Source organism: Mucilaginibacter gossypii (genome assembly GCF_017569325.2).
GTDB lineage: Bacteria > Bacteroidota > Bacteroidia > Sphingobacteriales > Sphingobacteriaceae > Mucilaginibacter > Mucilaginibacter gossypii.
Genome location: NZ_CP071878.2, coordinates 5,763,807 through 5,994,492 on the forward strand (window position 1 = coordinate 5,763,807; position 230,686 = coordinate 5,994,492).

The window sequence follows — 230,686 nt, forward strand, 5'->3', positions numbered from 1 at the left end:
CAGGCACTCCTTTGGTTATAGCAAAAGCAACCGATAAAGTTGTAACAATACTAATAGCTGCATTTACATATTGAGGTGTTACCGATGTTCCGTTGCCTTGATTAGCACGGATATCAAGGAATGTACCTACAACATCCCATAACGGATAGATCACGAGCAGTATGGTAGCTGCGGTAAATGAAGTTTTAGCCAATAACGATACCAATATTACCCAGGTAACCGAAAATGCTACCCTTGTAAAATAAAGCTTACGCAACTCGCGGGCTGTATTAGCCGCGGCTGAAGTTTCTATGATCAATGTTTTATTTACTGACATGACTTTAAATTTTTATTTCGTTTTGTTTGATGAAGCAAAGTTGGGCACAAAACGTGGCGGCAATTTTCACTTAGGTGAAAATCGGGAAGGCCTTTTGTCAGCAGAGTTTCGTTTTTATGGCTTTTGCTGCGATAAGCGCTTTTTGATACGGGTGAGCGATGGGTTTTTAATGCCCAGGTATGACGAGATATGATATGCAGGAATACGGCTCACGATATTGGGATGCTGCGTTATCATTTTCAAATAACGCTCTTCGGCTGTATTAAATAAAAACTCTTCGGTACGGGCTTGCGATTGGTTAAAGAATAATTCGGCAACCAGGCGACCGAAACGTTGCCAGCCGGTTGGCGTGGAGTAAAGATATTGAAGATCATTATAGTTGATGGAGATGATCTCGGCATCCTCCATCGCCTGGATATAATATGCGCAAGGGTATTGATTGATAAAACTGCGGAATGATACCAGGAACTGCCTTTCCGAAAAAAAGTAGATGTTCTTTTCTTCCTGCGTTTCGGGGTGTACGTAGTAGATCCGGAACAAACCTTTGTTAATAAGCGCAAGATCGGTACATACAATGTTCTGCATGTTAAAAAAATCGCCTTTCTCAATTTTACGCGTACGCCAATACGGCAAGCTAACCGCTACGTCATTTTCAGACATACCGGCAAAATTGCCAAGAAGTTCGTTTAATACCTGTTGCTTATCGGCCATAATTAACAAAGTGCAATAAGGTTAAATATCGGCACAAAAAATCATACTAATTTTCACCTGGGTTAAAAACAACTTATTTTATTTTCTTATTTTACAATCAAACTAAATTGAATAAAAAACAATCATTAAATCAATCAACACAATGAAGCATATAAATACATCTCCCCATGTTAGTGAGTTTGATAAAGATCACCCTGTTCCTGGCGGTTATTATATTGGCCGTTTCAGGTCCCCGGAAAAGAAAAAAGAAAGACAATAACATCAACACGGATGCCCTTCTGCGTTCCGAATACCACATTACCGAAAACGGGAAATTGGAACATGTAAGAAGTGATACATAACATCAACCCTCTTCACGGGATACCGCTTTAAATAAAACAGAACCGCCGCTAAACAATTTGCGGCGGTTTTTTATTTAATTTACGGAATTATAAACCTCATCCCCGTCCCGGTTTGAAACATATCTACAGCTTTTTATTTTTTAGTTTAATTTATAGCAGCCTGTTTGCCCAGGTAAAAGTTAGCGGAAAAATTGTCGACAATTCTAAAGTTCCTGTGGCTTTTGCTGTGGTTAACCTGCAACAACAAAATTCAGAGCAAACAAGGGTAGTGCAAACCGATTCCGTCGGGCTATTTAGTTTTACTGACGTTGATAAAGGGACCTATCATTTAACTATCACCTTCACCGGCTATCAAAAAACCAAACTTAAATTAAACTTGCAACAAGATACCTCGGTATCTATTACCCTCCCTGATAATACCACAAAGTTGAACGAAGTAACCGTAATAGCAGGCAAAACCTCTGTTGAAAACAAGGGCGATAAGCTGATTTATAATGTATCCACCAGTGCCACATCGGCAGGAGCTGATGCACTTACGGTTATTGGTCGTGTGCCGGGTATAAAAGTTGGCGATAATGACCTGAGCATTGTTGGTAAAGGCAGCGTTAAAGTTATGGTGAACGAAAGATTGGTTCAACTGGCTGGAACCGATCTGCTCCGTTACCTGCGCTCATTATCTGCAAGCCAGGTGGGCAGTATTGAGGTAATTAAAAACCCGGGGGCTGCTTATGATGCTGAGGGCAACGCCGGATTGATCAACATCACGCTCAAACATAGCAAAAAACATGGCTATGCGGGCAGTGTACAGATCAATGATAAGCAATGGTTGCATAGCCCCGCCTCGGTTTATGGTACCAGCAATTACTGGTGGTTAAATGCCAGCGGCGATATTAATTACAATTCGGCCAAACTCTCCGCATATGCCAGCGTAAACGTTGATCACGACCACGAATTGGAAGGCTTTGAAACCGATATTTATTACCCCAAACAAACCTGGCTGCAAACCGATACCGGCAACTATCGCTATCATAATTTAAACGTCATTGCCGGTGCCGATTACCGGTTTAGTCCGAGGGTTACTATCGGCGTAAATTACCAGGGCGGTAAGAATACCTATGACGGATCCGACCATGTAAATAACCCGATCATTAACAACACTACCGGTGCTATCGATTCAACATTAAGAACCTATGCCACCTATCACCCGGTGGCTATCAGCAATGCGGTTAACCTGCATAGCACCATCAGCCTGGATACATCAGGTGCTAAACTGGTACTTAATGCCGACTATTTTAACTATTACCGCACCGACAGATCGGACTTTGAGAGCAACACTTATCTCGCTGACGGATCATTGAATGCAGCCAGTCGTAATCGCTACCATGATACCAATAAGCAGGACATCAACATTTATACATTCAAGGCCGATGCGCTTTTGCCAACCAAATATGCCCGCTTTGCTTTTGGCGGCAAACTGAGCTTTATCAATAATTACAGCAACGCTTTTTATTATAAAAAGGCAACCAACGATTCGCTAAAGTATGACCCGAACTTAAGCAATGAATTTACCTATACCGAAAATACCCAATCTGTTTATGGCAGCATAAACCGCGAGGATGGTAAATGGAAGTACCAGGCCGGCTTGCGGGCAGAGCGCACCGAAACCAAAGGCTACTCGCACACGCTTAACCAAACTACCATTAATAATTACACAAGGTTATTTCCATCGGCAACGGTGAGTTACCAGGCAGCTGTTAATCACAGCTTATCACTAAACTTTGGCAGGCGGGTTAACCGGCCAACTTTCTGGAATCTTAACCCATTCAAGAGCCTGTTTACAGCTTATAGCTATGGCGAAGGCAACCCCTATCTTCAACCAGAATATAATACCAATTTTGAGCTTTCGCATACCTACAAAAACAGGCTTACATCGGCCATATTTTTAAACGTTACCAACAATGGTTTCAACAATGTGACCATTGCCCGGGCAGATACCAACCTGGTTTATACCACGCCGCTCAATTTTATTAAAACTTACCGGGCGGGCATTTCCGAAAATTATTCGATGCAATTGCTTAGCTGGCTTGATAATAATAACCAGTTCACTTTTTATCATACCGATGCAAAATCGGCGTTTGCTGCAGTAAAAGGCATTAGCGGGTTTGGAGCTTATATCGCTACCAACAATAACATCTATTTTAATGCGGATAAAAGCTTTTCAGGAGCGGTAAATTTCTGGTACCAGTTCCCGGAGATTGATCACATCGGCAGAAGCGATGCTTATTATAAACTCGACCTCGGCATTAAGGCCTCCGCTTTTAAAAAGAAAATAGATGTTTCATTGGTGATGAATGATGTTTTCAGGAGCAGTGCATCGGCAGTTACCACAATCGTAAACGGGGTAAGGCAAAAGTATACCAACTTCCAGATCAACAGGTATGCCCTGGTGGGTATCAGCTATCGTTTTGGGAATAGTCAGGCTAAAGCAGAGAAGCAGGATACCGGCAACCAGGACGAGAAAGGCAGGATCCATTAAAAGCAAAAGGGAGCTCATGCGGGCTCCCTTTAAACAATCACAAAACAAAAGCGAGGCTACATTTTGCCTGAGCTGTCTTTGCCCATTTTACCTTTACTCATTTTACTTTTTGACATTTTATCGTGGCTCATTTTGTCCGAACCCATCTTGTCTTTTGACATTTTATCAGAGCCCATTTTGTCTGATGCCATTTTATCGTGGCTCATTTTGTCTGAACCCATCTTGTCCTTACCCATTTTATCCGAAGCCATTTTATCATGGCTCATTTTGTCTTTACTCATCTTATCCTTTTTCATTTTGCCGGTATCACTAAGGGCAACGGTATTATGTAAAGGAGCCGATGTTTTTGCCTGTACATTAACAGAAAGGCCGGCAACTGCAAAAATGGCGATAAGGGCGCCTGAAATGATTGATCTGGTTTTCATGTTTGATTTTTTAAGTTGTTTGCCTCTTAGTCGCACGGGGCAACGAAACCTTACAAGGTATTTTCATTTTGTTTTCGGCATATACCTATTCGCCTTATTCCAAAAAATTTAATGAAATTCGGCCGCACTAAAACTATTTTATGGAAATCAGCGAAGCACAACAACTGGTAGATAACTGGATTAAAACAACGGGCATCCGGTATTTTAACGAGCTTACCAACACCGCCATTTTAATGGAAGAAGTTGGCGAAGTGGCCCGCATTATGGCCAGAAAATACGGCGAGCAATCATTCAAAAAATCAGATACAAAAGTTAACCTGGCCGACGAAATGGCCGACGTTCTTTTTGTACTTATTTGCCTTGCCAATCAAACCGGCATCGACCTAACCGAAGCCCTGGAAAAGAATATGGAAAAGAAAAGCATCCGGGATGCCGAGCGGCATAAAAACAACGAAAAATTGAAATAGATAAAATTTAATTTTATCTATTTCAATTAAACAAAATTAAATTCTTTAAAATTGAATTTTAATATAATTTAATAAGGCAAAAAGCGTTTAATCTAAAACAATTAAACAGCCTTATTATGAAAACCTATTTTTTCCTGTCGATAAGTTTTTTGCTTTTACTTATGTCATGCAAGCATGAAACGGAACAAAAAGTAAATGTAGCCAACGTTGAGTTAGTACCTCCTCCACCCGCCGGGGAAAAAAGCATGGCAGCAGCCGATCAACTGGAAGATGCCGGTACTGCCAATAAACCGACCGCTTCAAACCCATCCATTACCGACACTGCCAAAAAGATCATCAAGGAAGGCGATATCCGCTTTGAAACCGACAATCCTAAGGCGGCAAGACAAAACATTGTTTCGTCTCTAAAAAAGTTAGGCGGTTACCTCGCAGAAGAAAATGAAACCAACAGCGGCGAAACAAATCAGAAAGAGTATAGCCTCAAAATCAGGATACCCTCCAAAAATTTTGATGCTTTTTTAAATAGCTTAACTTCCAGCACCGATCATATCGAATCAAAAAACATTCATATCAGGGACGTAACCACACAGTTTATCGATGTTCGCGCCGAAATCAGCAATAACAAACAGTTAGAACAACGTTACCTGCAACTGGCTGCTAAAGCCACCAAAATGACCGATCTGTTGGCAATAGAAGATAAGCTGGCCAGCATCCGTACATCGATCGATTCGGCCCAGGGGCAACTTAATTATCTGAGCAGCCAGGTTAGTTACAGTTCGCTTGATATCAGCTTTTATACCCGGCACCCGGGCGAAGTAAACACAGGTAACGGTTTCGCCTATAAATTTAAAACCGCAATTGGCGAAGGCTGGGAAGTTTTACAAAACCTCTTTTTCGCACTTATAGCGTTATGGCCTTTAATGATAGGCGCTATCATCTTTCTGCTATTAATCAGGCGTTGGAAAAGGCGTAGAAAAGCCAATATTATAAGTGAGGCATAAAAATTATCGCAAAAATTAATTTAGTGTTAAAATTATAAAAACTGAAAGTAATAAAAGGTATCACCTTATGAAGATTTAATTTTAAGAGCATAGTTTTTATTAAATTAATTAATAAATGCTTGACAAATAGAAATTTAAGAACTACTTTTAAGCACCTAATTGATTGATCATGATCCGTGTACGGTCTAAAGTTGTACTGTTGGTTGCCCCCCATGTAGTTGGCCTTGAGGTATTACCTAATAACAAGGTTTTTAAGCATATTTCAATCACCGCGGCCATCTTTCCGGCAATACACGAGATCAAACCCAACCTGCTTATACTTGATTACGATTATCTTGTTCAGGATATCGAAAAAATTCTTCGCCGTTTAAGCACAAACCCGTCATACAAAGGCATTAAAATTTGCTGCTATAAAAACAAATGGCACTCCAAAGTTGATCCATTCCTGAAAACACTGGGGGTTGACCATATTTTTTATGCAGAAGATATGAAAGCCGAGGCCAGCAGAAAAACCGTGTTTGACTCTATCGGCAATGTTATTATGGACGGTACATTTTTTAGCTTATTGAAACCGGTACATTAAGCGCCCGGGAGCGGATAATTTCTCACTTCATTGCGAACGCAGCGCGGCAATGTCATAGTTTTATATTCTTTTATCTTGGTTCTTGCTTCCTGGCTTTCGTGCTAAATAACAACATCTCCTTCAAAAACCCTTTCAGCAGGGCCTTCTAAAAAGATGTCTGTAAAAGTTTTGCCATCATAATCAAAACGAATGTTGAGGTTGCCCCCTAATACTTTTATCGGAGTAGTGATATGCCCGGTTTGCTGTTTGTGCTGCGCCATGGCCAGGGCAACGGCAGTTACTCCTGTTCCGCAGGCAAAGGTTTCATCCTCTACCCCACGCTCAAATGTACGTACAAAGTAGCCCTCCTCCATTGGTTCAACAAAATTTACATTAATGCCGTTTTTGCGATAAGTGGCATTATTGCGGATAGCATGGCCTTCCTGGTAAACATTGCGCTGTTCAAGCCCCTCAACCAGCTTTACATAGTGTGGAGAGCCGGTGTTGAGTACGTAAGCGTCGGCATCGGTATTAACTTCGTTTACATCGATCATTTGCAGGCTCACCCAATCGCCTTCGTCTGAAATTTTGGCATAATGCGGACCATCTACCGCCAAAAATTCAGTTTCCGATTCAATAACGCCTAAAAATTTGGCAAAGGCCACAATACAGCGCCCGCCGTTGCCGCACATACTACTCGGCTGGCCGTCGGCGTTGTAATAAATCATCTCAAAATCGTATCCGTCTTTGTTTTGCAATAGCATCAAACCGTCACCACCGATACCGAAACGACGATCGCACAGGCCCGAAATCAGCTTAGGGTTATGATGATCAACGCTGTTATCGCGGTTATCAATCAAAATAAAATCGTTGCCAGCGCCCTGGTATTTATAAAAATGTATCTTCACAATTATCCTGTTAATATCAGCCTCTTTGGTCTTCAACAAAACCCGTGCTAACAATTAAAATAGCCGATGTTTATCTATTTAACAAATTTTAACAAAAAACGGGATAACTAATCATTGATTATCTCGTCTATATGGTATTAAATTTGATCTGTAAAATAAGTAAACTTAATAATAAGAAAGGCAAATAATAAATGAAAAAGATTGGTTTAACACTATTAACCGCTTTTGTTGGAGGTGCGATGGCCTTAGGAGTATACAAGGTTATCGAAAACAAGTACTCTGACAACCTGAGCTTCGAAGACAAGCAAAAGGTATATTTTACAAGCAACCCCTCAGCTCCGGTTTCATCAACCGGCGACCTTGATTTTACCCAGGCAGCGGCTGCAGCAACCCCGGCGGTGGTTTACATCCGCACAACCTATACTAACAAAGGCAGCGGCGGACAGGATCAACTGGAGCAGATGTTTGGCGATATGTTTGGTCAGCGGGTGCGTCCGCAAGGCCCACAGATGGCATCAGGCTCTGGTGTTATCATTTCGCCCGATGGCTACATTGTAACCAACAACCACGTGGTTGAAAAGGCCGATAAAATTACCGTTGCTACTAATGATCACCGTACTTTCAGCGCCAAAGTTATCGGCACCGACCCAAGTACAGATCTTGCCCTCATTAAAGTTAGCGCTAACAACCTGCCAATTGTAAAATTAGGCAACAGCGATGACGCTAAAGTTGGCGAATGGGTTTTAGCCGTAGGTAACCCTTTTAACTTAACATCAACCGTTACAGCCGGTATCATCAGCGCCAAAGGCCGTAATATTGGTATCATCGGCAGCGAAAACAGTGATGACGACAACCCGTTCGGCCGTACCCGCAACCAGTCGACTCCTAAGCTGAACAAAGCTATCGAGTCGTTCATTCAAACTGATGCGGCCATTAACCCTGGCAACAGCGGCGGGGCCTTGGTAAACACCCGTGGCGAACTGATCGGTATTAACGCCGCTATCGCTTCGCACACCGGTTCATACGAAGGCTATGGCTTTGCCATCCCGGTTAACCTGGCTAAAAAAGTACTGAACGATATCAAGAAATTCGGTACAGTAAAACGCGGTTTTGTGGGTGTAACTTTCACCGAACTTAACCCGGACGTAGCCCAAAAGCTCGACGTAACAACCACCAACGGTTTATACGTGAACGACCTTGTACCGGGCGGCGGTGCCGAACAGGCAGGCTTACGCAAAGGCGATATCATTGTTAAGGTTGAGGGTCAGCCGGTATATGAATCATCTGATCTGCAGGAACGTGTAGGCCGTTTACAACCCGGCGATAAGATCAATGTTACTGTACTGCGCGATGGTAAGAACAAAGATTTCGCGGTAACGCTTAAAGGCGATGCCGTAGCACCATCAAACCGTATAGCGGCATCTAAATCGGCCGAGGAGCTGTTTAACAAACTGGGTGCAAGCTTCCACGCTTTAACTCCAGCCGAAAAGAACAGGCTGCATGTTAACGCCGGTGTACTGGTTACCCAGGTGCGTGAAGGTGGCTTATTTGACGCTGCCGAAATACCTGAAGGCGTTGTAATCACCAGTATTAACAAACTGCCGATCAGCAGTATCGAAGATATTGACAAGGCAATTGTAAAACCTATCCAGGGCAATATCATCATTGCCGGAATCTACCCTGACGGTTCGCACTTCAGCAGCGCGTTCCCGGCTCAATAAGCTTTTTTAAGTGATTTTGCATGTGAACCCCTTGGTCTTTTTAGATTAGGGGGTTCTTTTTATATTTGGTCAAATACAACTAAGGCCTGTTATCAGCCAACACATCTTAAAACAAATTAACCCCAAAACTCCATCCAACCCACCCGCTCCAGTTCCTGTTATCACGGATAAAAGAATGATGCAGGTCCCGCACATAAGCATAACCATCAACAGGCGTACGCTGATCTGAATAAAGGAAATTTAACGAAGGCCCTGCGAAAACGGAAAACTTCCGGCTTACCTTATAAGTAAAATCAAGGTTAAACTTATTAAGCTGATTGGTTTTTGACCATGTGCCCTGGTACAGGTAACTTGAACCAATTTCAGTGTTGATAGCCAGGTGCTGCCCCAATCCAAACTCCCGCCCGAAACCCAAACCAAATGAATATAATTTACTGTTGTCATCCACCCGCATCCCGCCCTGCCAAATGGTGTACAGCTTGCTGTTGCCGTTTTTGAAGGCGAGGTTGATATTTTGAGTTTCATTGGTAGAGATAGTTAGCTTATGGTAACCGCTATTGATAATATTGAGTAACCCAATGCTAAATCCTGATGAGGTATCGGCAATATTTACCAACGCCAATTGCACCCCGGTAAGGTGTTTGGCATAATTAAACAAGCCTGCCACCTGCAAGCCGCCAAACTTTTGCTGTGCTATATTACCAATCCCACCCAGTTGCAATGCGTCTGAGTTTTTACCGGCAATATTGCCTATCGCACCTAACTGAATGCCCCTGACTGATCCGCGGGTATGATTGTAAAGGGCTGACAACTGCAAACCATTCATGTTTTGTTTTACGCTGTTATGGAGCAGGGCCAGCTGAATGCCCCGCACATTACCCAGCACGTTATTGTACAAGCCGCCAAGCTGGATGCCATTTACTGAGCCGCCCACCACATTAAAGATCCCGGCTATTTGTACCGCGCCAACGTCACCTTTATCCAAATTGAAAATAATGCCCATTTCAAAGCCATCAACCCCGGCATTATAGCCTCCTACAGCATTGAGGGAAACCACATTTACTACCTGTCCACTGAAGTTGCCGTGGGTGCTTACGCCCGGTATGGCCGAAGCCTGGAAGGGGGCCTGTGCAATCAGCCCGCCGAGATTGGCCGCCTGGATCTGTTGTTTAGTGGAAAGAAACAATCTGCCCAGCGAAGTATTTTCGACACCCGAATAATCGTCACTAAGGATATAACCCAGCAGGCTGCGTTTTTTTTTCAGGGTTGTGTCGGTACTCCTTACATTAACATCCGCTAAAAAAGTAACCGTAGTATCCTTATAAAACTCCTTGCTTATTGTTATGGTAATCGGCTGGCCTTCGTTGCGGACGATCATATCAAAATGACCTTCCTTGTCGGTCAATACCGATTGCAATTGTTCGTGCGAGTATACACTGGCATTGGGCAGGTTATGACCGGTTTGCTCGTCGGTTACGGTACCGCTGATGTTGTAATTGTCGCCATCGGTAGCGGCTTTGTCGGTTACTATGGTGAGTTGTAAGGGCGCATATCTCAGAATAATAAAATTCTTCGATTCGCGGTACTCAAAGCGATAGCGGAGCATGTGGTCAAGCACTTCTTTAATCGTCCAGTTATCCGCATTGATGGTAACCAGGCTGTCGGTTTTTACAATGTTGCTGTTGTACGAAAAGTAGAAGTTGCCTTTTTGTTCGATGGTTTTAAGCACCGTGCCCAGTCGCATTTCGGTTACATGGACGGATATGTTTTTGGAGAGGATGGAATCGGCACGAGCGGTTAAAGCCGTAAGAAGCAGCAGGGAAATGGTGTAGTTTAGGTAACGATGTAGTTTATACAACATAAATATCCAAATTATGTCATTGCGAGGAGGAACGACGAAGCAATCGCATGCTATACACGACGGCTATGCTTCCGTGCGGTTGCCACGCTGTCGCTCGCAATGACATGGTTTTATAGTAATGCCCGTTTCTGGCTATCGTGCAGCCTTACCTCAACACAATCCCCTTTTTCCCGCGCTCCACTTTGATCTTGAACGTTTCGGAGATCACCAGCAGCACCTGATCTAACGACTGATCCTTAAACACCGTGGTGATAGGCAGGTTGGCAATGGCTTTATTGCCGATAACAATGTGCGCCCCGTACACTTCGTTTAATGAACCCACCAGCTCATTTAGCGGGGTTTCATCGCAAACCAGTTCATGGGTTGCATAATAGTTATATAAACGCCCTTTGATGCTTTCCTTAGCCTGCAGGCCATCCTTACCGGTAACCAATACCTTTTCGCCGGGATTGAGGTTTACGCTTTTTTTCTTTTCGCTTACGTTAACTATGCCCGTTTCAACAATAACCTGTGTTTTGCCATTGCGGCTCTTTATATTGAATGACGTGCCAACCACCCTAACCGTTACACCGTTCACCCTAATTATAAAAGGTTTTGTTTTATCGGGCGTAACTTTAAAAAACGCTTCGCCCAGCATAGTCACCGGGCGGATTTTGCCGGTAAACTTTTCGGGGTAAATAAGGGTACTGTGACTGTTCAATGTAATCACCGAACCATCGGGCAGGGTTTGCGAACGGGTTTTCCCTTCGCTATCTACCTTAACAAAAGCGATAGCCTTGTTATCGTAATAATGGCTAACCGTTAGCCAGGCCACCGTGCAAATCAGCAATAGCGATGCCGCGATACCTATCCACCAACTGGTTTTCATTTTGCGGACCCGCGCTGATGGAGCTACGGCCGGAACAGTATTATTCAGCCTTTTCTGCAGCCGTAGATAGGCGGCATCTTCATCCAAAGTTTTGGTAGAAGCAATTTGCCGGCTCTCATCCCAGATCAGTTTAAAATTATCATACTCCTGCCTGTTAGCAGGCGAAGCGGCAATCCAGTTCTGTATAGCCTCCACCTCGGCGGGCGTGGCTTCGCCAACCAGGTATTTCACCAGCAAATCATCATCTATAGGCATACCGGTATAGCTCATACAAACCAATTAATAAATAACAATAAAATAATGGGTAAAAACTCGGCCAGTTTCTGGCGCATTACCCTCAGCGCTTTGCCCATCTGGTTTTCGATGGTTTTGATCGAGAGGCCCATCTGATCGGCAATTTGCTGGTATTTGAGCTGCTCAAACCTGCTGAGCTGAAAAATGATGCGGCACTGTTCAGGCAGTTCGCTCAGGGCTTTTTCAATATGCTTTTGCAGTTCGGCCGTAAGCAGTTTTTTTGAGGCCAGTTCGTCGCTACCAACCTGTTCCATTTCATCGGCATAATAAACGCCAAAGCTGGCACGCACCTTCTGGTGTTTTAGGTAGTTCAGGCTTTCGTTATGTACGGAGCGGTACAGGTAGGCCTTGATACTGCCGTCGGTTTTAAGCTGATCGCGTTTTTCCCAAATGCGGCAAAATACGTTTTGTACTACCTCTTCGGCCATTTCATCATCCTTTAAAAAAGTGTAGGCATAGACGTGCAAACTTTTAAAGTGATCTTTAAAAAGCCGCTCAAAAGCTTTCTGGCTTCCCTGTTTAATTAAACCAATGGCCGTGCTATCGCTGTATTCCACTTTTAAGGTGTAGATGTTAGCGCTAAAGATAGCTTGTTTGGCCGTTAAATTCATAGCTCCCAAATGTTAAAAATCAAATCAGGCCAGTTGAATTTGGATAGTATATAACGAATGATGGATATCAACCTTGCTGCACACACCATTGGTATAGCTGTAAAAATTGTAATTGCCATCGGGCAAATCAATGCGGTACACATGAGGGCTCACCTGCTTAACCTGCAGAAACTGCTGAAAGTTATCCGAGTACACCTGCGCCTGGTCTGCAGGCTCGTGGCAGTATAGCAGCATGAGGTTGGCGGCTATTTGCTTTTGATCAACCGTTTTTCCGCATTTGCCTTCGGCGATGGTTTGGTAGCCCGAGGCCACGGCTTTGGTTTGGCGGTTGCATTTTTCTGAACCATTGACATTTCTGCATACCTGCGAACTGATGAGCTTGCCATTGTTAAAAGTGCTCTCCTCCTGAATCTCCACCTTAACACTGAAAATGAAGCGCATTTTTACCTCGGAGATCATTTTGAGGTACAGCTCATCGCCCTGGCGTTTTTGATACAGGTTCATGTGGCCAACCACCTTGCCGCTGTGCAGCACATTGTATTTAACCGTTTGCTCCTGCGCCAGGGCACCAACAGCAAGGCACAGCAAGGCTACCACCATAGCCGCCCATTTTAGCGGACCGAAGATATTGAACGTTGGGAAAGTTTTATTTTGAAGGGCAGGCCGGATATATTTTTTAAATAACCAAATTATTAAAGCGGGTATCATGGGTTGTCATATTAAAGTGATTGAATAAAGCTTTTAACGCGTTTACTTTATTACAACACTCTAAACTTTTACCCCTATGCCTTTGCATTATTTTGTTCGATTAATTAAATTACTACTATGCCTATATGCATTATATAATTTCAAATATAAGTAAAAAAACGGGTGTCCCAATTTTTTGATTCCCCACGAAAAATTGAAAATAGCACACCGCCCGTTTTTTCGAAAATAAGCATGTTCCATTTTTTGAGTGTGAAAACGCGGAACATCTTTTTTATGAAACACACTGATAATCAAATAATTAATATTTCGGCCGAAACGCCGATAAAACATTGACAATCAATTACTAAACCTTTTAAGAGTAAAATATAGCCTTAAATGAGGCAGCGTCGGCAGAGGGATTTTTTTGGTGTTTTTTTAATGTTTTTTAACGAAAATGGCTTTAGGCGATGTGGGTTGGTTGGGATGCTGACAATAAAGCGCCACCATTTGAGCGAGGTTTAAGAGCTATTTTTTTATATAGACGGACTTATCTATGCGCGCATAGATATTAGTTATTTTTAAACTATCAAACTGTTTGTTTTTGTTTTGTAAAAGTGATAAAGTTCTCCAAGCTTAAAATTCTCTGACGATATTCAGTAGGAAATGTTGGTATGTATGTTTTTGGCACAACCAATCTCACACCTTCCTTGTACATTTCATTTAACTGGTTTTTCGATATTCCTTGTTGTAAGGTAAACAAGTGCTTAACTTCTATTCGGTTTGCCTCATTAATAACTTGCCGCCATCTATCTTTACAAGTAGTTTTAGCTGCGAGGAAAACCAGTCTATTTGCATCAAAATCATTATTATGATAGTCTTTAGCTGATGGAAAAATAAAGTCGGGTTTTTTATTATCCTCGGTGATTGCTTGTGGTGCAAAAATCAAATTTGATTTTTCGAACACCTCTCCTAAATGATACTCCAAAGACTTTCCGGCTCTGCTTTTTCGTCTATTAAGAATTGTGTTAGCGATCTCTATTAATGCTTCGACACTTTTAAAGGGTTCCTTTATGGTTTCAGAATACACCTCGAGTTCAATTAGCTTAAATAGCTGATATTCTGCATCCAACCATTCAAGTATGATTTTATCTGGGTGTGCCCTAATAAAATTATCTGTTATATTAAAGGAATTGTTATAGCAGCTTCTTGCTGTTCCCGAAAGGGTGACAGTATTGGGAAAACCTTTATTTAAAAATTTATTAAATGCCAAAAAGCATTTAAGCAAAGTATCTTTTGCATCTATGGTTATTTTTTTTTCTATAAGCTTATTCGTCTCATTTGCTGTAAGGTTAAATTCGGCAAAAAAGGACTCGATGTCTTCATCGGTGTTTAAGACAAATGCTTCATAATATTTAGCTTCTCGTTTTGCAATTATTAACAAATCCCCTACGTTGTCCTCACTTAGGAAAGGGAAACCTTTGCCGAATCTTGTTAGCCTGTACTCATTTCTTGACCCTACTCCATAGTAAATGATCCGACTTGCTGTTACTTGGTAGTTGTACCAATTAATTGTAACATAGTCATCCTTGTTGGTGCCCTTAACTCCTGGTTCAGAAAAGAAAATAGAAATAACGTTTTTCGATATATAAAAGCCGCTTTGATGGGCTCCTGTAGTTCCTGCATCATTGGCTGAAATAAATTTACAAAACGCTGTTTCAGATCTTTGAACAGATTCAATAGCGCTAACTACAATTTCATTCATGCTGAAGTAATGTTATGATTTCTTTTCCTACCGCCTGTATAAGAGGGGTCACAACTGAATTTCCAAACTGCTTATAAGCCTGATTATCTGAAACCGGTATCCTAAAGCTTTTATTGCCTTTGTTTACCGGATATCCCTGTAAAGCGGCACTTTCCATTGGTGTTAGTCTTCTCGGGTTACCTGTTGTCTGAGGTATCAAAATTTCAGATCCATCTTTATAATATCGCGCACTCATTGTTCTGCTAATTCCGTCTAAATTAACAAGTCCGAAACCAAAGCCGTTTCCCTTCAGTTTGTGTTTTTTAGAGTACTCTTGAAGAAAATTCCACAGTTTATCGGATAAGGTATACTTTGGATCGACATTATCCTGGAGAATTGTTCGGATTTGCTTATCGGCTTCTGGTAATTTAACCAGATCAAAATCAAAGCTTATATCATCACCAAAAACATTCTTGTCAAAACCAACCATCAAAGTTCTATCCCGATGTTGTGGTACAAAGTGTTTACCGTTAAGCACTCTATGATCAAATGAATAACCTAAGTCTAAAAGCGTTTGTTTAATTACTTTAAAAGTATTACCCTTATCATGAGATACAAGATTCTTAACATTTTCCAGGAAATATGCTTTTGGGCGATGTTTTTCAATGATTTCCGCTACGTGAAAAAATAAATTGCCTTGCTTTTCATCCTCAAAACCATGCTTTCTACCCAAGCTATTTTTCTTTGATACTCCCGCTATCGAAAATGGTTGGCACGGAAACCCTCCGCATAAAACGTCAAAATTCTGAGGTATAAATGATTTAGTTTCTTCTTTTGTTATATCACCAAAAGGTGTTTCACCAAAGTTTGCAAAATATGTTTTTTGAGCATACTTGTCATATTCCGAACTGTAAACACATAGGCCGCCCAAGTTTTGCAAAGCCAATCTAAAACCTCCTATACCTGCAAACAAATCAATGAATGTAAACTTTTCTGTTCCTTCTTTTGGTCCAGGAAACGGGATATCAGTAGCATCAAAAAGATTCTGTTGTACTGCTGAATATAAAGCTTCAGGTTCTTTAAATTCGTTCGGTGCGTTCTCAACTATCTCGTACGCTTTTTCCTTATATATTGGGTTTTGTGTAACTACATAGTGTGTTAAAACTGCGGAGTCGAGTTGGTCTGGCAATATTGTCGACGTAGCTTTCATGGATTTAACCGCCATTAATTGGTTCCTCCATTGAAAGATTCACTGTTAAAGAAATCTCTAATAGTTACATCAAGTGCACAAATTATTTTTTCAAGGTTGATTACAGAAACATTGCGTTTTCCATTTTCGACTTCGTTAACATAGGTCTTATCTATTTCAGCCTTAAAGGCTAAGGCTTCCTGGGTGAGCTTTAAATTTGTTCGGTATTCCTTTATGCGCAAACCGATTTTCTTCCGAATATCCATAGCTGCAAGCTATTGTCTATTCGACTATAAGTCAATCGGATATAAGTGAACTTTAGAGAATTATTGAGTGTTGAGAATTACAGTTAACGCGTTCAGTGAATTATCCAGAGATGCTTTTTTTAATTCACATTCCCATATTTTAATAATCTTCCAGCCATTAGCAATTAACGCTGTTTCGGCTTTAATATCATTTGATGTATTACCCTTAATCTTATTTAACCACCATTCAGTTCTTGTTTTCGGCACAACAAAATACCGGCATCCTTCATGCCCATGCCAAAAGCATCCATGAATAAAAATCACTGTTTTATACTTTGGTAAAACTATATCAGGCTTACCCGGCATATCTTTTACATGAAGCCGGTAGCGGAAGCCATTTTTATGCAGAAATTTACGCACCAAAAGTTCTGGCTTGGTATCCTTACTCTTAATCCGCGACATGTTGTAACTCCGTGTCTCCTTTGAATGAACGTCTGCCATATTATCTAAACTACAATCCTAACCTGGCAAAGTTTCATTGCTAACTCTTCACATACCACCTAACCACCGCCACATCCGCCTCCGCCCAATCCAAAGCTAATAATTCATCTTTAGGCAGCCACTTAAAATCCCGGTGTTCTTTAAGAATAATCTCACCAAAAGTAATCCTACAAACAAAAGGAATCAACTGTATGGTAACGTTAGGATATTGGTGCGTATTGGCCGGCAAAGAAGAAACAATTTCCACATCCACATGAAGCTCTTCCTTAATCTCGCGGATAAGGCAGGCTTCAGCGGTTTCGCCGGGTTCAATTTTACCGCCGGGGAACTCCCATTTTAAAGGCAGGCTCATGGTGGCGCTTCGCTGAGCGGCAAATACAAGTCCGTCGGCATTAACAATAATAGCGCATGTTACTTTGATCACGTTTCTAAGATAAGAGTTTGGGGAAAGAAACAAGACGACAATGTGAAGAAGCAAGACAGTAGAAGGAAAGAAGCAAGACGGTAAGAGTCAAGAAGTAAGATAAGAACCATGACATATTGTTATCAAGCCCAAAACAAAAGCGCGTTGGGCCGACAAAAAAGCGGGCCTGGGAGTATAGCCTTGTGGGTGGAAGCATTTTTTTGTCTTGATGTTTGGTTACTTTGCATCTAAGGTAAAGTAACTGGCCCCCGCCCGGCCAAGAGGGCGACGATGTTTGTTAGTTACAACAAGGTTTAAACATAATGATGTATACCAATTTACCACGTCCTTTTCCACCCCACAAAACCAGAGCTTAGGGTGTATGCCCCAAAACACTAAATTATATTCCCCGTTTATACCATGTATTTTATTTACCATGGTATAACTTTGGTATATCAAATGAATACATCGAAATATGAAAGCAATAATTTTAAAAGACTTTGGCGGGGTTGAAAACCTGGTGCCTGCCGAAATACCTGTACCAACCATAGCTGCCGATGAAGTGCTGGTAAAACTGAAAGCCATCAGCATAAACCCTGTGGATGTTAAAACCCGCTCAGGAAAAGGTGTTTCCGCGCTTATTAAGAACGAATCGCCGATTATTTTGGGCTGGGACATTTCGGGCGAGATCACCGAAGTGGGCGCGGATGTTACCGGCTTTAAACCCGGCGACGAGGTTTTTGCCATGATAAATTTCCCCAAAACCGGTAAAGCCTATGCCGAATATGTTAAGGCTAAAGCCGATGAACTTGCACTGAAACCTGCCGGCGTCAGTCATGAGGAAGCTGCGGCAGCTACACTTGCCGCGCTTACTGCCTGGCAGGCTTTCCACAGCAACGCACCTGTTAAACCCGGCGACCGGGTACTGATCCACGCCGCATCCGGCGGGGTTGGTCATTATGCTGTGCAGATAGCCAAACATTTAAATGCCTATGTTATTGCTACTTCCTCGGCTGCCAACCGTGATTTTGTGTTGGGCCTGGGTGCCGATGAACATATCGACTATAAAGCGCAGCCCTTTGAAACCGCTACCGGCAATATCGATTTTGTGCTTGACACCATTGGCGGCGAATACATTGACCGCTCGCTGCAGGTGATGAAAAAAGCCGGCACCATTATAAGCATCGTTTCCGGCATGAACGAAACCGTTACCCCCAAAGCCAACGCGCTGGGCATTAATGGCCACAACACCAGGGTAAAACCCAATGCTGAAAATATGGCCACCATTGCCGGTTTGCTGCAAAAAGGGATCATTAAATCGTACATATCCAAAGTGTTTCCGTTTGAGCAAATGGCCGATGCGCATTTGCAGTTAGAAAGCGGGAGGACAGTTGGTAAGGTGGTGCTGGTGTTTTAAATAAAAATATGTCTTGCGGGCGATAGCGTGGCAACCGCTTGCTGTACAGAGCCGGGCGTCAAGTCCGCTATTGCTCTTTTAAAAAACCGTAGTTGTATTTAACTAACATCGGCCCGCTCAATCGCCGCGGGTTGGCTGTTACTTTTGTCTTGACACAAAAGTAACCAAAAAGTCAAGTCGGCAGGAAGGCTTCTTTGCCGCACAGCCTTCGCCCGCTTGGCTTTCCCTGCCTTTACCCTGCAAACCGGGCAGAACCACGGGCTGCAATTATTTTGCCCCGCTTCGCCCGCTCGTTCCCTGGCTTCTGCAAAAACTTGCTATGCCCCTGCAGCCGCACAAGGCCACCATTGTTCTGCCCGCTTTCGCCCGAAGCTTACCTGCCGACGGGAGGGGGAAAAGAAGCAAGACGGTTAGAATCAAGAGACAAGAAATTAGGGACGCCATCATGCACAACATCATGTCATTGCGAGCGATAGCGTGGCAATCGCATGGAAGCATGGCCGCCCTGTATAGCATGCGATTGCCGCGTCGCGCCAACACACTATTCCATTGCTGCTCCTCGCAATGACATGATTTTATTAACCCCAAAATAAAAGTGCGTCGGCCCGACAAAAAAGCGGGCCTGGGAGTATGGCCTGCGGGGAGAAGCATTTTTTTGTCTTGATGTTTGGTTACTTTGCATCTAAGGTAAAGTAACTGGCCTCCGCGGCCAAGAGCGGACGATGTAAGCTATAAAACCACAAAGCTCGTCCCTGCCCCAATGCACATCCCACCAATGAACTATTGAAGCAATCAATCCAGGTCCCCATTTCCAAAAGTATCTCCCTGGTTAATATCACCGGTGTCGAAACCTTTTTTAAACCAGTACATGCGCTGGGCGCTGGTGCCATGGGTAAAACTATCGGGCTCTACATGGCCCTGTGCTTGTTTTTGTAATCGGTCGTCACCTATGGCGTTGGCCGCGTTCAGGGCTTCTTCAATGTCACCTTTATCAAGCACGTTTTTCATGGTTTTTTCGTAATGCGCCCAAACGCCAGCATAAAAGTCGGCCTGCAGCTCCAGCTTTACCGAAAGCTTGTTATATGCGCGTTCGCTCAAACGTGAGCGGGCCGCGTCCATTTTTTGTGAGATCCCCAACAGGTTTTGTACATGATGACCAACCTCATGCGCTATCACATAGGCCTGCGCAAAATCGCCGGCGGCGGCGAAACGGTTCTTCAACTCATCGTAAAAAGAAAGATCGATATATACCCGCGAATCGCCGGGGCAATAAAACGGGCCGCTTGCCGAGCTGGCATTACCGCAAGCCGACTGTACATAATTGCTAAATAGGGTTAAACGCGGCTTTTCATAAGTACGGCCCATGTCGTTAAACAGTTTTGTCCAGATATCTTCGGTATCGGCCAAAACCACGCGCACAAATTTCTTGCCTTCATCTTCGGGGCCGTTATTAACGGTTTGCTCCTGCCGGGCCGGCTGGTTGGTTGCTACCTGGTTAAACAGCGCCGAAGGATCGACCCCTGTAAAAAAATAAATAGCGGCCGCTATAATACCAAGTACGCCACCGCCAATGGCTAACCTGCCGCCGCCACCGCCGCGTTCATCATCTACGTTATCGCTTTCGCGTCTGCCAAACCATTGCATATGTTGCCCCCCAACCCCCTAAAGGGGGAGTTTTTTATACATGATAATAAAAAAAAGCCTCCGTTTGTTTGAACGGAGGCTTCAGATTTTTTCACCCCCCTTTGGGGTTACGAGCCGATTATTTCACAATCTCAAATACGGCCTGGATCTGGAAACTTAGTTTGATGTTTTTGAAACTGATATCCGAATCGCCAACGTTGCTATCTGCCGAAGCTTTGAATGTCATCACATTGGCAGCATACATCCTTGGTTGCGGAAAGCTGCTGTTATCGCTTTCGGTAATATTGATAGCACCACCCAGCTTTTCGCCAAGGGCAGCCAACAGGTAAGTTGCTTTATCGCGTGCAGCCAACAGGGCTTTGATTTTAAGGTCGCGCTTTAAATCGGCCATTTTTGAATAGTCGTAGCTTTCAATATTGGTTGATTGGATACCCTTAGGATCAATTTTCGACATGATCTGGTTAAACTTGTTCAGGTCGCGCACACGCAGGCCGTATTGTTTGCTGGCCAAAAAGTCGGGTGCTTTTTTCTTTTGATAGGTATTGTTCCAGGCTGATACATTGTTCACCGTAAAATCTGACGATGGAATGCCGGCGTCTTTAACGGCTTTTTCCAGTTGATCTTCCAGGTCGTTAATGGCAATGTGCTTTTTGCCGTCCATGTATTCCTGTAATGATATGGTCACGTTTATAATATCAGGAGTAACCTCCTGCTCGGCAATGCCGGTAACTTCAATTTTACGCCTAAGGTCAACGTTTTGGGCAAATGCGCCAATGGTAGTTGCTAATAGTGCGGCAAGGATAAATAGCTTTTTCATGTGTATATTATTTGATGTTATGACTAAGGTAACGTGTATTTAGTTTAATGTGTAACAGTAAGGCTACAATTATTTGCTAAGCCACTGGTATGCTTGTAAATAAACCGGCGGCCTGACGCATAGTTGACTCACCCGGTCTGCGCTACGCTGGACCACCCTCTCTTCGCCTTTGGCGTAAAGAGGGCAAAGAAAAGTCCCCTCTTTACGCTTGCGTAGAGAGGGGTGACAAGCGTAGCGATGTCGGGGTGAGTCGATAGGGTGTTTAATTCCTTACTTATGTCTTTTAATGGGTTATTACTCTCAAGAGGGAGTTCTCACGATGCCATACTTTTACCTTTTAGCACACAACAACTTACTTCCCTTTTCCAAACCCTTTCCATCCTTAATGGTTATATTACAGCACATTTAATAACGTTTAGCTATGAGATCGATATGGAAAGGTTCGATAGGTTTTGGATTGGTGAGCATCCCCGTTAAATTATATTCGGCAGTACAAACCAGTTCGCTTGATTTTGATATGCTGGATAGCCGTGATCATGCACGCATCCGTTTTCAGCGGGTAAACGAAAATACCCACAAGGAAGTCCCCTACGATAAAATTGTAAAAGGCTATAAGCTTGATGAAGATTACGTGATCATGGACGAACAGGACTTTGAGGATGCAGCGCCCGAAAAAAGCAAGGTAATTGAAATTGAAAGCTTTGTAGACATTGCCGATGTAAACCCTATGTTTTACGAAACATCATACTATACCGAGCCCGACACCAAAAACAACAAAGCCTATGCCCTGCTTATCCAGGCACTTACGCAATCAAAAAAAGCAGGGCTGGCCCGTTTTGTACTGCGCAGCACCGAAAGCCTTTGTATCGTTCACCCGCTTAAAAATGTGCTGGTAGTAACCCGCATCCGCTTTGGGCAGGAGATTCGTGATACCGATGATCTTAACCTGCCCGATAAGATTGAGGTAAGTAAAAAGGAACTGGATATGGGCCTCACCCTCATAAATCAATACGCCGAAGATTTTGATGTGTCTAAATTTAAAGACGAGTATAATGATGAGCTGCTCAGGATCATCGAGGCCAAATCAAAAGGTAAACGCGCCAAAGTTAAAAAGCTTAAACCCCGTAAAACAGGTAGTGACGATTTGTACGACCAGCTGATGGCCAGTTTAAAAAGCAAGAAAGGGGCTTAATGAAGCCGGAAGTACGGAGTTGAAAGTTTTAAGTCTGTAATTGAAATATTCCTCAAAAAGAGTCAACATGTGTTGTTTTCAGAACTCATGGTTGGAAATGCTTGGAAAGCTATTTTTTTAAGAAGATAAAATCCTTCAGATATTACGAATAAATTATCCTAATAATTAATTTTATTTTTAAAAGAATAAAATTTGGCTTTGTGTTTGTAGTGTTTATTTCACAAAAACATTAAAACATCTATCATGGCAACTACTAAAGTAAAAACACCCGAACAAACTAATGATGTGCAGGAATCGGCACTGAATGAATTATTTATTGATGAATTAAAAGACATTTACTGGGCCGAAAAACATCTTACAAAAGCACTGCCTAAAATGGCTAAAGCGGCAACATCCGATGAATTACGCTCGGCTATCGAAAGCCACCTGGCCGAAACCGAGCGGCAGGTGATTCGTTTGGAAGATGCATTTGCTTCCATTGGCCAAAAAGCCGTGGCTGTAAAATGTGAGGCGATGGCTGGCCTCATCAAAGAAGGTGAAGAAATTATTGCTGAAACTGAAAAAGGCAGTATTACCCGCGATGCCGGTATTATTTCTGCAGCTCAAAAAATTGAGCATTACGAAATAGCGTCATACGGCACCCTCCGCACGCTGGCCGGTGTGCTGGGCTATGACCATGCGGCCGAACTGCTTGATTCAACCCTGCAGGAAGAAAAAACCTGCGACAGCCTGCTCACACAAATTGCCGAAGCCGGTATCAACCAGGCATCAAAAGCCGAAAAAGCTTAACGTTTATTAGTTTTTTAAGAGCGGTCGTGGGGGAATTATTCCTCGCGGCCGTTTTTCATTTGAGCGTGTTGTTGCTAATCGATGAACTTAGCGCATAAGATTTTTCCTCGTTCATCGTCGAAATGACATGTCACCTTATATTAAGCAACACCAACATTAATTACATATTAATTAAAGCATTTCCACAAACAATAAGCGGCAAACACGGTTTACCAACAAAAAACCGACGCCCTATGAAACAATTCCTCCTGGTACTATTCGCCTTTTTATTTTGCCTTTACGATAATGTTTTTGCCCAGGATAAATTAGATGGCGTTTATGCCGGATGCGAGTTTTCGCCAAGTCCGATATTTGGCGGAGGCATGAACAGAACTGACGTAGCTATATTATTCAGACCTGATGGTACTTTCAATTCTTCGCTTAACAGTGCCGACTGGCAAACCAACGTAAGCGGGCATTACACCATAAGCAAAGGAGAGGTAACACTTAAATATACTAAAAGCTCGTCTGTTTATGGCATAACCAAATATGGAAGCCTTTCCAATTATGCACATGAACTGTTTAAACTTCAGGGAAACATTATACCTCCGGGCTATTACTCGTTCATCAGCGCTATGGGCGGTGGCGGCGCGGCCTATGGTACAACTTATGTAGGCGCTTTAAGCACACAGGGATTAAATTTCGATGGCAAGGGGCATTTTAGCAATTCGCGCTATTCGGGCTCGGTTGTGGCCGGCGAAAATGTTGGCGGTGGCAGCTCAAGCAGCCGGGACGGTAGTGGCACCTATAAAATAAACAAGGGGGTGCTTACACTTACCTATACCGATGGCCATACCGAGCTACACAGCTTTTTTTGTGATATGGGCGGTAAAACCCGCATGGCTGTAGTTGATGGGCGCGTATTTTTTGTAGACAATGATGATAATACCACCGCTAACAATACCAAATCATCAACCGCGGCTAAAAAAACTTCCGAAAACTCCGCCACAAATGCAAGCAATGCCGCCGTGCCAAATGGAAAAACCCTGCTTTTAAAAGCCAATGCCGCACACGGAGGCGATAAACTGAATGCCCTGAAAACCGCCCGGTTAACAGGTTCCGTTTCGGGGTTAAAAGTTGTTGAGCTGATTGATATTCCCAATAACAAGGTGCGCGTTGAAATATGGAAAAACGGCAAACCGGTTTCGGTGCAACAAATCGAAGGCAGTAACGGATGGCAATGGAGCAGCGGCAACAAATCCGATCTTCCGGCCAATAACGTTGCCGAGATAAAAACCGCCTTATACACCGGGGTTATTGGGTTACGTAAGTCATCGCTTGATCAAATGCAGGTCATCAATACTCAAAAAATCCCCGATAATGATATGTATACTGTTCAATGCAGGTTAAATGGCAACGAATACGTGTTTGCTATAAATAATCAAAACCAACTAATGGCTTACGGCTATAAGGTAGGCGACAAAACTCTGTTCGCTATGCTATCAGATCTTCGGCCGGTACAGGGTATTACCGTTCCGTATCGTGAGGCTACAACAGCTGAAAAGCTAAAGCTCAACATTCAATATGATAATATAGAGCTAAACCCAACATTCGATGGACAAAGCTGGGCTGTGCCTGCGGGAAGTTAATCGGTTTCAGGTTGATAGCTTATTTGGCTTCAGGTACAGGTAATCATTCTTAAAATCGATGATCATGTTGAAGCGCTTTAGCAACCCGTTACCTAAATAATTAACTTCAAAACCCATCGGGTTTTTATTGTTCAGCATAATGGCCGGTGCATTACTAACAGGAAAGCTATTGAGTCTGAACAATGGTGTTTCTACAATCTTCATTTCGTATTTTACCCCGCGCGGATCGCTGATGGTGGATGACTTGATGAGTTTAAGATCCCTGGGGAAATTATTTTTAACAGCCCATTCACTATCCAGTATCAATGACTGTTCGGATCCGGTATCCATAGAAAAATTGCCGGTGTATTTTTTGCCGTCTATTTCAAACGTACCGGTAACATATGGGAACGAATGGATAAACCCAATCTTCGAGCGTTCATAACCTTTCAAGTTTTTAGGCATTTTATCGCGGATGATGATACGGTTGTTATCATAATCAACCTCTACCTGTTTACCCTCAAACAGGTTCCAGCCAAAACGGCCGTCCATTCCAGTCGAGGTTATGTTTGTGGGCAACATTTCCAGGTTGTGCCAAACTGATGTGCCGATTTGCAGCTTCAAAGCTTTGCTCATGTCATTAAAATTTGGCTTTGCTTTACCGGCCAAAACATCAGCCTGGTTAGGCAGCAGTTTCGTTTTATTTAATATGGCATCCCTTGTTAAATGAAAGTCAAATGAGCTCAGGTCAAAATGCAGGTTTAACGTGTCGGTATCATTCATCACGGCCTTTACCGCTATGGCGTTGTAAGCTGTAAGTTTAAACGGAATAGTATCGTTTTTGCTGATTCGGGCTTCCTGTTCATCCGCCGGCGGTATAGCGCTTGCAATTTGTGTATAACATGAATCCTTACCGTTAAGCAGGATAACGAAGTTATACCTTGTACCGGGCTTAACCTTTACCCTTATCGAATCGATGTCGGTATAAAAAGTTACCCACTTTGTCGCCCGGGTCCTATCGGCAGTATAAACGTCCGGTCGTGTTTTTGGCGAAAGCGACCATGCATTTTTATCTAAAAATCCACCGTCATTGATGGCTACTTTTTTAGAAGTGGCTTTGATTACCGGCAGTTTCGACTGACCAAACACAAGCCCGGCGGGCAGCAGGCAGATAAGCAGCAGAAAATATTTCATCGTTTTTATAGGTAAGGTGCCTAAAGGTACGCAGGGAATAAATCTTTACAAAACACAACGTTAAATGAGCTGTATCTCCCCTAAAAAAAACAAAATTTAAAACTTTTCAGTCATCATAGTTATTATACTAATATCTATGAAAATCATTAATTAAAACAAATTATTATGAACTCACTCCTGTATATAATTGCAGTCATCCTTATAATAGGATGGGCAATCGGCGTATTTTTCACAACAGTAGGCAGCCTTATCCACATTTTGCTGGTAATAGCTATTATCGCGATTTTGTTAGGTGTAATCAGGCGGTCGACAGCTATATAACGCTGTTGAAAATATAAAACTGACAGGCTATCTCCAACGAGGTAAGCTATCTGAGCCTTGATTTAATTGATTTGTGGACTACCTGATAAAATCAGAAAGTCTTTAAATCAAATGGATCAAGGTTTTTTGTATACTTGTTTAAATCATTAGGGAGGAATCTTTAATCAGGAGAATCAAGGTTTGAAAAATATATGCGTTTTTTTATTTATGGCCGTTGTAGCCACCATCAGCGCGTGCTCGCCTAAAGTACAACCGTTCGCGGCCACTAGTAAAGTATACAACAATCAAACCGATTCATTAGTAGAGGTAATTAGCCGCGAGCAGCCTGCCATGCTGGTTGACAGCGCGGGAGGCGCCATCCCTTCGGAGTGGGTTGGCACCGTGAATTTCAACCTGCGCAAGCCCAACTATGTTATCATTCACTATACAGCTCAGGACTCGGTTAAGCAAACCCTCAATACTTTTACCCTGGTAAAGCCACAGGTAAGCGCGCACTATGTAGTAAGTAAAGACGGCAAGGTTTACCACATGCTTAATGATTACCTGCGGGCCTGGCATGCCGGCATCAGCAAATGGGGCAGTATTACCGATATGAACAGCTGTTCCATCGGCATTGAGATTGACAATAATGGGCACGAGCCTTTTAATGATGTACAGGTAAAAAGCCTGCTTGCTTTATTGGCTCAGCTCAAAAAAGCCTACAACATTCCGCAGGCTAATTTTATAGGGCACCAGGATATAGCGCCATTGCGCAAACCCGATCCGGGGCCATTATTTCCATGGAAACTATTAGCTCAAAAAGGTTTTGGGTTTTGGAGAGAAGAACTGCTTGAACTTCCGCCCGATAATTTTGATTATGCTACAGCACTTAAGCTGATTGGCTATGATATCAGCAATCTCCCGGTAGCCATTGTTGCCTTTAAGCGTCACTTTGTACAAACGGATGAAACACCGGTAATGACCCAGCTAGATTTGAATATTCTTTATAACGTTTACAGGAAATATTGAGATCTCCGGATCCTGAGGAAGTGGGAATTACATTAAGAATAGCCTAAGCCGACATTTAATATCACATAAATGAAGAAAATTACACAACAATTTATTTTGGAATTTATTGCAGCTAATGATATTCCCTTTATTCCGACGCAACCCAGGTTATCTATCCCCATAATTTCAAGAATGTGCAGCAAGATGGAACATCTCGTAAAATTTGACGAAATAAAAATATGCGGTAACTTGATTATAGATGGACATCACAGATATTTAAGTTCTTTGATCATGAATTTCGAGTTGGGACAAGTAGAAACTAACTTAACATCTGCAACCAAAGAAACCCCATGGAGCCAAATTGAATTTGATGAAAATGATTGGGATTCCGCGGCTGGAATTGAACACCTAAACAGATTAGATGCGGAATACAATAAATTAGAATTGGAATTTTTAAGACGAATAACATCTAATGACGAATAAGTAGTAATTTTGTATTATGTGGATTTTATTAGATATTGATGGAGTATTAGTCCCAGCAAACTCGTGGAAGAAACCCGAGTTTATGCCCGATGGCTTTCCCGTATTTAATTCAAGGGCCGTAAAGGCGCTTCAACATATTATAGCGGAAACTAATGCCTCTGTAATATTAACTACCTCACATAAATCGAAGTATAAGGTCGCCGAATGGAAAGATCTGTTAAAGACCAGGGGAATTAGCCCTAAAAAGGTTCATCGATTGACGACAAATAGTTTAAAGAAGACACGTACTGAAGAAATATTGGAATGGTATAAGAAAAAACATCAACCGAGTCAAGAATTTGTGATTATCGACGATGATAAAATGTTAAATGGACTGCCTGAATATATAAAGCATAACCTTGTTTTAACCAGCCCATCGGTAGGACTAACAGAGGATCTTGCAGAAGATGCCATTTCTATTTTAAGGAACAGGAATTTTACTTTTTCTTAAGTAAACAATAACATAAGCCTCGGCGCAATGCACCGGGGCTTTATTATGAACCTTTTTTAACCTATCATGGGTGAAAGCTATCGCCTACGGTTCCACATTTTTATTTATTTTTAGGGTCTGGCTCAACATTACCATGCAAATAGCACCGCATCCATTGCTTTCGGGTATTGTTAAGCACTATTTAATTATAGCGCATGATCAGCGTGTTGCACTGAATTACCGTCTGTTTTCTGACGGTAATCCAGGAATGGTGTTTCATTTAAAAGCTCCGCTACTCCAATACAATCAACAACATACCGTTGCCAGCAAACAACCTGGCAGCTTTGTATACGGGCAAATAACTCATTATAACGATATTGTTTCGGTTGGTGAGCTGGCCATGCTGATTGTGGTTTTGCAGCCTAATACCTTGCTCTCCTTACTTGGTGTGGCGGGCTATGAACTAAATAATAACACCGTGCAATTAAAAGACCTCTTAGGGCAGGATGCCCTTGATTTGGAAGACCGCATTGCAAACACCATTAACCTCCCTGCTGCGGCTGCAATTGCCGAACAATTTTTATTGAACAAAATGGCTTCGAAAAGAAAACATGCAGACATTACAGATCGGGCCATAAACATCATTCATGCAAACAAGGGTATTATTAACGTTAAAAATTTACTTGATATGATGCCCGTAACCGAACGGCAACTTGAGCGCAAATTCAATGAGGAAGTAGGTATTTCCCCTAAAAAGTATATTGACGCCGTTAAGTTTCAAACCTATCTTAAACAACTTCAAAAACTATCTTCAACAAAAGAGCTAGGCTCATTGAGTTATGCCTGCGGATATTATGACCAGGCGCATCTTAATAACTTTTTCCGGAAACATACAGGCCTTACTCCCCTGCAATACAAAGCCAATCATCATCTGTTGGCGATAAACTTTATGCCCCTTATTTAAATTGCTTTTGTCGGTTTTTTACAATGCTTTTCGGTATGGCACTGATAGCTTTGAAAAAGATGATCAGCATATGGAAAACTTAACAATCGCCACTGCTCAATTTGAAAACAGAAGCGGTGATAAAGCCTATAATTTATCAGTTATTGAAAAAATGACAGCGAATGCCGCGGCACAAGGTGCCCAAGCAATAGCTTTTCATGAATGTTCCATAACAGGTTATACGTTTGCCCGGAAACTTGATAAAGCACAAATGCTTGAACTTGCCGAAGAGATCCCCTGCGGACCGAGCATCGCCAAATTAACCGAGTACGCCCGGCGATACGACATTGCCATAATGGCCGGGTTGTTTGAAAAGGACAAAGAGGACAACCTGTTTAAAGCTTATGTATGCGTTGATAAAACCGGACTCATTGCCAAACATCGCAAACTGCATCCTTTTATCAATCCGTATCTTTTACCCGGCACAGCGTATACCGTATTTGATTTGTATGGATGGAAATGCGGCATATTAATTTGTTATGATAATAATATAATTGAAAATGTACGTGCAACTACTCTCCTCGGTGCACAGGTTATTTTTATGCCGCACGTTACCATGTGCACACCATCAACCCGACCGGGCGCCGGTTTTGTTGACCTGGAATTATGGAAAGACAAAGAAGCAAATGCAGTATTACTTCGCCAGGAGTTTGACGGCCTTAAAGGCAGGCAATGGCTAATGAAATGGCTGCCCGCCCGTGCTTATGACAACGCTATTTATGCAGTATTCGCCAACCCGATAGGTATGGACGATGATCAATTGAAAAATGGCTGTTCTATGATCCTCGATCCTTACGGTGATATTATTACCGAATGCCGATCATTAGACAATGAGCTTGTTTTGGCTGAGCTAACCGCCGACAAACTGGAAAAAGCGGGTGGCTATCGTTACATCCAGGCCAGGAAGCCCGAACTATACAGGGATATCATCGGAGCCGAACACGAAAGCTTTCAAAAAGTGGTTTGGCTGTAAACCCATTTTAAAAAAAGCCCCGGCACAACAAATGTACCGGGGCGCTATATTTTTGACCTCCCCCTTTAGGGGGGCAGGGGGCTAATCAATCCACCCAAACTTGGTATAAGGCACAAGTACTTCCGGCACTTTAATCCCCTTCTCAGTTTGGTTGTTCTCTAACAAAGTGGCAACAATCCGCGGCAGGGCCAGTGCGCTTCCGTTTAAGGTATGCGCTAATTGTGTTTTACCATCGGCATTGCGGAAACGAAGTTTAAGCCTGTTGCTTTGAAAAGTTTCAAAGTTTGATACTGATGAAACTTCCAGCCAGCGTTGTTGAGCCGCGCTCCAGGTTTCCATATCATAAGTTAAGGCAGAACCAAAGCCCATATCACCACCGCAAAGGCGCAATACGCGATAAGGTAAACCTAATTTTTGCAGCAAGCCCTGCACATGGCTGCTCATCAGCTCTAATATTTCGTATGATTTATCGGGGTGAGCAATGGTTACAATCTCTACTTTATCAAACTGGTGCAGGCGGTTCAGTCCGCGAACGTGCGCACCATATGAACCTGCCTCACGACGGAAACATGGCGTATGCCCGCAGTTACGCACCGGTAACTGATCTTCTTTCAATATCACTTCACGGTACAGGTTAGTAATAGGCACCTCGGCGGTAGGGATCAGGTACAGGTTATCGATACCAACATGGTACATCTGTCCTTCTTTATCCGGCAATTGTGATGTGCCAAAGCCTGATGCTTCATTCACCATCAGTGGTACACTTACCTCACTATAGCCTGCTTTTTCGGCCTCGTCAATAAAGTAATTGATCAATGCGCGTTGCAGTTTAGCGCCTTTGTTTTTATATACAGGGAAACCAGCGCCGGTTATTTTAACGCCGAGTTCAAAATCAATCAGGTTGTATTTTGCAGCGAGCTCCCAGTGTGGTAAAGCATCGGCAGGTAATTCGGGCTTGGTACCGTTTTCCAATACCACCTCATTGTCTTCAGGAGTTAAGCCTTTGGGTACAGAACTATGTGGCAGGTTGGGCAGCAATACCAGTTTCTGGTAAAGTTCCTCTTCGGTAATGGTAAGCAGGTCGCCTAGCTTTTTGATCTCTTCTTTCCAGGCACCGGTTTTGCCCTTAAGGCCTTCCGCTTCTTCTTTTTTACCGGCACGCATCAGCTCGCCTATTTGTTTTGCAGCTGCATTGGCCTCGGCCGAAACATTATCCATACTGGTTTGAGTGGAGCGGCGTTTGTCGTCCAGTTCAATTATTTCATCAACCAGTTGGGGCTGTTTAAAATTTTTTACAGCCAAACGTTCCAAAACCTGTTCCCGGTTATCACGGATATAACTAACTTGCAGCATTATTTTATTTTTTAGGCAAAGATATAAATAAGTCGATAGTCCATAGTCGATAGTCCATAGTAATTTACGTTAGAGGTGTAAGCCCGGAACGATGAAGAGCAATGGACCATCGACTATCGACTATCGACTCAAACAACATGAACAATCCCATAGGCAAACTATATTTAGTCCCCACCCCGATAGGTAATTTGGAGGATATGACCTTCAGGGCTATCCGCGTGTTGAAAGAGGTTGATCTGATACTGGCAGAGGATACCCGTACCTCTGCCCCGATGTTGAAACACTTTGAGATCCATCAAAAAGTGTTTGCGCATCATCAGCATAACGAGCATCAATCGAGCAACGAGATCATTAAGTTTTTGCTGCAGGGGAAAAATATCGCGCTCATTTCGGATGCAGGCACACCGGCTATTTCCGATCCGGGCTTTTTCCTGGTACGCGAAGCTTTAAAATTTAATATCGCTGTGGAATGTCTGCCAGGCGCTACCGCATTTGTGCCGGCCCTGGTAAATTCGGGCTTTCCTACCGACAAGTTTTGTTTCGAGGGATTTTTGCCATTAAAAAAAGGCCGTCAAACCCGGTACAAGTTTCTGGCCGAAGAGGAGCGGACCATCATACTATATGAGTCGCCCCACCGTTTGTTAAAAACACTGGATGAAATGGCCACCTATTTTGGGACCGACAGGCAGATCTCAGTATCCCGCGAGCTTACCAAAATGTTTGAAGAAACCGTACGTGGCACTGTAGTTGAAGTAAAACAATACTTTGAAACGCACCCCATGAAAGGCGAGTTTGTGATGTGCGTGGCCGGCGCAGCGGCTAAACCGGCAAAAGGGAAATATGAAAGGGATGAGGAAGAAGATTAAAACTTCAACTCTCCCGCATGTCATTGCGAGGCACGAAGCAATCGCATGCTATACAGAATTGCTTTGCTTCCGTGCGATTGCCACGCTACGCTCGCAATGACATTTTACAATTTTAAATATAAGCGACAACAGCATAATTCTTGTCACTCTACATGAAAAAAAACCTACCATTAGCCATACTATCTGGCTTGCTTTTATGGATAGCCTGGCCACCTACTCCTTATACTACGTTTTTACTTTTCATTGGCTTTGTGCCTATGCTGCTGGCTGTTGAAAATATCATTAAAGATGAAAAGCCCAAAAAAGGCAAACGGGTATTTAATGTAACTTTTATCGGCTTTTTTATCTGGAACTCATTATCTGTTTACTGGGTTTATAATGCACTTAAAATAGTGGGGGAGATTGTGGCAATTCCTATTACCCTTATCCCCTATTCGCTGGGGCCGCTGTTAATGGCAACTGCTTTCTGGCTATACTACAGGTTGAGACTGGTCGTCCCACGCTGGATAGCACTGATAGGTTTAATCTGTTTCTGGATCGGGTATGAATACCTGCACCAAAGCTGGGACCTTTACTTTCCGTGGATGACGCTTGGTAACGGCTTTGCCGTATCGCACCAATGGATTCAATGGTATGAATATACCGGCGTTTACGGCGGAACTTTATGGATCTGGGTTGTAAATATCCTGGCTTTTTTAATTTATACAAGTCTTCGCGAAGCTCAAACCAAACGCCACAGAATGGCATTGATCATGGCGATTGTAATTGTTGTAACAGTGCCTCTTGGCTATTCATTATCGGTTTATCATAACTATGTTGAAGAAGTAAACCCATCAAACATCGTTATTGCCCAGCCCAATATAGATCCGTACGAGAAAGATGGTACCATTCCCCCTGCTTCACAACTTGATATCCTGATCCAGCTTTCAAGACAGGTGGCCCAACCCAATACCGAATTTTTTATATGGCCCGAAACAGCTATCCCCGCGCCTGTTTATATCAACGAGGAACAGATAGGCCAAAATGATTTTATTAGGCAGGCCCAGCTTTTTTTACGGAAATATCCTAATGGCAACCTGGTTACCGGCGCCGAAACATACAGGCTATATAACAACAGGGCAACCCCAACGGCGGTTCCCTCACCATGGGGAGGCGACCAGTTCGCAGACTTTTACAGCACAGCTCTCAATATTGAAAATGGCGACAGGATTCAAACTTACCATAAATCACGGTTAGTACCCGGAGCCGAATCATTGCCTTTTGGCGATGCACTTTCATTCCTGAAACCTGTATTTGAACATTTAGGCGGCGCAACCGGCAACTATGCTCCCGAAAAGGATGCAAAAGTACTTTATTCGCAAAGCGGTATCGGGGTTGATCCGGTTATTTGCTATGAATCCATATGGGGAGGGTACATTGCCCGCTCAGTTAAAAAAGGTGCCCAGTTCATCGCCATTATTACTAACGATGGCTGGTGGGAAAATACCTCGGGCAAGGACCAGCATTTAGATTATGCCAAACTTCGGGCTATCGAAACCCGCCGCTGGGTTTGTCAATCGGCCAATACCGGTATTTCCGGGTTTATCAACCAGCGCGGCGATGTGGTTAAACATACAGAATGGTGGACTAAAACCTCGATCAAGCAAGATATCAACCTTAATAGTGAGCTCACCTTTTATGTTAAACACGGCGATCATATCCCGCAAGCCGGCAGTATATTTGCAGGCATTGGCATATTATTTTTACTGGGGATGAGATTGAGGAAGAAGCAAACCTTAACGGTTTGAAAACTCAACCCCTAAATGGCTAATCAAGTACTGACAGCGTGGTTTTGATGATATCATCAAAAAAAGCCTTATCGGCGGTGGCTTTGGCTGACACCTGCATGCCCCTTACCGCATTCATGATGAACCGGGCCAATGCCAGGGAATCCTGGGAGTTACGAATCTCACCGCTTACCTGTCCTTTTTTTATGGCCTGAAGAATAGCATCTTCAAACTGCTGCTCATTTCGGCATACCACATTCTTAACTTCAACATCATGTGGTGCCAGTTCAATCTCGGCATTTACCATGAAACAACCTTTACGTTGCTCGTCGTTCAGCAAATCGCGCATGGTAAGCTCTAAAAGCTTTTGTATAGCCTCTTTGGCCGATGCCGTATTATTGATAATATCACACATCTGGTTTCCACCTGCCTTTTGATAGCTATCCAAAGCTTTAATATATAAAGCGTGTTTATCACCAAAAGTATCATACAAGCTTGAGCGGCTTATGCCAAGGCCATCAACCAAATCCTGCATAGACGTGCCATTGTAGCCCTTATGCCAAAAAATGCAAACGGCCTTGCTCAATACCTCGGCTTCATCAAAATCTTTACTTCGTGCCATAACAGAAAAGCTTTACCCGTTTTGCAGGCAAAGCTATTCATTTTTAATTAATTGTTTAGTCTTATACCCCGTTTGTGCTTAACGGGCTTTACCGGCATAATTATCTTACCCCACCACTTGCAAGAATAATTTCGCCGGTTAACCAGCGTGAATCATCAGATGCCAGGAATACGGCAACAGGTGCAATATCATCCGGCTGACCGATACGGCCAAGCGGTGTAGTTTTTTCAAGCTCAGCTTGGAAATCGCTGCCTATAAAACCTGCTGTGTGTGTGCCTTCGGTTTCAACCATGCCCGGGTTAATAGCATTTACACGGATCTTCTTAGGGCCAAGCTCTTTTGACAAAACTTGTGTAATAGAATCAACCGCACCTTTAGTACCTGTATAAATAGCACTTTGCGGCGGAGTAATACGGGTTACCGTTGAGCTTATGTTAATTATGCTGCCACCTTTATCGCCAAAGCTATTTACCGCTCCCTGGGTTGCAAGCAATAAGCCCAGTACATTGATATCAAACTGGCGGTGAAATTCTTCTTCGGTTACAACTTCTATCGGTGTAAACTGGTATACACCTGCATTGTTCACCAAAACATCAACACCACCGAACGCCTCTTTGGTTTCGGCAAAAAGACGGTCAACGTCGGCCTTTTTTGCTACGCTGCCTTGCACGGCGATAGCTTTGCCACCTTCGGCGGTAATTTCGGCCACTACTTTATCAGCACCGTTTTTATCTGATGCATAATTTACAACTACCGCAGCACCTGCCGAAGCCAGGCTTTTAGCTATACCTGCGCCAATACCTTTTGAAGCTCCTGTTACTACTGCAACCTTGTTTTCTAATTTTTTCATTTTCTGGAAGATTAATTTAATTTGGATCAATCGTTCCACAAATATAAACTCATTTTGGAACAATCATTCCTGAATTAATTTTTATTAGGCTGGGATGACAAATGGGGTTGGCTAATATGGTGGTGGCGCTAAAGACAGGTAACCTACAAAACTGCGTTCCACGAAGAGTTAGGAATGGTGAAATATTGAATTATTTAAATCCGGGGCTGTAGAAGACGAAATGACAAAATAGGGCCGGGTCTGTCTGAGCTTGTCGAAGACTCGCGCGCAGAGGCCTGCCCACTATGCTTCGACAAGCTCAGACAGACCCGGTTTTAATTTTGTCGCGGGTATAATTCTGCCTACTCCTCCGTTGCCATTTCATTCCTTTTCAGGATAAAGGCCATCAGGTCATTGATGGGGTGTTTGATGATCTTGCCGGTTTTTACGCCGTGCAGGTGGCATAATGAAATAAGCTCTTCGGAGAACGAATAAGCTATGGAGCCCACAAAGTGGCATTTATACTTGTGGTATTCGGGGTACGATTTAATATTGGTTTCAATAAACTCAACCAAACCGTCAACCAACATGGAATGCCCGTATTCGGTAGTTTTTATTTCGCTTACAAACTTACTGAATGATGCCAGGTAGGTGTTGGCATTAGGCTTTTGATACACATTTTTGATCACGATCTCCTTGTTCAGGTGGTAAGCCTTATCAAATTGCTGGCTGATATCATACGGCATATTACCATATAAAAAATCAGTGATCAGCTTTTTGCCAAACCAGGTGCCCGAGCCTTCATCGCCCAAAACAAAACCCAGGCCATGCTGTCCGTCGTAAATGTCTTCACCATCAAAAAAAGAGATGTTACTGCCGGTTCCCAGCACACAACAAATGCCTTTTTCATGACCACAGGTTGCATAAGCGCATCCAAGCAAATCGCTGTCAACACTGATATAGGCTTTATTAAAATGCGTGCTCAGGGCATTTGATACAATTTCGTGCCGGTCGGGGCTGCTGCACCCGGCACCAAAAAAATATATCTCAGAGATCTCTGCGGCAAGCGCAACCATATCCGGGGCCTGTTCAAGGATGATACGGGCTATCTCTTTTTCGGTTAAAAAATACGGGTTTAGCCCGGCGGTAAGGAACGAACGGGTTTCCTGGTCTGAAACGGTCAGCAGCCAATCAGTTTTTGATGATCCGCTATCTGCTACTAAGATCATTGACAAATTTCTTCGAGCGCTTTAACAGTAAGTGGCTTATGAATAAACTGTGTAATATGCTTATTATCTTCCGAGTCCCTGATATCGGTAGGATCAAGCGATGACGATAACATATATATTTTTATTCCTTTTTTAGCGATATCCAAACCGGCAAATTCGTGCAGAAACTCAAAACCCGTCATTATTGGCATCCTGATATCTAAAAAAATAACGTCGGGGTTTACCGATCCGCTTTTTAACGACTCAATGGCTTCCATTGGCGATTGACGCACAATAATATTTTCGGCAAAGTTGCTGCTTTCCAAAACCCGGCGCGTTATAAAGCTATCAATGTAGTTATCATCAATAAGCATACAGGTTTTGAAAGGCGCGGTCATGATTCAAAAATAAGTTTTTAAACTTACTATTAAAATATTTTTTATTTGATGTTAATACTGTTTGTTATCTGTTTTAACATGATCTCGGCCTGTTTGCTTTGATATTGCGCGGCAAAGAATTTTGATTGCGCGTCAAGATAGTTACGCTGTGCTTCCCTTACCTCAAGCGGGGTAATGTTACCTAACTTATATTTATCAAGCGTAATATCCAGGTTTTTTTTGTTAAGGTTTACATTGGCTTCTTCCAGTTTTACCAGGTCAAGGCCGGAAAGGTATGCTACAAACAAGCTGTTGATCTGGCTTTCAATATCCAGTTTGGTTTGCTTGGCGGCAATACCCGCATTATCAATCTGGATCTTCGCATTTTTTTCGCGCCTGTTTTGGTTAAAGCCATTAAAAATATTGATGCTTGCCGTGAGGCCGTAATTAAAGCCATGTACATTTTGCGACAATGTAAACCCTGCCGGTGTTTTGCTGTTGGTAAAAGTATAGCCCGATGTTACCCCCACCTGCGGATACCGTGTAGCGCGCACCTGTTTAAGATTGATTTCGGCCAGGCGCTGGTTTATTTGTGCCGATAGTATTGCCGGGTTTTGAAGCTGCGCGTTGTTAAGCACATCGGCCAGTGCCAGCTTTTCATCAACTATAATGGTATCGGCAACAGAAAAATCGGTTTGCAGATCGCGGATCAGTAACTGATTTAGCTGTATTTTTGCTGTCTTGAATTGCTGGTATTGGATCACCAGGTTACCGGTATCCGTATTCAGGTTTACCTGGGCATTCAACACTTCCAATCGCGAAGCCCTGCCTACAGCAAACTTATCATTGGCAATGCGTAACTGCGTGCGGGAAATATCAATAGCTCCTTTTAATGCCTTGATCTGTTCATTTTGGCTGATCAAATTATAATAAGTATCGATAACACTGGCCACCGTCCTTTGTACGGTATCCTGTAATCGCAGTACACCCAGTTTATCTACTTGCTTTAGCTGATCATAATTTGCAAACATGGCAAAGCCATCAAAAATTGTCCAGTTAAGGTTTACACCATAATTATTATTGGAGTTTTTGGCATTGCGGATATTGTTAACCGTACCATCATTACGGGTTTGCTTGGTTGTTTGGCGACTGTTATTGTCGTTAAAGTCACCGGTAACCACCGGCAAAATCCCTGCATTACCAAGTGTAACATTATTTGATGCTATGGTTGAATTGTTTTGCGACAACTTAATATTGTAGTTGTTTTTCAGCGCTATTTCTACCGCATCTTTTAAAGTAAGTAAGGGCGCATCCTGCTGGGCTAAGGCCATGGTTGATATCACAGCGAAACAACAAACCAGGCAGGCTATTTTCTTGATCATCATATTACGTTACAAGTTTTCGATCAGTTTAGGTTCTTGATGGTGCGGGTGACGGGCAGCTTCGGCTATTTCAGCTTCAGCAGCCAGGTCCTCAGGGTTATGGTCATGGTCTTTACGGGTTTTAGCGGCCAGCAACAGGTACATCATCGGGATAATATAAAGCGTTAACACCAACGAAAACAGCATTCCCCCCATAATCACAATACCTAATGAAACACGGCTTTTTGCACCGGCGCCCAGCGCAAACGCAATAGGCACGGCACCAAGCACCACGGCCAGGCTGGTCATTAATATTGGGCGTAAACGCGCCGTTGCCGCTTCAATAACTGCCTCGTATTTGGCTACGCCCTGTTCCATCCGTTGGTTTGCAAACTCCACGATAAGAATACCGTTTTTAGTTACCAGCCCTACAAGGGTGATGATCCCGATCTCGCTGAAAATATTAAGGGTTTGATTAAACAGCCACAGCGACAAAAACGCGCCCGAAATAGCCAGCGGCACAGTGAGCATCACGATAAGCGGGTCCATAAAGCTTTCAAACTGGGCTGCAAGTACCAAGTAGATGAGCAGCAAGGCAAAGCCAAAAGCAAAAAGAATGTTCGATGAACCTTCGGCATAGTCACGTGAGGGGCCGCTTAGCGCGGTACTAAAAGTATCGTCAAGTAAGCTTTTTGAGATCCTGTCCATCTCCTTGATACCATCGCCTACGGTATAACCCGGAGCAAGCCCGGCCGAAAGAGTTGCCGATTTATAACGGTTAAAATGGTAGATGGCCGGAGGCGTGGCGCCCTCGGAGGTTTTAACTACGTTATCCAGTTGAACCAAAGTTCCTTTTGAGCTGCGCACATAAATTGATTTCAGATCAAGCGGCTGATCGCGGTTAGCGCGGTCAACCTGTGCTATTACCTGGTATTGCTTACCGTTTATCAGGAAGTAGTCGAGCCGGCCGGCGCTATAATATAGTTGCAGCGTTTGGGCAATATCATCAACCGAAACACCTAAGTCACGGGCACGTTCACGGTCGGTAACCACGCGCAACTCGGGTTTGGTAAATTTCAGGTTAACGTCCGTTCCCTGGAAAACCGGGCTTTTGGATACCTCGGCAAAAAACGTTGGCAGCACTTTACGGATCTTTTCAAAATCCTGGTTTTGGATAACATATTGCACAGGCAACGAGGTTTTTGAGCCCGAACCACCGCCGCTGATAGTTTGCTCCTGCACCACAATGGCACGTGCATCGGGCATTTTGCGTAGTTTACCATTCAGCCAGTCGGCAAGTTCCTGCTGGGTGCGCACACGTTTATCAGGAGCAACAAGCCCTACCCTGCCAAAGCCGGTATTTGAAGCACCTCCACCACCAAATGATGGCGAAACAATTTCAAGGTTAACATTGGCCTCCGGAATTGAATCTGCAACCAGGTTAGATACCTTATCCATGTACTTGGTCATGTACTCATAAGTTGCACCTTCCGAGCCGGTAACGCTGTAACGCAGCAAGCTGCGATCATCGAGCGGGGCAAGCTCGGATGGGATAACTTTTACCAGGATCCCGATGATAACCAAAGATGCAGCAAGAATGGCAAATGATACCCATTTACGCTTCATGAACTTAATGAGCGATTCGGTATATGAAGTGGTCATATTAATGAAGAACGGCTCCGTTCTTTCATAAAACCTTGATTTCTTTTGGTTTTTGCGAATCAGCTTTACGTTAAGCATCGGTGTTAATGACAGGGACACGAATGCCGATATCAACACAGCGCCGGCCACCACTACCGCAAACTCGCGGAACAAACGGCCGGTGAAACCCTGTAAAAACACGATAGGCAAAAACACGGCTGCCAGCGTAACTGATGTAGATACTACCGCAAAAAAGATCTCGGCCGAACCTTCAAATGCCGCTTTACGGATCGCCATGCCCGCCTCTACCTTCTTATAGATATTTTCTGTTACCACAATACCGTCATCCACCACCAGGCCCGTTGCCAGTACTATCCCCAAAAGGGTTAAGATATTAATAGAAAACCCGAAGATGTACATAATAAAGAAAGCACCGATCAATGATACCGGGATATCTATCAGCGGGCGGAAAGCTATCAGCCAATCGCGGAAGAAAAGGTAGATGATAATTACCACCAGTACAAAGGCCACGATCAGTGTTTCCTGCACCTCAGATATCGACTGGTTAATGAACCTCGTATTATCCAAAGCCACTTTCACCGAAATATCGGGCGGAAGATCTTTTTTAATCTGTTCTAAACGGGTATAAAAATCCTTGGCTATCTGTACATAATTAGCTCCGGGCTGCGGCACCAGGGCCAAAGCAACCATCGGCACCCCCGACTCTTTAAATATGGTTTCCTCGTTTGCAGAGCCCAACACAGCATAACCAATATCGCTCAGCCTTATCACCCTGTTGCTGTCGGCACGGATAATGAGGTTGTTAAAATCTTTTTCAGTTGCCAGTTTGCCCAAAGCCCTAATGGTAACTTCGGTATTATTACCCTCTATTTTACCTGCAGGCAACTCCACGTTCTCTTTGGCCAAGGCCGCACCAATATCGGTAGCAGTAACGCCAAGTGCCGATAGCTTGGTAGGGTCTATCCATAGGCGCATAGCATACTGGCGCTGTCCCTGTACGTTAATGGTACTTACACCGGGGATGGTTTGCAAGCCTTCTAGCAGCACATTTTCTGCATAATCATCCAGCTGGTTTATGTTACGGGTGTCACTGCTCACGGTAAGGGTAATGATCTGGTCGGCGCTGGCATCGGCCTTGGTTACTACCGGCGGGGCGTTAATATCCTGCGGCAACTGGCGCTGTGCCTGGCCCACTTTATCGCGCACGTCGTTTGCAGCGGTTTCCAGGTCTGCATCAAGGTCAAACTCAACAGTGATATTGCTTTGCCCAACCGAACTGGTTGACGATATGTTACGGATGCCAGGCACACCGTTGATAGATTTTTCAAGCGGCTCTGTGATCTGCGATTCAATTACATCGGCGTTGGCACCGGAGTAACTGGTTGACACCGAAATAATGGGTGGGTCGACCGAGGGAAAATCCCTCACGCCCAAAAACTTATAGCCGATAATACCAAATACAACAATAACCACAGACATTACTGTTGCCAATACCGGCCGCTTAATACTTACTGAGGATAAACTCATATCGGTTTATTTAATAACTTTTAAAATTTTCAAAGGCACTTTTGGCCGCATTTGGATCAGTCCAGATACTACCACACTGTCGCCAGGCTTTAAGCCTTCAATAACCTGGATCTTTGTATCGGTACGCAGATCTGTTTTTACCGGTTTTGACATGGCTTTACCATTGTGGTAGATCCAAACCAGGCTGCTTTTCAAATCTGGAATAACCGCCTCTGTTGGCAGCAAAATGGTTTTAGGAATTTGATCAAGCGTTAAATTGATCTTGGCAAAGCTGCCCGCGGTAAGGATCCCTTTAGGATTGGGTGCCTTAGCGCGCACTGTAATAGTGCGTGAGCTTGCATCAATTGAAGGGTCAATGGCATATACCGTACCCACAAAACTCTCCATCGAGCTTTCTGTTTTGAACCTGATCTTACTGCCGGGGCCAAGTATAGAAAGGTACCTTTCAGGCACAGCAAAGGTTACTTTTGCCGGATCGATATTAACCAGATCGGCAATAGGCGATGATGGCGACAGGTAACTGCCGGGGCTCACATTCCTTAAACCGATAGTGCCCGAAAAGGGCGCCCGAATCTCGGTACGGGCAATCTGCGCCTTAATTACATTTGCCGCAGCTTTTAACGAGTTTAATGAAGTTAATGAAGTATCATATTCCTCCTGGCTTATAGCTTCTTTTTGAAGCAACTGACGGTTGCGGCTTTCCTGTTGTTTTGCCAATGCCACCTGGTACTGGTTTTGCTGCAACGATGCTTCCAGGTCCTGGTTGTACACTTTAACCAGCAACTGGCCCTTTGTTACTTTAGTGCCTTCATTAAAATAGATCCCGGTAATATTCCCTGCTGTTTGGCTTATCAGGCTTACCTTTTCATTGGCATCAATGGTGCCGGTAATATCAATAATGTTGTTTACGGCTGTATCTTTAACTATCATTACTTTAACCCCTACCGCGCCACCGCCTTTTTTCTTATCGCCCTTGCCCGAAGCCATAGCCGCGGCCGATTTCTTTGCCCCTTCGCTAAAAAATTTATTGTAAATTAAATAGGCAACCAGCAGGGCCAGCGCCGTGTAAATAATATATTTCGTTTTCATACTTTGTTTAATCCGTGTGTGATTTAGCTTGTAGGGTTGTTTCGGGTGATACCAATGGTTTTAAATTTTTATGCATGCGGGTAAGTACGCTTTCAAATACCTGCATATCGGCTTCAGATATGCCTTCGGTAATATCCGCGTTGATGGCTTCAAACGTTTCAATGATCTGCGGAACGGCCAGTTTTGCCTTATCGGTAACGCGGAGCAATTGCTGCCGCCTGTCGTTCGGGTTGTTTTCGCGGTAAACAAAGCCTTTTGCTGTAAGCAGGTTAATGATGCTTACCATAGCCGATTTATCCTTGCCCAGCAGATGTGCCAGCGCGTTTTGGGTAAGTTGCCCGTCATGGAAGTAAATGAGCGAAAGTATATAATGATACCGGGTAACATCCAGGTGAACGGTATGCTTTACCAGTACATTAAGGTACAGTTTACCTAAGCGTATCAGCTTGCGCGAAATAGGTTCAATCAGTTCCATTTACTTAAAAATCGATGTAAAACTAATAGCATAATATCAACAATAGTTGCATGTATCAACCATTTTACAACGGTGTTTAGGGCGCTGTAACGCCACATACATAACTGATTATATAATATTTTATAAATTGCGGCCATGAAACTGACCAACCTACGCACGTTATTTTTTCTAACGATTTTTATTATGAGTACTACTATCAGCAAAGCCGCCGCCAACGCTCAGATTACCTACAATGTTTCGTTTCCTGAAGCCCAGGCCCATTATGCTGATATTGAAATGCATATTACCAGCCTTCAGCAAAATACCCTTGAGCTTAAAATGCCGGTATGGACACCCGGTTCATACCTGGTACGCGAGTTCGCAAAAAACATCGAATCATTAACTGCAGAAGCTAACGGCAAACCCATTGCGGCACCTAAAATCAATAAGAATACCTGGCAAATTGTTACAAAAGGAATTTCGTCGGTAACGGTAAAATACAGGGTTTACGCTTTTGAGCTTTCAGTTCGCACCAGTTTTATCGATGCATCACACGGTTTCCTTTCAACCACCGGTATTTTCATCTATCCGGCCAATATGCTGCACTCGCCGGCTGTTATACATATCAAACCCTACAAAAACTGGGATAAAGTTTCAACAAGCCTCGATATGATAAATAATGATCCGTTTACCCGTTTATCACCAAGCTTCGATATCCTGTTCGATTCGCCAATTGAAGTAGGCAACCAGGACGTTTTTGGCTTTGATGCATCAGGCGTTCATTATGAAATTTGCATGTACGGAGGCGGCAATTATGATAAGGAAAAATTAAAAGCCGATATCCACAAAATTGTTGATCAGGAAGCGGCCGTTTTTGGCGAAAACCCCAATAAACACTATGTATTTATTGTACATAACCGCCAACGTAATGGTGGTGGTTTGGAGCACCTGAGCTCGACAGTTTTAGGAGCATCTCGCGACAACTACACCAACGATAAAGGATATCAAAGCTTTTTAGGCCTTGTTGCCCACGAGCATTTTCACTTATGGAACGTGAAACGCCTGCGCCCGATTGTGTTAGGCCCTTTTGATTATGACAATGAAAACTATACTACCAATTTGTGGATAGCCGAAGGTTTTACCGAGTACTATCAGGGTATCATCGTTCGCCGCACGCAGTTGTTCCCGGTTCAGAATTATTTTGATGTTTTGGAGGGCGAGTTCAATGTTCTGGAAAACCTACCCGGAAAAAATGTACAAACCGTTGCCGAATCAAGCTTTGATGCCTGGATCAAAGCTTACCGCCCTAACGAAAACTCTAACAATACTACTATTTCATACTACAACAAAGGGGCAATCATTGGTATGATGCTTGATCTGGAGATCATCAACGACAGCAAAGGCAAATACTCGTTAGATGATGCCATGAAGTACATGTATACCCAGTACTATAAAATCAAAAAGCGCGGTTATACCGATGCTGAGTTTAAAGCAGCCTTTGAAAAATTTGCAGGTAAAAAACTTGATGACTTTTATGCCAGATACATCAATGGCCTAACCCCTATCGATTATAATAAATATTTAGGTTATGCCGGTTATAAGGTAGAGGATGAACTGGCCGATAAAAACGATGCTGCTTTAGGTATCACTACTACAACAACCGCAGCTAAAAAAATTATTGTTACGAGCGTGCAGCGTGGTACTGCCGCTTATATTGATGGCATTAACGTAAACGACGAGATCACTGCTATTGACGGCACGCCGGTTACTGATGCTGCAACCCTGATCAATGGTAAAAATCCCGGCGATAAAATTGAAGTTACTGTAACCCGCGACGGGCAAGCTATGACCTTACCGGTTACCCTGCTGAAAAGCAACCGCGTTAAATACAATATTGTTACTGTTGATAGCCCAACCGAACAGCAAATGGTTGTTAGGAAGAAATGGTTAAGCATATAACATTGCTTTTTTAGGAAAAAGGCCGGCTGAGAAGCTGGCCTTTCTTGTTTAACGCCCGTCTCCAATCGTCATCCCGAACTTGTTTCGGGAACCCACAGGACAAGCCGCCGATTGCCTGGCAAACGTGCTACTTAGCGTGTGGGGTGCTGAAACAAGTTCAGCATGACGGTGAAGGTTAGCATTTTAGAATATCCCCGTCAACAAAAAAATTAAAATATTAAAGCATAAGTTATATTTTTATAGCTTATGCCCTCTGCAACCTCATTAAAAAAAATACGCCCGATACAGCTTGTCGCTGTTATTTTTTTTACTGTATCCGGTGGCCCTTATGGCCTTGAGCCGCTATTAAGTTATGCAGGCGATCATGGGGCATTGATCATCCTGCTCATAACCCCGTTAATGTGGGATGTGCCAGCCATATTTACCGTGCTTGAGCTTAACAGCATGATGCCTATTACCGGCGGCTATTACAAATGGGTAAAATATGCCCTCGGCACCCACTGGGGGTTTGTTGAGGGCTGGTGGACCTGGCTTTATACTTTTGTCGACCTTGCCATTTACCCGGTGCTTTTTGTGCAATACGCCGGTTTCTTTTTCCCCGAATTGCTAAATTTTCAGATTCCGGTTTGTTTGGTGATCATCTGGGCATCCGCCGGGTTAAATATTTTAGGCATTATGCCGGTGGGTAGGGTATCGCTGTTTTTAAGTGCTGCTGTACTTGCGCCTATTATTTTAATGATAGCATTAGGTATTTATCACCACAGCGGGCCAATGCATATTCCCACAACATCATTAAAAGGCCTTAGCTTCCCGTCGTTTGGTATGGCGTTATATACCGTAATGTGGAACTGCCTGGGCTGGGATAATGTAACCACTTATGCCGAAGAAGTTGAAAAACCCGTACGCTCGTATCTTATTTCAATTTTTGCAGCTTTCGCGCTGGTAATGGTGGTATACTTTTTTGCCATTTGGGTTGCCCAGCAATCGGGCATTAACCACGATACATTAACCGAAAATGGGTTTCCTGCATTAGGAGTATTGATTGGCGGGCACTGGCTTGGTATAGTAGTGGCGGCGGGCGGGATGGCCAGTACGCTGGGGATCTATACCGCTGTATTGTTATCGGTATCACGAGTGCCACAGGTAATGTCTGAAGACAATTTACTTCCAAAAGGAGTTAACAAACTGCACTCTCGTTTTAAAACACCTTTTGTTTCCATCATCATTTGCTCCATAGTTGTAAGTTTTATGGTATTGTGGACCTTTGCCGATCTGCTCATCATTGATGTAACCGTTTACGGTGCAGGGCTTTCTTTAGAGTATATCGCCCTCGTAAAACTCCGCGTCAAGGAGCCGATGAAAGAGCGGCCTTTCCGGATCCCGCTTGGTGTTACCGGCTTGTGCCTGGTTTTGCTGCTGCCATTTATTGTTTACAGCGTAGCGCTGAGCGGGGCATTAAGCTCGACACCAAAAGCACTTTCGGCGGCTATATTTGCTTTGGTAGCGTTATCAAGCGCGGAGGTAGCATGGCAGATTATCCGACTAAGCAGACCGGAACTGAAGCAATAATTATACACGAATTGCTACCCCTCCAATAAAATTCGTGGCGATAATGTCTTCAACGTTTCAATGATTGGAATAATTGTCGGGGATTTATGTAAATTCGATCCTTTCCCGAAAACTCATATCATATGAAAATCAAACACCGATACCTGATGCTTATTGGTGGCCTTGCTATTTTTGCAGGCTGCCAGAATAATAAAAGCGTGCCGGCCGAAAAAGCTATTACCGCCGCCGAAATAAAGAAATACATTTCGGCTTTAGCCAATGATTCCATGATGGGCCGCAAGCCTTTCACCGCCGGCGAAGACAAGGCGATTAAATACATTTCGGAGCAGTTTAAACTGGCCGGGCTCGAACCGGGTAACAATGGCAGCTATTTCCAGGATGTGCCCATGGTGGAGATAACCAGTACCCCATCCCCTGTCATGGAAATAACCGGCGGTAAAACGCCGCTTAGCCTGCATGCTACTACAGATTTCGTAACCTTCAGCCGCCGCGAGGTTGATTCGGTAACGCTTAAAAATTCGCCGCTGATTTTTGCAGGGTACGGTGTTGTTGCTCCCGAATATCACTGGAATGATTATGCCGGACTTGATGTTAAAGGCAAAACAGTTGTGGTACTGGTGAACGATCCGGGATTTAAAAACGGCGATCCTACATTCTTCAAAGGCGATACCATGACCTACTACGGCAGGTGGACTTACAAGTATGAAGAAGCCGCGCGCCAGGGTGCTGCAGGGGTACTTATCATCCACCAAAAAGAACCTGCAAGCTATGGCTGGGAAGTGGTATCCAACAGTAATACAGGCGCCAAACTTTACCTGCAGCAAAAAGACAAACATATGAACCGCTGCAAAGTTGAAGGCTGGATCACCGAAGATATGGGTAAAAAGCTTTTAGCTGAAGTGGGCATAACCGGCGATTTCCGCGCCCTGGCCCGTAAAAAAGATTTTAAAGCCATTCCGCTTAAGCAATCAGTTACTTTAACCATCAACAACCAGTTAAAGTATTCCACATCGCACAATGTGATCGGCACACTTAAAGGCAGTTCACAGCCGGGCGAATATGTATTATACACCGCCCATTGGGACCACCTGGGCGTAGGTAAGCCTAACGCCAAAGGCGATAGCATTTACAATGGCGCGGTTGATAATGCCGATGGTGTGGCTGCTATTATCAGTGTGGCCAAAGCATTTAACAAGGCCAAAGAAAAACCCAAACGCTCTATTGTATTTTTAGCTGTTACAGCCGAAGAACAGGGTTTACTGGGTTCGGAATATTATGCCACCCATCCCATTTACCCGGTTAACAAAACAGTTGCCGACCTCAACATGGATGCCCTGGGCGATTACGGCGAAACCAAAGACATAGCTGTAACCGGCAAAGGCCAAAACGATTTGGAAGATTATGTTGACGAAATAGTAAAAGCACAAGGGCTTAGCACTGTTGGCGACAGGCACCCCGGATCTGGCAGCTACTACCGGTCGGACCATTTTAACTTTGCCAAGGTTGGTGTACCGGCCCTTGACATTAACAATGGCAGCATCAGCGCAGTACATGATGGCAGCTACGGCGAAGCCAAACAAAAAGATTATGGCGACAACCGCTATCACCAACAGACCGATAATTACACCGATACTATGGATGCCACAGGCATGGCACAGATAGCTAATATCCTTTATGAAGTTGGTACTAAGCTGGGTAACGAAACAACCTTCCCCGGCTGGAAAAATGGTTCGGAGTTTAAGGCGATAAGGGAAAAGTCGATGAAGTAAAGCCCCTCTAAATCTCCCCTGAAGGGGAGACTTTAAAAAAGACGAAAAAATCCACCTCGTAACAGAAGGTGGATTTTTTTTGATATATAGTGAAACTATGCCCTTAAAGGGATTTAGTTGCTCATTTTAGCTATGTTGAAGCTTTCGTAAGCCATTTGCCTGTTGTAATCGTTGGCAATGGTTTTGTAGTTGATCAGGTCGACAATGGTACCGATGAAACAAAAACCAGCTGTGAAAAAATAAAGGATACCCATACCGATCTGATCAGTCATGAAACGCTGTACACCTGATACACCAAGGAAACCTGCAAGCGTTGCGAACATGATATCCTGCGGATTGCGCCTTTTGCTGGCATAAAATGACATAAAAGTGCGAGCCTGGTTTTCTGTTAATGAGGCAGTGGCCTGTTGCAGAAATGTATATTCTTCGGGAGTGATACCGTCGAAAGACATATATGGATTTTGATAAGCGTTCATTTCAGTAAGTTTTAAAGTTTGCGATTGTTTTATGATATAAAGGTACAGTGGTGCTCATAAAACGCCTAAGGGAGATAGGTTAGCGGAGATAAGTAGTCGGTGAAATGATAGGTTTTAACGGTGAAAAGTAGCGTGGAAATTTTACCGATGATAGGAGTAGCTATAAAATGTCATTGCTGTAAGAAACCACCTGAGAAATCCCCGAAAAAACCGTGATGGCGTATAAAGTATATTTTGGTGATAGTGCGCTAGGCCGCGTTAGTGATAGGAGCGGATACCTGCTTGTGGCTAATGCCTGCGCAGTATGAGGGGATAGCACGGGCCGCAGGCAACGCCCCAGTTTATAATATCGATCAAAAACTTACAATCACATCATTATACAGAACGAAGCAATTGCACGAAAACATGGCCACTCTGTATAGCATGCGATTGCCACGTCGCGCCCTGATCATGCCCCTCCCGCTCCTCGCAATGACATGATTTATAAAATTTAGGTAAGGCTCTTAAACTGATTCCTTTCCAGCAGCCTCGCTTTGGTAAGTACATAAATCCGGTTAAAGATCACGGCTACGGCAGGAATGCCAAGCCAGTGGGCACGGAAAGAATTGCTGATATCGCCGTGAAAAAGATAAATAATACTATGCCCTAAGCCACAGCCGGGGCACCAGCCTATGCCCATCAGCTTAAGAGGGCACAAGGTAAAATGTGATGCTTCCGTTGGCGAGGTTATCGCCAATGAAAGCATCGCGGCTGTCCAGAACAAGAGTTCAAAATATTTTGAAAAATAACGCTTAATCAAGTTTGTTTGCTTTGTTGGTGAATAACAACGATACCGCGAAGGCGAGCAGCACCCCAACTATCAATGCGCCAAAAATCCGTTCAGAAAAATCCTTTATGTTAGCACCGGATGACGATACGTAGCTGATATAAAGTATTGAGCCGAAAACGGCGATGATGCCGCCTACAATTAATATTTTAAAACTTTGAAAAAGAGCTTCCAAAAAGCCCATCTGCCCATTACACTCGTTTTTCCGATAACTCATGATGCCGAAAAAAAGACCGATAGCCGGTATAATAAATGAAAAGTATTCGACTGGGGCCACAACGTCTTTTTGCGGCATAACGCCAAGCCGTGGCATAGCAAAAATCCAGATGATACTTAGTACGCCGATGATACCCCCTGATAACACTGCATTCTTCATAATTATATAATTAAGATTGATTTATAAATCGGTATGCGCGTTTACATACATAAATTTATCATTAAAAAGTAAATAAGCCCTCATATTGTTTGCATTAATTTTTAGCCCAACGCTTTTTTATTTTGGCTTTCCTTTTTTGTTTATCTTTGCCGCGGTTTGAACATCCGTGATATATTAGACAGATATAAGGCTGATGACCGGATAAAAACGTTGGCTACTGCGCTTAACGCATCAAAAAATCCAAGGGTACAGCTGCGTGGTTTGGTGGGATCAAGTGATTCGGCCATGGCGGTAGCATTGTATTTTTTGCAGCACAAACACATGGTATTTGTACTGCCCGACCGCGAAGAAGCAGGTTATTTCCAGGCCGACCTGGAAAACCTTACCGGTAAAGAAGCCCTGCTGTTCCCTTCATCATACCGCAAGCCTTTTGAATTTACCCAGCCCGATAGCAGTAATGTACTGGCCCGTGCCGAGGTATTGAATGAGCTTAACCACAGTTCAGAATATGGCCAGCTCATTGTAACTTATCCCGAGGCTTTGGCCGAAAAGGTGATCGATCGTTCATCGCTTGAAAAAAACACCCTCGAAATAGCCGTTAGCAATAAGCTCAGTATTGATTTCATCAACGAGTTTTTGATAGAGTATGATTTTGAACGGGTTGATTTTGTATATGAGCCGGGGCAATTTTCTATCCGTGGCGGTATTGTTGATATCTTCTCTTTTTCGCATATGCTCCCCTACCGGGTTGAGTTTTTTGGTGATTTCATTGAGTCGATCCGTACGTTTGAAATCGAGAGCCAGCTGTCGGTTGAGCATGTTAAAAGCATTACCATTGTTCCCAACGTACAATCTAAATTTCTAACGGAGAATAATATCTCCCTGCTTGAATATGTTGAAGCAGGTACACAGGTGTGGATCAAAGATGTTCAGTTTACATTGGACATTATCCAAACCGGTTATAAAAAGGCTGTAAATCTTTGGAAAGCCCTCTCTGCAGATGAAAAAGCACAAAACCCTGATTGGATAGATCCCAAATTTGGTTTTACCGACGAAAAGCTAATAGGCGATCAATTGCATGATTTTCCTGTGGTAGAGTTTGGAAAGCAGTTCTTTTACCATGACGCTACCGCCATCAATTTTGATATGCGGCCGCAGCCATCCTTCAATAAAGATTTTACGCTGCTCATCCACAACTTTAAAAACAACGAGGCCGATAAGATCGAGAATTTCATCTTTACCGATTCGGCCAAACAGGTTGAGCGTTTATACGCCATTTTGGACGACTTGGATAAAACGGTAAAATTTACTCCTATAAGCATCTCCGTACGCGAAGGTTTTATTGATCACGAGCAGAAAATAGCCTGCTATACCGATCACCAGATCTTTGACCGTTACTATAAATACAAAACCCGCAAGGGCTACCAGCGTTCCCAAGCTATTACACTAAAAGAGCTCCGCGACCTTAAACCGGGCGATTATGTTACCCATATCGATCACGGTATAGGTAAATATGCGGGGTTGGAAAAGGTTGACGTGAACGGCAAACAACAGGAAATGATCCGCCTGATTTATGCTGATAACGACCTGCTGTATGTGAACATCAACTCACTTAACCGCATTTCCAAATTTAGCGGCAAAGAAGGTTCCGTTCCCAAAATGAACAAGCTGGGTACCGACACCTGGGAACGTTTGAAGAAAACAACAAAAAAAAAAGTTAAGGACATAGCCCGCGACCTGATCAAGCTTTACGCCCTTCGTAAAGCCCAGCATGGCAATGCCTTTTCGCCCGATAGCTACCTGCAAACCGAACTGGAGGCATCATTCCTGTACGAGGACACTCCCGACCAGGAAAAAGCCACGGCCGATTTCAAAAAAGATATGGAGTCGCCCCACCCTATGGACCGCCTCATTTGCGGCGACGTGGGTTTTGGTAAAACTGAAGTAGCTGTTCGCGCAGCATTTAAAGCTGTTGCCGATAGCAAGCAGGTGGCCATATTGGTACCAACAACTATTTTAGCCGCACAGCACTACAAAACTTTTACCGACAGGCTCAAAGGTTTTCCCGCCAATATTGATTATGTTAACCGCTTTAAATCAACCCGGCAGATCAAGGATACCCTGGAGAAACTAAAAGAAGGTAAAGTAGATATTATCATAGGCACACATCGTTTGGTAAGCAAGGATGTGAAATTTAAAGACCTTGGCCTGATGATCATTGACGAGGAGCAGAAGTTTGGCGTATCGACCAAAGAAAAGCTGAAACAGATGCGCGCCAATGTGGATACGCTTACCTTAACGGCAACGCCCATTCCGCGAACGCTTCATTTTTCGTTAATGGGTGCACGTGATCTTTCTATCATATCAACTCCGCCGCCAAACCGTCAGCCGGTTGTTACCGAGCTGCATGTGTTTAATGATAAACTCATTAAAGAAGCGGTTGAATTTGAGATTGACCGCGGCGGACAAGTGTTCTTTATCCACAACCGCGTGGCCGATCTGCCGCAATTGGGCGGCATGATCCGTAAGCTTGTTCCTAAAGCACGTATCGGCATTGCTCACGGCCAATTGGAAGGTGACGACCTAGAAGATGTAATGCTTAAATTTGTGAACCACGAGTATGATGTGCTGGTGGCTACAACCATTATTGAGGCCGGCCTGGACATTCCCAATGCCAATACCATTATCATCAACTACGCCCATATGTTTGGCTTGAGCGACCTGCACCAGATGCGTGGCCGTGTGGGCAGGAGTAATAAAAAGGCGTATTGTTATTTGCTAAGTCCGCCTTTGTCAACGTTAACCAGCGAGGCCCGCAAACGCCTGAGTGCCATTGAAGAGTTCAGCGACCTGGGCAGCGGCTTTAATGTGGCTATGAGGGATTTGGATATCCGTGGCAGCGGTAACCTGCTTGGCGCCGAACAAAGCGGCTTCATTGCCGAAATAGGCTTTGAAATGTATCATAAGATCCTCGACGAGGCTATACAGGAACTTAAAGACGATGAGTTTAAAGGCGTATTCCCTGAGGATAAGCCCCGCCCCTATATTTCTTTTACCCAAATTGATACCGACCTGGAGATCCTCATCCCAGATGAGTATGTAACCAATCTCTCCGAGCGATATAACCTGTATACCGAGCTTTCCAAACTGGAAAACGAGGTAGAACTACAGGCATTTCAACAAAAATTGCACGACCGTTTTGGCCCGGTACCGACCCAGGTTGACGGTTTACTCAATACCCTGCGGTTGCAATGGCTGGGCAAGGCCATCGGTTTTGAAAAAATCTCGCTCAAGAAAAACGTTTTGCGTGGCTATTTTATCACCAACCAGCAATCAAGTTACTTTGAAACCGAGGCCTTCCGTAATGTGCTCGACTTTGTGAAGAATAACCCAAGGCGCACTAATTTGAAAGAAGTTAAAAACACGCTCCGTTTGGGAATTGAGGGAATTGACAGCGTTGACGAGGCGCTGAGGATGCTGAGCGAGGTGGCGGGGATAATATAACCATCTCTTGTTGTCGTGCCCCCACAACAACATAATGTCTTTCTATGCATTGGGATTCCAACAATGGTGAAAAGTTGTGGTGAGGACCTGACAACAGGTATGCAAAGGAAAATAATGATTGCACAGGTGCATCTTCGCTTATAACGATACACCCTTTTCGTAATATCCTTTTATGGTTGCGAGCATGATATGCAAAATAGACAAATGTTATACGTGATCGATTATATCCAATTAAAAAAGCACGACGGGCCAGTATATTTTCTCAAAGCCTCTGCAAACATTTACAAAAGCGGTACCGTCCACCGGCTGCATCCAACCGTAATTTAAGTTCTGTAAGCCCTGGTTATTTTTATCCAGTACTATTCCCGATTCAAAAACCATATGCCCATCCCGTATAAGGTAAAAAGAACTGTTTACTGTAGCCATATCATCATTTTCACGATATTTAAAAACCCAGTTTTTTTTCATTTGAGCCAGCAGGGTTCTGCTATTTGTTTTCCAGCAAATCCTTTTTCCCATAAGAGGATTAAGACCGTCAAAATCTTCGGGCGCAATTACTATATAGGCAGTCCAATCGTCTTTTGAAAAATCACAATTTGAAAACAGCTGTAACCTTTCGCCCGGCTTTACTTTAGGCAATAAGGGGTTGAGCCTATTATTATTAATTTTCGACACCGGAATAGTGAGGTTATAGCCGGTTAATGACATAACAACAGCTATTAAAAGCAGGATAGCAACCAGACTGATAAATATTCTTTTCATTAATTGAGAAATGCTGATTGCTTAAAAAAACAGCCCTTTCGATTAAACAATAAAGCTACCGATTTTCACCGGTAGCTTTACTATAAAATGAGTCTCTCTGTAAATTAATAAACCGCTAAGCTGTAATTAAGCGTTTGTCCTTCTTGCAAAAACAAATTCGGCGCTTTTGCTTTATCCGAATCGTTGATAACGCCATCGTTATTGGTGTCCTTAAATTTCACGGAACCAATTATTGCTGCGGGTGTTTGTTTAGGGCTGCTGTCAATATCGGCCTGAGTTTTAAAAATACCTATCGGAATCAGTCCATTGTAATAGCTTTTTTGGGTTCCTTTTTCAGCAACAATGTAATACTCTCCTATATAGGCAACTACTGCAGTCGCTTTTCCTGACGCATCCGTAGTAAGTGTGTATGAAGGCGCTTCCCCGGTATTGGGTTTATTTACATCATCATACAGTTTTACTGTTGCACCTGCCGATGCAGTGCCGGTCTGGCCATCAGTTATGGTAATAGCAACAGTTGAAGTAGCCGGCCCTTTTTTATCACATGAAGAAAACAAAAACGATGCTGCTATGCAGCCTGATAAAAGTAAAGATGTATATTTCATAAACCCTAAAACGAAACAAGGGAGCTATTGTTTTAATCATCTGTTAAAAAAATTACCCGTAATGTGCTATGTCTCAATAGCAACTGCCACATTTTCTGTTAAGATCCGTTTATTCTTATCCTACTTTTTTATAAATATCTTTTAAATTACGCCCCATTTCCTTGTAATCAAGGCCATAACCTACTACAAATTCGTTTTCTATTTCAAAGCCTACATACTTAAGCTCCTCTATCTTTTTTTGAAGAGCGGCCGGCTTTAATAATAATGAGCATAACCTTAATGAGGCGGGCTCTCTTTCCTTCAGTTTCTGGATTAGATAGTGAGCTGTATTGCCCGTATCAACAATATCTTCAATAATAACTACATCGCGTCCCTTAATATCAACCGTTAAATCAATATCTTCCCGTATTTTTAGCTTACTGGAGGTGCCACCATAGTATGATGCTAATTTGGTGAAGTTAATTTCGCATGGAATACTCACTTGTTTGATCAGGTCGGCTGTAAAAAGAAAGCTGCCGCTGAGTACCCCTATAAAAACGGGTATGCTATTATTATAATCTTCATTTAATTGTATGCCAATGGCTTTAACACGTTCTTCAATCTTATCGGCAGTTAGTAGTATCTCAAATTCCAGATCGGCTATTTGTTTTGTCATTGGGTTTAGTTTGTTTTTTAAAGGCAGTATAGTTCCGCCGTTTACATTAATCCCGGCGAAATTGGATTTTAAGCGCCTAAAATACTATTAATCACTTACAATAGCGTGAAAAATAATTGTGACATATAAGCTTATCTTTGCAGCCGAATGATTGACTATCAACTTTATACTTTACCTAATGGTATCCGCATACTGTATAAGCACTGGCCCTCGGCAATTACACATTGCTGCTTTATTGTAAACGCAGGATCGCGCGATGAAGCTCCGGGACAGGAAGGCCTTGCCCATTTTATTGAGCACCTGCTGTTTAAAGAAACCGAACGCCGTAACACCAGCCAGATCCTCAACAGGCTTGAGCTTGTTGGCGCCGATCTTAACGCTTATACCACTAAAGAATATACCTGCATCCACGCGTCGTTGCTTAACCAGCACCTTGACCGCACTATGGATCTTTTTGAGGATATATTATTTCATTCCACGTTCCCGGATGATGAACAGGAGAAAGAGCGCGGTGTCATTTTAGATGAAATAGCTTCCTATCTTGACCAACCGGAAGAAGCCATACAGGATGATTTTGAAGAGCTGCTGTTTAAGGAGCACCCCATGGGGCAAAACATTTTAGGTACGCCCGAAACCGTTGGCAGGCTTAACGGGGACGACATCCGGGGGTTTATAGCGGCAAACTATAATACAACCGAAATGATCTTTGCTGTACACGGCAATTATGAGTTCAGGAAACTGGTGGCCATGTCTGAAAAGTATTTCGGCCATGTGCCTTTAAATGAGCTTAAAAAAAATCGGGTAAAGCCCTTACAAGGTAGGGGTAGTATCCATATCGTTAACAAACCTATCTCACAAACGCACTGCATTATAGGCACACAGGCTTATTCATCGTCGCATGAGCACAAATGGGGCTTATTATTGCTTAACAACCTCCTGGGCGGAGTGGGCATGAGCAGCAGGCTCAACCTCGAAATCAGGGAAAAACATGGTATAGCCTATACTGTCGAATCAAATTACACCCCTTTAACTGATACCGGCATCTTTTCTATTTACTTTGGTACGGATACAGAAAAAGCGAACAAAGCTTCAAAACTGATTCATAAGGAGCTGAAAAAACTGCGTGAACAAAAGCTGGGCACATTGAAATTGCACCAGGCCCGGCAAAAGTTTATCGGGCAAATAGCATTAGCGGAAGAAAACCGCATGAGCCTCATTATAGCTATGGCCAAAAGCATGATTGATTTTAACCATGTTGACACCCTCGAAGAGATCTTTGCTAAAATTAACCAGGTAAGCGCCGAGCAATTGCTGACCATCAGCAATGAAATTTTTGATAATAACCGCTTGATCACTTTGCTATTTGAGCCTAAGCAATAATCCTTTATTTTTGCAAGATGAAGTATCCTATCATTGCCTACGGTGATCCTGTTTTAAGAAAGAAAGCAACAGCCATTGAGCCCGACGAGTATCCGCATATAAAAGAACTGGTTGAAAATATGTTTGAAACCATGTACGCGGCCCGTGGTGTTGGCCTGGCAGCACCGCAGGTAGGTATGTCAATGCGTTTATTTGTGGTGGATGCCACCCCCTTTGATGATGACGAACCGGAACTGAAAGATTTCAAAAAAGCGTTCATCAATGCTACCATACTGGAAGAAACTGGTGAGGAATGGAGTTTTAACGAAGGCTGCCTGAGCATTCCGGATATTCGTGAAGATGTATACCGCAAGCCGGTTGTACGCATGTCATACTATGACGAGAACTGGAAACACCATGAAGAAACTTTTAAGGGCATGGCCGCACGTGTTATCCAGCACGAATACGATCACATTGAAGGCAAATTGTTTACCGATAAGCTAAGCCCGTTACGTAAACGGCTTATCGAAAAAAAGCTTAACGATATATCAAAAGGCATGGTTGATGTGGATTATAAAATGAAGTTTCCCAACATAAAAAAAGGAAGATAATACTTTACCCAAAGCATATGAAGAGCCGCCACACAGCGGCTTTTTCTTTTTGTATATTTTTATAAATATTCAGCTAAGCCTGTAAAAATTACAATACTATACCTCTGCATTAAACCAATCGGCGTAATTTCGGTCTTTGTTTTGGCATTTTTAATGCGTTATATTTACACAACCAATCATAAAAATCATAAACCAATGACTACCAGACGATCTTTTCTAAAAACTTCGGCGCTACTTTCAGCAGGCCTGTTGGCAGCTCCTAATTTGTTTGCATATGATAAAAAATATATAGGCTTACAATTATATACTGTGCGTGATGCTATGGCTGCCGACCCTGTTGCTGCATTGGCAAAGGTTGCCAAAACAGGTTTCACATCTGTTGAAGGTGCAACTTATACTGGTACCGAATTGTTTTATGGCATGCGCCCCGGCGATTTTGCAAATGTTTTAAAACAAAACGGCCTCATCATGCCGAGCGCGCATTACCGTTTAGGCGAGGAGCTGGTTAACGGCGAACAACAAAAAGGAACCATCATGAACGACTGGAAAAAAGCCGTTGATGACGCTGCCGAAGCTGGTGTGCAATACATGGTTTGCGCATATCTTTCACAATCTGAACGCGGCAATCTTGACCATTATAAAAACGTGGCCAACATGCTTGATATAGCCGGCGAAACCTGTAAAGGCGCGGGTATCCAGCTTTGCTATCACAACCACGACTTTGAATTTATACAGGAAAACGGTAAATACCCATATGAGATCCTTTTGGAGAACACCGATAAAGACCTGGTAAAAATGGAAATGGACCTGTATTGGGTTAATAAAGCAAACCAGGATCCAATCGCCCTTATTGATAAGCACCCGGGCCGTTTCCCGCTGTGGCATGTTAAGGATATGGACAAAACCCCTGAAAAGAAATTTACTGAAGTTGGAAATGGGGTTATCGACTTTAAAAAGATCTTTACCCAGGCTAAAAAATCGGGCCTCAAATATTTCTTTGTTGAGCAGGATGTTTGCCCGGGCGATCCGTTTGTAAGCATTGCACAAAGTATCAGCTATATTAAAAAGAACCTGGTGTAATATTGCTTTTACACCGATATCCTGAAGGCCTGCATTTAAAACAAATGGCAGGCCTTTTTTATTCTACAAGGGCAAATTGTTTTATAACACATTTAACGGCAAAGGAAAATGAGCGCAACTATAATCAAATACCTCATAGTCATTTTGATGGCTTCGCTTCTTTTTGCCTGTGTTGCTGAAGCGCAAACCGATAAACAGCCGATTCAGATCACACAGCAACATGTCACCTGCCTTTAAGGTCTGGCGGGATTTGAAGCTCAATGATGAGCGGTTCTTTTTTTGCCCCTGTTCCTACGCTCCCTGAACCGGTTAAAGAAAACAAAAGCCAGCAAACAGAGTACACAACCGCAAATGCCATTCAGGCGCAGGCCATAATCGTTGCCCGGGTCTTTTCCGTAAATGGTTAAAAACGCAAACAATGCAATACCCAGTGTTTGGCCCAGTTTTACAAACAGGTATTTAACCGCAAAAAACATCCCCTCGCGGTTCTCGCCGGTACGTTTAGCCTCGTTCTGTGCTATTTCGGCAAGTATAGCATTGGGCAAAATACCCAGCGAGGCCAGCGGAAACGACGCACTGATAACCAGCGTATAGATTTGCACCTGCGGTGTAAATGGAAGTTTGCCCAGGAAAAATATCGCTACAAAAATTAAACTCAGTAACCCGAACGAAAAAAGCACGATAGGTTTTTTGCCAATCTTTTGCGACAGGTAATTAACCAGCGGATAAAACAGCAGTGATACCAATACCATCGTAGCCATAAGTTCTCCGCCCATAGATTCGGGCAGATTTAACAACGATTTTAAAAAAAACAGTAAGCCGCTTGATATGATGCTTAATGCCATATAGTACGAAAAATCGGATATCAGGTAATATTTGAAATTCCGGTTTTCAAAGGTTTTTTGAATAGCAGGCAATAGCGGCAAGTGCGATGGGTGACCGTTTGAATACCGTTTTTCGTCAATGGTGAATACAGGCACGAGCATCACCAGCCCGGCAAATATGGCCAGCCCCCAAATGGTGTACTGTACGGCGGTATCGCGATTGAGGGTACCGGCAAAGCGTTGTACCCAGTCGGCAAAGTTATTGACCATGGCCGATAGGATAATCCCTATCACAAAACCCACCTGTTGTAATGATGATAGTTTAACCCTTTCGCTGCCCGTGCGGGTAAGCTCTGGCAGCAGGGCGTTGTATGGGATAATATAGGCCGTAGCGCCCATAAAAAAGCAAATAAGCGTAAAGGTAAGCCAGTAAGCGTTATGAATACTTTCGCCCTTTACCACAGGGTAAAAGGTTAATCCGCAAAATAAGGCGGCAGGTAAAACAGCCCATTGCATAAAAGGAATGCGCCGCCCACGACGGTTTTCGCTTTTATCACTTAGCGAGGCAATAAAAGGATCAAAAAAAGCATCCACCAACCGCCCGGAAGCTGTAATCACAGACATGATATTGAACAGGCCAAAAAGCAACAATTGAGGTACCAGCGTAGTAAGCCCGGCATTGTTTGGCGGCAGGTAAAAGTAAGGCAGCATCACAATGATAATATTGGTCATGATGCTCCACCCTATCATTCCGCAGGCATAAGCAAGCTGTTTGGAAAGTGGTAGTTTATTGGCCGGCATTTAATGCAATATGCAAATATTACATCAATATATAATGGCGGTTTACCATGCGGATTGAAAAACAATAAATAAAAAATTTTCACACTAATTTTTACGTATTAATCGAATTACACGAATTGAATCAATTTAAGATTCGTGTAATTCGATTAATTGTGGAGAGCTTGCAAAGCATTTGTGTAGAAATTTTTCAGTATGAGATTAGTAAAACAGATGGAGTTATTTTAAACGCGACTTCCCTGACCTGTTCTTTTACAACCCTGCATAATAATCATATCCCTGTTCGGCCCAATAATCCCGCGGACGGTTATTGCTGAAGCTGATACTGCCAATCCGCTTCAGGTTTTTGATACCATATTTAACCGGGATGATAAGCCTTAGCGGCGCGCCGTGTTTTGGCGGCAAAGGCTTTTCGTTTACCTCATAAGCCAAAAGGGTTTGCGGGTGCATGGCGCTTGGCATATCTACACCAACGTAATATTCTTTATCGGGAGTTTCCATACCAACGTACTCCAGTTGGGTTTCAGCTTCAAGCTTAAAGTGAGCTATAAAATCGCTAAATTTTACACCGCCCCAGTGCGAAATCTGGTCCCAGCCCTCTACGCACTTAAAATCATAAATGATCTCGGTTTTAGGAAGTTTCTTTATTTCATCGATACCGATATTCAAGAGCTCACCATTCTGTTTTTTGACCGACAGTTTCCAGTTGTCTACATCAATCAAACCCTCCGAGCCTATATCACTGTTGTGGCGCACCACCTTCGCCGCCATTTCCTTTGGATAGGTTTTTACCAGGTTTTTATTGCTGTATAGCTGGCGAACCACCTTTTCGTTGGCATTAAGCACCGCACGTAATGGCTTGTGGGCATCTCCTGTAATGCCCGGCACCTCATTGGGCGAAGTATAAAGCCAGCGCCAGCCGCCATATGCGGCACCGCCCAATACCAGGAAACTGCCGAAGGAGATAAAATTGCGCCGGCTGATCTTCTGCTCAACTGTAAGCTCCTTTTTCGGGCCTTTATTTTTACTGAAAACTTTATTCAGCTTTTTCGTTAGTTTCATCGTTTTGAATTTGAATAGCGGGTTGTGGTTTTTCATCTATCACCTCAAACCCCGAAATAACCGACCTGAAATTATTCCAGCCGGCAAGTACAACCTGTACAACATGCACCAGGAAAAACAGCACATAACCAATGGTGAGCACAAAATGCCAGATGCGGGCCAGGTGGTACCCGCCGCAGAGCCAGACTAAATAATTAAGCTGTACCGGTTTGTAAATAGCCAACCCGGTTATCAGCGAGCCAAAGCCCATAACAATAATAGCCGTATAGGCAATACGCTGGGCCGCGTTGTATTTATTTTGAGGGGGGGCCATTTTGCGGATATGCAGGTCGTGCAAAACCACCAGCCAGGCTTCTTTAAACGAATGCCGGTTTGGCAACAGCTCCCGCCACCGACCCGATATAATGGTATATGACACGTATAAAAAACCATTCAGCGCAAAAAACCACATGAACAAAAAGTGGAAAGCCATACCCTCGGCCAGCCGCCGGGGAATGTGCAGCGCATCATAAAAACCCTGCGGAAAAAAGCGAATAAAAGTAACACCGAAGAGCGTGAACGTGTAAGTATCGTTGGCCCAGTAAATGAGTAAGCCACTCCAGATCATGATGGTGAGGATGGGGAAGTTTACCCAATGCGTCCAACGCATTAACAGGGTGTGTTTCTCTTTAATTACTTTCATCTAAATGCTCTTAATGCTATTCAACACAACTATTGTATGTTTTTATCTTGTCGCCCCACATCCGCCGATACTTTGAACAGGCTTTTCGATGCTGCCAAAACAGCACCGTTGCTTGTATTTTGCACAAAACCTATTACTTCCCATCCCCGGGCCTCAACCCCGGCAGGCAAAGCAATAGTTGCGCTGCCATTGTTTTTGTTTAAAGGCATAGTTTGAAGGTTTCGTACAATTTGAGCGTGGGCCAAAGTGCGGCCGCCGTTTTCACCACGCTCAACTTTTACAATAGCCTGTTTTTGAACCAATGCCAATGATATCACATTAGGTGCGCTCCCGGTATTGCCTTCAACTTTATATTGCACCGAAGCTGTATTATTTGCACTAAGAGTAACGCTTAAGTTCAATTGAACACTGTCGCTCCCCTGCAAGCCGCTTTTAATAGTGCTGCGCAAACGCTCCTCCTGCGAACCTACAAACTCCGTTTTACCATTAACCACAATTTGCGGCGTGTAAACCTGCGACAGGTTTAACCAGCGCGCATATTCATTTTGCCGTTTGGAATAATCGGCGTTGCTAAAAACGTCTTTCCAGCCAAGGCGGTTCCAGTAATCAACATGGTAGGCTAAAATATAAACAGGCTTATCGCCCACTTCTTTTTGAACTTTGGCAACCAGTTCGTCGGCAGGCGGGCAGCTTGAACAGCCTTCGGAAGTAAACAGTTCAACAAGGGCAAAACCTTTACCATCAAACTTTAAATTATCGCTGTGGCTGGTTTTAGCTCCACTTTTGCAATTTATGAATGCAACAGAAATGATTACTGCACCTATAACAAACGACACAAACGCAAATATTCTGATCTTTTTCATTTCACTTAGTTTAAATGATATACATTTTTTCTGCTTTGTCGGGTTTATTGGGATAACCTTACAATAATTTTTTACTTTTTTGGCTGATATAAATATCGGCATAATATGCTCAAATCAAGACACGTAGCGTAACTTAGTAATCATCAGGAAGGTCTTGGATTAAAATAGATTTGAATTTATCTTGTAAGGATTAAGGTCTGCGCCCGACTAAGCCTGTAATTATATTAGCATTACCGCATTTCATGTTAACCGAAACTAATGTATTAAACCCTCATAAATGGGTTACAGCCTATGCCGATTACCTGTATATGTATGCCATTGTGCGCATCAATGATGAGGATACGGCCAAAGACCTGGTACAGGAAACTTTTTTGGCAGCCCTTGAAAAAGTGGACCGGTTTGAGGGCAAAAGCACCGAACGAACGTGGCTTACCGCTATCCTTAAAAATAAGATTATTGATGTATACCGCAAAAAATCATCAGGTTTGGCTATAGCTTCGGCTAATAAAGCAGCTCAGGAGCAGGATGATTTTTTTGAGGAAGACAATGGGCACTGGAAAGCTGAATATGCTCCACAGCCCATCGCGGCAATGGACGACCAGGATCCTTTGTTAAAAAAAGAGCTGAACAGCATTCTGCAAAAATGCCTGCAAAAATTACCTGCCCTGTGGAATGCAGTATTTACCATGAAACACATAGACGATGCGGCTACCGAAAATATTTGCACCGAACTGCATGTTAGCCAGGCCAACTTCTGGGTTATCATTCACCGGGCAAAAGTTAACCTGAGGGCCTGCCTTCAAAAAAACTGGAATTAAACTGAAATGAGCTATTTAAAAAAAATTATATATAACTGTAAAAAAGCTACTTTCCTCATCGAAAAAAAACAGCTTAAACGGCTTAGCTTCCGCGAGGAAATGGAGCTGCGCATTCACCTGGCCGGTTGCGGCGTGTGCGTATTATACAATAAACAAAGCCGCGTTATTAATGATATGGTGCAGCAGCTATTTCATGATTCGCTAAAAAATGAGCTGAAACTTGATGATACTTTTAAAGCAGATTTGCAGGCAAGGATTGAAGAGGGCTTGGCGTAATAAGATTTTATCACGAATGGATTTGCATTATGAATAAAATTTGAGCGAATTACACGAATCCATGTTTGACACGAATCTTTGCTTGGCGTAGATAATAGGATCGAATTATACGAATTGGCGTGGGTGATTAGATAGCCGGATCCTTTTTTAGAAAACAACTCGTTGATATTCAATTGAAGGTTTTCCGAAATTTATTACAAGGCCTAATTTGAGGCCAGAGGCTTTTAAGTAGTTAAGCGTTTGTTTGATATATGGGTCGCCGATGTAATTGCCTATTTTTACTTCGAGAATGATACCGTCATAAACTACAAAGTCAGCAACAAAGAAATGCTTGAGTTTTTGTTCTTTATATGTAATGGTAAATGGTCTTTCTCGTACAAATGGGATATTTAACCTGGCAAACTCAAACTCGAGGGCATCCTTATAAACTGCTTCTTTAAATCCGTGCCCCAATATGTTATGAACCTCAAAACATGCCCCGATAATTTTGTAAGATTCTTCCTTAAATAAGATTTCAACCACGGTTAACAGAATTGGTGACCAAAATATAGAATGATTTTAATTTCATCAATTATTTAATTAACTCTCCCGAGGAGTCGATAAAAAACAATTCGTGTAATTCAAAATAATTCTCTTCAGAGAGCAAGGATTCGTGTCAAACATGGATTCGTGTAATTCGATCTAATTGTAATCGACACGCAAAATATTCGTGTTAAAACTCTCTATCCTTCGTATCCATTATAATAGTAACCGGACCATCATTAAGCAGGTTGATTTTCATATCAGCACCAAAAATGCCTGTTGCTATCTTTTTGCCTGTTAATGTTTCAAGCGTTTGAACCATTTGTTCGTACATCGGGATAGCTTTATCCGGCTTGGCAGCCCGCAGAAACGACGGGCGGTTTCCTTTTTTAGTTTGAGCGAAAAGGGTAAACTGTGATATCAATAGTATATCCCCGTTAACATCGGCAAGGGCTTTATTCATAAGTCCGTTCTCGTCGCCAAAAACACGCATGCCTGTAATTTTATTAGCAAGCCACTGCATATCTTCTGGGGTATCGGCATCTTCAATCCCTAATAATACCAAAAATCCGGCGGCTATCTCGCCTGTAACATTTCCATCTACAGTGCAGCTTGCCTGGGTAACGCGTTGTAGTACAGCCCTCATAATTTTTACACGAATTAATTTATGTTGGTTACAATTTAGGCGAATTTCATTAATCTTATTCGCTATAGATAAGTAATTCGTGTAATTCGATCAAATTGCAAACGCCTTATAAGTAGTTTGTGTCAATTCGTTATCATTAGTACAATTAGTGTCAATTCCATTCGTGTAATTAGTGCGTAATTAATTAAGTTCGCAACCGCTATTATGTATATCTAATTAATAGGATTTAAAATGAGTACAAAAAAAGGCTTCACTACCACCATATTACATGCCGACCGTCTTGGCAAACCCGAGCATGGTTCATTACATAAACCAATCCACACCTCGGTAACCTACGGGCACGAGGATGTGCAGGACCTGGTTGATATTTTCCAGAATAAAAAAAGTGGTTATGCTTATTCACGCCAGGGTAACCCTACTATTACCGCCCTGGAGCAAAAGGTAACCCAAATGGAACACGGGGTATCAAGTATCGCTTTCTCAACTGGTATGGCGGCAATTTCGGCAACGATAATGGCCCTTATTAAAGGTACTGACCATATCGTAGCCAGCTCGTTCCTGTTTGGGAACAGCCGCAGTATTTTCCAAACCTTTATTGATATGGGTATCAGCATTGATTTTGTTGATGCTACCTCGGTTGATAATGTACGCGCGGCAGTAAAAGCAAATACCCGCATGGTATTTGTTGAAACTATTGCCAACCCGGCCACGCAAATTGCCGACCTAAAAAACATTGGCGATCTGTGCGAGGAAAAAGGCATTATGTACGTGGTTGATAACACCATGACCTCGCCATACCTGTTTAACCCGGTTAATGTTAAAGCCAGTTTGGTGATCAACTCGCTTACCAAATATATTGGCGGTCATGGCAACGCGCTCGGTGGCGCGGTTACGAATACCGGCTTGTTTGACTGGGCAAACTATCCAAACATTTTCCCCGGATTTAAAGCAGCTGTAAAACCAGAGAACCTGGGCATGACCCAGATCCGTAAGAAAGGGTTACGTGACGCCGGCGGCACTTTATCACCCGAGGCCGCGCACACAATATCTGTTGGTGCCGAAACCCTGGCCTTGCGCCTTGACCGTGCCTGCAGCAACGCTTTGGCACTGGCTAAATATTTCGATAATCATCCAAAAGTTAAAAAAGTATTTTACCCGGGCGTTGAATCGCACCCACAGCACGCCCTTGCCGGCGAGTTATTTGCACGTTATGGCGGCTTGATGAGCATCGAGCTTGATGAAAGTATCGACTGCCTGGCATTTTTAAATAAACTGAAACTGGTTGTAAAATCAAGCAACCTTGGTGATACACGTACCCTGGCCATCCCGGTAGCACAAACCATTTTCTTTGAGCTTGGTGCCGAGCGCCGCGCAGAAATGGGCATTCCTGAAAGTATGATCCGCCTGTCGGTAGGGATTGAAGACCTTGACGATCTACTCGAAGATTTCAAAACCGCTTTAGGCGAATAAATATTGGGCCTTGTGTTATTCACAAGGCCTTTTTTATTGAATACCATTACCTGTTCGCGACTATCATAGCAGAACATAAAATAATTTTCATTGATCGATAGGGGTTTATGTGCTGTTTGTTGTAATATAGACGTATGAAAACCTATAAAACCTTGAAAACACTTCTTCGTGTGCTAACCCTTGCACTTATAACCAGCGGCATCCAGGCGCAAACCCAACCAGACTCTTTAACCATCAAATTACAACAGGCTTTTACGCATGAAAGCCTGCCCGGCATGTATGTGATCATGACCGATGGTAATAAAGTTAGCTACTCCCATAGTTTTGGCTATGCAGATGAAGCCAACCAAGTCCCCTATTTGGCCAATACAATTCAAAACATTGGCTCGGTGAGTAAAACTGTTATTGCCGTAGCGTTGATGAAAGCTATCGAATTAAAGTATTTTACGCTGGAAACAGATATCAACGATGTGCTACCTTTTAAGGTAACCAATCCTAATGACCCAAACGGAAAAATAACCATCAGGCAGTTAACCAACCATACATCAGGGATTGTTGATAATCCTGAAGTATATCATTACTGCTATCATTTTTATCCTAAACTAAGGGCTTATGACAGTGTTTCGATTAAAACCCTTAACCAAATGGGCTTTGGTGATAAATTAAAGGATACAACTTTAGCCCAGTTCTTTTACAACTATTTATCCCCACAGGGAGAGTACTACAGCAAGGCCAATTTCGGGGAAGGTCCGGCAGGAAGCGTTTCCTCATATTCTAACATCGGCTCGGCACTGGCGGCATACCTCATTGAACTTAAATCAGGGCTTTCTTATGCGGAGTTTACCAAAAAATATATCCTGAAACCGTTAAAGATGGATCACTCAGGCTGGCATATCGAGGATGTGGATTTAAAAAAACACGCCTATTTATACCTCGATCAAAAGAACCGGTTCCCATTATATGACCTGGTTACGTATCCGGATGGAGGGCTAAAAACTTCGCCCGAAGATTTGAGCAAATATTTAGTGGCAATTGCCAGGCACGATAAAAAGCTGCTTACTGAGGCATCTTATCAAACCATGTTCACCGCGCAGTTCAACAAGGAGCATCCGCCTAAAAACATCAATTTAACCTATCGTAACAAAGGCATCTTCTGGAATTTATATACTAACGGCACCGTAGGCCATGACGGCGATGATCCCGGCGTAGGCACTTATTTGTTCTTTAATACCACTACCGGCAAAGGAGGCTTGTTTTTGTGTAATAAGTATTTGCCGAACAAACAGGCTATTGTTGATGTGCTGGTGAAGGAAGCGGCGGGGAGGTAAGGGTGATAAATTCGGCCACAAGCTAATACATACACTTTACCCCTAAGCAATAAAAAAACCATGTCATTGCGAGCGCAGCGCGGCAATCGCACGGAAGCATAGCCGCCCTGTATAGCATGCGATTACCACGTCGCGCCCACGCACTTTTGCCCCTGCCGCTTCTCGCAATGACATCTTTTATAAAAGGCTTAAATTTTATGCTTGTTTTTTCCTGCTTCCTGATTCTAAGAGTCCCGACTCTTTCTTCCTGCCTCCTGACTCTAAAAGTCTTGATTCTCTCCCTAAGCTCTTGTATCATTACCATGATAAATACTCAGGTAACTCTCATAGCGCGACAGGGTTATCTCGCCCTCTTCCAAAGCTTCAAGTACGGCGCAGCCGGGTTCATTGATGTGGCGGCAATTGTTAAAACGGCATTGGTTCATCCGTTCACGCATTTCGGGAAAAAAATGACTAAGCTCCTGTTTTTCTATGTCGATAACACCCAGTTCGCGGATGCCGGGGGTATCAATAATAAAACCACCCTGCGGCAGCTCAAACATTTCGGCAAAGGTGGTGGTGTGCATCCCCTTATCGCTCCAGTCGGATACCATGTGTGTGCGCAGGTCCAACTCGGGTAGCAACGCGTTGATCAGGCTTGATTTACCCACGCCCGAGTGGCCGGAAAACAAAGTGACCTTATCCTTCAACAGATCCTGCACCTGGCTGATATTAGTACCTTCAATAGCCGAAACTTCAAAACAGGGGTAGCCAATATCTTCATAAATAGCTTTATAATCGGCCAAAACCTCCAGGCCTTCATCGCTAAACAGATCGAGCTTATTGAACACCAGTCTTGCAGGGATATCGTAAGCCTCGGCAGTTACCAAAAAGCGATCTATAAAACCCAGAGAAGTACGCGGAGAAGCCAGCGTAACTACCAAAATAGCCTGGTCGAGATTGGCAGCAATGATCTGCGCCTGTTTGCTCAGGTTAATAGCCTTGCGGATGATGTAGTTTTTTCGTTGATGCAGGTTGGTGATCACGCCATCTTCCCTGTCGGGCTCCATTTCAAAATCAACCACATCGCCAACGGCAATAGGGTTGGTTGTGGTAATACCTTTTATACGGAACTTACCTTTGATGCGGCAATCTATCTTTTGCCCATCGGGGGTTTGTACCTGGTACCAGCTTCCGGTTGATTTTGTAATTAGTCCCTGCATATTATCGAGCCTCAAAAGTAGCAAATTAATTTTGACACTAATTTTTTCGAATTTGAGCGAATTACACGAATTGCCATTCTACGTCATAATTTGTGTAATTCGGTTAATTGTGAATGGCATGCTGAGCATTCGTGGTAAAAATCTCTCCACGAATTTATTCGAATTAGCGAATTACACAAACTGCCTTTCCGAGCCGTAATTAGGGTCATTCGATCGAATCATACCCCTTGCTCAGCATTAGGTTGAAATAATTCGCGTAATTCGCATAAATTATTGACGCCCTGCAAGCATTCTTGCTAAACAATCAAAATATTTAACTGCATATAGGATCCGCAGTCGTTTCCCTGTACGCTTACAATAATCCGCAATGACAGATAAATCCTTTTACCTATCACCCTCATTATCAAATCCATCAATCACCCCCTCAATCGCCTTACAATTATTACGAAAATCATAATTTGTTAAATAATCCTTGCAAATCAGAAAATAATCTACTTACTTTACAGACATTATATATGACAATTAACAACACCATTTCTACAATTATTATTACCACCGGTATAAACCTCGGAGGAAGATAATCGTATGGTGTAAAACATAAAATGAAAGCCAAAAGAAAAACCTTCCTCCGCAAAGAGGAAGGTTTTTTTGTTACAGAACGATTACTAACCCATAAATGAAAGTTTTAAAATTCGGAGGTACTTCCGTTGGATCTGTAAGCAGCATCCAAACCCTGTTAAGCATCCTGAAGGATGAAGTAAAAAATGAAGAAAAGCCGGTGGTGGTATTATCTGCCATGGGCGGTGTAACCAACCTGCTTTCGGCCATGGCCGAAGATGCGGCAAACGGCAAAGAGTTTACCGCAGGCCTAGCCGAATTGGAGAAACGTCACTTTGATACGGTTAAAGCCCTTTTGGATGTACAAAACCAAAACCCGGCGCTTACCCGTTTAAAAATTCACTTCAACCAACTGGAAGAACTTTTACAGGGCGTGCTTACCCTTCGCGAACTTACCCCGAAAACCCGCGACCAGGTACTGGCCTTCGGCGAACGTTGCTCAACCCTGATGGTGAGCAAAGTTGCAGCCCAGCATTTTGGCGATGTACTTTTTGTTGATGCTGCTGATGTAATTAAAACCGACAGCGCTTTCGGCAATGCCAAGGTAAACACCGAACTTACCGAAAGACTGGTACAAGGCCTGTATACCGAAAACAAAGGCAAAACATTGATCGTTACCGGTTTCATCGCCTCAAACGATGCAGGGCAAACTACAACATTAGGTCGCGGTGGATCAGATTATACTGCAGCCATATTCGGCGCAGCGTTAAATGCTCAGGAGGTTCAGATCTGGACGGATGTTAACGGCATGATGACTGCCGATCCCCGCATGGTGAAAAAAGCGTTCTCCTTAACCGAGCTTACTTATACCGAAGCTATGGAGCTTTCCTACTTCGGCGCCAAGGTGATCTATCCGCCAACCATGATCCCGGCATTTTTAAAGAAGATACCTATCGTAATTAAAAACACCTTTGAGCCAGAGTTTGAAGGTACCGTGATCCGTCATGATTGCAAGGCCTCTACCCTGCCAATCAAAGGGATCTCATCTATCAACAATATCAGTATCCTAAATTTAGAGGGCAGCGGTATGGTGGGCAAATCCGGCTTTAGCGGCCGTTTGTTCTCCTTGCTTGCCCGCGAGCAGATCAACGTAATCCTGATCACCCAATCATCATCTGAACATAGCATCACCTTCGCAGTTCAGCCGCAAGATACAGACAGGGCAAAACAGGTTATCGAACAGGAGTTTGAACTGGAGCTTGCCGCTAAAAAACTCGAGCATCTGGTTATCGAGAAAAACCTTGCGATATTAGCCATTGTTGGCGAAAATATGAAACAAACCCCGGGCATGTCGGGCAAGTTGTTCCATGCGCTGGGCCGTAACGGTGTTAACGTAAGGGCTATAGCACAAGGCTCATCTGAATATAACATCTCGGTGATCATCTCGGCGAACGATCTGTCAAAAGCCTTGAACGCCGTGCATGACGCCTTCTTTGTACAGTTGACCAAAACCCTGCATGCGTTTTGCCTGGGTACCGGCAACATTGGCAAAACATTGTTTAATCAATTGAACGCCCATAGCGAATACCTGAAAGATAACAACGGCATCCAGGTTAAAATAGCCGGTATCAGCAATACCCGCAAAATGACGTTCAATAGTGATGGCATCTCTTTAGATACCTGGCAAAATGACCTGCAATCGTCGCCTTATGAAGCCGATCTGCAATCGTTCATCAACCGGATGAAAGAAATGAACCTGCCAAACTGTGTATTTATTGACAACACTGCAAGTCCCGTTCCTATCGGTTTTTACGAGGAGATCTTTAAAGCCAATATCTCGGTAATCACCTGTAATAAAATAGGTAACTCGGGCAGTTATAAGCAGTACCGCACGTTTAAAGATACCGCGCGCGCTCATGGCGTTGATTTCTTCTACGAAACCAACGTTGGCGCTGGCTTGCCGATCATCAATACCCTTAAAAACCTGATGAACAGCGGCGACAGGGTGCAACGTATTGAAGCAATACTTTCGGGTACTATATCGTTCATCTTTAATAACTTTAAAGGCGATGCCAATTTCCACGATGTGGTAAAAGAAGCACAGGACAAAGGCTATACCGAACCAGATCCTCGTGATGACCTGAGCGGTAAGGATTTTATGCGCAAAATGCTCATCCTTGCCCGCGATGCCGGATATGCTATGGAAGAGGCCGACGTTGAAATAGAAAGCGTATTGCCAAAAGCAAGCCTTGAGGCTAAAACCGTTGAGGATTTTTATGCTACCCTTAAAACCGAAGACGCACATTTTGCCAAACTAAAAGATGCAGCCGAAAAAGACGGCAAAGTATTGCGTTACATTGGCAAGTTAGAGGACGGTAAAGTAACTATCACCCTGCAAATGGTTGATGAAAACCATCCGTTCTACATGCTGTCGGGCAGCGATAACATCATATCCTTCACTACCGACAGGTACCGTGAGCGTCCGCTGGTAGTAAAAGGCCCTGGCGCTGGTGCCGAAGTAACCGCCGCAGGCGTATTTGCTGATTTAATAAATGTGGGAGCGAATTAACCCCCTAACCCCCTGAAGGGGGAACCATAGCTTATAGCTAAAAAAAGGGATAGTAATAGATATATATTTACATGGAAAATAATTTAGAAGAAATAAAAGCCGCCCCCCTGGTAGCCCCCCCTTTAGGGGGCGGGGGGGGTAGCATCCGCGTTTTTGCTCCGGCAACTGTAGCTAACGTTGTTTGCGGCTTCGATGTGCTGGGCTTTGCAGTTGATGAACCCGGCGACGAGGTGATCATGCGTGTGACGGGCAAACCGGGCATCACACTTAGCAAAATCACTGGCGATGACGGTCGCCTGCCGCTTGATCCGGCTAAGAATACCGTGAGCGTTAGTGTTCAGCATTATTTACAAAGTGTTGGCCGTACCGATATTGGTTTAGATATCGAGCTGCACAAAAAAATGCCTATTGGCAGTGGTTTAGGTTCAAGCTCGGCCAGTACGGTTGCAGGTTTGTTTGCTATTAAAACATTATTAGGAGATAATTCCGACCCGATAAAACTACTTCCTTTTGCTATGAAAGGCGAAGAGATGGCTTGCGGTCATGGTCATGCTGATAACGTAGCCCCTGCCTTGTTTGGTGGTTTTGTGCTGATCCGTAGTTATGAGCCGCTTGATGTGGTAAGGCTACCGCATCCTAAAAACCTGTGGTGCGCTATTGTATTCCCTGATGTGGATGTACCTACAAGAGAGGCCCGCCAAATCATCCGTAAAAACATCCAGATGAAGGATGCCGTTACCCAGTGGGGCAATATTGCGGGCTTAGTAAGCGGTTTATTTATGCAGGATATCGAACTGATTGGCCGCAGTATGAAAGATGTGCTCGTTGAGCCAGTACGCTCTATGCTGATCCCTGACTTTTACAAAATGCGCGAAATGGCGATGGAACTTGGTGCGGTAAGCTTTGGTATATCAGGCTCTGGCCCGTCGGTGTTTGCTTTTACCAAAGACGAAGCCACCGCACGAGCCATCACCCAAAAATTACAGCAGCATTTAACCGGCTTAAAAATCGGATCCAATAGCTACGTATCAACTATAAATGACGCGGGGCCGAAGGTTTTGGGATAGCCTTAAATCCTTCGCAATACAAACCACTATGTCATTGCGAGGTACGAAGCAATCGCACGGAAGCAGGTCCGCCCTGTATAGCATGCGATTGCTTCGTACCTCGCGATGACATGGTAGGATGAGCTCTAATAAACCTAATTAAATCCGAAATCGAACATCCGAATTCCGAAATCAAAAATGAAACTCTACAGTACCAATAATACCCTATCTGAAGTATCGTTCAAAGACGCGGTTTTTAACAGCATGCCGCAGGATAAAGGCTTATATATGCCTTACAGCATCCCCCGTTTGGATGCTGATTTTATCAACAACCTTGATAAATACTCCCTCCCCGAAATTGCTTTCAAAGTAGCACAAAACCTGCTTGGCGACTCTATTCCGGAGGCCGATTTGAAAGCCTTGATCGATGATGCCATTAACTTCCCAGCTCCTATTGTAAAGCTGGAAGACAATGTATATGTCCTCGAGCTTTTCCACGGACCATCACTGGCATTTAAAGATTTTGGTGCCCGCTTTATGAGCCGCGTAATGAGCTATTTCCTTGAGCCCGGCGAAAAACAACTGGACGTACTGGTTGCCACTAGTGGCGATACCGGCGGTGCTGTAGCCCTTGGCTTTTTAGGTGTCCCCAATACCCGTGTTACCATCCTTTATCCAAAAGGTAAAGTGAGCGGCGTGCAGGAGCAGCAACTAACTACCAATGGTCAAAACATCCGTGCCCTTGAGGTTGACGGTACCTTCGATGATTGCCAGGCCCTGGTGAAACAGGCGTTTGTTGATGATGAGCTAAACGAAAAATTCCGCCTTACATCCGCCAATTCCATCAATATTGCACGTTTGGTTCCGCAAACTTTTTATTACTTCAATGCATATGCACAGCTATTAAGGCAAGGCATTAAAAAAGTAGTTTTCTCCGTGCCAAGCGGCAACTTCGGCAATATAGGCGCAGGTTTGTTAGCCTGGAAAATGGGCTTACCTGTCGAAAAATTTATTGCGGCTACCAATGTCAATGATACTGTGCCTGAGTTTCTAAAAACCGGCGTTTATCAACCCAAACCATCGGTAGCAACTTTATCTAACGCAATGGACGTAGGCAACCCAAGCAACTGGGTACGTATTGCCGATCTGTTTAAAAACGATACCGAAGCGCTTAAAGAATTGGTTATTGGCTTTAAGTACGATGACGAGGAAACTGTAAAAGCCATCAACTGGGTATTTGATAACTATAATTATGTGGTTTGCCCACACACTGCTATCGCATGGCAGGCTTTAACCGATTATAAACAGGACCATGCCGCTGTTGACACCGCCGGTGTATTCCTTTCAACCGCACATCCTTGTAAATTCCCTGACGTATTTAGCGATGAGGTTGCTGCTAAAATTGAAGTACCGGAACAGGTAAAAGAACTGGAAGCAAAAACCAAGCTCGCAGTTGCCATCAGTAAAGATTTTGCTGATTTTAAAGGCTATCTTTTAGGGGTTAATTAATTTCAGTATTTTTAGCTGCTGGAAAACCAACAACTACCCGTTATTGCAGAAAGCTGGGTAGGCCTGTCAGTCTGAGCCTGTCGAAGACTCGCGCGGAGAGGCCTGCCCACCATGCTTCGACAGGCTACCCATGACACCCTTTTTCGGTCGTGGGAAAGCTACGCAATAACGGGCAGTTGAAATATGGCCTGATTCAATACTGAAACATAAAATGCTTAGCAAAACCCTGATATTTATCTGCCTCCTGGCAGTTTGCCTAACCGCCTGCAGCCGTAAACAAAAGTTCGACCGTGATAAATGGGATGATGGAGATGGCCTTACGTTCGCTTATCGCCCGGGTATGGTTAATGACCTGATTGAAAGTAAACAGCTTAATAATCTTAAATATCAACAGGTGATCCATTTGCTCCACCGCCCTCAATTAAGCAGTAAAGACAGCATGGTATACGACCTTGACCGAGAATACAGCAAAGGCAAATTGATTTATACTCAAACGCTTGTTGTTTTTTTGAAAGATTCGGTTGTTACAAAGGCCGAGGTTCATGAAACCCACGCAAAGAAAAAATGATCAACACCATAATATTCGATCTGGGGGCCGTTTTAATCGATTGGAACCCGCATTATATGTACCGCACCCTGTTTGCTGATGAACAGGAAATGATAGACTTTTTGGCTAATATTTGTACCTCCGACTGGAATGAGGAGCAGGATGCCGGCCGGTCCTTACAGGAAGGCACAGATTTGCTTGTTGCCCAATTTCCAGAACACGAAGCCAATATCCGTGCTTTTTATTCCCGCTGGATAGAGATGCTTGGCGATCCTTTTCACGATACGGTAGAGATCTTCAAACAATTAAAAGAAAGCGGCAAATACAAAATCTACGCATTGACCAACTGGTCGGCCGAAACTTTTCCGATGGCCCAGGAGCGTTTCGATTTTTTAGGATGGTTTGATGGCATTGTTGTATCCGGCGCCGAAAAAATGCGTAAACCCACCCCTGCCTTTTATCAAACCCTGCTTGATCGTTACCATGTAAATGCAGATGAGGCTTTATTTATTGATGATAACTATCGTAATATTTTAGCGGCGGAAAAAATGGGAATTGAATGTATCCATTTTACATCGGCGGAAGCTTTAGAGATTAAGCTGAAGGAGTTAGAGGTGTTGTAAAATCTTGCAAATCGGCCGCGAGAACATCTGTGATGAAGTTCTTAAAACGGGCCTATATTTCTAACGTAAGCGCCGGTAATTGCGTTACAAACGCCATAACATATTAAGCACCCGTTACAAACGGGCGCTAGTTTATGAACAATACGTATTTATTTCTGCGGGGCAACTATCCATGCTACAATTACCACAGCCAGTATCCCGCCCATAATCAAATAACTTAACGGGTGGGCAAAATTCACTGTCCATCCCATGTACTTAATTCTTTTGGGCACAATGATCCGGCTATCATCTTTGTTGTAATAAAATACGCCGTATTTATAATTATTACTATCCTCAGTAGGTTCCATCGGTACTTATCCAAATAACTCGCTGCTCAAATACCTGTCGCCCCGGTCACAGCAAATAAAAACGATTAGGCCCTCTTCCAGTTCTTGAGCAAGCCTTACAGCCGCAGATAGTGCACCGCCGCTGCTCATGCCAGCAAATACGCCTTCAACCTTAGCCATTTGGCGGGCCATTTGAGTCGCTTCTTCCTGCGAAATATCCATTACCCTGTCAACCCGTTTGGCATCAAAAATCTTGGGCAGGTATTCTTCGGGCCACCTGCGGATGCCGGGGATGGAAGAGCCTTCAACCGGTTGGCAACCTACTATCTGTACGTTGGCGTTTTGCTCTTTCAAATATCTTGAACAGCCCATGATGGTACCTGTAGTTCCCATAGCACTTACAAAGTGGGTGATTTTGCCTTCGGTATCGTGCCAAATTTCGGGGCCTGTTGTTTTTACGTGTGCCATGAAGTTATCCGGGTTGGCAAACTGGTTCAGCAGGAAATATTCGCCCGTAGCGGCCTTTTCTTCTGCATAATCACGACAGACTTCTATTCCTTCCAACAGGGTAACTTTAGCTCCAAATGCCTCCATAGTAAGCGTACGCTCGCGGGTGGAGTTGGATGGCATCACCAGCTCTATCTCCAGATCAAACAACCTTGCAATCATAGCCAATGCTATCCCTGTATTGCCGCTGGTAGCTTCAATCAACTTTGTGCCAGGCTTAATGTCGCCGCGCTCAATAGCACTCCTGATCATGTTGAGCGACGCGCGGTCTTTTACGCTGCCACCCGGATTATTGCCTTCCAGCTTGGCGAAGATCCGCACTTTTGGATTTGGGTTCAGCTTTTTAATTTCTACCATAGGCGTGTTGCCTATCAGGTCTATCAATGAAGCCATTATATATTTTTTACGGTAAATGTTCTATTTCTTGTGGCCAAACAATTTAATGCTCAATCTTTTCAGTACCCTGTGGTTAGGGGTGTGGTATACCCTTGAATTTGGCGGCAAACTCTTGGTGAGCCAAACGTTTCCTCCTACCACACTGTTATGGCCGATGATGGTTTCTCCGCCCAAAATAGTAGCGCCGGAGTAAATTACCACATTATCCTGAACTGTAGGATGGCGCTTGGTATTGGCCATACTTTTATCCACACTTAATGCCCCCAGGGTAACGCCCTGGTACAGCTTTACATGCTTACCTATTTTACAGCTTTCGCCAATAACAATACCGGTACCATGATCTATATAGAAATACTCGTCTATCTGGGCAGCAGGATGAATATCTATCCCTGTTTTAGAATGCGCATATTCTGTAAGGATCCTTGGCAACAACGGAATATCATCGATATAAAGGCTGTGCGCCACCCGGTAAAGCGAAATGGCATAAAAGCCCGGATAAGTACGGATCACTTCAAACTCGCTGCGTGCAGCCGGATCGCCGTTAAAAATAGCCTGGATATCGGTATTCAGAATGCGGAATAACTCGGGAAGGCCCTCAAAAAACTTTTTGGCCAGCTTTGAGGTATCACAGTTACTGCAGGCTTTGGTGGCATGCATAATGTCACAAAGTTCATTCTCAAGCCTTAAAAACTCATCCTTCAGCTCCTCAACCGAAGCATACTGTTGCCCGGTTTGTTCGGGGTACAGCAAATGGATCACTTTTAGTGCCCAGGCAGTAATCTCCCTGTTTGAAGGCACAGCCTCCAGCTTTTGCTGTTTAGCAAAAATATGTTGATAAAAATCCTGACTCATGTTTTATGGTGGGGCTGTTTTGGGAAAACAACCAATAACAGTACAAGTTTATATAAAAGATTGTTGTTAATATGTAAAATGAACCGGATAATTGATATTTGAGTGAATTTAACCTATGCAGAAACATGAAAGATCAAATAATTGAAACGGTAACGGCCTTGTTCACCGGAGCCGATGAGCGCGACTGGGGCAAAGTTAAAAATACATTTGCCGAAAATGTGGAGCTTGATTATAGTTCCATGACTGGCAACCCGGCAAGTATTGTACCTGCTGAAGGTATTATTACGGCGTGGCGTGGCTTTTTGCCCGGCTTTGACAAAACCAATCATCAGCTGGCCGATTTTTATGTCATGCAAAACGGGTCGGTAGCGCTTGTTCATTATTATGGCAAAGCCGATCATTTTATTGGTGACGACCTATGGATTGTTGAGGGCACTTATGATACCGAGCTCACTGAAACTGATGGCAAATGGATCATCACGAAACATAAGCTTAACCTAATTAAGCAGGATGGCAATACGGACTTGCCGGTACAGGCAGCCGCCCGGGTATCTGAACGGGGTTAATAAAAGACCTTGAAGAGTTACGAAGTTTTAAAAACTTCGTAACTCTGGGATTATGTAACTCATTACAAATCTGCCCCTGCCCTTTTTCTCCGGCTTAGTCCCGCCTGTAAGATTACGGATATGATGATGATCAACAGGCCTGCATAAAAGGATAAATTGAGCTGCCGGGATTCATTGAATAAAATCATTGCCAGTAAAATACTGTAAACAGGCTCCAGGTTAAAGGTTAAGTTAACCGTAAAGGCAGACATTTTCCTCAAAACCTCGGCCACCATAACATAAAGGCCAACCGTGCAAAAAAGCGATAAAAGCAGCAAATAAATGATATCCAATGTGCCTGGTATTATCGTTTTTGAAGGGAAGAAATAAAGATATAGCGGCGAGGCCAGTATCAGCGCGACAGATCCGGCCAGCATCTGATACAAGTTCATAACGGTTGAATCATACTTTTTAACCAGACGCTCGTTCAATATGGTATAAAGGGATGCCAGGAAGGATGAAATTACGCCAAGGATGATCCCGGTTCTGAATGAGGTATCAAAATGAAATATCAAACCGATACCGGCAAGTGTAAGCATACTTAGCAGCAGTTCAGTAATATTGAAAGGTTTTTTGTTGATAAGCGGAGACAGAAATGCAGTAAAAAAACTGGTGAGGCAATAGCAAACTACGCCTACCGAAACGTTGGAATATTTGATGCTGGCATAAAAAAAAACCCAGTGAAAGGCAATTAGTAATCCAGCCTTACCCATTTCCGTTATGTTGCTCCATGAGTATTTAAATTGTGGCTTTTTGAGCCATACAATAATCACCAGGAATAAAAAAGAGAACAGCGTACGGTAACAGGTAAGCAGGTATTCATTTAACGAGATAAGCTTTCCGAATACCCCGGTAAAGCCCGCCAGTATTACGGCTATATGCAACAGAACAAATGTTTTTTTCATTTTTTGCTAAATTAAGAATCGGTTGGGCAAAGCATAACAATACCAGCAATTGCCCGCATTGAATAAATTGTTTTGAAAATAATGTTGAAAAAATTCAGATCCGATAGAGATTATCGATATCCGTTAGCAAAAAAGAGCTGGTGGTGAATCATTGAAAAATGGCTCCGACGCAAGGATATTGCGAATAAGGGATTTCGAAGCCCCTGCGGTTCCATTTTTAATGTTTACTGTTGTCATTTGTTGATGAGTCAAAAATAAGGAAAAGTTTTGTTTTAACTAAAGATTTGTGATTGTCTTGTCACTTTGGCTATTACCATAAAATTGAAGGCCGTTTTGGTTCACAGAGATAACTTCTACCGCAGGTAGCTTAAGCAGAGATCGGTGCGTCCCACAAGCCGAACGGCCGGGACACACACATACCCTGTGTGTACGAGCCGGGACACTTATATAATAAATGTTTACAGGCGAGCTGCTTATTATTTAGATGGATATAATTACATATCATTTCTTTTTAAATTTATCGGTGATACAACAAAACAATGCCATACACCGTATCATTGCATATTGATAAAAGCAGCAATGTTAAATTGATACAAATCATAGAATGCCGCTAAAACGCCTTTTTTTTAAACTTTTAATATTAACGCTGTTTCTATTCCCGGGCCGGGTATGTGCCGACATTCCATATCAGTTAGTTTACCTGAAAAATTATAGCGCGCCTGATGGCCTGCCCAGTTCAAGGGTTAACTATTTAATGCAGGACAGCAGGGGTTTTATCTGGCTGGCCACCGATAAAGGCGTGAGCAGGTTTGACGGCCAGCACTTTAAAAACTTCACATCGGCCGATGGGCTGGAAAACAATGAGTGTTTCAGGATTGCCGAGGATAATTATCACCGGATTTTTTTTTACTGTAATAACTACAGGGTCTGTTATTATGAAAACGGGCTTATACATAAGCTTAACTCATCTCAAAAAGTAATCGTTTCACCCTTCGCCAATTTCTTTTTTAACCGTTATAATGAGCTCTGTGTAAATTACAGGCTTAGTACCAAAGTTTATCATTTTGAAGAGTTAAAATCGGAAAGACATGCCATAAGGCATTTGAACGGGTACATTTATGGTTCTGACGGAGAAGAGATCATCCTGTCTGAAAACGACCTTGACATCCTCGAAGAAGAGCTTAAGGCCGGCCAGTTAAGTTTTCAAACTGCCAATACCAATATCAAACCTTACCGGTTGGCTTTACATCAAAATTATTTACTATTGATAACTAAAGACTGGGTACATGTTTATCGGTATCAAAAAAGCGGGATCGTCCCGCTCAGTAAAATCTTTTTTACCGGCAACGTAACTTCAGTGTATCTTACCGGCAAAAACACGTTTGCCGTTACAACGGTAAAACAGGGCACCTACATTATTAACTATGTTACCGGCGAACGGAAAAATTACCTTAATAATAACATCACTACCGCTACGGTTATTGACCGGGAAAATAATTTATGGTTTGGCAGCTATGACAAAGGCTTTTTTCTATGTACCAATCCCGAAATAAAAATCATTAACAAAGAAAGCGGGCTGGCCAATGAAGATGTTTTAAAACTGGCCATTGCAGGAGGTTACCTGTTTACCGGGCATGTTTTAAGCACACTGAGTTATATGAAACTTGGCGCAAATCAAACGCCGTCGATAGGCACTATAACTATGAATCAAAACCGGTCTGACTTTAACCGGATAACCAATCTGCTTACAATCTCGGGCAACACTCTCGTCATAGGTACCGATAATGGTATATTCAGATTAGATATTTCCAATAAGAACCCGTTGTCATGGCATTCTGTAAAAATTTTTTATGGTCCGATAAAAGGAATTGCTGCACGATCCGACACAGTGTATTTCCTTACACAAAATGCAGTTGGCGTTTTGACAGATAAGTTTAAACATCAATTGGGGTACAATTTTAAGCCCATACGTATGACATCTGTAACATGGTATAAGAGTAAGACGCTCGTAGGCTCACTTTACGGGTTATACCAGTTTGTACCTTTCGGGAGCGCCGGCAAGTTTTCCTCTATTCGAATATTGGCCGATAAAGGAATAAATGTTGTTAAGAGCCTGGCATCAAATAATGAAGTATGCGCCATAGGTACCGAAGCTCAGGGGATGTTTTTGCTGGCCGGCGAAAAAATTGTTCAGTTTAGATCTCCTGCTATTTTTTCAGGCGATATCCGTAAACTGGTATGGACAGATGACAATACTTTATGGGTCTGTACCGCAAACGGTGTAAGCATTATCAGCTTCCATAATCATTATCAAAATTACCGCATAAGTTTGCTCAATACCAGTAACGGGCTCCCCTCTGATAACGTTGCCGATGTAGTGCAGAACGGGCATGATTATTACATAGCCACCGATCAGGGCATAGCCGTCACTCAAAATTTAGGGAATACGAGCCTGCCTAAACCTGTGTTGATTAACGACGGGATACCCGGAACTCAAAGCAGCTTTACTTACGGCAGGCCTGTTATATTTAACTGCGTTGCCCTATCCTACAAAAGCATGGGTAAAATACAATACCGCTTCAGGCTTAAGGGGGTTGATAAAAATTGGAGCGTCGCGCCTTCCGGCGAAAAACGGTTCGACCTGCTGCCCCCCGGAAACTATGAGTTAGAAGCCGTGGCTGCCGACCGTTTTAACCAGTTAAGCCAGCCGCTCATTTTTAAATTTGACGTTATGCCTTTATGGTATCAACAGTTATGGCTGCAGGTGGTGGCTGTATTAAGTGCCATAATCATCGCTTTCCTGCTGGTACGGAAATATTATCAGTCCATCATCGGCTTACAAAAAAAGGACTATGAAAATGCACTTGCCCTGCAGCGCGAACGACAGCGGATCAGCAGCGAGGTGCATGATGATTTAGGGGCAAGCATCTCCGGCATTAAGCTCAGGACCGAATTGCTCAGCCGCAAAACGGCCGATCAGCCCGCTTTTAAGGAGATAGACGCTATTCATGAAGCCATCACCGATATATCTACCCAGGTAAGATTAATTATCTGGAGCCTTGATGCCGAAAACGACGAAGTAAGCAACCTGGCCGGCTTTATTCATAAACAAGCCATTAAAATATTGGAATACAGCAATATTGACCTTCATGTAAATACCTCCATTAGCGAAACCCCGGTTACCATCAGCGGCGAAAAAAGGCGCCAGGTATACCTCCTTGTTAAGGAAGTATTAAACAATGTTGTCAAACATTCGGAGGCACAAAACGCGTTTCTGGAAATCAACCTTTACAAAAACCGGCTGCAGATCAGCATCCGTGATGACGGGCGCGGATTTGACCCTGATGTGCGCAAACACGAAACCATGGGCATCCGGAATATTTACGCCCGGGCAAAAAGATTGAACGCCGAACTCAAAATTGATACCGCCCACGGTAAAGGCACATCCATCAGTCTTAAACTAAACCTTTAGCGTATACCCCATAATAGGTATTAAGAAACCCGGGATAATTTAGGAATTAGCATTTTATATTTACTGCAAAGCACGCTCCAGATAATTTTGTTAAAGGATAATTTACACTACCCGCGCGGGCTGGAACAGAAGAAACTAAAAGGCCTCGTTAAAATAACTCCCCTGTTAGTGATCTTTAAAGCCTAACCTTATCATTACCATAATTCGTTGCCGCCCGGCTTCGCGGCACTTGTTATTCACCTTCGCACAATTATAATCACCAGCCTAAAAGATCAATCCCGCTTTAACAGTAAAGGGGCAAACAACCAATTGGTCATTTGCCCCTTTACTTTGTTCAAACCTATCCTGCGCAACCGGAACGACCGCCGGCAGCCTGTGCCTTAAAGGCAAATTCTTAGTTCAGATATTTGGTGATATCCTCAGATAGCGGGGTAGTTTGCGATCTGAAACGGTGGATCAGTTTACCGTTTTCGTCTATGAGGAATTTTTCGAAATTCCATTTGATGTCACCGGTAAAATCAGGGTTTGGAGCGGTTGTTAAGTATTGAAACAACGGATCGATATCCAAACCTAAAACGCTTACTTTACCGCTCATCGGGAATTTTACGTTAAAGTTTTCTTTGCAAAAGGTCTTAATGTCCTGATTAGTGCCCGGCTCCTGGCCGCCAAAGTTATTGGCCGGGAAACCTACTACTACCAGTTTGCCTTTGTATTGTTCAGATAGTTTTTCCAGGTCGGCGTATTGTTTGGTGAAGCCGCATTTTGAAGCCGTATTTACGATCAATACTTTTTTGCCTTTGTATTTAGCCAGGCTAAAATCTTTGCCATCAATGGTTTTCAGTTTAAAATCATATACTGAAGATGGTGCGGTGGCAAATAATAAGGCGATGATGAGTGCCAGTGTTTTCATGGTTTTTACAATTGATTTTTATAATCCACTATAAAAGTAAGGCTAAAAATTTCTTTTAGCTAAGTACTCATCTTCTTTTTGTGTCATTTTTTGTTTTGTAACAACACTTTTATCCGTGTAACCCAACAGGTGCAGGGCGCCGTGAATGATAACACGGTGCAGCTCATTGGTTTCGCCGGTTTTAAATTTGGCGCCATTTTCACGGATGCGGTCTATCGAAATAAAGATATCGCCAACAATATCCCCCTCTACTTCCGAATTATCAAAAGTTACAATGTCGGTAAAAGTATCATGATCAAGATATTGCTGGTTTATTTGCAGCAGGTATGCGTCTGAGCAAAAAATGTAGTTAAGCTCTTTCAGTTTAAAGCCCTCGGCAATTACCGTTTCCTTTATCCATTGTCTTAATTGCGCTTTTTGTTTCGGCTTAAAGGTTGTGTCTTCTTCAAAAAAATTAATCGTGGGCATCAGATCTTAAAGTGAAGTTCAATTTCATTACCCGAGGCATTAAAAATACATTGGTCGGCAAGGTGTTTAATGATAAACACACCGCGGCCGGTGAGGTTCTCGAGATTTTCGGGAGCTGTGGGATCGGCAAGGTTATTATAGTCAAAGCCCGGGCCTTCATCTGTAACAGTCCAGATGATACGCTTCGGTTCCACTTCGGCATTAACAATCACTTTTTTTGTTTCATCCTGTTTGTTACCATGCATAATGGCATTAATAACCGCTTCATTAAGGCAGGTCATCATATTGGCGAAGGTATCCTGCTCAACATGATATTTATCAGCAATTTCTTCTATCAGCTGCTCAAGCAACGTTATGCTCTCCGGTTTTGACGGCAGCTGCAACGTATATAGCTCGCTGGTTTGAACATTTGCCTCTTCCATATTATTTGGCATTAAGTTGATCAAAGTAAGATTTAATTTTTTGTTTATAATACAAATTAAGTGCCGGAGATACCGTTCTGATCTGCTCCGTCTGCTTTGCTTTTTGTTGCTGGTACCCCTGCAGTGCCTTTATGTATCCCGGTGGCAAATCCTTACCTGCATTGCTCTCTCTTTGCTGATCCTGATCTCGTTGCTGCTCGGCCTTTTCGGCCTCTAATAACCGGGTTTGTATTTGCTGCTGCCTTTTTAGCGCGTCATCTGTAATCTTCCTGTTTACGAGATCACGTTCGGTTTGTTCCATTTCTTTCGAAATTTTATCCAAATTGCCCAATCCGCCTGTCCCGTCTTTATTTTCGTCCCTGTCAATTTGTTGCAAAGCCTGCCGTATCATCTGCTGCTGACGTGCCATTTTAGCAAACTGCTCGCTCATATTACCACTATTGCCCTGCTGGCCTTTACCCTGGTTGCCTTGTTGCTGCATCTGCTCGCGGGCCTTTTGCATATTTTGATTAAGCTGTTGCTGCATTTTTGCCAATTGCGATATGGATTGCTGCTTTCCCTTGCCTCCTTTGCCGCCCTTATTCATCATTTTTTGCATTTGCTCAAGCGCTTCGCTCAGCATCAAGGCAAGGTTGTTCATGGATGTCATAGCGTATTGCTGGTTGCGGTTTGCCTCAAGCGTACGCCTGTCGCCCAGAAACTCAAGAGCCTGGTCGATATGCTCGTTGATACTGGTAATCTCCTTATTAACTGTCGACTGAATCTGCGGCACCCTCCTGCTGATAGCATATAGGCTGTCTTCGGCCGTTTTCAAGTTGTCTTTTATATCCTTTTGATTTTGCGATAGCGTAACATATGACGGATCTGTAGGATTGGTATTCCTAAGCGTTTGCATCAGCTGTTCCTGATTAAACGAACTGTTAACCAGGCTTTTTAACAATTCCCTCAACTGCTGGGCATCAACAGCATTCTCTTTTGATTCGCCTTCGTCGCTATCTTTTTGCATTTTTGCAGCAAGCTCCTTCATTTGCTTTGCTGCCTGCTGCTGCGATTTTGAGGCTTTTGAATTATCCTTTTTTTGCAGATCGCCGGCACTTTGATCCATCTGCTGCTCAATATCTTTGGTTTCCTTTTCAGGATTTTGATAGTCTGATTTACGTTCGGACTGCTCATTGACCTTCTGCAACTCATCGAAGCCTTTCTTCACATCCTGAAAATCCCGCTTCAGCTTATCCTGTTGCTGCTGAAGGTTCTTCTGGTCGGCACCGGGCTGTTTGGTTTGATCAGATAGTTTTTGCTGCTCATCGGCCAGCTTATTCAGCTGATCGAGGTTTTGATTGAGCTTTTGCTCAAACTCCAGCTTTTTGTAAAGTTCCAGCACCCGGTCGAGCTCCTTTTTTAACGATTTATTATCCATCTGCATTTTGGATAATTCATCGCGGGTAGCATCTTTTTGTTGCTCGTTTAACAGTTGTTGCAGGTTTTGAAGCAGCTCTTTTGTTTTTTGATCAAGTACATTGTTAAACAAATCTTCAATCTGCTTTTGCTTAGCCATGATCTCTTCGGTTTGCTGCTGGTTTTCCTGGCGATTGTATAAATTCTTTTTGTTATCGGCCTGGATATCTTTTACCAAATCTTCCAGGTCTTTACGCTTTTGCATCAGGTCTTCTATCTGCTTTTTCTCATCAAACGAGAGTGTATTTTTGTTCAGCAGGTTTTGATTAAGCTTTTGCGCGTCGCGTTCAACCTGTCCCGCCAGCTTTATAGCCGAAGCCATTTTTTCTTTTATAGCTTTTGAGCCCGCATTTAACTGTTGGTTAATCTCCTTGTTGTCAGGGATATTTAGTGTATGTTTTGCTGTACGCGCTGTTTTGTGGCCGGTCACTTCGTCGTTATCGGCAACCTCAAAAAAGTAGCTTACATGGTCGCCGGGATTAATGCCCATTTCCTTTAAGTTCCAATAATAAAAGAAATCGGCTTGTGTTTGGGCCAGGTCTGCATTAACCTTTTTGGTAAATTCCCTTTCTTTGCTGTTGCCTGTAGCCTCGATGGTATAATGAAACGTGAGCGATGAAAAACCATGATCATCCTGGATCTTGCCATTAAAATAAAACGCTTTCATGCTTACCGAATCTGGCTTTTCATCAACAAAAATGGATGGCGCTTCGTCAGTAACAACGTTGATGCGATATGTAGCCGAATCACTCTGATTTACCAGTGCATTAACCGGTAAAAGTTTGTAAACAGAAGTTTTCAATATCCGCTCGCGGTGTTCAAACAGGTCTGGCCCATTTTGTACCGTAACGTGGCTTTGCCCATTTATGTCAAACCTCAATGTACTGGCATACTGGGTATGCAATTGCCAGTTCACAGTTGTACCGGCAGGAATAGTCAAATCGCCGGCATTTAGCAGCCTTTCATTTTTTTTATGGAGGTAGGCCGGATAATTTAGGTCAACGTCAAAGTGTAACAGTGCAGGCTTTTGATTTACCTTGATTTCGTAAACAGCCGAACTAAAGCCATTGCCCGAAAACTTAAAGCGGGTATTTTGCTGCAGGTTGCTAAACTGGTAATGAAAACGGCTGATGTTATCTTTATCCAATTTAAACGTATTCTCCCCTGTTTCAACATAAACATCTGCGGGCAGCTTATCGCCTTCCAGTTTAAGGTCGAGCTTTAAATCACTCCCCTGCACAACTGAAAGTGTTTTGTTCAATACAATAAACCTGAACGGAGCAGCAGGAACAAAATATTCGTTATGCCTGATCAGTCTTTTAGTACTTTCGGTTAATACAGAAGGCGCCGCCAATGCAATGATGATAATTACCCCCAGCGGACCAAGCGCCCATTTTAAATATTTGGTGTTTTCTTTAAGGTTGATAGCAGATGGAAAGCTTACCGGTTTAAGCGCCTCTATCTTTTGGTCGATACTGGCCTCGATGAGTGCACGGTGACTTTCATCTTCGGCAGCGAGCTTTTTTAGCTGCAGGGTATTGAGCAGCTTATCATGAACATCGTTAAAATGCCTGCCAATAATTTCGGCAGCTTCATCATGCGTTAAAGTTTTGCCCAGCTTAAGCCAGGCCAGCAATGATGGTAAAACCAGCCAGCAAACAAGCACTGTATTAAGCAGGATAAAAAAGTAAAAAAGAATGGTACGCAGCAGGATACTGAAATTGCCGAAATATTCGCTTAGGATAATTACTACATAAGCTGAGAAAAGGCCGGCACCTAAAAATATTAATCCACGCAAAAAATTATTGAAATAATACTTCCGGGTGAAAGTATTGATTTTGCCAAGCAAAAGTTCATAATTTTCTGTCGAGGCCATACTACATGTGGAAAACGTTAAATAAACACGCCTTATTAAACGCAAAAGCCATGTATTATATATAACACGTGTTGGTTTAAGTCAAAAATTAAAGCAATAATAATAAAATGTTAATTGTTTATGACAATTAAAATTGATTCCCGCTCTTTATTGGGAAATACATGGTTTAAAACAATGATAATGGGCAAAATTGGGAAAATCTTATTCCTGCTCCTCAACTGTTTCTTCCTCAAAACCTGGAGATTCGAGCTTATGCAGCCAAATACCGGCTATCCCCGTAATTGAATATGGAAATATAATTACTGCTATAGAAGATACAGCCGAAACCTTTTTCTCAAAAAGTAATTCAAAAAACGGGAGCATAGTAATTATCAATATAGCTATGGTTAAAACCTGTTTCACATAAAACGGCTCTCTCTTTTTTGATAAAGAGTATACTGCCACCCAAAATACAAAGGCGAAAGGAATAGTAAGCAGCAGAACCATATCTGCAAAAATGATATAGTCTTTTTGGATCTCTGCAATAAGGCTTATTTCAGGATTTTCGATAATAAACCATGACAGCACAAGGTGGAGCAATGGCGCAATGATTACCATCAGCAACCAAACTTTTAAACTGTATATAAATGACCTGTTCATAATTTATTAAGCGCGCTAACAAGATACATAGCAGTCAATAAAATAACAAGGCTACCCGGGTTCGTAAACGGTATCCGATTATTATTTAACACTGCAATTATAATCGTGATAACCCGGAAAATGCTTTTTTACATACAGCCGTTGCGCTTCCATACTTGCAGATTTGAAAACAACACTGATTTAAAGGCCACGCCATTTAATTTAAAAGGTTTACATTAAAATATAGAACTGTTTTTTTATCGAAAAATTATATCTGCAACAGCAGAAAACCCTCTCCTAAAATAGCGGAGCAAAAATTTCGACTTTCGGGGAACAAACGTAGGATTTGGGCCACAAATAAAAAGTACGATTATTTATTTTAAATTTCTACATTAAATTAACCCCGGGTTAATTGCCGCAATATAAATTACCATAAAAAAGGGTGTTTTCACGGATTGTTAAGCGTATAGTTAATTATTACCTTGCATCAATTTAGCCACAGCCCTATCATGACCATTCCGATCCAACTCAATAAATCCATATTGGACTACTTTAGTGTAGGTGGCGTTTGGCAAAATATTTTATTTTATGCCACTATACTTTGCCTTTTATATATTAACATTTTGTTAACCCGTCGAAAGACAAGTTATAAGCTGCAGCCAGCTGGGGACTTACCTGACGAAAAAGACGAGTCTGCGCTGACGACGGCAGATAGCACCGGGCTCAAAACAAACGCCGCTTTAAATAATGAAATAGCTACACTAAGAAACGAGCTTTTGGCTTTGGGCGAAAAATTGGAGCTTTCGTACATGAAATCGGAAAGACTTAATGGCCAGTTATCAGAAATATTGGATAGTGTTGAATTAACAACGGCCTACGAGCATACCCTTTGGGATTGGTCGCTGGATTTCAGCAGCAAAGAGATTACGCTTTCCGAATATGGCTTAAAGCTGTTCGGCTTTCCGAAAAATACAAAGCCCGTTTTAAATGAGGCCATCCATATTGTTGATCCCCGGCACCAGGCGGCACTTATGGATGCTGTTGAAAAATCATTTAACACCGGTGCCGACTTCTCAATCACCTGCCTCGTTCATCCATTAAACGGCAGCCGGCCAAAAGAAATAAAGGCAGCAGGCAGGGTTTATTATAACGAGTACGGAACACCACTAAAACTATCCGGGAAATTTTCAATTACGCATACCGAGCCACTGATGAAGAGGTGATTGCGCTTTACAGGTTCCGTTTCCGGGCGGATCTGCAAGTGTTCAATTTTTAAAAGTGTGAACGCCCGCCTTCTTTCCATAAAAAAACATTACTGACTGTCAGACACTTGCGTTTTCGCTAAAATGCTTTAAAAGCCGGCTTGAACAACCTTTGACTGATAATCAACAAGTTACAAATTTTCATTTCCAAACATTGAACACCCGTTTTTTAAAAATTGAACACTGACAAGATCCTGTCAGTTTATTGGGAGGGATTAGCCCGTTAAGTAACCGGCTTAATCAGCCTGGCACTTACACTTCAATCCGTTTAAAGCGTTAAGTTTTTTAAATATTGTTCAGCGCCTTATTAATTCTTTTTACCGCGGTAGTTATAATTTGCAGCATCATGTCATTATCACTAAAATATCATTATTTATTTCTGCGTTTTTTATCCGGTATTGGTGTCACATTTTCAAAATCTACACTGGCCTCTCTCTTTCGCGGAGTTAACAATCTTGTTTTGTGCACAATGTACTCATGGTCCTTCCCTATCTCTATTATATAGAATACATAAAGCGTTTGAGCAGTGAGATCTGTTGTTTTTTTCGCAAAATTGATCAGCGTGGGAAGACTAACCATCCTGATTTTTGATAGTGAAGCATTATTAATCCTCTGGCCTGAATCCTTTGAATTATATACAAAGGTTGGTTCGCTATTGTATTTGAGACATGGGCATTTTACGGTAAAGTATTTGTACTGCGATTCCATCCCGACATCCCACATCCTATCTTTTGGTGTTGTATTGGTGGTATCCAGCAAATAATAAACCGTGTCGATATTGTTGGCTACCCTTTGAGCTGAAGCGCTGTAAATGTTAAGCCAAAGTATTACGATCAAAAAATATTTCATAAAATAATTAGTTGCAATTTCCGGGTAATTTAATGTCCGCACTATCTTGTATTGACTGAACTCCCATTTTGCTATTCGCCGGGAATGCCTTTTCATACCAGGCCTTAGCCCGAACAATCGTCGGGTCGCTTATTTGAACGGTGGAATCTCCATGGCGGTCTTTTTTACAACTATTTACGGATAGAATAATCGCAGAAAAAATAGCGATTGGGTACAAGACTTTAGGAAAAGATTTAAGTTTAAGGTATTTCATATTACGCGGTTCAGGCTTTGAACAAATATTGAAATTATATTTAAAGTTTATAGTATGTAAAGAAAACATTACCTATTACTATAAAATATTTCATTTATAAACCTAAGGGAAAATAACTGAACCCAAGATTTTAGAAAGTCAATTATCGTGGAGTCCGTGAATGTAACAGCGAATCAGATAGCGCTTATTAAGTAATAGCGGGACTACTTAAAATGAAATGATCTTATTGGACTTTTTTCTCCTGAAACCATAATCTTATTAAGACAGAAAACCTTTAAATCCGCAGTTGTCGCCAAGATAGCTTTAAAAGCCACATTTCCATTTTGAATTATCCCTGCAACAACTATATTTGCAGCCCGGCCATACATTAATTCGGGATGTAGCGTAGCCCGGTATCGCGCCAGCATGGGGTGCTGGAGGTCGTGGGTTCGAATCCCGCCATCCCGACTTGAACACAAGCTTTAAAGAGCATATTTGAGCAGTTTTTTACTGATTGAATATGCTCTTTTTTGATTGGCGACCTTCTTATAGACCTTGATATTAGTATTACTGCCATAACAGATTATGTTATGAAATAGGTTTGCCTGCCCGTTTACACAAAAATCCCGATGATCGTTTCGTCCGGGATTGTAATGCTTCACAAGCATGATGCTTGCTTTATTTTAGGACGAAGTTATGCTTTCGCTAAACTTCGACCAGTAGGGGATGTAGTGAAGAAAACGACTGTTGCAAAAACTGGAGAGACGGGTAAAGGAAAGAAAGATGCGAAAGACAGCCAAAATTAACTTTCCTAACTATCTGATTTATGTCCTATAGTAAAACTTAGCGGCCCGTAAAGCCGCTTTTTATATTTCTAAAAAGATCGCGAGATGTCCATAATCCACTGGCAATGATCCGCCGCATAGTCAGGTTCGGATAAGTTTTGTCACGTGGCGCATCCAGCTGAAAAGCCGCTTTAAACCCTATCTTTTTTAGCTCGGGCAAGCCTTTACTGTTCCAGTAACCGAAAGGAAAAGCGAAATAATCCACAACATTTCCGGTTATGTCTTCCAAATTTTTTTTCGAAGCTGCGATCTGCGGCTCAAATTCCACAGGCTTCAAATGCCTGAAGTCCGTATGGCTTTGGGTATGGCAGCCGATTACATGCCCTTCAGCTGAAAGCTGTTTAATCTGCGCGGCATTCATGAACCAGGGATGCGTGCCGATCTTCCCGGTAATGATAAAGAATACTCCCTTAAAGCCGTAAGATTCCAGCACCGGCAATCCGTTTTTGAACTGGTCGGCATTGGTATCATCAAAAGTCAGCATAATGGGTTTGGCAGGCAGCAGCTTACCAGATAATAGCCCATCCGGTAAAACCGTCTGATAACCACTGTCCGCCAGCATTTTCATTTGCGCTTTAAAAGCGGCAGGCGGGATAATGTACTGCTTATCCGTCCGGCTGTCTTTAACTTTAAAATCCCGGATCTGGTGATAACAAAGGATAGGGATTTGTCTTTGGGCAAATCCGCAAAGGCAGCATACTAATAGGGAAAGTAGGGCGCTTAATTTTTTCAAGAATGTAAAAATAAACTTCGTTTTGACGGATGCAAAAGTTAATTATGGTTAGAGCTTAAGTTAATTTTAAACAACAAAAAAGCTCTTATACCATTGATTGTAGGTGTCGTACTTAAAACAATAGTCGTTTCAATAAACTTCTACTTTGTTAACTTCAAAGGAAGAATATTAATTGAAATACCGGCAGTCTACTGGCTATTCGTATCACCATTAATAATTTTCACCTATATATTCAATAATTCTTGAGAATTTTGGAAAGGTGTACTTATAAATTACGATATTCGAACTGGTGAATATTCTAACTTAATAAAAACTATGATTCGGGTAATCTCTATCCCAATTGCGTTGGATTTGGTGGTTACGATGCCGATTGTTATTTTAAGCAACTCGAACAATATCATCTTCTGTATCGTCTTTTACCTAACATCTCTATCTATTTTAATGAGCTTTTTCCTAATATGGTCAACACTTTTTCCAATTAAAGTTGGGTCATATTTCCAAATGAAAGGTAATACTTCATTTCTCGGCTACCTTGCCTCCACATTATTAGTCGTAATTACCTATAAAAAGGGCTTTTATCTGTTAGTTCCTTTATACATGATTATTACATATATCACCTTTAAAATAGGTAAAAATCTTTACCGTAATAACAGGAAAGAAATATTTCAAAAAATATTAATTAATTACAATGATTAAGCAAACACTTATAGTAATATGCACACTTATTGGGGTCGTATTTTATATTAGAAAAGCTCGTAAGTCAGTTTGATAACTAGCATCAATAATTGTTGATACTTGTTATATCAATTCAAGCAAATTCAGACCAGTACGCATTGTAGATATTATTACTTGAGATCAAATTGGCTTTGCCATATACTTATTATTCACTTATCGATTAGCTTTGATTTACCGAAATCAGAAACGATTTTATATTAGATATACAACATTTTCTCCTGAATGTTCCTGCAACTAGGTTTAAACAAAACCTTTGGGAGTTATTTTCAGGACGAATGCATTTTATAGATGAAGCCGCAGACCGGGGCGAAATTTCCTAAATGCTATTCTTTTTATGAGCAATTGAATCAGGCATGTTTTATTAAATAAAAATAAAAAAAACGATCTTTTTTATAGCTTAGCGTTATGTTTTTAAAAACACAACGAAGGGTCAAAAACAAACCGACATGTCAAAAAACACGATCATTCTATGAAAAAAGCTTTCCTTACCTTTCTCCTTTTCTTAATACTTACCCATGCTTTTTCCCAATCAACCGGCAATATTAAAGGTAGCATCACCGACAATTCAAAAGCCCCGTTGGAGCTGGTGAATATTATTCTTTACAAAACAAATTTCAGCGCCACCACAAATAATAAAGGCCAATACAGCATCAATAATATTCCTGCCGGAAATTACCAGGTCATTATTTCGCACATCGGCTATAAATCTGTTAAACAACATATACTCGTAAAAAACAATGACACTACTGAATTTTCCTATACGCTTCAGGCCGGCGTTATTAAGATATCTGCTGTTGAAGTACAAGGCGAAAGAGGCTTAGGAAGCATCAAGTCGTTACCCGAGATCGGCGGAACAAATATTTATTCGGGCAAAAAAAATGAAGTTGTTTTGGTTGACAGCGTCAATGCAGATATCGCACAAAATAAAGCCCGCGATATGTTTGCAAAAGTACCGGGTATCACGTCGTGGGAGTTGGATGGTTCGGGCACTCAAACCAGTGTAGCGGCAAGAGGATTAAGTCCGCACAGATCATGGGAGTTCAATGTGAACCAGAATGGCTACAATGTTAATAACGATCTGTATGGTTATCCCGAGGCCATGTATAACCCGCCATTGGAAGCCGTACAGCAAATTGAGATCGTCAGGGGATCAGCCGCTCTTCAATATGGCCCTCAGTTTGGAGGAATGCTCAATTATGTAATTAAACAACCCGATACCACGAAGTCATTAAGCATTGAAACCGAACAAACGTATGGCTCGTTCAATACCTCAAATTCCTTTGCTTCAATAGGCGGAAAAAAAGGCAAGCTCACCTATTACGGTTTCTTTAATTACCGTAGCAGCGATGGATGGCGCCTTAACTCCAACTATAATTTCCTGAATGCTTACGCAAGTTTGCACTATAAGCCAACAGCTAAAATGGATATTGGTCTCGAATATTCAAGAGAAAACTATGTGCAGAAATTTGCTGGCGGGCTTACCGACGCGATGTTCGCTGCCAATCCGCGCCAGTCAACCAGGAGCAGAAATTATTTTAACCCGATAATCAACCTGCCCGCTTTACTTTTTAATTACACCATCAATAATAAAACACTATTGAATGTAAAAGCCTATACTTTTTTTGGACAAAGAAACATGGTTATTGCCAGCCCAGGCTTAGCCACCAATGCAGATACCATCAGCAAAGCTACAGACTCCTACGCTCCAAGAGAGATAAACAGGGACTTTTACAACAGCTATACTGTTGATGCACGAATGATAAAAAAATACGATCTGTTCGGCCATGAGAGTGCCCTATCGGGCGGCTTAAAATATTCCAACGCTGCTACAAACAGAAAACAAAACGGAGAGGGAAGTACAGGAACTAATTTTGACCTTACCCAAACCGGCAATTACGGTATTGCCCTGCTCTTTAAAACAATAAACTACGGGGCGTTTCTTGAAAACCTTTTCCGCATCACCGATAGGCTATCCGTTACCCCCGGCATCAGGTATGATAACCTCAAATCAACCTTAAACGGAACGGAATATAAAGTATATAAAAATTTTAACCCCGTATCGCTTTCAACCTCCAGGAACATCGTGCTGGGTGGAATCGGTGCGCAGTATAAGATCACTGAAAGCATTAATATTTATGGCAATTACTCGCAGGCATACAGACCTATTCTTTATGCAAATCTTATCATCGGATCGAGCACAGCGGTGATCGACCCGAATTTGAAAGACGCGAGCGGCCATAATGCAGATATTGGCATTAGGGGAAAGGTTAAAAAGATATTGAACTTTGATCTAAGCGCATTTGAATTGAAGTATAACAACAGGATAGGAAATATAACGCTGACTGATGGCAACGGAAAACCCTACACCTACACTACCAATGCAGGCAATGCGCTCACCAAGGGAGTGGAAGCTTTTGTTGAGGTTCACCTGCTTAATTTCAATACCGAGGACACTAACAATGATCTTTCCATATTTTCTTCTTACGCTTATAATCACGCCAGGTATTTGAATGGCAAAGCAGGCGTGGTTAATCTGACTGGAAAAACGTTGGAAGACGTTCCTCAATTTGTTAGCCGCTCGGGCATAAATGGCTCTGTACATAACCTCTCCGCTACCTTTTATTATTCATATGTTGGCGGATCATGGTCAGATGCGAATAATACAGCTGCTACCAAAACAAGTCCCAATATAGGCTATGTCCCACGATATCACGTGGCCGATTTTGCCCTGGGCTATAAGTTTTCCGACAAGTACAACATCAGGGTCGGTATCAATAACCTGACAGATAATAAATACTTTACCCGCCGAACAGAAACGCTCGTTTACCTTGGCAATGGTATATTACCCGGCGACGGCAGATCATGTTATGTTACATTAGGTGCTAAATTCTGACAGCAGGATATCAATCCTGTTTTTGAACAATCGATGTCCAACCTATCTCCGCCGACCAATAGTTCGTATGCCTGCTTGCAAGATTGCTAAAATGCGAACCACATAGTTTAGACCGGCAGGGCGCCATTGTTCTTTCCCTATTCACCAATTTCGCGAGTTTAGCCCACCGCCGGGATAAAAAGTAAGGTTCAATTGCATCGACGGGGAGCCATAACTACAGGATCTTTTATTTGTAACAGACATTCATTATGTTTTATAACAAGTTCATTGATTATCAACTATAGCATAAATAAGTATCAAAGGCCATCAAACCGAAGCGCAATATATGTGCCCTATACGGCGCCCGTCCTAAATATCATAGATATAAATGCCGGGGTAATCGTCTCCTCATCCCGACTTGAAAGCAACAAAAAAGCATATCTGCACAGTACTTTTACTGATTGGATATGCTTTTTTTATTTAACAAATGCTTATATGCCGTAATTGATAATTAGAAATTTACGGAATCATCTACTGCTTGTAATTTTAAACGTTTCCGGTATTTCCAGCCTTTTATCCAATCTTTTGCTGGAATTTCAATGAAAAAATAACAGGCAATTGAAATACAAATAAGCGCAACCAAAAAGGTATAAAATTGTAGTTCGGGGTTTACAACCCGTATTTTTTTGAAGAAAAAGCTGAGGAAAGATTTTATTGGATGTTGAAGGATGTACATACTATAGCTTGCTTCGCCCAACAGTATTAAGTATTTGTTTGAGAAAACCTTTGTGATTTTTCCGTTATTTAGGGCCAATAATAAAATGAGGGGAGCAAACAATACGGCCATTAACCCATCATGAAAGCTTAAGTAATTATTAACGGATAATACGACTAATAAAGCAATAACAATAAATGTAATGTGCAAGTCATAGTTCGCCTGTCTTTTTGCCGACTTTAAATAAACAAACCCGAGAATATTGCCAATCATAAATTCATTAATATGCATTAATGGAAAATAGAATAACAGGTCATGAATGGTAGATGGCGGAGCTGCATAATATGGTGACCGGTAAAGAAAGTTTAGTAGCACCTGGGTTGTAAGCCATAAACACGAAACCAATATGGCGACAGACTTAAACGAGAATCTACTATAGTAATAATTGAAAAGCAATGGAAACGCTACATAAAACAAAGCCTCAACGGATAATGACCAGCCAGGGGCGTTAACCTTACTGATATAACCAGGGAACCATGATTGAATAGCAAACAGCTGTAATATAAATTCCTTCACAGGTAGCGTATCAATTATCAATAACCTGAGCGCTGCCAATAAAAGCGCAAAAAGATATACCGGATATATCCTCGCTATTCTGTTCAAATAATAATTCCCCGGTTTAACTTTAACGGCTTTTTGCTGGCCATAGGCAATGATCATTACAAATCCGGATAATATAAAAAAGTAACTCACACCAACATTTGCCTTGCTGAAAACATTATGTAAAACCGGCAAATTAAATGGCCAAATATCACTCTTGGCGTGATATACAACAATAGCGACCGCTGCAAGAAACCTGGTAAAAGTAAGTTGGTTTAATTTCATATAAGGCAGAGTATGTTAAGCTGAACAACGAGACAACTTTTTAACCAACTGTCAGCAAGAACCGCGTTTTAATTAAATAAATGCCTCAGAGTTTAATTCAATTTCAGCATACTACAATTTGTTTCCCATTTTGTTTGGCCTAAGTAAATTTTAATTAAAAAATGTGCCGGGTGCTGGAAATCCCGCACCGGTTCACATTAACCCTTCAAACTAAAACTCCTTAATAATTTCGATTAACCTTGCCCATGCCGCCGGCAATGTTATTGTAAACAGCATCGTATTGATTGTACTTATCAAAACTGTTATATTAGGATTGAACTATTAACATCTGACTAAATGCTCAATTCTTCAACTATCACTATTGAAACAGAAATAGGGGAACAAGAAATTTATATAAGTCCTTTTTTATTACAATCGGAAGAGCCGCCCAATCTTAAGTCTGGAACGATTGAGAAACTTTATTTTTATAAAGATTTAAATGACGATGCTTATAAAGCAACTTTGGCTCTTGAGCCGATGAGGCACCAGTTTAAAACAGATGATTATATACTTAATTTAGGTCAGAATTTTGAAAACTATTATTTGGGTAGCTTTCATATTGATTTTAAAAACCGGCGCTGCCGGCAATGGGAAGGCAAACCCAATATGCTTACAGAACAAGACGTAAAAAACCTGGGCGAAAACCTTTTTAATCCAAATGTTAAATCACGGCAATTTACTTTATTTACACCTACCCGCCCTTCTGATTTTAACACCGGAAGATTAAAATATAAGATATAGATAAGGCCAATCATTAGATCCCGCCGGCATCCATTATGGCTAATGCGCTCAAACCCTCAAAGCACCCTACTGGTCGAAGTTTAGCGCCAGCGTAACTTCGTCCCCCAATAAAGTAAGCATCCTGCTTGAAATCTGAAGCATTACCCGGAGATTCCGCCAGATAAAAATAAAGCCTCACTATACCATAAATTCAACCAGTGAACTTAAACCATATAATGCGTCGGGAACTCAATACCACTTGTTTTAGCCACATTGAATATCTATTTTAGCATCGCATAATACTAACCTTATCCATGCTACGTTACTTTCGCCTTATCATAGTTATTTTACTACAATTACTAATATTGGGTTGTAAGGCCCAGAACAAGCATACCATTTTTCCTCCCGAAAGTTTTTCAGTTATTGAAGCAAAATTACCAGACGGGAGGCCTGTTGTTGGATCTGTTAACACCGCCTATAAAAATTACGGCGAAAAGAAAAGCTATCCGTGGTGCCTGCAAATTCACGTTGCGCTTAAGCATGATAGTGTTATGAAAAATGGGCTACCGCTTGAGTCAGAAATAGACGTTGCTAATACGCTTGAGGACGAATTAATCAATGAAACGGGTAAAGTAGTAACCCTGCATTACATTGGCCATGTCTATAACGATTCCTTCTTAGATGTTTATGCTTATATTGATCATCCCGAGAAAGCAAACGAATATCTTCAGAAAAAAACAAAAGCGCCCGATGTAAAGCGAGAGTTTTCATTTGAAATAAAACAGGATAAAGAATGGGTAGAGGTTAAACCGTTTTTAGAGTAAGTACATAACCTCTTATATTTGAGTTCCCAACTCAAGCGACAGTGCAAAAGAAAAACTCAAACCCTCAACGCCCCTCTAAAGCCCCTGGCAGCATAATATGACTCCGCACCGTTGTGGTAAATGAAGATAGTTCCATAACGGAAATCGGCAAAAATGGCGCCGCCGAGCCTCCTGATATTGGCAGGTGTTTTGATCCAGCTTGAGGTTTTGGTATCAAACGTTCCAAGCTTTTGCAATTCGCGGTATTGTTCTTCATTTAAAAGTTCAATGCCCATATCCTTCGCCATTTCAACAGCGCTGTTTCCGGGCTTGTGTTCTTTTCTGGCTTCCAGCGCTTCATGATCGTAGCAAACACTTCTGCGGCCTTTGGGGCTTTCTGCAGCACAGTCGAAAAAAATATATTCGTCCGTATTTTTATCGTAAGCAACAACATCGGGTTCTCCGCCGGTTATTTCCATTTCATTAAGTGACGATAGTTTTTCGGTATCGGCTTCCAGCTTTGCCTGTACCCCGGCCCATTCTATGCCGGTGTGACGGTTCATGTTTTTCTCAAAACGGGTTTTCAGTATGCCGATAAGTTCTTTCTGTTGTTCTGGTGATAGCTTCATATTTATTGCAGGTTATGGTTTATTGGTTTTTAGGTAATTTTTCAATTCCCCTCTTGAGAGAGTAATAGCCCATCAAGAGGCAGTAGCCATTTTGTTAATTAAAAAGTTAAACACCTGGTTATTGCCTCTATTGTTATATTTAAATGTGAACTCATTCAGGTATGATTGCAAATGTCTGAGCGATACTTTATGGTATTGACCATATATCCCCCGTTTTAACAATGTCCAAAAGCCCTCAATCGTATTGGTGTGATACTCTCCCCGGGCATACTCTTCTTTTTCCTTGTTTAATACCTGATGTTCACGGAATATTTTATTTAAACCGGCATATCCACCAAAGCCGTCCGTTACAATAGTAGCATCTGTGCTCACTGATTGTTCAACAATGGGTTTGAGCGTTTTCCCATGTGCCTTATCTATGACCTGAAGCTTTAGACGGCCATCCCGCTCCAATAACCCAATCACGGGCTGTTTATCCTGCATGCCGGTGACCTGCAAATTATTATCGCGCCTTTCCTGCCGCTTTTTCTTTGAGTGATTGGCTTTTTTACCACCTAAATAAGTCTCATCTACCTCAACAATACCCTTAAACAAACCGCCATCCCCGCCGTCCCGCATGGCTTCCCGTATCCGCATCTGCAAATACCAGCCTGTCTTACGATTGCATCCCAGATCCCTGCTTAACTGACGTGCAGATAACCCCTTTTTCGCATTCAGCATTAATGAAATAGCCAAAAACCATTGCGGCAAAGGAAGTTTGGTGCCCTCGAAAACAGTGCCGACCAAAACGCTATAGCTGCGGTTACAGCTATTGCAAATATGCCGTTGGCTTTCCTGGCGCTTGCTGCTCCGTTTGCTGTTGCAATACGGGCATTCTGGCAATCCTTGCCATCTTAATCCTTCAAGATAGTCTATGCAACTGGACTGATCTGGAAAACGCTTAATCGTCTCTATGATATTCATTATCATAAATATACAAATTATTCCTGCCTTTTCATGGGCTATTACTCTTGAGAGGGGGCGCGTAGGACAGCGCGGTGGCAGGGGTGTGTATGCGATTGCCTTTTCAAAGCAGAAACACACCCCTACACCCCTCTCGAGAGGGGAATCGCACAGGCCTCCGCTTTTTATTCTTAAAAACGGGCTGTATTACAAATCATTCAATCCTTTACCGTTAAGGATTTGCGGCATCCATTTTTCAACTCTTGCCTCGCGGGTTGAGGCTTGTTTGGGTTGGGAAAAATGAAGCAGATACGCTTTTTGCCGTCCGGGTGTTAATGCTTCAAATGCGGTTTTAAGGGCGGGTATGGTATTTAATTTTTGTTGAAACTCCTGAGCGACGGCAAAATCTTCCGTCTGCTTTAAATTTACTTTTAGTCCTGCCTTTTCCACCTCAATGGCTTCATAAATATACGCTTTCAGGATACTCCTTTGCCCGGCTATTTCACCGGCATTGGTAAACCTGATTTGCCGCGCAGCCTGTACGTTTTCGGTTTGCTGAATAAGGATGTTATGGGTATCACTTAATAAAGCTCCCTTGAAAAATAAAAGCGCGCAATATTCTTTAAATACATGGATCAAAACGATGTTGCTTTCCCGAAAGGTATAACAGGGACAGCCCCATTTTAATTCTTCGGTCAATCCGCAATCAAGAACAATTGATCTCAATTGCTCTACTTCTTCCTGCCACTTCCCGGCTTTATTAAAATAAAAATCAACTTTGGGGTTCATATCGTTCATTTATTGGTTTCCCGAAATTACTTTTCTTTCGGCGGGTCTGAAATACCATGATATTACAGTAAGTACCAGTAATAGCAGCGCGGGAAATATCTCAGCTATAGCATTCCCCACTGCAATATGCGAAAAAATCGCGCCCGACATAGCAAAGAAAAAACCCGCGTACGCCCATTCCTTTACCACCGGAAATTTAGGAATCAATACTGCTATAACGCCCAAAACTTTCCAGGTGCCCAATATAGTCAAAACATAACCCGGATAGCCTAAATGCGTCAAACTGTCGGCCCCTCCTGCCCCGGCCTTCGCTTTTAATAACTGTACCATTCCTGTTGATATCATCCCTAAAGCAAGCCAGATGGTAGCTATCCAATAGATAATTTTATTCCGTTTCATGATATGTGTTATTTCAATTTGTTTACTACTTCCTGCAGGCGGTTATGGGCCATATTTATACCATAGGCAAAAGGCAGCTTAAGCATCTGGTCCCTCAGTTCGGGCGTTCGGTAAACCACATGCATATTGAGCTTGCTGGTATCGTCAGTTAGTTTTTCAAACTCCAGGAACTCGAGTTGCACATCAAACGGCGCGTTATCCATTTCAAACGTACGGGTGATCTTTTGCCCGGGGATAAACTCATGAATAGTCCCATTGGCTTTGAACACTACATTCCCTTGCGGATCTTTTGTTTCAAATTGCCAGCTGCCGTGCTTTTTATTTTCAAGCTTCAGCACTTTTGTTCCCATCCATTGCTCAACAATTTCGGGCTCCATATAGGCTTTAAAAAGCAGTTCCACCGGTAAGTCAAACACTCTTGTAATGGTTAAATCCTGTTTGCCGTTTTCAGCATCTATTTTTGTTTTTTGTTCCATGTTATTTGCCTTTATAATTTTTCATAATAGTTTCTAATTTGTTGAACCTGTCTTCCCACATTGCGCGGAACGGTTCAATGAAGTCGGCCACATCTTTCATTTTTTCTGCATTGATATGATAATAAATCTCCCTGCCGTTTTGCTCCTGTTTAAGCAGCTCGCACTCGGTAAGTATTTGCAGGTGTTTGGAAACGGTGGGCCGGGCGGTGTCAAAGTTTGACGCAATTACACCAGCAGTCATAGCTTGTGTGGCAACGAGTAAAAGGATGGCCCTTCGGGTTGGGTCGGCTATGGCTTGAAATACATCTCGTCTTAAATTCATCGTGTAGTTATTTGACTACAAAAATAAATGTAGCCATTTAACTACGCAAGTTTTTTGTTTTATTTTTTACTGGAACCTTTACCTGATGGCCCTCAGTATCAAGCCAGAATATCTGTCAAAAACACATTAATTTATTTTCTGAACGTAATAAAACGAGCCGATTGCTTATTTTGTAATACATTCTTAACACGCCTTCGCTTAAAAAAGTGTAATTTTAGACCTTCTTAGCAAGGTTATACTACTGGTAACAGTAAACTATAATAATTTAATGGGTATGAATGCCATTCACAATAAAGATATTGGGACCAAACAAAAAGCGCTGGCCATTAATCTTAACCCCGAAATTTATGGCTCATTTGCCGAAATAGGTGCCGGACAGGACGTAGCAGCAAACTTTTTTAAAGCCGGGGCATCATCCGGTACCATAGCCAAAACCATGTCGGCCTATGACATGCTTTTTTCAGATGCCATTTATGGGGTACAACAAACCCGCCGTTATGTAAGCGAACCGCGGCTGATGGCCATGCTTGGTCATGAATATGGCCTGATCATTGAACGCCTTGGCACGCAGCGTGGTGACACTTCAACTTTTTTTGCTTTCGCGGATACCATATCGGCCCTCAATTACAACAAAACAAATGAAGGCCACGGTTGGATGGGCGTACGCTTTCAGCTTGAGCCGAACGGGCAGTACAATGATGTGGTGATCCATGTTAAGCTGCTGGATAACGATAATAACCTGCAACAGCAGGCTGTGGGGATATTGGGTGTAAACCTGATGTATGCCTGCTTTTATTATAATGAGATTCCACCGGTATTCCTGCTTTCGCTGATGGATAATCTCTCGCGCGACAGGATCCAGATAGACATGATCCGCTTTGAAGGACCAAACTTTACCAAAGTTGATAACCGGCTCATGAGCCTTCACCTGGTAAAATACGGTTTTTCGGATGCGGCGCTGTTTGGGCCCGATGGTAAAAACCTGCAACCATCTGAAGTTTTATACAAAAAGCATATCGTAATGGTGCGCGGCCGTTTCCGCCCGGTTATCAACGTACATATGGATATGCTGAACACCGGTGTTAAACAGTTTTTACAGGAATCGGATGTTGATAAGGAAAACGTTGTTGTTGTTACCGAGCTTACCCTCCAGGCCCTGAAAGAACGTAACGCCGATATCAATGCCGATATAGACGAGAAGGACTTTCTCGACCGGGTAGACATCCTCGGCTCACTGGGCCAAACGGTGATGATCTCTAATTTTCACGAGTATTATAAATTAGTGGCCTATCTTTCAAAGATCACCAAACTTAAAATGGGCGTGGTACTTGGTTTCCCTAACCTGGAGTACATTTTCTCGGAAGAACATTATAAAGATTTGCCGGGTGGTATCTTGGAATCGTTCGCCACGTTGTTCAGTCGTAAGGTAAAATTGTTTATATACCCTACCCTGCGCGATGGCGTGATCTGGAATTGCCTGCGTTTTTACCTGCCGCCACACCTGATTGACCTGTACCGCTACCTGATAGCCAACAATAAGATAGAAGACATCAGGCATTATAACGAAAACAACCTCAACGTTGAAACCGACAATGTGCTTGAGCTGATAAAACTGGGCGCCGATGGCTGGGAAGAGTTTGTGCCGCCCGAAGTTGCTACCATAATCAAAGAACGCCGCCTGTTTGGATATGCCTCCGGGTTAGAACCGGTAAAAACACTTGATGTGCCTCCGGTGGATGGTGATCGTACAGAAATAGATATAGCTTAAAGCTAAAAGCATAAGGCTCAAGGCTTTTCTTAAATCCCCTTTTGAGAGGGAGCGCGGAGGGGATGAGCGGTAGCGGGGGTGTGTCTTTGCGATTGACTTCTCAAAACAGGAACACACTCCCTCCACTCCTCTCAAGAAGGGAATCGCACGGCCCAAAACTGTAAAAAGCTCATTCTATTGCTACGGCAAAACAGAAGGCTTTTGCCCAAGAATATATTTAATCCTTTCAGACTGGCCCGAAGTATCTGTTTTTAAGTCGAGCGCTTTACCGGTAAGTTGTTGATAATTAACAGCGACACTATTACCAGACGATGTAGTTTTAATCACTTCCACCGATTCAACATCCGAAGGGATCTTCGCGCCAAACCAATGATCGTCATCCTGTTGCTTCCAGGTTACTAATGTAAATACTTCATTAGCACCAACTGTTTTATTTCCATCAATTGCTGATTTTAAAGCCTGGTCATTTCCGTAAAGTGTTGAGGCTGTTCCTTTGGTCTTATTAACAAATGAAGTGATTACCTTCAAACCATCGAGGTTATATTTCGGGGACGATGGCAGCGCGGCTTTGGTATTGTATAATTCAACCGGTTTGTTATCGGAGCAGGCCGCAAACATTAAGCTGCATACAGCAAATAAACTATATAATGCTTTCATGGGGTTAGTGTTTAATTGGTTGGGTAAATACAAAATCTTCGGCAGCCATCGGTTTGTGGCAATTCATACATTCTGTGGTAAACATGACGTTTGAACCGCCGTACGGCACCATTTTCGGGGTCTTAAACCTCGCCCATCCCCAGCCATAGGTAGATGCATATTTTTTATCGTCTTTTATCATGTACTCCACCTGCTTAAACTCGCCGGTATGGGTGGTCCCGTCTTTATCCTGTAGTTGTGCCCAGGCCACTTTGGCAAATATGGCGCCGTTTGGCCAGGGGTGGATCTTGTTTTCTTTGATTGCTTTCACGGCAATATCATTACCGAAGATTACACGCAGGGTATTATTATCAAATCGTTCAGTTGTACTGATAGGCTGCCAGTTTTTATAATCGGGGATATAAGAGATGCCGTTGGCTGCTGTTGGCAATTTGCTTATTGCTGTTTTGTTTTTTTGCCAATGCTGATATTGCCTGTCGGCGGCATTGATAACCGCCGTATCGGCAGGCTTGCTGTGCACCATTGAAGCAAGATAGTTCTTCAAAACAGCAAGATCGGCTGCAGATACTTTTGCGCCGGTATGAACAGCGGTATAACCCGGCAAAGGCATTGCTCCGGCTATTATCTGATTTACCGACTCCCAGAGTTTGCCTTTCTGATCGGCTGGCGCGAGCTTATTCCATTCGGAAAAATTAAGGTCGGCCCTGCCCTGTTTGATATGGGACGCCACCCCCCAGTAAATAGGAACTATTTTATCGTACCAGCGTAAATTGGTATTGTTTGAATGGCAATCATAACAGGCACGTTGAATAACAGCCTTAACATCTGCCGGGGCTTCCAGGTCGCCCGTTACCGGCGGGTTAGGAACATCCGGGCGCACAAACTGGATACACAAAAAGCCTGCAAATAAAATCAGGATGATAAGGAACGCTTTTCGTCGATACAAGGGTTTTCTGTTGGTTTTCATAGCCATTCGTTTGCAATGCAAAGAAAACGACAATCCTTTATAATAAATGTAACAATTAGTTGGGCGAGTGCAAATAATCGTTGAATAAGGAAAAAAGGAAGTTGAGACTACAAAACATGTCGTTTTGATGCTTCACCTCCTGATATTTCAGCTTCGCCCTGCTATATGAGTATCACCAATAAATATTAAATTAGCTTTACCTGATGGATAAAACCGAAAAACGCATTTGCTTGTATAGCTCGCTGCTCGTCGGACTCATGATGAATTCGGGCAAACTGCTGGCCCTGCGCGAAAACGGCATCATAGCCCGCTACTGGCATTTCAACCTGGGCGAATGGAGCTTCCAGCTTCTGTATAACATCGTTTTCTGTTTTTTGATGTTTTATTTGAATTTAAAGGAAGGTGGTACGCTTTCTGTATTCCGCAATCAAAAAAAGCATGTGATGTATGTGCTGGCCAATATTATTATTGCGGTGCCATCCATTGTCGTCGGGGTCATTTTACAACGCGTTTTATTTGTTTATCAAAGTGTTCCGGGCGGCCTTGCACTTGGGTATTTTACCCGCTTTGCCCTAAGCATCATACTGATTAGCATCGTTATAAAAATAATTTTATTGCTGCGCGAAGCAAGGATGAGGGAAACAGAAAACCAACTACTAAAAAACGCGCGGATGCAGGCCGAACTTGAACTGCTTAAAGAACAAATGAACCCGCATTTCCTGTTCAATTCATTAAGTAGCTTATCGGGAGTAATTGGCGAAAACCCGGCATTAGCACAGCAATATGTAAAAGAATTATCCGCCGTTTTTCGTTATGCGCTTATTAAGGGAAAAACAAACCTCGTAACGCTGCAGGATGAGTTGACAATGCTCCGCTCATTTGCACAGCTTATAACCCTGCGTTTGGAAGATGCCTTTAAGCTTGATATCAATGTTGATAGCGCCCGGCTCAATAATGAACTCCCTCACCTCTCCTTGCAACCCCTGCTTGAAAACGCCGTAAAACATAATGCGGCAACCATTACAAAACCACTAACAGTTAGCATTTATATGGAGGGTGATCTGCTCGTTATCAGTAATAATTTACAAGAGGTCTCCTCGCCCGAAAACAGTAACGGCATAGGGCTGGCCAACCTGAACGAACGTTTCAGGATCATGACAGGCCGGGAGATAGAGATCATAAAAACGGCCGGCCGGTTTATTGTTAAATTGCCCTTGAAAGTATGAGACCCCTACGTGTAGTTATAGTTGAAGACGAAGCGGCAACAGCCCGCAACCTCGCCCGTTTATTAACTGCAATAGATGATAAAATAGCTATAGCTACCACGCTCCCATCAGTAGCAGAAAGTGTGACCTGGTTCAGTGATCAGGCAAATAGTTATGACCTCATATTTATGGATATCCGCCTGGCCGACGGCATATCTTTCGATATTTTTAAGCAGGTGGCTATTACCAAACCTGTAATTTTTGTTACTGCTTATAATGACTATGCGCTTCCTGCGTTTAAAAACAATGGCATCGATTATATCCTAAAGCCATTTGATGAGCAGGAAATAGCCCGCGCATTGCAAAAACATAATGATTTCTTTGCATCGAACCGGGATGAAGCTCCTGCTTTGGCAGTTGAAGCACTGCTTCAGCAGATTAGCCATCTTACTCGTTCCTATAAAAAATCGTTCCTCATCCATTTTCGTGAAAAACTGGTCCCGGTTGAAGCTATTAAAATAGCCTGGTTTTATACCACTAACGAAATTGTTTATGCGCATACTTCAGATGCCCGTCAATACATTATGGAGTTCACCATGGAACAGTTGGAACTGCAGCTTGATCCGCGGCAGTTTTTCCGCGCCAACCGCCAATTTATTATTAATCGCGATGCTATAACCGAGGTAGATTTCTATTTCAACGGCCGATTCTCTATCAAAGTAAAGCCGGAACCGGCCGAAAGAATACTTATCAGCAAGGCCCGCGTTCCCGAATTTAAAAGCTGGATGAACCGCTAAGCACTTCGCCCCCTGCTTTTGCAGCTTCACCTGGATTTGCCCTGCCCTCCCTCATTTTTCCTTCCACTTTTGTAATGCCGACGCGGGTAGATATGTGTCGGCGGATATCAAAATCGTCAAGTCACTGTTTACGTGTCTCACACAAACTTTAAAACATTAAAAAATGAAACATCAAATTGGCCCATACCGAATTTACATCCTGCTGTTTCTGTTGATACTGGTTACAATCGAAATTATCTGGAGCTGGAAAAAAGACCGGGGCGCTTACGAGGTTAAAGAAACGTTTGCCAACCTGGCTGTATTTGCCGGCTTCCAGTTTTCCAAATATCTTTTTGCCGGTTACCAGTTAGCTGTATTAGGGTTTTTCGCCGGCCTTTCACCTCTAAAAATGCCGCATAACGTTTGGATATTTTCATTAACCTTCATCACAGTCGACTTTATTTATTATTGGTTCCACCGCATCTCGCATGTTTGGAAACCGCTTTGGGCATTTCATCTTATCCACCACTCGGCTATGCACATGAACTTAACGGCAGCTTACCGGCTCAACTGGTTTTCGGCAATTATCAGTCCGCTGTTTTTCATACCTGCTGCATTGCTGGGCTTACCTACCGATTTCATCGTGATCTCCTACGTGCTGAACCTGGCCTATCAGTTCTTTTTACATACCGAAGCTGTAGGCACGCTCGGCATTATTGAGCGGGTAATGGATACGCCTTCATCGCACCGGGTACATCATGGGAGTAATCCAATCTATATCGATAAAAACTTTGGGGGAGTATTTATCATCTGGGACAGGTTGTTTAACACCTACCAGCCCGAAACCGAACCGATAAAATACGGCTTAACCACGGGCTTTTTGAGTTATAACCCCTTTAAACTGGTTTTGCAGGGTTTTGTCATTTGGTTTAAACCGGCAAGTTCATCCGCGGTAAAAGAAAGTTCAACGCTGCCTTTGGAAGCTTCATCCCAAAAGTAAAAACCCGTTACCGACCCAATAGTCATACCTGTAAAAATCAAATTTAAATCATGAAAAAGATCATTTTAATCCTTTGCCTCGCTGTCGCAGGCATCACCAATGCAAATGCTCAAACGGTAATTGTAAGGCGCCCGGCACGCCGGGTAGTGGTAACACCGGCACATGCAGTTATTGTTAGACCCGTAAGGCGTGTTGTTGTTGCCCGCCCGGTTGTTGTAACCCGCCGCCGGGTGGTGGTGGTACACCATTAAATCAGTATAAAATCAAATCATAAACCATACAAAAAAACAACGTTATGAAAACCTCTTTAAAAGCAAGAACAATATTATTTAGCCTGGCAGTAACTGCCGGCCTGGCCGTGATCATATCATCATGTAAAAAGGATAACGCATCAACCACAGCAAATACAACGGTCACCGAGGCCGATGCAGCCGAGCTGACTACAAATGCCATTGTGCCATCAAGCGGTGGCTTTGCGGTACAGGTAAACAGCTCAGTAACCGTTTATAAAACCGTAAAGCTAAGCTGCGGCATTGCAAAAGACTCATCTATTACCAAATCAAGTGCAACAGGAGTAAGCCCATCATATAATTATACGTTGAGCTGGAATTACCTGCTCAACTGTTCGGGCGTTGTTCCTAACGATCTTACCTTCAACTTTACCGGCAGCAGCAAATATGACGGGCCACGCATGTCATCAGAGGATAGCTGTTCCGGAGGTTTTGTATTAACAGGACTGGCCCCAACGGCACCTGCTTACGTGCTTAATACTACCTATACCCGTGATGGCAGCCAGGTATCGAAGATCGGCCGCAATTATTCTTTCAGCAGCAAATTAATTATTAAATCGTCAGATATCACGGTTGATAAAACCAGTCTCAAAATTTTATCCGGAACAGCAACGGTTACCATTAGCGGCGCTTCATCATCAGGCAAAAGCTTTAACTTTAATGGTACTATTACGTTTAATGGCAATAACAAAGCAACACTGTTATTAAACAGCGGTGCATCCTACAACATTCAATGGTAAACAATATGAAAAAGCTCTTCAGTTTAATAACGGTTTTAACCTTCACACTTTTTATTGGATCTGCCTTTGCGCAAACCGGTGCCGATCTGAAAAATAAAACACCCGAACAGCGTGCACAATTTCAAACCGAGATGATGACGACTAAGCTCGAGCTTAGTCCCGATCAAACCTCCAAAGTGCAGGCCATCAATTTAAAATACGCACAAAAAATGGATCCGATCATTAAAAGCGATGCCGGGCGGTTCTCTAAATTTAAGCAGGCGAAAGCATTGTTAAAGGAAAAGGATGCCGAACTAAAAGGCGTGTTCACCGCTGACCAGTTTAAACAGTACCAGGACTTTGAAGCAGAGATGCGGGATAAGATGAAGGAGAAAAAAGAGGCAAAACAGTAAGGTTTAAAAGGCAGGACGCAATTTTTTCCTAACGCACCTTAAAAATCATCCAAAAATGAAAACGAGATTTTTCCTACTTCTAACGCTTATCAGCCTTTGCGCTATCCCGGCCAGTGCTCAATACAATTTTACCAAAGTTGATAACTGGCTAAATGACCACGCATCCGAAATGGGTGGCCGGGTGGTGCTTGTTGTTTATAAAGATGGCAGGGTGGTTTACAACCACGCAGTTAATGATATGAACATGAGGCAAAAATTTGTTGGTCGCATGATAGCCCGCAAACAAGGCAAAAAGGCTGATCTGGATGATTATACGTCTACCTCAAAGGTGGCTATTGCCAGCTGCAGCAAATGGCTTAGTGCCGCTTTGGTGATGACCTTTGTTGATGAGGGAAAGCTAAAATTGACCGATACAGTCGGCAAATACTTGCCTGTACTATCGCAACATGACAAGGGGGGCATCACCATTGGTCAATGCCTGTCGCACCAAACCGGGATCAAGACGCCGCCATTAAAAGAAAGTTTAGAAGATATGCGCCAGGACAACTCGATGGATGATGCAATAGCCGATATAGCAGCCTTACCGATGGAAGGTACACCCGGCAAGGTTTTTCACTATAGCAATGCCGGCTTGCAAATTGCCGGGGCTATCATCGAAAAAATCAGCGGCAAAAACTTTGAAACCTTATTTGCCGAACGTATTGCCCGGCCGCTTAATATGCAACATACTGATTTTGGAAATGCCAAAGTAGCCCTGCCCGCGGGCGGGGCCTACAGTACTTCCGAGGATTACCTGAGCTTTTTAACCATGATCATGAACCGGGGCGTTTTTAACGGAAAGCGTGTCCTGAGCGAAAATAGTATAGCCCGGATGCAGGAAAACAGGATCACCGCCGACGTTAAGATCGCCTATTCACCTGCCGAGGCCGGAGGTTTAGGTTACGGTTACGGCGAGTGGGTGTTTGATGCCCATACCGTAAGCAGTCCGGGGTTGTTCGGGAGCTTTCCGTGGATAGACAAGGATAAAAAGTACGCCGCCTTTATGATGACTTTTTATATTAAAAGCGATGGCAGGCAACAGCGTTATCGCGAACTGAAACAACTGGTGGATGAAGCAGTAAAATAGTAGTTTTGCAGCCATGAAGCTGTACATAAAAAACATGGTTTGCAGCCGCTGCAAAATAATGGTGAAAACCGAGCTGGAAAAAGCCGGGCTGCAGCCTGTTTCTGTTGATCTTGGTGAGGTAGAGATTAAAGAAGCCCCTACCCCGGCTCAGCTCAAACAATTGGAGACATCGTTAAATGCACTTGGGTTTGAACTCATCGATGATCAAAAAAGCCGTATTATTGAACAGATCAAAACCCTCATCATTGAGCATGTGCACTACGCCGAAACACAATCGCCCTTGAAGCTTTCGGCGCTGCTTACTTCAAAACTTAATTATGATTATGGGTACCTGAGCAACCTTTTTTCGGCTGTAGAAGGTACAACCATCGAAAAATACTACATAGCCCAGCGTATTGAAAAAGTGAAGGAGCTCCTGGTTTATAATGAACTTAGTCTTTCCGAAATCGCGTTTCAATTAAGCTATAGCAGCGTTGCCTACCTATCCAGCCAGTTTAAACAGATAACCGGGATGACACCATCTGCCTTTAAAGCCCTTCAGGGTAGTAAACGCACAAACCTGGAAGATATATAAAGCACAAATTTATTCTGCAATGGTTCGTGGAACCCGATCAAATTGCGGCCGGGTTGCTGAGTGATTTAAATCCGGGGCCTCTGAAGGTTAGATGACAAAGAGCACCTGTCAGTCTGAGCCTGTCGAAGACTCGTGCGCAGAGGCCTGCCCGCCATACTTCGACGGGCTCAGTATGACACCCATTTTTTTTTCGTTGTAATGGGTAGCACTCGTGCTAACCTGTAAATCTTATAAATCATACCCATAATACCGTAATGCCTTCCCTGCCGGCTCGTGGTAATTTTGTATCAGCAAATACAAATTATCATGACACATACATATAATATCACCGGCATGACCTGCAGCGGTTGCCTGGCTAAAGTGCAAGGCCTGTTACAGCAAGTTCCCAACATCGAAAAAGTTGAGATCTCATTAGCCGAAGGTACTGCCGACATCACGATGAAAAAGCACGTATCAACAGGCGACCTTCAACAAGCTCTTGCCGCTTATCCTAAATACCAGCTTAGCGAAGCAGAGGCACATCATCACCATATGAGTACGACAGATGCTGCTGAAAACCGCACCTGGCTGCAAACCTACAAGCCGATCCTGCTCATTTTTGGTTATATTTTAGCAGCAGCAATAATTGCCGGAAGCCATACAGGCGGATTTAACATCTTTACGGTCATGCGCGTTTTCATGAGTGGCTTTTTCCTGGTATTTTCCTTTTTTAAACTGCTGGATCTCGCGGGCTTTGCCGATAGCTATGCCATGTATGATGTGGTGGCCAAACGCTGGCGCGGATGGGGCTACGTGTATGTTTTTGTTGAACTGGGTTTAGGCCTTGCCTTTGCGCTTAATATTGCACCGGTAACGGTTAACGCTATTATGGTTGCGGTAATGACGATAAGCCTGATTGGTGTGCTGCAAAGTGTTTTCAGCAAAAGGCAGATCCGTTGTGCATGTCTTGGCGCGGTATTTAATTTGCCCATGAGCACAGTAACCATTATTGAAGATGGATTGATGATTGTAATGGGTTTAGTGATGCTGGGGTTAATGTAAGAGACCTTCAACAGGGTGTCATTTCCTTTAGATTAGCTTCAACAAAATAATAAGGGTTATTATTATTGTTGAAGCTTTCTTTTTGCTTCTTTTTCTTTGTTAATAACCTTAGATTTTGTGGATAAAGTTAACAGCGGTAAAGGCGCATTATTGTCATTTCCAGGCTTGTAGGCCTATCGTTCGATTTACTCCTTTACCGCTTGTTTTAAACTGTGGCATCAAATAGAAATTAGAGTTTACGAGGCTCATTAGTAAGGAATTGATGTAGTTTAAAACATGTTAACTGTTTACTAACATAAACAGGGTAAAGATATGGAATTTGAATTTTTCATTGGCATCGATGTGTCCAAAAACGAATTGGACTTTGCTGTCCAGCAAGGCAGCCGGTTTTTATTCCACCAGGAAATTGCTAACGCTCCGGCAGCAATCAATACATTTCTCAAGGAGTTGGGAAAGCTTCTTGGGTTCAGCTTAAGCAAAGCTATTTTCTGCATGGAGCATACTGGTATTTATAACAACCATGCTTTGGCTTGCCTGCATAAAAAGAAGGCACATATTTGCTTAGAAGCAGCTACCCAGATCAAGAACTCATTAGGGAATATCCGGGGCAAGAATGACAAGGTAGATGCCATGCGCATCGCCTGGTATGCTTATAAGGAGCGGGAAGGACTGCGTTTATGGGAGCCTAAGCGCGAAGCTGTGCAGCAACTTGCCCATCTTGCAGCTACCCGGTTACGGTTAATAACTGTTAAAAAACAGTTGAAAGTGCCACTAAAAGAGCATGTATCTTTCAGTCCCGGCAAAACCAGCAAGCAGAACATACAAGCCTGTAGCCATTCCTTAAAGGCGATCGAAGGGGACATAGCCAGGACAGAGCGGGCTATTGAGGAAATTATTAAAGCGGACAAAGAATTAACCCGGATATTCAAACTGGCAACTTCAGTAAGTGGCATTGGCAAAGTAACCGCCGTACAGGTCATTGTTACTACCAACGAATTCAAGGATATTAGCGACCCTAAAAAGTTCGCTTGCTATTCAGGCGTAGCACCGTTTACAGATGACTCCGGTAAGCTTATTAAAAAGGCAAGGGTATCGCATATGGCCAACAAAAAAGTCAAAACGCTCCTACATCTTGCCGCTATAGTTGCCATACAGCATAACCAAGATCTAAAACGCTTTTACGAACGTAAGGTATTGCAGGAGAAAAAGAATAAAATGAGTGTCATTAATGCAGTTAGGAACAAACTCATATTACGCCTTTTCGCCTGCGTCAACCAAAACAGACCTTACGAAAAAAATTATCAAAAATTAGTTGCTTAAATCATAGAAATCGAACGAGTCTTGGGTGGGATCGTGCACCGGCGGTGAGGAGAAATCTTCTACGCAGTGAAAGTTCGCTATAAAGTTTGCAAGCAGGGTGTGTAGGATTTCTCCTCTCTCCCATTACGATTTCCCGTCTGTTCGTCGAAATGACAACTTTAATAAGAAATTATTAAGCTCCTACATCCTAAACCGTAAGGCAACCGAGCGTCCCAAAGCTTGCGCAAATTCGGGGTCAATTACCGGGCCTTCGCCTTTTTGTACCCATACACGGCGGGCGTCTTTTTGAAGGATTATTTTCTCGCCATTTAACAGGATCTCAAGTTCGCTGGTGGTTGGGGTAATTGGCGAGGTATTAATTTGATACACGTGGTCGGTATCGTTAAAAGTTATTCTTAGTGGCAATCCCATCTTTATCTTCTCTACGGTAAACATACGTATCCCATGTTACAAAAGCAACAACAGGGTGGCTGACAATCCTAAATTCTAATTTAACAGGCTAATTTACAGATCATTATTTTACACAATTAATCAGGCCGCCAGCAGTAACTGAACCTTATGGATCAGGCTGTTCATGCCAAATGGCTTGTGCAAAACATCATCCGGCGCCCCTTTTTTCGGTTCCTGTGCTTCGGTTTCTTCGTTTTCTGAACAAACAATTACACGGAGATTTTCAGTGGCCCGGTTCAATTTAATGAGCCGGCACAGCTCGCGGCCATCCATGCTTTTATTAACAATATCCAGGATCACCAGGTCGGGGTGGCATGCTTTTATCGTCCCGAAAATTTCATGGGCATGGGTTGATGAAGCTACTTCGTAACCTTTGCCCAGCAAGATGTAGGTCATCACCTCTATCATCAGCTCGTTATCATCAACTATCAAAATTCGTTTTGCCATAAACCCAGCCCTGCTTTCTGTACTAATATTATGCAAACCGCATGCCACTGATTAACTTACAGTTAACCACTTGCCGTACAGTCCGGGAGCCATTCCTGATAAAGCTATCTTTTGTAATGATATTTTGACAATTATAGCCTTAATGTTTAAACACAATTGATCTGTTTTATTACATTTGGCCTATAGGAAATAGATTTAGCGAGCGAAAATGGACAATATCAATATCAAAAAACTGGCAAAGGAACTCAATATCTCCACATCAACCATCTCGAGGGCCTTTAATGGAAACACTGATATTAATAAAGACACTAAAGAGCGAATTTTAGCCTACGCCAAACAACATAACTATTTGCCCAACCATTATGCCAGTAACCTGCGCGATAAAAAGACCAACACCCTGGCTGTTATTGTTCCCGAAATAGCTAATGACTTTTTTTCGCAGGCTATCAATGGCATTGAAGAGGTTGCCCGTAAAAAAGGTTTCTACATTTTACTTTACCGCACCGACGACGTTTTTGAAAAGGAAGTATCGTTTGTAAATTACCTTAACAATGGCAAAGCCGATGGCATTATCATGTCGGTATCCGGCGAGGCAAGCGACCACAACTATCTGCGCCAGCTGGAAAAAAAACATGTGCCTGTTGTTTTTTTCGACCGCGTTTACGAGGATATTGAGGCCGCCAAAGTAACTACTAACGACTATGACGCCAGTTTTGCAGCAACCGAACACCTTATTAAAACCGGGTGCAAAAAGATAGCTTACCTGGTGGTTAACAAAAGTATTTCGATAGGTAAGGTGCGGATGCAGGGCTATATGGATGCATTAGCTAAGCACAAGATCGTGTTTGATGATACCCTTGTTATTGATTGCAGCAACGATGAAAAGGAAAATTATAAGATTTTGAAAAAGGCCTTACAGGTAATCAAGCCTGATGGTATTTTCAGTTCGGTTGAACGTTTGGCCTTTGCCACCTACTACGTTTGTAATGACCTTGGCATTTCGATACCTAACGATCTGAAAGTGATTAGCTTTTCAAGCCTCAGGGTAGCCCCGCTCCTTTCCCCCCCTCTTTCAACCATAACGCAACCCGCTTACGAAATGGGCGTAAAGGCTGCAACTTTATTGTTCGATGTGCTGGAAAACAACGGCCTGGCCCCTAAAAAGCAACATGTATTGAAATCAAAACTGTTTATCAGGAAGTCGTCGTCGGGTTCATAGTTCATGGTTCATAGATCATGGTAGGAAGACCCGATTGGGTTCAAAGATCATCATTGCTATGCATTCATGTCGATCACTAATTTACTCCACCCTTTATTCCCCGCGTTTTTGATCTCTTTTTTACGCTGCTCCATTACTTTTTTAATGCGCGAGCTGTAAGCCCAACAGGTGCTTTGGCGGATGGAAAGAATTTCGGAAAGTTTATGTGACGAGATCTTTCCCTTGGTTGAATACATCAGGAAGATCATATAAAAAGCTTTATTGATAGGGATCCGGGTGTTTTGCAATATGGTGTAAGCTATTACCGACTCCTCATAACCACATTTCGAACACCGGCGACTGTAAGGCAGATGCCCGCTGCCGTAATGCGTATTGCTGCATTTGCGGCAGGCGTAACCATGCTCCCATTTCAGATCGGACAGGAATTTGAAGCAGGTTTCCCTGTCGGGATAAATACGGCTAAACTCTTCAAAGTCAACTTCGGTGAGCATTACCCTATCGTGTGTTACTTTTTCAATATCATTATGCAGGATAATGTTGTCTTTTTCGAGGAGCACATTCATGCGCGAGATCTCTTCGGCCTGTTGTTGCAGCAGCTCATTAACTGATTTTAGCTCCTCATTTTGTTCCGCTATCATTGATGACTTTTCAACCAGCTCGCGGGTGCGTTCCTGCACCTGGGCTTCAAGGCTGCGGTTCAGGGTATCTTTCAGCTCTTCGTTTTGCTTCATCTGGGCTATAATATCCTGCTGGGCAACATCCTTTTCCTTTTTAAGGATCCGCACTTTATCTCCTATAGCAAAAGAGATGAACAGCATCTCCATAATAAAACAAATACTAAGGCTGTAGTAATCAAACTCGGTAACGGGCAGCCACCAAATATTTAGTGCTATACAGCTTTTAATAACAAAGCCGGTAAGTAAAAACGTATATCCGATAACAAAGAACCGCGCCGGTTTGTACCCTTTTATCAACACATAACAGCCCGCATAAAAAGAAATGCACAGCGGCAAAAACTCGATAATCTTGTAGTTAAACCAGGCCATATTAATGGCAATGCAAGCCAGGAAATAAATGCACCTGAAAATGATCACCCACTTGATCACTTTATTTAATCGCGGGGCATTAACTTTTAAATTGAGCAGCTTTTGGGCAAAAAGGATTGCAAAAATACTGGCCGAAAACAGGGCGATACCATACGCGTAATTGTTCCAGCCCGGATAGTTTGGCCAGATGTACTGGTAAGCTATGCCATCGGCACACATTTCATAAAGGCCAATACTTAAGTTATAAATGATGTAATACAAGTACTGTACCTGGCGCATGGCTATGAACATCATGAAATTGTACAGGCCAAAAACCAGGATCATACCGTAAAAAACACCAAAGAAAAAATATTCGTCGAGCGCGTAACCAATAAAGCGGCTTACCGTACGCAATACCATGATCACATTAACCGAATGCCCCGAACGGATGCGGATATAATAAACATCATCGGGCCCCTGGCTGCTGTTGATATTAAAGCTAAAGTTTTTGTGTTTGTAAAAGCGCGCGGCAAAAGGACGGCTACTGCCAAGCGACGTTGCCCTGTAAGTATTTTTAACGGGCGAATAAACGGTAATACTGTCGATAGTTTGATCAAAAAACTCCAGGATCCAGTTGTTGCTGGTGGCATTGGCCTTGCCGATTTTTATGCGGTACCAGTAAGCCGAATTGTTGTGATGGGTAACCGGGGTAGGTTCATGGTTAACTGCGAATTTGCCTGCTAAGTAAGCATCGCGAATATCATCGAGGCCGAGTTTTCCGGTTGTGTCCTCAAAATAAACTATCTGCTTATATTCAAAAATGTGCTGGTTTATTTTGTCGTTTATTTGAACCGTGGTTTGAGCTATGCCTGTTGAAAAGCATAAGCAAAACAATATAATACCGATAAAAGATCTCAGTAAAAGTTTAAACATAGGCTTGGGAAATGGATGTATTCCGCACCTGTAATGGTGGTTTCACTACAGGCGCGAAAAAAATGGTTGTTTGGTTAGCGTCAGGCCGGATACAATTATAATATTTTTATTTTTCTATTCCTATTAAAAGTACATTAAACAGTTATTTAAAATGTTAATTTTTAGCTATTTGTTGTTAATATCCTGGAATTACTATACATAAATAGTCACAGGCCCATTTACTAAAGTGTTCGAAGCGGTTTTCCATCTATTTCATATTAAAGGGCTACGCCTAAAAAACAGCAATGGCATTTCTCATCAGGCGTATCTTTAAAGCCGGTGCGCACGGCGCCTGACCGTTTTATCATTGTTAAAATTTGATTTATCAGATAACTTAACATGACTAATATATGAACCGCTATTGGTTATAACAAGCGTATATTTGTAGTGTTAGGGCATCAAAATATCGCTTCTTAAAAATCACGATGTGCTTCATTACCAAAACGAAAACTGTTGCCTGCAAGCTAAAAACTATAAAACAGATGCAAAGCGAACATTACAATGCCGGGCTTAAAAAAAGCATTCTTTTTTTATTCGCCCTGCTATTTACAGCAAGCTTAACCGTAAACGCCCAAAATATCCGGGTGGCGGCAGCTGCTAACCTGCAGCCGGTAATGGAGGTTTTACAAAAAGATTTTAAGCAAAAAACAGGAATTACTATTGATGTTGTTATAGGCTCATCGGGTAAGCTGGTAGCTCAGATCAGTAATGGCGCTCCGTTTGATGTGTTTTTATCGGCAGATATGGCCTTTCCCGAAACGCTTTTTAAAAATGGTTTTGCAAAAGAAAAACCGGTAGTGTATGCCTCGGGCAGCCTGATCATTTGCAGTACGCAAAACATTGGTTTTGAAAACTGGGAACGCCTGCTGCTTTCGGCAAGGATAAAAAAAATCGCCATAGCAAACCCGGCTATAGCGCCTTATGGTAGAGCCGCCGAGCAATCGCTCAGGGATAAGGGGATTTTGGATGATGCCAAATCGAAGGCCGTTTATGGAGAAAGCATATCGCAGGTAAATACTTACATTACCACAGGCGTGGCCGATATCGGCTTCACTACCCAATCGCTGGTAAAGGAACTGGGAAATAAAACACCGCTGTTTTATACGGTCGTCGATCCCAAAATTTACGACCCCATACTGCAGGGCATGGTGATCCTGAAACACGGAGCGGTTAATCCTGCGGCCGGAAAATTTTACCGGTACATTTTAAGCCCGGCGGCTAAAAGTATTTTTAAAGCGTATGGTTATAGGGTACAATAATTTGTATTTTTATCGATGGACCTATCGCCCATATGGCTCACATTAAAATTAGCAGGCATCACCACGCTTTTGCTACTGCTTATCGGGCTGCCATTTGCCTGGTGGCTTTCAAGGGGGCGATCGTTTATCAAGATCATTGCCGAAGCAATTATTACCATGCCTTTGGTGTTGCCGCCATCGGTACTGGGCTTTTATCTGCTGCTGGCTTTTAGTCCGCAGCATGGTTTAGGGAAATGGCTGCATGATACTTTTGATGTACAACTGGTTTTTTCCTTTCCGGGGCTGATCCTGGCTTCGGCAATTTATAGTATCCCTTTTATGGTGGGGCCGGTAAAATCTGCTCTGCAGCAATTGCCGGTTTCATTAGCCGAAGCGTCATACACATTGGGTAAAACCGAATGGCAAACGTTTAGGTATGTACTGCTGCCCAACATCAAACCATCATTATTAACCGCCGCGGTTTTAACCTTTGCCCATACGCTGGGCGAGTTTGGTGTTGTACTGATGATTGGCGGCAATATCCCCGGTGTTACAAGGGTGGCATCCATCGCGGTGTACGATTCGGTAGAGAAGATGGACTATGCCTCGGCCAATAACTATTCGTTGATTTTATTCTCCATTACGTTTGTTTTGGTGATAGCTGTTTTTATATTCAATAAATACCAGGCGAAAGGCCCCATAGCATGATCAGCGTAGATATTGAAATAAAACTGAAAGCCTATCATGGCGGGCAATTGCTGAAGATAAAACGGCAGTTTGTTTCCGGCAGCGTTACCAAAATTTGGGGGCCTTCGGGGTCCGGAAAAACTACATTGCTTAAAATGATAGCCGGTCTGTCATCGCCCCGAAAAGGGAAGATCATAGCGGACGGAATTACCTGGTTTGATGATGAACAACCGATCAATTTATCGCCGCAAAAAAGGCATATCGGCTTCGTATTTCAAAACTACGCCCTGTTCCCAAACATGACGGTGCAGCAACACCTGGAGTATGCCAGCAATGATACCGGCTGGATAAAGCGCCTGCTGCAATTGGGACAACTGGATAACTTTACCACTCACAAGCCCGATCACTTATCCGGCGGGCAACAACAGCGGCTGGCGATTTTGAGGGCATTGGCTACCAAACCAAAGCTGCTTTTAATGGATGAGCCGTTTTCGGCATTGGATAGTAAAATGAAAACTACACTGATTGCTGAACTTAAGCTTTTACTTAAGCAGTTAGAGATTACTACTATTGTAGTAAGTCATAATTTGCAGGAGCTGGAAGATTTTGAAGGGGAAGTGATGGATTTTGATGATGAGGTTTAAATCTCTTATAAATATTTTTCGACTTGCGCTCGTTTTTAACCTACCGTGTACCCATATCTTTAAAAAAAATGTCATTTCGATAGAGCTGGGCAGGCCTAAGCATAGGAGCGAAAGAGAAATCTTATACGCCCTGCAGAGCCGCTTTACATAATTGAGAGCTGGATGTATAAGATTTCTCCTCCCCACATCCGCACATTCCCCAACAGGTTCGTCGAAATGACATCTTCTTTTAATTCATAATAATAATTAAAAGATATGGGTACACGGTAGGTTTTTAACGAGTGCTAAATGTGGTTTGGCGTTTGCAACGCCATTTCCGGCGCTTACGTTACAAACGTAAGCCTATTTTAAGCACTCATCACAGATGAGCGCAAGTTTTAGGATTAACAACCAAAATCTTAATGATTATTTACTACTACTCTTATCTCCGTCAGATATCGACTTGATAAGGCTACCCCATGCCAGCGGGTTTAACAGCGGATTGGGTGTAAGCGAGTGCGAATTCAGGATGCTGGTGTGCATAGCCTGCGCATTGGCCGATTGTATTTCCTGGGCATCGCGGGGCAACGTGTTATACAAGGCCGATAGGGTTGCCTTGCTGATGTTTTTGCGGGCAATCTCCAAATCGTCATCAGCAAGTTTTATAGCCAGGAAATCTTTTTTAAACTCATCGGTAGTTGCCCATGGAAACACGTGAAATGTAGGCAGGTTGATGATCTGCGCTTTCAGGGATACCTGGGTTGTATAACTTTCGTTTGGCAGATTGGACGGGATAACCACGGTAACCGGGGCATAGCCAACGCAGGTGAAGCGAAGGGTATCGCGCTCATGTACAACAAATGAAAAGTATCCCTTATAGTTTGATACGTTAATAATATTATGTGCCGAAGTATTGGTAATGGTTACATAAGGGATAGTGATCTTTACGCTATCGGCATTATGTGTAATACCGGTAAATTGCACAACGGGGCGGTCTTTGCTTTGTGCAAAAGCGCCCATTGAAACAAATAATAGCAGTAAACCAAATAAATATTTCATAAAACCATTAACTACTTAGCTCAACATATATTACGCTGCGAGCGCCAAAATAGTTTTTAAACTTCATCAAAAATAAGTCATATCCCCCAATTGAACCGGGGATTTAACAAATCTTAACAACTACCTTAAGTTTTCGGGAAGTACGGCATTGGGATCATCAATGTCCGTTAGGTTTATGGCCTCAATGGCAGTAATTTCGGGCACAGCTTTTTTAATAGCCTGCTCAATACCTGCTTTAAGGGTCATGATACTCATTGGGCATGATCCGCATGAACCCAACAACTTTAATTTAACAACATTTTCAGGAGTTATCTCCTCAACAGAAACATTCCCCCCATCAGCCTCCAAATACGGACGGATAGTATCTAAAGCTGCTTCAACCTGATTTAATAAACTCATTTTTATTAATTTATAACGTTATGTAAAGTTATTAATTATTTACAATATTTTCTGCACTCAATGCTTTGGCATTTGATATGGCCACCTGCTGGGCAACACGCTCGGCCATTTTCACAAAAGCAGCGGTCATCGGGCCGTCTTCTTCAAGCACCGTTGGCTTACCGGCATCACCCGAATCACTGATGCCTTTAATCAGCGGGATTTCGCCCAGGAACGGAACATCAAGCTGTGCCGCCAGTTTTTGGCCACCTCCTTTACCAAATATGTAATACTTGTTTTCGGGCAGTTCGGCAGGTGTAAAGTACGACATGTTTTCGACCACGCCCAGTATAGGCACATTAATAGCCGGCATCATAAACATACCAATACCTTTTTTAGCATCGGCCAGGGCTACGTTTTGCGGCGTGGTAACAATTACAGCGCCTGTTACAGGGAAGCTTTGCGTTACCGTGATGTGAATATCGCCTGTACCCGGCGGCAGGTCGATCACCAGGTAATCCAGCTCGCCCCAGTCGGCATCATTGAACAGTTGTTTTACAGCGGTAGATACCATTGGCCCACGCCATGGCACCGGCTGATTAGGATCGGTAAAGAAGCCGATAGACAGTAATTTGATCCCGTATTTTTCAATCGGTTCAATTCGGGTTTTGCCATCAACCTGGCTGGCCATTGGGCGGGCACCCTCCAGGCCAAACATAATGGGTACCGATGGACCGTAAATATCGGCATCGATCATTCCCACCTTTGCGCCAGATTTCGCCAGACCCAAAGCAAGGTTTGCCGCAACCGTTGATTTACCAACACCACCCTTGCCCGAAGCTACGGCAATGATATTTTTTACACCCGGAACCCCGGTATTTTTTTGAGTAGTTACACGCGAGGTCATGTTGATATTGATAACGGCCTCTTTGCTTACAAAATGCAGGATAGCATTACGGCAGGCATTCTCGATCATGGCCTTAAGCGGGCAGGCCGGCGTGGTCAGGATCACCGAGAAGCTAACGTTGTTGCCCTCTATCTGAATATCCTGGATCATGTTAAGCGTTACCAGGTCTTTTTTCAGATCCGGTTCTTCAACGTTGCCCAGTGCCTGTAAAACTTGTTCTTTAGTAATTGTCATAATATGAGGCAAATTTATGAAAACAGGTGGTTGATTAAGTTTATCAGGAAACAATTTGCAAAAACAACCGTTTGCAGGGGATAAGATTTAGTTTAGTTTTGGATAAAATTAACAAATGAAGCGCCTTAATCCTAAATATATACGCATAGCCGCATACATTCTCGTTCCCTTAATTCTTATTCTGCTTATCGGCGGATATGTTGCCTACTCAAAACGTGGGGCCCTGCTCGAAAAAGCCATTGACAAAGCTAAATTAAAAGCAAAGAGGGATTATAATTTAGATGTAAAAATAGGATCGGCTAGGTTTACCGGCCTCAGCACCGTTTCATTCTCGGATATCAGCATCGTACCGGATGGCCGCGATAGCTTATTGAATATCAAAAATTTTGTGGTAAGTGTACGGATAATGCCGCTGGTGCTTGGTGAGGTAAAACTATCAGATGTGGTATTGCAGGATGGCTTCATTAGCCTTGTTAATAAAAACGGGGTCAAGAATTTCGATTTTCTTTTCAAAAAGAAAAAGGACTCAACGGCTACAGACACCAAAGCCGATTTGAGCCATCTTGCCGATAACCTGATCAACCAGTTGCTTTATAAGATCCCGGATAACTTATCGCTCCATAATTTCAGGATCAGTTTTAAGAGCGACAGTGATCAACTTAAACTTTTAGCGCAAACAGCACTGATCAAAGACGGGCAGCTGAGCTCAACTATAAAGGTTAATGACGGGGAAGCCACCTGGCATTTCGCCGGCAAAATGCACCCTTCGGATAAGGATATCGACGTAATGCTTTATGCCGATGGCAAAAAAGTGGAGCTGCCTATCATTGAAAAGAAATTTAACCTGAAGCTTAATTTTGATACACTGCAAACAAAATTAACCGAGGAAGACCACAGCAGCGGTGAAACCAGGATCTCGGGTTCATGGTCGGTTAAAAACCTGCTTATTCGCCATCCGGGCATCTCATCTACTGATATTGTGTTGCCGGCGGCTGCTATTGATGCCGATGTTAAAGTAGGCACTAATTACATATCCATCGATAGTACTTCGCTTATCCATATTAAAAAATTAACGGCGCACCCATACATTAAGTATACGCTTAACCCGGTAAAAATTTATGAGCTGAAGCTCAATACCGGCTGGCTTAATGCGGCCGATATTTTCGATTCGTTTCCTACGGGGATGTTTGACGCCCTTGACGGCATCCAGGTTGCGGGCAAGCTGAATTATCACATGAATTTTTACATGGATTCATCAAAACCCGATGATTTAATATTTGATTCGGGCATGGATAAAGATAACTTCCGGATCCTGAAATTTGGACGCACCGATTTAACCAAGCTTAACAGCCCCTTTGTATATACACCGTATGAAAAGGGCAAACCAATGGCCCCACACCTGATAGGCCCCGAAAACCCGGAGTTTACGCCGCTGCAGCAAATCTCGCCTAATTTGAGAAACGCGGTAATGACGGCCGAAGATCCATCTTTTTACACCAATCATGGCTTTGTAATGGAGGCCATCCGTAAATCAATAGCTACCGATTTTAAAACAAAAAAATACAAACGCGGCGGCAGCGGCATATCGCAGCAGTTGGTTAAAAACGCCTACCTGAGCCGGGAGAAAACCCTGTCGCGCAAAATAGAGGAGATCTTGATTGTATGGCTTATTGAAAATAACCGCATCATGACCAAAGACAGGATGCTGGAAGTTTACTTTAACATTATTGAATGGGGCCGTAACATTTACGGTATCGGCGAGGCTTCGCATTATTACTTTGGCAAATCGCCGTCTGAGCTTAGTTTGGGAGAAAGTATTTACCTGGCCAGCATTGTCCCCTACCCTAAAGGCGGTTTATACGCCTTTCAGCCTGACGGTACCTTACGACCGGGACTGCATGGCTACTTTAACCTGATTGGTAAACTGATGGCGATGAAGGGATATACCACCCGGGATACCAATGCTTATGGATTTTACGAAGTGCGGTTAAGGGAAGGTCTGCGCCGGCAGATTGCCCCTGTTGATACTGCTACTGCTGATAGCCTTATGAAACAAGGCGGAGCAGATGACGATGGTATTTTGCCAGTTGTTGAAGAGCCTGTAAAAAGGCCTAACTTTTTCCAGCGCCTTTTTGGTAAAAAAGATACCACCGAAGAAAAGGCCGAGGAAAAATTGAAACAAAAAGAACAAACGATAAAGGAGCAGATCAAAGCCCAGATAGAAGCACTTAAAGCTGAATATAAACTCAAGATTGACGCCGTTGATACCACCGGCGGCCGGACACGAAAAGACGTACGGCAAGAAAAACGGCGGCTGAAGGATGAAGAACGGGAAAAGGAAAAAGAATTGAAAGATAAGATGCCGTAGGAGACAGTAAACAAGATGTCATTGCGCAACGCGGCAATCGCACGGAAGCATATTCGTCCTGTATCGTATGCGATTGCCGCGTTGTACCCATAACATAATTAAAAAATGGGTAGCCCGTCGAAGCATGGTGGGTAGGCCTCTGCGCGCGAGTCTTCGACAAGCTCAGACTGACAGCCCCTCTTTTGTCATTTTACCTTCAGAGTTTAAACACTCAGTATGACAAGCCCTCCACACCCAGTACCGTCCTATAAAAGTTTACAGATTAATTCAATCTAAATATATCCGCGCATATATAGTGCTCGCTGCCGTAAAGCGCCTTCGCTTTTAGCCTATATTAAGACCCATAGTTTTTTATTTTTAATAGGCACATAAATAACATTCACAAAACGATAATATCATCGTTTTAAATCTATTCGTGTCTAAATATATCCGCGCATATATAGCCCGGGGCTACCCTCCTCTATTTTTTCCTTAAAATTAATTGCGAAGTAAGCGTATCACAAAAAAAATCTCATCGCAACAGAAACGTTGCACAGGCTATTTAAACTAATTTTTGTCCTTTTTAACACTGTGATGCAAGCGTATTAAATTAAACATAATATACTATAAATCAATTAATTATGAACATTTTTCTTGATTGATCCGTTTAAATTACTGTAGATTTGTAATGCCAATTTTAAGCTACGCATAAACCTGCTTCATGGAAAACAGTAACGGTCGGGCGTATTTACCCTGACCAACGCTTTGATATTCTTAAGCAACAGTTAAATATTGTTACAAATATTGAATTGTTGCATAGGGGCTTATGTGATATTTTTTTGAATATCAATCAACTAAATAAACAACTCAATGAAAATCAATTACCAATTAAAGCGGTTCGCAGTCCTCACCCTGCTCTCCACCGCTGCTTTTTACTCTTGTAAAAAGAATGTGAACAACAACGAAGCACCCAATCAAAAAACAAGCGGCACTATAGCACGGGCCGCTAATGAAGTAGTGAATGCCTGGGTTACTACTGCCGATCAATCAAAGCTTTTACAGGCACAGGCCAGCTTTAATTTTGGTGCCGATGCCGGTACTAATGCAACAACTATTACAGTAGACGAAAACCAAACCTACCAGGGAATAGACGGTTTCGGCTTTACTTTAACCGGGGGCAGTGCCGGACTACTGAACGGCCTTGGCGCCAACCAAACCAATGTGCTTAACGAGCTTTTCGGCACAGCTAACGGCCAGATCGGGATCAGCTATATCCGGATCAGCATCGGTGCCTCCGATCTTAGCTCAAGCGATTTCACCTACAACCAAACGGCCGGCGATTTTAACATGAACAACTTCAGTATCAGCGCCGAAAACCAGGACCTGCTACCGATCCTGAAAAAGATCATCGCCATAAATCCGTCTATCAAAATTATAGCCACTCCCTGGACAGCCCCTACCTGGATGAAGGTAAACACCACGGGCAATAACGGCTATACCGGCGGCAGCCTCAATACAGCAGCAGGTTATTATGACGCCTATGCCCGCTATTTTGTAAAATATCTGCAGGCCATGCAGGCACAGGGGATTACCATTGATGCCATTACCCCTCAAAATGAACCACTTAACCCATACAACAACCCAAGTATGGTAATGCAGCCGGATGAGCAGGCCAATTTTATTAAAAACAACCTCGGCCCGCAAATCAGGGCGGCAGGCTTTCAAACCAAAATCATTGCCTATGACCACAATACTGACAGGATTGATTATCCCGAAACCGTGTTAGCTGATGGTGGCGCTAATCCTTATGTTGACGGTTCAGCTTTTCACCTGTATGCGGGCAATATCAGCGCCCTGACTGATGTACACAACGCCTATCCCAACAAAAACGTTTATTTCACCGAGCAATGGGTTGGCGCACCAAGCAATTTTGGCGGCGATTTGTCATGGCATATTAATACACTCATTATTGGCGCTACCCGTAACTGGAGCCGCAATGTTTTAGAGTGGAACCTGGCCTCCGACCCAAATAACAACCCGCATACACCGGGCGGCTGCAGTACCTGTTTGGGAGGTATCACTGTTAGCGGTACTTCTATTACCCGAAATGTTGGTTATTACATTATCGGTCACGCATCGCGGTTTGTACGGCCGGGAGCTGTGCGGATTTCTTCTAATTTATCGGGCAGTATCCAAAATGTGGCCTTCAAAAATTCTGACGGCAGCAAAGTACTTATCGCCCTTAACAATGGCTCATCAAGCGTAAGCTTTAAAGTTAAATGGGGCGCGGAATCTTTTACTTACACTTTAGCCGCGGGCGCTGTAGCAACCTTTAAATGGACCGGCACCCAAAGTTCAGCATCAGGCCCGCCCATAGGTTCAATCATCACTTTTAAAGGCTTTAATAACCTGTACGTAAGCAGCGAAAACGGCACGCAGGCCATGAATTGCAACCGGTCTACCGCCTCAGCATGGGAACAATTTACCGTGGTTGACGCCGGTGGGGGCAAAATAGCCTTGATGGCGATGAATAAATATGTATCGTCAGAAAACGGGACACAGGCCATAACCTGCAACCGCACAACCTTTGGCGACTGGGAAAAATTTGACTGGATCCCCACAACCGATGGCAAGGTTACCCTCCGCGGCAATAACGGCAAATTTATATCCAGCGAGAACGGTACACAACCCATGACCTGTACCCGTGCAACAGCATCAGGTTGGGAAGCTTTTGGTGTAAACCAATAATTACTTACGAAACCAATCAATTATTTACCAATACCATCATTATGAAACAACTTTTAAATTTTGCGAAGAGTGCCGCTACTGCATCGGCATTAATGCTTTTAATTTCGTCCTGCAGCAAGGACCTGAACAAAACCTCACCTACCATTAAAACAGCCGATGAAACGGCAGGATCAACAACCACGCCAAGGGCAGGCACACTGGTATGGAGCGATGAGTTTAATGGCACCAGCGTTAACACCAACAACTGGAACATTGATAACGGCAACCCCAATGTCAATAACGAAAAAGAATATTACCAGTCGGCAAACGCCACGGTATCAGGTGGTTTCCTTACCATTACTGCCCGCAAGCAATCCGTTGGAGGCCAGCCCTATACATCGGCCAAATTGACTACAGCCAGTAAATTCCAGCCTACCTACGGTCGTATTGAGGCAAGTATTAAGCTGCCGGCGGTACAAGGTACATGGCCGGCATTTTGGATGCTGGGCGCAAACATCGGAACCGTAGGCTGGCCACAATGCGGCGAAATAGATATCATGGAGCAGGTAAACACCTCCAGTACTATTTTAGGCACTATGCACTGGTACAACAACGGCGGCCACGTACAATATGGAGGCAGCACTACCACCACGCCAACAGGTTTCCATACCTACGCGGTTGAGTGGGATACCAATTCTATCCGCTGGTATGTGGATAATACGCTGTATGTAACCGGTAATATTGCCAATAATATCAACAATACCGGCGCATTTCATAATCCGTTCTTTATTATCCTTAACCTCGCCATCGGCGGAGATTTGCCGGGTAATACCATCAATGACAGTGCATTGCCTTGCAACATGGTGGTTGATTATGTACGGGTTTATGACCTGTCAGGTAGCAGTACTACGCCTCCTATTGGTCAAACTATCACTTTAAAAGGTTTTAATAACCAATATGTTAGCAGCGAAAATGGCACACAAGCCATGAATTGTAACCGCGCCACTGCATCGGCCTGGGAGCAATTTACTGTAGTTGATGCCGGGGGCGGTAAGGTAGCTCTTCAGGCGATGGGTAAATACGTATCAAGCGAAAACGGCACACAAGCCATTACCTGTAACCGCACTACCATAGGCGATTGGGAAAAATTTGACTGGGTGCCTACCACCGATGGTAAAATTACTTTCAGGGGCAACAACGGCAAGTTTATTTCCAGCGAAAACGGCACACAGCCCATGACGTGTAACCGGGCAACGGCATCGGGCTGGGAGGCTTTCGGTGTAAATCAATAATTTAAAATGATATATTTAGCCTGCTCTTTTTAAAAGGGCAGGCTTACTTGCTATATAAACCTGCCATGAAAAAATTTACCGGCTTTTGCTTTCTGTGGTTAATAATAGGCTTGCATAAGTTATATGCTCAGTCGGCCGGGAGCAAATTGGAGTTTAATCTTACCGATGGCTATCAGCGCGAGAATTTTCACTGGTCGATAGCTGGCAATAGCAATGGTCAAAGCCCCAATGTTTTCTCAGAACTGAAATGGACAAAGCTGAGCTGGCAAAGTGTTGGAGCTTCATTACAATATAATGTATATCAACGATTTAACATTTATTCAGATTACGCCCGGCAATTTATCACCTCGGGTTCGGTAAATGATTCGGACTATAGCACTGATAACCGTACCGGTAATACCTATAATGAAACATTTGATGCTGGCAAAGGGAATACACAGAGCCTGGCGCTTGGTGTCGGGTACAAGCTAATTGATAATGAGCTATTTAGATTTAGTCCTTATGCAGGATACAGCGATAATCGGCAGTCCCTTTATTTATATGGTATCGGTAACCGCTTTCCGAACTTGAACAGCAGCTACCAAACTAAATGGAAAGGCGTATTCATTAAAGCCATTGCATCTTTAAAACTTACTGAAAAGCTGAAAGTTAATACCGATATCACCTACAACCAGGTAGGTTATAATGCCTGGGGCAACTGGAACCTCATTACCACTTTTCAACACCCGGTTAGCTACCGGCACCATGCTAATGGATATGGGTTAAATATGAACGGCTTATTGGCTTATTCAATCACAAATCACATAGCCATTCAGGCCGGCGGTGGATATCTGCACTGGCAAACAGGCAATGGTACTGATGAACTTTATCTCAATAGTGGCGAGGTGGATAAAACGCAGATGAACGGGGCATACAGGAATGGCTTTAGGGTATTTGGGGGCTTGAAGATTTCATTTTAATTATTTAAAAACCGTCGGCTTTCGGTGCTGTATTAATATAACTATCTATATTACAGTTAATTAAATATTATATACAACTACCTCCCCGGTTTATATCGCCGGCACTGCTATAGACCGCCGAAAAGGTTCCACGTGGCACATTGGTGCAATTACGGGCATAAATTATATTTTGCTTTTTGTAAGGATGGTATTTATCATCTAAATGGCATCGGTGGTGGCGACGGATGAACTAAACAAATGACATCCGCATCACGCTATCTCGATGATAATTTTTAATTAATTAACTCATTATCAATTACTTAATTACTATCCTTCTGCTTATCAGCAGCTTCCTTAGCTGCTTTTTCCTTCTGCTTCTGAGCTTCTTTGGCTGCCTTTTCTTTATCTTCTTTAATCTTCTCCTGAGCCTTCTTAATACTGTCCTGCCTTTGTTGTTCGCGTTTCTTCTTCTTGTTAAAGAAACCTCTCAGCAAAAAGTTATGCTGGGCTGCGGTAAGGTCCTCATTAAGCGTATTGGTTGTAGTATGGACTGTTTTGATAGTAGTACGGGCCTGTTTAACAGTGCCTTCCAGATCGCGCGCCATTTTATCGCTGTTCAGCAGGCGGCCAATGCTGCCCTGTCCGTTGTTGATCTTAGCTACTATGCCTGTTAAATTCTCGGTTAACGATTCGGCATTGTCGGCTACCCGGGTAAGTTTATTAATGATCTTGTCTACGTCAACCGGATTTATCGAACTTAAACGGCCGCCGTCTTCAATCTCCTCGTGGCTAACAATACCACCGGGTGCTATTACTACCAGCTTATCCCCCATCAAACCATCACTGCCTATGCTCAGCTTCGAATCTTTTTTTATAAACTTTTTAACGCTTTTATTCAGTGTAAGATCAACCCGTACTGAGCTATCGGTCACGATATTGATAGATTGTACCACTCCCACGTTAATACCCGCAAAGCGTACATTATTGCCTACCTGCAGGCCGCTCACATTTTTAAACCGTCCATAAACATGAAAGGTAGAATTGAACAGGCTTTTTTGGTTACCTATTAAAAATACAGCTACCAACAGCACTGCCAACCCTAAAAAGGTGAACAGGCCTATTTTTATTTTTTGAGATGATGTGGTTTTCATGCTGATACGTTAAAAAATGATCTGACCATTTCATTGTCCGATTTTTCAAGCTCTTTGTATGAGCCTTCGGCTATATATTCACCTTCGTTCATTACCAGGATGCGGTCGGCCGTAATGCGGGCGCATTCCATATCGTGGGTAATAATGACGGATGATATTTCATACTTCCGTTGCAACCTGTTAATCAGTTCACTGATCTCGCGGGATGTTATAGGATCAAGCCCGGTAGTGGGCTCATCATACAGCATAATTTCGGGGTTAACAATTAGCGTACGGGCCAGTCCTACCCTTTTCCGCATCCCGCCCGACAAATCTGACGGCATTTTATCTATGGCATCAAGCAAACCAACTGCATCCAGTACACCTTCAACCTTTTTATTAATTTCTTTCTGGTCTTTGAGCTTCAACACCCTGGTAAGCGGAAACTCCAGGTTATCCCTAACCGTCATGGAATCATACAATGCACCGCCCTGAAAAAGGAAGCCTATCTTTATCCTAAGCTGTTTAAGCTCATCATCGTCCATCGTGGTAATATCTTCACCAAATACTTCCAGGCTGCCGCCATCGGGCTGTAACATACCTACAACGCACTGAATAGTAACCGATTTTCCCTGCCCTGATTTCCCCAGAACAACGATATTTTCACCCTTTTTTAAGTCAAAACTGATATCCTTAAGCACCTGCTTTTTACCAAAGGACTTTTTGATCCCCTTAGCGCGGATCACCACTTCTTTTTTTTGAGCTGATAGTTCCTTTTCGGCTTCAGTATGTTGGTTTGTTTCTTTCATCTCATTTATAAAATAACAAACTGGTGATCTGAACTGCTATCGCATCAATAATAAAAATCCACAACGAGGCAGTTACCACGGCCGAGTTTGCTGCTATGCCTACACTTTCAGTGCCTTTATCAGAGTGATAACCTTTATAACATCCCACAAAACCAACCGCAAACCCAAAAAGCACCGTTTTGGCAACAGCAGGCAGCAGATCCGAAAAATCGAGCGAGGCTATGCATTTATTGAAATAAAGGGAAAAACTTATACTATCGGTAAAGTTGAGCGCCAGGAAACCACCAAAAAGCCCAATAGCATCGCCTATAACGGTTAACAGCGGAATCATAAAGCTGGTTGCCAGTATGCGCGTTACCACCAGGTATTGGACGGGGTTTGCACCCGATACTTCCATAGCATCAATCTGTTCGGTAACTTTCATACTGCCCAGCTCGGCGCCAATACTCGATGCTATTTTGCCGGCACAGATAATAGCCGTAATAACAGGCCCAATTTCGCGCACAAGGGCTACCGACAATGTTTTGGGCAACATGCTTTCGGCGCCGAGATCTACCAACGACGGTCTGAGCTGCAAAATAAGCACCAGACCCATAATAAAGGAGGTGATACCCACCAGCATCATAGACCGGTAGCCTATTTCGTAGCATTGCCTTACAAACTCCGACCATTCAAAGCCGCCGGTAAATATATTTCGGAAAAAGCGTGTGAAGAACAATACATAGTCGCCCATGCCTTCCAGCCATTTCCTCCATCCGCTTAGTTCCTGCTGTGCTTCCATCAGTGAATTTTAAATAATTGTAAACAACAACAAAGCAATGCTCAATTGTTTTTGAGCTTTCAATAATATTCACTTTAAGGATTCAGGCTAAATACTGATTATGACATCGGTACATCAATGACCAGGAAACGGGAGGGCTCTTCGGTTATAATTGTAAGTGAACTTGTATCATAAACGCCCAGCGCATCTTTTTTGTTTAAAACCTGGTTGTTTATTTTAGCCGCCCCATCCAACACAAAAACGTAAGCGCCATTGCCTTTGGTTTTGATATCATAATTTATTGTTTGCCCTGCCTCAAACTCACCCATCGAAAACGTGGCATCCTGGTTTATCCAAAGGGTGTTTTCGCTTTTTTGCGGCGATATCAATGTGGTTAGCTCGTTCAATTTAAAACGGTCTTTAAAACTCATCTGATCGTAACGGGGCTGGATATTTCTTGCTTTAGGAAAAAGCCAAATCTGCAGGGTATTTGCTTCCTCTGTATGTGATGCATTATACTCTGAATGGTATACACCGGTACCTGCCGACATTACCTGTACCTCACCCGCATTAACTACCCCGGCATTGCCTATACTATCTTTATGCTGTAACCCTCCTTTTAAAGGAATGGTGATAATTTCCATATTATCATGTGGATGGCTTCCAAAACCGCGGCCCGCAGCAATAATATCATCATTCAAAACGCGCAGCGCTCCGAAATTCATTTTTTCGGGATTATAATAAGATGCAAAACTGAAGGAAAAATTGGCCTTTAGCCAGCCTATATCGTTATGTCCCCGTTCTGATTCGGGATAAAATATTGTTTTCATATTGCTTATATAATTATATGTTTAAACACACAATATTTATTCCACAATTTAATTATGCGTATTTTTGCGAAAAATCAATAAGTAATGGCAAAAAAAGCTGTTATTGCAGGCTCAAGCGGACTTATTGGCAGTCATCTCCTGCAAATTTTATTGGAACAAGCCTATTATGATGAAGTATTGATCCTGGTAAGAAAAAAACTACCACTACAGCATCATAAATTAAAACAGCTTGTTATCGACTTTGAACAGCCCGAGACATACAAAAACGAGCTGAATGGGCACGCTTTGTTTTGCTGTTTAGGATCAACAAAAAAGAAAACGCCTGATTTGGCTGTCTATCGCAAGATAGATCATGATTATCCGTTATTACTGGCACAATTGGCTAAGCAAAACGGGCTTGAGCAATATCATTTGGTATCCTCCATTGGAGCCGATATAAATGGTGTTAATTTTTATACGAAAACTAAAGGAGAAACTGAAGCTGATATCACAGCTACGGGTATCCCCGCTATTCATATTTACAGGCCATCTTTTTTAGCCGGCGACAGGCAGGAAAGCCGACCAATGGAAAAGTTTTTAAACGGCTTAATGAAAGTTATAAATCCATTGCTTTTGGGAAGCTGGAAAAAATACCAAAGCATTGATGCCTCAACCGTTGCCATGGCCATGTATCTACAATCAACAAAACAAACGACTGGTGTATTTATATACGAGTCGGATAAAATAAAACAACTATCGTGAGTACTTATCTTTCTGCCGAGAACCTTGGCCATCAATTTCATGACAACTGGTTATTTAAAAATGTAACCATAGGTATTAACCGTGGCCGTAAGGTTGCGCTTGTAGGCGTTAATGGTGCCGGCAAATCTACCCTTCTAAAAATATTGGGCGGTACTATAAAACCTACCGAAGGCAAAGTAGTGCAAGCCCGTGACCTTAACATGGGTTACCTGGAGCAGGACCCAAACTTTAAAAACGCAGTCACCATCAGCGATTATATATTTCATGCGGATGATGTGCAGCAGCAGCTCATCCGCAGGTATGAAGAACTGATGGAGAACGATCCGGAAAATACCAAAGCCATTGAAAAGGTAATGGAAGAGATGAGCGAGGTTGATGCCTGGGAGTATGAGTACAAGATCAAAACTATTTTAGGCCGGTTAGATATACATCATCTCAATCAGCATATCACTACCCTATCGGGCGGGCAAAAGAAACGCTTAGCTTTAGCCAAGCTGCTTATTGAAGACCCAGAGGTTTATATACTGGATGAGCCTACCAACCACCTGGATATTGATACGATAGAATGGCTGGAGAAATTACTGACCGAAGGCAACAAAACCATATTGATGGTTACGCACGACAGGTATTTCCTGGATAACGTATGTAACGAGATTTTAGAGATTGACAGAGGAAAGATTCAACCTTACAACGGAAGTTATGGTTATTACCTTGAAAAGAAAGCTGAACGAGAAGCAGCGGACGAAGCCGCATTTCAAAAAAACTCCAACCTGTTAAGGAAAGAGCTTGAATGGATGCGCCGCCAACCGCAGGCCCGTGGTACTAAATCAAAAGCACGTATTGATGCTTATTACGACCTGGAAGAAAAAACAAAGAATGGCGGGATCCGTGACAAAGTCGAGCTGAGCGTTAAAACAGCGCGCCAAGGTAACAAGATCATGGAAATGGATCACCTGTACAAATCATTCAACGGTAACACTTATATCAATAATTTCAGTTATATATTTAAAAAAGGTGATCGGATTGGTTTGGCCGGTAAAAATGGCAGCGGTAAATCAACCCTTTTAAATATCATCACAGGCGCTTTACAACCCGATCAAGGAACTGTAGTTAAAGGAGAAACCACGGTAATAGGTTATTTCCATCAGGCAGGCATTACTTTTAAGGATGATGAACGCGTAATTGATATTGTAAAGAACGTTGCAGAGTTTATCACCATGGCCGACGGTAAAACCATTTCAGCTTCTGCCTTGCTTACGCTGTTCCTCTTCCCTCCTGCCAAGCAATACGGGTTTATATCCAAACTAAGCGGTGGTGAAAAGAAACGCTTGCAGCTAATGAGCATCCTGATGAAGAACCCGAACTTTCTGATACTGGATGAGCCTACTAACGATTTGGATATCGATACATTAAACGTATTGGAAGAGTTTTTAACCAATTACGGAGGTGTATTGATGATGGTATCGCACGATAGATATTTGTTGGATAAGCTGACTGACCAGCTTTTCATTATGGAAGAAAAGGGCCATGTACGCATCTTTAATGGCAACTATTCATCATACCGTTTAGAGTTAGAAGAAGCCAAACAACAAGCTAAAAAACCTGCTCCTGCAGTGCAAACACAAGCACCTGCAGCTAAAAAGAGCAAACTAAGCTTTAAAGAAGCTAAAGAACTTGAAAGCATAGAAGGTGAGATCAATACTATCGAAGCAAGCATTAAGGATAAGAATGATCAATTAAATGCTTCGGGCATCGACCCTAAAAAGCTTGATGCTTTATTAAAGCAAATAGATGTTTTAAATAAACAACTGGACGATAAAAGCGCCCGTTGGATGGAATTAACCGAGCTAAACGAAGGATAATGAAAGCATCGGATATTATAGCATCAATAGGTGTAATTATACTTTTAATAGCGTTTCTGTTAAATTTAACTAAGAAACTACCTACCGAAAGTAAGCTTTACAGCCTGTTAAACCTCATTGGCGCAGGCACCTGTTGCTATGCATCATATATGGTAAACTTCTATCCTTTTGTAGTGTTAGAGGGTGTTTGGGGGTTTGTAGCTTTAATATCATTATTCAGGGTTCCACGTGGAACATCTGTTTAATTGAGATAAATTTGTAGCTAAGTCTAAAATACTAAACAGTAAGTTAAAAGTACCAACGAGAAAATCGGCGAAATAAAATTAAAGTTCCACGTGGAACAAACTTGAATTGAAGAACCATTAAGTCAACATAATACTTAAAACCTGCGACTCAAGACTTACCAAAAGTGGAACAAGGAGGATAAAATGTTTAAGAAATATAATGTAATAGTAGTAGGTGCCGGGCACGCAGGCTGTGAAGCTGCCGCTGCCGCTGCTAATTTGGGTTCATCAGTTTTGCTGATAACCATGAATATGGGTACCATTGCGCAGATGAGTTGTAACCCTGCGATGGGTGGTGTTGCTAAGGGACAAATAGTGCGGGAGATAGATGCTTTGGGTGGATATTCGGGCATTATAACTGATAAAACATCTATCCAGTTCAGGATGCTTAACCAATCAAAAGGCCCCGCAATGTGGAGCCCGCGGGCTCAAAGCGACCGTATGCGCTTTGCAGAAGAGTGGCGTTTATCCTTAGAACGCACACCAAACGTTGATTTTTGGCAGGACACCGTCACCTCTCTGCTGGTAAAAAACAATACTGTAGCAGGTGTTCGTACCTCTATAGGCATCGAAATTGAAGCGGATGCTGTTGTATTAACTAATGGAACCTTCCTGAATGGTGTGATCCATATAGGCGAAAAAAGATTTGGCGGAGGCCGTACAGGTGAGAAAGCAGCCACTGGTTTAACCGAGCAATTGGTTGAATTAGGCTTTGAAGCAGGTAGAATGAAGACCGGTACCCCACCCCGTGTAGATGGCCGGAGCCTTAACTACAGCATGATGGAAGAGCAGTGGGGCGACCCAGTACGAGGCAAATTTTCCTTTACTGACGTACCATTTATAGAAGAACAACGTTGCTGTTGGATTACCTATACCAATACCGATGTACACGAAACATTGAAAGAAGGCTTTGAAAGATCACCCATGTTTACAGGTCGGATCAAAGGTTTAGGTCCCCGTTATTGCCCTTCAATTGAAGATAAGATCAACCGTTTTGCTGAGCGCGATCGCCATCAGATTTTTGTTGAACCGGAGGGTTTAAACACTGTAGAAATCTATGTAAATGGTTTCTCTACCTCCCTACCCGAGGATGTACAATACAAAGCACTCACCAAAATACCGGGTTTTGAGAACGCAAAAATGTTCAGGCCGGGTTATGCCATTGAGTACGATTTCTTCCCTCCTACACAATTAGGTTTAACCTTAGAAACTAAACAGATCAGCAACCTGTACTTCGCCGGCCAGATCAACGGCACTACCGGTTACGAAGAAGCGGCGTCTCAAGGCTTCATTGCAGGCATCAACGCTCACCAAAAAATTAATGATAAACATGAATTGATCCTGAAAAGAGCAGAATCGTACATCGGTGTTTTAATAGATGACCTGGTAACTAAAGGTACCGAAGAACCTTACCGCATGTTTACATCAAGGGCAGAACATCGCCTGTTATTGCGCCAGGATAATGCAGATATCAGGCTCTCTCCTATGGGTCATGAATTAGGATTGATCAGCGACGAGCGTTTAGAAAAAGTAAATCAAAAGATAAAAAACTCTGATGATATTGTGGCTTATACCAAAAGCAAGTCCATCGATCCATCAACAGTTAATACCCTGATGGAAGAGTTGGGTACGAGTCCGCTTGCGCAAAGCACCAAACTATTCAATTTGCTGAGTCGCCCACAGGTAACCTTTAATGATCTTAAAACTGCCGACGCCCCTTTAGCCGAGTTACTTTCGGCCTACGATAAAGAAACTATTGAGCAGGCTGAAATAAAAATCAAATATGAGAGTTATTTCATCAAGGAGATGGAGATAGTAGACCGGATGAAAAAAATGGAAGACCGCGAGATCAATCCAAATTTTGATTATCACACGTTGGTATCGCTCTCCAAAGAAGCACGCGAAAAATTGATGAGGATAAAACCACGCACTTTGGGCCAGGCTTCAAGAATTTCGGGCGTTTCACCCTCCGATATTTCAGTTTTGATGGTTCATGTATCGAGATAAAACGTAAATATCTGATAATTAATTAATTATAAAAAGTCCTTTAAAATCAATTATTTTTAATTTTTAATAGTACTTCTCATAAAAACATAAAAATCGCTTATATCGCCTAAAAACTATGTTAAACACAAAAACGGCTATTTTTTACAAAAATTCAATACTGATTTTTATTGTTTTATTCATTTTTGGATGCGCAGCCCAACAACCACCGCAAGGAGGGCCACGCGACCAAACCCCGCCAAAATTGGTGAAGGCAATTCCCGGAAATAAAACCCGGAATTTTGTCGCCAAACAAATCGACCTGGAATTTGACGAATTCATCAAACTTACTAACGCTTACCAGGAGATCAGCATGAGCCCGGCCATGGAGAAGCCCCCCGAGTATTCATCAAACAAAAGAAAACTAAAAATTGAGTTTAAAGACAGCCTTCAAAAAAATACTACCTACGTTATCAACTTTGGAAAGTCAATACAAGATGTAAACGAAAGTAACATCCTGAAAAATTTCACTTATGTTTTTTCTACCGGCAGCCACATCGATTCACTGAGCATCAGCGGTACGGTAACCAATACCCTCACCCAGGAGAAAGAGAAAGATGTATTGGTATTTATTTTTCCGGTGAAGCAGGACACACTCTTCGGAAAAAAGAAGCCGTCTATTTTTGCCCTCACCGATTCATCAGGAAATTTCGCTTTGAATAATTTAAGAGAAGATGACTATCGCATCTATGCACTAAAAGAAGCAAGTCCGGATAAAATTTTTAACCGCGATGAAGAGTTGATCGCTTTCCTGAAAAAACCCATTCATCTTCGGGCGGATACTTCAAACGTCCAATTAAACTTATTCAAACAAGATCCCGAAAAATTCAGGGTATCCGAAAAACGTTTTGATACTGATGGTAAGCTATTATTGGTATTTAACAAGGGGCTAACACAGCCGGCCATTAAAGTGATTTACCCTGCCAATGTGGATGACAGAAAACAGGTATCGTTTTCACGTACAAAAGATACAGCATCTGTTTATCTGCGTAATATGAACTTCGACTCCCTGCGTGTAGCCATATTTGACAAGGGCAAGCCTATAGATACCATCTATCAACTTAAACGTAAAAATGAAAGCTTTACACGTGTTGTAACAACAAGCTATAACATGGGTAATGACAGTAAATTAAAACCCGGCGGCAATTTGATGATCACGGCAAGCATCCCTATCGAAAACTTCGACCAATCGCAAATTACCTTAAACGAAGATTCTGTCGCTACAAGCGATTACACCATCCAAAAAGATACGGGCAATTACAAATTGCTTAATTTAAAATACAGATGGCGGGAAAGCAGTAAATATGAGTTGGTATTGAATGAAGGCGCATTGACGGATATTTATGGCGATAAAAACAAACGCCTGTCCAAAAAATTCCAGATCAATAAACTGGATAATTACAGCCAGCTCACAGTAAAACTAACTGTACCCGACACGGCCAAAGCATATGTAGTTGAGTTGTTAAGCGAAGACAAAAAGTTAATTCAAAGCGACCCTATAACCAAAAACACTTCATTGGTATATAAAGGAATTCTGGCCGCTAAATACTATGTGAGGATTATTTACGACGAAAATAAAAACGGTAAATGGGATAGCGGGAACGTGAGGTTGAAGCGACAACCCGAAAATATCTGGCTAAATGAAAAGCTCATCACCCTGAGGCCAAACTGGGAAGCGGAGGAGCCGGTGACTATTCCAAAAGAAAAGGTTACTCCTTAAACCAGCCCGAATACATGATATAATTTTGAGGCAACTGCTTCAACATAGCCCTTTGCTCATCAGTAAGGGGCTTTATTTTTTTTGCAGGGATGCCGGCATATAAATAGCCTGATTCGCATATGGTATTTTCCAATACAACAGCACCTGCAGCAATGATCACAAACTCATTTACAACCGCGTGATCCATCACAATTGCCCCCATGCCCACCAATGTATGATCATGTAAAGTACAGCCGTGTACAAGCGCATTATGTCCTATAGAAACACTGCTACCAATGTTAGTTGGCGCTCTTAAATAGGTAGCGTGGATCACTGCACCATCCTGGATATTGGTGTTATTACCAATTTTTATATAATGTACATCCCCACGGATAACGGCATTAAACCACACCGAACAATTATCACCCATAACCACATCCCCTACTATAGTACAGTTTTCGGCAATAAAACAATCCTTACCCCAAACCGGGCTTTTATCTTTTACAGGCAGAATTACAGGCATAGCTTAATCATTAAATTATAATTTAAAAATCCGAAAACTAAATTCCGAAATCCGAAATTTTAGTTATGTTTGAATACAAAATAAGCGAAAATAGCTCAGTCGGTAGAGCGTCAGTTTCCCAAACTGAAGGCCGCGGGTTCGAATCCCGTTTTTCGCTCTTCAAAAACGCTTTCTTTTATGTCATTGCGAGGAGGAACGACGAAGCAATCTCGTAGCTATGCTTGTAGAATATGCAATGACTACGAGATTGCTACGCTCGCAATGACATATTTTATACTAAAACACCGTATCCTGCACCTGCTCAGCATGCTCTGGATAATCAGTAGTATAATGTAATCCCCTGCTTTCTTTACGCAACATAGCCGATTTTACGACAATAAACGATACCTGGATCAGGTTACGCAGCTCGCAAAGTTTAACCGATAGCTTAGTTTTCTTGTAGAAATCTTCAGTCTCTTCGTATAATAATTTTAACCTCCGCAGAGCCCTGTCGAGTCTGAAATCCGAACGAACGATACCTACGTAGTCATTCATCAGCTTCTGCATTTCGCGTACGTTGTGGGTAACCAAGATATCTTCGTTCGACAGCTGCACGCCCTTCTCATCCCAATCCGGGATATTATCGGGGATTACATTATTTTCGAAATTCTTAATTGCGTCCTCGTAGATCCTGTGTGCAAAAACCAACGCTTCCAATAAAGAATTTGAAGCCAAGCGATTAGCGCCATGCAGGCCTGTTGATGAACATTCGCCGCAGGCATACAACCTTAATATAGACGATTGCCCAACATGATCAACCATTATACCGCCGCACATATAATGACAAGCCGGCGCAACGGGAATCATATCCTTGGTCATATCGATACCAATCTCCAGGCATTTAGCATAAATATTAGGAAAATGGTTCAGGATATCTTTTTTACTGCGGTGCCTTACATCTAAATAAACAAAGTCTTCACCCGATTTTTTTATCTCGGCATCAATAGCCCTTGCCGTTATATCACGGGGTGCCAAAGATTTACGCTCGTCATACTCTTGCATAAATTCCTCGCCGTTAGTGCGCTTTAACACGCCGCCAAAACCGCGTACAGCCTCAGATATCAGAAAAGAAGGATACTCGCCGGGATTATACAAAGCTGTTGGATGGAATTGCATGAACTCCATATTACGTACTTTACCTTTAGCACGATAAACCATAGCAATACCATCACCGGTAGCGATGGTTGGATTTGTGGTAACCGCGTAAATATGCCCGGCACCACCAGCAGCCATTACCGTAACTTTAGATAAGATCTTCTCTACAATCTTAGTTTCGGTATTAAACGCATAAATCCCGAAACAGGTGATATCAGTACTTGATTTACCTACCAACTCGCCCAAATGGTGCTGCGTAATTAAATCAACCGCAAAATAATGCGTAAGTATCTCAATATTAGGGTTTTTATGAATTTCCTCTAAAAGCGAACGCTCTATCTCCCAGCCAGTTACATCTTTGTAATGTAACACACGAAACTCGGAGTGTCCCCCCTCTTTAGCAAGGTCATAAACACCCTCGTTTGTCTTGTCGAAATTGGTTCCGTAATCAATAATCTCATTGATCCGCTCGGGACCCTCTTTAACAACAGCTTCAACAACTTCGCGGTCGCAAAGCCCGTCTCCACTTATTAAGGTATCCTGGATATGCTTTTCAAAAGAATCTTCTTTTTTATCCACAACCACCGCAACGCCGCCCTGGGCATATTTGGTGTTGGATTCGTCTTCATTAGATTTTGTAACTATCAGTACCTTACCATGCTTCGCGGCTTTGAGCGCAAAACTTAATCCGGCTATCCCTGAACCCACTACAAGGAAATCAACATTTCGGGTCATATTTTAGATGAATGTGTGTAAAAGTAGCACTAATGTTAATAACAGCTGTATAACCTGTTAAGTTTATGTAAACAAAAAGTGAAAAATAGTTTACAGTGTGTATAACTCCCTTTCTCAGGTCGAATATCAATATTTTTTGAGCGACTTTTACGACGCTTTAGTCATAAAGCTAACATTTTGTCAACCCTTAAAATATTAACATAAAACTTTTTCAAATAAAAATTGATTGTCATACCTATCTAAAAATCAGCATGCTCTTTGGTGGATAAATGTTTATAAGTGTTAATAAATTGTGAAAACTAACTTTTAAAACAAAAATTACTCCGACTTTTGCACATTACCAACACCCTAATAAACAATAGTTCTTTTTAATTTAAAAATTAGTTGTTATTAATTGAATTGTGGAAATGAATACCTTCGAAGAAATAAATCTGAAAGGATACGTGGATGAAGAAATTGATCCGACGCTTGATCTTTTCGCGGAAATTGAAAAATTAAAAAAGCAAAAGAATGCGGTGATCCTGGCGCATTATTACCAGGATGGCGATATCCAGGATATTGCCGATTACATTGGCGATAGTTTGGGATTATCTCAACAAGCCGCCAAAACGGATGCCGATATCATTGTTTTTGCAGGCGTGCATTTCATGGCCGAAACTGCCAAGATCCTGTCGCCAACCAAGAAGGTTTTACTGCCGGATATGAAGGCAGGTTGTTCATTAGCAGATAGTTGTCCGCCACACTTGTTTAAAAAGTTTAAGGAAAACTATCCCGATCACCTGGTGATCACTTATGTAAACTGTACGGCCGAATTGAAAGCTTTAACCGACATTGTTTGTACATCAAGCAACGCTGTGCAGATTGTAGAGAGCTTACCGAAGGATCAGAAGATCATTTTCGGACCTGATAAAAACCTTGGCGCGTACGTAGCCAAAAAAACCGGTCGCGACCTGGTGTTGTGGAATGGGGCCTGTATGGTTCATGAGATATTTTCGAGAGAAAAGATCACCAAACTGAAAGAACGTCACCCGGGTGCAAAGCTGTTGGCACATCCTGAATGTGAGGATGTTATATTGGAAATGGCCGATTATGTTGGTTCAACAACCGGAATTTTAAAATATGCCGGTAGCCACCAGGACAAGGAATTTATAGTAGCGACAGAATCGGGCATTTTACACCAGATGCAAAAGGAAAACCCGGATAAAATATTTATTCCGGCACCGCCAAATAACAACTGCGCATGCAACGATTGCCCGCACATGAAGCGTAACACACTGGAAAAGTTATACCTGTGTTTGAAAAATGAAACGCCTGAGGTAACTGTACCACAGCATATCATTGAAAAAGCAGTAAAACCGATTGAGCGCATGCTTGAGATTTCGGCACAGCTGGGATTGTAGTTCTTTGGGATTACAAAGATTACAGGTTGATTTCACCGATTTTTTGATCGGTTGGATGGCCTTGATCAGGAAGTTATAAACTGGGGAATTGTGGAAAACAGGGAGCTATAAAATTGAAGGTATTTTTAGTGTAAAAGTGCCTTCTTGCTTGTAAAAAGGCTAAAAATAGTAAAAAATTTTTCCGCCAAAGGCGGATATAAGGTATAAAGGTTGCGGTCCGAGAAATTGGGTTATCCACATTATTGTTAAGAAGTATAAAAGCCGAAGGGACGCTGGAGTCAATATATTTGTCGTCCGTTTTTCGATGGTCAACTGATTTGGTTGGTATGTGAGAAAAAAGTGTAAAAAAAATTTCCCGCCTCCGGCGGAAGGTGTAAAGCGGGTTGCGGCCTAAGATGTATAAAAATGTAAATTTAAAAGTCTCCCCTTTTAGGGAAGATTTAGAGGGGCTAATATGTTTGAAAATCAGGATAGAACCAATTTAGAGGAGCTTGGCGAATTTGGCCTTATCGGTCACCTTACGAAAAATATTAAGCTTACTAACGAAAGCTCAAAAAAAGGAGTCGGCGACGATGCAGCTGTACTTGATTTCGCCGGTAAAAAAGTGCTGGTGAGTACGGATATGCTGTTGGAAGGGATCCATTTTGATTTGGCGTACACGCCGCTTAAGCATTTGGGTTACAAAGCGATACAGGTAAACCTGAGCGACATTTATGCGATGAATGGAATAGCGTCGCAGGTTACGGTGTCTATCGGCATGTCGAGCAAATTTCCGCTCGAAGCCATTGAGGAGCTTTACCAGGGGATTTATATCGCCTGTGAAAAATATAATGTGGATTTGATCGGCGGAGATACAACATCGTCAAAACAGGGACTGGTGATCAGCGTAACTTCTATTGGCTACGCCGATGAAGATGACATTGTATACCGCAATGGTGCCGAAGAAGGTGATCTGATTTGTGTATCCGGAGATTTGGGCGGTGCTTATACCGGGTTGCAGCTTTTGGAGCGCGAAAAGCTGATCTACATGGAAAATCCTAATATTCAGCCGGATTTGGAAGGTAAAGACTACATTGTTGAGCGTCAGTTGAAACCAGAAGCTCGCCGTGATGTGGTGGAATTACTGAAAAGCATAGAGGTAAAACCAACCGCGATGATCGACGTATCCGACGGTTTGGCTTCAGAAGTATTGCACATCTGTAAGCAGAGCAACAAAGGCTGTAACCTGTACGAGGAAAAAATTCCGCTCGACCCGATGACCTTTGAAACGGCCCGCGAGTTTAACCTCGACCCTACTATTTGTGCTTTAAGCGGCGGAGAGGATTACGAATTGCTATTCACCGTAAAGCAGGCAGATTACGATAAGATCAAGTTCAAAATGGATATCACGATCATTGGCTACATTACCGAACCATCAGCCGGTTGTAACCTGATCACCAAAAGTGGTACCGTACATGAACTAAAGGCCCAGGGCTGGAACGCGTTTAAAAAAGCTGAGTAATGCTGCAGGATATCTTCGATAAATTTTACCTTAACAATCATCCCGACGGCAAACCGCCGCAGATTTTTGTAAAGGGAATTTTATTGCTTTACCTGGGTTTGCTGATCCAAACATTGAATAACTACCTGGATGGTTTTAATTTTTCGGCCATCCTGTTTGTTTTCGTCGCTGTTGGATTTTTGATCTTTGTTACCGGCGAAGGAAAGAAATGGGCAAGGATATTTCTTTCGGTTTTGATATTGCTGAATGTATTTTTCCTGGGATCATCGTTGTTATATAGTTTTGGAATTCTGCACGATAATTCGCCGGCAAAAAAGGCTATCGAAATGCCTGTTTATCTCATTATTTTAACTATTGTCGAGGTTATTATTGAGCTTTGGGGATGGGCGTTGATGTTTACTAAGCAAGCCGATTGGTGGTTTAACAGGAGAAATAGTAATAGATAAAAACTTTATTTTTAAATCAAACCTAAATCTTTTAAAATGAAAAAATACATAATCTTATGTGTTTCATTATTTATTCTAACTAAGAGTTTTGCTCAAAACTCGGCTGTTTTTAAGATAAAATATAAATCGCTGCATAAATATTATGTAAAAATGGTTACGGATCTTAAAATGGAGATGGACGCCGTAGGTGATGAAGTAAGTTTAGCCGAAATAAAGAAAAATACTAAATTGCCAATGACCATAACCGGGCACAATGGTCATGATTTAGATTTAGTTACGGGAAAACTAAATAGCGATAGTTCTTTCCCTTTTACCATGACATTTCAAGGGATGCCGTCGGTAATGAATTTGAATGGGAAACAGATTGAAACCCCGGATCCTTTAAAAGATCAAATTTTTTATGGAACAGGATCGCCGGAGGGTAAAATACATATCGATTCAGTATCCGGAAAAAATGCAGACGAAAAGATAAAATCAGCTGTCACTGCTATTATCAATAATATCAGTAATAAACTACAGTTTCCGGATAAGCCAATGAAAATTGGCGAGACTTTTACACAGGAAATACCGATGGCTATGCCCGTACCCGGCTTTACCAATATGCAAATGAATATAAAGCTTGTTTACAAACTTATATCCGTTAATAATGATGTAGCAAATTTCGATATAGATCAATCGATGGCTATGGATTTGAAGACTACTACAAACGGAGTTGAGTTAACTGCCAATGGTAACGGTAAAGGAAACGGCAAACTTGTTTACAGTATTAAACAAAATTACATGAGCAGCATGGTTAGCAATATCAATTTTAATTTGTCCATGATAATGCAAGGTATAACTTTTAAAGCAAATGCGTCCGCCAACGCATCGTATATGGCAGTAGTTAATGAGCTTTAATTACTCGTCGCCTATATATTTTTGATCAATCTGCTTATCCGCTTTAGCTCCTAATTTTTTAATCTTTTCGGCGGTAGTTGTAAGGTTGCCCCTACCCTCAGATAATTTATTAATGGCATTATTATAGGCCGATTGGGTTTGGTTGATATTTTTGCCAATGCTGTCCATATCACCTAAAAATCCAACAAATTTATCGTACATGTCGCCGCTTAAACGGGCTATTTCCAATACATTACGGTTTTGGCGTTCCTGTTTCCACATGCTGGCAATGGTACGCAGAGTAGCCAGCAATGTCGACGGACTAACGATCACCACTTTCCTATCCCACGCATAATTAAACAGTTCACCATCCAGCTGTACGGCTATGCTGAACGACGATTCTATCGGCACAAAAAGCAGCACAAAATCTGGTGAATTGATCTTATATAGGTCGTGATATTTTTTGGCAGACAGACCGGAAACATGTCCCCGAATGGATTCTACGTGAGCTTTGGCGAATAGTTTTCGGTCATCTTCAGTCTCGGCATTAACCAGTTTTTCGTAGGCTATTAGTGACACTTTGGAGTCGATAATGAGGTGCTTTTCATCGGGCAGATCAATGATTACATCAGGCTGATATCTTGTACCGTCGGGAGCCTGCATGGCAGCCTGGATGCGGTATTCCTGGTCTCTGACGAGGCCTGAACGTTCCAATACCCGCTCCAAAATTACCTCGCCCCAGTTACCTTGTTTTTTGTTATCTCCTTTGAGTGCTTTGGTAAGATTTTGGGCCTCATCACTAATCTGTTTGTTGAGATCCATCAGCTGCGTGATCACCCCTTTCAGGGTGTTCCGTTCAGCGGCTTCCATGTTGTAAACTTTCTCAACTTTATCCTCAAATGCTTTCAGGTTTTCTTTTAGTGGGTTAAGGATAACATCTAAATTACTTCGGTTGATATCGGTAAATTCTTTTGATTTTTCCTTGAGCAGTTTTTCGGCCACATTTTCAAATTCGCGCTGGAACTGTGTGCGTATCTGTTCTATTTCGGCCTTTTGTTCCTGTAGTTTTTCCTGCTGCGATTTATAGTAGGCCCGGGCGCTTTCTAAGGATTGATTGGCCTGTGCCAACTGGGTGCGCTCGTATAAAAGTTCATCAATAAGACGGTTCTTTTCCTCCTTTAAAAAGTTGGTAATGCTTTCTTTTTCAGCAACTAAACCGTTTGATTTCTCCTCGGCTTTGGCTAATAAAATTTTAAGCTGATCATGCTCATACCGGAGTTTGCTCAACTCATCAGCAGATATCAGCTCAACTGCTTTTGGCTTTTTCAGGAATAAAAAAACAGCAATCAGCAGGATGATCAGGGATACAAATACTAATATAATACCGGTCATTTATTTGATAAAAATATTAGTAAAGTAAAGAATTTAATTTTATAAATACTAATAAAGTTAATCAGGAATGGCAAGTGAATTAAGGAATGGGATTATTTTTTCTGTTTTAAAATTCAGCATATAGTTTTGTACAGCATAGCCATCGCTTGCCCGCATCATACCGCCGGCAATATTTATCTGGTATTCGGTATTAGGCTTCAGACTCACTTTCATAATAATGCTTTTGTTATCATTAGCAAAGGTAAATTTTGCCGACTTAGGATAATGATCTATACCCCGGGCTCCCGGGCCAAAAAAGTACTTTATGCCATCCAATTTTTTATCAAAATCAAATATAATTTCAGTTGTGTTGGCTCTTATCGTAGTATCGCCGTTTTTGAAAGGCCTTACTGCTATTACCCGGGCACAATGTTGCTGATAGTCGTCATCGTAAAAATTAATATTCGGCGCCAATTTATTGTAAAAGACGACAATAGCAGGCATAAAGCTTTCAAGTGTAGGATAAGTTTTTCTGTTTGTTTGATATTGACCAAGTAAATTAACCAACGGCCGCATCCAAACAAAACCTCTGGCCAACTGCTGCTTAAGCTCTTGTTCGGCCACCAATGTATCGGTATTATGGGTTTTCAGGTAACTGATTACTGATGCCCTTACTAAAGCTTCGTTCATCATTGTTTTCCACTCACCATAAGCTTGTTTTCGCATTTTTGTGCGCTCCTTTTCGTAAATAAGCGCACCCGCATCTCTCAATTGGCTTTCATAATTATCGGTAAGATAATTGATAAATGAATGGTTAAACTCGTGGATCAATGTAGGCAGATAAGATGCCGCGTCATAAGTAGGTAAGCCTTGCTCATCAAAAGTACCAGAACCAATAATTGCATATACTTTTTTGGTATGATCGTTTAAATAAACATGTGGCCCGTAGTTTCCTCCGCCATTTCCAAATCCTATGATGATATTGAAATTTTCGGCCGGCGCTTTACCATAAAATTTATAATACCAGGATACATCCAGCTTTTTAAACAGGGCATTAAAGCGACTTTCGGCTATAGCATAATCAGCTAAATGGGCATGGAAAAACCCATCGAAGTCGGCGTCTTTATAAAATTGCTTTAATAGGACAGTAAATTTTACAGCGCTTTCCAGGGTCCACCTTTTGTCTGGTAAAGAGACTGAAAAAGGTACTAATGGTTCCAATGCGGGTAGTTCGTTTAAGTGAACGGCCATTGACATAACAGCATCGTAGCTAACGCCGCTGCTGTCCCTCAGTTCCCGGGCGTATTGAATGAGCGGATGGTCAATAAATTTATCAAAATGCTTGTGAATATCTGCAACGTATTTAACATTGTCAGGTGCATTGTATTCTACGTTACCCGCTAAACGGAAAACAATGCTCAGCAATTCTACACGTTTATCAATTCGGGGCGTTGCTATAGTATTATTAGTTTGGGCTGATAACGCTAAGGGAAAAAAGATGATAAGAAAAGATAGGTTTAGGTATTTCATTTAATAAAAAGGTTAAAGGCAACAAAAAAGCAAACTCCTGAAGGTAGACTGATCAGCTAATTCTTAGTTTAATCATGAACAAAAGAAATAGTGATAAGCCGGTATTAATGCACCGGATGCACAGCCGAATCAGTATCACCATGAAGCGTAGTGGTGTCTGCTGAATTAGTTGTAGTGTCGGTGTTTCGGGCTGTTGAAGTTTTTGCCGAATCGGCAGGGCCGCCGCTACCTTGGGTCACGCTGGTATCGTTTTGACGGTTATTTTTATCGGCGCTATGACAGGATGCAAAAGCTATTGAAGCAGCTACAAATGTAAGGATGGTTAATTTTTTCATGGTTGATGTTTAAGGCTTAACGGGTAGTTATACGTTTCAGTTTTATTATTAAGATTTTGTTCGCTGGTATAAATTAAGCATATTCACAAATAAAAAACAATGATGAAGCAACTGATTTATGGGATATTGATAAGCTTGCTGTTTGTGTCGTGTTCAAAAAAGAGCACGGATCAACCACCGCAGCCCCACACTATAAAAGTTACGGTAAGCGCTGCAGATGCCTTTAATGTTTCATTATCTGAATATAAAACAACGGATAGCAGCCCTAAAATAGTTGATGCGAAAGCTGTTGCAAAAGGATCATCATACAACTATACTGCTACATTGAATCAAAATGACCAGGTAACCCTGGTTGTTGCATCAGACGTTAGCAATACCGTAACTTACAGAATTTACGACAATGATAAAATAGTTGTACAGGATACCGACAGGGAAGTGTTGACGCATGGCTCGGTTACCGTTACCTATAATATCCCTTAGTATAAATTATTGAGCTTTCTCTATCCTTAACCCTACATCGCTGATTTCATGAAGGGGGTTATCACGCATGTTTTGTTCTATCTGAAAACGGTAAACGCCTTTTGTGGGGAAATGATAATCTTTACGCAAAAGCACCTGGTAACTGTAAAGGTTACCTGACCCCTTGCCCAGCCATTCGCCATCGGGATTGGCCAGCTTTACTTCGAAACGCGTAGTATGCGTTTTTTTATCGGGCGAGATTTGATTAACCAATACAAAAATGTTGGAGTACTTATAGTTGCCCGTAACCCGTAAATTGAGGTATTGATTATAGGCAACTTTTTCATCATCAATTTTAACATCAAAGTTTACGCGGTTAACGTACGACCAGTTATGATCGGCAATCTCGGTGTTGGTATCAATGATCCTGTTCGGATCCGTACAGGAACCGGCAAACATGGTTACTAATAATAATGCTGCCGGGTAAATGATATTTAAAGCCCGTTTCATTCAGGTTTTGCCTGTTGATTATTGTCGTTATTATTATTCCGGTTTGGGCGGTTTGGCCTGCGGCGCCTGTTGTTATTACCGCTTCCTTCACCCTGTGGTTTTCCTTCGCCTTGTGGCCTCGGTTCACCCTGTGGTCTCGGTTCTCTCTGAGGTTTGGTTTCGCCCTGAGGCCGGCCCTCTCCCTGGGGTTTGTTTTGCTGCGGAGGCCTGTTACCCTGGGGCTTGTTATTGTTTTGCTGCTGGCGGTTTCCTTCAGGACGCGGCTGCTGGGCCGGTTTTTCCTGCGGATTACCCGATCCCTGCTGAGGCTGCTGATTGGCCGGTTTGCCCTCGGCTTGCGCCTGGCCTCCGGGTTTCTGGTTTTTATTGCGGTTTTTGTTCTTCTTTTTGTTGTTGTTGCGCCGTTCGTCGAGGCGGGTAAGACTATCCTGGCCAACCACGTTTTCGTAATCGAGCGCTTTTGCCGCAGGTGTTTCAACTTCAACAATTTCGCCAAGGTCTTCAGGGATCACACCATCTTTATTCTGCTGCTGAATCTCTTTAACCTTTTTTATTGGTAGTGGAACCCATGATTCTTCTCCCGGGTAGCTAAACCACATTATTTTTTTAAAGATGTCGGTTTTTTGCAGGCGGGCATCCCCTTTTTGGGTTTTAAGGGTGTTTACATTATCAGGGATGTATTTTAAGGCATCCATGTAAGTATCCAGCTCGTAGTTAAGGCAGCATTTCAGCTTGCCGCACTGGCCGGCCAGTTTCAGCGTATTTAACGAAAGGTTTTGATAGCGGGCTGCCGAAGTAGATACGGTTTTAAAATCGGTAAGCCAGGTTGAGCAGCAAAGCTCGCGGCCGCATGAACCTATGCCGCCTAAGCGGCTTGCTTCCTGCCTCATGCCAATCTGCCTCATCTCGATACGGATGCGGAAAGTTTCGGCCATTTTCTTGATCAGTTCCCTGAAATCAACGCGGCCTTCGGCCGTATAATAAAATGTAGCCTTGGTTTTATCGCCCTGGTAATCCACATCGCTTAGCTTCATGCTCAGGTTAAGGTCAAGCGCCAGCTTGCGCGATTTGTGCATGGTTTCCCATTCCATATCTTTGGCGGCTTTCCATTTGTCAACATCGGCAACGGTAGCTTTACGGTAGATCTTTTTTACAACATCAGCTTCCTTTACATGGCGTTTTACCATTTGCATGCGCACCAGTTCGCCGGTAAGCGAAACATGGCCAATATCGTAGCCACCAGTGGTTGCTTCAACAGCCACCAACTCGCCGGCTTCGAGGTAAATATTATCGTTGTTTAAATAAAACTCCTTGCGCGAGCCTTTAAACTTAACTTCAATAACCTGGAACGGCTTATAGTTAGTCGGCATGTCCATATGCGACAGCCAATCGTAAACATCTAATTTGCTGCAACCATTAGTAAGGCAACTGCCGTTACTTTTGCAGCCCGCAGGCGAACATCCGCCACCTGTTGAGCAACTTCCACATCCCATAATTAACTTGGCATATATTGATTCCCCGCAGGGACATTTTTATTTATTAGTATTTTAATAATTTGTAAAGATACATCTAAAAATAAGATTTTGGGGTTAGCGTTGCGCTCCACATGATAATGTGCTTTTTCCAGCTCATCAATAATCATTTGCGATTTGCCTATACTCAATACACCGCTCATTTTTTGAGCCGTATCCAGTTCCTTTGCCGGTAAATGTACCAGGCTACCCGCCCCGGCAATGAGTAAACAGCACTCGCGGATAAAGCTGGTACCGTAACGCAAAAAGTTTTTTTGGTTTTCGCGCCCCATTTTGGCAAACTGCTCCACAAAAGCCATCACCTCAATACCTTTATTGCCAAAGCAATAGCGTAGCCATTGCACAAACAGCTCGTGGTAGCTTTTGTTGTCCTGCTGCAGCATGGCCAAAGCTTCGGTCATGTTGCCATTGCTCAGGTAGGCAATTTCGGCAGCGGCTTCCTCGGTTTGGTGATGGGTATTTATTAAATGTGCCTTAATTTCATCATACTCCAACGATGGTATTTTAACCAGCTGCGTACGGGATAATATGGTGTTCAGGATTTGATCCTGGTTTTGGGCAACTAATAAAAACAGTGTATTAGGCTGCGGTTCTTCAATAATTTTAAGCAGTGCATTCCCCTCTTTATCGAGGTATTCGGGCAACCAGAGGATCAGGATTTTATACTCCGATTCAAAAGGCTTAAAGCTTAGTTTTTTAATGATCTGGTGACATTCGGCAATATTGATATTGGCCTGTTTATTTTCGGCATCCAGGTATCCGCGCCATATGTCCAGGCTTAAATATGGGTTAGCCGTTAAAGCGCCGCGCCATTGCTCAATAAAAGTAAGCGCTGTATCATCTTTATGTTTTGCAAAGAAAGGGTAAGAAAAATGCAGGTCTGGATGCATCAGTTTCTGGTATTTCCGGCAGGAAGAGCATGCCCCGCATGAGTCGCCGGGCTGCTTGTCTTCGCAGGATAGGTACTGGGCATAGGCAACAGCAAGCGCCAGGCTGCCCGATCCTTCGGGGCCTAAAAATAATTGCGCATGGCTTACCCGGTTCTCGCTCACCGTGTTAAGCAATCGTTGCTTTGTTGCTTCCTGTCCTACTATTTCTTTAAACTGCATTTGGTGCAAAATAGTAATTTGATTTTGGATTTCGGAATTGGGATTTCGGATTTACACAGGAAACGAGGTTGCTTTATTTATGAAAGGATCTTTTGTAGGCTTGGTTTCATCTTAGTTGCGTTATCTTTACCGAATGGAATCTCAGGTCTCACATCTAATATCTCACATCTAAATGAGAATAATGGCTTTTGATTATGGAACCAAGCGCATCGGCATTGCGGTTACTGATCCTCTGCAGATCATCGCTACCGGGCTTGATAATATCCACCCCAATAATATCATCGAGTTTTTAAAAAAATACCTGCAAACAGAACAAGTGGAGCGCTTTATCGTAGGCGAACCAAAGCAGATGGATAATACCCCTTCGCAATCGGCCATTCATGTAAAAGGTTTTGTGAACCTGTTAAAGAAAACATTCCCTGAAATCCCTATCGAAATGGTTGATGAGCGGTTTACCTCAAAAATGGCATCAGCAACTATCGCTCAGAGTGGGATGAATAAAAAGAACCGGCAGAATAAGGAGTTGGTGGATACGATATCGGCGGTGATATTGTTGCAGAGTTGGATGGGGACGAGATTTTAAGCTGATTCTGAACCATGATTTGCTTGATTAGAGGATTTCATGATAGAGGGTTGAACCTTGATTTTCCTGATTAGATGATAGCCTGATGTCTGCTTCAAACTAATAGATTGTTATTATGAACGCGTTTAAATTGTAAGCTTTTTGATCCGAAATTTATTAGTAGTCCTATTTCCATCTTATAGGCTTCAAGATAGTTCATGGCTTGTGCCAAATGTACATCTTCAAGGGATATGATGGCTTTTATTTCAACCATGATTGATCCTTCAACAAAAAAATCAACCCGACGCTTTCCTATGTCAACACCATCATAATAGATGATCATCTCCAGTTCCTGAGCAAACTTCAGATCTGCTTTTGCTAATTCCAAAGCCAATGCGCGCTGGTAAATTAATTCCTGAAAACCATTTCCGAGAGTATTATGTACACGCATTGCACATCCTATTATCTTTTCAGTAAGCTCTTTATATTTCATGTTAAGGTTTAAATCCAGCTAAAGATATCGTATTAAAAACAAACTCAAAACCACCATCAAAAAATCCTTTAATCAAGTGAATCAAGGTTCAAAAGGAAGCGATGTATAGCATCAGGAAATCCTTTAATCGAGAAAATCAAGGTTTTTGTGTATCTTTGCCCCCATGGATATTCTCCCTAATGCCTTACTGGCTTACTTAGATGACCATTGCGACCCGGAGCCGGAGGTGCTTAAAAAGCTCAACCGCGAAACGCATATCAAGGTGTTAAAACCTAACATGCTATCGGGGCATTACCAGGGCAGGCTGCTTAGTTTTTTAAGCAAAATGGTGCAGCCTAAACGCATCCTGGAGATAGGTACCTATACAGGCTACTCGGCTATTTGCCTGGCCGAAGGTTTGGCCGACGACGGCATCCTCCACACCATTGAGGTTAATCGCGAAATGGAGGAGATCATCACTTCACATCTTAAACTAACAAATGTTGAAAACAAAATAAAGCTGCATTTTGGGCAGGCAGAGGCCGTTATTGCTGATTTACAGGAGGATGTTTTTGATTTGGTGTTTATAGATGCCGATAAAAAGAATAATTATACTTACTTTCAATTAGTTTTTGACAAAGTCAGATCCGGAGGATTAATAATAATTGATAACGTTTTGTGGAAAGGAAAGGTGTACGGCACCGAAAAAGATGCCGATACTGAAGGAATCCGCAAACTAAATGACCAGATAGCTGTTGATAGCAGGATAGAAAAATTGATCCTGCCGGTACGCGATGGGCTGCTGGTTATCAGAAAAAAATAAATTATGAAGAAAATCTTACTGATTACAACACTGTTGATTTCAACATTAGCTGCTTCAGCACAGAAAAATACCTCACAATCTTACATTGAAAAGTTCAAAGATGATGCCATTAAGATCATGCACGAAACCGGGATCCCGGCAAGCATCGTTTTAGGTGTAGCCATGCATGAATCGGGCTGCGGCAACAGCAACATAGCACAAAACCTTAATAACCAGTTTGGAGTAAAAGGTTACAATACCGTAGTTTATACCAAACACAACAAAAAAGTTCGTACCTCTTATAAAAGATACGATTCGGTTTTTGACTCGTTCCAGGACTTTGCACGTATCATGACCGAGCGCAAGCAGTTTAGCCACCTGGCCGACGCGCTTACCCATTATGATTATAAAGGATGGGCAAAAGGTATTCAGCGTGCCGGTTATGCCGGTAGCCGCAGATGGGCATCGCAGGTTTTAGGTATCATTAACAGGTATAACCTCAATGACCTGGATGAAAATCCGGCAAATCAAACGCAATTGGCCGACGCAACAACTAAACAGCAATAATTACGTTTATAAAATCTTAATTTGGCCCTGGTTATATGCCACATAATAAGATTTAAGCCTCATGCGAAAAACAATATACCTGTTCATTGCTCTAGTTTGCCTCAGTTCATGCTCTGCCCGCAAAAAAACCACTACAGTATCAAACCGAGATGCCAAACGCAATAACAGCAATATCCAAAAAGCCAACAAGGATGCTATTGCAAATTACCGGTCATACAACTCGTTAGAATATATTGACCGCTTTAAGGCCATCGCCATTCAGGAAATGAACCAGTATGGTATCCCGGCCAGTATCACCCTGGCGCAGGGCTTATTTGAATCGGGCGCGGGCAATAGTGACCTGGCCAAATATGCCAACAACCACTTCGGCATAAAATGCACCAGCGACTGGACCGGCAAAAGCTATTATAAGGATGACGATAACGTGAATGATTGCTTTCGCGTTTATGATAACCCGGAAGATTCCTTCCGTGACCACTCGGCGTTTTTAAAACGTAAAAATTACGCTAAACTTTTTGAACTGGATAAGAACGATTACGAAGGCTGGGCTTATGGATTGAAAAAGGCGGGTTATGCTACTAATCCTAAGTATCCGCAGTTGCTTATCAATATTATTGTAAAATATAACCTCGATCAGTACGACCGCCCCGAAGGCGAGATTGCTAAAATTAAACGGGAAGACCGTGTGTTATCTCAGATCAACGATAGCATTGGCAAACCTGTTCAGGATACCCTTTCCAAAACCCCGCCCGACGATAAGATCTACACCGTAAAACAGGGCGATACACTATACAACATATCCAAGCGTTTTGGAATAACTGTTGATGACCTGAAAGCATTAAACAGTATGAGCGACAATGGCATTAAAATTGGCCAGAAGCTTGTTGTTGTTAAGTGAGGAACAGAGGCAAGACAGCAAGAGTCAAGAGCCAGGACAGAAAGAAATGACCTCTAAATCTATCTTGATTCTTGACTCCTGATATCTTGACTCTCTCCCCAAAAGGTTAATTGTTGTTAAATTGTATGATCGCCCGCTGTACAACACGTATTTTTGCCCCCGCAATGAAATTGTGGATGCTCCTGATATGTTTTGCCCTGCCCGCGGCCCCGGTTTTTGCCCAGCAAAAAACCGTGGATGGGGTTGTGTTTGATAAAGACAGCAAAGACCGCATTGCCAAAGTTAATGTACAGAACATCACCACCGGCAAATCAATTTACAACACTTTTAAAGGTGAATTCAAGATAGAAGCCCAACCCGGCGATGTGCTTGTTTTTACAAAATCAGATCATCATCCCGATACTTTGAAAGTGCAAGGCGGCGAATCACTGGCCGTTTATATGAAGCGCACTGCTATCCAGCTTAAAGAAGTTATCGTGCGTGATACCCTGATTAACCCGCAAAAACGGCTGGCTGCAACCAAAAACGATTATACCAAAATCTTCGGCCCGCTTAATAATAAGGACCTGCTGAGCTTTGGGCCGGGCGGTGCTGGCTTAAGTATCGACGCGCTTTACAATTCATTAAGCCGCAGCGGCCGCAATGCTGCCCGCCTGCGCGAAACTATTGAAAAAGACTATCAGCAAAGTGTTATTGACTATCGTTTTAACCGAACTTATGTTGGCGCAATCACCAACTTAAAAGATCAGCAGCTTACCGATTTCATGTTACGGTACCGTCCCGGCTATTATTTGGTGAAAACGGCAAGCGACTATGAATTTATAGCCTCCATTAAAACCAACCTCAATCGTTTTTTAAAGTATAAGAAACGGCCGTATTCCCTTACTCCGCTTGTTACGCCCGATGACAGCAAGAAGGATCTTGGCCGTGAATAAGACAGATAAACCTTAATACAAGGTTCATTTTAATATCCGAAAATTCCGATATTTTTGCCCAAAAGTCGTTTGCCAGACTAAACCCTGAAGCAACATTTTTGTTTATTGTGGGTAAAAAAGGAGATTTTTGCTTTAATTTGTTTACTATGTTAAAAACAAAACCGGGATTACTAATACTCGCATTATCAGTCACGTGCGTTTTATCAGCAAAAGCACAAACAGATACCCTGAAAAAAGATAGTGTTAAAATAGACACTGCCGTACTTAATAAATACCGGATAAATTCCCGCAAAAACGCCATCCCCACCCGGGTTCGCCCCATACAGATCCAGCGCGAAATGGTACCTGTTACCATGCTCGATTATAAAGTAAACTACTGGAAAAAGGTAATCACATTTGGGCTGAACTTTAGCCAATCGGCATTTAGCAGCAATTATGCGGCGGGTGGCGTAAGCGCGGTGGCATTGGGTTCAAATTTTATTTATCATACCGAATATAACAAAGCGCCTTTCAGTTACGTATCCGAGCTTAACCTTACTTACGGCGTATCAAAAAATAAGGGACAGGGCAAACGTAAAACGCAGGACCGTATATATTTTGATAACAAAGTAGCGTCTCAATTATCAAAAAGCTGGTACTTCTTCGGTTCGTTAACCTTTGAGTCGCAATTTGATAAAGGTTTCAATTATGTTGATATGGGGAATGGAAAATTTGATCAGCAATATATTTCAAACTTTATGTCGCCGGGTTATCTTACCGAATCGGTCGGTTTTGAGTATAAGCCAAAAAGTTGGTTCGATTTGCGTTTAGGTACCGGTACTGCAAGACAAACTTTTGTACTTGATCAGGCCATCCACAAATATCAAAAAGATAACTACGGTGTGGATACGTTAAAAACCGTGAAAAACGATCTTGCGTTCCAGGTTGTTGCGTTGCTGGATAAAGATATAGCCAAAAACATTCACTTAAATACCCGTTACGCGTTGTTTATCCCTTATGCCCAATCGCCAAAATTTATTACCCACCGTGTTGATTTAACGCTAACAGCTAAAGTGAACAGGTTAATTAGTGCAACGGTAAACGGAACGCTGTTGTATGATAAACATACATCCGATAGCGCGCAGGGTTATGAAGGTATTGGATTGGGGATGCTGTACCGGTTCCCGTAACCTATTTGTAAAACACTAATACTTTCATTTTACGTTCGGCCTTATCCAGTATAAGGCCGAGCTTGTTTACCGACTGTACTACTCCCTCTTGCGTACGCAGATCGACCGTGGTTTTTATATCGTATTTTTCTTTCAATCCGGTTTCATCCACAACCGGGCGGTCAAGGTCATTGCTCAAATAATCATTTGCGAAATTTGCTAACGACACCGATGTGCCGTTATACCCTTCCCCGCTAAAACTGATCATCGATTTATTTTGCGTTGATACCTGGAATGCCAATTTTTGGTCTGGGTTTACTCTGAGTACATAAACCGGGATTAACTTTTCGGATATCCGGGCCTTTATAGGGAGTGAAGTTAGCAGCTTCTTTTGCATGATGCTGCTAAGACTGTCCTTATCTTCGGGTTTAACTAACAGATCAAAACAATAAAGGGAATTTTTATTATCAAAGTCACATAATGACTTTTCATCTATCTCATAAACGATCTGTTTTGAGGAGGTGATGTCAAACGCATCTTTAAATAAAACATCAGCACAAACATTAATATAACTCACCCTTCTGCCATTGTATGGCGCGTTTAAATAGTGCCTGCCCATACTTTGTTGCCCCTTCATGTAGCTGCGAATGGTAAAACTTTCGTTAATAGTGCTATCTACTCCGAAAATATCTTTGCTGTTGTTTATTGGTGCTTCCTTTACTTCTGCCGATGATTCGATTGACTTACCGACCATAAGTTTATTGATTAGCCGTTGATTTACCGAATCTGTTTTTACAAGTGCCATGATCTGATGCCTGCTATTAATGATAGCACATTGCCCAACAGATGAAAACCCGAATGCTTTATATAAAAAGTAAGATGTGTCGCTGGCCAGCCATAGAGTTGATGGTTTTTTGGCCAGGTATTTTTTTAAGCGTTCGGCTGGTTCGTTGGAGAGGGCAATCACCCGAATCTTGCTTTCATTTGCTTTTTGCAGTTTGGCCAAAGCGTCCATTTCGGGGATACAGGGACTGCACCAGGTACCCCAAAAGTTTAAAATGTAGAACGGTGCTTTAGTCGGGTCGGCAAGGTTAACTTGCAATGCCGGCGCATTAATAATGGGCTTTATAACAATAGCGGGAATAATATCGCCGGGTTTTAAAGTTTGCTGGGCCGATGCGGAAAAGCAACAAGCCGATAAAAGCAACGCGAATATTTTTTTCATGATGAATACGGATTTTATACCGCAAAAATGGAGTGTGTAAAAGTAAAACTGTGTTATCGGTCAGGTTAACAAACGTTATATTATGTTAACAGCTGATCGTATTTAACGTCGATGTTTTACATTTGATAATGCCGAAAAACACCCGCTTTGTTATCGTTATATGTGCCGTGGCAATTGCAAATCTTTTACTGTTGCAATTTTACTGGGTGAAAAACTACTATGCGGTAAACCAGGCCACTTTTGAAAAAGAGGTAAATATGGCTTTTGAGGATGCATTGAAAAAAGAATTTAGCCTCCGTTGTGATACGATACAGCAGTTGCTTGCCAAACGGCTAATGGATACTACCGAGTTTTTGATGACAAGCAGGTTTGATACAACAGAAAAGAAACACATTTTTACTATAGCAAACGCCCATAAGCCGGGACAAAAATTTTCATCTTCGGCATTAAGCTTTCGCGGTATTAACAAGGCATTGTTGCCCGGTGATACCACTTTTAAATGGATAATAGCCCAACGGTTTGCATACACCATGCGCAGCGAAGATCTGCAAAATCATGTTGTATACTATCGCACTCAAAACCTTGGCGGCTTTATGGTTGATAACGTTAATAAGTATGATTTTGACACGACACGCCTAAGACCAGTACTTGTAAATTATCTGAAGGAAAGAAATATCGATATCCCCTTCCGATTTTATTTGCGCGATGCCGATAGCACGATGAACCTGAACCATTTTGATGAAAAGCTGCTGGCCCGTTATCCCATCATTACCAAATCGTACCCAACCTATAAACAAAAAGGCAGCGACAAATACGTAAGGGCCATGTTCAGCAATCCTTTTTCATACGTTATTGGGCGTATGGGACTTATGTTTGCCGGTTCGCTGCTGCTTATCGCATTGGTGGCCTTTAGCCTTATCTACTTATTGCGTACCCTGTTTAGGGAAAAAAGGCTATCGGCTATCAAAAATGATTTTATTAGCAACATAACCCATGAGTTTAAAACGCCGATTGCCACAGCTTTGGCTGCAATAGAAGCATTGAACGGCTTTGGTGTACTTGATGACCGTGAAAAGACGCAGCGTTATCTTTCTCATACCAAAAATGAACTCGAAAAACTGGCCGGGCTGGTTGATCGGGTGCTAAGCATCTCGGTGTATGAAAACGCGGATTTTGATATAAAGCCAGAACGTGTTGATATCGACGCCGAAATAAAAGGTCTGTTAGCAAGCGCGGCAGCATTGCCCGGAAAGGAAATAAACTGGAACTATGTAAACAGTACCGGAATAAATAAAATCATGGTTGATCAATTGTATTTTGAACATGCGGTTAATAATGTGGTTGATAACGCACTTAAGTATTCGGGCCCTCGGGTTCAACTGGTGATAAGTGTGAGCATAAAGAACAACTTTTTGATCATCGAGGTAAAAGATAATGGGATAGGTATAGCTGCCAACGACTTGCCGCTGGTGTTTGAAAAATTTTACCGCGTGCCTTCCGGAAACCAACACCGGGTAAAAGGCCATGGCCTTGGGCTGAGCTATGTAAAAAGCATTGTGGATCGGCATCGGGGATGGTGTAAAATAGAAAGTGAGTTAGGTAAGGGTACTACACTTAGTTTAGCATGGCCAATATAAATAACGTTAAGGTTTTACTGGTTGAGGATGAACCGGTACTGGCCGAGATAGTACAGGAAAGCCTTCAATCAAGAGGGTTTAACGTGTTTCTGGTTGATACGATTGCGTTGGCTAAGGTCATTTATTATGATAGCCAGCCCGATATCATAGTGCTTGACGTGATGCTTCCTGATGGCAGCGGCTTTGACCTTGCCCGGCAGATCAGGAATGTGGATACAGAAATACCCGTGATTTTCCTTACTTCCAAATCTTTACCGCAGGACGTGGTTGAGGGGTTTGAAAGCGGGGGGAACGATTATTTAAAAAAACCGTTCAGCCTGGAGGAGCTCATTATTCGGATAAGGGCTTTACTGAGTAAAAACAGGCTGGTGACAAATAAAAGTGCCGGCATTACCAAGATTGGCCGGTACCGGTTTCATTATCCGCAAGGGGAACTCAATTTTGAACAGAAAAGCCGCATGTTGACCACTCGAGAGGGAGAAATTCTTAACCTATTGATTATGAATAAAAACCAACTGCTTAATCGTGATGAGTTATTGTTAAGCCTTTGGCAAAACAACGATTATTTCAGCAGCCGGAGCCTTGATGTATTTATTACCAAGCTGAGGCGTTATTTGAAAGATGACCCATCAGTAAGTATCCTCAACGTTCGTGGCCGAGGTTACAAGTTAATCTACTAAGTAATTGAGTTAATATAGTTCAAAATCATACCTTTGCATTCTTATAAAAAAGATTAAAGTTTTTTAATATAATGTTTGAAAATCTTTCGGATAAACTCGACAGGGCGTTCAAGGTCCTGAAGGGTCAGGGAACTATTACTGAAATAAACGTGGCCGAAACCATGAAGGAGATCCGCAAGGCCCTTCTTGATGCCGACGTTAATTATAAAACCGCCAAAGCATTTACCGATGATGTGAGGCAAAAGGCGCTTGGTAATAATGTATTAACATCTATTTCACCAGGCCAGCTGCTTACCAAGCTCATGAACGATGAGCTTACCGCGTTGATGGGCGGTACCACAGCCGATCTGAATTTTCCGGCTACTCCTACCATCATCCTTATTGCCGGCTTGAATGGTGCTGGTAAAACAACCTTCACAGGTAAGCTTGCCAATTATTTAAAAACACAGCGCAATAAAAAACCATTACTGGTTGCTGATGATATTTACCGTCCGGCGGCTATTGATCAGCTGGAGGTTTTAGGCCAGCAAATAGGTATCCCGGTGTATGCCAATCGCGACTCGAAAGACCCGGTTGCTATTGCCCGCGAAGGTATAGCCCAGGCTAAGCAGAACGGTAATAACGTGGTGATTATTGACACCGCCGGCCGTTTGGCTATTGACGAGGCCATGATGGTGGAGATTGAGCAGGTAAAAGATGCCGTGAAACCACACGAGATCCTGTTTGTGGTTGACTCCATGACCGGCCAGGATGCTGTGAATACTGCTAAAGTGTTCAATGACCGCCTTGATTTTACTGGTGTGGTTTTAACCAAGCTGGATGGTGACACCCGCGGTGGTGCGGCCCTTTCTATCAAATCGGTTGTTAATAAGCCTATCAAGTTTATTGGTACCGGCGAAAAGATGGAAGCGCTTGACGTTTTCCACCCCGATCGTATGGCATCAAGGATCCTGGGTATGGGCGACGTGGTGTCGTTGGTTGAACGCGCCCAGCAGCAGTTTGACGAGAAAGAGGCAGCCGAGCTACAGAAGAAGATCCGCAAAAACAAGTTCGACTTTAACGACTTTTACGGCCAGATCCAGCAGATCAAGAAAATGGGTAACATGAAAGATCTGATGGGCATGATACCGGGCGTGGGCAAAATGATGAAGGATGTTGAGGTTGATGATAATGCGTTTAAAGCGATAGAGGCCATTATTCAATCTATGACCCCGTTTGAAAAAGCTAACCCTGAAACCATTAATCAAAGCCGCCGTAACCGCATAGCCAAAGGTTCGGGCACCGATTTACAGGAAGTTAACCGCCTAATGAAGCAGTTTGATGATATGAAGAAAGTGATGAAGCAAATGAGCAATCCCGCTGCTATGGCCAACATGATGCGCAGGATGCCTAAAATGTAAGGTAGGTATAACTTATAAAAAGAACGTCTCTTGCTAAAAACAAGGGACGTTTTTTTTGCTCCTTTGCTGACGAACAAAATGAACATATGTATAATTTATTATACACAATTTCACACCTTTTGCGAATTGAAGTCATTAAAATGTCATTTACTGTGCAATGGCACTTACTTTGATTTACTACAGCGAACAGATGAGGGCTTAAGTTTACCCCTCCCTCACATATTAATAACTAAAAAACTAATCATGAAAAAGTTAATTAAACCCGTTTTATTGACCGCTGCGTTATTTGCTTTTAAAGTTGGTTCGGCCCAGGTTAATCTTGGAGCAACTACCGCTACCAAAATAGCTACGCGGGTAGCTACGCCAACAGTGAATGCTGCATCTATAGCGCAAAAAGCGGTTAACACAACCTCAACCGTAACCAACCAGGCTGCAACACAGGCTCAAAATGTAGCAGCGCGGACAGCCGCTCAAACCCAGGCTACCACCAACCAGGCCGTAACGGGCGTTGCCGCCAGTGAGGCCGCCAATGTTAACAGCAACGTTGCCTCAACCGTAAATACTACGGCAGGTACAACAGCTGCACAAGCCGGTGTTAGCAGCAATACCTCAGCCGCAGGTACTGTTAATGCAACCGGAGTAACAGCATCAGGCGAAAAAGCATTAACCACAACCGAAGGTGTTGCTGCTAACACTACCGAAAAAGTAAGCAGCAATGCTGCCGCTTTAAGGGCTGGCGCTACAACAACAACAGGTAAAACTGCAATGGCCGCGGGTAATAGCGCCGATGCTGTTAGCAAAAATGTGAGTGTTACCTCGTCCGGTAACCTGAACAGCACAGGTAACGTGGCAGCGGGCTCTAAAAAGCTAAATACAGGGTTCTCAAATAGCAGCGCTTCCAGTACTGCTGTAAAGGCGGGAAAGAAAAGCGTTACTGTTAAAACTTCGGGCAAAAGTTCAGCCAAACTAAGCGCTACCAAACAGTAATAGTATTTACATACATTAAATCAAAAAGGCCGGTACCGGCCTTTTTGATTATCCGCACTTTTTTTATTCAACATTAGCTATGAAAAAACTTAAACTTATCCTGCTGCTGGCTTTGACCGGCCCTGCGGTTTATGCCCAGCAAAAACCTGATACCGCGGCAAAAACAAAAGAGTTGTTTGTAAATGCGGGTTTGCAATATCTTTCAAACCTTACCTATGCCGGCCGGCGCGATGAAAGCAGTGTCCCGGTGCTTCTTCCCTCGGTTACATTAGTTAGCAAGCAGGGCTTTTTTGTAAGTGCTATCGGCTATTTTGATCTTAATGGCTCCAAATCGGGCACCGAGGGCCTTAGCGTTACACCGGGCTATGTTTTCGCGTTTGATGCAAAACGGTATTATGGAGGCAACGTATCGGCCACTAAATATTTTATCACCAAGAGCAGTCCCATTATACTTTCATCATTTAATGCCACGCTCGACGGACAGTTGTATGCCAATCCGGATGATATTGTAAAATTTACCGCGGGCATCAGCTATAGGTTTAATAAAAATAACAGCAACGACGTTGTTAATACGGCCGAATTATCAAAAGAAATTTTTGCCCTGAAAACAGGCGTGGATAAAAAAAGCGGGCTAAAAGTTACTCCTACCGCCACGCTTTATGCCGGTACACAATCTTTCTACCAAACTTATTATACCGAATCGCAGGTTACCCGCTCGATAGAGCAGCCCCAGCAGCAAACACCTATTAATATCCTGTTTCCCAGTCAGCCAAAGCAAACTATCATAACGCAAACGGTAACGCAGCAAAACCAGCGCGAGGTAAGGCAATATAAGCTGCTTGCTTTCAGCGGATCGTTGCCTTTAACCTATACTATTAACAAGTGGCAAATCCTCTTTACGCCCTACCTCATCAAGCCATTTAACCAGGTTGATTATGTAAAAAACACCAAAATGAACGGGCTTTACTTTTTGTTCACCACAGGGGTTAATGTAACGTTTTAGCAATGTAAAAATGTGATAAACCATATAGCCTGGAAGGGTGGATGACAGCATGTTTTTATTAGCTTTGTTGCAGTACAAAACAAACTGAACCACGGCTATGCGCAGGATATTTTTTATTCTTTTATTGTTACCGGCCCTGTTTACCATGCCGGCATTTGCCCAGGCTCCAGGGGCGCAGATTGATGTTAAACATTATACGTTTGATATTAAACTTAATGACGCCGATAATAATATAGAGGGAAAGGCCACGGTTTCGGTAAGGTTTTTGAACGGCGCGGAAGGGTTTAGCCTCGACCTGGTGAAAAAGAATGCTGCAGGCAAGGGTATGCTGGTATCGGCAGTAACCGAAAATGGGAAGCCGGTAAAGTTTACCCAGGATGATGAACAGCTAAAGATCAATACCCGGGCCTATAAAGGAAACACCCGCGATTATACGATAAGTTACAGCGGCATGCCGGCCGATGGGTTGATCATCTCGACCAACGCATTCGGGCACCGTACTTTTTTTGGTGATAACTGGCCTAACCGGGCCCATAACTGGCTGCCCTGCGTTGATAATATTGCCGACAAAGCCACGGTTGATTTTATTGTAACCGCGCCCGATCATTACCAGGTAGTATCAAACGGCCTGCAAACCGAAGAAAAGGAACTCGACGGAAAGCTTAAATTAACCCATTGGGTTGAAGCCGTTGCGCTGCCTACCAAAGTAATGGTTATAGGCGTAGCTGAGTTTGCAGTTGACCGCCCCGGTGATGTTAACGGAATCCCGGTTTTTACCTATGTTTTTCCGGAAAGTAAAGAGGTGGGGTTTAAAAGCTATGCTGTAGCTAAAAACATTCTCCCCTACTTTATAAAAAATGTTGGCCCTTACAGCTACGAAAAATTGGCCAACGTGCAGTCGAAAACCATTTTTGGCGGTATGGAAAATGCCAGTGCCATATTCTACTTTGAAGAGTCGGTTAAAAGTCCGGATATAGAAGAACTAATGGCGCATGAAATTGCCCACCAGTGGTTTGGCGATGGCGCCAGCGAGAAAAGCTTTGGCCACCTTTGGTTAAGTGAAGGCTTTGCTACTTATATGACCAATCTTTATCTCGAAAATAAATACGGGGCCGATACCTTAAAAACACGCCTTATTGGCCAGCGTAAAAAAGTGCTGGATTTTGAAAAAGAGCGTTTAACCCCCGTGGTTGATACCGCTGTTAAAACAAAATTTATGCAGCTGCTTAATGCCAATAGTTACGAAAAAGGCGGTTGGGTGCTGCACATGCTGCGGCGCAAACTGGGCGACGATGTTTTTTGGAAAGGGGTAAGAAATTATTATTCAAAATACCAGGGCAGCAATGCCAATACTGATGATTTAAGGCGGGTAATGGAACAAACCAGCGGCAAGGACCTGAAACAGTTTTTTACGCAATGGCTGCGCAACGCAGGGCACCCAAATTTGGCGGTTAGCTGGAAGTATAATGAAAAGGATAGTTACATTACCATAAATGTAACCCAAAACCAGGCCTATGTTTACAATTTGCCGCTGGAGGTGTCTGTTGACGGGCAGCTGTTAACCGTGCCGGTAAAAGAGAAATCGACAACAGCCCGTTTCCGGGTAAAAGCCAAACCGGCAGATGTTAAGGTGGACCCGAATATAAACCTGCTGGCATCGTTTGAGGAAAAAAGATAGAAGCGTTTTAAAGAGGGGACTTTGTGTCTTCTTTCTTGTTATAGACTAAAACAAATGCTATCGTTTATATCCCTCTTTTAAATAAAAAGAAAATTGTCATTTCGATGGAGCACGTGGGCCATGAGCGCCGGGGCGAAAGAGAAATCTTATACACCAAGCAGGGCCGCTACATCTGATTTAGGGCTGGCGTATAAGATTTCTCCTCACGCCCGTACATTACCCGCTTGGTTTGTCGAAATGACAACTGAATTTATTTTAGTAAGATTAAAGAATACAGATATACGATAAGCCGCAACTCGGGTTTATCCCACCTACGCCGCTATCACCCTGTTGATCACCTTTTCCAGGTCTTCAAGGTCAAATGGTTTGGCTAAATAGCTTTGGGCGCCGGCATGATTGGCCAGGATCTGGATATCGCTGTTTGCCGAAAAGTAAATTACCGGTATTTCTTTAAGTCCTTCGGTTTTTTTGAGGGTTTGCGTGGCAATGATTCCGCCCGAATCGGGGATCCAGTTATCCATCATGATCACATCAGGCAAGATGCCCGAAACTTTTTCAACAATGTTATTGCAGTCGCTAAATGTGTGCACTTCCCACCCTTGTTCCTCCAAAATATAACTGCAAATAGAAAGTATGTCCTCGTCGTCATCAAATATGACAATTTTTTTAGATGGAGTATTCATTGGATAGTTGTATGTGAATTTATAGGAATCTTTTCATAAAAACAAATGTTTTAAATTGAAAATTAAATTTGCCCGTTTAAATAAGACTTTATATCGCCCTGCTTTAAATTAACTCCATGCGTAAACTACTTCTTAATCACTGCAAAATCTAATTATTGACTTTGTAACCGATTAATTACTACGTTTTATTAAAAACAGTAATATTTTTACTTATCCAATTTTAACAGCCTTATTAATTCCTGTTATCAACAAATAAACCTGTAAATCCTGTTTCATGAATACGCAAATCAAATCGATTTTATTGGGCGCCATGCTGCTTGGCCCGGCTGCTGCAATAAACGCGCAAACAAAGGCAAGCTTGTGGCTTACCAGGGCCGACAGATCGGCACTTTTTGAGCAGCAAAAGGAGCCGCTTATTTTTAAAACCGGGGCGGCCAGCGGCACCACTATTACTGTTAAGGATAAGCAACATTATCAGCCGATAGACGGGTTTGGATTTGCATTAACCGGGGGCAGCGCCATGCACATCATCCGCATGAGTGCCGGAAGCCGGTCCGCGCTGCTTAAAAATCTTTTTGCGGTTACGGGGAATGATATTGGCATCAGTTATTTAAGGCTGAGTATTGGTGCATCCGATCTGAACGAGAAAGTATTCTCCTATGATGATATGCCCAAAGGCCAGACAGATCCAACGTTAAAACATTTTAACCTTGGACCGGATAAAACCGATGTGATCCCGGTAATGAAACAGATCCTGGCAATTAACCCGGCAATCAAGGTGTTGGGTTCGCCATGGTCGCCGCCGGCCTGGATGAAAACCAATAATGATACCCGCGGCGGCAGATTAAAACCCGATTGTTACCCGGTGTATGCAAAATACCTGGTTAAATATATCCTGGCGATGAAGGCCAATGGAATTAATATTGATGCCATCACCATTCAAAATGAGCCATTACACCCAGGTAATAACCCCAGCTTGCTGATGGTTGCGCCCGACGAAGCCGACTTTATCAAAAATAATCTTGGCCCCGCGTTTAAAGCGGCAGCCATCAAAACAAAGATCATTGTTTATGATCATAATGCCGACAGGCCCGATTACCCTATTTCGATATTGAACGACCCGGCTGCCCGTAAATATGTGGATGGTTCGGGCTTTCACCTGTATGGCGGCGATATCTCGGCCCTTACCGATGTGCACAACGCCCATCCTGATAAAAATATTTACTTTACCGAGCAGATGACCGTTGAGCCCGAAAATCAAAGTACCATCAACATTGCCTGGCCGGTAAAAAGCCTTATTATTGGCGCAACCCGTAACTGGAGCCGCAATGTACTGGAATGGAACCTTGCCGCCGACCCTGAATATAAGCCCTACACCGACAGGGGTGGCTGCCCAATGTGCCAGGGTGCGGTTACCATTGATAAAAACGAGGTTAAGAAGAACGTAGCTTATTATTCAATTGCCCACGCTTCTAAATTTGTACGTCCGGGTTCAGTACGTATTGCATCAAACAATATGGATACTTTACCTAATGTGGCTTTCAAAACCCCTGATGGCAAAAAAGTGCTTATCGTGGCCAACACCGGCGATGGCGCGCTGGATTTTAACATTCAATACCAGGGTAAAGTATTAGCTGTTAAACTTGATAAAGGTTCGGTTGGAACGTATATCTGGTAATATAAACCGGTTCAGGAAAAATTTAAATGCACAACAACATGTTAACATCGTTAATAAAAAACATAAAGGTAAGGTCTGGGATTAAAGCTCTGCTTGCCGCGGCTCCTGCATTATTTGTCTCGTTGCAAGGAAATGCGCAAACAGGCTTTTTAAAAGCCGAAGGCAAAAAAATAGTTGATGAAAAGGGGCAGAATGTATTGCTGCGAGGGATGGGTTTAGGGGGATGGATGCTGCAGGAAGGCTATATGCTGCACATTAACAAAGACAGCCGGCAGTACCGCATTCGCGAAAGGTTTGAAGAGCTAATGGGCCCGGCCGAAACTAAGGAGTTTTATGATACCTGGCTGGCCAATAATACCCGCAAAATTGATGTAGATTCGATGAAACGCTGGGGATTTAATTCTATCCGCCTGCCAATGCATTATAACCTTTACACCTTGCCGGTTGATAAGGAGCCCGTTGCCGGTAAAAACACCTGGCTGGATAAAGGGTTTAAAATGACCGACGATCTGCTGTCCTGGTGTAAAGCAAACCACATGTACCTAATCCTTGACCTGCATGCCGCCCCCGGCGGACAAGGCAACGACCTGAACATCTCCGACCGCGACCCGGACAAACCATCGCTTTGGGACAGCGAGGCCAATAAGCAAAAAACCATAGCCCTTTGGCGTAAACTGGCCGAACGGTATAAAAACGAACCTTATATAGGTGCTTATGATATCATCAACGAGCCCAACTGGGGTTTTGACGATCCTCAAAATGATAAAAACGGACTGAAGGAAAAAACAAACGGACCGCTAAGAAAACTGATGGTTGATATTACTGCTGCCATTCGCGAGGTAGATAAAAAACACATCATTATTATTGAAGGCAACGGCTGGGGCAATAACTATAATGGTATTTTACCCCAATGGGATAAAAACATGGTTCTGAGCTTTCATAAATACTGGAATTTTAACGATCAGAAGTCTGTTGATCATATCGTAAAAACCCGCGAGCAGTATAATATCCCCGTATGGTTAGGCGAAACCGGCGAAAACTCAAATACCTGGCTTACCGAAGCTATCGGTTTGTTAGAAAAAAATAACATTGGCTGGTCATTATGGCCATTGAAAAAGCTGGGCAATAATAACCCGATGGAGATCCGTTCAAATCTGAACTATGATGATGTGGCGAGGTACCTGAACACCGGCAGGAATAAACCTAACGAAAGCAATACGTATAGCGGCACCCTTGAGCTGGCTACGTATGCTAAATTAGAAAATACCATTATCCATCATGATGTCATCGATGCTATTTTCAGGCAGCCGCACACAGCCGTTACCAAGCCCTTTAAAGCCAACAGGATTGGCAACGGCACCGTGATCAATGCTGTTGATTATGACCTGGGCCGCAACGGTTACGCTTATTTTGACACCGATACCGCCGACTATCATACTTCAGGCAAACCCGGTGTTGGCAACAAAGGCCACGTTTACCGGAATGACGGCGTTGATATCAGCAAAGATTCTACGAAGTATGAAAGTTACTATGTAGATCATATTGAAACCAATGAATGGACCCAGTACACAATACAGGTTAAAACATCGGGCGTATACTCCCTAAGCCTCAAAGTGGCATCTGCCACCGATGATGCCCAACTATCTGTTTTAGTTAATAATATAACCCAGGCAAAAGAAGTGGCGGTTCCCAACACCGGCGGGTTAAAAAAATGGCAGGTTATTGCTGTAAAAAACATTGTTTTAAAAGCCGGGAGCAACAAAATAAAGGTATTAGCTAACAACGGAGGGTACAACCTGCATTACCTGCAGTTTTGGAAAGGAAAATAAATACAGGTACGCTATACTTATTTAAACAGCCGGAGTATATATTATTTGCTCCGGCTGTTTATTTATCTAAGATGCCACAAATGATTTTTTTCCTTTGCTGGCGCAAATATGCAGGGTTTGCCTGCGGGCAATAGCTACTTGCACCTTCGAGGTTAGCCGCAATTTTTTAATATTATTTTCTGATAAAAGCTATTGTAAATAAGTGCTTTTATAGTTAAATTTATTATATCAATTATCAATGTCACCTAACATAGGGAGAAGTCGTTATGAAAAAACAAGCTACGATAGTTTGTCAGCCTGATAAGACTGAAACTACCCAACCACTACAGGTAAATTGCCCGCCATCTCATCAAAAAATGTATCGCGATCATACACATTGCGATCATGTGCATGGCAGGGTTAACAAATTTCCGATTGGCAGCAACCGCGGGCCATGCTTCTTTTAAGTCAACAGCGCTATTTATAATAATAGTACAGTTGGCCGTATGGCTTAAAGTTTTGCAGGTAACCTGCTAAGCTGCATAACCCAATTTGCCCGCGCCGGGTATCAGCCCCGGCTTCGCCGGCAATTGAATGGTTTTGTAGCGCCCGTTATTAAACTCCAAATTAGCTGTTGTGTGAGCCATCTTTATATTGGCCTACTGGTTAATGTATTTGTATTTTTTTCGCCCATCCTGTACTTCAATTGTTTTAATAGTGCTTACCGGTATTGCTTTTTTCAGTGAAAGAATCTTTGACTGAACACCGATAACAGAATCCTGGATAACCCAGGTGCGGTCGAAGTAAAAGGTTGATCGCTTGCCATTGATATCTGTAAAACGTATTTCAATGGATGGCCCGTTCTTTAACTTGTAAGGAGTTCCGTCTTTATCGAAACATTTAATCGAATCAATAGGATAAACACTATAGGTATGCTTATGCCCAAGAGGGTCCTGGGCGGTAACCGGCCTTAAATTCACCGTTTCCAGGGTTGGCACCTGCTCCAGGAAAGTACCAACAGGCATGTAATAGGTTTTGCAGGAGCTTGAAAAAATTGTTAGTGCTGTGATAGTGATAAGGAGTAAAGGTTTGGTTGTCATTTTAAAATAGAAATATTAAACGTTAAACCCATTGGGCCATTTAACCGGGTTTTCATGATGATGTTTGCGATCTCAGCCGGCAATAAATTTACATTTAGCGGAGTAACCGGCATTGCCACTAAATGATAATTCGGATCGTTGAAAATACCTAAGTTTGTTTTGTCGAAAGCATAAAGCCCTTTCATTGCCATGTTTATAAAAGACGATAGATACTGCTCGTCTGCCTCTGAATTTATGATGTTCTCCAGATCAGGGTTAATAACAAATTTGGTTGTATATGGCAAGCCCTCAAAGTATTCCTGCAATACCATATTGTTTTGAGCAGATTCCGCAACAGACCGCGGTAAACAAGTACCAGCAGATGTCATAAAGGCGACTTCTTTTCCGTTGGTTAAATACCAATCAATATCAAAGGCGTGCTGGTCGAAGTCGGTATACATATTTAAGTTTTTTTATTTGAGAGTTTTAGTTACTTCGTAATAACATCCTTCACTTTACTGGCGCAAGTATGAAGGGATGGCAATGTGTGAAAAGGCTACTTGTGCCTTCTTAGTTTTTCTATAATTTAAGCCAGCAACGGATCGACTAATAAAATATCAACCAAGCCCGGTAAATCATAGTAATCCCGTGCGCTGCTGTATAAGTAATCTTCAGGTTTTTCTACAAATCCGGCCTCTACCGGGTTGTTATGAATGTAATCTAATTTTTGATGCAATACTTTATGGTTAAACAGCATAATGGGATGATTGTCCTGTTGCCATAATTGAAACTTTTCGTTATTGCTATTTTTCGTTCCGGCGCGTTTCATCATCCATAAAAGCCATTCCTTTCGGCTTTCAATACGATTGTTTTCAATTGTACTTCGTAATAAGGCTGCGGTGTGTTTTTTCATATCACGCAATATATCCTCCAATTTATTGCTGTTGCTTCCAATAATCATGTGAACATGACTGGTCATAATACACCATCCATATATTTCAAGACCCTTATGCTTTTGACAATGCCTCCAACTGTCAAGCAATACCTGTTTGTATTCATTTCTTATGAAAAGGTCTATCCAATACACAACAGAAAAGCTTACAAAGTATAATTTATCCTGATCGTGAAATTTGTATTTGGTACTCATATTTTCGAATATTTGGCACAAGTAGCCTTTTCACACATTGCCACCCCTTCATACTTGCGCCAGTGGGGGCTGATCTAATCATTCACTTCGTAATACTCATCATCTTCGTTCTCCCGATATTTTTTATAGTTTTTCATTGCAGATACAGCCGTTATAAAGTCGCGTTCTATTCTTATATCAAACTCTTCTTCTTCAAAAAACTTATTGCAATGAGGGCAGAGGTTATCTCCACTATACCCATAAACATTAACAACATTCAAATTAGCTTTGCCGATATCATTACCTCCCCAAATCAGTTTTTCACCCAGCTGATATACGAGTTGCCAGGTATCGCCAAAACGAAATTGAATAACAACCGGGCGTACCTGATCGCAGTTTCCACATTTTATTTCTGTTTTTAAAATATTAAAAGTCCCCATAAGTATCTCATCTTTACCCAGCCCAACCCTCTCTATCCAAACTCCTGAAATTAATAGCCTCAGTTAAATGCTCCGGTTTAATTCTCCTCACTCACTGAAAGATCAGCGATAGTGCGGGATATATGGTAAAGGTACAAATCGCCAGATTTTCATACTTGTGCCGGAGTGCGTTGAGCAATAATTCCGGTTAGTTCTTTCACAACTTTGTCAGAGGAGTTTCCGTTAAATAAATACCGGCTACCATCAATGAACTCCAATTTCATTCTGTTTATCAGGAGCCAAGAGGTTGTTAAACGCATGCATTGATTTACATCTTTTGTAATGTCTTTCCCGAAAATGCTCTGAATAATTATAGAATTTTCTGTTAAAACTATAGTCTTTGAAATGTATGAGATTGCTGTAAAAAGTATTACAAATCCCAAAAGACCCCAAATCAATTCAATAAAATCTCGACAAAAAAATCCGATAATGATCACGCAAGACACAGAGATCCAATAAGCCATGCGATTATCGCTCTTATTTGTTACACTTGAAATGGATTTGTTGCTAATCATTTATTTTTGCCTTTATACTTGTACCTATTCTCCGAATAAGAATAAAACCAAAAGACGCTACCCTTGCTGTCTGAAGTTTCCGGCTTCGGATTACTCTTTCCCGAGACACCGTCTCGCATAACCTTTATCCCGCCCAGCCCTCTCTATCCAAACTCCTGAAATGTATAGCCTCTGCCAGATGCTCCAGTTTAATTTCCTCACTCCCGGAAAGATCAGCAATAGTGCGGGATACTTTCAGTATGCGGTCATAAGCCCTTGCCGAGAGGCCGAGTTTCTCCATCGCTTTTTTAAGCAGGGTTTGGCCGGCCGCGTTGATTTTGCACAGGTCGCGTACCATTTGAGGGCTCATTTGCGCGTTGGCATGCAGATCGGGACGGTTGCCGAAACGCTCTACCTGGATTTCCCTTGCCCTGATCACCCGTTCGCGGATGAGCTCACTTTTTTCGGCAGCGCGGTCGGATGATAGCTCGCTGAAGTTAACCGGCGTTACTTCCACATGCAGGTCTATCCTGTCCAGCAGCGGGCCTGAAATTTTGCTCAGGTATTTTTGCACCATACCCGGCGGGCAAATACATTCTTTTTCGGGGTGGTTATAATATCCGCAGGGACAAGGGTTCATGCTTGCCACCAGCATAAAACTGCTTGGATAATCAACTGTAAATTTAGCGCGTGATATGGTTACCCGGCGCTCTTCCAGCGGTTGGCGCATTACTTCCAGCGCGCTGCGTTTAAATTCGGGCAATTCATCTAAAAATAAAACGCCGTTATGGGCCAAAGAGATCTCGCCGGGGGCAGGGTTGCTTCCCCCTCCTACTAAAGCTACATCACTAATGGTGTGATGAGGGCTCCTGAACGGGCGAATGGTTACCAGCGCATCGGCAGCGGCAAGCTTACCTGCCACCGAATGGATCTTGGTGGTTTCTAACGATTCATATAAGCTTAATGGAGGCAAAATAGAGGGCAGTCTCCGGGCCAGCATGGTTTTACCTGCTCCGGGCGGACCGATCAGGATCACATTATGGCCGCCAGCCGCGGCAATCTCTAACGCCCGCTTAATATTTTCCTGGCCTTTTACTTCGCTGAAATCGCTGTCGTAATTGCAGAGGCTGTCGTAAAACTCTTCGCGGGTATTTACTATTTCGGGTTTAAGGTCGGATGTGCCGTTGAAAAAACCGACAACGTCTTTAATGCTTTCAACGCCGTAAACTTCAAGGTCGTTTACAATGGATGCTTCACGGGCGTTTTGTTTAGGGAGGATAAACCCTTTAAAGCCATCTTTTCGGGCCTGTATGGCTATGGGCAAAGCGCCTTTTATGGGCTGTAGGCTTCCATCGAGTGAAAGCTCGCCCATGATGATAAATTTATCAAGGGTTTCAGGTTCTATCTGGCCGGATGCGGCTAATACGCCAGTGGCGATAGTAAGATCATAGGAAGAACCCTCTTTTTTGATATCGGCCGGGGCCATATTAACCACTACCTGCTGGCGGGGCATCCTGAAACCGCAGTTTTTTAGCGCCGATTCTATCCTGAAATAACTTTCTTTTACAGCCACATCGGGCAGGCCCACAATGAAATATTTTGTGCCCGATGCAATATTCACCTCAACTGTTATGGTAATAGCTTGTATCCCATAAACCGCGCTTCCAAAAGTTTTAACCAACACTGTGATAAAAGTTTAAATGAAGCGAAAGATATAGAATTTTGATGAAGTGATAAAGCCGTACTATAAAACAAAAAACCCGCCGGTACCGGCGGGCCTTCTTATAATCACATTGTTTAATCTCATCTTAAAAATGTTCCGGCCTGGCAAACAACCAGGAGCATAGTGCAGGAAACAATCACACAAACCATCAGCATTATTGACCACGTATTGGGATTGTGTTTGCTGATGCGTGCAAAAGCGGCATTAACTTTTTTAAAGTAGCGGCTGTTCAGCAATAAAAAATAATTAAGCACAAACGCGCCCGTGGCGCCCAGTAATATCATTAAGCCGGATACCGGGCTTAACTGAAACCAGCCGGCGGTTAAAAATAACTGTGCAACACTTACCAAAACGGCCAGCAAAATGATCATCAAAAAGCTTGCTCCAAAAAGGGCGTTGGCTTTCGGCAATCCGCCGTGACCAAAGTTTTTAACATTCCACCTGTAAAACGTTACATAAATGGACTTGTAGGTTTCTGCTGCTTTCATAATGTTATGGTTTTAGGTAATTAATTCGGTACAAAATAATATTACTTGCACAATATTAGTTTAAAAACGGGATTGGCAAAATTTTATTGTGAACATACTCGGTTTTTATCGCGTTTATATTTCTTTATTTGGTTTGATGTTTATATCGCAAAAAAACAACGCGGAGAAAGAAATAATTTTATTCTGCATGGCTCCGGGAAAAAGGACACTTTGGTAAAATCAATGTTACAATACTCAATATCCCCCTTTTTTGTAGCATATCAACAATATTAATGCTGCTTTCATGTTATTAGAGCACATTTATAGCATATAATGCCGCCTACGGGGTTATGGATGTAGTGGTTAAGCAGAGGAGCTTTTTATGCTTTAAACGTAAAGCTTGATATTTGTCGAATACGCGTCTATCAAAAAAATTAACCAACATGCTAACATCTAAACCCTATAACTACCTCATGATTTAAGTTTCCCTAATTACCACGGCCCTACATCACCTATAACACAATTTAATTAACCTTACCTGTCTGCACCTAAACCTTGATGAAAACCATCCTTCTTTCATTAATACTGTTATGCCTGTTTTCCGGGGCTTTTGCCCAAAAAGCCACAATAAAAGGGAAAGTCACCGATTCCCTGAATAAGCAAGCTCTTGAGTTGAGTACTGTTGCCGTTGTCGACCTGAAAGATACATCGCTTATAGCTTATACCCTCAGTAAAAAGAACGGGGATTTTGAATTACAGCGCCTACCGGTTGATAAACAGGTACGCCTGGTTATTTCCTATGCCGGGTATCAAAACTATATCCATAATTTTAATTTTAAAAAAGGCGATATAATTGATTTGGGCAACGTTACCCTCAGCAGTAAGATGCTTAAGGAAGTGGTGGTACGTGCAGAGCGGGTGCCAGTCAAAGTAAAAAAAGATACCATTGAATTTGATGCTGCCGCTTTCAAAACCCGCCCCAATGCCGCCGTTGAAGAATTGCTTAAAAAGCTTCCCGGCGTACAAATAGATGGCGACGGAACCATTACCGTTAACGGGAAACAGGTAAGCAAACTGTTGATTGATGGCAAGCAGTTTTTTGGCTCGGACCCTAAGATCGCTACCAAAAACCTGGACGCGGCCATTGTTGCGCAGGTTCAGGTTTATGACGACCGGGAAAACGACCCCGATCATTTGGTAAGTGAAACCCAGGTACAGAAGATCATTAACATCAAACTTAAAAAGGCCATTAAGAAAAGCGTTTTCGGCAAGGTATTCGGAGGTGTGGGTTCGCGCGACAGGTACGAGGCCGGCGGATTGTTCAATATGTTTCGGGATACTTTGCAGGTAAGCCTCATCGGGTTAAGCAATAACCTTAATCATACAGCTTTCTCTCGCGATGAGCTTAATGCCGAGGGTGGTTTTGACCGCAGCGGGGGTAACACATCCTTTAACGGCGGCCGAAACTGGGGCGGCGGCATTGAAAAAATTACGTCAGGAGGGTTTAACCTTAACCAAAACTATGGCGAAAAGCTAAAGCTTAACCTGCAATACTTTTATACCCAACGTAATAATATAAATGAATCGGCTAATTTCCAACAGCAGTTTCTGAAGGATACCACACTGTTAACCCGATCTACTAACAGCAGGATCGCGACCAGCTATGTACACACTTTAAGTGGGCTTGTGGAGTGGAAGCCTGACACAATCCGTAACCTGCGCTATAATCCATCATTAAGTTATAATTCAAATAGTAATACCTCCGCGTCAAGCGGCAGCACATCAAACAATTTTGATATGCCGGTGAACCAGTCGGTATCAAATTCATGGGGAGATGGGCATTCAACACAATTTAACCAAAGCTTTTATTTTCATAAACGCTCCAAAAAGAGCAGTAAAGAATCGTTCACCATATCGCATAACCTCAGCATTAGCCCTAATCATAACAACAATTTCACTAATAATGATGTGGTTAATTACCAACGCCCGGAATTATCAGATAGCCTGCATAGGTTATCTACCCGTACATCAAACAATGCTTCGGGCAATCTCGATTTTAGTTACCGATACCCGCTAACTAAAAAGCTTATTGTTGATGTTATCACATCGGGCATATATAATAAAACCAGCGACCAGGTTTTTACCTTCGACCGTAAAACAGGCGGCTTTGATTCGCTGCTCACTAATCAAAGCTCCGACCTTAAACGGGATCTGTGGACCGAGAATATTAAACCGGGGATCACTTATCAGCTCAATAAAAACACACAAATCATCGCCGGGCTTAACACCCAATGGCAGCAGATCAATAACAATTTCGCGACCAGCAGGCTTGTTCAAAATTATTTTTTCCTGTTGCCAACAATTCGTATCGAAGCTTATGGAATATTTTTGAGTTACGAGCGCCGTGTTAACCAGCCGGGGGTATCAAACCTGCAGCCTATTACTATTGTTTATAGCCCGTTGTACAGCTATACAGGTAATCCAAATTTGAGGCCTGGCATAAGCAATACCTATTACTTTAATTTTTTCAAATACTTTAATAACAGTCAGCTGGGTATTTACTCGTACGGCAACATTTCTTCGCAAAAAAACATGGCAATTTCACAGCAAACCATTCGCTCAGACGGGGTGCAAAATAGTACTACCGTTAACCGCGATGGCAGGCCGAGCTATAATTTTTCAGTTGGTGTCTCTAAAGGGTTTAAAAAGATAAAAGACTGGCAGCTCGGCACATCAGCTAATTTTTACGGCAACTATTACCAAAACCTTAATTTGCTGAATAATGTGGAAGGCTGGCAAAATACTGTTGCATATGGATTGCGTGAAAATATTAATGTTAACTGGAAAGATGTGATTGACCTGAATACCGCCGTTGGTTTTAACCAATCGAACTCCAAATATCAATACGACGATTTCAGGAGCATCAGAGTAGCTACCTACAATATAAGCAACAGCCTGGTGGTAAGATTTCCTAAAAAAATCATCTGGGAAACCAGGCAGGATTTTAATTATAACAGCCAGGTTGCGGCAGGTTTTAAAAAAGGGGTTAACGTAGTGAGCTCGTCCCTGGCCCTGCAAATGCTTAAAAAAGACCGGGGAGAACTTAAACTTTCCGTTTATGATCTCTTTAATCAAAACGTGAGCGTGTACCGTTACATTAACACCAATTCGGTTAACGATGTGCAAAACAATACACTGAAGCGATATTTCCTGGTTACTTACAGTGTCAAGTTCAATAAGCTAAGCACTAAATAAATGTCGGAAAAAAATAAAGGAACTGTATTAAGCTATATAGCGTCTAATAATTCAAGTAATTAAACAGTGTTAATAATCAACGAATTAAGCTTTGGGCTTTGTGCATTCTGCTTTTAGCTATGTAAAAAGAGCCAGCCGCTGTTTTTTGCCTGCTTTGTGTAACTATCCTTACTAAGGTATAGTCTTACCAGTAATCAAAGCCTCCCCCATTATGAAAACCAGGACCTACCTTTTTCTGTCCATTACTATTGCAGTAATAGTTAGCTTGTCAGGACGCGCTGAGGCGCAGGACCTGCCCGGTAAACGCGATTCCATCAATTCGGTTATATTAAATGAGAAACGTGTTATCCAGGTAATATTGCCCGATGGCTATAAAGCAGGTTCGGCAACCAAATATGATGTATTGTACATCATTGACGACTGGAATATAAAATTAGGGCGCGATATCCAGCATTTTATTTTTGATGAGCACACCATGCCGCCAATGATAATTGTCGGGCTACTGAATGTTGACCGTGATAGAGATTTTTTGCCGACCCATAATAATGGAAATAAAACATCGGGCGGGGCTGACAAATTTCTAAAGTTTTTTAAAGAGGAGCTGATCCCTTATATTGATAAAACCTATCCTTCTGATGGTGATAATACTCTTTTCGGCCACTCTTTCGGCGGTGTGTTTGTTACTTATGCTTTACTGAACGAGCCGCAGCTTTTTAGCAATTATATTGCCGGCGACCCAAGTTATTGGTGGGATAATGGCGTGATGCTTAAGCAGGTTAAAGAGAAGCTGCCTTCGCTTGCAGGTAAGGAGAAAGCGCTTTACATAGGCGGCCGGGAAGGACGGGGCATGAAGGAAATGAAGATTAATGCCATGGACAGCCTGCTGAAAAAAGATGCGCCGGCAGGTTTTGAATGGGTGGTAAAAGCTTACCCCGCCGAATCGCATGGCACTGTACGACTAAAAAACTTTTATGATGGGCTGAGGTTTGCCTATAACGACTACGGCGGTAAGCCACTTGAGTTTCACCCCTCCGGCGGGATTGTGCTAAAGAATAAGCCCATAAAAATCTGGTATTTTAATGATACCACAAAAGTGCATTATACATTCGATGGCTCGCAGCCATTGGTTACATCGCCGTTTGCAAAACCCGAAATAGAACTATCCGGCCCTGCAAAAGTTACCTTGAGGCAGATTGCCAGCCGTCCTAAATTTGACAAGAGCACCAGCGGCGATTTCAGGGAGGGCACTTACCTGCCCGCAAAACCACTCAGGAAAAACGACAAGCCCGGCGGTTTTCATTACGCCTATTATGAAGGGCAGTGGGATAAACTGCCCGACTTTAAGGCGTTAAAACCAGTTAAAGAGGGCACGGCCGATAGCACTTTTGATATCAATAAACTTCCCCGGCAAAACAATTTCGGCGTAGTGATGGTTGGGCAATTTGAAGTTAAACAAGACGGTTATTACATTTTTGGGTTAGGGAGCGACGATGGCTGCAAAGTGTACCTGAATGATAAGCCGATCATTGACCTTGATGGTTTGCACGATGCCGATATACAACGGTCATACATTGCTCCTCTAAAAAAGGGATTTTATCCCCTTCGGATAGAATACTTTCAAAAAGAAGGTGGCCGTAAGCTTGATTTTGTGTACGTAACCCCCGATAATATCGCGAAAAAGAAGATAACGCCAATTCCCTACGCATTGCAGTATGGGCCCAGATAGGTTGCTTACCGTAGAGGCCGTTTAAAAACGACAGTTTTTTGAATGTAGAGACGCATAATTGCGTCTCCCGCCTGCAATTTACGGTAGCTAAGACGCTATTGAAATCGCTTGTCCTGCGGAAGACGCAATTATGCGTCTCTACAAAAATATTATCCCTTAGAAAGAACCAGGACCGCCCGGTCCACCTCCTCCTGGACCACCGCCCGGTCCTCCCGGACCACCGCCATCGCGGTTAAACCTGCGCTGGCCGGGATCTTGTGTTGGGGTTTTGCCGACAAACTTTTGCAGGCGGAATGTAAAGGTTAACAAATAATAACGACCAAGCCTGTTTACTGTAGATTGTGTGGTGATGTTGCCGTTTACAACTGATGTATAACCTGTATTTTGATTAAACAAATCATATGCCGCCAGGCGGATAGTACCACGGTGATCTTTCAGGAACCGGCGCTCAACGTAAGTGTTCAGAATATTTGTGTTTTTAATATCTAGGCTGGCGGCATAACCATAATTCACAGTACGGGTAAAATCATAGCTCAGCGTCCAGTCTTTCCAGAAATAGTTTTTGCCGGCTAAGCCTAATGTCAAAGTGCGGAAATTTGAGCTGCCATCAATAAGGTCGCTATGGATAGAGTTGGTTGTTTTGTTAATACCATAGCTGCTGTTGGCTTCTGCATCAATAACATCAACAATGTTTACCCTGAATTTTAAGCCCGGGGTAAAGTTGAGGTTTTTGGCTATGTTTTTTAACGGAGCAGCTGATGCGGCAACGTTATTGCTATCGATGCTGTTTGAGTACGCAACACCGTTGGTGTAGGTTAAGGCGCCATTAAATTGCAGGGTAAATTTACGCTGGGCCCATGGTTTGGCGTATACCACATTGGCAGTGCCGGTATAGTAACCGTCTGCATTTAGATAGTTGGTAAGATTGGTACCCTCAAAGCTTTTTAGCGATGGATCTGCTGCTAACACTGCCTTACTAAATTTGCGGGGATAAGAAATAGTGTTTTGTACTATTTTATTTTGTGTTGCGGTAAAGTTGAAATTGGTAAAGAAAATATTGCCGGTTTGGAAACTGAAATTGTTATATCTCAATGAAAAGTTATTGGCAAGTTCCGGCTTCAGGTTAGGGTTACCCTGTACCGGGTAAAGCGCGTTTGTGAAATCAATAACAGGCTGCAGCTGGCTAAATGTGGGCTGGTTGCTCGATCCGTTATACAGGAAGTTTAAAGCTTTTCCCCTCGAAAAATTATAGCTGAAACGAGCTGTTGGGATTACGTTAAACGTGGTTACGTGCGTAGCCGAATCGTTTTTAAGATTGAGGCCGTTTAATGCGGCCGGTTGTACGCCAATACCCAAAGTAACGTTGTATTTCTTTTCGATAAAACGGTAGTTCAGGCCAACGCGGTTGGTGGTAAAGTTGTATTTATAGTTGTTGCTCAACCTGTCGTAATGGTCGTAGGTATTGGCGGTACTGAGCGTATCGGTTTCCCTGTCACTTGTGGTGTTTGAGCGGTTAAATGCATAATTAAGCTCCAAATACCCCCTTTTACTTATTGGCTCCAGATACGAGATGTTTGTACCAAAGCTGGTTACGCGGCTATCGGTATAAGTTTGCTGATTGGCAGGCGCCTGGCGGGGTGCGCCATCGGCATAATCATAAGTTGGATTATCGAACTGCGATGTTTTTGACGTATTAGCGCTGATGTTAATGCTCAGGTTGCGGCCATGCCCGTTAAAGCGGTGATTATACAAGGCGTTAATACCGTAGCCTGGCGTTGTGCCATCGCTGTGCGACAATGAGGTGTATGACGAGTTGGTTATTCCGCCGATAGTTGATGATACGGATTCATTAGCATTAGTATTAGTGCTCGAGTAGGTGAAGTTTGGTACAACTTTTAAGTAATTAATGGTATCGGGTTTCCACTCGAGGTTAAAGTTAAAGCGATGGTTAATAGGATTATCTGTTTGATCGCTTTTTTGCGTACTTATACTTGGTGACTGAACGTTGTTGGTTTGGATAGACGAGCTAATAGTGTTGGTAGTATTATCAGTATAGCTATAGCTGCCATACACAGAAAGTGTTTTACCCCATTGATCGCGAAAGTTGGCACCGATGGCATGCGCGTTGGTGATGCCGTTTGCGCTGGTTGTGGAGCTGCTTGATCCACGCAATGCATTGCCCCTGCCGCCACCGCCTCCCCCGAAACCACCTCCCCCACCTCCGGTGGCGCTGCCATAGGTAAATGTATTTACGTTGGTATTGTTAATAGTTCCCAATACGGCTATCTGCTGTTCATTATTGAAGTTAAAAAATTTCAGATCGCCTATATAGCGGTTGGCATTGGTTATGCCCGGGGCTTTGGGTAAAAAATCTTCGCCATCGCCGGCAGTAGCCTGCCCAAAATAACCGTGGTTTTTGTCTTTACGAATGGTGATGTTCAGGATCTTGTCCGGTTCGCCGGTTTTGATGCCGGTAAGGTTAGCCTGGTCGCCGTAGTCGTCAATTACCTGGATACTTTCAACCACATCGGCAGGCAGGTTCTTGGTTGCGGTTTTAACATCTCCCCCAAAAAAATCCTTTCCGTTAACCCTTACTTTGGTCACCGATTTGCCCTGTGCGGTTACGTTGCCGTCTTTATCCACATCAACGCCGGGCAGTTTCTTTAACACGTCTTCAACAGGAGCATTTTCGCGTACAGGATATGCGCTTACTTTATATTCGGTAGTATCCTCTTTTAATATCACCGGGTTAACACCTACAATGGTAACTTGGTTAAGCATATTGGTTTCGGTTTTTAAAACTATCGGGCCAAGGTCAACCGGTTGGCTCCCGGCATCAAGCGAGTAGTGTTTTTTAATTGCGGTGAAACCGATTGACGAAATGGTAATCGTTAGCTTGTTGCCTTTTACTACCGGGAACGAAAACTTACCGGCTGCATCGGCAATAGCGATGGTGCTATCACCGGCATTTGAAACCAGCTTAACACTACTTCCGGGTAAGGAAAGCTTAGTGGAATCAACGACAGTTCCCTTTACCTCCCGCCCCGTTTGAGCGTTGGAACCAAAGGCAAATAACAGGGTAAAACTTAAAATAAGAAATAGGGGTTTCATAAACGTTTTTTCGGCGTGCAATTATTGTTTTTGTGTGTATATAGACGCAATTGAACTGCAAATGTTCAACTTAAAATTTGCTAAAAGCCCAATCAATATATTATTGTTACACATTAGGCCTGTAATTGCTTATCAATCATATTATTGTTACAAATTATTATGCAAAAAAGGCCGGGGTCTCCGGCCTTGTGGTTGTTATAAAGATCAGTCAGTCAATTATAAGCGGCGGGGAGTGCTCAATGAGCTACGTTTGTAGGTTTTTAGGTTTATTACGAATATGTGAATAATTAGTTTCAATATTTGTTGCAGCAAATACCAAATAATGCTATTGGTGCGTTAATAATCCACACAAGAAATAAACTATTGTTTAAAATGAATTTATATGATAGTAACATTGTGGCATGAAATTTCGTTATACTTAAACCAAACATTAACCTATGAACAATATTGGAAACTCGCTGCATTCAAAAGTGCACAAATGGATCGATACGATCGGTTTTAGGCTGAATACATCGCAAACAAACAGTAAAAGCCATGTTACAACCAACCATTATTTTTTTGAAACCTTTAATTTTTTCGAAAAATCGAAGAAAAACAGGCCCGAGTTAACAAAATTTTTATGTTTTGATGCTTACGGCGAAAAAATAAACGTGAAGTCGCTGCTTGATTTGCAGGTCGCTTTTTTTGAAAATATAAGCCAGCTTAAATAGGCGAAAGGGCTTTTCACACCCTGCCTTATAATTGTTTTAAGTCATCAGCGTTTTGTTTAAATAAATCCATAAAATAAAAATCCCACCCTACAAATAGGGCAGGATTTTAAGAAGGATTTTTAAGGGGTGTGCCAGATTAGTTTTCAACATTGGTGCGTGGCCAGCAGTTCATACTTCCTGTTTTTTCATTCAGTATATCCTGGTTGGGGGTGTTTATACCCCTAATCATTCCCCCTGCAATATTTACAACCGGCCTTGTTGGATTAAGGGCTTCCTTTATCCTGAGGTGAAGGTCGGCATAATGAGCTGCGGTTATTGCATCGCCGCCTTTTGGCAGGCCGGTATCAATTTTCTTTAATTCGGCACGTACCATGGGCCTGATATCAGACAATGCGATGTTGATTGGAGTAAAGCCCCAGCTTGCCAACTGCGCGCTTGATACACCAGGGAACGCGAAGCTTGCATCTGTATTTAACAGGTTCTTCAGGTTTTCGATATAGCCCCTTTGCAGGTTGCGCTCGTAGCCGTCGGGTTTGGTTGTGCCGAATATGCCTTTATGTAAATCGGTTAATAACTGCGCAACGGTATAGGCATTAGCGCCGTTTTTGGCCTCATTGTCATACATCCGCGCCAGCCTTGAAGGGTTTAACTCATTGCCTAGCAATGAAACCTGCATGGCTTTAATACGGTTTATCATAACACCGTTATCAAACTTGGCCAATTCGGCTTTGTTAATTAGCCATAACGGGGTTGTGTATAATTGCTGGTTTAAAAACAAAGCGGCTTCGCGCTGGCGTTCTTTGTTCACAAAATCATAAACCGCACCTTTTTGATCATATGTTTTAAAGTTTTCGTTCATGCCGCCAATGTTGGTGGTAACATGCCCCATGTAACGGTAATACTGACCTAAAACTTCATTATATAATTCATTAAGATCGGCATAGTCCTCATCTTTTTTGTACGACCATTTTTCGAGGTTTGGCAAAATCCGTTTCAGGTTGGCAATACCATAGGCGCTGGCCTTCATGGCATTATCACCCAAATCTTCATTTTGCAGGCGCGGATCGATAGTGGTGCCCTGGCGGCCGAAATAATAAACCGGGTTGCCGGCATTCTTGTTGGTCCACACGGCTAATGTTTCCTTTTCCTGCTCCGGCGTTTTATTGCCCGCGAACCAGGTATAACCCCATTTTATTGCCCAGTTATCGTACTCGCCAATTTGCGGATACAGGTGCGTAACGCCATCGCCGGGTTGGGCTATGTAGTTAAAGCGTGCATAATCCATAATGGAAGGTGCGGTACCATGTGTATCGGTGAAGGTTTTTGAGCGTAGTGAATCAACAGGGTAAGCGTAGCTTGAGCCAAAGTTGTGTGGCAAACCTAAAGTATGACCAACTTCATGCGATGATACGAAACGGATCAGCTCGCCCATTTGATCGTCAGCAAATTGTGCGTGGCGGGCTTTGGGGTTTACCGCTGCTGTTTGGATCAGGTACCAATCGCGCAATAGCTGCATCACGTTATGGTACCAGCCAACATGGCTTTCCAGGATCTCACCGCTGCGCGGATCGGCCACGTGGGGGCCATAGGCGTTTTCTACATCCGATGCAAAATACCTGATCACACTGTAGCGGGCATCTTCGGTGCTAAATTGTGGGTCCTGTTTTGCCGTTGGGGCTTCTTTAGCGGTTATGGCATTCTTAAAACCGGCAGCTTCAAACGCTTTTTGCCAGTCGTTTACGCCCTGTATTAAATAAGGCACCCACTTTTTAGGTGTAGCCGGGTCAATATAAAACACAATTTGCTTTTTAGGTTCAACCAGCTCGCCTTTGGCATAAGCAATGGGGTCTTTAGGCTCTAACCTCCAGCGGTGAATATAGGCTGTTACTAAGGCTTTTTGAGCATTGGTGCCATAATCTGTTTGGCGCTGGCCAAAAAAGCCCACGCGCGGGTCCATGATCCGGGCTTTCATCGGGACTTTGGGCAGTAAAAGCATGGAGGTGTTCAACTCAAATGTAATGGCTGCATTACTGTTGTCAGTTGGCGACTCGCCGGCGCGGTAGGTTTTTAGTGTGCGCGCCTCAATATTTATCGGGAAGCTCTTAATGGTGTCGATATAGGAACGAGAGTTATCAACCCCCATGGTTTTATAAGCCTTTTTGATATCATCAGACAAACCAATAGCGGCAATATCGCCATTGTAAAAATCTGTAACATCAATTAAAACGCCGGTAGTGTCTTTGTTAAAGGCTTTTACCTCAAAGGAGGCCAGTATAGCATCAAGGTTTGAGTTTTTAACCGATTGGTACATATCGCTGGTGCTATCGGCACGCAACGAATAGCTGGGCACCCGGATAAATACCTGCTTATCGTGCTTTTCCCATTTCCAAACCTGGTTGTTAATTTCTTCGCCGCCATATTGCTGGCCAAATGTTTTGAGGCCGCCCGGTGTTTTTACAAAACGGGTAACCACCAGCATTTCGCGGTTAATTAATGAGTCGGGTATTTCGTAGTAATATTTGCCATCAACTTTATAAGTATTAAAAAGGCCGCTATCAGCCTTTGTTTTAGCCGGAATAAGGTCGCTAAACTTTTTAATACCTTCCTTTTTGGGGGTTCCGGTTGTTGCTGTCGCAACGGTTCCGCCGGGTGTGGTAATGGTTTTTAGGGTAAGGCTTGGGTTTGCAGCTTGCTTCCTGGCAGCGCAAGAGCCCGCCAAAACCGCAAGTGCCAATACTGAGCCGCGTAAATAAATACCCGGCAACGGATGTTTTTTCATTTATTAAATAATAGTTTAAACCGTAAACTTATATAAAAAACAGGTTTTTTTTAGCTGCAAATTGTTTTATCAATAATAATTTTACAGGTATTACTAATTATATCCTGCGTTTTAATGTCAGTACAACTTTATCAACCCGTTTGTCGTGGTACACCTCAAGCAGCAGGCTTCTATCATCCTTTGATTTGAGTATTTCATCAATATCCTGGAGGTTCATTTTTGAAACGGGTTTAAAATTTACCGATATGATCTCGTCGTCGCGCTCAAGGCCAATTTCATCGGCTGCCGAACCGGGCTCTACGCGGCTGATAACAATCCTGTCGAGGTGGTCGCCTGCGGCATAATACTCAAGGCCGCTCATGTCATGCTCAAACGGATCGTTATAGGTTGGGCCGGGTTTTAAATACATGGCACTATCCGGATAATCAAGAATAACGGTAAATCGCTTTAAGATCCCAACGCCAAGGTTTCCATCGCGCTTCACCGACAGATTGATTTGGTTATTGCTGTCATCAGGAAATGAAGCTATTACTCTTTTCATCCTGAATTTACCTAAACTGAATTCGTCCATTCGGCTTATAAAGCCATTTATTGGTCCGTTTAAGCCAATGCCGAGGTTGGCCGAAGCAATAAATTTTTGCGGGAGGCCATAGGTTTTGATATAACGCTCAATTGATACCGGGTGCCCTGCGCCAAGGTCAACAACCAGCTTTGTATTAATGGGTGCTACGCCTGGCATTATAACCCGCGCATCCACATAGGCTTTCCTATCTTCTACAGACAGGGGGATCTTATTCGCTTTTCTGAAGGGTTTGAGGTCTTTGGGCCTGCAAACGGTAACTACGCTGTCCTGGAAACTGATCTTTACAGCCAGGTTGTTAAAAAACTCGTAGCCCAGTAACCCATGAATGGGCATGCCTGCGTAACCCGAAAGGTTAAAGAGATCTTTTTTTAATATGGCAGCCGCAACATCATAGCTAACCAGTCCCGGTATGGCAACATCTAAGGTTGAGGTTACATAAGCTTCAGAATCCTCCCCTTCGCCAAGTCCCGGGATTTTTAATGTACGTTTATTAGGAATACTGATAGAATCGGCTAATTTAGGATCGGTTATGATCATGAGACCTACGCCGGTATCCAATATAAAGTTAAAGGGCCCTTTGTTGTTGATCTTAAGTTGAATGATCATCAGGTTCCGTTCCAGTTTAAACGGGATATTCACCTTTTTTTTATGCACATCAAGATCAAAGTACTGGGCCCGGGCTGTGGTTGTAAGGCAAAATGTTAACACAAATGCCAGCCACAATGCTCCCGGATGGCGTATTTTATAATATAACTTGTGTAACAAAGTGGTTATAGTTGGTATATTAAATTTACGAGATTTATTTGTTAAAAAATTATTTTATTATGCGAAAGTCAACAATTTCATTTCTGTTAATTGTTTGTGTTTTATCCCTTTGTCGTGATATTGTTTATGCCCGTTCCATAAAAAAACGAAAGGTTAAAAAGCTTTTTAAGCATTCGCAGATTGTTAATGATCACTTTACCGGTTTCGCCCTTTATGATTTGGACGAGCATAAAATGATATATGAATTAAACGCCGATAAATACTTTACCCCGGCATCCAATACCAAGCTTTTTACTTTTTACACCTGTTTGAAAATGCTTGGCGATTCTATCCCGGCATTGCGTTATCAAACCCGCGGAGATTCGCTGATATTTTGGGGTACCGGCGACCCTTCTTTCTTGCACAGCGATTTGAAAGGAGTAAATGGGCTTAACTTTTTGAAGAGTAGCAGTAAACACCTTTTTTATTCGCCCGGTAACTATACAGGTGAGTTTTTTGGTGCAGGATGGGGCTGGGACGATTACAATGATTATTATCAGGCCGAAATAACCGCCCTGCCTATTGAAGATAACGTTGCCCGGCTTTACGCAGATAATGACGGTAACATGCAGGTAAGGCCCCAATATCTAAAACGGTTTTTAAATGCCGATATTAATTATCGCCCGGCACAGTTTAAAGTTAAGCGCGATTTTATCAGCAATAACTTTGTGTACCCTGCCGGGGTGATCCCCCCAAATTATAAACAGGAAATCCCATGGAAAACAAGCCTGCAGCTTACCATGGCCCTGCTGCAGGATACACTCAAAAAGCAGGTGTCCTTATTGCAGGAACCAATGGCTGCGGATGCGCGGGTTATTTATAATACCAATGCCGATTCCGTTTACCGGCGGATGCTGCAGCCGAGCGATAATTTTATTGCCGAACAATTGCTGCTGGTGTGCTCGTCGGTAAAGTTTAATACCCTCAGTACCGATTCGGTGATCAATTACTCAAAAACACATTTTTTGAATGACTTGCCCGATGTGCCGCAATGGGTTGATGGCTCGGGATTGTCGCGGTATAATTTGTTTACCCCCAGAGACCTTGTAGCCCTGCTGCTCAAAATTCAGGACGAGGTGAAAGATGAAAACCTGTTACATAGCATGATGCCGATAGGCGGCGTAGCGGGTACAATTAAAAGCGCCTATAAAACTGATAACGGGCAGCCTTTTGTTTGGGCAAAAACAGGGTCGTTAAGCAACAATCATAACCAAAGCGGCTACATAGTTACCCGCAAAGGCAAACGCCTGGCTTTTGCATTCATGAACAATAATTTTACCCGGCCAACCCGCGAAGTAAGAGATGAGATGGTTAGGATAATGACGTATATACATGATAAGTTTTAATCCCTCTATAATGATCCCGAAACAAGTACGACATGAGCGGGGCTAAAACCAGGAAGAGGTTTCGTGAAAACGAAACCTCTTCCTGGTTTATATCTGTTTCCTACCCTTTGAGGGCCGGTGGATTAACCTTTTACACGCTCAACGTAAGCGCCGGTAGCGGTATCAACTTTAACTTTATCGCCAATGTTGATGAATAACGGTACACGGATCTCCGCGCCGGTTTCAACGGTGGCATTTTTCAAAGCACCGCTTGAAGTATCACCTTTAACGGCTGGCTCGGTGTAAGTGATTTCCAGCTCGGCCGAGCCCGGTATAGAACCCATGATGGGCTCGTCGCTTTCGAAGGCAACAATTACGTTCATGCCTTCTTTCAAAAATTTAACTGCCGGGCCAAATAATGCCTTTGGTACGTTATGCTGATCGTATGTGGTGTTGTCCATTACTACTAATGAATCACCTTCGTCATACAGGTATTGATAATCATTGGTTTCAACGCGGGCTATATCAACCTCTTCATCGGTACGGAAACGGTATTCAACCAGTTTACCTGATTTAACGTTGCGCATACGGGCCTGGTAAAACGCGCGTAAGTTGCCCGGGGTACGGTGTAAAAACTCCTCAACCTGAACTAATTCGCCGTTGAAGCGAAGTACATTTCCATTTTTAACATCTGATGCCTTAGCCATAAAATAATATTGAGGCGCAAACTTAGGAATTTGATTTGAGATTTGAGACGTTAGATTTGAGATTTCTAATCCAACGGGCTCTTTAAAGGGTTATGTATAAAACAGATATGAGAAGTTAGATATCAGATTTGAGACTAAGTAACCCGGGCATCTGCTTTTACAGACCCTTCAAATAACCTAAGATTAGAAATCTCAAATCTCATATCTAACGTCTCAAGTCTAACTTTTATAATCCACAATGCTTAACCTGTGATTACAGAAGCCATACTCATGCTCCTGATTGGAGCATACTATGGTAAGCCGGCCTTCGGCGAATTGTTGTACGAGGCTTAGGTACCAATCAACGCCCTGGGTATCGAGGTTGGAAGTTGGCTCATCCAGCATCAGCATGGGGGTATCGGCACAAAAAGCAAGGGCAAGCTTAAGGCGCTGTTTCATCCCCGACGAAAAGTATTTAATAAGCTTGTTGGCACTTTTAGGCAGGTTAAGCAGCGCGATAACCGTTTCTTTATCTATACCCGGTTTAAAGCTTTTGAATTTGAAATGAAAATCGATCATCTCGCTCATGGTAAACTCTTCTATCAGCTCAAGATAGGGAGCAGCCAGGCTTAAATGAGTAAAAACGGTATCTATTTCGACCGGTTTTCCTTCGTTAGCAAATTCAATTTTACCTGTAGAAGGCGAAAGGCTCCCATTTAAAACCTGCAGTAAGGTTGATTTCCCGGAACCGTTTGGGCCAAGGATAGCATATGACTCGCCGGAAGTAAAGGTATAATCTACCCCTTTAAAAATCCAGTCGCGGTTAAAGCGGCGGCCGATGTTTTGGAGGGTGATGGTCATTTTTTTAGTCGATAGTCAATAGTCCATGGTCCATAGTCGATAGTCCATAGCCGTTTTGCGTTAATGAATGCAGGGCCACGGCAATTGTTTCGGAAATCCATGGGCTATAGACTATGGACCATGGACTTCCAGCCATTTAGGTATTCCCAAACCCTTTCATGATACCGCGTTGTGAGTTTTGGAGGAAGTTGATGATCTCATCGCGTTCTACACTGGGGGTAAACTCGGCCTCGATGATATCAAGCGCTTTGGTTACGTTATATTTTTTGAGGAATATGATCCGGTAGATCTCCTGGATTTCGGCTATTGTAGCAGCCGAAAATCCCCTGCGGCGCAAGCCTACAGAGTTGATACCTACATATGATAGCGGTTCGCGACCAGCCTTGGTAAACGGGGGAACGTCTTTACGTACCAATGAACCGCCCGAGATCATGCTATGCGCGCCGATTTCAACAAACTGGTGCACGGCAGATGAGCCGCCGATGAAAGCGTAATCATAAACCGTAATGTGGCCTGCCAATTGCACGGCGTTGGCAACAATTACGTTATCGCCAATAACACAATCATGCGCTACGTGTACATAAGCCATCAGCAGGCAGTTGCTGCCAATGGTGGTGGTATTTTTATCAAGGGCGGTACCGCGGTTAAGGGTAACACACTCACGTATAGTGGTGTTGTCGCCAATGGTTACGGTGCTTTGCTCGCCTTTATATTTTAAATCCTGCGGCGGGGCGGATACAACCGCGCCGGGGAAGATCCGGCAATTTTTACCTATGCGGGCGCCATCCATAATTACGGAGTTGGAGCCGATCCAGGTACCTTCGCCAATTTCAACATCCTTATGGATGGTAACGAATGGTTCAATTACCACGTTATCGGCAATTTTGGCCTGTGGATGGATGTATGCTAATGGCTGGATCATGCTTCAGATTCTTTTACTTTTACAATTTGAGCCATCAGTTCGGCCTCAACAACAACACGGTCGCCCACCATGCCTATACCCTTCATGGTAGCTATGCCGCGGCGGATGGGGGCAATCAGGTCGCAAATATAAATAATGGTATCGCCGGGAACTACTTTGCTTTTAAAGCGGGCGTTCTCGATTTTCAGGAACAGGGTAAGGTAGTTTTGCGGATCGGGAACCGTGTTTAACACCAGGATGCCACCTGTTTGCACCATACCCTCAATTTGTAATACACCGGGGAAGATTGGCGCGCCGGGGAAATGGCCTTTAAAAAACTCCTCGTTAATGGTTACGTTTTTGCACCCTACAACGTGGCTTTTAGTAAGCTCCAGGATCTTGTCAATCATCAGGAATGGCTGGCGGTGGGGCAGCATGCCCATAATTTCAACCGTATCAAAAACCGGCTTGGCGTTCAGGTCATAAGTTTTTACCTGCTTACGGCTTTTTTCCTTTTTGATGAGCGCTTTGATCTTTTTAGCAAAGGCAACGTTAGCCGCATGGCCTGGTCTTGCGGCCATGATGTGCCCTTTAAGCGGTACGCCAACCAGCGCCAAATCGCCTATCATATCCAACAGCTTGTGGCGTGCCGGCTCATTTTGATGGCGAAGTTCAATATTATTTAAAATGCCCTGCGGGGCAACATTGATATCCTTGCGGTTAAACAGCTTGGCCAGGTGATCAAGTTCTTCCTGGTCAACATCTTTATCAACAACCACGATGGCATTGTTCAGGTCGCCGCCTTTAATCAGGTCATGCTTTAGCAACATTTCCAGCTCATGCAAAAAGCAGAAGGTACGGCACGAAGCAATTTCTTTTTTAAACTCGCCAATAGTTGAGATACTGGCATGCTGGCTGCCCAGTACCTGCGAGTTATAATCGACCATACAGGTAAAACGGTAATCGTCCAAAGGCATGGCAACCATTTCAACCTTACGCTCAGGTTCAGAATAATGAATATTGTATGGAATATGGTAATATTCGCGGTCGGCATCCTGTTCAACTAGCCCAACTTCGGTTATTACATCAACAAACTGTATCGAGCTGCCATCCATAATGGGAGTTTCGGGGCCATCAAGATCAATCAGCAGGTTATCAACTTCAAGCCCAACCAAAGCGGCCAGCACGTGCTCAACAGTATTTACTGTAGCACCGTTCTGGCTTATAGATGTTCCGCGTGAGGTATCACTCACGTTATCAACATCGGCATCAATAATTGGCGCACCGGGAATATCAATCCTCCTGAATTTATAACCGTGGTTTTCAGGGGCGGGATTAAAGGTCATTGTAACGCTTTGTCCGGTGTGTAAGCCTGTTCCTGATACCGAAACCGGCGCTTTAATAGTTCTTTGTTTAACGTTCATATTTAAATTTACAGGCTAAGGCTATTCGCTTACCTTGCCTTTACGTAGTTCTTCAATTAATTTTTCAAGCTCGTACACCTTGCGGTCAAGCTCCGGCAGCTTTCGCAGCTTAGCGTGGGCACGAAGGTAATCTTTATATGGCATATATGGAGAGCCCCCCCATGCCTTACCTTCTTCTGTTATAGAGCCGTTTATCCCCGTCTGGGCCGAAACCTGCGATCCGTTAGCAATATTGAGGTGACCGGCAAAACCAACCTGGCCGCCAATTACAACCCTTTCGCCAATTTTGGTACTGCCCGAAATGCCCGACTGTGCTGCAATTACAGTATGCGCACCAATTTCCACATTGTGGGCTATCTGGATCAGGTTGTCAATTTTCGCGCCTTTACGCACTATGGTCGAACCCATGGTTGCCCTGTCGATAGTAGTATTTGAACCCACTTCAACGTCGTCTTCCAATATTACGTTACCAATCTGTGCAATTTTGGTGTAAGTACCATCGGGGTTAGGGGCAAAGCCAAAGCCATCACTGCCTATTACCGCTCCTGAATGCACTATCACATTGTTGCCGATAACGCAATCAAAGTAAACCGTAGCCCCTGCAAACAGCGTTACATTATTGCCAAGGGTTACATTATCGCCAACATTAACGTTTGGATAGATCTTACAATTATCGCCGATGCTTACATTTTGGCCGATATAGGCAAATGCGCCGATATAAACGCCCGCCCCTACCTGTGCTGTGGGATGGATAAAGCTTGGCTGTTCAATTCCTTTTTTATCAAGCCTGAAAGTGTTGTACTTGTCAAGCAGGACAGTGAACGCGCTGTAAGCGTTTTCAACCCTGATCAGTGTAGCTTTTACGGGCTCCGTTAACTGCTGATCATTATTAACAATAACAATGGAGGCGTTGGTAGTATACAGAAACTGCTCATACTTAGGGTTGGCCAAAAAAGAAAGGCTGCCGGCTCCGGCTTCCTCTATCTTGGCAAGCTGGCTAACAGTTGCCGAAGGATCGCCTTCTACAGTTCCGTTGAGCAGTAAACTTATATCATGAGCGGTAAATTGCATCGGGCAAATTTAAATGTTAAAATTGAAGCAACAAATTATTAATGAGTTATGAACACGCGTTAAAAAGTTTTGACTGTCAACGCGTTTTATTTTTCACCATTTCTTCATTTGTCGCAGATGTATATCGGTTTCGTTTTGCTATTTGTTAAAATCCAAAGTACGACGCCATTGTTTTATCGCTCTCTTAAATAGGGGCGTTGCCTGCGGCCGGGCTTTCCGTTCCAAGTCCTCGCTTGCCCAACCCGTAATTCCAACCCTCGCTGCGGGCATTACACTACAATTCCTAACGCGGCCAGTGCACATTTCCGGCATTTATCCATAATGCCTTTTTATGTAGAGACGCATAATTGCGTCTCCTTTAGGACAGATCGCTTTGCCAATCCCGAACTGCCGTAACCTGCATGCTGGAGACGCAATTATGCGTCTCTACAGTGAAAACCGCCTGTTAATTCAACAACTCCTTATTATAACACAGGATATATTTTTTCACCGTTTTGGCCAAAGCTACCAGGTTTGAGTTGTCGCTGGCGGCGGCAATATCCTTTACCTCGCCATTCTTCATTAATATACCAATGTTGCCATCGTTTTGGTTATAAGCATTATTGCGGATAGACGTGGTAAATACAAAGTAGGCCGCAGCATCTTCGTAACTAACACCATACTTTTCCATCGCCTTTTGGCGAAGGCTTTCAACAAAAGCTTCATCGGGGCATTCGTTGGTAATATCAACCCTGAAAAGGTTACGCTGCACCAGGTTTTTGCAAAGATGAGAAAGTACCAGGTCGGGATGATATGCCCACACTTTTACCGACGCCATAATATCGGTATCATCCAAACAGGCAAAAGTTTCCAGGTGATGGTCCTCGTTCATGAAAGCATCACGGCCAATGCGGTTCTTTAAAAAATGCAGCAGGGCTGGGGTGGCAAACAATTCCTTACCCTGCGAAATCAGTTCGCGGCCGCGCCTGAAGATCTTGGTTAACACCTCCTCGCCTGCTATTACTGTTTTATGCAGATAAACCTGCCAGTACATGAGGCGGCGGGCAATTAAAAATTTTTCTATCGAGTAAATGCCCTTTTCATCAACAACTACATGGTCGTCTTTAACATTGAGCATCTTAATGATCCGTTCTGAACTGATCACCCCTTCGGATACACCGGTGAAGAAACTGTCGCGGTTAAGGTAATCCAGCCTGTCCATATCCAGTTGGCTGGATACCAACTGGTGCAGGAACTTACGCGGATAGGTATCATTAAAAATATTGATAGCCATGGTAAGCTTGCCCTCAAACCGGGCATTAAGCTTATTCATCAGCATTGATGAAATATCCTCGTGTGCTATCCCGTCGATAATGGTGTTTTCCAAAGCGTGCGAAAATGGCCCGTGACCAATATCATGCAATAATATGGCAATGGTAACCGCCTCCTCCTCTTCGGCAGAAATTTGATGGCCCTTGTTTCGGAGGGTTTCAAGCGCTGTATCCATCAGGTACATGGCGCCCAAAGCGTGATGAAAACGGGTGTGCAATGCTCCTGGGTATACCAGGTGGGTCATGCCCAGCTGTTTAATATAACGCAGACGCTGAAAGTATGGATGGGATATAAGGTCAAAGATCAGTTCGGTAGGGATACTGATAAAGCCATAAACCGGGTCGTTAATTATTTTCTTTTTATTCAATGCCGCTTTTAATAATTGCAAAAATGTAAAACAAAGGTAAAATAAGCGCGACAGGTTTGTTAAATTTTGTTAATACCTTTACTGTGTAACAACAAAAGCATCTATTTGGGGTTTATTTTCAAAATAAAAATTGTCTGAATCAGAATTTACAGAATTTTTCTGAACTCGAATTTCTTGAATTAAAGAATCACCAGAATTTAAGCCTGATATTTATACACCTTGTAGGCAAAATTCTATAAATTCATAAAATTCCCCCAAATTCGAGTTCAGACCACATAACATACATATACTATGCAAGATACCACCATTTTATGGGCCGATGACGAAATTGACCTGTTAAGACCACATATACTTTTCCTGGGCGAAAAGGGCTACAAAGTAACCACGGTTACCAATGGCTACGACGCCGTCGACTCTTTTAAGAACAATTATTTCGACCTGGTTTTCCTTGATGAGAACATGCCCGGCCTTACCGGCCTGGAAACCCTGCAGCAGATCAAGAACATTAACAACGATGTACCCATTGTGCTGATCACCAAAAATGAAGAAGAGTACCTGATGGAAGATGCCATCGGCTCAAAGATAGACGACTATCTGATTAAGCCGGTTCACCCTAAGCAAATTTTGCTTACTATAAAAAAACTTACGGAAAACAAACGCCTCGTTACCGAAAAAACCACCATGGCCTACCAGATGGATTTCCGTACACTGGGCATGACCCTTAACGACAATCTGAGTCACCAGGAATGGGTTGATGTTTACAAAAAGCTGATCTACTGGGAGCTTGAGCTCGAGAAACTGGAAGATGCCGGCATGCACGAAATCCTGACGCTGCAAAAGGCCGAAGCCAATACACAGTTTTGCAAGTTTGTGGAGCGCAACTACCTTAACTGGATTAAAAATCCCGATTTGGCGCCAACTTCATCGCCCCAGTTATTTAAAAAGAAAGTATTCCCTAAGCTTGACGGCAAAGGCCCTTTGTTTTTTATTTTGATAGATAACCTGCGTTACGATCAGTTTAAGATCATTAACCCAATTATTTCCGAATATTTCAGACTGGAGGAAGAGGACACTTATTATAGTATCCTGCCAACAGCTACGCAATACGCCCGTAATTCCATTTTTTCGGGGCTGATGCCTTTGGATATGGAGCGCCGCTATCCATCTATGTGGCAAAACGACGAGGATGAAGGCGGCAAGAACTTGTACGAAGCCGAGTTTTTAGCCGACCACCTGAAACGTGTGCTGCGAAAGGATTGCAAACACTCATACCATAAGATCCTGAATATTGACGAAGGCCGCGCGCTGAATGAGTCGGTGAATAACCTCATGAACAACGAGCTTAACGTGGTGGTATATAACTTTGTGGATATGCTTTCGCATGCCCGTACAGATATGCAGATGATCCGCGAGCTGGCAAGTGATGATGCTGCTTACCGTTCATTAACCCTGTCGTGGTTTGAGCACTCCCCGTTGTTCGACCTGCTGAAATATCTCGCACAAAAACAGGTACGTGTTATCATTACTACCGATCATGGTACCATCCGCGTAAAAAACCCGAGCAAAATTGTAGGCGACAGGAACACTAACACCAACCTGCGCTATAAACAAGGCAAAAACCTTAACTATAATGCCAAGGAGGTTTTCCATATCCGCAACCCGCATGATGCCATGCTGCCAAGGCTGCACATTAGCTCAAGCTTTGTTTTTGCCAAGGAAGACAGCTATTTCGTATACCCGAACAACTACAACCACTTTGTGAATTTCTATAATGAAACTTTCCAGCACGGAGGGATCTCGTTAGAGGAAATGATAGTACCGGTGGTTACTTACGGGCCAAAGTAAACCCATTAATGTCATTGCGAGCGTAGCGCGGCAATCGCACGGAAGCATATACGCCCTGTATAGCTACGCGATTGCCGCGCTACGCTCGCAATGACATTTTTTTAATATTTCTTAAAGTCTCCCCTTCAGGGGAGATTTAGAGGGGCTTAAAACTCCAATTCCAGCAATACCGGGCAATGATCGGAGTGTTTAGCCTCCGGCAATATAGCTGCACGGCGGATCTTATCTTCAAGCGGGGTACTGGCCATGGCGTAATCAATACGCCAGCCTAAGTTTTTACCGCGTGATCCGGCACGGAAACTCCACCAGGTGTAGTTATGCGGTTCTTTGTTCAGGTGGCGGAAGGTATCTATAAATCCGCCTTCAATAAAGTTCTCCATCCATTCACGTTCCTCCGGCAAAAAGCCCGATGAGTTGGCGTTTGATTTTGGGTTGTGAATATCAATAGGGCGGTGACAAATGTTATAGTCGCCGCAAACCACCAGGTTAGGGTGCTCCACTTTAAGCAGGGTAAGATACTTGCCAAACTCATCTAAAAAACGGTATTTAAAAATTTGCCGGTCATCACCGCTTGAGCCTGATGGGAAATAAACGCTCATCACCGAAACCTCATCAAAGTCAACACGGATGCAGCGCCCCTCACGGTCAAAATCAGGAATACCGCAGCCGTACTCAATATGCTTGGGCAAAATTTTGGTAAAAATGGCAGTACCGCTATAACCCTTCTTTTCTGCCGGGAACCAGTAATGCTGATAACCCATCTGATCAACCAAACCCAGATCGGTCAGCACATCGGGTGTCGCTTTAATTTCCTGTAAACAAACAACATCGGCATCAGTAGCCTGCAGCCAGGCCAGCCAACCCTTGTTTATTGCCGAACGGATGCCATTAACGTTATATGTAAGTATTTTCATTTGAGATTTCGGATGTTCGATTTCGGAATTAACTGCGATTTAAAATCACGAAATTACAACAAAATTGTCATTTCGATAGAGCAGAGATGGGGTCTTAGCGACGGGGCGAAAGAGAAACCTTATACGCCCTGTATAGTTTAATTTGCATGGCGTATAAGATTTCTCCCTTCGGTCGAAATGACAACTTTTTTATTTTTTTGCGGGAAAAAGAATAGCATCCAACTGCCTGCATTCCTTTTTGCTTAGCAACTCAACCGTCATAGGCACATCAGCATTGGGACGGTCATTGGCATCCTTTTTTACGGCAGCAATCCTATCAACCATATCAATCCCCGAAACAACCTCGCCAAAAACGGTATAATTTTGATCAAGGTGTGGCGAACCGCCGACTGATTTATACCATTCCCGCTGCCATGCCGGGATCTTGCGGCCTTTAAGCCGGGTATTTTCCAGTGTATCCAGTTTGCCGTCGGTAAAGCGTTTGCCTTCCACAATATAAAACTGGCAGCCGCTTGATTCTTTTTTAGGGTTATCATCCCGCGCGGCAGCAAGTACACCGCGTTTATGAAACAGGCTATCGCGAAATTCGGCGGGGATGGTATAACCCACTTCGCCATTGCCCAGCTCGGCGCCGGGTTTTGCTTTTACGGGGTCCTTTGAATCCGGGTCGCCCCCCTGGATCATGAAATTCTGGATCACGCGGTGAAACAGCGTACCATTATAAAATCCCTTTTTGGTTAGTTTGATAAAGTTATCGCGGTGCAATGGCGTTTCATTATACAGGCGAAGGATACAATCGCCATAAACCGTATGGATGCGTACATACTGATTTTTAGGTGGTCCGGCAAACGCGGCTGTAAGGGTTAATAAAAGAATGCTTAGGGTAAAAAGTTTCTTCATAGACCGTTGATTATTTTCGATTTCGCTGATTGCGTTGATTTTTTTATTGATGAAGATAGATTATTTGTTCCGAATGTTCTAATTCCCTCCTCGGGATCAATTAAAGGGGTAAAAAGCTGGGAAATGTGCGATTCCCCTCTTGAGAGGGGCGGAGGGGTGTGTTTATGCTTTGATAAGCCAATCGCAGAAACACACCCCTGCTATCGCTCTTCCCTCCCCGCCCCCTCTCAAGAGGGGAATTATAAAGCCCTGTTATCAACCCAATAAACCACTCACTATTCTGCCCCATCCATCTCCTCAAAGTAATTTACAATGAGCGATTTCATCATCATTTCCTGTTCAAGCAGGGTATAGTTCGGGATTACTTTTACGCGTTTCCAGTGTGGCCAGCCATCCTGGTCAAGGCCTTCAAGCTCGTAAAAGCCCATCATGCTCATTAAGCGGCAGGTTGCGATATGCATCAGCTCTTCTTTTTGGCGCTTGCTGAACTTACGCGGCCCCTGGCCCAGCTCCTGTACCCCGATCAAAAAAAGCATCACCTTTATATCGGGCTTTTCGTTATCAAAATCCTCAGCTATCCGCTGCTGCAGCACATCCCATTTTTTATTAATCTCAGCAGGTGTCATATTTGGCAAAGATAGATTAGTTCATGGTTCATAGTTGATGGTTCATAGTAAAAATCTGGCAAATGGCTTTTTCCTAACAAACGCCAAAGCCATGACCTATCATTTTATGTTAGTTCATGGTTCATAGATGATAGTTCATAGTAAAATGTGCAATGTGGCCTTTTTCTATCAAACACTAAACCATGAACTATCATCTATGAACTATAAACACCACATTATTGTTACAATGTTGCATTAATATTCTCGTTTTAATACTTATTTTTGCCGTATTCCGTTAAAGGGATGTTGACTGTGAAAAAAAAACGCTTACATATTGTATTTGCGTGGCTGCTGCTTGTTTGCTTTGCGGCCGGGCAATATATGGTTTATTCGCACCAGCACGCGTTGATCAAGGGAATAACCAAACACAGCCATATGGCTGTTGGTCAGCAAACTGTTAAAGAAAAATGTTTACTGTGCGATGCCATGCACCATACCGATGCTGTGGCCGTTAGCAACAGTTCATTTTTTATCCCTCTTGTAACTTCTGATCATGTTTTTAAAGCCGGAGATTACAATTTTGTAAGCCTTGCGCTTATCCTTGCCGCCGGCCGCGCCCCTCCGGTAAATGCTTAAGGTTACCTTACTCTTTCCTCAAAACATAGCCGTTGATAATAACGGTATTTATTGATTTTCTTAATCTTTTATCATGAAATTAAAGCTTATAAGCTTCATTATATTGCTGTTGGTGCAGGTTTCTGCATTTGCAGATGTTATTATTGTTAAAGGCCGTGTGGTCGACGCGCAATCAAAACAAACCTTACCAGGTGCTGTGATCACTATCCCCGAATTAAAAATATCTGCCATCACCGATCCTAATGGCGAGTTTTCCTTTAAATCATTACCCAACAGGGGTAGGTTCCTGTTCTCGATAGAATATGTGGGTTATAAATCCCTTACCAAAATAGTTGATCTTTCGGCCGGCACTCCGCTGGTTTTTGAATTGCAGTCGAGCATTATCGAAACCCACGAAGTGGTTATTACCGGCACAGCTATCAGCGCTAATAATAAACAAAACAGCACATCAGTATCAGCTGTGGGGCGCGATGGCTTGTTAAGGCAGTCAACCAACCTCATCGACGCGCTTGCACACCAGGTGCCGGGCATGTCGCAGATCACTACCGGCCCTTCTATTTCCAAACCGGTTATCCGTGGCTTAAGCTATAATCGTGTAGTTACTTTGAGCGACGGGGTTAAACAACAAGGGCAGCAATGGGGCGATGAACACGGTATTGAGATTGATCAATACAGCTCGGACAGAGTAGAGGTGCTTCGCGGGGCGGCTTCACTGCTATACGGATCAGACGCGCTGGGTGGTGTTATTAACCTGCTTGAGCCACTTACCCCGCCCGACGGGCAGATCAAAGGTGAGTTTTTAACCAACTACTCCACCAACAACGGCCTAACCGGAACTTCTTTGATGCTTACCGGTAACGAAAACGGACTGGTATGGCGCGCCCGCGGCAGCTACAAAAATGCCTACTCCTTTAAAACGCCAGACTACTATTTCCCTAACTCTGGTTTTAATGAAACTGATCTGAGCGGTATGATCGGTCTCAACAAATCATGGGGTTACTCGCACATCAACCTTAGCTACTTTAAAAACAATATCGGTTTTTACGATCCTGAGCCTGCTAATGGCCTCAACTTTTTGCATGACGATGGCACACCATTTACGCAGGATGAGTATAAAAGCCGTACGCTTGAATACCCTAAACAAGATATCCGCCATTATAAAATAAACTGGGATAACAACTTCATTACCGAAGGGGGCAACCTGAAAGTGAACCTCGGCTACCAGAAAAACCAGCGCCGCGAGCTTGACGGACCGGATCCTTCCCTGTTCTTTGATTTGAATACGTACTCGGGCGATGTAAAATATTATGTTACCGAAGCAAACGGATGGCAACCTGTTTTTGGCGCTAGTTCGGACATTGGTCACAGCTTAAATAAAGGCTCGGAGTTTTTGATCCCGGCTTATGATACGTATGGCGTGGGCGCTTTCGCATACATCAAAAAAACCTGGGATAAAAACACCTTTAATGCAGGTATCAGGTATGATTATCGTAGAAACAAGGGCAAAGGCCTGGTTGAGGATGGCGAAACCAAATTTACCCCCTTTACCAACAAATTTTCGAACATAAGCGGAGCGTTGGGTTATACGCATGAGTTTAATGACAATTTGAATTTCAAGGCCAACGCCGGCTCGGCTTTTCGTGCGCCAAACCCGGCCGAACTTGGCTCCAACGGTGTACATGAAGGTACTTTCCGCTATGAAATAGGTAATCCTAACCTGGCGCCTGAAAGAAGTTACCAGGTTGACGCTACCCTGCAATACGACGACAAAATTGTAAGTGCCAGTTTAGGGATCTATGAAAACTACATCCACAACTTTATTTATGCATCGCACAAACAGGGGGATGTAGCACAGGCCGTAAACGGAGCCGGTAGCCTGAGCCAGTTTGATGTATACCGTTACAACCAGGTTAATGCTAACCTGTATGGCGTCGAAGGTAACTTTACCCTGCACCCGGTAAGCTTCATTCATTTTGAAAATACCTTTGGTTATACTTATGCCCGAAACAACACGCTCGACAGGCCGCTGGCGTTCATCCCTGCAGGTACGCTGAAAAATACGCTGCGTTTTGAGCCAACTATTAAAGGGGTGAAACAATCATACATTTCGGTAGGTATTGATAATTTCTTTAACCAGTACCGTTATGATTCCGCTTTTGAAACCGGCACCAAAGGCTACACGCTATTAAATGCCGGCCTGGGCACAACGGTTAACTTTGGCAAACAACCAGTTAAACTGTATGTATCGGGTAATAACCTGGCCAACATCAAGTACTACGACGCGCTTAGCCGTCTTAAGCCCGGTCGTATAAGTTCGGAAGATCCGGAATTTGGCATTTATAACATGGGGCGCAATATTACCTTCGGTATTTATTTGCCATTATCCATCAATTAATCATTAATGATATTTTATATAAAAAGTCCTGCTGCCCGGCGGGACTTTTTATTTTCCTGTAAGAGCGATAAGATGCAAGGGTTTTTTTAAAGCATTGACAGCTAATTTATAATTTAGGGATTTTGAGTATTTTTGAACAACTAAAAAGATGTCATGGTGAGTAATCACCGGGTGAGTCCCTGAAAAACCGTGATGGCGTATAAGATAGGCTTTAGCGATGATGTGCGTGGGCCGCGTTAGTGATAATAGCGGATACCGGCCTTGTGGTTAAGGCCTGTGCAGTATGAGCGGATAGCACGGGCCGCAGGCAACGCCCATATTAATATCGATAAAAAAATATATTTAATAATTCACGATCTCGTCATTATAATAAAATAAAGCAATTACACGGAAGCAAAGCGGCCTTGTATAGCATGCGGTTGCCACGCTGCGCTCGCAAAATGACATGGTATAGAACAAAATTATAACAAGTGCAACTATCTGTAAATTCAACATCTCAATTACCGCAGGCTGCCGAAGCCATCCTGGCCAACTCGGCAGGGAATAAAATTTTTCTTTTTTATGGCGAAATGGGGGCGGGCAAAACAACGCTCATCAAAGCTTTATGCGAAGAACTTGGCGTAACAGAACAGGCAACCAGTCCGACGTTTTCAATTGTAAACGAATACACCGGGCGCGACGCCAGGATCTTTCATTTTGATTTCTATCGCCTTAAAAATCAAACAGAAGCATTGGATATGGGCTATGAGGAATATTTTTACAGCGATGCCTACTGCTTTATTGAGTGGCCCGAAAAAATTCCCGACCTGCTGCCGAACCGTTACACCAACATCCGGATCCGGGTTTTGGACAGCACCTCGCGCAGCATCAGCATGGAAAATATTTAGTTTTATCATACATCGTTTTTTCTTATCTTCAACAGCCTTAAAAAAAACACATCATGAGTTCAGGGATATATAGCGGGTTTTCGGATATTGCCAAGCAAGCAATGTTACAGCCCCAGGAGTCGTTGCTGGAGGTAAAAAGCAAAAAAAACAAGCTATACATCGGCATTCCCAAAGAGGTTTCCTTCCAGGAAAACCGTGTGCCGTTGACCCCACTGTCGGTAGCCTTGCTGGTTAATAACGGCCACGAGGTGATGCTGGAGAGTAATGCCGGGCAGGCCGCCAATTTTTCGGATAAAGATTACAGTGAACAGGGCGCCCAGATAGTATATGATACCAAAAAGGTTTACGAGGCCGATATCATTATCAAGATAGCCCCTCCTACCACGCATGAAATTGAGCTGATGAAGCCCGGGCAGCTCCTGATCTCTACCCTTCAAATCGCTACGCTCAAGGCCGAAAGTATTCAGGCGCTGATGGCCAAAAAGATCACCGCGCTAAGTTTTGAGCATTTGCGCGATGAGGGCAATACCCTTACGGTGGTAAGGGCTATGAGCGAAATTGTGGGCGCAACCTCCATACTTATAGCAGCCGAATATTTAAGCAATGTTTTTGAAGGCAAAGGCCTGATGCTGGGCGGTATAACCGGCGTTCCGCCAACCGAAATTGTGATTCTGGGTGCCGGAACCGTGGGCGAATACGCGGCACGCACCGCCATATCATTGGGTGCCGAGGTTAAGGTGTTCGATCCGTCGATATACAAGCTCCGGCGCCTGCAAAACAATATCGGCAACCGCGTTTTCACTTCGGTGGTACAGCCTATTGTATTGGAAAAAGCCATCACCACCTGCGATGTGGCTATAGGGGCGCTCCGTGCCGAAGATGGCCGCAGCCCCTGTATTATATCCGAGGAAACCGTTAGCCGCATGAAACGCGACTCGGTGATCATTGATGTAAGTATTGACCAGGGAGGTTGCTTTGAAACGTCCGAAGTTACCAATCATACCCACCCCGTTTTTCGCAAATATGATGTAATTCATTATTGTGTGCCTAACATCGCATCGCGTGTGGCCCGTACCGCTACCTATGCGCTCACCAATATTTTTGCACCTATACTGCTTGATATTGGCGATATGGGCGGCATCAAAAACCTCATCTGGCAAAAATCGGGGGTGCGTAACGCGGTTTATATTTACCAGGGCCAGCTTACCAATAAACACATTGGCGAGCGTTTCTCGATCCCCTGCAAAGACCTCGATTTGCTGATCGTATCGCACAGGTAAACTGATAATATGAATCATCGATATTTGATATTGCTGATGTTTGTAGCGTGTACTTTGCGTGTTAATGCGCAGCACTATAAATATATCGACAGTGCAAAAATTTATGGTATTGCCCGCTATAAACTACAGGTTAAAGCAAACCCGGATAAACAGCTGGTTGAAATAAAGAAATATATCCCCGAAATTATCTTAGACCTGCGGTATGCTACAACTAACAATTTTATGCGCCGCCGTATGTACACAACGGCCAAAGCTTATGCAAGACTTCCGGTTGTAAAAGCGCTTCAGCAGGTTGAAGCCGAATTAAAAATTCAGGGTCTTGGCCTTAAAATTTATGATGCCTATCGGCCATATTCGGTTACCGTTAATTTTTATGAAATGGCCCCCGATACCAATTTTGTAGCCGATCCGCGCAAAGGCTCAAAGCATAACCGTGGTTGCGCTATTGACCTTTCCCTTATCAACATTAAAACCGGAAAAGAACTGGATATGCCAACCGGCTTTGATAGCTTTAGCCGTAAGGCCGGGGCAAACTATATGGATTTACCGCCGCAGCAAATTACAAACCGCGAATTATTAAAAACGATAATGGCCAAATACGGCTTCAGGGTGATCTCAACCGAATGGTGGCATTATGACTTTACGGGCTGGGAAAAATATGAGCTGCTGGATATTCCGGTACAGGCCCTATAAATATTTTAAGCCCGTCCAAAACTCACAACTTTTATTTAATTAGCCCTACAAAAGGCATCAATATTGCTTAACCATTCACGAATAAGCATTAATCTACAAAAACACAGGCATGAAGTTTTTAAGCAAAGCATACTTTAAACAACTATGGAAGGTGTTGCTGGCATCGTTCACGGGCTTTTCAAAAGATAATGGCTTAAAATTAAGCGCGTCGCTGGCTTATTACACCGTTTTTTCAATTGCCCCTTTATTGATTATAGTAATATCTGTAGCCGGCCTGGTTTTTGGACAGGATGCCGCAACCGAGCGGTTGTATCCCGAAATTGTTCGTTATGTTGGCAAAACACCTGCAGAACAAATTCAGGATGCGTTAAAACACCTTGCGCTATCCGGGAAATCGGGCATAGCGGTTGTTGTTGGCGTGGTTACGCTTTTATTGGGCGCGAGCAGTATTTTTATCGAGATCCAGGATTCGCTTAATATGATCTGGAGGGTTAAAGCCAAGCCTAAAAGCGGCTGGATGCAATTGCTGAAAAACCGGTTTGTGTCCTTTTCGCTCATCATCAGCCTGGGCTTCCTGTTGCTGGCATCGCTTATTATCAACCTGGTCATAAGTGCCCTGAAGGATCAGATTCAGCATTTTTTTCCCGGTATCGATTCTTTTACGAAAGTATTTGTCCAGGCGTTAAACCTGGGCATCACCCTGGTGGTGATCACTACCTTGTTTGGCATCATATTTAAGTTTTTGCCCGATGTTAAAATCAAATGGCGGGATGTGCGCAGCGGCGCGGTATTTACAGCTATCCTGTTTATGATAGGGCAGTATCTGATCAGCCTTTATATCCAATATACAGCGCAAGGGTCGGCATACGGCGCGGCGGGTTCTATTATTGTGATATTGGTTTGGATCTATTATACATCGGCCATATTGTACATCGGTGCCGAGTTTACCCAGGTATTTGCGGAGGCCAGCGGTAGCCATATCGAGCCCGCAGATTATGCCGTTCATGTTCAGCAAACCGAGGTTGAACACCGCGTAAAAACCCTTCCACCTCAAAACCCGCAGCTTGAAGGGCATTTGAAAAAGAATGAGGGAGAGAAAAAGGGATAGGAAACATTACGGTAAAAACGGGTATTATGCTGAGCATGAAAACTTAAAAAAAGGGGGGCATCCTGAGTGATTAAAATCCGTCGGACTCTGAAGAAAAATGACATCTGCGTCACGTCATTGCTGAGTTACGAAACAATCTCTTATAGGCAGACAAGGTGCTTAGTGGTATTGAACTTGCTTCGTCGCGCTCTTGGCCGCGCGGGGCCAATTACTTTTGTCGCCACAAAAGTAACCAAAAAGGCTTGCAGCAGAGAGGCTTCTTTGTGCACAACCTGGCCCCATAGCCATCGGCACGGCCTTCACCCTGCAAAACGAACAGAACCACGGGCTGCAATTATTTTGCCCCGATTCGCACGCAATGCCTCCGCTTCTGCAAAAACTTGCTATGCCCCTGCAGCCGCACCGCCCAGCATCGTTCTGCTCGTTTTCACCCGAAGCTGATCTGCTGCGAAAAACCACATTTTTTATCTTGTCATAGGTAGCCTGTCGAAGCATGGTGGATAGGGCTTTGCGCGCGATCCTTCAATTGGCCGCCATGACATGTTGTAGAATCCAGACTTACGAAGTTTTCAAAACTTCGTAAGTCTCCCCCCGGATTTGTCATTTGCACTAAACTATAAAAGGAAATGAAAATAAGATGCGTACAAATCAAATCCCACCAATCCAAAAAATCCGTTTAATCCCGGTTCAGTTTTGCTACGATCTCATCCGCCGTCAATTTCTCCTGAACCCCGCTTGCCATGTTTTTAAATGTCAATAGCCCGGTTTGCATTTCATCGCCGCCGATAACTACCACATAAGGGATATTTTTATTGTTAGCGTACTCCATCTGCTTTTTGATTTTCGCGCCTGCGGGATAGAGTTCGGTGTTGATATTGTGGCGACGGAGTCGCTGTAATAGAGGTAAGCTATAAAGTTCGCCTTCTTTATCGAAATTGCATATAAGTGCCTGCGTGGTTTGATTACTGCCGGCCGGGAAAAGGTTTAGCTCTTCCAGTACGTCATAGATTCTGTCGGCCCCGAAGGAGATCCCTGCACCGGTAAGGCCTTTTAAGCCAAACATGCCGGTAAGGTTGTCATAACGTCCGCCGCCGCCGATGCTGCCCATATTTACTTCGTTGGTTTTCACCTCGAAGATGGCGCCGGTATAATAGTTTAAGCCGCGCGCAAGGGTGATGTCCAATTCAAGCTTAGCGGTTTGAAGCGGGCAGCGTTCTATGTAGCCGAAAACGGTTTCTATTTCGTCGCAGCCTTTTAAGCCGATCTCTGATTGGGCTAATGCTTCACGGAGGCTTGCCAGCTTTTCGGTGTTGTTGCCTTCCAACAGGATAACAGGTTTTAGCTTATCGATATCGGCATCGGTAAAGCCTTTTTCAAGCAGCTCTTTAATCACGCCATCGAGGCCGATCTTGTCCAGTTTGTCAATGGCTACAGTCAAATCAATAATATTATCGGATTTGTCTATAACTTGAGCGATTCCTGATAGTATTTTTCTATTATTGATCTGTATGCTGAAATCTTTAAGGCCAAGCTTAGTTAAAGCTTCATCATAGATCATGATAAACTCGGCTTCGTTCAGTAGTGAATCAGAGCCTACCACATCCGCATCGCATTGGTAAAACTCACGGTAACGGCCACGTTGGGGCCTGTCGGCACGCCAAACCGGCTGCACCTGGAAACGCTTGAACGGAAAAGTGATCTCGTTCTGGTGTTGAACTACGTAACGGGCAAAAGGCACGGTTAGGTCGTAGCGCAGGGCCTTGCCAGATATTTGTAACGTAAGCTTTTTATAATTTAGATTAATGTTGCTTGCATCAATATTCGCATCGGTTAGGAAGTCGCCGCTGTTCAATATTTTAAATATTAACTTATCACCTTCTTCACCGTATTTCCCGGTCAAGGTTGAAAGCTTTTCCATTGTCGGTGTTTCTATCTGCTGATAGCCATATTTGCGGAAAACGGATTTAATGGTGTCGAAAATATAATTGCGTTTCACCATTTCGGCAGGTGAAAAATCGCGAGTGCCTTTGGGTACTGATGGTTTAATGGATGCCATGCGGCAAATGTACAAAAAAGAGGGCTATGCGGGGTTGGGAGTAGTGGCTTTGCGTCGTTTGATCTGGTTGCCTTGTCTCTTGTTTACCTTGCATGGGGGCCACGAGCCACAGGCTTTCGGCAACGATTGATTAAGCCATAAAAGAAAAAGCGGTTTCGTTTACGAAACCGCTTTTTCTTTTATCTCTCTCCCGTCATTGCGAGGCACGAAGCAATCCCCGATTTGCAGAGCGGCTATGCAAGTCTCTCTGTACTGTTCGCGATTGCTTCGTACCTTATAATGACGTGTCTGTAAGAGATTCATAATCAAGCTGATTTTTGGAGTGTAAGACCAAGTTTTTGCGCTTCTTTTTGCAGACGGCTGATCTTTCTTGCCTTTTGAACCTCTACATCTTGCTGGACTTTAGTGACATCGTAGGCTTCCTGTTTAAGTACCATATTATAAAATATCACGGCTATTTTCCTGGCCACTGCTTTAATAGCTTTTGCCTTTCCCTTAGTTGCAGCTAATTTTCGGTATTGCTGCCCTAACGGCCCCTTGCTTTGCCACAGGCAGTTTGCCGCCAACCTGAAAGCCTGCGTAGCCGGGTTGTGGGTGATCCGTTTTTCATAGCCTACGAGCTTGCCTCCTGTTATTTTAGGACGGGGTGACAGGTTTAACCAACTTGTAAAATGGCCTGCGGTAGGCCATTTGCTCATCTCAGGCCCTGTTACTGCCAGTATCGTTAGCAAGCCGATCTCATCCAAGCCTTCCACTGCTGTCAGGTCCACGCCCAAAATTGCTACCAGGTAATCTTTTAAGTTGATATGATATTGATTCTTGCGGACCATGCCTTGTTTCTTTGAGCTTTTTATCTCCGGTGCCAATAGTTTAAGCGTTTGTTCGATGTGCTGTTCGTAATAAAGCATCTGCTCTTTAAAAAAGTCGTATGCCTTTAGGCTGCCCCTAAGTGTATTGATCTGGCTGTCCCGGTAGTCTCCCTCAAGAGAATGGAGCAATTCCTGCTGACTTGCTTTCAGCCGTTTATGATCGATACTACAAAGCAGTTTTTCCGGATCTGAGATCCCTGAGCAGATCATCCGCAAAAGCTTCATGCCGCATACACCTTCAATATCGCTGATCAGGTGCTGGAACTTGATATTCATTTTGGTCAGGGTGTTTTGGATACGGTTGAGTGTATCGCTTTTTTGGTCCTGGCAGATCTGCCTTTCATGGATATATTGCCGCAGGTCCTGGTAACAGGCCGGAGCAATATGTGATTCGCGTAAAAGACCATGGGTAAGCAGCTTATGCAACCACTGTGCATCATTAATATCCGTTTTTCGTGCCGATACATTCCGATAATGGCTTGGGTTGATCATCACCACCTTTATGCCCCGGGACTCAAGGATACTATGCAGGGGCATCCAATAGTTGGCGGTTGATTCCATCGTTACGATCTCCACCTTTTCCCCCTGTAGCAAGTCGGCCAGTTTATTAAGACTGGAGGTAAAACTGTCAAACTGTTTCAGGTGGATCTGATCCCTGGAATCAGTGTAAGATACGACCATGAGCATACTCCCTACATCGATCCCGGCTGATCTGGGGTAAAGAATCCCAAATCGTTCCATCTTTTTTGAACCTGCAGGAGTTCCTGCCCCCTTCTTCTTTTTGTTTTGTTTAGCTTTGCCCATATTTTTAAAAAACAGGGCAAACTCTGCCGCTTTAAAAAGTCTAAGCTTAAAAGCGCGGTAAACCACCAGTTGGTCAGAACTGGTGGTTCCCTATAATGTTTTTTGCAAAAAGCGACAGTCCCAAACTCGCAAGCGGGCTCTTAAAGGCCCCAAGGGTTATACGGGGTGTGTAGTTTGCCCGATGTTCAAGACAAATATCTTACTTCTCATCGCAATGCATGTCATTTCATTTTTTTTCAGGGCTTCCCTGATGGTTACTCGCAATGACGATCGGCGGCGGGGCTTAGATTTTTAAACCTCCTACTTATGCGTATGAAAGCTTAAGCTTGTCGCAAAGCCAATGGTAACATACCCATAGCTATCCTCAAAAAACTGGTTGTAATCATCCTGTCCGCGGTAGCCTCCGCCAACCATAAGGGCGGCATCAGGCATAAAGGGAAACTGGTAATAGTATTTCAGGCTCACGTTTAAACGTTTCTTGAAATCAAAGGTTGAGTAATTATCGTACTTATCGGCAATGTAAGTGAAGTCGAACCGGATGCGCTGCCAGTTTTGGTATACTTTTTTGTTCTTATCAATAGGGTCGGTATAGGCTTTGGCGAAGTTGTACATACGACTACCATTAATGCGGATAAAGCCATAATGATCTTTCAAGCCTTCGGACAAGCCAAGGTTAAACAAACCGGCGTGGACCTCTAAGCCCAGGTTATCATAACGGTTAATGATCAGGTCTTTTTTATCAAAGCGTTTACCGCTGTAATAAGTTAAAGTATAAAAGTTGGTGGTGAACTTGCCGCTATCGCGGTTAAAGCTGCCGTCGGGATTAAGTGATGGTCCGCGTACGCCGTTGGAATGATGTGAGTAACCGAACGAAAAGAACTTTGGATTGTAAGTGTCCTCGTTCACCCTGAAATACACCGTACCGCCCGGCATAAAGCTTGGCGATTTTACCGGCGCCCCATGTGAGGCCAGCAGGCGGATCTTCACTCGTGGGGTAAACACAAAAAAGAAATGCGACTTTGGCGTGCTGAATAAAACAAAGTTCGGCGCCAGATCGGCAGTGAGCTGGGTTTTTATTTTGTTAAAGTAATCGTTTCCTCCTTCTGATACCCGCAGGTTTTGCTCGTAAATGTGATCAAATGCCTGGTTAATCAGCCGCTTTTTCATCAGTGCGCTGTCGGCCAGTGTATCGGCCGGGGTAGCTGTGCGGGTATTCGCAGCCGCTGTTAAATTGTCAACAGTAATAAAAAGGAGCAGTAAGCAAATCGCTTTTAATGCAAATGTTAAACTAAAACGCCGCGTTAAACCAGATTTCTTGAAACCTGGTTTTATAAAATAAAAAGTGATCAATGTAGTAAGTGTTAAGTACCGATAATGCTTGGGTTATAGTTATTTATGATTAATCTTATGTGTTAAAATACGGTTAACCACAATGGCGCAATATTACTTATTATAAGTTTTTGTATACCGGGGGATATGTCAGTACTAAGTAAATGTATCCCTAAGCACTTTCTTATGACATTGGCCAGAAATTATGAACGTTTGTTGGCTGTTTGTCAATCGGCCCGGCGCCGGCGCCGGCATAGTGTTTGCTAAAGCCCGGTGTTATTTTGCCCCCTGGGCAAAACAACACCTTTCCATCCAGCATTATGGTGGCAGGATTTTGTCAGCACTCTTTATTGTTCATTCTGCTTAATCCAAAAAACTTTAAAATCCATTAAAAACAGCGAAAATAAATAGGGTTTTTCAGGCCCGCACATGAAACACCTTTGATTATTCCTTTAGGTTTTACTAATTGATAATCAATTGTTTAAAGTTGTTTCGCTTTGTTTTTTAGGTGGCTGATTATCAATGTGTTTCATAAAAAAGCCGTTCCGCTGTTTCACTCTCAAAAAATGGAACATTACTTTTTTTTAAAAAATACCGGCCGGCGGTTTTTCACTTTTTTGTGGAGAATCAAAAAATTGGGACACCTCATTTGTTACAATCAGGCGCCCGCTCGATGTTATCCATCTACCACAAATTGCCTATTGTAACCAAGCTTTTACCTCAGTTTTCGCAGGCTTATACTTTATTTTTGCGATAATCGTTTTAGCATTAAAAAAAAGCCAATATATTTAGCCCAACCTAAAAAAATGTTCAGTTAATTTGCAATTAAAACGTTTTATCAACATACGCCCTTAAACAGTTTTATACTTTTTAAGTCAGATACCTTGTACAAAGCAAAACAATGAAACCAACAGGAGCCGCCGCAACCAACCAACGCTATTTTAATGGCGGTTCTGATACTATAAAAACAACTATAATTTTATGAAAAAAATCATGCTTGGCCTGATGGCCATCCCGGCTTTTTGCCTGTCGGTATCGGCACAAACCAAACTGTTCGATGGGAAAACCACCAATGGCTGGCACACCTACTTAAAAAAAGACGTTGTAGGCTGGAAGGTTGTTGATGGTGCTTTGCAACTCGATCCTCAGGCAGCAGAAGGTCATGGAGATCTGGTTACCGATGGCGAGTACGAAAACTACGAACTTACCTTAGAGTGGAACATTAGCAAAGAGGGTAACAGCGGTATTATTTTCGGGGTGCATGAAGACCCTCAATTTGACGCAACTTACTTAACTGGCATGGAAATGCAGGTGCTTGATAATAAAGATGCCAGCGATAACAAAAAAGCCAACCACCTTGCGGGTTCATTGTATGATATGATTGCCCCTTCAAAAGATGTATGCAAACCGGCCGGCGAATGGAACAAAGTGAAATTGCGCAAAAAAGATGGTCAGCTTACTTTCTGGCTTAATGGTACCCAAATTGTTGATGTAAAAATGGGCAGCGACGAATGGAACAAAGTATTAGCTGATAGCAAGTTTAAAAACTGGAAAGGTTTTGCCCAATATCCTAAAGGCCACATTGCTTTGCAGGATCACGGTCACCTGGTTAGCTACCGTAACATTAAATTGAAACAGCTTTAATATTTTTTATGAACAGGGTACGGATATAGTGCCCTGTTCATATCTTTATACCATAACTTAAATTGTGTTAACATGCTCCAGGCATGTATAATTTCTCTTCGTATAAGAAAGAAGGATACTTTGATATAATATGAGCGATCTGCAAATTAAAAAATCATCAGCCACCTATGATGTGGTGATTGTTGGTTCGGGTGCCGGCGGGGGTATGGCCGGTTACGTATTGGCCAACGCCGGCATAAAAGTTTTAATGCTTGAGGCCGGTGCTTACTTTGACCCTGCTAAAGATTCACAACAGTTAAAATGGCCATGGGAGTCGCCGCGCCGCGGTGCCGGTACTACCCGTCCTTTCGGCGATTTTGACGCTGCCTATGGCGGTTGGGAAATCGACGGCGAACCTTACACAACAAAAGATAAAACAGAGTTTTTCTGGTTCCGCTCGCGGATGCTGGGTGGCCGTACCAATCACTGGGGCCGGATCTCATTAAGGATGGGCCCGCGTGATTTCCAGGCCAAAGACGGCCTTACCGACGACTGGCCAATCACCTATGACGATGTAAAACCATACTATGATAAGGTTGACCGTATGATAGGTGTTTACGGTACTAAAGAAGGTTTGGAGAATGAGCCGGATGGTATCTTCCTGCCTCCGCCAAAACCGAGGCTTAATGAGCTTTATATAGTAAAAGGTGCTCAAAAAGCAGGTGTTAAAATTATTCCGGGCCGTGGTTCGGTATTAACAGAAGCTTTACCGGGCAATAAAGACCGTGGCGCATGTTTCTTCTGCGGGCAATGCGGTCGCAGTTGTAAAGTTTATGGTGATTTCTCGGCATCATCATGTTTGGTAATCCCGGCTATTAAAACCGGTAACTTAAAGGTGATAACCAACGCTATGGTGCGCGAGGTGATAACCAACGCCGAAGGCCTGGCTGTCGGTGTATCATACGTTAATAAAGAAGATTTGCAAGAGTACCAGGTTAACGCCAAAACAGTTATCCTTGGTGCAAGCGCAGGCGAATCGGCCAGGATCTTGCTTAACTCAAAATCGGCCCAGCATCCAGGCGGTTTGGCTAACAGCAGCGGTGTTGTAGGGCATTATCTGCATGACTCAACCGGGTCAAGTGCCGGTGGTTTCCTTCCTGAATTAATGGACCGTAAGCGTTACAACGAAGACGGCGTTGGCAGTGTGCACATCTACTCGCCATGGTGGTTAGATAATAAAAAACTGGATTTCCCTCGTGGTTATCACATCGAGTACGGTGGTGGCTTACATATGCCATCATACGGTTTTAGCGGTGGTATCCAAAACATGAACGGCGTTGTTCCGGGCCGCGATGGTAAAATGAAAGATGGTGGCGGCTATGGTGCATCATTAAAAGATGACTATCGTCGTTTTTATGGTACCCAGTTTGGTATGGCCGGTCGTGGTACTGCAATTGCCCGTTATGATAATTATTGCGAAATTGATCCTAACGTAGTTGATAAATATGGCATCCCGGTATTGCGTTTCCATTACAAATGGGCACCTGACGAAATTAAACAGGCTAAGCACATGCAGGAAACCTTCCAGGAAATTATGCACAACATGGGCGGTGCAATTTATGGTGGACCTCAAGGCCCTGAAACCAACTATGGTTTGGAAGCTCCGGGTAAGATCATCCATGAAGTAGGTACTATCCGCATGGGTAACGATCCTAAAAAATCGGCCTTAAATAAATGGTGCCAGGCGCATGATTGTAAAAACCTGTTTGTGGTTGACGCTGCTCCATTTGTGCAGCAGGGTGATAAAAACGCCACATGGACAATCCTTGCGTTATCAATGCGTACTGCAGAATATATTATTCAGGAAAGAAAAAAATTAAACGTTTAACAAGCTAACATAACAATTTTATGAACAGACGTGACTCCCTCAAAGCCCTGGGCTTAGGAACACTTTCGGCAGGATTATTACTGGAGGCCTGTAAAACCGATACTAAAAAAGGCGCAGAAGAATCAACCACCGCAGCAGCCGGTGACGAAGTAGGTCGCCAGCCGTTTGAGGTTGAGCGGGATAAAAAACTGCATGCCGACAAGTTTTTCACCACAGCAGAGATGGCAACCATCACTGTGCTTGCCGACATCATTATCCCTAAGGATGATAAATCGGGCAGTGCTTCTGATGCCAAGGTGCCTGATTTCATCGAGTTTATTGTAAAAGATATGCCGGATCATCAAACCCCGATGCGTGGTGGTTTACGTTGGTTGGATTTACAATGCCTTAACCGTTTCGGTAAACCATTTACCGATTGCACAAAAGATCAACAGATTCAATTGATTGACATGATCGCTTACCCCGCTAAAGCTAAGCCAGAAATGGCACAGGGTGTGGCTTTCTTCAACCGCATGCGTGATCTTACAGCATCAGGCTTTTTCACCAGCGAAATCGGGGTGAAAGATATTGGCTACGCAGGTAACCAACCCGGCAAGTGGACAGGTGTACCTGATGATATCCTGAAGCATTACGGTATGGAAAATGTGAAGGCTTCGGCTTCGATGTAAGAAAAAACATGTCATAGATGAGAGACGACGAAGCAATCTAGTAGCTATTCGGTGCGGATCTGTTTCCGTGCGGCTGCCATGCTGCGCTCAAAATGACATGGAGGTTATTCTTGCGCCCGTTTGCAACGAATGCTTAACTTGGGTTTGCGTTTATGACGCAACTGGCGATACAATCGCCGAACCATATTAAGCGCCCGTTGCAAACGGGCGCAAGTTTTTTTTAAGATTACTTTTCAATTTAACTCCTACGGCTCCACGCCAAATGCGGATAAATTTACCGCCAGCTTCCCCCCTTTTGCTTCTTTATAATTGAAGTTTAAAGTGATGTAAAGGCTTGATTATTAACAATAACTACAGGCGTGGAAAACTGGTGTATTTTATCCGATGATTCTTTAAAAACATTGCTGAATGTTATAAAGAGCCTTTTCGCGGATAATATAAGCCACTTTTTGGACAATTTGCTAAAGTTTTAGAATCATGGCTTAACCTATTTTTGTTGCATAGGCTTGGCGTATCCAGCACTGCTGATATGGTAATCTATGGTAATTGCTATTATTTGCACCACCGGTTTAACGGTGTATGAAAAGCGTTTAACATATCCCCAATTATGGCCATAATATGCAAGGCAGCTATTGCCAATGGAAAGGGTGGTTTTTCGGTACAGGATATTGTGGTGAATGAACCGAAAGAAGATGAAGTGCTGGTTAAAATAAAAGCGGCGGGACTTTGCCATGCCGATCATGACTCATTAAGCTGGGGAAAGCAGCTCATTATAGGTCATGAAGGCGCTGGTATTGTGGTTGCTGTTGGGAAAAATATTAGCAGTGTACTACCCGGGGATAAGGTGATCTTAAACTGGGCCATGCATTGCGGCAAATGCTTTCAGTGCCTGGAGGGTAACCTGCATTTGTGTGAAGTAGCCTCGCCGGTTGCAGCCGGCGGCAATGGCTACACTCCGGGCCATGCCTGTCTCGACGGAACAACTTACAATGGCGAGCCCATTTTAAGGTCTTTTAATATTGGTACCATAGCGGGCTATACGCTGGTAAAGGAATCTGCTGTGGTAAAAAACACTTCAGAAAGCATGTCGTTCCCGGCGGCAAGTATCATTAGTTGCGGGGTGATGACCGGCTATGGCTCTGTTGTAAATGCAGCTAAACTAAAAGCGGGTTCATCGGCAGTTGTATTGGGAACCGGCGGTGTAGGCCTTAATGTAATACAAGGTGCAAAAATTGCCGGCGCGGGTATGATCATAGCTATTGATATTAACCCTACCCGGCTTGAAATGGCTGTTAAGTTTGGTGCAACACACACTATTTTAGCCACGAAAGATGATATAGGCCTGCTTAAAGCCGCCGAAGAGGTAAAAAAGCTTACCGGTGGCCGCGGGGCCGATTATGCATTTGAGTGCACTGCAATTCCCGAATTAGGTGCGGCTCCATTAGCAATGGTGCGTAATGCGGGCACAGCGGTGCAGGTAAGCGGGATTGAACAGGAGATTACCATTGATATGCGCCTTTTTGAATGGGATAAGATTTACCTTAACCCGCTTTATGGTAAGTGCCGCCCGCAAATTGATTTTCCGGATATAGTACAACATTATACCAGCGGGCACTTATTACTTGAAGAAATGATTACACATACATATTCTATAAACGAACTTGATAAAGCTTTTGACGACATGCTGAAAGGCAGGAATGCCAAAGGGGTTATCGTGTTCGACTAAAAAAGCTCATGCCATTTAAGACTACAGAAATTTCCAATCCGCAATATGAAAGTAATCAGCTACGGTTTATAACTGTAAAAACACCCAATTTAAAGGGGCGGGGTGATATTTGCGTATACGTTCCGCCTGGAGCCAATAAAAACGAGGTTTTGCCCATTGTAATATTGCTGCACGGTGTATACGGCAGCGCCTGGAGCTGGGCTATGAGCGCAGGCGTTCATTTAAAAACCAATGCACTTATTGAAAAAGGCGAATTGCCAAGAATGATATTAGCCATGCCGTCAGACGGGCTTTGGGGCGATGGGTCGGGATATTTACCGCATAGCGGCTTTAATTTTGAACAGTGGATAGCCGAGGATGTGCCTACGGCTGTAATGGAAAATATTCCGGGTGCAAAGCAAGACTCACCGCTGTTTATCGCCGGTCTTTCTATGGGAGGCTTTGGCGCTTTAAGGATCGGCGCAAAATACGGGCATAAATTTAAAGCCATTGCCGGGCTGTCGTCTATAACAAGCCTGCCACAGATCAAACTTTTTGCCGGCGAGCCCTTAAAAACCTATGCACAGGATATTGTGGACGATGAAGATGTGTTTGCAACATTTAAAAAGTACAGGGCCCAGCTGCCGCCTGTTCGGTTTGATTGCGGTATAAATGATTTGCTGATTAACTATAATCGTGACCTGCATAAAAAGCTGGATAAGGAAAAGATCCCTCATATTTATGAAGAAAACCAGGGTGGACACGAGTGGTCATACTGGGCAAAACATATTATTTCAACCCTTAAATTTTTTGCCGGTAAGCTGTAGATAAGGCAGTTAATATAAACTAACGACTGGCTTGTAATGTGCGAATATCATTATTTTGTCAGTTTTAATTAGGCATACATACCATTATTGCACTTCGTAACGTTTATCTACTTTGTAGGTTAACGCCTGCAAATAGTGATAAGGTTTAGGTTTAAAGCCCCCAAGCAGCGAGTGCAAGGGGGCTTTTATTTTTGCTAAAGGTCACACAACACTTTTACAGGGTATTTTTTATCGCCAAATATTCTGAGGCGTTTTTCTAAATCAAGAAATTCTGCTTCGAGATCTTCAAAAGTACTAAGTCCGCTTAGTGAACCAGACTTTTTTAGCCCAGGCAACATTTTTAAGGTGCCGATACTTTCAAGCTTGCTATTGAAGCTTGTTAGATTTTTATGATTTATGCTAAATTGAACAATGCCAAAAAAGAAATTGCAGTTTCCTCCCTCCTTTTCAAATTCCCAGACACGTTCAACTCCTGGCTGCAGTGCCCTGGTTTCTGATTGATCGTAACCGGTGCCCATCTTTCTGCCAATTATCTCACTGTTTAGTAAATTGGCCAAAGTAGGTTTTTCTTTTGCTCGATAGGTTGTCAACGCAAAACGATAATCACATGCGCCGCGGTGTTGGATAATATCGATACAGATAATCACCCTATAACTGTCGTCGATATGCTTAAAGGTTAGTGCTGTATCTGGCTTAAAGTATAAGTTTGTAATGGTTCGGTATGTTTTAGGGGTTCTTATCTTAACGTTTTCCAGGGATATCTTTTTCCAGAATCGTTCAAGTTGGTAGTGCCGGGCTTTCCCTTCGTTTACAGAACTTTCGGTCCAAATCGCGACGCTGATGCCTTTGTCAATCATTCTCTTTACAAGGGATAATATTTCAGCATTGATTTTCCCGATTTCCTAGTATGCTAAGGCACAGGCTGTGATATAAATTTCGTTGTCATAATCGTCAAAATGGCTTAATTCCATCACCGGAAATTTGTCTTTGATGAGTTCAAAATCAACCTTACTGTCATATAGGTCCATAATGCCCCAATAAGTATCATGAGCAAGATCTCCGTCAATTATTTTTACCCCGTCGGTAGCCATATAATTTATGTTGTTAAAGAACTGCTAAATAAAGAACTATTATTAACTGATGTTAGCCTTTTCCCTATTTTCGTTTTTTATTTGATTTAGTAGATGAGCGATTTGAAGAAAGAATTACACCAGTTATGTGTTAATCACGTGCGTAAAATTATGGAAGCCACAGAGCTTGCCATAGCCGATGCACAAAAGTCGTCGACTGATGATACTAAAAGCAGTGCCGGCGATAAATATGAAACCGGGCGCGAAATGGCGCAGCAGGAAACCAACCGCAATATGGCGCAGCTAAATGAGGCAAATAAGCTGTTGGTAGCCTTAAACCGGATTGGTACCACCGGTGCTCCGGTACATGCGGAACCTGGTAGTGTGATAATTACCAATAACGGCAATTTTTACCTGGCCATTAGCGCCGGTGTTTTGACACTCAATGGCAAAACATTTTTCGCGGTTTCGCCCGCATCTCCAATAGGCAATTTACTTAACGGCAAAAAAGCCGGAGATGAGTTTGCGCTAAATGGAAAACGCTATAAAATTGAGTCGGTTGTTTAGGTTTTTAATACCGATTTATCTTCGGAAAATAACTTTATGTTACTTTAATATTAAAAAAATACGGGCGGCCCATTCTTTCTATATTTATTTTACGAAAACACTATATTTTCAAAACAAAACGGATTGGCCTTTGTATTAATGGGTTGGCTTTCACCATTTATTTCCTCAAAAGGGTCAAAAAAATAATTTTTTTTAAAATAAAAGCACTCATTCACATAAACATGCAGTAATCATCAAATATCTATTACTATATTTGATGTTAACAAAACGTGGGTAATTAACAAAGCATGCCCATTAAAAACTAAATATTAATGAACATATTCGTAGGAAGTCTTCCTTTTTCTTTAGGGGAAGCCGATTTAAAGCAGCTTTTCGAAGCTTATGGTGAAGTTAACTCCGTAAAAATTATTATTGACAGGGAATCAGGAAGAAGCAAAGGGTTCGGATTCATTGAAATGGCAGATGATGAGGCAGCACAACAAGCTATAAGCGGCCTAAACGGTTCTGAAGTTAAAGGAAGATCAATTGCAGTAAGCCAGGCAGAAGAGAAAAAACCAGGCGGCGACCGCAGAAGCAGTGGCGGTGGCTATGGTGGCGGTAACCGTGGCGGCGGTGGTTACGGTGGCGGCAACCGCGGTGGCGGTGGCGGCTATTCAAGAGATAACCGTGGCGGCGGCAAAAGCTGGTAAAAATATAACCTGAAGTAAAGTACCGGGCTTTAAGGTCGGTATTTTACTTTAAGTATTGCATCTATAATCTACCTTCAGGAAAACAACTTATTTAGGGATTTTTTGCCTACGCAAACATCTATGCCCTATTATTGCTCCGGACAGGTTCTTTTATTATTGCATTTTTTGCGGCAGCCTTACCTCAAATACAGTCCCCTGGCCAGGTTTTGAGTAGATATTGATTGACCCTTTAAGGGTTTCGATCAGATGTTTTACTAATGCCAGCCCAAAGCCAAATCCTGCTTCGCCGGTTGTTCCTGTTGTTGAAGCTGCATTGCCTTTCAGTATTTTTTCGATAGCTTTTTCATCTATGCCGACACCACTGTCCTTCACCTGGATTTGCAGTATATGGGTATGGTCGTTCGGTTCGAGGCTCAAATCTGCATTAACATAACCGCCAGCCGGAGTAAATTTTATGGCGTTTGAGATAAGGTTCCCTGTTATTTGTAACAGTTTATTCCGGGCAAAGGGAATCCGCTCCGATTCGGATGTGGTTGTAACCGTAAGCATAATGTTTTTATTGCGGGCTTGCGGAATAAAAAGCCGTTCAATTTTATCTTTAAATACAAGCAGGTTAAATTCCGCCCCATTGGATATGGGTTTATGATCGTTTTTATCAGCACTCAGGATCTCATCTGCAAGCTCCAGTATCGATCGCCCGCTTTTATGGATCAGGTTGGTAAACTCCAGCACCTCTTCTATCTGGTTTGACTCCCCCTGTTCGCTGATCAACTGAGCGAGGCCGATGATTCCGCTTAAAGGCCCGCGGATATCGTGAGCTACCTTTTTTTGTATTTCGCTGGCTTCAGCAAGCTTACTTTTTAGTTTGTTAATTACTTTCAGGTCTTTTAACCTGCTTAGTATTTCATTGGCAATGATCTTTAAAAGTTCAACCTTTTCGGGTGTGAGTTCCTTAACATTTTTATCAAGCACACATAAGGCCCCGATATTATGATCGTCGCCTACCTTTAGCGGTATGCCATAATAATATCTTAATTTGGGCCCGTCGGTTACATAAAATTTATCCCGGAAACGTTCGTCATTCCGCAAGTCTTCAACCTCAAAATATTCTCCGTCTATAATAGTATACTGACAAACCGAATCCTCACGGGGCATTTGTTCAATTTCTAAACCATGACCACTGATACTCCATTGTGTATAGGAGTCGATAAGATTAACCAGCGAAACCTCCGTGCCGGTAACTTTGGCTGCCAACTTAGCCAGGTCCTTAAAACTGTCTTTGTGTTCGGTATAATCAAGATCAAATTCCGAAAGGCTTAAAAGCCTTTCCATTTCATTGTCAGGGATTGGCGGGACAGGCATATTAAATATATATTGGTAATTGTTATATACGTGTTTTTACCCAAATAAGATTCAGTAGATAATAAACAGGTGTGCATTAAATTTTAGGTAAGTGTGTATACATTATCATAAATTTATGCCGGTTAATCACATTATTCCTCGCGCAACTAAAACTGTATTATCAACGTAATTGTTTTAATGCACAACAGCATTCATTAACATAAAATTGAACCATATGAAAAAACTGCTCTTATTAACATTATTTATCAGCTTAACCACTATAACTTTTGCGCAGCGCAAAGTAGTTTGCTGCAGCAATCCATCGGCAACAAAGCAGTTTGCCATGCTGGCCTCCGACAGCCGGTTCAAAATGTCGCACAAAAATCCTTTGCCAATCCGCTTTCAAAGCAGTATCGGCGAGGTCATCACCTACAAAACGCCGGATGGTAAACAGGCATCAGCATTTTTCATGAAAGCCAAAAAGCCCACTAATAATTATTTATTGGTGATACACGAATGGTGGGGCCTTAATGACTATGTAAAAAAAGAATCAGAAAAGCTATATAATGACCTGGGTAACGTCAACATCATTGACCTCGACCTATACGACGGCAAGGTAGCTACCACACGCGAAGACGCGGGGAAATTTATGCAGGCGGTAAATGATGACAGGGCCCGTGTTATAGTAAACGGAGCAATAGCATATGCCGGCCCCAAAGCACATATTGCTACTATTGGTTGGTGCTTTGGCGGCGGGTGGAGTTTGCAAACCAGCTTACTTGCGGGTAAAAAGGCGGTAGCTTGTGTAATGTATTATGGTATGCCCGAGCAGGACGTAAATAAACTAAAAACCTTAAACGCCGATGTGCTGGGGAACTTCGCCAATAAAGATCAGTGGATTAACCCTAAGGTTGTAGCTAAATTTGATGCTGATATGAAAGCCGCCGGAAAAAAGGTTTACCTGCACCAGTATGATGCCGACCATGGTTTTGCAAACCCGAGCAATCCTATTTATAACAGCGATGCTACGAAGGACGCATATGCAAATACGCTGGAGTTTTTAAAGGCAAGATTGAAGTAAACAAAATTAACCGTGCAGTGTTGTATGGGGCAAGCTTTAGCATGCCCCATTTTTTTGTAACATTGCATAAAATTTATCTATTTGACACGCTCTGCTAAAAAGGTTGTTTCATATCTTCTTAAGGCCGGTATATTGATAATTGCAGGGTGGTTTATTTACCGGCAGTTCAACAAAAAGAATAACGACCTAAAGCAGTTTGAACATTTCGCATCGCAAATAAGTACTACCCATGTTGTTATTGTTATGGGGCTGGTGGTTATGTTGATGTTTTTAAACTGGTTTCTGGAGGCGCTTAAATGGCGCTATGTAACCAAAGCATTAATCAATATTTCATTATGGGAAGCCGTTGAGGCTGTTTTTTGCGGCCTTACCTGGGCTGTAACCACACCGAACCGGCTGGGCGAATATGGCGGCCGCGTTATGTTTTTGCCGCCCCGCAAACGTATTCCGGGCATTTTTGCCATGGGCGTAGGTTCATTTAGCCAGGGTTCGGTAACCAATGTTTTGGGCGTAATAGCCATGATCTGGTTTGTAGTCAATTTCATTCATGCCAATTTATTGCTGGCCTGGGGCGTAGTTGCTATCGGCGTTATAATTGTAGCTATGCAGCTGATATTTTATTTTCATATCAACTGGGCGGTTACTTTGCTTGACAGGGTTCCGTTCATTAAAAAATATCATCGCTTTTTTGAAGTAATGGGCCGGTATCACACCCACGAGCTTATCAAGATCATGGGTTTTAGTATTGCGCGGTATATCACCTTTTCAATGCAGTATTTTCTGGTTTTTCAGTTGTTGATGCCGCATATGGCTGTTGTATCCATGATGCTGATGCTGATGCTGTTTTTTGTGGTATCGTCAGCCATCCCATCGCTTGATCTTTTTGATATTGGTGTACGCGGATTTACTGCTTCGCACCTGTTTGTGTATGTGACAGATCAAAATATCGCCGTAATAGCCGGTGTATCGTCAATATGGCTTATTAATTTATTTATTCCTGCTATTTTAGGATCGTTGTTTGTTTTAAAACTCAAATTCTTTTGACCGCGCTGATTAGTATTATTTCATTATTTTCCATAGGGCTTTATGTGCTGTTGCTGATCTATCTCCGGATAGGCTGGGCAAAGGTCACAATCCCTCCGGTTATCGCCCAAGCATTTAGCACCAAAGTTACTGTGCTTATTGCGGCCCGTAATGAGGAAGAGAAGATCCACCTTACCATTGAAGATATTTTGGCCCAGGATTATCCCAAACACCTGGTGGAGATCATCATTGTTGACGATCATTCAACAGATAATACTGCGGCCATCATCAGCAGTTATGCGGCACAGGGCGTAAAGCTATTGCAGCTTAAGCTTGGCGAAACACTTAACTCCTATAAAAAGAAAGCGATAGCCGAAGCCATTAAACTTTCAACAGGCGACTTAATGGTAGCAACAGATGCTGATTGCCGCATGGGTAATCAATGGCTGCGTACTATAGTTGGCTTTTATGAGCAGCATGACCTGGTTATGATTTCTTCGCCGGTAACTTATTTCCAGGAGCAATCGGTGTTTGAGCGCATGCAAACGCTTGATTTTTCATCGCTTATTGGTATGGGGGGCGCGTTTTTAGGTCATGGTTTTGCTGCCACCTGTAATGGGGCAAATTTTGCTTATCGTAAAGATGTATTTTATGAAGTTGGCGGTTTTACCGGCATTGATGACCTGGCTTCGGGCGATGATGAACTTTTATTGCACAAGGTTGGAGAGCGTTATCCCGGCAAGATAGGCTTTTTAAAACGGCGCGAAGCAATTGTATATACCCACGCAAAGCCTAATTTAAAAGAGTTTATACAGCAAAGGCGCCGCTGGGCATCAAAATCAACCAAGTACAAAAATAAAAAAATGGTTGCCTTTGCGCTTAGTATCTGGCTGTGTAATTTTATGCTATTGCTAACCGCCGTGCTGGGTATTTTCGATATCTGTTTCCTGAAATTGTTTTTGCTTACTATCGGAATTAAATATGCGATAGACTTGTTATACATGACACCGATCATGAACTTCTTAAAACGGCGCGAACTGCTGCTGTACGTAAGCTTCGTTTTGCCGCTTAATATCCTTTATTTCGTTATTATCGGTTTTTTAGGGAAAAATAAGAAGTATGCCTGGAAAGGCAGAATCGTTAAATGAGCTAAAAGCTCAAGGCTAAAAGCATAAAGCTGAAATTGGGGCTTAACCAAAGCAGATCAGATGTACTGGATTTAGTGATAAGAGGCCCGTAAGCTTTATGCTTTCGGCCTTCAGCTTTCTGCTTTGAGCTTTCGGCTATCTAAATGTAAAGAAAGCCGTCCTTATTGCTAATTGCACCTATTTAAGCGATATTTAGCCTGTACACATGAACTATTAACACATTGGCCGAAATTACACCAGCAAAACGCACCTGGCATGTTTTTAAGCATAATAAAATTGCTTTAGGCGGGCTTGCATTTATCCTGCTTACGCTGCTTGTTGCGATACTGGGCTACCTCATTATGCCCGATGATACGCCCCTGGCCAATAATATGATCATACAGCTTAGTATAAAAAAGCCAGGCTCAACCTATATGATGTTAAAGCTCAGGAAAGCGGAGGCTGTTGATACTGTAAATTTGTTCAGCAGGATGCTGTATGGGCAGCCATCGTTTTATAAAGAAGTTCCTGTTACGGGGTATCATTTCGTTAAAGATTCTATTTACGTTAACGGATATATTGGCGATGAAGATAAGCCCGAGAAAAAAGCCTACAATATTTTTGAGGTAATGACCGGGCAAAAGCCGGTTTATAAAAACGGGAAGGTTATTTTTAATTATAACGGCCAAACAATTGCCCTGCCTGCAATCCCGGCTGTTTATCAAAAGTTTGAAGCCCGCTTACGGGAGGAGAATATCGGGGCTAAAGCCTTTTTACTTGGTACTGATGGTTATGGCCGGGATATGCTGAGCCGCCTGCTGCTGGGCACACGGATCTCGCTCGCTGTTGGGTTAATGTCGGTTATCATCAGTATGCTGCTGGGCGTAACTGTAGGGGCTGTAGCGGGTTATTTTGGAGGATGGGTTGATTCATCATTAAGCT

The 230,686-nt window shown here is 42.9% G+C and carries 209 protein-coding genes and 2 tRNA genes (2 of these 211 only partly in view); 108 read left to right on the plus strand and 103 right to left on the minus strand.

Translation table 11 applies throughout. From position 1 onward, the window contains the following. Both J3L18_RS24430 and J3L18_RS24435 read right to left on the minus strand, forming a co-directional pair. Positions 1 to 316 carry the 5' portion of a DUF308 domain-containing protein gene (locus J3L18_RS24430; RefSeq protein ID WP_129569482.1) on the minus strand. The gene continues 272 nt to the left of window position 1, outside the view, so 316 of the gene's 588 nt are visible here — the first part of the coding sequence; it begins with the start codon at positions 314 to 316; the stop codon falls past the left edge of the window. A 114-nt stretch (positions 317 to 430) separates the two neighbouring features. Next, positions 431 to 1,027: a Crp/Fnr family transcriptional regulator gene (locus J3L18_RS24435; protein WP_090533545.1), complete on the minus strand. Its 597-nt coding sequence runs from the start codon at positions 1,025 to 1,027 to the stop codon at positions 431 to 433. A 453-nt stretch (positions 1,028 to 1,480) separates the two neighbouring features. On the opposite strand from J3L18_RS24435, the gene J3L18_RS24440 reads away from it, so the two are divergent. Continuing rightward, entirely contained in the window at positions 1,481 to 3,904 is a 2,424-nt protein-coding gene (locus tag J3L18_RS24440; protein ID WP_129569483.1) for an outer membrane beta-barrel family protein, read from the plus strand. A 56-nt stretch (positions 3,905 to 3,960) separates the two neighbouring features. Here J3L18_RS24440 and J3L18_RS24445 read toward each other — a convergent pair whose 3' ends face one another. Then, positions 3,961 to 4,329: a hypothetical protein gene (locus J3L18_RS24445; protein ID WP_091173243.1), complete on the minus strand. Its 369-nt coding sequence runs from the start codon at positions 4,327 to 4,329 to the stop codon at positions 3,961 to 3,963. 140 nt (positions 4,330 to 4,469) lie between these two features. On the opposite strand from J3L18_RS24445, the gene J3L18_RS24450 reads away from it, so the two are divergent. The 3 genes from J3L18_RS24450 to J3L18_RS24460 all read left to right on the plus strand — a co-directional run bounded on the left by J3L18_RS24450 (position 4,470) and on the right by J3L18_RS24460 (position 6,380). Further along, entirely contained in the window at positions 4,470 to 4,796 is a 327-nt protein-coding gene (locus J3L18_RS24450) for a nucleotide pyrophosphohydrolase (protein WP_129569484.1), read from the plus strand. A 116-nt stretch (positions 4,797 to 4,912) separates the two neighbouring features. After that, on the plus strand, positions 4,913 to 5,797 hold the full coding sequence (locus J3L18_RS24455; RefSeq protein WP_129569485.1) for a DUF4349 domain-containing protein: 885 nt from the start codon (positions 4,913 to 4,915) through the stop codon (positions 5,795 to 5,797). A gap of 169 nt (positions 5,798 to 5,966) precedes the next feature. Beyond that, positions 5,967 to 6,380, plus strand: a complete 414-nt coding sequence (locus J3L18_RS24460; protein ID WP_091173233.1) for a hypothetical protein — start codon at positions 5,967 to 5,969, stop codon at positions 6,378 to 6,380. A gap of 101 nt (positions 6,381 to 6,481) precedes the next feature. On the opposite strand, the gene dapF is transcribed toward J3L18_RS24460, so the two are convergent. Then, positions 6,482 to 7,267, minus strand: a complete 786-nt coding sequence (gene dapF / locus J3L18_RS24465; RefSeq protein WP_189549216.1) for a diaminopimelate epimerase — start codon at positions 7,265 to 7,267, stop codon at positions 6,482 to 6,484. Between the two features lie 191 nt (positions 7,268 to 7,458). Between dapF and J3L18_RS24470 the strand changes: the two genes are divergently transcribed. Then, entirely contained in the window at positions 7,459 to 8,988 is a 1,530-nt protein-coding gene (locus J3L18_RS24470) for a Do family serine endopeptidase (RefSeq protein ID WP_091173229.1), read from the plus strand. A 106-nt stretch (positions 8,989 to 9,094) separates the two neighbouring features. Here J3L18_RS24470 and J3L18_RS24475 read toward each other — a convergent pair whose 3' ends face one another. From J3L18_RS24475 to J3L18_RS24515, 9 genes are all read right to left on the minus strand, one after another. Next, positions 9,095 to 10,849: a carboxypeptidase-like regulatory domain-containing protein gene (locus J3L18_RS24475; protein ID WP_129569486.1), complete on the minus strand. Its 1,755-nt coding sequence runs from the start codon at positions 10,847 to 10,849 to the stop codon at positions 9,095 to 9,097. A gap of 145 nt (positions 10,850 to 10,994) precedes the next feature. Next, positions 10,995 to 11,987: a FecR domain-containing protein gene (locus J3L18_RS24480; protein ID WP_129569487.1), complete on the minus strand. Its 993-nt coding sequence runs from the start codon at positions 11,985 to 11,987 to the stop codon at positions 10,995 to 10,997. Further along, complete coding sequence (locus J3L18_RS24485; RefSeq protein WP_129569488.1) at positions 11,984 to 12,622, minus strand: RNA polymerase sigma-70 factor; 639 nt, start codon at positions 12,620 to 12,622, stop codon at positions 11,984 to 11,986. The genes J3L18_RS24480 and J3L18_RS24485 overlap by 4 nt, the downstream gene beginning before the upstream one ends. A 24-nt stretch (positions 12,623 to 12,646) precedes the next feature. Beyond that, positions 12,647 to 13,330, minus strand: a complete 684-nt coding sequence (locus J3L18_RS24490; protein ID WP_129569489.1) for a DUF6134 family protein — start codon at positions 13,328 to 13,330, stop codon at positions 12,647 to 12,649. A gap of 565 nt (positions 13,331 to 13,895) precedes the next feature. Beyond that, a complete protein-coding gene (locus J3L18_RS24495) occupies positions 13,896 to 15,071 on the minus strand; it encodes a type II restriction endonuclease (protein ID WP_129569490.1) in 1,176 nt (391 codons plus the stop codon). After that, a complete protein-coding gene (gene dcm, locus J3L18_RS24500) occupies positions 15,064 to 16,260 on the minus strand; it encodes a DNA (cytosine-5-)-methyltransferase (RefSeq protein WP_223266169.1) in 1,197 nt (398 codons plus the stop codon). The genes J3L18_RS24495 and dcm overlap by 8 nt, the downstream gene beginning before the upstream one ends. Positions 16,261 to 16,274: 14 nt before the next feature. Continuing rightward, a complete protein-coding gene (locus J3L18_RS24505; RefSeq protein ID WP_129569492.1) occupies positions 16,275 to 16,505 on the minus strand; it encodes a helix-turn-helix domain-containing protein in 231 nt (76 codons plus the stop codon). A gap of 60 nt (positions 16,506 to 16,565) precedes the next feature. Then, positions 16,566 to 16,985, minus strand: a complete 420-nt coding sequence (locus J3L18_RS24510; RefSeq protein ID WP_129569493.1) for a very short patch repair endonuclease — start codon at positions 16,983 to 16,985, stop codon at positions 16,566 to 16,568. A 40-nt stretch (positions 16,986 to 17,025) separates the two neighbouring features. Further along, on the minus strand, positions 17,026 to 17,409 hold the full coding sequence (locus tag J3L18_RS24515; protein WP_208102388.1) for a (deoxy)nucleoside triphosphate pyrophosphohydrolase: 384 nt from the start codon (positions 17,407 to 17,409) through the stop codon (positions 17,026 to 17,028). A gap of 454 nt (positions 17,410 to 17,863) precedes the next feature. Here J3L18_RS24515 and J3L18_RS24520 point away from each other — a divergent pair, with 454 nt between their 5' ends. Then, entirely contained in the window at positions 17,864 to 18,805 is a 942-nt protein-coding gene (locus J3L18_RS24520) for an NADP-dependent oxidoreductase (protein WP_129569494.1), read from the plus strand. Positions 18,806 to 19,597: 792 nt separating this feature from the next. Here the strand turns inward: J3L18_RS24520 and ypfJ are convergent. Both ypfJ and J3L18_RS24530 read right to left on the minus strand, forming a co-directional pair. Next, complete coding sequence (ypfJ, locus tag J3L18_RS24525) at positions 19,598 to 20,449, minus strand: KPN_02809 family neutral zinc metallopeptidase (RefSeq protein ID WP_129569495.1); 852 nt, start codon at positions 20,447 to 20,449, stop codon at positions 19,598 to 19,600. 118 nt (positions 20,450 to 20,567) lie between these two features. Next, positions 20,568 to 21,266 (minus strand): SIMPL domain-containing protein, encoded by a 699-nt coding sequence (locus J3L18_RS24530; RefSeq protein ID WP_129569496.1) that lies wholly within the window; start codon positions 21,264 to 21,266, stop codon positions 20,568 to 20,570. Between the two features lie 421 nt (positions 21,267 to 21,687). Here J3L18_RS24530 and ku point away from each other — a divergent pair, with 421 nt between their 5' ends. From ku to J3L18_RS24545, 3 genes are all read left to right on the plus strand, one after another. Next, positions 21,688 to 22,458 carry a non-homologous end joining protein Ku gene (ku, locus tag J3L18_RS24535; protein ID WP_091173182.1) on the plus strand — a complete coding sequence of 257 codons (771 nt, stop codon included), beginning with the start codon at positions 21,688 to 21,690 and terminating at the stop codon, positions 22,456 to 22,458. A gap of 243 nt (positions 22,459 to 22,701) precedes the next feature. After that, on the plus strand, positions 22,702 to 23,247 hold the full coding sequence (locus J3L18_RS24540; protein ID WP_129569497.1) for a YciE/YciF ferroxidase family protein: 546 nt from the start codon (positions 22,702 to 22,704) through the stop codon (positions 23,245 to 23,247). A 233-nt stretch (positions 23,248 to 23,480) separates the two neighbouring features. Next, positions 23,481 to 24,875 (plus strand): hypothetical protein, encoded by a 1,395-nt coding sequence (locus J3L18_RS24545; protein ID WP_129569498.1) that lies wholly within the window; start codon positions 23,481 to 23,483, stop codon positions 24,873 to 24,875. Between the two features lie 6 nt (positions 24,876 to 24,881). On the opposite strand, the gene J3L18_RS24550 is transcribed toward J3L18_RS24545, so the two are convergent. Next, entirely contained in the window at positions 24,882 to 26,048 is a 1,167-nt protein-coding gene (locus tag J3L18_RS24550) for a hypothetical protein (RefSeq protein WP_129569499.1), read from the minus strand. Between the two features lie 165 nt (positions 26,049 to 26,213). Between J3L18_RS24550 and J3L18_RS24555 the strand changes: the two genes are divergently transcribed. From J3L18_RS24555 to J3L18_RS24580, 6 genes are all read left to right on the plus strand, one after another. After that, the gene (locus tag J3L18_RS24555; RefSeq protein ID WP_112656449.1) at positions 26,214 to 26,369 is read left to right on the plus strand and encodes a lmo0937 family membrane protein; all 156 of its coding nucleotides are present in this window, start codon (positions 26,214 to 26,216) and stop codon (positions 26,367 to 26,369) included. 207 nt (positions 26,370 to 26,576) lie between these two features. After that, positions 26,577 to 27,377, plus strand: coding sequence for an N-acetylmuramoyl-L-alanine amidase (locus J3L18_RS24560; RefSeq protein WP_091173169.1), 801 nt, complete (start codon positions 26,577 to 26,579; stop codon positions 27,375 to 27,377). A 69-nt stretch (positions 27,378 to 27,446) separates the two neighbouring features. After that, the gene (locus J3L18_RS24565) at positions 27,447 to 27,839 is read left to right on the plus strand and encodes a hypothetical protein (RefSeq protein ID WP_091173167.1); all 393 of its coding nucleotides are present in this window, start codon (positions 27,447 to 27,449) and stop codon (positions 27,837 to 27,839) included. Positions 27,840 to 27,855: 16 nt separating this feature from the next. Then, positions 27,856 to 28,329: an HAD domain-containing protein gene (locus J3L18_RS24570; RefSeq protein WP_091173164.1), complete on the plus strand. Its 474-nt coding sequence runs from the start codon at positions 27,856 to 27,858 to the stop codon at positions 28,327 to 28,329. Positions 28,330 to 28,462: 133 nt separating this feature from the next. Next, complete coding sequence (locus J3L18_RS24575) at positions 28,463 to 29,272, plus strand: helix-turn-helix domain-containing protein (protein ID WP_129569500.1); 810 nt, start codon at positions 28,463 to 28,465, stop codon at positions 29,270 to 29,272. Positions 29,273 to 29,342: 70 nt separating this feature from the next. Continuing rightward, complete coding sequence (locus J3L18_RS24580) at positions 29,343 to 30,284, plus strand: nitrilase family protein (protein ID WP_129569501.1); 942 nt, start codon at positions 29,343 to 29,345, stop codon at positions 30,282 to 30,284. An 81-nt stretch (positions 30,285 to 30,365) separates the two neighbouring features. On the opposite strand, the gene serS is transcribed toward J3L18_RS24580, so the two are convergent. Continuing rightward, the gene (gene serS, locus J3L18_RS24585; protein WP_129569502.1) at positions 30,366 to 31,637 is read right to left on the minus strand and encodes a serine--tRNA ligase; all 1,272 of its coding nucleotides are present in this window, start codon (positions 31,635 to 31,637) and stop codon (positions 30,366 to 30,368) included. A 137-nt stretch (positions 31,638 to 31,774) separates the two neighbouring features. Between serS and rsmI the strand changes: the two genes are divergently transcribed. Further along, entirely contained in the window at positions 31,775 to 32,503 is a 729-nt protein-coding gene (gene rsmI, locus J3L18_RS24590) for a 16S rRNA (cytidine(1402)-2'-O)-methyltransferase (RefSeq protein ID WP_189549218.1), read from the plus strand. A 152-nt stretch (positions 32,504 to 32,655) separates the two neighbouring features. Further along, positions 32,656 to 34,290 carry an apolipoprotein N-acyltransferase gene (gene lnt, locus J3L18_RS24595; protein ID WP_129569504.1) on the plus strand — a complete coding sequence of 545 codons (1,635 nt, stop codon included), beginning with the start codon at positions 32,656 to 32,658 and terminating at the stop codon, positions 34,288 to 34,290. 19 nt (positions 34,291 to 34,309) lie between these two features. Here lnt and J3L18_RS24600 read toward each other — a convergent pair whose 3' ends face one another. The 8 genes from J3L18_RS24600 to J3L18_RS24635 form a co-directional block, all read right to left on the minus strand. Then, a complete protein-coding gene (locus J3L18_RS24600) occupies positions 34,310 to 34,891 on the minus strand; it encodes a TetR/AcrR family transcriptional regulator (RefSeq protein ID WP_129569505.1) in 582 nt (193 codons plus the stop codon). A 100-nt stretch (positions 34,892 to 34,991) separates the two neighbouring features. Next, the gene (locus J3L18_RS24605; RefSeq protein ID WP_091173618.1) at positions 34,992 to 35,741 is read right to left on the minus strand and encodes a glucose 1-dehydrogenase; all 750 of its coding nucleotides are present in this window, start codon (positions 35,739 to 35,741) and stop codon (positions 34,992 to 34,994) included. A gap of 341 nt (positions 35,742 to 36,082) precedes the next feature. Continuing rightward, positions 36,083 to 36,949, minus strand: coding sequence for an N-acetylglucosamine kinase (locus J3L18_RS24610; protein ID WP_129569506.1), 867 nt, complete (start codon positions 36,947 to 36,949; stop codon positions 36,083 to 36,085). Next, positions 36,946 to 37,326: a response regulator gene (locus J3L18_RS24615; protein ID WP_091176071.1), complete on the minus strand. Its 381-nt coding sequence runs from the start codon at positions 37,324 to 37,326 to the stop codon at positions 36,946 to 36,948. The genes J3L18_RS24610 and J3L18_RS24615 overlap by 4 nt, the downstream gene beginning before the upstream one ends. Before the next feature lie 41 nt (positions 37,327 to 37,367). Then, on the minus strand, positions 37,368 to 38,690 hold the full coding sequence (locus tag J3L18_RS24620) for a TolC family protein (RefSeq protein ID WP_223266170.1): 1,323 nt from the start codon (positions 38,688 to 38,690) through the stop codon (positions 37,368 to 37,370). A gap of 6 nt (positions 38,691 to 38,696) precedes the next feature. Beyond that, the gene (locus tag J3L18_RS24625; RefSeq protein ID WP_091176074.1) at positions 38,697 to 41,855 is read right to left on the minus strand and encodes an efflux RND transporter permease subunit; all 3,159 of its coding nucleotides are present in this window, start codon (positions 41,853 to 41,855) and stop codon (positions 38,697 to 38,699) included. 6 nt (positions 41,856 to 41,861) lie between these two features. Further along, the gene (locus tag J3L18_RS24630) at positions 41,862 to 42,944 is read right to left on the minus strand and encodes an efflux RND transporter periplasmic adaptor subunit (RefSeq protein ID WP_129569507.1); all 1,083 of its coding nucleotides are present in this window, start codon (positions 42,942 to 42,944) and stop codon (positions 41,862 to 41,864) included. A 7-nt stretch (positions 42,945 to 42,951) separates the two neighbouring features. Continuing rightward, entirely contained in the window at positions 42,952 to 43,419 is a 468-nt protein-coding gene (locus J3L18_RS24635) for a MarR family winged helix-turn-helix transcriptional regulator (protein ID WP_090533476.1), read from the minus strand. Between the two features lie 183 nt (positions 43,420 to 43,602). Here J3L18_RS24635 and J3L18_RS24640 point away from each other — a divergent pair, with 183 nt between their 5' ends. The 3 genes from J3L18_RS24640 (at position 43,603) to J3L18_RS24650 (ending at position 48,695) form a co-directional block, all read left to right on the plus strand. Then, positions 43,603 to 45,357: a M61 family metallopeptidase gene (locus J3L18_RS24640; RefSeq protein WP_129569508.1), complete on the plus strand. Its 1,755-nt coding sequence runs from the start codon at positions 43,603 to 43,605 to the stop codon at positions 45,355 to 45,357. Positions 45,358 to 45,603: 246 nt separating this feature from the next. Next, the gene (locus tag J3L18_RS24645) at positions 45,604 to 46,926 is read left to right on the plus strand and encodes an APC family permease (protein ID WP_129569509.1); all 1,323 of its coding nucleotides are present in this window, start codon (positions 45,604 to 45,606) and stop codon (positions 46,924 to 46,926) included. Positions 46,927 to 47,048: 122 nt separating this feature from the next. Next, positions 47,049 to 48,695 (plus strand): M28 family metallopeptidase, encoded by a 1,647-nt coding sequence (locus J3L18_RS24650; RefSeq protein WP_129569510.1) that lies wholly within the window; start codon positions 47,049 to 47,051, stop codon positions 48,693 to 48,695. Positions 48,696 to 48,808: 113 nt separating this feature from the next. Here J3L18_RS24650 and J3L18_RS24655 read toward each other — a convergent pair whose 3' ends face one another. From J3L18_RS24655 to J3L18_RS24665, 3 genes are all read right to left on the minus strand, one after another. After that, complete coding sequence (locus tag J3L18_RS24655; protein WP_090533469.1) at positions 48,809 to 49,171, minus strand: TM2 domain-containing protein; 363 nt, start codon at positions 49,169 to 49,171, stop codon at positions 48,809 to 48,811. 490 nt (positions 49,172 to 49,661) lie between these two features. After that, on the minus strand, positions 49,662 to 49,970 hold the full coding sequence (locus tag J3L18_RS24660) for a DUF2752 domain-containing protein (RefSeq protein ID WP_223266171.1): 309 nt from the start codon (positions 49,968 to 49,970) through the stop codon (positions 49,662 to 49,664). After that, positions 49,963 to 50,373 (minus strand): DUF4199 domain-containing protein, encoded by a 411-nt coding sequence (locus J3L18_RS24665; protein ID WP_090533467.1) that lies wholly within the window; start codon positions 50,371 to 50,373, stop codon positions 49,963 to 49,965. The genes J3L18_RS24660 and J3L18_RS24665 overlap by 8 nt, the downstream gene beginning before the upstream one ends. Before the next feature lie 156 nt (positions 50,374 to 50,529). On the opposite strand from J3L18_RS24665, the gene mfd reads away from it, so the two are divergent. Further along, on the plus strand, positions 50,530 to 53,877 hold the full coding sequence (mfd, locus tag J3L18_RS24670; protein ID WP_129569511.1) for a transcription-repair coupling factor: 3,348 nt from the start codon (positions 50,530 to 50,532) through the stop codon (positions 53,875 to 53,877). Between the two features lie 231 nt (positions 53,878 to 54,108). Here mfd and J3L18_RS24675 read toward each other — a convergent pair whose 3' ends face one another. The 3 genes from J3L18_RS24675 to hpt form a co-directional block, all read right to left on the minus strand. After that, positions 54,109 to 54,639, minus strand: a complete 531-nt coding sequence (locus J3L18_RS24675; protein WP_129569512.1) for a hypothetical protein — start codon at positions 54,637 to 54,639, stop codon at positions 54,109 to 54,111. Positions 54,640 to 54,743: 104 nt separating this feature from the next. After that, positions 54,744 to 55,244 carry a hypothetical protein gene (locus J3L18_RS24680; RefSeq protein WP_129569513.1) on the minus strand — a complete coding sequence of 167 codons (501 nt, stop codon included), beginning with the start codon at positions 55,242 to 55,244 and terminating at the stop codon, positions 54,744 to 54,746. A gap of 115 nt (positions 55,245 to 55,359) precedes the next feature. Beyond that, on the minus strand, positions 55,360 to 55,899 hold the full coding sequence (gene hpt, locus J3L18_RS24685) for a hypoxanthine phosphoribosyltransferase (RefSeq protein ID WP_129569514.1): 540 nt from the start codon (positions 55,897 to 55,899) through the stop codon (positions 55,360 to 55,362). Positions 55,900 to 56,049: 150 nt separating this feature from the next. Between hpt and J3L18_RS24690 the strand changes: the two genes are divergently transcribed. The 4 genes from J3L18_RS24690 (at position 56,050) to J3L18_RS24705 (ending at position 59,186) form a co-directional block, all read left to right on the plus strand. After that, entirely contained in the window at positions 56,050 to 57,279 is a 1,230-nt protein-coding gene (locus J3L18_RS24690) for a M16 family metallopeptidase (protein ID WP_189549222.1), read from the plus strand. Between the two features lie 17 nt (positions 57,280 to 57,296). Next, a complete protein-coding gene (gene def / locus J3L18_RS24695; RefSeq protein ID WP_129569516.1) occupies positions 57,297 to 57,869 on the plus strand; it encodes a peptide deformylase in 573 nt (190 codons plus the stop codon). A gap of 195 nt (positions 57,870 to 58,064) precedes the next feature. Further along, positions 58,065 to 58,949 carry a sugar phosphate isomerase/epimerase family protein gene (locus J3L18_RS24700; RefSeq protein ID WP_090533817.1) on the plus strand — a complete coding sequence of 295 codons (885 nt, stop codon included), beginning with the start codon at positions 58,065 to 58,067 and terminating at the stop codon, positions 58,947 to 58,949. Between the two features lie 108 nt (positions 58,950 to 59,057). Beyond that, entirely contained in the window at positions 59,058 to 59,186 is a 129-nt protein-coding gene (locus tag J3L18_RS24705) for a hypothetical protein (protein WP_262511172.1), read from the plus strand. A 20-nt stretch (positions 59,187 to 59,206) separates the two neighbouring features. Here the strand turns inward: J3L18_RS24705 and J3L18_RS24710 are convergent, their stop codons facing one another. The 4 genes from J3L18_RS24710 to J3L18_RS24725 all read right to left on the minus strand — a co-directional run bounded on the left by J3L18_RS24710 (position 59,207) and on the right by J3L18_RS24725 (position 63,178). Then, positions 59,207 to 60,574 carry an MFS transporter gene (locus J3L18_RS24710; protein WP_129569517.1) on the minus strand — a complete coding sequence of 456 codons (1,368 nt, stop codon included), beginning with the start codon at positions 60,572 to 60,574 and terminating at the stop codon, positions 59,207 to 59,209. A gap of 249 nt (positions 60,575 to 60,823) precedes the next feature. Further along, positions 60,824 to 61,633, minus strand: coding sequence for a molybdopterin-dependent oxidoreductase (locus J3L18_RS24715; protein WP_129569518.1), 810 nt, complete (start codon positions 61,631 to 61,633; stop codon positions 60,824 to 60,826). Next, on the minus strand, positions 61,608 to 62,315 hold the full coding sequence (locus J3L18_RS24720; RefSeq protein ID WP_189549220.1) for a cytochrome b/b6 domain-containing protein: 708 nt from the start codon (positions 62,313 to 62,315) through the stop codon (positions 61,608 to 61,610). The genes J3L18_RS24715 and J3L18_RS24720 overlap by 26 nt, the downstream gene beginning before the upstream one ends. A 29-nt stretch (positions 62,316 to 62,344) precedes the next feature. After that, positions 62,345 to 63,178: a DUF1223 domain-containing protein gene (locus tag J3L18_RS24725; protein WP_129569519.1), complete on the minus strand. Its 834-nt coding sequence runs from the start codon at positions 63,176 to 63,178 to the stop codon at positions 62,345 to 62,347. A 242-nt stretch (positions 63,179 to 63,420) separates the two neighbouring features. Here J3L18_RS24725 and J3L18_RS24730 point away from each other — a divergent pair, with 242 nt between their 5' ends. Continuing rightward, positions 63,421 to 63,996, plus strand: coding sequence for a sigma-70 family RNA polymerase sigma factor (locus J3L18_RS24730; protein WP_091176109.1), 576 nt, complete (start codon positions 63,421 to 63,423; stop codon positions 63,994 to 63,996). Between the two features lie 6 nt (positions 63,997 to 64,002). Beyond that, a complete protein-coding gene (locus tag J3L18_RS24735; protein WP_129569520.1) occupies positions 64,003 to 64,272 on the plus strand; it encodes a hypothetical protein in 270 nt (89 codons plus the stop codon). Between the two features lie 147 nt (positions 64,273 to 64,419). Here the strand turns inward: J3L18_RS24735 and J3L18_RS24740 are convergent, their stop codons facing one another. Both J3L18_RS24740 and dtd read right to left on the minus strand, forming a co-directional pair. Beyond that, on the minus strand, positions 64,420 to 64,794 hold the full coding sequence (locus J3L18_RS24740; protein WP_091176114.1) for a GxxExxY protein: 375 nt from the start codon (positions 64,792 to 64,794) through the stop codon (positions 64,420 to 64,422). Positions 64,795 to 64,984: 190 nt separating this feature from the next. Then, positions 64,985 to 65,440 (minus strand): D-aminoacyl-tRNA deacylase, encoded by a 456-nt coding sequence (gene dtd, locus J3L18_RS24745; protein ID WP_129569521.1) that lies wholly within the window; start codon positions 65,438 to 65,440, stop codon positions 64,985 to 64,987. A gap of 231 nt (positions 65,441 to 65,671) precedes the next feature. Between dtd and J3L18_RS24750 the strand changes: the two genes are divergently transcribed. After that, positions 65,672 to 66,910: a cystathionine gamma-synthase family protein gene (locus tag J3L18_RS24750; protein WP_129569522.1), complete on the plus strand. Its 1,239-nt coding sequence runs from the start codon at positions 65,672 to 65,674 to the stop codon at positions 66,908 to 66,910. Between the two features lie 134 nt (positions 66,911 to 67,044). Further along, complete coding sequence (locus J3L18_RS24755; protein WP_129569523.1) at positions 67,045 to 68,238, plus strand: serine hydrolase domain-containing protein; 1,194 nt, start codon at positions 67,045 to 67,047, stop codon at positions 68,236 to 68,238. 281 nt (positions 68,239 to 68,519) lie between these two features. Here the strand turns inward: J3L18_RS24755 and rsgA are convergent, their stop codons facing one another. Continuing rightward, complete coding sequence (gene rsgA, locus J3L18_RS24760) at positions 68,520 to 69,440, minus strand: ribosome small subunit-dependent GTPase A (protein ID WP_129569524.1); 921 nt, start codon at positions 69,438 to 69,440, stop codon at positions 68,520 to 68,522. A gap of 676 nt (positions 69,441 to 70,116) precedes the next feature. Between rsgA and thrA the strand changes: the two genes are divergently transcribed. From thrA to J3L18_RS24785, 5 genes are all read left to right on the plus strand, one after another. After that, positions 70,117 to 72,567: a bifunctional aspartate kinase/homoserine dehydrogenase I gene (gene thrA / locus J3L18_RS24765; RefSeq protein WP_112656387.1), complete on the plus strand. Its 2,451-nt coding sequence runs from the start codon at positions 70,117 to 70,119 to the stop codon at positions 72,565 to 72,567. A gap of 71 nt (positions 72,568 to 72,638) precedes the next feature. Beyond that, positions 72,639 to 73,634, plus strand: coding sequence for a homoserine kinase (locus J3L18_RS24770; RefSeq protein WP_129569525.1), 996 nt, complete (start codon positions 72,639 to 72,641; stop codon positions 73,632 to 73,634). A 177-nt stretch (positions 73,635 to 73,811) separates the two neighbouring features. After that, on the plus strand, positions 73,812 to 75,122 hold the full coding sequence (gene thrC / locus J3L18_RS24775; RefSeq protein WP_129569526.1) for a threonine synthase: 1,311 nt from the start codon (positions 73,812 to 73,814) through the stop codon (positions 75,120 to 75,122). A 211-nt stretch (positions 75,123 to 75,333) separates the two neighbouring features. Then, positions 75,334 to 75,690: a hypothetical protein gene (locus tag J3L18_RS24780; RefSeq protein WP_091176136.1), complete on the plus strand. Its 357-nt coding sequence runs from the start codon at positions 75,334 to 75,336 to the stop codon at positions 75,688 to 75,690. Beyond that, on the plus strand, positions 75,687 to 76,292 hold the full coding sequence (locus J3L18_RS24785; protein ID WP_091176139.1) for an HAD family hydrolase: 606 nt from the start codon (positions 75,687 to 75,689) through the stop codon (positions 76,290 to 76,292). Before J3L18_RS24780 ends, J3L18_RS24785 begins: the two co-directional genes overlap by 4 nt. A gap of 149 nt (positions 76,293 to 76,441) precedes the next feature. On the opposite strand, the gene J3L18_RS24790 is transcribed toward J3L18_RS24785, so the two are convergent. Genes J3L18_RS24790 through epsC form a run of 3 tightly spaced genes read right to left on the minus strand, consistent with a single transcriptional unit; the run spans position 76,442 to position 78,373 of the window. Further along, positions 76,442 to 76,639, minus strand: coding sequence for a DUF5808 domain-containing protein (locus J3L18_RS24790; RefSeq protein ID WP_091176142.1), 198 nt, complete (start codon positions 76,637 to 76,639; stop codon positions 76,442 to 76,444). A gap of 6 nt (positions 76,640 to 76,645) precedes the next feature. Beyond that, positions 76,646 to 77,518: a cysteine synthase CysM gene (cysM, locus tag J3L18_RS24795; protein ID WP_129569527.1), complete on the minus strand. Its 873-nt coding sequence runs from the start codon at positions 77,516 to 77,518 to the stop codon at positions 76,646 to 76,648. A gap of 24 nt (positions 77,519 to 77,542) precedes the next feature. Continuing rightward, entirely contained in the window at positions 77,543 to 78,373 is an 831-nt protein-coding gene (gene epsC, locus J3L18_RS24800; RefSeq protein WP_091176147.1) for a serine O-acetyltransferase EpsC, read from the minus strand. 125 nt (positions 78,374 to 78,498) lie between these two features. On the opposite strand from epsC, the gene J3L18_RS24805 reads away from it, so the two are divergent. After that, complete coding sequence (locus J3L18_RS24805; RefSeq protein ID WP_129569528.1) at positions 78,499 to 78,939, plus strand: nuclear transport factor 2 family protein; 441 nt, start codon at positions 78,499 to 78,501, stop codon at positions 78,937 to 78,939. 62 nt (positions 78,940 to 79,001) lie between these two features. On the opposite strand, the gene J3L18_RS24810 is transcribed toward J3L18_RS24805, so the two are convergent. Then, positions 79,002 to 79,883, minus strand: a complete 882-nt coding sequence (locus J3L18_RS24810) for a DMT family transporter (RefSeq protein WP_129569529.1) — start codon at positions 79,881 to 79,883, stop codon at positions 79,002 to 79,004. Positions 79,884 to 80,487: 604 nt separating this feature from the next. Here J3L18_RS24810 and J3L18_RS24815 point away from each other — a divergent pair. Continuing rightward, positions 80,488 to 83,355 carry a sensor histidine kinase gene (locus J3L18_RS24815; protein ID WP_208102387.1) on the plus strand — a complete coding sequence of 956 codons (2,868 nt, stop codon included), beginning with the start codon at positions 80,488 to 80,490 and terminating at the stop codon, positions 83,353 to 83,355. A gap of 394 nt (positions 83,356 to 83,749) precedes the next feature. Here the strand turns inward: J3L18_RS24815 and J3L18_RS24820 are convergent, their stop codons facing one another. From J3L18_RS24820 to J3L18_RS24840, 5 genes are all read right to left on the minus strand, one after another. Beyond that, positions 83,750 to 84,265, minus strand: coding sequence for a glutathione peroxidase (locus tag J3L18_RS24820; protein ID WP_091174940.1), 516 nt, complete (start codon positions 84,263 to 84,265; stop codon positions 83,750 to 83,752). A 42-nt stretch (positions 84,266 to 84,307) separates the two neighbouring features. After that, complete coding sequence (ybeY, locus tag J3L18_RS24825; protein ID WP_091174938.1) at positions 84,308 to 84,733, minus strand: rRNA maturation RNase YbeY; 426 nt, start codon at positions 84,731 to 84,733, stop codon at positions 84,308 to 84,310. Continuing rightward, on the minus strand, positions 84,733 to 85,155 hold the full coding sequence (locus J3L18_RS24830) for an ATP-binding protein (protein WP_129571453.1): 423 nt from the start codon (positions 85,153 to 85,155) through the stop codon (positions 84,733 to 84,735). Before J3L18_RS24830 ends, ybeY begins: the two co-directional genes overlap by 1 nt. Before the next feature lies 1 nt (position 85,156). Continuing rightward, positions 85,157 to 88,486, minus strand: coding sequence for a coiled-coil domain-containing protein (locus tag J3L18_RS24835; RefSeq protein WP_129571454.1), 3,330 nt, complete (start codon positions 88,484 to 88,486; stop codon positions 85,157 to 85,159). A 201-nt stretch (positions 88,487 to 88,687) separates the two neighbouring features. Then, positions 88,688 to 89,125, minus strand: coding sequence for a hypothetical protein (locus J3L18_RS24840; RefSeq protein WP_129571455.1), 438 nt, complete (start codon positions 89,123 to 89,125; stop codon positions 88,688 to 88,690). 488 nt (positions 89,126 to 89,613) lie between these two features. On the opposite strand from J3L18_RS24840, the gene J3L18_RS24845 reads away from it, so the two are divergent. Further along, positions 89,614 to 90,327: a hypothetical protein gene (locus tag J3L18_RS24845; RefSeq protein ID WP_129571456.1), complete on the plus strand. Its 714-nt coding sequence runs from the start codon at positions 89,614 to 89,616 to the stop codon at positions 90,325 to 90,327. A gap of 408 nt (positions 90,328 to 90,735) precedes the next feature. Here the strand turns inward: J3L18_RS24845 and J3L18_RS24850 are convergent, their stop codons facing one another. Next, a complete protein-coding gene (locus J3L18_RS24850; protein WP_129571457.1) occupies positions 90,736 to 91,215 on the minus strand; it encodes a hypothetical protein in 480 nt (159 codons plus the stop codon). A gap of 626 nt (positions 91,216 to 91,841) precedes the next feature. Here J3L18_RS24850 and J3L18_RS24855 point away from each other — a divergent pair. Continuing rightward, positions 91,842 to 91,915 (plus strand) — tRNA-Pro (locus tag J3L18_RS24855). Between the two features lie 375 nt (positions 91,916 to 92,290). Here J3L18_RS24855 and J3L18_RS24860 read toward each other — a convergent pair. After that, the gene (locus J3L18_RS24860; protein ID WP_129571459.1) at positions 92,291 to 93,025 is read right to left on the minus strand and encodes a polysaccharide deacetylase family protein; all 735 of its coding nucleotides are present in this window, start codon (positions 93,023 to 93,025) and stop codon (positions 92,291 to 92,293) included. 1,204 nt (positions 93,026 to 94,229) lie between these two features. Here J3L18_RS24860 and J3L18_RS24865 point away from each other — a divergent pair. After that, on the plus strand, positions 94,230 to 96,653 hold the full coding sequence (locus J3L18_RS24865; protein ID WP_129571460.1) for a TonB-dependent receptor: 2,424 nt from the start codon (positions 94,230 to 94,232) through the stop codon (positions 96,651 to 96,653). A 490-nt stretch (positions 96,654 to 97,143) separates the two neighbouring features. On the opposite strand, the gene J3L18_RS24870 is transcribed toward J3L18_RS24865, so the two are convergent. Beyond that, on the minus strand, positions 97,144 to 98,232 hold the full coding sequence (locus J3L18_RS24870) for an acyltransferase family protein (RefSeq protein ID WP_129571461.1): 1,089 nt from the start codon (positions 98,230 to 98,232) through the stop codon (positions 97,144 to 97,146). A 336-nt stretch (positions 98,233 to 98,568) separates the two neighbouring features. Between J3L18_RS24870 and J3L18_RS24875 the strand changes: the two genes are divergently transcribed. Both J3L18_RS24875 and J3L18_RS24880 read left to right on the plus strand, forming a co-directional pair. Next, positions 98,569 to 99,012 (plus strand): hypothetical protein, encoded by a 444-nt coding sequence (locus J3L18_RS24875; protein WP_091174911.1) that lies wholly within the window; start codon positions 98,569 to 98,571, stop codon positions 99,010 to 99,012. A gap of 293 nt (positions 99,013 to 99,305) precedes the next feature. Next, positions 99,306 to 99,815: a DUF695 domain-containing protein gene (locus tag J3L18_RS24880; protein WP_091174909.1), complete on the plus strand. Its 510-nt coding sequence runs from the start codon at positions 99,306 to 99,308 to the stop codon at positions 99,813 to 99,815. A 56-nt stretch (positions 99,816 to 99,871) separates the two neighbouring features. Here the strand turns inward: J3L18_RS24880 and J3L18_RS24885 are convergent, their stop codons facing one another. The 6 genes from J3L18_RS24885 to J3L18_RS24910 form a co-directional block, all read right to left on the minus strand. Further along, positions 99,872 to 100,423: a DUF4256 domain-containing protein gene (locus J3L18_RS24885; RefSeq protein WP_129571462.1), complete on the minus strand. Its 552-nt coding sequence runs from the start codon at positions 100,421 to 100,423 to the stop codon at positions 99,872 to 99,874. Positions 100,424 to 100,495: 72 nt separating this feature from the next. Continuing rightward, positions 100,496 to 101,386 (minus strand): IS1595 family transposase, encoded by an 891-nt coding sequence (locus J3L18_RS24890; RefSeq protein WP_189549506.1) that lies wholly within the window; start codon positions 101,384 to 101,386, stop codon positions 100,496 to 100,498. 186 nt (positions 101,387 to 101,572) lie between these two features. Next, entirely contained in the window at positions 101,573 to 102,154 is a 582-nt protein-coding gene (locus tag J3L18_RS24895; protein WP_189549080.1) for a YdeI/OmpD-associated family protein, read from the minus strand. 9 nt (positions 102,155 to 102,163) lie between these two features. Continuing rightward, on the minus strand, positions 102,164 to 102,553 hold the full coding sequence (locus J3L18_RS24900) for a DoxX family protein (RefSeq protein ID WP_223266100.1): 390 nt from the start codon (positions 102,551 to 102,553) through the stop codon (positions 102,164 to 102,166). A gap of 8 nt (positions 102,554 to 102,561) precedes the next feature. Further along, the gene (locus tag J3L18_RS24905; RefSeq protein ID WP_129568185.1) at positions 102,562 to 103,029 is read right to left on the minus strand and encodes an SRPBCC family protein; all 468 of its coding nucleotides are present in this window, start codon (positions 103,027 to 103,029) and stop codon (positions 102,562 to 102,564) included. Between the two features lies 1 nt (position 103,030). Next, positions 103,031 to 103,351: an ArsR/SmtB family transcription factor gene (locus J3L18_RS24910; RefSeq protein ID WP_090532792.1), complete on the minus strand. Its 321-nt coding sequence runs from the start codon at positions 103,349 to 103,351 to the stop codon at positions 103,031 to 103,033. A 274-nt stretch (positions 103,352 to 103,625) separates the two neighbouring features. Here J3L18_RS24910 and J3L18_RS24915 point away from each other — a divergent pair, with 274 nt between their 5' ends. After that, on the plus strand, positions 103,626 to 105,119 hold the full coding sequence (locus J3L18_RS24915) for a nicotinate-nucleotide adenylyltransferase (protein ID WP_091174899.1): 1,494 nt from the start codon (positions 103,626 to 103,628) through the stop codon (positions 105,117 to 105,119). Between the two features lie 180 nt (positions 105,120 to 105,299). Here the strand turns inward: J3L18_RS24915 and J3L18_RS24920 are convergent, their stop codons facing one another. Next, complete coding sequence (locus J3L18_RS24920) at positions 105,300 to 105,776, minus strand: hypothetical protein (protein ID WP_129568184.1); 477 nt, start codon at positions 105,774 to 105,776, stop codon at positions 105,300 to 105,302. A gap of 4 nt (positions 105,777 to 105,780) precedes the next feature. Beyond that, complete coding sequence (locus J3L18_RS24925; RefSeq protein ID WP_129568183.1) at positions 105,781 to 106,743, minus strand: heme-binding domain-containing protein; 963 nt, start codon at positions 106,741 to 106,743, stop codon at positions 105,781 to 105,783. A gap of 203 nt (positions 106,744 to 106,946) precedes the next feature. Here J3L18_RS24925 and J3L18_RS24930 point away from each other — a divergent pair, with 203 nt between their 5' ends. The 10 genes from J3L18_RS24930 to J3L18_RS24975 all read left to right on the plus strand — a co-directional run bounded on the left by J3L18_RS24930 (position 106,947) and on the right by J3L18_RS24975 (position 115,207). Then, a complete protein-coding gene (locus tag J3L18_RS24930; RefSeq protein WP_091174895.1) occupies positions 106,947 to 107,969 on the plus strand; it encodes a sensor histidine kinase in 1,023 nt (340 codons plus the stop codon). After that, on the plus strand, positions 107,966 to 108,745 hold the full coding sequence (locus J3L18_RS24935; protein ID WP_129568182.1) for a LytR/AlgR family response regulator transcription factor: 780 nt from the start codon (positions 107,966 to 107,968) through the stop codon (positions 108,743 to 108,745). The genes J3L18_RS24930 and J3L18_RS24935 overlap by 4 nt, the downstream gene beginning before the upstream one ends. A 163-nt stretch (positions 108,746 to 108,908) precedes the next feature. Next, positions 108,909 to 109,724, plus strand: a complete 816-nt coding sequence (locus J3L18_RS24940) for a sterol desaturase family protein (RefSeq protein WP_129568181.1) — start codon at positions 108,909 to 108,911, stop codon at positions 109,722 to 109,724. Positions 109,725 to 109,774: 50 nt separating this feature from the next. Next, positions 109,775 to 109,975 carry a hypothetical protein gene (locus J3L18_RS24945; protein ID WP_129568180.1) on the plus strand — a complete coding sequence of 67 codons (201 nt, stop codon included), beginning with the start codon at positions 109,775 to 109,777 and terminating at the stop codon, positions 109,973 to 109,975. Positions 109,976 to 110,019: 44 nt separating this feature from the next. Then, entirely contained in the window at positions 110,020 to 110,754 is a 735-nt protein-coding gene (locus tag J3L18_RS24950) for a hypothetical protein (protein ID WP_129568179.1), read from the plus strand. 5 nt (positions 110,755 to 110,759) lie between these two features. Then, entirely contained in the window at positions 110,760 to 111,146 is a 387-nt protein-coding gene (locus tag J3L18_RS24955; protein WP_129568178.1) for a DUF4890 domain-containing protein, read from the plus strand. 55 nt (positions 111,147 to 111,201) lie between these two features. Beyond that, positions 111,202 to 112,272, plus strand: coding sequence for a serine hydrolase domain-containing protein (locus tag J3L18_RS24960; protein ID WP_129568177.1), 1,071 nt, complete (start codon positions 111,202 to 111,204; stop codon positions 112,270 to 112,272). A gap of 13 nt (positions 112,273 to 112,285) precedes the next feature. Continuing rightward, a complete protein-coding gene (locus tag J3L18_RS24965) occupies positions 112,286 to 112,846 on the plus strand; it encodes a helix-turn-helix domain-containing protein (protein ID WP_129568176.1) in 561 nt (186 codons plus the stop codon). Between the two features lie 306 nt (positions 112,847 to 113,152). After that, on the plus strand, positions 113,153 to 113,887 hold the full coding sequence (locus J3L18_RS24970; RefSeq protein ID WP_129568175.1) for a heavy metal translocating P-type ATPase: 735 nt from the start codon (positions 113,153 to 113,155) through the stop codon (positions 113,885 to 113,887). 312 nt (positions 113,888 to 114,199) lie between these two features. Beyond that, positions 114,200 to 115,207 (plus strand): IS110 family RNA-guided transposase, encoded by a 1,008-nt coding sequence (locus J3L18_RS24975; RefSeq protein WP_129571973.1) that lies wholly within the window; start codon positions 114,200 to 114,202, stop codon positions 115,205 to 115,207. Between the two features lie 180 nt (positions 115,208 to 115,387). Here J3L18_RS24975 and J3L18_RS24980 read toward each other — a convergent pair whose 3' ends face one another. Next, positions 115,388 to 115,642: a hypothetical protein gene (locus tag J3L18_RS24980; RefSeq protein WP_223266306.1), complete on the minus strand. Its 255-nt coding sequence runs from the start codon at positions 115,640 to 115,642 to the stop codon at positions 115,388 to 115,390. 96 nt (positions 115,643 to 115,738) lie between these two features. Continuing rightward, complete coding sequence (locus J3L18_RS24985) at positions 115,739 to 116,104, minus strand: response regulator (RefSeq protein WP_129571796.1); 366 nt, start codon at positions 116,102 to 116,104, stop codon at positions 115,739 to 115,741. Positions 116,105 to 116,312: 208 nt separating this feature from the next. On the opposite strand from J3L18_RS24985, the gene J3L18_RS24990 reads away from it, so the two are divergent. Then, positions 116,313 to 117,323 carry a LacI family DNA-binding transcriptional regulator gene (locus J3L18_RS24990; RefSeq protein WP_091174870.1) on the plus strand — a complete coding sequence of 337 codons (1,011 nt, stop codon included), beginning with the start codon at positions 116,313 to 116,315 and terminating at the stop codon, positions 117,321 to 117,323. A gap of 56 nt (positions 117,324 to 117,379) precedes the next feature. Here the strand turns inward: J3L18_RS24990 and J3L18_RS24995 are convergent, their stop codons facing one another. Beyond that, on the minus strand, positions 117,380 to 119,281 hold the full coding sequence (locus J3L18_RS24995) for a 7TM diverse intracellular signaling domain-containing protein (RefSeq protein WP_129571795.1): 1,902 nt from the start codon (positions 119,279 to 119,281) through the stop codon (positions 117,380 to 117,382). Between the two features lie 521 nt (positions 119,282 to 119,802). Here J3L18_RS24995 and modA point away from each other — a divergent pair. The 3 genes from modA to J3L18_RS25010 are packed head-to-tail and all read left to right on the plus strand — an operon-like array spanning position 119,803 to position 121,889. Further along, a complete protein-coding gene (gene modA / locus J3L18_RS25000; RefSeq protein WP_129571794.1) occupies positions 119,803 to 120,579 on the plus strand; it encodes a molybdate ABC transporter substrate-binding protein in 777 nt (258 codons plus the stop codon). A 15-nt stretch (positions 120,580 to 120,594) separates the two neighbouring features. Then, positions 120,595 to 121,266, plus strand: a complete 672-nt coding sequence (gene modB / locus J3L18_RS25005; RefSeq protein WP_129571793.1) for a molybdate ABC transporter permease subunit — start codon at positions 120,595 to 120,597, stop codon at positions 121,264 to 121,266. Further along, complete coding sequence (locus tag J3L18_RS25010) at positions 121,263 to 121,889, plus strand: ATP-binding cassette domain-containing protein (RefSeq protein WP_129571792.1); 627 nt, start codon at positions 121,263 to 121,265, stop codon at positions 121,887 to 121,889. Before modB ends, J3L18_RS25010 begins: the two co-directional genes overlap by 4 nt. Positions 121,890 to 122,294: 405 nt before the next feature. On the opposite strand, the gene J3L18_RS25015 is transcribed toward J3L18_RS25010, so the two are convergent. The 3 genes from J3L18_RS25015 to J3L18_RS25025 all read right to left on the minus strand — a co-directional run bounded on the left by J3L18_RS25015 (position 122,295) and on the right by J3L18_RS25025 (position 124,446). After that, positions 122,295 to 122,927: a hypothetical protein gene (locus tag J3L18_RS25015; RefSeq protein WP_129571791.1), complete on the minus strand. Its 633-nt coding sequence runs from the start codon at positions 122,925 to 122,927 to the stop codon at positions 122,295 to 122,297. 120 nt (positions 122,928 to 123,047) lie between these two features. Further along, positions 123,048 to 123,326, minus strand: coding sequence for a NifU family protein (locus tag J3L18_RS25020; protein ID WP_090532767.1), 279 nt, complete (start codon positions 123,324 to 123,326; stop codon positions 123,048 to 123,050). Between the two features lie 31 nt (positions 123,327 to 123,357). Further along, complete coding sequence (locus J3L18_RS25025; RefSeq protein ID WP_129571790.1) at positions 123,358 to 124,446, minus strand: Mrp/NBP35 family ATP-binding protein; 1,089 nt, start codon at positions 124,444 to 124,446, stop codon at positions 123,358 to 123,360. Between the two features lie 115 nt (positions 124,447 to 124,561). Between J3L18_RS25025 and J3L18_RS25030 the strand changes: the two genes are divergently transcribed. The 4 genes from J3L18_RS25030 to J3L18_RS25045 all read left to right on the plus strand — a co-directional run bounded on the left by J3L18_RS25030 (position 124,562) and on the right by J3L18_RS25045 (position 131,771). Further along, positions 124,562 to 126,814, plus strand: coding sequence for a transglycosylase domain-containing protein (locus tag J3L18_RS25030; protein WP_129571789.1), 2,253 nt, complete (start codon positions 124,562 to 124,564; stop codon positions 126,812 to 126,814). Positions 126,815 to 127,663: 849 nt separating this feature from the next. Further along, entirely contained in the window at positions 127,664 to 129,541 is a 1,878-nt protein-coding gene (locus tag J3L18_RS25035) for a glycoside hydrolase family 30 beta sandwich domain-containing protein (RefSeq protein WP_129571788.1), read from the plus strand. A 41-nt stretch (positions 129,542 to 129,582) separates the two neighbouring features. Then, a complete protein-coding gene (locus tag J3L18_RS25040) occupies positions 129,583 to 130,812 on the plus strand; it encodes a family 16 glycosylhydrolase (protein WP_208102384.1) in 1,230 nt (409 codons plus the stop codon). A 65-nt stretch (positions 130,813 to 130,877) separates the two neighbouring features. Then, positions 130,878 to 131,771: a hypothetical protein gene (locus J3L18_RS25045; protein ID WP_129571787.1), complete on the plus strand. Its 894-nt coding sequence runs from the start codon at positions 130,878 to 130,880 to the stop codon at positions 131,769 to 131,771. 299 nt (positions 131,772 to 132,070) lie between these two features. On the opposite strand, the gene J3L18_RS25050 is transcribed toward J3L18_RS25045, so the two are convergent. The 4 genes from J3L18_RS25050 to J3L18_RS25065 form a co-directional block, all read right to left on the minus strand. Next, positions 132,071 to 132,901, minus strand: a complete 831-nt coding sequence (locus J3L18_RS25050; protein WP_129571786.1) for an MlaD family protein — start codon at positions 132,899 to 132,901, stop codon at positions 132,071 to 132,073. Then, positions 132,898 to 133,689, minus strand: coding sequence for an ABC transporter ATP-binding protein (locus tag J3L18_RS25055; protein ID WP_129571785.1), 792 nt, complete (start codon positions 133,687 to 133,689; stop codon positions 132,898 to 132,900). The genes J3L18_RS25050 and J3L18_RS25055 overlap by 4 nt, the downstream gene beginning before the upstream one ends. 1 nt (position 133,690) lies before the next feature. Continuing rightward, complete coding sequence (locus tag J3L18_RS25060) at positions 133,691 to 134,470, minus strand: MlaE family ABC transporter permease (RefSeq protein WP_091174839.1); 780 nt, start codon at positions 134,468 to 134,470, stop codon at positions 133,691 to 133,693. Between the two features lie 98 nt (positions 134,471 to 134,568). Then, positions 134,569 to 135,279 carry a pirin family protein gene (locus tag J3L18_RS25065; protein ID WP_129571784.1) on the minus strand — a complete coding sequence of 237 codons (711 nt, stop codon included), beginning with the start codon at positions 135,277 to 135,279 and terminating at the stop codon, positions 134,569 to 134,571. 84 nt (positions 135,280 to 135,363) lie between these two features. Between J3L18_RS25065 and J3L18_RS25070 the strand changes: the two genes are divergently transcribed. From J3L18_RS25070 to J3L18_RS25090, 5 genes are all read left to right on the plus strand, one after another. Beyond that, positions 135,364 to 136,020: an oxidoreductase gene (locus tag J3L18_RS25070; protein WP_129571783.1), complete on the plus strand. Its 657-nt coding sequence runs from the start codon at positions 135,364 to 135,366 to the stop codon at positions 136,018 to 136,020. Next, positions 136,017 to 137,882, plus strand: a complete 1,866-nt coding sequence (gene abc-f / locus J3L18_RS25075) for a ribosomal protection-like ABC-F family protein (RefSeq protein ID WP_129571782.1) — start codon at positions 136,017 to 136,019, stop codon at positions 137,880 to 137,882. The genes J3L18_RS25070 and abc-f overlap by 4 nt, the downstream gene beginning before the upstream one ends. Next, complete coding sequence (locus J3L18_RS25080) at positions 137,882 to 138,127, plus strand: CBU_0592 family membrane protein (protein ID WP_208102383.1); 246 nt, start codon at positions 137,882 to 137,884, stop codon at positions 138,125 to 138,127. The genes abc-f and J3L18_RS25080 overlap by 1 nt, the downstream gene beginning before the upstream one ends. A 183-nt stretch (positions 138,128 to 138,310) precedes the next feature. After that, a complete protein-coding gene (gene mnmG, locus J3L18_RS25085) occupies positions 138,311 to 140,173 on the plus strand; it encodes a tRNA uridine-5-carboxymethylaminomethyl(34) synthesis enzyme MnmG (RefSeq protein ID WP_129571781.1) in 1,863 nt (620 codons plus the stop codon). Between the two features lie 115 nt (positions 140,174 to 140,288). Further along, complete coding sequence (locus J3L18_RS25090; protein ID WP_129571780.1) at positions 140,289 to 141,929, plus strand: Ig-like domain-containing domain; 1,641 nt, start codon at positions 140,289 to 140,291, stop codon at positions 141,927 to 141,929. Here J3L18_RS25090 and J3L18_RS25095 read toward each other — a convergent pair. Further along, the gene (locus J3L18_RS25095) at positions 141,919 to 142,431 is read right to left on the minus strand and encodes a gamma carbonic anhydrase family protein (RefSeq protein ID WP_129571779.1); all 513 of its coding nucleotides are present in this window, start codon (positions 142,429 to 142,431) and stop codon (positions 141,919 to 141,921) included. The two genes, J3L18_RS25090 and J3L18_RS25095, sit on opposite strands and share 11 nt — an antisense overlap. 84 nt (positions 142,432 to 142,515) lie before the next feature. Between J3L18_RS25095 and J3L18_RS25100 the strand changes: the two genes are divergently transcribed. After that, a tRNA-Gly gene (locus J3L18_RS25100) sits at positions 142,516 to 142,588 on the plus strand. A gap of 119 nt (positions 142,589 to 142,707) precedes the next feature. Here J3L18_RS25100 and nadB read toward each other — a convergent pair. Next, on the minus strand, positions 142,708 to 144,300 hold the full coding sequence (gene nadB / locus J3L18_RS25105; RefSeq protein WP_091174824.1) for an L-aspartate oxidase: 1,593 nt from the start codon (positions 144,298 to 144,300) through the stop codon (positions 142,708 to 142,710). A gap of 407 nt (positions 144,301 to 144,707) precedes the next feature. Here nadB and nadA point away from each other — a divergent pair, with 407 nt between their 5' ends. The 4 genes from nadA to J3L18_RS25125 all read left to right on the plus strand — a co-directional run bounded on the left by nadA (position 144,708) and on the right by J3L18_RS25125 (position 148,544). Then, positions 144,708 to 145,700 (plus strand): quinolinate synthase NadA, encoded by a 993-nt coding sequence (gene nadA, locus J3L18_RS25110; protein WP_090532733.1) that lies wholly within the window; start codon positions 144,708 to 144,710, stop codon positions 145,698 to 145,700. Positions 145,701 to 146,154: 454 nt separating this feature from the next. Continuing rightward, complete coding sequence (thiL, locus tag J3L18_RS25115; protein ID WP_129571778.1) at positions 146,155 to 147,201, plus strand: thiamine-phosphate kinase; 1,047 nt, start codon at positions 146,155 to 146,157, stop codon at positions 147,199 to 147,201. After that, entirely contained in the window at positions 147,201 to 147,647 is a 447-nt protein-coding gene (locus J3L18_RS25120) for a hypothetical protein (protein ID WP_129571777.1), read from the plus strand. The genes thiL and J3L18_RS25120 overlap by 1 nt, the downstream gene beginning before the upstream one ends. 36 nt (positions 147,648 to 147,683) lie before the next feature. After that, on the plus strand, positions 147,684 to 148,544 hold the full coding sequence (locus J3L18_RS25125; RefSeq protein WP_129571776.1) for a DUF6263 family protein: 861 nt from the start codon (positions 147,684 to 147,686) through the stop codon (positions 148,542 to 148,544). Here the strand turns inward: J3L18_RS25125 and J3L18_RS25130 are convergent, their stop codons facing one another. The 3 genes from J3L18_RS25130 to J3L18_RS25140 all read right to left on the minus strand — a co-directional run bounded on the left by J3L18_RS25130 (position 148,545) and on the right by J3L18_RS25140 (position 151,759). Continuing rightward, positions 148,545 to 149,915, minus strand: a complete 1,371-nt coding sequence (locus J3L18_RS25130; RefSeq protein WP_129571775.1) for a DNA recombination protein RmuC — start codon at positions 149,913 to 149,915, stop codon at positions 148,545 to 148,547. A 57-nt stretch (positions 149,916 to 149,972) separates the two neighbouring features. Then, on the minus strand, positions 149,973 to 151,424 hold the full coding sequence (locus J3L18_RS25135; protein ID WP_129571774.1) for a DUF4932 domain-containing protein: 1,452 nt from the start codon (positions 151,422 to 151,424) through the stop codon (positions 149,973 to 149,975). A 104-nt stretch (positions 151,425 to 151,528) separates the two neighbouring features. Then, positions 151,529 to 151,759 (minus strand): hypothetical protein, encoded by a 231-nt coding sequence (locus tag J3L18_RS25140; protein WP_129571773.1) that lies wholly within the window; start codon positions 151,757 to 151,759, stop codon positions 151,529 to 151,531. 99 nt (positions 151,760 to 151,858) lie between these two features. Between J3L18_RS25140 and J3L18_RS25145 the strand changes: the two genes are divergently transcribed. Next, positions 151,859 to 152,239, plus strand: a complete 381-nt coding sequence (locus tag J3L18_RS25145; protein ID WP_129571772.1) for a hypothetical protein — start codon at positions 151,859 to 151,861, stop codon at positions 152,237 to 152,239. A 6-nt stretch (positions 152,240 to 152,245) separates the two neighbouring features. Here J3L18_RS25145 and J3L18_RS25150 read toward each other — a convergent pair whose 3' ends face one another. The 3 genes from J3L18_RS25150 to J3L18_RS25160 are packed head-to-tail and all read right to left on the minus strand — an operon-like array spanning position 152,246 to position 155,369. Continuing rightward, a complete protein-coding gene (locus J3L18_RS25150) occupies positions 152,246 to 152,728 on the minus strand; it encodes a gliding motility lipoprotein GldH (RefSeq protein WP_129571771.1) in 483 nt (160 codons plus the stop codon). Continuing rightward, positions 152,725 to 154,221, minus strand: coding sequence for a regulatory iron-sulfur-containing complex subunit RicT (gene ricT, locus J3L18_RS25155; RefSeq protein WP_129571770.1), 1,497 nt, complete (start codon positions 154,219 to 154,221; stop codon positions 152,725 to 152,727). The genes J3L18_RS25150 and ricT overlap by 4 nt, the downstream gene beginning before the upstream one ends. Positions 154,222 to 154,223: 2 nt before the next feature. Beyond that, positions 154,224 to 155,369: a DNA polymerase III subunit gene (locus tag J3L18_RS25160; RefSeq protein ID WP_129571769.1), complete on the minus strand. Its 1,146-nt coding sequence runs from the start codon at positions 155,367 to 155,369 to the stop codon at positions 154,224 to 154,226. Between the two features lie 172 nt (positions 155,370 to 155,541). Between J3L18_RS25160 and ruvX the strand changes: the two genes are divergently transcribed. Then, the gene (gene ruvX / locus J3L18_RS25165; RefSeq protein WP_129571768.1) at positions 155,542 to 155,952 is read left to right on the plus strand and encodes a Holliday junction resolvase RuvX; all 411 of its coding nucleotides are present in this window, start codon (positions 155,542 to 155,544) and stop codon (positions 155,950 to 155,952) included. A 94-nt stretch (positions 155,953 to 156,046) separates the two neighbouring features. Here the strand turns inward: ruvX and J3L18_RS25170 are convergent, their stop codons facing one another. Beyond that, the gene (locus J3L18_RS25170) at positions 156,047 to 156,424 is read right to left on the minus strand and encodes a GxxExxY protein (protein ID WP_121232747.1); all 378 of its coding nucleotides are present in this window, start codon (positions 156,422 to 156,424) and stop codon (positions 156,047 to 156,049) included. 163 nt (positions 156,425 to 156,587) lie between these two features. On the opposite strand from J3L18_RS25170, the gene J3L18_RS25175 reads away from it, so the two are divergent. The 5 genes from J3L18_RS25175 to J3L18_RS25195 all read left to right on the plus strand — a co-directional run bounded on the left by J3L18_RS25175 (position 156,588) and on the right by J3L18_RS25195 (position 160,774). Continuing rightward, entirely contained in the window at positions 156,588 to 157,226 is a 639-nt protein-coding gene (locus J3L18_RS25175) for an O-methyltransferase (protein ID WP_091174796.1), read from the plus strand. A 3-nt stretch (positions 157,227 to 157,229) separates the two neighbouring features. Beyond that, complete coding sequence (locus J3L18_RS25180; RefSeq protein WP_112653148.1) at positions 157,230 to 157,772, plus strand: glycoside hydrolase family 73 protein; 543 nt, start codon at positions 157,230 to 157,232, stop codon at positions 157,770 to 157,772. Between the two features lie 61 nt (positions 157,773 to 157,833). After that, positions 157,834 to 158,670, plus strand: a complete 837-nt coding sequence (locus J3L18_RS25185; protein WP_129571767.1) for a glucosaminidase domain-containing protein — start codon at positions 157,834 to 157,836, stop codon at positions 158,668 to 158,670. Positions 158,671 to 158,795: 125 nt separating this feature from the next. Continuing rightward, the gene (locus tag J3L18_RS25190; RefSeq protein WP_146749935.1) at positions 158,796 to 159,605 is read left to right on the plus strand and encodes a peptidase associated/transthyretin-like domain-containing protein; all 810 of its coding nucleotides are present in this window, start codon (positions 158,796 to 158,798) and stop codon (positions 159,603 to 159,605) included. Positions 159,606 to 159,751: 146 nt separating this feature from the next. Next, the gene (locus J3L18_RS25195) at positions 159,752 to 160,774 is read left to right on the plus strand and encodes a DUF3078 domain-containing protein (protein WP_091174944.1); all 1,023 of its coding nucleotides are present in this window, start codon (positions 159,752 to 159,754) and stop codon (positions 160,772 to 160,774) included. 1 nt (position 160,775) lies between these two features. On the opposite strand, the gene J3L18_RS25200 is transcribed toward J3L18_RS25195, so the two are convergent. Continuing rightward, entirely contained in the window at positions 160,776 to 161,978 is a 1,203-nt protein-coding gene (locus tag J3L18_RS25200) for a DUF3738 domain-containing protein (RefSeq protein ID WP_129571765.1), read from the minus strand. A 128-nt stretch (positions 161,979 to 162,106) separates the two neighbouring features. Here J3L18_RS25200 and J3L18_RS25205 point away from each other — a divergent pair, with 128 nt between their 5' ends. The 6 genes from J3L18_RS25205 (at position 162,107) to J3L18_RS25230 (ending at position 169,363) form a co-directional block, all read left to right on the plus strand. Continuing rightward, positions 162,107 to 163,615, plus strand: coding sequence for a sensor histidine kinase (locus tag J3L18_RS25205; protein ID WP_129571764.1), 1,509 nt, complete (start codon positions 162,107 to 162,109; stop codon positions 163,613 to 163,615). Continuing rightward, positions 163,603 to 164,295: a response regulator transcription factor gene (locus tag J3L18_RS25210; RefSeq protein ID WP_189549490.1), complete on the plus strand. Its 693-nt coding sequence runs from the start codon at positions 163,603 to 163,605 to the stop codon at positions 164,293 to 164,295. Before J3L18_RS25205 ends, J3L18_RS25210 begins: the two co-directional genes overlap by 13 nt. 71 nt (positions 164,296 to 164,366) lie before the next feature. Then, positions 164,367 to 165,695, plus strand: a complete 1,329-nt coding sequence (gene ffh / locus J3L18_RS25215; RefSeq protein WP_090532696.1) for a signal recognition particle protein — start codon at positions 164,367 to 164,369, stop codon at positions 165,693 to 165,695. A 243-nt stretch (positions 165,696 to 165,938) separates the two neighbouring features. Then, entirely contained in the window at positions 165,939 to 166,682 is a 744-nt protein-coding gene (locus J3L18_RS25220; protein ID WP_129571763.1) for a hypothetical protein, read from the plus strand. 79 nt (positions 166,683 to 166,761) lie between these two features. Beyond that, a complete protein-coding gene (locus J3L18_RS25225) occupies positions 166,762 to 167,685 on the plus strand; it encodes a hypothetical protein (protein ID WP_129571762.1) in 924 nt (307 codons plus the stop codon). A gap of 97 nt (positions 167,686 to 167,782) precedes the next feature. Continuing rightward, positions 167,783 to 169,363 (plus strand): M1 family metallopeptidase, encoded by a 1,581-nt coding sequence (locus J3L18_RS25230; protein WP_129571761.1) that lies wholly within the window; start codon positions 167,783 to 167,785, stop codon positions 169,361 to 169,363. Positions 169,364 to 169,674: 311 nt separating this feature from the next. Here the strand turns inward: J3L18_RS25230 and J3L18_RS25235 are convergent, their stop codons facing one another. Continuing rightward, positions 169,675 to 170,046 carry a response regulator gene (locus tag J3L18_RS25235; RefSeq protein ID WP_090532688.1) on the minus strand — a complete coding sequence of 124 codons (372 nt, stop codon included), beginning with the start codon at positions 170,044 to 170,046 and terminating at the stop codon, positions 169,675 to 169,677. Between the two features lie 274 nt (positions 170,047 to 170,320). Here J3L18_RS25235 and J3L18_RS25240 point away from each other — a divergent pair, with 274 nt between their 5' ends. From J3L18_RS25240 to J3L18_RS25250, 3 genes are all read left to right on the plus strand, one after another. Then, positions 170,321 to 171,724 carry a glycoside hydrolase family 30 protein gene (locus tag J3L18_RS25240; RefSeq protein ID WP_129571760.1) on the plus strand — a complete coding sequence of 468 codons (1,404 nt, stop codon included), beginning with the start codon at positions 170,321 to 170,323 and terminating at the stop codon, positions 171,722 to 171,724. 38 nt (positions 171,725 to 171,762) lie between these two features. Continuing rightward, positions 171,763 to 173,553 carry a cellulase family glycosylhydrolase gene (locus J3L18_RS25245; protein WP_129571759.1) on the plus strand — a complete coding sequence of 597 codons (1,791 nt, stop codon included), beginning with the start codon at positions 171,763 to 171,765 and terminating at the stop codon, positions 173,551 to 173,553. Between the two features lie 266 nt (positions 173,554 to 173,819). Next, on the plus strand, positions 173,820 to 173,999 hold the full coding sequence (locus J3L18_RS25250; protein ID WP_129571758.1) for a hypothetical protein: 180 nt from the start codon (positions 173,820 to 173,822) through the stop codon (positions 173,997 to 173,999). A gap of 192 nt (positions 174,000 to 174,191) precedes the next feature. Here the strand turns inward: J3L18_RS25250 and J3L18_RS25255 are convergent, their stop codons facing one another. From J3L18_RS25255 to J3L18_RS25280, 6 genes are all read right to left on the minus strand, one after another. After that, positions 174,192 to 174,632, minus strand: a complete 441-nt coding sequence (locus tag J3L18_RS25255; RefSeq protein WP_129571757.1) for a hypothetical protein — start codon at positions 174,630 to 174,632, stop codon at positions 174,192 to 174,194. Continuing rightward, positions 174,629 to 175,072 carry a hypothetical protein gene (locus J3L18_RS25260; protein ID WP_129571756.1) on the minus strand — a complete coding sequence of 148 codons (444 nt, stop codon included), beginning with the start codon at positions 175,070 to 175,072 and terminating at the stop codon, positions 174,629 to 174,631. Before J3L18_RS25260 ends, J3L18_RS25255 begins: the two co-directional genes overlap by 4 nt. A 125-nt stretch (positions 175,073 to 175,197) precedes the next feature. Further along, entirely contained in the window at positions 175,198 to 175,758 is a 561-nt protein-coding gene (locus J3L18_RS25265; RefSeq protein ID WP_129571755.1) for an REP-associated tyrosine transposase, read from the minus strand. Between the two features lie 74 nt (positions 175,759 to 175,832). Next, a complete protein-coding gene (locus J3L18_RS25270; RefSeq protein WP_129571754.1) occupies positions 175,833 to 176,177 on the minus strand; it encodes a hypothetical protein in 345 nt (114 codons plus the stop codon). Positions 176,178 to 176,855: 678 nt separating this feature from the next. Next, positions 176,856 to 178,394 carry a YifB family Mg chelatase-like AAA ATPase gene (locus tag J3L18_RS25275; protein WP_129571752.1) on the minus strand — a complete coding sequence of 513 codons (1,539 nt, stop codon included), beginning with the start codon at positions 178,392 to 178,394 and terminating at the stop codon, positions 176,856 to 176,858. Between the two features lie 119 nt (positions 178,395 to 178,513). Continuing rightward, a complete protein-coding gene (locus tag J3L18_RS25280) occupies positions 178,514 to 178,921 on the minus strand; it encodes a hypothetical protein (RefSeq protein WP_129571751.1) in 408 nt (135 codons plus the stop codon). A 537-nt stretch (positions 178,922 to 179,458) separates the two neighbouring features. Here J3L18_RS25280 and J3L18_RS25285 point away from each other — a divergent pair. Together J3L18_RS25285 and J3L18_RS25290 are read left to right on the plus strand one after the other, a co-directional pair. Beyond that, positions 179,459 to 182,155: an outer membrane beta-barrel protein gene (locus J3L18_RS25285; RefSeq protein ID WP_129571750.1), complete on the plus strand. Its 2,697-nt coding sequence runs from the start codon at positions 179,459 to 179,461 to the stop codon at positions 182,153 to 182,155. Between the two features lie 211 nt (positions 182,156 to 182,366). Further along, complete coding sequence (locus tag J3L18_RS25290) at positions 182,367 to 183,881, plus strand: alpha/beta hydrolase-fold protein (protein WP_129571749.1); 1,515 nt, start codon at positions 182,367 to 182,369, stop codon at positions 183,879 to 183,881. A 156-nt stretch (positions 183,882 to 184,037) separates the two neighbouring features. Here J3L18_RS25290 and J3L18_RS25295 read toward each other — a convergent pair whose 3' ends face one another. After that, on the minus strand, positions 184,038 to 186,992 hold the full coding sequence (locus J3L18_RS25295) for an outer membrane beta-barrel protein (protein WP_129571748.1): 2,955 nt from the start codon (positions 186,990 to 186,992) through the stop codon (positions 184,038 to 184,040). Between the two features lie 437 nt (positions 186,993 to 187,429). On the opposite strand from J3L18_RS25295, the gene J3L18_RS25300 reads away from it, so the two are divergent. Beyond that, on the plus strand, positions 187,430 to 187,702 hold the full coding sequence (locus J3L18_RS25300; protein ID WP_091174755.1) for a hypothetical protein: 273 nt from the start codon (positions 187,430 to 187,432) through the stop codon (positions 187,700 to 187,702). 136 nt (positions 187,703 to 187,838) lie between these two features. Here J3L18_RS25300 and J3L18_RS25305 read toward each other — a convergent pair whose 3' ends face one another. Both J3L18_RS25305 and J3L18_RS25310 read right to left on the minus strand, forming a co-directional pair. Further along, the gene (locus J3L18_RS25305; RefSeq protein ID WP_129571747.1) at positions 187,839 to 190,481 is read right to left on the minus strand and encodes a zinc-dependent metalloprotease; all 2,643 of its coding nucleotides are present in this window, start codon (positions 190,479 to 190,481) and stop codon (positions 187,839 to 187,841) included. A 97-nt stretch (positions 190,482 to 190,578) separates the two neighbouring features. Continuing rightward, on the minus strand, positions 190,579 to 191,829 hold the full coding sequence (locus tag J3L18_RS25310; protein WP_129571746.1) for an aspartyl protease family protein: 1,251 nt from the start codon (positions 191,827 to 191,829) through the stop codon (positions 190,579 to 190,581). A 59-nt stretch (positions 191,830 to 191,888) separates the two neighbouring features. Here J3L18_RS25310 and J3L18_RS25315 point away from each other — a divergent pair, with 59 nt between their 5' ends. Beyond that, the gene (locus J3L18_RS25315; RefSeq protein WP_129571745.1) at positions 191,889 to 193,214 is read left to right on the plus strand and encodes a D-alanyl-D-alanine carboxypeptidase/D-alanyl-D-alanine-endopeptidase; all 1,326 of its coding nucleotides are present in this window, start codon (positions 191,889 to 191,891) and stop codon (positions 193,212 to 193,214) included. Between the two features lie 122 nt (positions 193,215 to 193,336). Here J3L18_RS25315 and efp read toward each other — a convergent pair whose 3' ends face one another. The 6 genes from efp to J3L18_RS25345 all read right to left on the minus strand — a co-directional run bounded on the left by efp (position 193,337) and on the right by J3L18_RS25345 (position 199,814). Continuing rightward, a complete protein-coding gene (efp, locus tag J3L18_RS25320; protein ID WP_090532660.1) occupies positions 193,337 to 193,900 on the minus strand; it encodes an elongation factor P in 564 nt (187 codons plus the stop codon). A 219-nt stretch (positions 193,901 to 194,119) separates the two neighbouring features. Next, entirely contained in the window at positions 194,120 to 194,740 is a 621-nt protein-coding gene (locus J3L18_RS25325) for an ABC transporter ATP-binding protein (protein WP_129571744.1), read from the minus strand. 136 nt (positions 194,741 to 194,876) lie between these two features. Continuing rightward, positions 194,877 to 195,662, minus strand: a complete 786-nt coding sequence (gene lpxA / locus J3L18_RS25330) for an acyl-ACP--UDP-N-acetylglucosamine O-acyltransferase (RefSeq protein WP_090532656.1) — start codon at positions 195,660 to 195,662, stop codon at positions 194,877 to 194,879. Then, positions 195,659 to 197,065 carry a bifunctional UDP-3-O-[3-hydroxymyristoyl] N-acetylglucosamine deacetylase/3-hydroxyacyl-ACP dehydratase gene (locus tag J3L18_RS25335; RefSeq protein WP_091174740.1) on the minus strand — a complete coding sequence of 469 codons (1,407 nt, stop codon included), beginning with the start codon at positions 197,063 to 197,065 and terminating at the stop codon, positions 195,659 to 195,661. Before J3L18_RS25335 ends, lpxA begins: the two co-directional genes overlap by 4 nt. 21 nt (positions 197,066 to 197,086) lie before the next feature. Further along, positions 197,087 to 198,136 (minus strand): UDP-3-O-(3-hydroxymyristoyl)glucosamine N-acyltransferase, encoded by a 1,050-nt coding sequence (lpxD, locus tag J3L18_RS25340; protein ID WP_129571743.1) that lies wholly within the window; start codon positions 198,134 to 198,136, stop codon positions 197,087 to 197,089. A 445-nt stretch (positions 198,137 to 198,581) separates the two neighbouring features. After that, entirely contained in the window at positions 198,582 to 199,814 is a 1,233-nt protein-coding gene (locus J3L18_RS25345; protein WP_129571797.1) for an HD domain-containing protein, read from the minus strand. Positions 199,815 to 200,105: 291 nt separating this feature from the next. On the opposite strand from J3L18_RS25345, the gene porX reads away from it, so the two are divergent. Next, complete coding sequence (porX, locus tag J3L18_RS25350; protein WP_129571742.1) at positions 200,106 to 201,659, plus strand: T9SS response regulator signal transducer PorX; 1,554 nt, start codon at positions 200,106 to 200,108, stop codon at positions 201,657 to 201,659. A 146-nt stretch (positions 201,660 to 201,805) separates the two neighbouring features. Here the strand turns inward: porX and J3L18_RS25355 are convergent, their stop codons facing one another. The 3 genes from J3L18_RS25355 to J3L18_RS25365 all read right to left on the minus strand — a co-directional run bounded on the left by J3L18_RS25355 (position 201,806) and on the right by J3L18_RS25365 (position 204,099). Then, entirely contained in the window at positions 201,806 to 202,573 is a 768-nt protein-coding gene (locus tag J3L18_RS25355) for an exodeoxyribonuclease III (RefSeq protein WP_129571741.1), read from the minus strand. 189 nt (positions 202,574 to 202,762) lie between these two features. Then, complete coding sequence (locus J3L18_RS25360; protein ID WP_129571740.1) at positions 202,763 to 203,473, minus strand: peptidylprolyl isomerase; 711 nt, start codon at positions 203,471 to 203,473, stop codon at positions 202,763 to 202,765. 275 nt (positions 203,474 to 203,748) lie between these two features. Beyond that, positions 203,749 to 204,099, minus strand: coding sequence for a hypothetical protein (locus J3L18_RS25365; RefSeq protein WP_129571739.1), 351 nt, complete (start codon positions 204,097 to 204,099; stop codon positions 203,749 to 203,751). Between the two features lie 291 nt (positions 204,100 to 204,390). Between J3L18_RS25365 and J3L18_RS25370 the strand changes: the two genes are divergently transcribed. From J3L18_RS25370 to J3L18_RS25395, 6 genes are all read left to right on the plus strand, one after another. Continuing rightward, positions 204,391 to 204,714 (plus strand): hypothetical protein, encoded by a 324-nt coding sequence (locus tag J3L18_RS25370; protein WP_129571738.1) that lies wholly within the window; start codon positions 204,391 to 204,393, stop codon positions 204,712 to 204,714. Between the two features lie 73 nt (positions 204,715 to 204,787). Next, complete coding sequence (locus J3L18_RS25375; protein ID WP_189549488.1) at positions 204,788 to 207,109, plus strand: TonB-dependent receptor; 2,322 nt, start codon at positions 204,788 to 204,790, stop codon at positions 207,107 to 207,109. Between the two features lie 470 nt (positions 207,110 to 207,579). Further along, positions 207,580 to 207,996, plus strand: coding sequence for a tRNA (adenosine(37)-N6)-threonylcarbamoyltransferase complex ATPase subunit type 1 TsaE (gene tsaE, locus J3L18_RS25380; RefSeq protein ID WP_129571736.1), 417 nt, complete (start codon positions 207,580 to 207,582; stop codon positions 207,994 to 207,996). Positions 207,997 to 208,049: 53 nt separating this feature from the next. After that, entirely contained in the window at positions 208,050 to 209,276 is a 1,227-nt protein-coding gene (locus J3L18_RS25385; RefSeq protein WP_091176613.1) for an alanine dehydrogenase, read from the plus strand. A 9-nt stretch (positions 209,277 to 209,285) separates the two neighbouring features. Next, on the plus strand, positions 209,286 to 209,969 hold the full coding sequence (locus J3L18_RS25390) for a M15 family metallopeptidase (RefSeq protein WP_129571735.1): 684 nt from the start codon (positions 209,286 to 209,288) through the stop codon (positions 209,967 to 209,969). 109 nt (positions 209,970 to 210,078) lie between these two features. Further along, on the plus strand, positions 210,079 to 211,077 hold the full coding sequence (locus tag J3L18_RS25395) for a YihY/virulence factor BrkB family protein (protein WP_129571734.1): 999 nt from the start codon (positions 210,079 to 210,081) through the stop codon (positions 211,075 to 211,077). A gap of 676 nt (positions 211,078 to 211,753) precedes the next feature. Here J3L18_RS25395 and hisS read toward each other — a convergent pair. The 3 genes from hisS to J3L18_RS25410 all read right to left on the minus strand — a co-directional run bounded on the left by hisS (position 211,754) and on the right by J3L18_RS25410 (position 216,156). Beyond that, positions 211,754 to 213,133: a histidine--tRNA ligase gene (gene hisS, locus J3L18_RS25400; protein ID WP_129571733.1), complete on the minus strand. Its 1,380-nt coding sequence runs from the start codon at positions 213,131 to 213,133 to the stop codon at positions 211,754 to 211,756. A 305-nt stretch (positions 213,134 to 213,438) separates the two neighbouring features. Continuing rightward, entirely contained in the window at positions 213,439 to 214,806 is a 1,368-nt protein-coding gene (locus J3L18_RS25405) for an IS110 family RNA-guided transposase (protein WP_311084455.1), read from the minus strand. Positions 214,807 to 215,106: 300 nt separating this feature from the next. Beyond that, positions 215,107 to 216,156 (minus strand): hypothetical protein, encoded by a 1,050-nt coding sequence (locus J3L18_RS25410; RefSeq protein ID WP_129571924.1) that lies wholly within the window; start codon positions 216,154 to 216,156, stop codon positions 215,107 to 215,109. A gap of 960 nt (positions 216,157 to 217,116) precedes the next feature. Between J3L18_RS25410 and J3L18_RS25415 the strand changes: the two genes are divergently transcribed. From J3L18_RS25415 to J3L18_RS25435, 5 genes are all read left to right on the plus strand, one after another. After that, the gene (locus tag J3L18_RS25415) at positions 217,117 to 217,779 is read left to right on the plus strand and encodes a 3-keto-disaccharide hydrolase (protein WP_208102382.1); all 663 of its coding nucleotides are present in this window, start codon (positions 217,117 to 217,119) and stop codon (positions 217,777 to 217,779) included. Positions 217,780 to 217,909: 130 nt separating this feature from the next. Continuing rightward, positions 217,910 to 219,646: a GMC oxidoreductase gene (locus J3L18_RS25420; RefSeq protein WP_091169100.1), complete on the plus strand. Its 1,737-nt coding sequence runs from the start codon at positions 217,910 to 217,912 to the stop codon at positions 219,644 to 219,646. Positions 219,647 to 219,666: 20 nt separating this feature from the next. Further along, positions 219,667 to 220,314, plus strand: coding sequence for a gluconate 2-dehydrogenase subunit 3 family protein (locus tag J3L18_RS25425; RefSeq protein WP_091169104.1), 648 nt, complete (start codon positions 219,667 to 219,669; stop codon positions 220,312 to 220,314). Between the two features lie 607 nt (positions 220,315 to 220,921). Continuing rightward, positions 220,922 to 222,040 carry a Zn-dependent alcohol dehydrogenase gene (locus J3L18_RS25430; protein ID WP_189549500.1) on the plus strand — a complete coding sequence of 373 codons (1,119 nt, stop codon included), beginning with the start codon at positions 220,922 to 220,924 and terminating at the stop codon, positions 222,038 to 222,040. A gap of 8 nt (positions 222,041 to 222,048) precedes the next feature. After that, the gene (locus J3L18_RS25435) at positions 222,049 to 222,846 is read left to right on the plus strand and encodes an alpha/beta hydrolase (RefSeq protein WP_129571925.1); all 798 of its coding nucleotides are present in this window, start codon (positions 222,049 to 222,051) and stop codon (positions 222,844 to 222,846) included. 194 nt (positions 222,847 to 223,040) lie between these two features. Here J3L18_RS25435 and J3L18_RS25440 read toward each other — a convergent pair whose 3' ends face one another. After that, positions 223,041 to 223,703, minus strand: a complete 663-nt coding sequence (locus tag J3L18_RS25440) for a hypothetical protein (RefSeq protein ID WP_129571926.1) — start codon at positions 223,701 to 223,703, stop codon at positions 223,041 to 223,043. A gap of 45 nt (positions 223,704 to 223,748) precedes the next feature. Then, positions 223,749 to 223,937, minus strand: coding sequence for a hypothetical protein (locus J3L18_RS25445; protein WP_129571927.1), 189 nt, complete (start codon positions 223,935 to 223,937; stop codon positions 223,749 to 223,751). 93 nt (positions 223,938 to 224,030) lie between these two features. On the opposite strand from J3L18_RS25445, the gene J3L18_RS25450 reads away from it, so the two are divergent. Both J3L18_RS25450 and rbp read left to right on the plus strand, forming a co-directional pair. Beyond that, entirely contained in the window at positions 224,031 to 224,483 is a 453-nt protein-coding gene (locus tag J3L18_RS25450; RefSeq protein WP_091169118.1) for a 3-oxoacyl-ACP synthase, read from the plus strand. 311 nt (positions 224,484 to 224,794) lie between these two features. Beyond that, on the plus strand, positions 224,795 to 225,172 hold the full coding sequence (gene rbp / locus J3L18_RS25455; protein WP_091169120.1) for an RNA-binding regulator: 378 nt from the start codon (positions 224,795 to 224,797) through the stop codon (positions 225,170 to 225,172). Between the two features lie 153 nt (positions 225,173 to 225,325). Here rbp and J3L18_RS25460 read toward each other — a convergent pair whose 3' ends face one another. After that, positions 225,326 to 226,504: a sensor histidine kinase gene (locus J3L18_RS25460; RefSeq protein ID WP_208102381.1), complete on the minus strand. Its 1,179-nt coding sequence runs from the start codon at positions 226,502 to 226,504 to the stop codon at positions 225,326 to 225,328. Between the two features lie 244 nt (positions 226,505 to 226,748). Here J3L18_RS25460 and J3L18_RS25465 point away from each other — a divergent pair, with 244 nt between their 5' ends. From J3L18_RS25465 to J3L18_RS25480, 4 genes are all read left to right on the plus strand, one after another. Next, positions 226,749 to 227,594, plus strand: coding sequence for a dienelactone hydrolase family protein (locus tag J3L18_RS25465; protein ID WP_129571928.1), 846 nt, complete (start codon positions 226,749 to 226,751; stop codon positions 227,592 to 227,594). Between the two features lie 81 nt (positions 227,595 to 227,675). Then, complete coding sequence (locus tag J3L18_RS25470) at positions 227,676 to 228,638, plus strand: lysylphosphatidylglycerol synthase domain-containing protein (RefSeq protein ID WP_091169130.1); 963 nt, start codon at positions 227,676 to 227,678, stop codon at positions 228,636 to 228,638. Then, positions 228,635 to 229,765 (plus strand): glycosyltransferase family 2 protein, encoded by a 1,131-nt coding sequence (locus J3L18_RS25475; RefSeq protein ID WP_129571929.1) that lies wholly within the window; start codon positions 228,635 to 228,637, stop codon positions 229,763 to 229,765. Before J3L18_RS25470 ends, J3L18_RS25475 begins: the two co-directional genes overlap by 4 nt. A 221-nt stretch (positions 229,766 to 229,986) precedes the next feature. After that, on the plus strand, positions 229,987 to 230,686 hold the 5' portion of the coding sequence (locus J3L18_RS25480; protein WP_129571930.1) for an ABC transporter permease. It continues 509 nt past the right edge of the window; only the first 700 of its 1,209 coding nucleotides appear in the window; its start codon is at positions 229,987 to 229,989; its stop codon lies beyond the right edge, outside the window.

Excerpts from the sequence above, each read along its gene's own strand:
- J3L18_RS24450 (WP_129569484.1), top strand. The coding sequence starts at position 4,470 with ATGGAAATCAGCGAAGCACAACAACTGGTAGATAACTGGATTAAAACA.
- J3L18_RS24675 (WP_129569512.1), bottom strand. The coding sequence starts at position 54,639 with ATGAAAAGAATATTTATCAGTCTGGTTGCTATCCTGCTTTTAATAGCT.
- J3L18_RS25270 (WP_129571754.1), bottom strand. The coding sequence starts at position 176,177 with ATGGGGACTTTTAATATTTTAAAAACAGAAATAAAATGTGGAAACTGC.
- J3L18_RS24545 (WP_129569498.1), top strand. The coding sequence starts at position 23,481 with ATGAAACAATTCCTCCTGGTACTATTCGCCTTTTTATTTTGCCTTTAC.
- J3L18_RS24950 (WP_129568179.1), top strand. The coding sequence starts at position 110,020 with ATGAAAACCTCTTTAAAAGCAAGAACAATATTATTTAGCCTGGCAGTA.
- J3L18_RS24850 (WP_129571457.1), bottom strand. The coding sequence starts at position 91,215 with ATGAAATATTTTTTGATCGTAATACTTTGGCTTAACATTTACAGCGCT.
- J3L18_RS25305 (WP_129571747.1), bottom strand. The coding sequence starts at position 190,481 with ATGAAAAAACATCCGTTGCCGGGTATTTATTTACGCGGCTCAGTATTG.
- ku (WP_091173182.1), top strand. The coding sequence starts at position 21,688 with ATGAGATCGATATGGAAAGGTTCGATAGGTTTTGGATTGGTGAGCATC.
- J3L18_RS24995 (WP_129571795.1), bottom strand. The coding sequence starts at position 119,281 with ATGTTTAAACTTTTACTGAGATCTTTTATCGGTATTATATTGTTTTGC.
- J3L18_RS24720 (WP_189549220.1), bottom strand. The coding sequence starts at position 62,315 with ATGAAAGTAATTAAAGAGAAACACACCCTGTTAATGCGTTGGACGCAT.
- J3L18_RS24680 (WP_129569513.1), bottom strand. The coding sequence starts at position 55,244 with ATGAAATATACATCTTTACTTTTATCAGGCTGCATAGCAGCATCGTTT.
- J3L18_RS24730 (WP_091176109.1), top strand. The coding sequence starts at position 63,421 with ATGTTAACCGAAACTAATGTATTAAACCCTCATAAATGGGTTACAGCC.
- epsC (WP_091176147.1), bottom strand. The coding sequence starts at position 78,373 with ATGAGTCAGGATTTTTATCAACATATTTTTGCTAAACAGCAAAAGCTG.
- nadA (WP_090532733.1), top strand. The coding sequence starts at position 144,708 with ATGAATACCTTCGAAGAAATAAATCTGAAAGGATACGTGGATGAAGAA.
- J3L18_RS25315 (WP_129571745.1), top strand. The coding sequence starts at position 191,889 with ATGCGAAAGTCAACAATTTCATTTCTGTTAATTGTTTGTGTTTTATCC.
- J3L18_RS25335 (WP_091174740.1), bottom strand. The coding sequence starts at position 197,065 with ATGAACGTTAAACAAAGAACTATTAAAGCGCCGGTTTCGGTATCAGGA.
- J3L18_RS24785 (WP_091176139.1), top strand. The coding sequence starts at position 75,687 with ATGATCAACACCATAATATTCGATCTGGGGGCCGTTTTAATCGATTGG.
- J3L18_RS24710 (WP_129569517.1), bottom strand. The coding sequence starts at position 60,574 with ATGCCGGCCAATAAACTACCACTTTCCAAACAGCTTGCTTATGCCTGC.
- J3L18_RS24580 (WP_129569501.1), top strand. The coding sequence starts at position 29,343 with ATGGAAAACTTAACAATCGCCACTGCTCAATTTGAAAACAGAAGCGGT.
- J3L18_RS24635 (WP_090533476.1), bottom strand. The coding sequence starts at position 43,419 with ATGGAACTGATTGAACCTATTTCGCGCAAGCTGATACGCTTAGGTAAA.
- J3L18_RS25285 (WP_129571750.1), top strand. The coding sequence starts at position 179,459 with ATGAAAACCATCCTTCTTTCATTAATACTGTTATGCCTGTTTTCCGGG.
- J3L18_RS25120 (WP_129571777.1), top strand. The coding sequence starts at position 147,201 with ATGCTGCAGGATATCTTCGATAAATTTTACCTTAACAATCATCCCGAC.
- J3L18_RS24565 (WP_091173167.1), top strand. The coding sequence starts at position 27,447 with ATGAAGAAAATTACACAACAATTTATTTTGGAATTTATTGCAGCTAAT.
- J3L18_RS25225 (WP_129571762.1), top strand. The coding sequence starts at position 166,762 with ATGAAAAAACTTAAACTTATCCTGCTGCTGGCTTTGACCGGCCCTGCG.
- J3L18_RS24725 (WP_129569519.1), bottom strand. The coding sequence starts at position 63,178 with ATGAAAAAGATCAGAATATTTGCGTTTGTGTCGTTTGTTATAGGTGCA.
- thrA (WP_112656387.1), top strand. The coding sequence starts at position 70,117 with ATGAAAGTTTTAAAATTCGGAGGTACTTCCGTTGGATCTGTAAGCAGC.
- J3L18_RS25250 (WP_129571758.1), top strand. The coding sequence starts at position 173,820 with ATGAAAAAACAAGCTACGATAGTTTGTCAGCCTGATAAGACTGAAACT.
- J3L18_RS25465 (WP_129571928.1), top strand. The coding sequence starts at position 226,749 with ATGAAAAAACTGCTCTTATTAACATTATTTATCAGCTTAACCACTATA.
- J3L18_RS24840 (WP_129571455.1), bottom strand. The coding sequence starts at position 89,125 with ATGAACAGGTCATTTATATACAGTTTAAAAGTTTGGTTGCTGATGGTA.
- J3L18_RS25050 (WP_129571786.1), bottom strand. The coding sequence starts at position 132,901 with ATGAAAACCACATCATCTCAAAAAATAAAAATAGGCCTGTTCACCTTT.
- J3L18_RS24875 (WP_091174911.1), top strand. The coding sequence starts at position 98,569 with ATGCTCAATTCTTCAACTATCACTATTGAAACAGAAATAGGGGAACAA.
- J3L18_RS24655 (WP_090533469.1), bottom strand. The coding sequence starts at position 49,171 with ATGAACGCTTATCAAAATCCATATATGTCTTTCGACGGTATCACTCCC.
- J3L18_RS24640 (WP_129569508.1), top strand. The coding sequence starts at position 43,603 with ATGAGTACTACTATCAGCAAAGCCGCCGCCAACGCTCAGATTACCTAC.
- J3L18_RS24505 (WP_129569492.1), bottom strand. The coding sequence starts at position 16,505 with ATGGATATTCGGAAGAAAATCGGTTTGCGCATAAAGGAATACCGAACA.
- J3L18_RS25395 (WP_129571734.1), top strand. The coding sequence starts at position 210,079 with ATGAAGTTTTTAAGCAAAGCATACTTTAAACAACTATGGAAGGTGTTG.
- J3L18_RS24460 (WP_091173233.1), top strand. The coding sequence starts at position 5,967 with ATGATCCGTGTACGGTCTAAAGTTGTACTGTTGGTTGCCCCCCATGTA.
- modB (WP_129571793.1), top strand. The coding sequence starts at position 120,595 with ATGGACCTATCGCCCATATGGCTCACATTAAAATTAGCAGGCATCACC.
- J3L18_RS25415 (WP_208102382.1), top strand. The coding sequence starts at position 217,117 with ATGAAAAAAATCATGCTTGGCCTGATGGCCATCCCGGCTTTTTGCCTG.
- J3L18_RS24935 (WP_129568182.1), top strand. The coding sequence starts at position 107,966 with ATGAGACCCCTACGTGTAGTTATAGTTGAAGACGAAGCGGCAACAGCC.
- J3L18_RS24880 (WP_091174909.1), top strand. The coding sequence starts at position 99,306 with ATGCTACGTTACTTTCGCCTTATCATAGTTATTTTACTACAATTACTA.
- J3L18_RS25355 (WP_129571741.1), bottom strand. The coding sequence starts at position 202,573 with ATGAAAATACTTACATATAACGTTAATGGCATCCGTTCGGCAATAAAC.
- J3L18_RS24945 (WP_129568180.1), top strand. The coding sequence starts at position 109,775 with ATGAAAAAGATCATTTTAATCCTTTGCCTCGCTGTCGCAGGCATCACC.
- J3L18_RS25020 (WP_090532767.1), bottom strand. The coding sequence starts at position 123,326 with ATGAGTTTATTAAATCAGGTTGAAGCAGCTTTAGATACTATCCGTCCG.
- J3L18_RS24470 (WP_091173229.1), top strand. The coding sequence starts at position 7,459 with ATGAAAAAGATTGGTTTAACACTATTAACCGCTTTTGTTGGAGGTGCG.
- J3L18_RS24905 (WP_129568185.1), bottom strand. The coding sequence starts at position 103,029 with ATGGAACAAAAAACAAAAATAGATGCTGAAAACGGCAAACAGGATTTA.
- J3L18_RS25205 (WP_129571764.1), top strand. The coding sequence starts at position 162,107 with ATGCCGAAAAACACCCGCTTTGTTATCGTTATATGTGCCGTGGCAATT.
- J3L18_RS25430 (WP_189549500.1), top strand. The coding sequence starts at position 220,922 with ATGGCCATAATATGCAAGGCAGCTATTGCCAATGGAAAGGGTGGTTTT.
- J3L18_RS25185 (WP_129571767.1), top strand. The coding sequence starts at position 157,834 with ATGCGAAAAACAATATACCTGTTCATTGCTCTAGTTTGCCTCAGTTCA.
- def (WP_129569516.1), top strand. The coding sequence starts at position 57,297 with ATGAAGTATCCTATCATTGCCTACGGTGATCCTGTTTTAAGAAAGAAA.
- ricT (WP_129571770.1), bottom strand. The coding sequence starts at position 154,221 with ATGGGATGTGGAAGTTGCTCAACAGGTGGCGGATGTTCGCCTGCGGGC.
- J3L18_RS25235 (WP_090532688.1), bottom strand. The coding sequence starts at position 170,046 with ATGAATACTCCATCTAAAAAAATTGTCATATTTGATGACGACGAGGAC.
- J3L18_RS24750 (WP_129569522.1), top strand. The coding sequence starts at position 65,672 with ATGAGTACAAAAAAAGGCTTCACTACCACCATATTACATGCCGACCGT.
- J3L18_RS24445 (WP_091173243.1), bottom strand. The coding sequence starts at position 4,329 with ATGAAAACCAGATCAATCATTTCAGGCGCCCTTATCGCCATTTTTGCA.
- J3L18_RS24980 (WP_223266306.1), bottom strand. The coding sequence starts at position 115,642 with ATGTTTACCGTAGAGAAGATAAAGATGGGATTGCCACTAAGAATAACT.
- J3L18_RS25420 (WP_091169100.1), top strand. The coding sequence starts at position 217,910 with ATGAGCGATCTGCAAATTAAAAAATCATCAGCCACCTATGATGTGGTG.
- J3L18_RS25170 (WP_121232747.1), bottom strand. The coding sequence starts at position 156,424 with ATGAAATATAAAGAGCTTACTGAAAAGATAATAGGATGTGCAATGCGT.
- J3L18_RS24665 (WP_090533467.1), bottom strand. The coding sequence starts at position 50,373 with ATGAAGAATGCAGTGTTATCAGGGGGTATCATCGGCGTACTAAGTATC.
- J3L18_RS24820 (WP_091174940.1), bottom strand. The coding sequence starts at position 84,265 with ATGAAAACACTGGCACTCATCATCGCCTTATTATTTGCCACCGCACCA.
- J3L18_RS24895 (WP_189549080.1), bottom strand. The coding sequence starts at position 102,154 with ATGAACCCCAAAGTTGATTTTTATTTTAATAAAGCCGGGAAGTGGCAG.
- J3L18_RS24485 (WP_129569488.1), bottom strand. The coding sequence starts at position 12,622 with ATGAATTTAACGGCCAAACAAGCTATCTTTAGCGCTAACATCTACACC.
- J3L18_RS24540 (WP_129569497.1), top strand. The coding sequence starts at position 22,702 with ATGGCAACTACTAAAGTAAAAACACCCGAACAAACTAATGATGTGCAG.
- dcm (WP_223266169.1), bottom strand. The coding sequence starts at position 16,260 with ATGAAAGCTACGTCGACAATATTGCCAGACCAACTCGACTCCGCAGTT.
- J3L18_RS24930 (WP_091174895.1), top strand. The coding sequence starts at position 106,947 with ATGGATAAAACCGAAAAACGCATTTGCTTGTATAGCTCGCTGCTCGTC.
- J3L18_RS25290 (WP_129571749.1), top strand. The coding sequence starts at position 182,367 with ATGAAAACCAGGACCTACCTTTTTCTGTCCATTACTATTGCAGTAATA.
- J3L18_RS24600 (WP_129569505.1), bottom strand. The coding sequence starts at position 34,891 with ATGGCACGAAGTAAAGATTTTGATGAAGCCGAGGTATTGAGCAAGGCC.
- J3L18_RS25220 (WP_129571763.1), top strand. The coding sequence starts at position 165,939 with ATGAAAAAGTTAATTAAACCCGTTTTATTGACCGCTGCGTTATTTGCT.
- J3L18_RS24625 (WP_091176074.1), bottom strand. The coding sequence starts at position 41,855 with ATGAGTTTATCCTCAGTAAGTATTAAGCGGCCGGTATTGGCAACAGTA.
- J3L18_RS24530 (WP_129569496.1), bottom strand. The coding sequence starts at position 21,266 with ATGAAAAAGCTATTTATCCTTGCCGCACTATTAGCAACTACCATTGGC.
- modA (WP_129571794.1), top strand. The coding sequence starts at position 119,803 with ATGCAAAGCGAACATTACAATGCCGGGCTTAAAAAAAGCATTCTTTTT.
- J3L18_RS24845 (WP_129571456.1), top strand. The coding sequence starts at position 89,614 with ATGACCATTCCGATCCAACTCAATAAATCCATATTGGACTACTTTAGT.
- J3L18_RS24435 (WP_090533545.1), bottom strand. The coding sequence starts at position 1,027 with ATGGCCGATAAGCAACAGGTATTAAACGAACTTCTTGGCAATTTTGCC.
- J3L18_RS25445 (WP_129571927.1), bottom strand. The coding sequence starts at position 223,937 with ATGGCTACCGACGGGGTAAAAATAATTGACGGAGATCTTGCTCATGAT.
- J3L18_RS24870 (WP_129571461.1), bottom strand. The coding sequence starts at position 98,232 with ATGAAATTAAACCAACTTACTTTTACCAGGTTTCTTGCAGCGGTCGCT.
- J3L18_RS25265 (WP_129571755.1), bottom strand. The coding sequence starts at position 175,758 with ATGAGTACCAAATACAAATTTCACGATCAGGATAAATTATACTTTGTA.
- J3L18_RS25070 (WP_129571783.1), top strand. The coding sequence starts at position 135,364 with ATGGCAAAAAAAGCTGTTATTGCAGGCTCAAGCGGACTTATTGGCAGT.
- J3L18_RS24735 (WP_129569520.1), top strand. The coding sequence starts at position 64,003 with ATGAGCTATTTAAAAAAAATTATATATAACTGTAAAAAAGCTACTTTC.
- J3L18_RS25135 (WP_129571774.1), bottom strand. The coding sequence starts at position 151,424 with ATGAAATACCTAAACCTATCTTTTCTTATCATCTTTTTTCCCTTAGCG.
- J3L18_RS25060 (WP_091174839.1), bottom strand. The coding sequence starts at position 134,470 with ATGGAAGCACAGCAGGAACTAAGCGGATGGAGGAAATGGCTGGAAGGC.
- J3L18_RS24490 (WP_129569489.1), bottom strand. The coding sequence starts at position 13,330 with ATGATACCCGCTTTAATAATTTGGTTATTTAAAAAATATATCCGGCCT.
- ybeY (WP_091174938.1), bottom strand. The coding sequence starts at position 84,733 with ATGCCCACGATTAATTTTTTTGAAGAAGACACAACCTTTAAGCCGAAA.
- J3L18_RS24570 (WP_091173164.1), top strand. The coding sequence starts at position 27,856 with ATGTGGATTTTATTAGATATTGATGGAGTATTAGTCCCAGCAAACTCG.
- J3L18_RS24790 (WP_091176142.1), bottom strand. The coding sequence starts at position 76,639 with ATGGAACCTACTGAGGATAGTAATAATTATAAATACGGCGTATTTTAT.
- mnmG (WP_129571781.1), top strand. The coding sequence starts at position 138,311 with ATGTTTAAGAAATATAATGTAATAGTAGTAGGTGCCGGGCACGCAGGC.
- J3L18_RS25010 (WP_129571792.1), top strand. The coding sequence starts at position 121,263 with ATGATCAGCGTAGATATTGAAATAAAACTGAAAGCCTATCATGGCGGG.
- cysM (WP_129569527.1), bottom strand. The coding sequence starts at position 77,518 with ATGGCTTCATTGATAGACCTGATAGGCAACACGCCTATGGTAGAAATT.
- J3L18_RS25195 (WP_091174944.1), top strand. The coding sequence starts at position 159,752 with ATGTTAAAAACAAAACCGGGATTACTAATACTCGCATTATCAGTCACG.
- J3L18_RS24550 (WP_129569499.1), bottom strand. The coding sequence starts at position 26,048 with ATGAAATATTTTCTGCTGCTTATCTGCCTGCTGCCCGCCGGGCTTGTG.
- J3L18_RS24555 (WP_112656449.1), top strand. The coding sequence starts at position 26,214 with ATGAACTCACTCCTGTATATAATTGCAGTCATCCTTATAATAGGATGG.
- J3L18_RS25360 (WP_129571740.1), bottom strand. The coding sequence starts at position 203,473 with ATGAAGAAACTTTTTACCCTAAGCATTCTTTTATTAACCCTTACAGCC.
- J3L18_RS25200 (WP_129571765.1), bottom strand. The coding sequence starts at position 161,978 with ATGAAAAAAATATTCGCGTTGCTTTTATCGGCTTGTTGCTTTTCCGCA.
- J3L18_RS24770 (WP_129569525.1), top strand. The coding sequence starts at position 72,639 with ATGGAAAATAATTTAGAAGAAATAAAAGCCGCCCCCCTGGTAGCCCCC.
- lpxD (WP_129571743.1), bottom strand. The coding sequence starts at position 198,136 with ATGCAATTTACCGCTCATGATATAAGTTTACTGCTCAACGGAACTGTA.
- J3L18_RS24610 (WP_129569506.1), bottom strand. The coding sequence starts at position 36,949 with ATGATCTTAGTAGCAGATAGCGGATCATCAAAAACTGATTGGCTGCTG.
- J3L18_RS24715 (WP_129569518.1), bottom strand. The coding sequence starts at position 61,633 with ATGAAACTAACGAAAAAGCTGAATAAAGTTTTCAGTAAAAATAAAGGC.
- J3L18_RS25255 (WP_129571757.1), bottom strand. The coding sequence starts at position 174,632 with ATGACAACCAAACCTTTACTCCTTATCACTATCACAGCACTAACAATT.
- J3L18_RS24480 (WP_129569487.1), bottom strand. The coding sequence starts at position 11,987 with ATGAGCTATACCGGTATGCCTATAGATGATGATTTGCTGGTGAAATAC.
- J3L18_RS25130 (WP_129571775.1), bottom strand. The coding sequence starts at position 149,915 with ATGACCGGTATTATATTAGTATTTGTATCCCTGATCATCCTGCTGATT.
- J3L18_RS25450 (WP_091169118.1), top strand. The coding sequence starts at position 224,031 with ATGAGCGATTTGAAGAAAGAATTACACCAGTTATGTGTTAATCACGTG.
- J3L18_RS24615 (WP_091176071.1), bottom strand. The coding sequence starts at position 37,326 with ATGACCGCGCCTTTCAAAACCTGTATGCTTATTGATGATAACTACATT.
- ruvX (WP_129571768.1), top strand. The coding sequence starts at position 155,542 with ATGAGAATAATGGCTTTTGATTATGGAACCAAGCGCATCGGCATTGCG.
- J3L18_RS24560 (WP_091173169.1), top strand. The coding sequence starts at position 26,577 with ATGGCCGTTGTAGCCACCATCAGCGCGTGCTCGCCTAAAGTACAACCG.
- porX (WP_129571742.1), top strand. The coding sequence starts at position 200,106 with ATGCAAGATACCACCATTTTATGGGCCGATGACGAAATTGACCTGTTA.
- J3L18_RS25385 (WP_091176613.1), top strand. The coding sequence starts at position 208,050 with ATGAGTTCAGGGATATATAGCGGGTTTTCGGATATTGCCAAGCAAGCA.
- J3L18_RS24475 (WP_129569486.1), bottom strand. The coding sequence starts at position 10,849 with ATGTTGTATAAACTACATCGTTACCTAAACTACACCATTTCCCTGCTG.
- J3L18_RS25405 (WP_311084455.1), bottom strand. The coding sequence starts at position 214,806 with ATGGGCAAAGCTAAACAAAACAAAAAGAAGAAGGGGGCAGGAACTCCT.
- J3L18_RS24495 (WP_129569490.1), bottom strand. The coding sequence starts at position 15,071 with ATGAATGAAATTGTAGTTAGCGCTATTGAATCTGTTCAAAGATCTGAA.
- J3L18_RS24925 (WP_129568183.1), bottom strand. The coding sequence starts at position 106,743 with ATGAAAACCAACAGAAAACCCTTGTATCGACGAAAAGCGTTCCTTATC.
- J3L18_RS25375 (WP_189549488.1), top strand. The coding sequence starts at position 204,788 with ATGAAATTAAAGCTTATAAGCTTCATTATATTGCTGTTGGTGCAGGTT.
- J3L18_RS24835 (WP_129571454.1), bottom strand. The coding sequence starts at position 88,486 with ATGGCCTCGACAGAAAATTATGAACTTTTGCTTGGCAAAATCAATACT.
- J3L18_RS24915 (WP_091174899.1), top strand. The coding sequence starts at position 103,626 with ATGAATGCCATTCACAATAAAGATATTGGGACCAAACAAAAAGCGCTG.
- J3L18_RS24975 (WP_129571973.1), top strand. The coding sequence starts at position 114,200 with ATGGAATTTGAATTTTTCATTGGCATCGATGTGTCCAAAAACGAATTG.
- J3L18_RS25150 (WP_129571771.1), bottom strand. The coding sequence starts at position 152,728 with ATGAAACGGGCTTTAAATATCATTTACCCGGCAGCATTATTATTAGTA.
- J3L18_RS24455 (WP_129569485.1), top strand. The coding sequence starts at position 4,913 with ATGAAAACCTATTTTTTCCTGTCGATAAGTTTTTTGCTTTTACTTATG.
- J3L18_RS24890 (WP_189549506.1), bottom strand. The coding sequence starts at position 101,386 with ATGAATATCATAGAGACGATTAAGCGTTTTCCAGATCAGTCCAGTTGC.
- J3L18_RS24885 (WP_129571462.1), bottom strand. The coding sequence starts at position 100,423 with ATGAAGCTATCACCAGAACAACAGAAAGAACTTATCGGCATACTGAAA.
- thiL (WP_129571778.1), top strand. The coding sequence starts at position 146,155 with ATGTTTGAAAATCAGGATAGAACCAATTTAGAGGAGCTTGGCGAATTT.
- J3L18_RS25435 (WP_129571925.1), top strand. The coding sequence starts at position 222,049 with ATGCCATTTAAGACTACAGAAATTTCCAATCCGCAATATGAAAGTAAT.
- J3L18_RS24620 (WP_223266170.1), bottom strand. The coding sequence starts at position 38,690 with ATGATGATCAAGAAAATAGCCTGCCTGGTTTGTTGTTTCGCTGTGATA.
- J3L18_RS25390 (WP_129571735.1), top strand. The coding sequence starts at position 209,286 with ATGAATCATCGATATTTGATATTGCTGATGTTTGTAGCGTGTACTTTG.
- J3L18_RS25025 (WP_129571790.1), bottom strand. The coding sequence starts at position 124,446 with ATGACAATTACTAAAGAACAAGTTTTACAGGCACTGGGCAACGTTGAA.
- serS (WP_129569502.1), bottom strand. The coding sequence starts at position 31,637 with ATGCTGCAAGTTAGTTATATCCGTGATAACCGGGAACAGGTTTTGGAA.
- J3L18_RS24900 (WP_223266100.1), bottom strand. The coding sequence starts at position 102,553 with ATGAAACGGAATAAAATTATCTATTGGATAGCTACCATCTGGCTTGCT.
- J3L18_RS24970 (WP_129568175.1), top strand. The coding sequence starts at position 113,153 with ATGACACATACATATAATATCACCGGCATGACCTGCAGCGGTTGCCTG.
- J3L18_RS25260 (WP_129571756.1), bottom strand. The coding sequence starts at position 175,072 with ATGTATACCGACTTCGACCAGCACGCCTTTGATATTGATTGGTATTTA.
- J3L18_RS24605 (WP_091173618.1), bottom strand. The coding sequence starts at position 35,741 with ATGAAAAAATTAGAAAACAAGGTTGCAGTAGTAACAGGAGCTTCAAAA.
- J3L18_RS24755 (WP_129569523.1), top strand. The coding sequence starts at position 67,045 with ATGAAAACCTATAAAACCTTGAAAACACTTCTTCGTGTGCTAACCCTT.
- J3L18_RS25045 (WP_129571787.1), top strand. The coding sequence starts at position 130,878 with ATGAAAAAATTTACCGGCTTTTGCTTTCTGTGGTTAATAATAGGCTTG.
- J3L18_RS24985 (WP_129571796.1), bottom strand. The coding sequence starts at position 116,104 with ATGGCAAAACGAATTTTGATAGTTGATGATAACGAGCTGATGATAGAG.
- J3L18_RS24965 (WP_129568176.1), top strand. The coding sequence starts at position 112,286 with ATGAAGCTGTACATAAAAAACATGGTTTGCAGCCGCTGCAAAATAATG.
- J3L18_RS25055 (WP_129571785.1), bottom strand. The coding sequence starts at position 133,689 with ATGAAAGAAACAAACCAACATACTGAAGCCGAAAAGGAACTATCAGCT.
- J3L18_RS24940 (WP_129568181.1), top strand. The coding sequence starts at position 108,909 with ATGAAACATCAAATTGGCCCATACCGAATTTACATCCTGCTGTTTCTG.
- efp (WP_090532660.1), bottom strand. The coding sequence starts at position 193,900 with ATGGCTAAGGCATCAGATGTTAAAAATGGAAATGTACTTCGCTTCAAC.
- J3L18_RS24630 (WP_129569507.1), bottom strand. The coding sequence starts at position 42,944 with ATGAAAACGAAATATATTATTTACACGGCGCTGGCCCTGCTGGTTGCC.
- J3L18_RS25365 (WP_129571739.1), bottom strand. The coding sequence starts at position 204,099 with ATGACACCTGCTGAGATTAATAAAAAATGGGATGTGCTGCAGCAGCGG.
- J3L18_RS25095 (WP_129571779.1), bottom strand. The coding sequence starts at position 142,431 with ATGCCTGTAATTCTGCCTGTAAAAGATAAAAGCCCGGTTTGGGGTAAG.
- J3L18_RS24705 (WP_262511172.1), top strand. The coding sequence starts at position 59,058 with ATGAGCGCAACTATAATCAAATACCTCATAGTCATTTTGATGGCTTCG.
- J3L18_RS25300 (WP_091174755.1), top strand. The coding sequence starts at position 187,430 with ATGAACAATATTGGAAACTCGCTGCATTCAAAAGTGCACAAATGGATC.
- J3L18_RS25280 (WP_129571751.1), bottom strand. The coding sequence starts at position 178,921 with ATGAAAGCAGCAGAAACCTACAAGTCCATTTATGTAACGTTTTACAGG.
- J3L18_RS25210 (WP_189549490.1), top strand. The coding sequence starts at position 163,603 with ATGGCCAATATAAATAACGTTAAGGTTTTACTGGTTGAGGATGAACCG.
- J3L18_RS24780 (WP_091176136.1), top strand. The coding sequence starts at position 75,334 with ATGCTTAGCAAAACCCTGATATTTATCTGCCTCCTGGCAGTTTGCCTA.
- J3L18_RS24805 (WP_129569528.1), top strand. The coding sequence starts at position 78,499 with ATGAAAGATCAAATAATTGAAACGGTAACGGCCTTGTTCACCGGAGCC.
- J3L18_RS25065 (WP_129571784.1), bottom strand. The coding sequence starts at position 135,279 with ATGAAAACAATATTTTATCCCGAATCAGAACGGGGACATAACGATATA.
- thrC (WP_129569526.1), top strand. The coding sequence starts at position 73,812 with ATGAAACTCTACAGTACCAATAATACCCTATCTGAAGTATCGTTCAAA.
- J3L18_RS24920 (WP_129568184.1), bottom strand. The coding sequence starts at position 105,776 with ATGAAAGCATTATATAGTTTATTTGCTGTATGCAGCTTAATGTTTGCG.
- J3L18_RS25090 (WP_129571780.1), top strand. The coding sequence starts at position 140,289 with ATGTTAAACACAAAAACGGCTATTTTTTACAAAAATTCAATACTGATT.
- rbp (WP_091169120.1), top strand. The coding sequence starts at position 224,795 with ATGAACATATTCGTAGGAAGTCTTCCTTTTTCTTTAGGGGAAGCCGAT.
- J3L18_RS25460 (WP_208102381.1), bottom strand. The coding sequence starts at position 226,504 with ATGGAAAGGCTTTTAAGCCTTTCGGAATTTGATCTTGATTATACCGAA.
- J3L18_RS24575 (WP_129569500.1), top strand. The coding sequence starts at position 28,463 with ATGCAAATAGCACCGCATCCATTGCTTTCGGGTATTGTTAAGCACTAT.
- J3L18_RS25160 (WP_129571769.1), bottom strand. The coding sequence starts at position 155,369 with ATGCAGTTTAAAGAAATAGTAGGACAGGAAGCAACAAAGCAACGATTG.
- J3L18_RS24955 (WP_129568178.1), top strand. The coding sequence starts at position 110,760 with ATGAAAAAGCTCTTCAGTTTAATAACGGTTTTAACCTTCACACTTTTT.
- J3L18_RS25080 (WP_208102383.1), top strand. The coding sequence starts at position 137,882 with ATGAAAGCATCGGATATTATAGCATCAATAGGTGTAATTATACTTTTA.
- J3L18_RS24990 (WP_091174870.1), top strand. The coding sequence starts at position 116,313 with ATGGACAATATCAATATCAAAAAACTGGCAAAGGAACTCAATATCTCC.
- J3L18_RS25180 (WP_112653148.1), top strand. The coding sequence starts at position 157,230 with ATGAAGAAAATCTTACTGATTACAACACTGTTGATTTCAACATTAGCT.
- J3L18_RS25030 (WP_129571789.1), top strand. The coding sequence starts at position 124,562 with ATGAAGCGCCTTAATCCTAAATATATACGCATAGCCGCATACATTCTC.
- hpt (WP_129569514.1), bottom strand. The coding sequence starts at position 55,899 with ATGACAAAACAAATAGCCGATCTGGAATTTGAGATACTACTAACTGCC.
- J3L18_RS25190 (WP_146749935.1), top strand. The coding sequence starts at position 158,796 with ATGATCGCCCGCTGTACAACACGTATTTTTGCCCCCGCAATGAAATTG.
- dtd (WP_129569521.1), bottom strand. The coding sequence starts at position 65,440 with ATGAGGGCTGTACTACAACGCGTTACCCAGGCAAGCTGCACTGTAGAT.
- hisS (WP_129571733.1), bottom strand. The coding sequence starts at position 213,133 with ATGGCATCCATTAAACCATCAGTACCCAAAGGCACTCGCGATTTTTCA.
- rsgA (WP_129569524.1), bottom strand. The coding sequence starts at position 69,440 with ATGCAGGGACTAATTACAAAATCAACCGGAAGCTGGTACCAGGTACAA.
- J3L18_RS25145 (WP_129571772.1), top strand. The coding sequence starts at position 151,859 with ATGATGAAGCAACTGATTTATGGGATATTGATAAGCTTGCTGTTTGTG.
- J3L18_RS25015 (WP_129571791.1), bottom strand. The coding sequence starts at position 122,927 with ATGAAATATTTATTTGGTTTACTGCTATTATTTGTTTCAATGGGCGCT.
- J3L18_RS24810 (WP_129569529.1), bottom strand. The coding sequence starts at position 79,883 with ATGAAAAAAACATTTGTTCTGTTGCATATAGCCGTAATACTGGCGGGC.
- J3L18_RS25240 (WP_129571760.1), top strand. The coding sequence starts at position 170,321 with ATGAATACGCAAATCAAATCGATTTTATTGGGCGCCATGCTGCTTGGC.
- ypfJ (WP_129569495.1), bottom strand. The coding sequence starts at position 20,449 with ATGCAATGGTTTGGCAGACGCGAAAGCGATAACGTAGATGATGAACGC.
- J3L18_RS25295 (WP_129571748.1), bottom strand. The coding sequence starts at position 186,992 with ATGAAACCCCTATTTCTTATTTTAAGTTTTACCCTGTTATTTGCCTTT.
- lpxA (WP_090532656.1), bottom strand. The coding sequence starts at position 195,662 with ATGATCCAGCCATTAGCATACATCCATCCACAGGCCAAAATTGCCGAT.
- J3L18_RS24645 (WP_129569509.1), top strand. The coding sequence starts at position 45,604 with ATGCCCTCTGCAACCTCATTAAAAAAAATACGCCCGATACAGCTTGTC.
- J3L18_RS24700 (WP_090533817.1), top strand. The coding sequence starts at position 58,065 with ATGACTACCAGACGATCTTTTCTAAAAACTTCGGCGCTACTTTCAGCA.
- J3L18_RS24910 (WP_090532792.1), bottom strand. The coding sequence starts at position 103,351 with ATGAATTTAAGACGAGATGTATTTCAAGCCATAGCCGACCCAACCCGA.
- J3L18_RS25175 (WP_091174796.1), top strand. The coding sequence starts at position 156,588 with ATGGATATTCTCCCTAATGCCTTACTGGCTTACTTAGATGACCATTGC.
- J3L18_RS24650 (WP_129569510.1), top strand. The coding sequence starts at position 47,049 with ATGAAAATCAAACACCGATACCTGATGCTTATTGGTGGCCTTGCTATT.
- J3L18_RS24520 (WP_129569494.1), top strand. The coding sequence starts at position 17,864 with ATGAAAGCAATAATTTTAAAAGACTTTGGCGGGGTTGAAAACCTGGTG.
- nadB (WP_091174824.1), bottom strand. The coding sequence starts at position 144,300 with ATGACCCGAAATGTTGATTTCCTTGTAGTGGGTTCAGGGATAGCCGGA.
- J3L18_RS24510 (WP_129569493.1), bottom strand. The coding sequence starts at position 16,985 with ATGGCAGACGTTCATTCAAAGGAGACACGGAGTTACAACATGTCGCGG.
- J3L18_RS24815 (WP_208102387.1), top strand. The coding sequence starts at position 80,488 with ATGCCGCTAAAACGCCTTTTTTTTAAACTTTTAATATTAACGCTGTTT.
- J3L18_RS25125 (WP_129571776.1), top strand. The coding sequence starts at position 147,684 with ATGAAAAAATACATAATCTTATGTGTTTCATTATTTATTCTAACTAAG.
- J3L18_RS24865 (WP_129571460.1), top strand. The coding sequence starts at position 94,230 with ATGAAAAAAGCTTTCCTTACCTTTCTCCTTTTCTTAATACTTACCCAT.
- rsmI (WP_189549218.1), top strand. The coding sequence starts at position 31,775 with ATGAACAATCCCATAGGCAAACTATATTTAGTCCCCACCCCGATAGGT.
- J3L18_RS25325 (WP_129571744.1), bottom strand. The coding sequence starts at position 194,740 with ATGACCATCACCCTCCAAAACATCGGCCGCCGCTTTAACCGCGACTGG.
- J3L18_RS25425 (WP_091169104.1), top strand. The coding sequence starts at position 219,667 with ATGAACAGACGTGACTCCCTCAAAGCCCTGGGCTTAGGAACACTTTCG.
- J3L18_RS24960 (WP_129568177.1), top strand. The coding sequence starts at position 111,202 with ATGAAAACGAGATTTTTCCTACTTCTAACGCTTATCAGCCTTTGCGCT.
- J3L18_RS25230 (WP_129571761.1), top strand. The coding sequence starts at position 167,783 with ATGCGCAGGATATTTTTTATTCTTTTATTGTTACCGGCCCTGTTTACC.
- ffh (WP_090532696.1), top strand. The coding sequence starts at position 164,367 with ATGTTTGAAAATCTTTCGGATAAACTCGACAGGGCGTTCAAGGTCCTG.
- J3L18_RS25035 (WP_129571788.1), top strand. The coding sequence starts at position 127,664 with ATGAAAATCAATTACCAATTAAAGCGGTTCGCAGTCCTCACCCTGCTC.
- J3L18_RS24830 (WP_129571453.1), bottom strand. The coding sequence starts at position 85,155 with ATGGAAGAGGCAAATGTTCAAACCAGCGAGCTATATACGTTGCAGCTG.
- lnt (WP_129569504.1), top strand. The coding sequence starts at position 32,656 with ATGAAAAAAAACCTACCATTAGCCATACTATCTGGCTTGCTTTTATGG.
- J3L18_RS25140 (WP_129571773.1), bottom strand. The coding sequence starts at position 151,759 with ATGAAAAAATTAACCATCCTTACATTTGTAGCTGCTTCAATAGCTTTT.
- J3L18_RS25245 (WP_129571759.1), top strand. The coding sequence starts at position 171,763 with ATGTTAACATCGTTAATAAAAAACATAAAGGTAAGGTCTGGGATTAAA.
- J3L18_RS25040 (WP_208102384.1), top strand. The coding sequence starts at position 129,583 with ATGAAACAACTTTTAAATTTTGCGAAGAGTGCCGCTACTGCATCGGCA.
- J3L18_RS25440 (WP_129571926.1), bottom strand. The coding sequence starts at position 223,703 with ATGATTGACAAAGGCATCAGCGTCGCGATTTGGACCGAAAGTTCTGTA.